The organism is Sphingobacterium sp. GVS05A (assembly GCF_019969845.1).
Lineage (GTDB): Bacteria > Bacteroidota > Bacteroidia > Sphingobacteriales > Sphingobacteriaceae > Sphingobacterium.
Map to the genome: position 1 here is coordinate 1 of NZ_JAHXYR010000004.1, position 230,686 is coordinate 230,686.

The 230,686-nt window shown below is 38.4% G+C and carries 195 protein-coding genes, 5 tRNA genes and 1 other RNA gene (1 of these 201 cut by a window edge); 108 read left to right on the forward strand and 93 right to left on the reverse strand.

What is annotated here, in order from left to right:
- The 9 genes from LC454_RS10575 to LC454_RS10615 all read left to right on the forward strand — a co-directional run.
- A partial coding sequence (locus LC454_RS10575) for a hypothetical protein (RefSeq protein WP_223582156.1) occupies positions 1-213 on the forward strand: 213 nt, incomplete at its 5' end.
- A 636-nt stretch (positions 214-849) separates the two neighbouring features.
- On the forward strand, positions 850-2,988 hold the full coding sequence (gene ccoN, locus LC454_RS10580; protein ID WP_223582158.1) for a cytochrome-c oxidase, cbb3-type subunit I: 2,139 nt from the start codon (positions 850-852) through the stop codon (positions 2,986-2,988).
- Positions 2,989-2,992: 4 nt separating this feature from the next.
- The gene (locus LC454_RS10585; protein ID WP_120260567.1) at positions 2,993-3,187 is read left to right on the forward strand and encodes a hypothetical protein; all 195 of its coding nucleotides are present in this window, start codon (positions 2,993-2,995) and stop codon (positions 3,185-3,187) included.
- A 3-nt stretch (positions 3,188-3,190) separates the two neighbouring features.
- Positions 3,191-4,084 (forward strand): cbb3-type cytochrome c oxidase N-terminal domain-containing protein, encoded by an 894-nt coding sequence (locus LC454_RS10590; RefSeq protein WP_223582160.1) that lies wholly within the window; start codon positions 3,191-3,193, stop codon positions 4,082-4,084.
- Positions 4,085-4,099: 15 nt separating this feature from the next.
- Positions 4,100-5,488 carry a cytochrome c oxidase accessory protein CcoG gene (gene ccoG / locus LC454_RS10595; RefSeq protein ID WP_223582163.1) on the forward strand — a complete coding sequence of 463 codons (1,389 nt, stop codon included), beginning with the start codon at positions 4,100-4,102 and terminating at the stop codon, positions 5,486-5,488.
- A gap of 12 nt (positions 5,489-5,500) precedes the next feature.
- Positions 5,501-5,923 (forward strand): FixH family protein, encoded by a 423-nt coding sequence (locus LC454_RS10600; protein WP_223582165.1) that lies wholly within the window; start codon positions 5,501-5,503, stop codon positions 5,921-5,923.
- 9 nt (positions 5,924-5,932) lie between these two features.
- The gene (locus LC454_RS10605; RefSeq protein ID WP_223582166.1) at positions 5,933-6,622 is read left to right on the forward strand and encodes a sulfite exporter TauE/SafE family protein; all 690 of its coding nucleotides are present in this window, start codon (positions 5,933-5,935) and stop codon (positions 6,620-6,622) included.
- A gap of 57 nt (positions 6,623-6,679) precedes the next feature.
- Entirely contained in the window at positions 6,680-8,143 is a 1,464-nt protein-coding gene (cls, locus tag LC454_RS10610; RefSeq protein WP_223582168.1) for a cardiolipin synthase, read from the forward strand.
- 110 nt (positions 8,144-8,253) lie between these two features.
- Positions 8,254-10,977, forward strand: coding sequence for a carboxypeptidase regulatory-like domain-containing protein (locus LC454_RS10615; protein ID WP_223582170.1), 2,724 nt, complete (start codon positions 8,254-8,256; stop codon positions 10,975-10,977).
- A gap of 357 nt (positions 10,978-11,334) precedes the next feature.
- Here the strand turns inward: LC454_RS10615 and LC454_RS10620 are convergent, their stop codons facing one another.
- Positions 11,335-11,925 carry a thymidine kinase gene (locus LC454_RS10620; RefSeq protein ID WP_223582172.1) on the reverse strand — a complete coding sequence of 197 codons (591 nt, stop codon included), beginning with the start codon at positions 11,923-11,925 and terminating at the stop codon, positions 11,335-11,337.
- A gap of 233 nt (positions 11,926-12,158) precedes the next feature.
- Here LC454_RS10620 and LC454_RS10625 point away from each other — a divergent pair, with 233 nt between their 5' ends.
- Positions 12,159-13,130: a hypothetical protein gene (locus LC454_RS10625; RefSeq protein WP_223582174.1), complete on the forward strand. Its 972-nt coding sequence runs from the start codon at positions 12,159-12,161 to the stop codon at positions 13,128-13,130.
- Positions 13,131-13,218: 88 nt separating this feature from the next.
- Here LC454_RS10625 and LC454_RS10630 read toward each other — a convergent pair whose 3' ends face one another.
- The gene (locus LC454_RS10630) at positions 13,219-13,926 is read right to left on the reverse strand and encodes a hypothetical protein (protein ID WP_223582176.1); all 708 of its coding nucleotides are present in this window, start codon (positions 13,924-13,926) and stop codon (positions 13,219-13,221) included.
- Between the two features lie 18 nt (positions 13,927-13,944).
- Between LC454_RS10630 and LC454_RS10635 the strand changes: the two genes are divergently transcribed.
- Complete coding sequence (locus LC454_RS10635; RefSeq protein ID WP_223582178.1) at positions 13,945-14,250, forward strand: YbaB/EbfC family nucleoid-associated protein; 306 nt, start codon at positions 13,945-13,947, stop codon at positions 14,248-14,250.
- A 10-nt stretch (positions 14,251-14,260) separates the two neighbouring features.
- The gene (locus tag LC454_RS10640; protein ID WP_223582180.1) at positions 14,261-14,944 is read left to right on the forward strand and encodes a metal-dependent hydrolase; all 684 of its coding nucleotides are present in this window, start codon (positions 14,261-14,263) and stop codon (positions 14,942-14,944) included.
- Between the two features lie 80 nt (positions 14,945-15,024).
- Here the strand turns inward: LC454_RS10640 and LC454_RS10645 are convergent, their stop codons facing one another.
- From LC454_RS10645 to LC454_RS10655, 3 genes are all read right to left on the reverse strand, one after another.
- Positions 15,025-15,846: a UDP-2,3-diacylglucosamine diphosphatase gene (locus LC454_RS10645; RefSeq protein ID WP_223582182.1), complete on the reverse strand. Its 822-nt coding sequence runs from the start codon at positions 15,844-15,846 to the stop codon at positions 15,025-15,027.
- Between the two features lie 336 nt (positions 15,847-16,182).
- The gene (locus LC454_RS10650) at positions 16,183-17,046 is read right to left on the reverse strand and encodes an N-acetylglucosamine kinase (RefSeq protein WP_077432461.1); all 864 of its coding nucleotides are present in this window, start codon (positions 17,044-17,046) and stop codon (positions 16,183-16,185) included.
- Between the two features lie 241 nt (positions 17,047-17,287).
- Positions 17,288-19,015 carry an MFS transporter gene (locus LC454_RS10655; RefSeq protein WP_223582184.1) on the reverse strand — a complete coding sequence of 576 codons (1,728 nt, stop codon included), beginning with the start codon at positions 19,013-19,015 and terminating at the stop codon, positions 17,288-17,290.
- A gap of 295 nt (positions 19,016-19,310) precedes the next feature.
- On the opposite strand from LC454_RS10655, the gene rho reads away from it, so the two are divergent.
- Entirely contained in the window at positions 19,311-20,810 is a 1,500-nt protein-coding gene (gene rho, locus LC454_RS10660; protein WP_223582186.1) for a transcription termination factor Rho, read from the forward strand.
- 166 nt (positions 20,811-20,976) lie between these two features.
- Positions 20,977-21,657 carry a CDP-diacylglycerol--serine O-phosphatidyltransferase gene (gene pssA / locus LC454_RS10665; RefSeq protein WP_223582188.1) on the forward strand — a complete coding sequence of 227 codons (681 nt, stop codon included), beginning with the start codon at positions 20,977-20,979 and terminating at the stop codon, positions 21,655-21,657.
- A 1-nt stretch (position 21,658) separates the two neighbouring features.
- Here pssA and LC454_RS10670 read toward each other — a convergent pair whose 3' ends face one another.
- Together LC454_RS10670 and folK (LC454_RS10675) are read right to left on the reverse strand one after the other, a co-directional pair.
- Complete coding sequence (locus LC454_RS10670; protein WP_223582190.1) at positions 21,659-22,003, reverse strand: Hpt domain-containing protein; 345 nt, start codon at positions 22,001-22,003, stop codon at positions 21,659-21,661.
- Positions 21,984-22,487 carry a 2-amino-4-hydroxy-6-hydroxymethyldihydropteridine diphosphokinase gene (gene folK, locus LC454_RS10675; RefSeq protein WP_223582192.1) on the reverse strand — a complete coding sequence of 168 codons (504 nt, stop codon included), beginning with the start codon at positions 22,485-22,487 and terminating at the stop codon, positions 21,984-21,986. Before folK (LC454_RS10675) ends, LC454_RS10670 begins: the two co-directional genes overlap by 20 nt.
- Positions 22,488-22,609: 122 nt before the next feature.
- Here folK (LC454_RS10675) and sppA point away from each other — a divergent pair, with 122 nt between their 5' ends.
- The 3 genes from sppA to LC454_RS10690 all read left to right on the forward strand — a co-directional run bounded on the left by sppA (position 22,610) and on the right by LC454_RS10690 (position 26,783).
- Positions 22,610-24,376, forward strand: coding sequence for a signal peptide peptidase SppA (gene sppA, locus LC454_RS10680; RefSeq protein ID WP_223582194.1), 1,767 nt, complete (start codon positions 22,610-22,612; stop codon positions 24,374-24,376).
- A gap of 111 nt (positions 24,377-24,487) precedes the next feature.
- A complete protein-coding gene (locus LC454_RS10685) occupies positions 24,488-25,678 on the forward strand; it encodes a phosphoglycerate kinase (protein ID WP_223582196.1) in 1,191 nt (396 codons plus the stop codon).
- A gap of 262 nt (positions 25,679-25,940) precedes the next feature.
- Positions 25,941-26,783, forward strand: a complete 843-nt coding sequence (locus LC454_RS10690; RefSeq protein WP_223582198.1) for an endonuclease/exonuclease/phosphatase family protein — start codon at positions 25,941-25,943, stop codon at positions 26,781-26,783.
- Here LC454_RS10690 and LC454_RS10695 read toward each other — a convergent pair.
- Positions 26,780-29,467 carry a hypothetical protein gene (locus LC454_RS10695; protein WP_223582206.1) on the reverse strand — a complete coding sequence of 896 codons (2,688 nt, stop codon included), beginning with the start codon at positions 29,465-29,467 and terminating at the stop codon, positions 26,780-26,782. The two genes, LC454_RS10690 and LC454_RS10695, sit on opposite strands and share 4 nt — an antisense overlap.
- 806 nt (positions 29,468-30,273) lie before the next feature.
- On the opposite strand from LC454_RS10695, the gene mgtE reads away from it, so the two are divergent.
- The 5 genes from mgtE (at position 30,274) to LC454_RS10720 (ending at position 33,249) form a co-directional block, all read left to right on the forward strand.
- A complete protein-coding gene (gene mgtE, locus LC454_RS10700; RefSeq protein ID WP_120260594.1) occupies positions 30,274-31,650 on the forward strand; it encodes a magnesium transporter in 1,377 nt (458 codons plus the stop codon).
- Positions 31,651-31,910: 260 nt separating this feature from the next.
- A tRNA-Asn gene (locus LC454_RS10705) sits at positions 31,911-31,984 on the forward strand.
- Positions 31,985-32,035: 51 nt separating this feature from the next.
- Positions 32,036-32,109 (forward strand) — tRNA-Asn (locus LC454_RS10710).
- Between the two features lie 94 nt (positions 32,110-32,203).
- A tRNA-Asn gene (locus LC454_RS10715) sits at positions 32,204-32,277 on the forward strand.
- 57 nt (positions 32,278-32,334) lie between these two features.
- Positions 32,335-33,249, forward strand: a complete 915-nt coding sequence (locus LC454_RS10720; protein ID WP_223582208.1) for a PfkB family carbohydrate kinase — start codon at positions 32,335-32,337, stop codon at positions 33,247-33,249.
- Positions 33,250-33,256: 7 nt separating this feature from the next.
- Here LC454_RS10720 and LC454_RS10725 read toward each other — a convergent pair whose 3' ends face one another.
- The 3 genes from LC454_RS10725 to murB form a co-directional block, all read right to left on the reverse strand.
- Positions 33,257-33,502 carry a cytochrome b5 domain-containing protein gene (locus LC454_RS10725; RefSeq protein ID WP_223582997.1) on the reverse strand — a complete coding sequence of 82 codons (246 nt, stop codon included), beginning with the start codon at positions 33,500-33,502 and terminating at the stop codon, positions 33,257-33,259.
- A gap of 32 nt (positions 33,503-33,534) precedes the next feature.
- Positions 33,535-34,044 (reverse strand): RNA polymerase sigma factor, encoded by a 510-nt coding sequence (locus LC454_RS10730; protein ID WP_120260597.1) that lies wholly within the window; start codon positions 34,042-34,044, stop codon positions 33,535-33,537.
- Positions 34,045-34,302: 258 nt separating this feature from the next.
- Complete coding sequence (murB, locus tag LC454_RS10735; protein WP_223582210.1) at positions 34,303-35,319, reverse strand: UDP-N-acetylmuramate dehydrogenase; 1,017 nt, start codon at positions 35,317-35,319, stop codon at positions 34,303-34,305.
- Between the two features lie 104 nt (positions 35,320-35,423).
- On the opposite strand from murB, the gene LC454_RS10740 reads away from it, so the two are divergent.
- On the forward strand, positions 35,424-36,038 hold the full coding sequence (locus LC454_RS10740; protein WP_223582212.1) for a TetR/AcrR family transcriptional regulator: 615 nt from the start codon (positions 35,424-35,426) through the stop codon (positions 36,036-36,038).
- Here LC454_RS10740 and LC454_RS10745 read toward each other — a convergent pair.
- Both LC454_RS10745 and LC454_RS10750 read right to left on the reverse strand, forming a co-directional pair.
- The gene (locus tag LC454_RS10745) at positions 36,035-37,021 is read right to left on the reverse strand and encodes a YpdA family putative bacillithiol disulfide reductase (RefSeq protein WP_223582214.1); all 987 of its coding nucleotides are present in this window, start codon (positions 37,019-37,021) and stop codon (positions 36,035-36,037) included. The genes LC454_RS10740 and LC454_RS10745 overlap by 4 nt on opposite strands.
- A gap of 31 nt (positions 37,022-37,052) precedes the next feature.
- Complete coding sequence (locus LC454_RS10750; protein WP_223582218.1) at positions 37,053-39,245, reverse strand: FUSC family protein; 2,193 nt, start codon at positions 39,243-39,245, stop codon at positions 37,053-37,055.
- A gap of 259 nt (positions 39,246-39,504) precedes the next feature.
- Between LC454_RS10750 and LC454_RS10755 the strand changes: the two genes are divergently transcribed.
- The 4 genes from LC454_RS10755 (at position 39,505) to LC454_RS10770 (ending at position 44,267) form a co-directional block, all read left to right on the forward strand.
- On the forward strand, positions 39,505-42,081 hold the full coding sequence (locus tag LC454_RS10755; RefSeq protein ID WP_223582219.1) for a phosphoenolpyruvate carboxylase: 2,577 nt from the start codon (positions 39,505-39,507) through the stop codon (positions 42,079-42,081).
- A gap of 75 nt (positions 42,082-42,156) precedes the next feature.
- Positions 42,157-42,702 (forward strand): hypothetical protein, encoded by a 546-nt coding sequence (locus LC454_RS10760; protein ID WP_223582221.1) that lies wholly within the window; start codon positions 42,157-42,159, stop codon positions 42,700-42,702.
- Positions 42,703-43,230: 528 nt separating this feature from the next.
- Positions 43,231-44,109 carry an exopolyphosphatase gene (locus LC454_RS10765; RefSeq protein WP_223582223.1) on the forward strand — a complete coding sequence of 293 codons (879 nt, stop codon included), beginning with the start codon at positions 43,231-43,233 and terminating at the stop codon, positions 44,107-44,109.
- Between the two features lie 74 nt (positions 44,110-44,183).
- Positions 44,184-44,267: transfer RNA gene (locus LC454_RS10770), tRNA-Leu, on the forward strand.
- Between the two features lie 85 nt (positions 44,268-44,352).
- Here LC454_RS10770 and LC454_RS10775 read toward each other — a convergent pair.
- Both LC454_RS10775 and LC454_RS10780 read right to left on the reverse strand, forming a co-directional pair.
- A complete protein-coding gene (locus LC454_RS10775) occupies positions 44,353-44,802 on the reverse strand; it encodes an SRPBCC family protein (protein WP_223582225.1) in 450 nt (149 codons plus the stop codon).
- A 4-nt stretch (positions 44,803-44,806) separates the two neighbouring features.
- Positions 44,807-45,478, reverse strand: a complete 672-nt coding sequence (locus LC454_RS10780) for a DinB family protein (protein ID WP_223582227.1) — start codon at positions 45,476-45,478, stop codon at positions 44,807-44,809.
- A 324-nt stretch (positions 45,479-45,802) separates the two neighbouring features.
- Here LC454_RS10780 and LC454_RS10785 point away from each other — a divergent pair, with 324 nt between their 5' ends.
- The 9 genes from LC454_RS10785 to LC454_RS10825 all read left to right on the forward strand — a co-directional run bounded on the left by LC454_RS10785 (position 45,803) and on the right by LC454_RS10825 (position 57,693).
- Positions 45,803-46,411, forward strand: coding sequence for a TetR/AcrR family transcriptional regulator (locus LC454_RS10785; protein WP_223582229.1), 609 nt, complete (start codon positions 45,803-45,805; stop codon positions 46,409-46,411).
- A 76-nt stretch (positions 46,412-46,487) separates the two neighbouring features.
- The gene (locus LC454_RS10790; protein WP_223582231.1) at positions 46,488-49,241 is read left to right on the forward strand and encodes a TonB-dependent receptor plug domain-containing protein; all 2,754 of its coding nucleotides are present in this window, start codon (positions 46,488-46,490) and stop codon (positions 49,239-49,241) included.
- A gap of 27 nt (positions 49,242-49,268) precedes the next feature.
- Positions 49,269-50,543: a parallel beta-helix domain-containing protein gene (locus LC454_RS10795; protein ID WP_223582233.1), complete on the forward strand. Its 1,275-nt coding sequence runs from the start codon at positions 49,269-49,271 to the stop codon at positions 50,541-50,543.
- Positions 50,544-50,545: 2 nt separating this feature from the next.
- Positions 50,546-51,622, forward strand: coding sequence for an SO2930 family diheme c-type cytochrome (locus LC454_RS10800; protein ID WP_223582235.1), 1,077 nt, complete (start codon positions 50,546-50,548; stop codon positions 51,620-51,622).
- A gap of 39 nt (positions 51,623-51,661) precedes the next feature.
- Positions 51,662-53,059 (forward strand): aldehyde dehydrogenase family protein, encoded by a 1,398-nt coding sequence (locus tag LC454_RS10805; RefSeq protein WP_223582237.1) that lies wholly within the window; start codon positions 51,662-51,664, stop codon positions 53,057-53,059.
- Positions 53,060-53,084: 25 nt separating this feature from the next.
- Complete coding sequence (locus tag LC454_RS10810; protein WP_223582238.1) at positions 53,085-53,675, forward strand: TIGR00730 family Rossman fold protein; 591 nt, start codon at positions 53,085-53,087, stop codon at positions 53,673-53,675.
- 134 nt (positions 53,676-53,809) lie between these two features.
- A complete protein-coding gene (locus LC454_RS10815) occupies positions 53,810-55,969 on the forward strand; it encodes a TonB-dependent siderophore receptor (RefSeq protein ID WP_223582240.1) in 2,160 nt (719 codons plus the stop codon).
- A gap of 6 nt (positions 55,970-55,975) precedes the next feature.
- Positions 55,976-56,995: an ABC transporter substrate-binding protein gene (locus LC454_RS10820; RefSeq protein WP_223582242.1), complete on the forward strand. Its 1,020-nt coding sequence runs from the start codon at positions 55,976-55,978 to the stop codon at positions 56,993-56,995.
- Positions 56,992-57,693 (forward strand): class I SAM-dependent methyltransferase, encoded by a 702-nt coding sequence (locus LC454_RS10825; protein WP_223582244.1) that lies wholly within the window; start codon positions 56,992-56,994, stop codon positions 57,691-57,693. Before LC454_RS10820 ends, LC454_RS10825 begins: the two co-directional genes overlap by 4 nt.
- 393 nt (positions 57,694-58,086) lie before the next feature.
- Here the strand turns inward: LC454_RS10825 and LC454_RS10830 are convergent, their stop codons facing one another.
- The 9 genes from LC454_RS10830 to LC454_RS10870 all read right to left on the reverse strand — a co-directional run bounded on the left by LC454_RS10830 (position 58,087) and on the right by LC454_RS10870 (position 68,348).
- Positions 58,087-58,881, reverse strand: a complete 795-nt coding sequence (locus LC454_RS10830; protein WP_223582246.1) for a (Fe-S)-binding protein — start codon at positions 58,879-58,881, stop codon at positions 58,087-58,089.
- A gap of 7 nt (positions 58,882-58,888) precedes the next feature.
- A complete protein-coding gene (locus LC454_RS10835; RefSeq protein ID WP_223582248.1) occupies positions 58,889-60,187 on the reverse strand; it encodes a (Fe-S)-binding protein in 1,299 nt (432 codons plus the stop codon).
- Between the two features lie 190 nt (positions 60,188-60,377).
- Positions 60,378-61,049 (reverse strand): TetR/AcrR family transcriptional regulator, encoded by a 672-nt coding sequence (locus tag LC454_RS10840; RefSeq protein WP_223582249.1) that lies wholly within the window; start codon positions 61,047-61,049, stop codon positions 60,378-60,380.
- 452 nt (positions 61,050-61,501) lie between these two features.
- Positions 61,502-62,068 (reverse strand): OmpH family outer membrane protein, encoded by a 567-nt coding sequence (locus LC454_RS10845; protein ID WP_223582251.1) that lies wholly within the window; start codon positions 62,066-62,068, stop codon positions 61,502-61,504.
- A gap of 104 nt (positions 62,069-62,172) precedes the next feature.
- Entirely contained in the window at positions 62,173-62,706 is a 534-nt protein-coding gene (locus tag LC454_RS10850; protein ID WP_223582253.1) for an OmpH family outer membrane protein, read from the reverse strand.
- Positions 62,707-63,097: 391 nt separating this feature from the next.
- Positions 63,098-65,662, reverse strand: coding sequence for an outer membrane protein assembly factor BamA (bamA, locus tag LC454_RS10855; protein WP_223582255.1), 2,565 nt, complete (start codon positions 65,660-65,662; stop codon positions 63,098-63,100).
- Positions 65,663-65,777: 115 nt separating this feature from the next.
- Complete coding sequence (locus LC454_RS10860) at positions 65,778-66,515, reverse strand: isoprenyl transferase (protein ID WP_223582256.1); 738 nt, start codon at positions 66,513-66,515, stop codon at positions 65,778-65,780.
- A 235-nt stretch (positions 66,516-66,750) separates the two neighbouring features.
- Positions 66,751-67,635 (reverse strand): NAD kinase, encoded by an 885-nt coding sequence (locus tag LC454_RS10865; RefSeq protein ID WP_223582258.1) that lies wholly within the window; start codon positions 67,633-67,635, stop codon positions 66,751-66,753.
- Between the two features lie 50 nt (positions 67,636-67,685).
- Entirely contained in the window at positions 67,686-68,348 is a 663-nt protein-coding gene (locus LC454_RS10870; protein WP_223582266.1) for a CBS domain-containing protein, read from the reverse strand.
- 198 nt (positions 68,349-68,546) lie between these two features.
- Between LC454_RS10870 and LC454_RS10875 the strand changes: the two genes are divergently transcribed.
- Both LC454_RS10875 and LC454_RS10880 read left to right on the forward strand, forming a co-directional pair.
- A complete protein-coding gene (locus LC454_RS10875) occupies positions 68,547-69,428 on the forward strand; it encodes a 1-acyl-sn-glycerol-3-phosphate acyltransferase (protein WP_223582268.1) in 882 nt (293 codons plus the stop codon).
- A gap of 5 nt (positions 69,429-69,433) precedes the next feature.
- Positions 69,434-70,393: a GNAT family N-acetyltransferase gene (locus LC454_RS10880; protein ID WP_223582271.1), complete on the forward strand. Its 960-nt coding sequence runs from the start codon at positions 69,434-69,436 to the stop codon at positions 70,391-70,393.
- Between the two features lie 33 nt (positions 70,394-70,426).
- On the opposite strand, the gene LC454_RS10885 is transcribed toward LC454_RS10880, so the two are convergent.
- From LC454_RS10885 to LC454_RS10895, 3 genes are read right to left on the reverse strand one after another with little or no spacing between them, the layout of a single operon-like run.
- The gene (locus LC454_RS10885; protein ID WP_223582273.1) at positions 70,427-71,161 is read right to left on the reverse strand and encodes an MIP/aquaporin family protein; all 735 of its coding nucleotides are present in this window, start codon (positions 71,159-71,161) and stop codon (positions 70,427-70,429) included.
- A 9-nt stretch (positions 71,162-71,170) separates the two neighbouring features.
- Positions 71,171-72,670, reverse strand: coding sequence for a glycerol kinase GlpK (glpK, locus tag LC454_RS10890; RefSeq protein WP_223582275.1), 1,500 nt, complete (start codon positions 72,668-72,670; stop codon positions 71,171-71,173).
- A gap of 27 nt (positions 72,671-72,697) precedes the next feature.
- Positions 72,698-74,275, reverse strand: a complete 1,578-nt coding sequence (locus LC454_RS10895) for a glycerol-3-phosphate dehydrogenase/oxidase (protein ID WP_223582277.1) — start codon at positions 74,273-74,275, stop codon at positions 72,698-72,700.
- A gap of 357 nt (positions 74,276-74,632) precedes the next feature.
- On the opposite strand from LC454_RS10895, the gene LC454_RS10900 reads away from it, so the two are divergent.
- On the forward strand, positions 74,633-75,139 hold the full coding sequence (locus LC454_RS10900; protein WP_223582279.1) for a thioredoxin family protein: 507 nt from the start codon (positions 74,633-74,635) through the stop codon (positions 75,137-75,139).
- 503 nt (positions 75,140-75,642) lie between these two features.
- Here LC454_RS10900 and LC454_RS10905 read toward each other — a convergent pair.
- A complete protein-coding gene (locus tag LC454_RS10905) occupies positions 75,643-77,034 on the reverse strand; it encodes an arginine decarboxylase (RefSeq protein ID WP_120260639.1) in 1,392 nt (463 codons plus the stop codon).
- 108 nt (positions 77,035-77,142) lie between these two features.
- On the opposite strand from LC454_RS10905, the gene argS reads away from it, so the two are divergent.
- From argS to LC454_RS10920, 3 genes are read left to right on the forward strand one after another with little or no spacing between them, the layout of a single operon-like run.
- Positions 77,143-78,927: an arginine--tRNA ligase gene (argS, locus tag LC454_RS10910; protein ID WP_223582281.1), complete on the forward strand. Its 1,785-nt coding sequence runs from the start codon at positions 77,143-77,145 to the stop codon at positions 78,925-78,927.
- A gap of 4 nt (positions 78,928-78,931) precedes the next feature.
- Entirely contained in the window at positions 78,932-80,008 is a 1,077-nt protein-coding gene (locus tag LC454_RS10915) for an oxidoreductase (RefSeq protein ID WP_223582283.1), read from the forward strand.
- 15 nt (positions 80,009-80,023) lie between these two features.
- Entirely contained in the window at positions 80,024-81,211 is a 1,188-nt protein-coding gene (locus LC454_RS10920; RefSeq protein ID WP_223582998.1) for an NAD(P)/FAD-dependent oxidoreductase, read from the forward strand.
- Positions 81,212-81,417: 206 nt separating this feature from the next.
- Here the strand turns inward: LC454_RS10920 and LC454_RS10925 are convergent, their stop codons facing one another.
- Entirely contained in the window at positions 81,418-82,461 is a 1,044-nt protein-coding gene (locus LC454_RS10925; RefSeq protein WP_223582285.1) for a helix-turn-helix transcriptional regulator, read from the reverse strand.
- Between the two features lie 159 nt (positions 82,462-82,620).
- Between LC454_RS10925 and rnpB the strand changes: the two genes are divergently transcribed.
- Positions 82,621-83,000: RNase P RNA component class A (gene rnpB / locus LC454_RS10930), an RNA gene on the forward strand.
- A 65-nt stretch (positions 83,001-83,065) separates the two neighbouring features.
- Positions 83,066-84,457 (forward strand): sigma-54-dependent transcriptional regulator, encoded by a 1,392-nt coding sequence (locus LC454_RS10935; RefSeq protein WP_120260643.1) that lies wholly within the window; start codon positions 83,066-83,068, stop codon positions 84,455-84,457.
- A 132-nt stretch (positions 84,458-84,589) separates the two neighbouring features.
- On the opposite strand, the gene LC454_RS10940 is transcribed toward LC454_RS10935, so the two are convergent.
- The 4 genes from LC454_RS10940 to LC454_RS10955 all read right to left on the reverse strand — a co-directional run bounded on the left by LC454_RS10940 (position 84,590) and on the right by LC454_RS10955 (position 89,641).
- A complete protein-coding gene (locus LC454_RS10940) occupies positions 84,590-85,249 on the reverse strand; it encodes an HAD family hydrolase (protein ID WP_223582287.1) in 660 nt (219 codons plus the stop codon).
- A gap of 75 nt (positions 85,250-85,324) precedes the next feature.
- Positions 85,325-87,226, reverse strand: a complete 1,902-nt coding sequence (locus LC454_RS10945; RefSeq protein ID WP_223582289.1) for a DUF3857 domain-containing transglutaminase family protein — start codon at positions 87,224-87,226, stop codon at positions 85,325-85,327.
- Positions 87,223-89,199 carry a DUF3857 domain-containing protein gene (locus LC454_RS10950; protein ID WP_223582291.1) on the reverse strand — a complete coding sequence of 659 codons (1,977 nt, stop codon included), beginning with the start codon at positions 89,197-89,199 and terminating at the stop codon, positions 87,223-87,225. The genes LC454_RS10945 and LC454_RS10950 overlap by 4 nt, the downstream gene beginning before the upstream one ends.
- 67 nt (positions 89,200-89,266) lie before the next feature.
- Complete coding sequence (locus LC454_RS10955) at positions 89,267-89,641, reverse strand: hypothetical protein (RefSeq protein ID WP_223582293.1); 375 nt, start codon at positions 89,639-89,641, stop codon at positions 89,267-89,269.
- Positions 89,642-90,079: 438 nt separating this feature from the next.
- Between LC454_RS10955 and LC454_RS10960 the strand changes: the two genes are divergently transcribed.
- Together LC454_RS10960 and LC454_RS10965 are read left to right on the forward strand one after the other, a co-directional pair.
- Complete coding sequence (locus LC454_RS10960) at positions 90,080-90,604, forward strand: hypothetical protein (RefSeq protein WP_223582295.1); 525 nt, start codon at positions 90,080-90,082, stop codon at positions 90,602-90,604.
- A gap of 102 nt (positions 90,605-90,706) precedes the next feature.
- A complete protein-coding gene (locus LC454_RS10965; protein WP_223582296.1) occupies positions 90,707-91,585 on the forward strand; it encodes a flagellar motor protein MotB in 879 nt (292 codons plus the stop codon).
- An 81-nt stretch (positions 91,586-91,666) separates the two neighbouring features.
- Here LC454_RS10965 and LC454_RS10970 read toward each other — a convergent pair whose 3' ends face one another.
- The 3 genes from LC454_RS10970 to LC454_RS10980 all read right to left on the reverse strand — a co-directional run bounded on the left by LC454_RS10970 (position 91,667) and on the right by LC454_RS10980 (position 95,936).
- Entirely contained in the window at positions 91,667-92,299 is a 633-nt protein-coding gene (locus LC454_RS10970) for a gluconate 2-dehydrogenase subunit 3 family protein (RefSeq protein ID WP_223582297.1), read from the reverse strand.
- 3 nt (positions 92,300-92,302) lie between these two features.
- Positions 92,303-94,039, reverse strand: coding sequence for a GMC family oxidoreductase (locus tag LC454_RS10975; protein WP_223582298.1), 1,737 nt, complete (start codon positions 94,037-94,039; stop codon positions 92,303-92,305).
- A 304-nt stretch (positions 94,040-94,343) separates the two neighbouring features.
- Positions 94,344-95,936 (reverse strand): ABC-F family ATP-binding cassette domain-containing protein, encoded by a 1,593-nt coding sequence (locus LC454_RS10980; RefSeq protein ID WP_223582299.1) that lies wholly within the window; start codon positions 95,934-95,936, stop codon positions 94,344-94,346.
- A 274-nt stretch (positions 95,937-96,210) separates the two neighbouring features.
- Between LC454_RS10980 and LC454_RS10985 the strand changes: the two genes are divergently transcribed.
- Entirely contained in the window at positions 96,211-97,551 is a 1,341-nt protein-coding gene (locus tag LC454_RS10985) for a sigma-54-dependent transcriptional regulator (protein WP_223582300.1), read from the forward strand.
- Positions 97,552-97,604: 53 nt separating this feature from the next.
- On the opposite strand, the gene yiaA is transcribed toward LC454_RS10985, so the two are convergent.
- Positions 97,605-98,072, reverse strand: a complete 468-nt coding sequence (gene yiaA / locus LC454_RS10990; protein ID WP_120260653.1) for an inner membrane protein YiaA — start codon at positions 98,070-98,072, stop codon at positions 97,605-97,607.
- A 141-nt stretch (positions 98,073-98,213) separates the two neighbouring features.
- Here yiaA and LC454_RS10995 point away from each other — a divergent pair, with 141 nt between their 5' ends.
- Positions 98,214-99,722: a hypothetical protein gene (locus LC454_RS10995; protein ID WP_223582301.1), complete on the forward strand. Its 1,509-nt coding sequence runs from the start codon at positions 98,214-98,216 to the stop codon at positions 99,720-99,722.
- Here the strand turns inward: LC454_RS10995 and LC454_RS11000 are convergent.
- Together LC454_RS11000 and LC454_RS11005 are read right to left on the reverse strand one after the other, a co-directional pair.
- Positions 99,716-100,336, reverse strand: coding sequence for a murein L,D-transpeptidase catalytic domain-containing protein (locus LC454_RS11000; RefSeq protein WP_223582302.1), 621 nt, complete (start codon positions 100,334-100,336; stop codon positions 99,716-99,718). The two genes, LC454_RS10995 and LC454_RS11000, sit on opposite strands and share 7 nt — an antisense overlap.
- Before the next feature lie 63 nt (positions 100,337-100,399).
- Positions 100,400-101,503, reverse strand: a complete 1,104-nt coding sequence (locus LC454_RS11005) for a DUF695 domain-containing protein (protein WP_223582303.1) — start codon at positions 101,501-101,503, stop codon at positions 100,400-100,402.
- A 363-nt stretch (positions 101,504-101,866) separates the two neighbouring features.
- On the opposite strand from LC454_RS11005, the gene LC454_RS11010 reads away from it, so the two are divergent.
- The 10 genes from LC454_RS11010 (at position 101,867) to LC454_RS11055 (ending at position 112,495) form a co-directional block, all read left to right on the forward strand.
- Positions 101,867-102,373: a BON domain-containing protein gene (locus LC454_RS11010; RefSeq protein ID WP_223582304.1), complete on the forward strand. Its 507-nt coding sequence runs from the start codon at positions 101,867-101,869 to the stop codon at positions 102,371-102,373.
- A gap of 13 nt (positions 102,374-102,386) precedes the next feature.
- The gene (locus LC454_RS11015) at positions 102,387-102,806 is read left to right on the forward strand and encodes an SH3 domain-containing protein (protein WP_223582306.1); all 420 of its coding nucleotides are present in this window, start codon (positions 102,387-102,389) and stop codon (positions 102,804-102,806) included.
- Positions 102,807-102,984: 178 nt separating this feature from the next.
- Positions 102,985-103,854: a hypothetical protein gene (locus tag LC454_RS11020; RefSeq protein WP_223582307.1), complete on the forward strand. Its 870-nt coding sequence runs from the start codon at positions 102,985-102,987 to the stop codon at positions 103,852-103,854.
- Between the two features lie 321 nt (positions 103,855-104,175).
- The gene (tyrS, locus tag LC454_RS11025; protein WP_223582309.1) at positions 104,176-105,378 is read left to right on the forward strand and encodes a tyrosine--tRNA ligase; all 1,203 of its coding nucleotides are present in this window, start codon (positions 104,176-104,178) and stop codon (positions 105,376-105,378) included.
- A gap of 132 nt (positions 105,379-105,510) precedes the next feature.
- Complete coding sequence (locus LC454_RS11030; RefSeq protein ID WP_223582311.1) at positions 105,511-107,268, forward strand: aromatic amino acid hydroxylase; 1,758 nt, start codon at positions 105,511-105,513, stop codon at positions 107,266-107,268.
- Between the two features lie 81 nt (positions 107,269-107,349).
- Positions 107,350-107,709 (forward strand): S-adenosylmethionine decarboxylase family protein, encoded by a 360-nt coding sequence (locus LC454_RS11035; protein WP_223582313.1) that lies wholly within the window; start codon positions 107,350-107,352, stop codon positions 107,707-107,709.
- Positions 107,710-107,712: 3 nt separating this feature from the next.
- Positions 107,713-109,149 (forward strand): hypothetical protein, encoded by a 1,437-nt coding sequence (locus LC454_RS11040; RefSeq protein ID WP_223582315.1) that lies wholly within the window; start codon positions 107,713-107,715, stop codon positions 109,147-109,149.
- A gap of 14 nt (positions 109,150-109,163) precedes the next feature.
- Positions 109,164-109,382, forward strand: coding sequence for a DUF350 domain-containing protein (locus LC454_RS11045; RefSeq protein WP_120260664.1), 219 nt, complete (start codon positions 109,164-109,166; stop codon positions 109,380-109,382).
- Positions 109,375-110,889 (forward strand): polyamine aminopropyltransferase, encoded by a 1,515-nt coding sequence (locus LC454_RS11050; protein WP_223582317.1) that lies wholly within the window; start codon positions 109,375-109,377, stop codon positions 110,887-110,889. The genes LC454_RS11045 and LC454_RS11050 overlap by 8 nt, the downstream gene beginning before the upstream one ends.
- A complete protein-coding gene (locus LC454_RS11055; protein ID WP_223582319.1) occupies positions 110,867-112,495 on the forward strand; it encodes an NAD(P)/FAD-dependent oxidoreductase in 1,629 nt (542 codons plus the stop codon). The genes LC454_RS11050 and LC454_RS11055 overlap by 23 nt, the downstream gene beginning before the upstream one ends.
- Before the next feature lie 100 nt (positions 112,496-112,595).
- On the opposite strand, the gene LC454_RS11060 is transcribed toward LC454_RS11055, so the two are convergent.
- Together LC454_RS11060 and LC454_RS11065 are read right to left on the reverse strand one after the other, a co-directional pair.
- Positions 112,596-113,498: a flavin reductase family protein gene (locus LC454_RS11060; protein ID WP_223582321.1), complete on the reverse strand. Its 903-nt coding sequence runs from the start codon at positions 113,496-113,498 to the stop codon at positions 112,596-112,598.
- 13 nt (positions 113,499-113,511) lie between these two features.
- Positions 113,512-114,486: a fumarylacetoacetate hydrolase family protein gene (locus LC454_RS11065; RefSeq protein ID WP_223582323.1), complete on the reverse strand. Its 975-nt coding sequence runs from the start codon at positions 114,484-114,486 to the stop codon at positions 113,512-113,514.
- 313 nt (positions 114,487-114,799) lie between these two features.
- On the opposite strand from LC454_RS11065, the gene LC454_RS11070 reads away from it, so the two are divergent.
- From LC454_RS11070 to LC454_RS11105, 8 genes are all read left to right on the forward strand, one after another.
- Entirely contained in the window at positions 114,800-115,957 is a 1,158-nt protein-coding gene (locus LC454_RS11070) for a homogentisate 1,2-dioxygenase (protein WP_223582328.1), read from the forward strand.
- 29 nt (positions 115,958-115,986) lie between these two features.
- Positions 115,987-117,114, forward strand: coding sequence for a 4-hydroxyphenylpyruvate dioxygenase (hppD, locus tag LC454_RS11075; protein WP_223582330.1), 1,128 nt, complete (start codon positions 115,987-115,989; stop codon positions 117,112-117,114).
- Entirely contained in the window at positions 117,086-118,354 is a 1,269-nt protein-coding gene (locus LC454_RS11080) for a Glu/Leu/Phe/Val dehydrogenase dimerization domain-containing protein (RefSeq protein ID WP_223582332.1), read from the forward strand. The genes hppD and LC454_RS11080 overlap by 29 nt, the downstream gene beginning before the upstream one ends.
- 789 nt (positions 118,355-119,143) lie before the next feature.
- Positions 119,144-119,923: an N-formylglutamate amidohydrolase gene (locus tag LC454_RS11085; RefSeq protein ID WP_223582334.1), complete on the forward strand. Its 780-nt coding sequence runs from the start codon at positions 119,144-119,146 to the stop codon at positions 119,921-119,923.
- A complete protein-coding gene (locus tag LC454_RS11090) occupies positions 119,913-121,745 on the forward strand; it encodes a flavohemoglobin expression-modulating QEGLA motif protein (protein WP_223582336.1) in 1,833 nt (610 codons plus the stop codon). The genes LC454_RS11085 and LC454_RS11090 overlap by 11 nt, the downstream gene beginning before the upstream one ends.
- A 13-nt stretch (positions 121,746-121,758) precedes the next feature.
- Positions 121,759-122,772, forward strand: a complete 1,014-nt coding sequence (locus tag LC454_RS11095) for a glutathione synthase (protein WP_223582338.1) — start codon at positions 121,759-121,761, stop codon at positions 122,770-122,772.
- A 244-nt stretch (positions 122,773-123,016) separates the two neighbouring features.
- Complete coding sequence (locus LC454_RS11100; protein ID WP_223582344.1) at positions 123,017-124,000, forward strand: lipoate--protein ligase; 984 nt, start codon at positions 123,017-123,019, stop codon at positions 123,998-124,000.
- Positions 124,001-124,042: 42 nt separating this feature from the next.
- Positions 124,043-124,810 (forward strand): methyltransferase domain-containing protein, encoded by a 768-nt coding sequence (locus LC454_RS11105; protein ID WP_223582345.1) that lies wholly within the window; start codon positions 124,043-124,045, stop codon positions 124,808-124,810.
- A gap of 21 nt (positions 124,811-124,831) precedes the next feature.
- Here the strand turns inward: LC454_RS11105 and ybaK are convergent, their stop codons facing one another.
- A complete protein-coding gene (gene ybaK / locus LC454_RS11110; protein WP_223582346.1) occupies positions 124,832-125,308 on the reverse strand; it encodes a Cys-tRNA(Pro) deacylase in 477 nt (158 codons plus the stop codon).
- Between the two features lie 11 nt (positions 125,309-125,319).
- A complete protein-coding gene (locus LC454_RS11115) occupies positions 125,320-126,978 on the reverse strand; it encodes a DNA polymerase/3'-5' exonuclease PolX (protein WP_223582347.1) in 1,659 nt (552 codons plus the stop codon).
- A gap of 259 nt (positions 126,979-127,237) precedes the next feature.
- Between LC454_RS11115 and LC454_RS11120 the strand changes: the two genes are divergently transcribed.
- Entirely contained in the window at positions 127,238-128,362 is a 1,125-nt protein-coding gene (locus tag LC454_RS11120; RefSeq protein WP_223582349.1) for a lipid II:glycine glycyltransferase FemX, read from the forward strand.
- A gap of 3 nt (positions 128,363-128,365) precedes the next feature.
- Here LC454_RS11120 and LC454_RS11125 read toward each other — a convergent pair whose 3' ends face one another.
- On the reverse strand, positions 128,366-129,559 hold the full coding sequence (locus tag LC454_RS11125; RefSeq protein ID WP_223582351.1) for a hypothetical protein: 1,194 nt from the start codon (positions 129,557-129,559) through the stop codon (positions 128,366-128,368).
- A gap of 352 nt (positions 129,560-129,911) precedes the next feature.
- Here LC454_RS11125 and LC454_RS11130 point away from each other — a divergent pair, with 352 nt between their 5' ends.
- A complete protein-coding gene (locus LC454_RS11130) occupies positions 129,912-130,340 on the forward strand; it encodes a nuclear transport factor 2 family protein (RefSeq protein ID WP_120260678.1) in 429 nt (142 codons plus the stop codon).
- Positions 130,341-130,437: 97 nt separating this feature from the next.
- Here LC454_RS11130 and LC454_RS11135 read toward each other — a convergent pair.
- The 3 genes from LC454_RS11135 to LC454_RS11145 all read right to left on the reverse strand — a co-directional run bounded on the left by LC454_RS11135 (position 130,438) and on the right by LC454_RS11145 (position 131,746).
- Positions 130,438-130,511: transfer RNA gene (locus LC454_RS11135), tRNA-Ala, on the reverse strand.
- A 78-nt stretch (positions 130,512-130,589) separates the two neighbouring features.
- Positions 130,590-131,339, reverse strand: a complete 750-nt coding sequence (gene bla / locus LC454_RS11140; protein ID WP_223582353.1) for a BlaB/IND/MUS family subclass B1 metallo-beta-lactamase — start codon at positions 131,337-131,339, stop codon at positions 130,590-130,592.
- 68 nt (positions 131,340-131,407) lie between these two features.
- The gene (locus tag LC454_RS11145; RefSeq protein ID WP_223582355.1) at positions 131,408-131,746 is read right to left on the reverse strand and encodes a cupin domain-containing protein; all 339 of its coding nucleotides are present in this window, start codon (positions 131,744-131,746) and stop codon (positions 131,408-131,410) included.
- A gap of 226 nt (positions 131,747-131,972) precedes the next feature.
- Here LC454_RS11145 and LC454_RS11150 point away from each other — a divergent pair, with 226 nt between their 5' ends.
- Complete coding sequence (locus LC454_RS11150; RefSeq protein ID WP_223582357.1) at positions 131,973-133,886, forward strand: AAA domain-containing protein; 1,914 nt, start codon at positions 131,973-131,975, stop codon at positions 133,884-133,886.
- A 48-nt stretch (positions 133,887-133,934) separates the two neighbouring features.
- Here the strand turns inward: LC454_RS11150 and LC454_RS11155 are convergent, their stop codons facing one another.
- Positions 133,935-135,458: an acyl-CoA dehydrogenase family protein gene (locus LC454_RS11155; RefSeq protein WP_223582359.1), complete on the reverse strand. Its 1,524-nt coding sequence runs from the start codon at positions 135,456-135,458 to the stop codon at positions 133,935-133,937.
- Positions 135,459-135,637: 179 nt separating this feature from the next.
- Positions 135,638-136,504, reverse strand: coding sequence for a helix-turn-helix domain-containing protein (locus LC454_RS11160; RefSeq protein ID WP_077432563.1), 867 nt, complete (start codon positions 136,502-136,504; stop codon positions 135,638-135,640).
- A gap of 379 nt (positions 136,505-136,883) precedes the next feature.
- Between LC454_RS11160 and LC454_RS11165 the strand changes: the two genes are divergently transcribed.
- Positions 136,884-138,092 carry an exo-beta-N-acetylmuramidase NamZ domain-containing protein gene (locus LC454_RS11165; protein ID WP_223582361.1) on the forward strand — a complete coding sequence of 403 codons (1,209 nt, stop codon included), beginning with the start codon at positions 136,884-136,886 and terminating at the stop codon, positions 138,090-138,092.
- A gap of 125 nt (positions 138,093-138,217) precedes the next feature.
- Positions 138,218-139,471, forward strand: coding sequence for a PQQ-binding-like beta-propeller repeat protein (locus LC454_RS11170; protein WP_223582362.1), 1,254 nt, complete (start codon positions 138,218-138,220; stop codon positions 139,469-139,471).
- A gap of 32 nt (positions 139,472-139,503) precedes the next feature.
- Here the strand turns inward: LC454_RS11170 and LC454_RS11175 are convergent, their stop codons facing one another.
- A complete protein-coding gene (locus LC454_RS11175) occupies positions 139,504-139,854 on the reverse strand; it encodes a DUF2200 domain-containing protein (protein WP_120260685.1) in 351 nt (116 codons plus the stop codon).
- Between the two features lie 62 nt (positions 139,855-139,916).
- Positions 139,917-140,486 carry a hypothetical protein gene (locus tag LC454_RS11180; protein WP_223582364.1) on the reverse strand — a complete coding sequence of 190 codons (570 nt, stop codon included), beginning with the start codon at positions 140,484-140,486 and terminating at the stop codon, positions 139,917-139,919.
- A gap of 226 nt (positions 140,487-140,712) precedes the next feature.
- Between LC454_RS11180 and LC454_RS11185 the strand changes: the two genes are divergently transcribed.
- Together LC454_RS11185 and LC454_RS11190 are read left to right on the forward strand one after the other, a co-directional pair.
- Positions 140,713-141,459 (forward strand): HesA/MoeB/ThiF family protein, encoded by a 747-nt coding sequence (locus LC454_RS11185; protein WP_223582366.1) that lies wholly within the window; start codon positions 140,713-140,715, stop codon positions 141,457-141,459.
- 105 nt (positions 141,460-141,564) lie between these two features.
- Positions 141,565-142,275, forward strand: coding sequence for a hypothetical protein (locus tag LC454_RS11190; RefSeq protein WP_223582368.1), 711 nt, complete (start codon positions 141,565-141,567; stop codon positions 142,273-142,275).
- Here LC454_RS11190 and LC454_RS11195 read toward each other — a convergent pair.
- A complete protein-coding gene (locus tag LC454_RS11195; protein ID WP_223582369.1) occupies positions 142,272-143,033 on the reverse strand; it encodes a response regulator transcription factor in 762 nt (253 codons plus the stop codon). The two genes, LC454_RS11190 and LC454_RS11195, sit on opposite strands and share 4 nt — an antisense overlap.
- An 803-nt stretch (positions 143,034-143,836) precedes the next feature.
- Between LC454_RS11195 and LC454_RS11200 the strand changes: the two genes are divergently transcribed.
- The 3 genes from LC454_RS11200 (at position 143,837) to LC454_RS11210 (ending at position 151,978) form a co-directional block, all read left to right on the forward strand.
- A complete protein-coding gene (locus tag LC454_RS11200; protein WP_223582371.1) occupies positions 143,837-146,974 on the forward strand; it encodes a GH92 family glycosyl hydrolase in 3,138 nt (1,045 codons plus the stop codon).
- Positions 146,975-147,452: 478 nt separating this feature from the next.
- Positions 147,453-149,702 carry a GH92 family glycosyl hydrolase gene (locus LC454_RS11205; protein ID WP_223582373.1) on the forward strand — a complete coding sequence of 750 codons (2,250 nt, stop codon included), beginning with the start codon at positions 147,453-147,455 and terminating at the stop codon, positions 149,700-149,702.
- 32 nt (positions 149,703-149,734) lie between these two features.
- Complete coding sequence (locus LC454_RS11210; protein ID WP_262903067.1) at positions 149,735-151,978, forward strand: GH92 family glycosyl hydrolase; 2,244 nt, start codon at positions 149,735-149,737, stop codon at positions 151,976-151,978.
- A gap of 81 nt (positions 151,979-152,059) precedes the next feature.
- Here the strand turns inward: LC454_RS11210 and LC454_RS11215 are convergent, their stop codons facing one another.
- The 3 genes from LC454_RS11215 to LC454_RS11225 all read right to left on the reverse strand — a co-directional run bounded on the left by LC454_RS11215 (position 152,060) and on the right by LC454_RS11225 (position 153,473).
- Positions 152,060-152,602 carry a GNAT family N-acetyltransferase gene (locus LC454_RS11215; protein WP_223582375.1) on the reverse strand — a complete coding sequence of 181 codons (543 nt, stop codon included), beginning with the start codon at positions 152,600-152,602 and terminating at the stop codon, positions 152,060-152,062.
- Positions 152,603-152,642: 40 nt separating this feature from the next.
- Positions 152,643-153,146: a YfbM family protein gene (locus LC454_RS11220; RefSeq protein ID WP_223582377.1), complete on the reverse strand. Its 504-nt coding sequence runs from the start codon at positions 153,144-153,146 to the stop codon at positions 152,643-152,645.
- Positions 153,147-153,239: 93 nt separating this feature from the next.
- Positions 153,240-153,473, reverse strand: a complete 234-nt coding sequence (locus LC454_RS11225; protein ID WP_223582379.1) for a hypothetical protein — start codon at positions 153,471-153,473, stop codon at positions 153,240-153,242.
- 377 nt (positions 153,474-153,850) lie between these two features.
- Between LC454_RS11225 and LC454_RS11230 the strand changes: the two genes are divergently transcribed.
- The 3 genes from LC454_RS11230 (at position 153,851) to LC454_RS11240 (ending at position 156,116) form a co-directional block, all read left to right on the forward strand.
- Positions 153,851-154,354, forward strand: coding sequence for a hypothetical protein (locus LC454_RS11230; protein ID WP_223582380.1), 504 nt, complete (start codon positions 153,851-153,853; stop codon positions 154,352-154,354).
- Between the two features lie 65 nt (positions 154,355-154,419).
- The gene (locus LC454_RS11235; protein ID WP_223582381.1) at positions 154,420-155,262 is read left to right on the forward strand and encodes a hypothetical protein; all 843 of its coding nucleotides are present in this window, start codon (positions 154,420-154,422) and stop codon (positions 155,260-155,262) included.
- A gap of 107 nt (positions 155,263-155,369) precedes the next feature.
- Positions 155,370-156,116, forward strand: a complete 747-nt coding sequence (locus tag LC454_RS11240) for a WG repeat-containing protein (protein WP_223582382.1) — start codon at positions 155,370-155,372, stop codon at positions 156,114-156,116.
- Between the two features lie 104 nt (positions 156,117-156,220).
- Here the strand turns inward: LC454_RS11240 and LC454_RS11245 are convergent, their stop codons facing one another.
- From LC454_RS11245 to LC454_RS11265, 5 genes are all read right to left on the reverse strand, one after another.
- Entirely contained in the window at positions 156,221-157,321 is a 1,101-nt protein-coding gene (locus tag LC454_RS11245) for a glutaminyl-peptide cyclotransferase (protein WP_223582383.1), read from the reverse strand.
- Positions 157,322-157,586: 265 nt separating this feature from the next.
- Positions 157,587-159,092, reverse strand: coding sequence for a SusD/RagB family nutrient-binding outer membrane lipoprotein (locus tag LC454_RS11250; protein ID WP_223582384.1), 1,506 nt, complete (start codon positions 159,090-159,092; stop codon positions 157,587-157,589).
- 11 nt (positions 159,093-159,103) lie between these two features.
- A complete protein-coding gene (locus LC454_RS11255) occupies positions 159,104-162,460 on the reverse strand; it encodes a SusC/RagA family TonB-linked outer membrane protein (RefSeq protein ID WP_223582385.1) in 3,357 nt (1,118 codons plus the stop codon).
- Positions 162,461-162,483: 23 nt separating this feature from the next.
- A complete protein-coding gene (locus LC454_RS11260; RefSeq protein WP_223582386.1) occupies positions 162,484-163,518 on the reverse strand; it encodes a FecR family protein in 1,035 nt (344 codons plus the stop codon).
- Positions 163,519-163,562: 44 nt separating this feature from the next.
- Positions 163,563-164,093, reverse strand: a complete 531-nt coding sequence (locus LC454_RS11265; protein ID WP_223582387.1) for a sigma-70 family RNA polymerase sigma factor — start codon at positions 164,091-164,093, stop codon at positions 163,563-163,565.
- A gap of 201 nt (positions 164,094-164,294) precedes the next feature.
- On the opposite strand from LC454_RS11265, the gene LC454_RS11270 reads away from it, so the two are divergent.
- Complete coding sequence (locus LC454_RS11270) at positions 164,295-165,044, forward strand: DUF72 domain-containing protein (RefSeq protein WP_223582389.1); 750 nt, start codon at positions 164,295-164,297, stop codon at positions 165,042-165,044.
- Positions 165,045-165,056: 12 nt separating this feature from the next.
- Here LC454_RS11270 and LC454_RS11275 read toward each other — a convergent pair whose 3' ends face one another.
- The 12 genes from LC454_RS11275 to LC454_RS11330 all read right to left on the reverse strand — a co-directional run bounded on the left by LC454_RS11275 (position 165,057) and on the right by LC454_RS11330 (position 179,515).
- Positions 165,057-165,389, reverse strand: a complete 333-nt coding sequence (locus LC454_RS11275) for a hypothetical protein (protein WP_121123864.1) — start codon at positions 165,387-165,389, stop codon at positions 165,057-165,059.
- An 11-nt stretch (positions 165,390-165,400) separates the two neighbouring features.
- Positions 165,401-165,721, reverse strand: coding sequence for a hypothetical protein (locus LC454_RS11280; RefSeq protein ID WP_223582391.1), 321 nt, complete (start codon positions 165,719-165,721; stop codon positions 165,401-165,403).
- Between the two features lie 49 nt (positions 165,722-165,770).
- A complete protein-coding gene (locus LC454_RS11285; RefSeq protein ID WP_223582393.1) occupies positions 165,771-166,085 on the reverse strand; it encodes a hypothetical protein in 315 nt (104 codons plus the stop codon).
- Positions 166,086-166,444: 359 nt separating this feature from the next.
- The gene (locus LC454_RS11290; RefSeq protein ID WP_223582394.1) at positions 166,445-167,452 is read right to left on the reverse strand and encodes an alpha/beta fold hydrolase; all 1,008 of its coding nucleotides are present in this window, start codon (positions 167,450-167,452) and stop codon (positions 166,445-166,447) included.
- A 26-nt stretch (positions 167,453-167,478) separates the two neighbouring features.
- Complete coding sequence (locus tag LC454_RS11295) at positions 167,479-168,534, reverse strand: major royal jelly family protein (RefSeq protein WP_223582396.1); 1,056 nt, start codon at positions 168,532-168,534, stop codon at positions 167,479-167,481.
- A 390-nt stretch (positions 168,535-168,924) separates the two neighbouring features.
- Positions 168,925-170,070 (reverse strand): TlpA family protein disulfide reductase, encoded by a 1,146-nt coding sequence (locus LC454_RS11300; protein ID WP_223582398.1) that lies wholly within the window; start codon positions 170,068-170,070, stop codon positions 168,925-168,927.
- A 48-nt stretch (positions 170,071-170,118) separates the two neighbouring features.
- On the reverse strand, positions 170,119-171,669 hold the full coding sequence (locus LC454_RS11305) for a RagB/SusD family nutrient uptake outer membrane protein (RefSeq protein WP_223582400.1): 1,551 nt from the start codon (positions 171,667-171,669) through the stop codon (positions 170,119-170,121).
- A gap of 17 nt (positions 171,670-171,686) precedes the next feature.
- Positions 171,687-175,316, reverse strand: a complete 3,630-nt coding sequence (locus LC454_RS11310; RefSeq protein WP_223582402.1) for a SusC/RagA family TonB-linked outer membrane protein — start codon at positions 175,314-175,316, stop codon at positions 171,687-171,689.
- Positions 175,317-175,458: 142 nt separating this feature from the next.
- Positions 175,459-176,601 carry a FecR family protein gene (locus LC454_RS11315; protein ID WP_223582404.1) on the reverse strand — a complete coding sequence of 381 codons (1,143 nt, stop codon included), beginning with the start codon at positions 176,599-176,601 and terminating at the stop codon, positions 175,459-175,461.
- 98 nt (positions 176,602-176,699) lie between these two features.
- The gene (locus LC454_RS11320) at positions 176,700-177,287 is read right to left on the reverse strand and encodes an RNA polymerase sigma factor (RefSeq protein WP_223582406.1); all 588 of its coding nucleotides are present in this window, start codon (positions 177,285-177,287) and stop codon (positions 176,700-176,702) included.
- 275 nt (positions 177,288-177,562) lie between these two features.
- Complete coding sequence (locus LC454_RS11325) at positions 177,563-178,225, reverse strand: alpha/beta hydrolase (protein ID WP_223582408.1); 663 nt, start codon at positions 178,223-178,225, stop codon at positions 177,563-177,565.
- Between the two features lie 225 nt (positions 178,226-178,450).
- Complete coding sequence (locus tag LC454_RS11330; RefSeq protein ID WP_223582410.1) at positions 178,451-179,515, reverse strand: NADH:flavin oxidoreductase; 1,065 nt, start codon at positions 179,513-179,515, stop codon at positions 178,451-178,453.
- 111 nt (positions 179,516-179,626) lie between these two features.
- Between LC454_RS11330 and LC454_RS11335 the strand changes: the two genes are divergently transcribed.
- From LC454_RS11335 to LC454_RS11365, 7 genes are all read left to right on the forward strand, one after another.
- Entirely contained in the window at positions 179,627-179,968 is a 342-nt protein-coding gene (locus LC454_RS11335) for a winged helix-turn-helix transcriptional regulator (RefSeq protein ID WP_223582412.1), read from the forward strand.
- Between the two features lie 146 nt (positions 179,969-180,114).
- On the forward strand, positions 180,115-180,708 hold the full coding sequence (locus tag LC454_RS11340) for an RNA polymerase sigma factor (RefSeq protein ID WP_223582414.1): 594 nt from the start codon (positions 180,115-180,117) through the stop codon (positions 180,706-180,708).
- A gap of 99 nt (positions 180,709-180,807) precedes the next feature.
- Complete coding sequence (locus LC454_RS11345; RefSeq protein ID WP_223582416.1) at positions 180,808-181,950, forward strand: FecR family protein; 1,143 nt, start codon at positions 180,808-180,810, stop codon at positions 181,948-181,950.
- Between the two features lie 90 nt (positions 181,951-182,040).
- Positions 182,041-185,664, forward strand: coding sequence for a SusC/RagA family TonB-linked outer membrane protein (locus tag LC454_RS11350; RefSeq protein WP_223582417.1), 3,624 nt, complete (start codon positions 182,041-182,043; stop codon positions 185,662-185,664).
- Between the two features lie 13 nt (positions 185,665-185,677).
- The gene (locus LC454_RS11355; protein ID WP_223582419.1) at positions 185,678-187,126 is read left to right on the forward strand and encodes a RagB/SusD family nutrient uptake outer membrane protein; all 1,449 of its coding nucleotides are present in this window, start codon (positions 185,678-185,680) and stop codon (positions 187,124-187,126) included.
- Between the two features lie 78 nt (positions 187,127-187,204).
- Positions 187,205-188,395: a thioredoxin family protein gene (locus LC454_RS11360; protein WP_223582421.1), complete on the forward strand. Its 1,191-nt coding sequence runs from the start codon at positions 187,205-187,207 to the stop codon at positions 188,393-188,395.
- An 8-nt stretch (positions 188,396-188,403) separates the two neighbouring features.
- Entirely contained in the window at positions 188,404-189,552 is a 1,149-nt protein-coding gene (locus tag LC454_RS11365; protein ID WP_223582423.1) for a TlpA disulfide reductase family protein, read from the forward strand.
- Between the two features lie 90 nt (positions 189,553-189,642).
- On the opposite strand, the gene LC454_RS11370 is transcribed toward LC454_RS11365, so the two are convergent.
- From LC454_RS11370 to LC454_RS11390, 5 genes are all read right to left on the reverse strand, one after another.
- Positions 189,643-190,173 carry an NADPH-dependent FMN reductase gene (locus tag LC454_RS11370; protein ID WP_120260739.1) on the reverse strand — a complete coding sequence of 177 codons (531 nt, stop codon included), beginning with the start codon at positions 190,171-190,173 and terminating at the stop codon, positions 189,643-189,645.
- A 263-nt stretch (positions 190,174-190,436) separates the two neighbouring features.
- A complete protein-coding gene (locus LC454_RS11375; RefSeq protein ID WP_223582425.1) occupies positions 190,437-190,973 on the reverse strand; it encodes a GNAT family N-acetyltransferase in 537 nt (178 codons plus the stop codon).
- A 289-nt stretch (positions 190,974-191,262) separates the two neighbouring features.
- Positions 191,263-191,661 carry a hypothetical protein gene (locus tag LC454_RS11380; protein ID WP_223582427.1) on the reverse strand — a complete coding sequence of 133 codons (399 nt, stop codon included), beginning with the start codon at positions 191,659-191,661 and terminating at the stop codon, positions 191,263-191,265.
- A gap of 157 nt (positions 191,662-191,818) precedes the next feature.
- Positions 191,819-192,757, reverse strand: a complete 939-nt coding sequence (locus tag LC454_RS11385; protein ID WP_223582429.1) for a hypothetical protein — start codon at positions 192,755-192,757, stop codon at positions 191,819-191,821.
- A 50-nt stretch (positions 192,758-192,807) separates the two neighbouring features.
- A complete protein-coding gene (locus LC454_RS11390; RefSeq protein WP_223582431.1) occupies positions 192,808-193,212 on the reverse strand; it encodes an NUDIX hydrolase in 405 nt (134 codons plus the stop codon).
- Between the two features lie 451 nt (positions 193,213-193,663).
- Here LC454_RS11390 and LC454_RS11395 point away from each other — a divergent pair, with 451 nt between their 5' ends.
- The 3 genes from LC454_RS11395 to LC454_RS11405 all read left to right on the forward strand — a co-directional run bounded on the left by LC454_RS11395 (position 193,664) and on the right by LC454_RS11405 (position 196,060).
- Entirely contained in the window at positions 193,664-193,963 is a 300-nt protein-coding gene (locus LC454_RS11395; protein ID WP_223582432.1) for a hypothetical protein, read from the forward strand.
- Between the two features lie 24 nt (positions 193,964-193,987).
- Positions 193,988-194,833, forward strand: a complete 846-nt coding sequence (locus tag LC454_RS11400) for a helix-turn-helix domain-containing protein (protein WP_223582434.1) — start codon at positions 193,988-193,990, stop codon at positions 194,831-194,833.
- 66 nt (positions 194,834-194,899) lie between these two features.
- Positions 194,900-196,060 carry an MFS transporter gene (locus LC454_RS11405; RefSeq protein WP_223582436.1) on the forward strand — a complete coding sequence of 387 codons (1,161 nt, stop codon included), beginning with the start codon at positions 194,900-194,902 and terminating at the stop codon, positions 196,058-196,060.
- A 43-nt stretch (positions 196,061-196,103) separates the two neighbouring features.
- Here the strand turns inward: LC454_RS11405 and LC454_RS11410 are convergent, their stop codons facing one another.
- Entirely contained in the window at positions 196,104-196,676 is a 573-nt protein-coding gene (locus LC454_RS11410; RefSeq protein WP_223582438.1) for a hypothetical protein, read from the reverse strand.
- Positions 196,677-196,858: 182 nt separating this feature from the next.
- A complete protein-coding gene (locus LC454_RS11415; RefSeq protein ID WP_223582440.1) occupies positions 196,859-197,257 on the reverse strand; it encodes a hypothetical protein in 399 nt (132 codons plus the stop codon).
- 335 nt (positions 197,258-197,592) lie between these two features.
- On the opposite strand from LC454_RS11415, the gene LC454_RS11420 reads away from it, so the two are divergent.
- From LC454_RS11420 to LC454_RS11440, 5 genes are all read left to right on the forward strand, one after another.
- On the forward strand, positions 197,593-198,768 hold the full coding sequence (locus LC454_RS11420) for a hypothetical protein (protein ID WP_223582442.1): 1,176 nt from the start codon (positions 197,593-197,595) through the stop codon (positions 198,766-198,768).
- Between the two features lie 266 nt (positions 198,769-199,034).
- Positions 199,035-199,733, forward strand: coding sequence for an RNA ligase family protein (locus LC454_RS11425; protein ID WP_223582443.1), 699 nt, complete (start codon positions 199,035-199,037; stop codon positions 199,731-199,733).
- Positions 199,733-200,842, forward strand: coding sequence for an AAA family ATPase (locus LC454_RS11430; protein ID WP_223582445.1), 1,110 nt, complete (start codon positions 199,733-199,735; stop codon positions 200,840-200,842). The genes LC454_RS11425 and LC454_RS11430 overlap by 1 nt, the downstream gene beginning before the upstream one ends.
- A gap of 335 nt (positions 200,843-201,177) precedes the next feature.
- Entirely contained in the window at positions 201,178-201,711 is a 534-nt protein-coding gene (gene folK, locus LC454_RS11435; RefSeq protein WP_223582447.1) for a 2-amino-4-hydroxy-6-hydroxymethyldihydropteridine diphosphokinase, read from the forward strand.
- A 130-nt stretch (positions 201,712-201,841) separates the two neighbouring features.
- Positions 201,842-202,525 (forward strand): CPBP family intramembrane glutamic endopeptidase, encoded by a 684-nt coding sequence (locus tag LC454_RS11440; protein ID WP_223582449.1) that lies wholly within the window; start codon positions 201,842-201,844, stop codon positions 202,523-202,525.
- Between the two features lie 2 nt (positions 202,526-202,527).
- Here LC454_RS11440 and LC454_RS11445 read toward each other — a convergent pair whose 3' ends face one another.
- Positions 202,528-202,938: a DUF2255 family protein gene (locus tag LC454_RS11445; RefSeq protein ID WP_223582451.1), complete on the reverse strand. Its 411-nt coding sequence runs from the start codon at positions 202,936-202,938 to the stop codon at positions 202,528-202,530.
- A gap of 106 nt (positions 202,939-203,044) precedes the next feature.
- Positions 203,045-203,329: a LytR/AlgR family response regulator transcription factor gene (locus LC454_RS11450; protein ID WP_223582453.1), complete on the reverse strand. Its 285-nt coding sequence runs from the start codon at positions 203,327-203,329 to the stop codon at positions 203,045-203,047.
- A 316-nt stretch (positions 203,330-203,645) separates the two neighbouring features.
- Between LC454_RS11450 and LC454_RS11455 the strand changes: the two genes are divergently transcribed.
- Positions 203,646-204,218 carry a Crp/Fnr family transcriptional regulator gene (locus LC454_RS11455; protein ID WP_223582455.1) on the forward strand — a complete coding sequence of 191 codons (573 nt, stop codon included), beginning with the start codon at positions 203,646-203,648 and terminating at the stop codon, positions 204,216-204,218.
- A gap of 35 nt (positions 204,219-204,253) precedes the next feature.
- Here the strand turns inward: LC454_RS11455 and LC454_RS11460 are convergent, their stop codons facing one another.
- Positions 204,254-204,739 carry a hypothetical protein gene (locus tag LC454_RS11460; RefSeq protein WP_223582457.1) on the reverse strand — a complete coding sequence of 162 codons (486 nt, stop codon included), beginning with the start codon at positions 204,737-204,739 and terminating at the stop codon, positions 204,254-204,256.
- 639 nt (positions 204,740-205,378) lie between these two features.
- Here LC454_RS11460 and LC454_RS11465 point away from each other — a divergent pair.
- The 3 genes from LC454_RS11465 (at position 205,379) to LC454_RS11475 (ending at position 209,132) form a co-directional block, all read left to right on the forward strand.
- Positions 205,379-205,879 carry a DUF2199 domain-containing protein gene (locus LC454_RS11465; protein ID WP_223582459.1) on the forward strand — a complete coding sequence of 167 codons (501 nt, stop codon included), beginning with the start codon at positions 205,379-205,381 and terminating at the stop codon, positions 205,877-205,879.
- A gap of 439 nt (positions 205,880-206,318) precedes the next feature.
- A complete protein-coding gene (locus tag LC454_RS11470; RefSeq protein WP_223582461.1) occupies positions 206,319-207,710 on the forward strand; it encodes a DUF1080 domain-containing protein in 1,392 nt (463 codons plus the stop codon).
- A 6-nt stretch (positions 207,711-207,716) separates the two neighbouring features.
- Positions 207,717-209,132: a Gfo/Idh/MocA family oxidoreductase gene (locus LC454_RS11475; protein WP_223582463.1), complete on the forward strand. Its 1,416-nt coding sequence runs from the start codon at positions 207,717-207,719 to the stop codon at positions 209,130-209,132.
- A gap of 503 nt (positions 209,133-209,635) precedes the next feature.
- On the opposite strand, the gene LC454_RS11480 is transcribed toward LC454_RS11475, so the two are convergent.
- Complete coding sequence (locus LC454_RS11480; RefSeq protein ID WP_223583000.1) at positions 209,636-209,995, reverse strand: winged helix-turn-helix transcriptional regulator; 360 nt, start codon at positions 209,993-209,995, stop codon at positions 209,636-209,638.
- A 157-nt stretch (positions 209,996-210,152) separates the two neighbouring features.
- Here LC454_RS11480 and LC454_RS11485 point away from each other — a divergent pair, with 157 nt between their 5' ends.
- Positions 210,153-210,683: an NAD(P)H-dependent oxidoreductase gene (locus LC454_RS11485; RefSeq protein WP_223582465.1), complete on the forward strand. Its 531-nt coding sequence runs from the start codon at positions 210,153-210,155 to the stop codon at positions 210,681-210,683.
- Positions 210,684-210,784: 101 nt separating this feature from the next.
- Here LC454_RS11485 and LC454_RS11490 read toward each other — a convergent pair whose 3' ends face one another.
- Both LC454_RS11490 and LC454_RS11495 read right to left on the reverse strand, forming a co-directional pair.
- Complete coding sequence (locus tag LC454_RS11490; protein ID WP_223582467.1) at positions 210,785-211,540, reverse strand: SDR family oxidoreductase; 756 nt, start codon at positions 211,538-211,540, stop codon at positions 210,785-210,787.
- A gap of 50 nt (positions 211,541-211,590) precedes the next feature.
- Positions 211,591-211,875, reverse strand: coding sequence for an AraC family transcriptional regulator (locus tag LC454_RS11495; protein ID WP_317196256.1), 285 nt, complete (start codon positions 211,873-211,875; stop codon positions 211,591-211,593).
- A gap of 912 nt (positions 211,876-212,787) precedes the next feature.
- Here LC454_RS11495 and LC454_RS11500 point away from each other — a divergent pair.
- The gene (locus LC454_RS11500; RefSeq protein ID WP_223582470.1) at positions 212,788-212,967 is read left to right on the forward strand and encodes a hypothetical protein; all 180 of its coding nucleotides are present in this window, start codon (positions 212,788-212,790) and stop codon (positions 212,965-212,967) included.
- Between the two features lie 141 nt (positions 212,968-213,108).
- Here the strand turns inward: LC454_RS11500 and LC454_RS11505 are convergent, their stop codons facing one another.
- The 3 genes from LC454_RS11505 to LC454_RS11515 all read right to left on the reverse strand — a co-directional run bounded on the left by LC454_RS11505 (position 213,109) and on the right by LC454_RS11515 (position 218,419).
- The gene (locus LC454_RS11505) at positions 213,109-214,782 is read right to left on the reverse strand and encodes a M1 family metallopeptidase (protein ID WP_223582472.1); all 1,674 of its coding nucleotides are present in this window, start codon (positions 214,780-214,782) and stop codon (positions 213,109-213,111) included.
- A 4-nt stretch (positions 214,783-214,786) separates the two neighbouring features.
- A complete protein-coding gene (locus tag LC454_RS11510; RefSeq protein WP_223582474.1) occupies positions 214,787-216,961 on the reverse strand; it encodes a S9 family peptidase in 2,175 nt (724 codons plus the stop codon).
- Positions 216,962-217,030: 69 nt separating this feature from the next.
- Positions 217,031-218,419 (reverse strand): aminopeptidase P family protein, encoded by a 1,389-nt coding sequence (locus LC454_RS11515; protein WP_223582475.1) that lies wholly within the window; start codon positions 218,417-218,419, stop codon positions 217,031-217,033.
- Positions 218,420-218,899: 480 nt separating this feature from the next.
- Between LC454_RS11515 and LC454_RS11520 the strand changes: the two genes are divergently transcribed.
- Entirely contained in the window at positions 218,900-219,784 is an 885-nt protein-coding gene (locus LC454_RS11520) for an AraC family transcriptional regulator (RefSeq protein ID WP_223582477.1), read from the forward strand.
- Between the two features lie 333 nt (positions 219,785-220,117).
- Here the strand turns inward: LC454_RS11520 and fabF are convergent, their stop codons facing one another.
- The 3 genes from fabF to LC454_RS11535 all read right to left on the reverse strand — a co-directional run bounded on the left by fabF (position 220,118) and on the right by LC454_RS11535 (position 222,723).
- A complete protein-coding gene (fabF, locus tag LC454_RS11525; RefSeq protein WP_223582478.1) occupies positions 220,118-221,356 on the reverse strand; it encodes a beta-ketoacyl-ACP synthase II in 1,239 nt (412 codons plus the stop codon).
- A 62-nt stretch (positions 221,357-221,418) separates the two neighbouring features.
- The gene (locus LC454_RS11530) at positions 221,419-222,012 is read right to left on the reverse strand and encodes a TetR/AcrR family transcriptional regulator (protein ID WP_223582480.1); all 594 of its coding nucleotides are present in this window, start codon (positions 222,010-222,012) and stop codon (positions 221,419-221,421) included.
- Between the two features lie 84 nt (positions 222,013-222,096).
- Positions 222,097-222,723, reverse strand: a complete 627-nt coding sequence (locus tag LC454_RS11535) for a helix-turn-helix transcriptional regulator (protein ID WP_223582482.1) — start codon at positions 222,721-222,723, stop codon at positions 222,097-222,099.
- 197 nt (positions 222,724-222,920) lie between these two features.
- Here LC454_RS11535 and LC454_RS11540 point away from each other — a divergent pair, with 197 nt between their 5' ends.
- The 5 genes from LC454_RS11540 (at position 222,921) to LC454_RS11560 (ending at position 227,505) form a co-directional block, all read left to right on the forward strand.
- Positions 222,921-223,547: a superoxide dismutase gene (locus LC454_RS11540; RefSeq protein WP_223582484.1), complete on the forward strand. Its 627-nt coding sequence runs from the start codon at positions 222,921-222,923 to the stop codon at positions 223,545-223,547.
- A 45-nt stretch (positions 223,548-223,592) separates the two neighbouring features.
- Positions 223,593-224,084 (forward strand): DUF2480 family protein, encoded by a 492-nt coding sequence (locus LC454_RS11545; RefSeq protein WP_223582485.1) that lies wholly within the window; start codon positions 223,593-223,595, stop codon positions 224,082-224,084.
- A gap of 6 nt (positions 224,085-224,090) precedes the next feature.
- Complete coding sequence (locus tag LC454_RS11550) at positions 224,091-224,663, forward strand: NADPH-dependent FMN reductase (RefSeq protein ID WP_223582487.1); 573 nt, start codon at positions 224,091-224,093, stop codon at positions 224,661-224,663.
- Positions 224,664-224,944: 281 nt separating this feature from the next.
- Entirely contained in the window at positions 224,945-226,867 is a 1,923-nt protein-coding gene (locus LC454_RS11555) for a sensor histidine kinase (protein ID WP_223582489.1), read from the forward strand.
- A 14-nt stretch (positions 226,868-226,881) separates the two neighbouring features.
- Positions 226,882-227,505, forward strand: coding sequence for a response regulator transcription factor (locus LC454_RS11560; protein WP_223582491.1), 624 nt, complete (start codon positions 226,882-226,884; stop codon positions 227,503-227,505).
- An 18-nt stretch (positions 227,506-227,523) separates the two neighbouring features.
- On the opposite strand, the gene cydB is transcribed toward LC454_RS11560, so the two are convergent.
- Entirely contained in the window at positions 227,524-228,600 is a 1,077-nt protein-coding gene (gene cydB, locus LC454_RS11565) for a cytochrome d ubiquinol oxidase subunit II (RefSeq protein WP_223582493.1), read from the reverse strand.
- A 6-nt stretch (positions 228,601-228,606) separates the two neighbouring features.
- Complete coding sequence (locus LC454_RS11570; protein ID WP_223582495.1) at positions 228,607-229,944, reverse strand: cytochrome ubiquinol oxidase subunit I; 1,338 nt, start codon at positions 229,942-229,944, stop codon at positions 228,607-228,609.
- Positions 229,945-230,080: 136 nt separating this feature from the next.
- On the opposite strand from LC454_RS11570, the gene LC454_RS11575 reads away from it, so the two are divergent.
- On the forward strand, positions 230,081-230,686 hold the 5' portion of the coding sequence (locus LC454_RS11575) for a hypothetical protein (protein WP_223582497.1). It continues 381 nt past the right edge of the window; the window shows 606 of its 987 coding nt (coding positions 1-606); the start codon lies at positions 230,081-230,083; its stop codon lies off the right edge, out of view.

Genomic DNA, 230,686 nt, shown 5'->3' on the forward strand with positions numbered 1-230,686 from the left:
TCTTCCCATTCCGAACAGAGCAGTCAAGCCCGCCAGAGCCGATGGTATTGCCGTAACAGGTGGGAGAGTAGGTCGGTGCCTTTTTTTACACAGAAGCCCTTGCTGGAAACAGTCAAGGGCTTCTTGCGTTTACATACTTCCCAAAAGATTCCAAAGAGCAATGGTGCCGCGACAAAAGGCACACAGGGATCCAGCTCCGAAATTGTACTATAAAATATGGTTCTGCCGGGTAATGATCTAAAATACTGAACTGTTATATTTTTTATATATTTCCCAGTGATTACTGGCTGCGCAACGGAAATTCGGTTCTGGGATCCTGCTCTATCATGCCGGTGTATACCTGCTTACCACCTAAGCCCCTATCTTACCGCATGTTATTGCCGCTCTTACATAGTGATCTTAAAATGAAAGGACCTCTATAATGTGAATCTTTCCTGAATAGAAGTAGAGCAGCAGATTTTATAGCAAATACCAGTGACCTCCTGCTGGCGATAGAGCTACTCAGAAATACAATGCATTTATATATTGGGTCAGCGTCGATAGCCTTTGGATGTTCCCATCCAGACGATGAAAATAACCTTATTGAATGCTGCCTTAATCAGAAGAAAATATACCTACCTCTTCTATGAATGTGATAACCGTCACTTTTGTTCTCAAAATGGATAGCGTGAACTACTGTGTTATTCGTTATTGTTGTTTAAATGGCTTAAAATCAATTATTACGTAACGGATATTCGATAATTTGACCCATTAAAATAAAGTGACGTACATCACTTTTGTACGCATTCTCTATCATTAGATTGTCATAAAATGCTGCTTACTTTTGATTCAGAATCAACAATTTAAGTAATGCAGTTAGAGCAATTTAATTACGACAATAGAATTGTCAGAAATTTCGGAATCGCTACCATTATTTGGGGGATAGTTGGTATGACTATAGGATTGCTTGTGGCAACGCAACTTGTCTGGCCCCAAATGAATTTCGGATTGCAATACACAACATTTGGCCGTGTACGTCCAGTACATACTAATGCTGTGATATTCGCTTTCGTGGGTAACGGTATTTTTATGGGAGTCTATTACTCCTTGCAACGGGTGCTTAAAGCAAGAATGTTTAGTGATGCCTTGAGTAAGCTTCATTTCTGGGGCTGGCAATTGATCATTGTTGCTTCGGCTATCACACTGCCGCTGGGGCTGACTTCAAGCCATGAGTATGCTGAAATGGAGTGGCCAATTGACATTGCAATTACCCTGATCTGGGTTGTATTTGGAATCAATATGTTTGGCACAATTATCAAACGACGCGAACGTCATATGTATGTCGCAGTTTGGTTCTATATCGCTACGTTTGTTACTGTAGCAGTCTTGCATATCGTTAACTCCATTCAATTGCCTGTAGCCGGCTGGAAAAGCTACTATGTATACAAAGGCGTTCAGGATGCATTGGTACAATGGTGGTATGGCCATAATGCAGTGGCCTTTTTTTTAACGACTCCTTACCTGGGGATGATGTACTACTTTTTGCCAAAAATGGCCAACCGTCCTGTTTATTCCTATAAATTGAGTATTCTGCACTTTTGGTCACTGATCTTTATCTATATCTGGGCCGGACCTCACCATTTGTTATATACAGCATTACCAAGCTGGGTACAATCCCTAGGAGTTGTATTCTCGATTATGTTGATTGCACCAAGCTGGGGTGGTATGATAAACGGCCTGTTGACGCTGCGTGGTGCCTGGGATAAGGTGCGGACAGAACCGATGCTGAAATTTATGGTTGTAGCACTAACCTGTTATGGTATGGCAACCTTTGAAGGACCAATGTTGTCTTTAAAGCAAGTCAATGCAATCGCACACTTTACTGATTGGATCGTTGCACACGTACACGTAGGAGCATTAGGGTGGAACGGATTTATGACCTTTGGTATCCTTTATTGGTTGATCCCACGTATTTATAAAACAGAATTATATTCTAAAAAGCTAGCATCGACACACTTTTGGATTGGTACATTGGGGATTTTATTTTATGCCATTCCAATGTATTGGGCAGCAGTTGTGCAGGGCTTGATGTGGAAAGAGTTTACACCGGAAGGCGTATTGAAGTATCCAAACTTCTTAGCGACAACATTGGAAATCTTACCAATGCATATGATGAGGGCAGTAGGTGGTGCGCTATACTTATCTGGGGTTTTCTTGATGACATTCAACTTGATTAAAACCATGAAGCAAGGAAAACTTTTGGCAAATGAACCTGCTGAAGCTCCTGCTTTATTACCGGTTCAGGTCAATGAGCAATCTCAACATCGCCGTCTTGAACGTAAACCCATTTTGTTTATGGTATTGGCACTTATTGCAATTCTAATCGGTGGTATGGTTGAAATGGTTCCAACATTCACCATTTCAAAAAACGTACCGACAATAGCAAGTGTACAGCCTTATACAGCGTTGGAACTGCAGGGTCGGGATCTCTATGTGAGGGAAGGTTGTGTGAATTGTCATACACAGACTATTCGGCCATTTAGATCGGAGACTGCCCGTTATGGCGAGTACAGCAAAGCTGGTGAATATGTTTACGATACACCATTCTTATGGGGATCGAAACGAACTGGACCTGATCTGCACCGTATTGGCTCTAAATATCCTAATAAGTGGCATTTTGATCATCTTTTAGATCCAACCATTACCTCCCCTGGAAGCATTATGCCCTCATATCCTTGGCTAATCGACCAAAAGCTGGATAATACGATTCTAAAAGATAAAATGAAAGCCCTTCGCAAATTGGGAATCCCTTATACGGATGCGGCAATAGCGAATGCAGAACAGGATCTGAACAAACAAGCACAGAAAATTGCGGATGATCTGAAACAAAATCAAGTCAATGTATTAGCCGATCGTGAAATTATAGCAGTAATAGCTTATCTACAGCGATTGGGAACAGATATAAAAGCAGCTCCGAAAGTGGCTGAGGATGTTAACGTAAATCAATAGCGCTATGTTTAAACAAATCACAAATTTGAACGGAAGTGAGCTTTACCTTATTGTGTCACTTTGGATATTCCTGATTTTCTTTATCTCAGTCGCAATTATGTTGTTTCGCATGAAAAAGGACTACGTGACTTACATGAAGGAATTGCCTTTGGAAGAGGAAACTGAAAAGGAAATGAATCATTCACCTGAAAGTATATAGTATATGAGTTTATTATTAGATACCGCACCTGCCACGGTAGAAGCTGTTCAGTCTACCTGGGGTTTTGGTACGGATAATTTATACACAGATATCTTAATTATCGTATTGATTGTCGTGATGTTGGCTCTTCTGGCCTCGGCACTGATGGTCAACCGCGCAATGAAATCCATCATTAAGATTACGATGCCTGAACTGGTCAAAGAAGAAGAACTCAAGAAATTAGCCAATAAAGGATGGTTGAAACGATCTTGGAATAAGATCATGGGGATTAGGCCTATTTCTGAGGAAAAGGACATTGTCATCGATCACGAATACGATGGTATCCGAGAACTGGATAATCCCATTCCAATCTGGTTTAATTTTTTGTTCTATGGAACAATCTTCTTTGGTGTGGTCTACCTATTCATCTATCAGGTCTCTGGGATCGGTATGAATCAAGATCAGGAGTACGCACATGAAATGGTTGTTGCAGAAAAAGAAAGACAGGCTTATTTAGCTGCTTCTGCTAGTAATGTTGATGAAAATACGGTTGAATTTGAACCAGAAATGGCTGTTGAGGGAAAAGCAATATTTGCTGCAAACTGTGTCGCCTGTCATGGAGGAAACGGGGAAGGTGGTATTGGGCCTAACTTAACGGATAAATTTTGGTTGCATGGCGGTGAGATTAAAGATCTTTTCAAAACAATTAAGTATGGTGTTCCGGATAAAGGAATGGTGCCTTGGGAACAGACTCTGAGTCCGGCGCAAATTGCACAGGTGGCAAGTTACATTGTCACGTTGAGAGATACACACCCTGCTAATCCAAAAGAAGCGCAAGGAGAAGAGATAACCTATGGGAATGCTGCGGATGCGGCACAACCAAACGATGGTACAGGGACAGAAAAAGAAGCTGAATAGTAAATAGAGACCGAGATGAGTACAGTAGTAGTTAATAATGCCAATAACGGTGGATCTAAGTCAAAAAAGAGACAGTGGATTTATGCCAAAAAACCACAGGGAACACTTTATAAAAAGAGACAATGGGTTGGTTATACACTGCTACTGTTCTTATTTGTAGCTCCTTTCATCAAGGTAAACGGCGAACCGTTCTTAATGTTCAATATCATTGAACGGAAATTTTCGATTTTTGGCAACCTTTTCTATCCTCAGGATCTATACATATTTGTGTTTGGGATGTTGATCGTAATGGTCTGTGTTGTGCTATTTACCGTTGTATTTGGTCGGGTCTGGTGTGGATGGACATGCCCACAAACGATTTTTCTCGAATTGATCTTTAGAAGGATAGAGTATTGGATTGAAGGCGATTGGCAGCAACAGAAGAAATTAAATGAAGGTCCCAACACGGATCAAAAGCAGTTAAAGAAAGTGTTGAAGCATGGCATCTTTTTGATCATTTCGTTTTTTATATCGAACATCTTTTTGGCTTATATTATAGGTTCGGATGCGTTGATCAAAATCATCAGCGATCCGCTGGATCAGCATATAGGTGGTTTGATCTCCATTATCTTATTCACACTGGTATTTTACGCGGTATTTGCGTATGTCAGGGAGATTGTGTGCATTGCAATTTGTCCCTATGGCAGATTACAGGGAGTTCTTTTGGATGATCAAAGTATCACTGTAGCCTATGATCACAGGCGTGGTGAACCAAGAGGAAAACAACAAAAAGATACTTCTAATACACGAGGTGACTGCATTGACTGCAAGCTCTGTGTTCACGTTTGTCCGACAGGAATAGATATCCGTAAGGGACTACAATTGGAATGTGTAAGTTGTACAGCTTGCATTGATGCTTGTGATGCTGTCATGGAAAAAATTGGAAAGCCAAAAAAACTGATCGGTTTTTATCCCATGGGGGAAATTGAAGGAACACTCAAGAAGAAAAGTAATATCCGTGCTGTTGCTTACTCTATTGTCTTGGTATTGTTGATGACTGTATTTGGTTTTCTGTTGTTCAATCGCTCTCAGGTTGACGGTCGTTTATTGCGGGCGAAAGGAAGTACGTACCAGCTTCGGGACGATAAGACAATAAGTAATCTTTATGCTTTAGAATTAATCAACAAATCTGGGAAGGAAATGCCTTTTAGGCTGATATGTGAAGATCCGAGGCTGAAGATTCAACTGGTCAATCCTATCCAAAAGCTCAGTAAAGATGGGCATGCCTCCCTAAGCTTTTTTCTAATTATCGCGAATAAGGACGTCGAAACATATAAAAGTAATATCAAATTATCTATCTATTCAGGGGACAAAAAGGTGGAAAGTCTAAAAACTACTTTCATTGCTCCTCCTGGCATGAATTAAAAAATAAAAAGAATGAATTGGGGTACAAAAATTTTTTTGAGCTTGGCGGTATTTATGTTGTGCATTGTCGGGGCTGGATTGTATATGGTCAGCCACAACTCGGACAGCTTGGAAGAAGATGATTACTATGAACAGGGTTTGAACTATGACCAGGCTTATGAGAAGAAACAAAATGTGCTGAATATGAAAGAATCGCCAACTGTTGAAATCAGAAAAGATACGCTTTATATACATTTTGCCTCCAAAATGAATAAGGGAAAGTTATTGTTCCGTAAACCCTCAGATAACAAGTTGGATAAGGAACTGCCATTTCAGACAACAAATAGCCTGTTTGTATTGCCTATTTCTGCATTCGATAAGGGGATGTGGAATTTGTATGTTGATTGGCAAAGCGCAGGTAAGGATTTTTTATTTGAAGAGCATATTTTATTTTAGACCAAGAAAATGAGTTACACCTACTTTGCATTTTTTATGGGATTGTTTGGAAGTATACATTGTGCAGTCATGTGTGGTCCCCTAATTTTTGCAATTGAGGGTAGGCAAGGCCTCAGTTGGCCTGTTTTTCTAAATAAAGTACTTTATCAATTAGGCAGGGTTCTGACTTACGGTAGTCTAGGTTTTCTTTTGGGAACCATAGGTACATTTGCTCAAGTCCAAGGCTGGCAACGTGCATTGAGCTGGATCACGGGAGTAATATTAGTGCTGATTGCAGTGGTTCAGCTTATAGGGAAAAACAATCGTACAATTGCCAGTTTGCAGACCCGTTCTGTGCAGCCCGTTGTCAGGCTTCTGTCGAAATGGTTATATAAACCTGGAGGGAGTTTTATCGCGGGGGTACTGAATGGATTATTACCCTGTGGTATGGTATATATGGCTTTGATGTCGGCAATGAATGCAGACAGTTCGCAGCAGAGTTTCCTATTTATGCTGTGCTTCGGATTGGGGACGATTCCGCTCTTATTTTTGTTTTCCTTTTTGGGAAACTTTTCCAGATCTTTCAAAATTGGCTTTTCTAAATGGGTTCCCTTGTTATATTTTTTGCTGGGAATCTGGTTTATACTCCGAGGCGCAAACTTAGATATCCCTTATTTAAGCCCTTTAATTCGTATTGACGGTGCGATAAACTGTGCTTAACAGCAAACAATTTGTCAGTGCTAAGTATTATATTTGATATTAAACTTAGCGCATTATATGGAGGTACTTCATTATATTTTACAAATTGCTTTACAATATTACTGGATTCCCTTACTCATTTTATATATTGGTGTCATCGGTACCATCTTGATTGAAAACCGTAACCCCGCCAAAACGATCGCTTGGATTATGGTAATTGTCTTTCTACCTGTAATCGGTTTGCTCATTTATTATTTCTTTGGGCAGAAATTCAAGAAGGTAAAAAGGATGAAACGGATGTATCGTGAGCAATCAAAGAAATTGCTTGACGCTTGGCGTAAGGAATCGGAAATTATGGAGGAACATATTGACACCCTAAACGAGCGCATCGGTAGTTTAGCCATGGTCTATCGGTACCTCAAAAATCAGAAAATATCCACATTCTCCCTGAATAACGATGTTACCTTATTTATTAATGGCGAAGAAAAGTTTCCGGTACTGATTCAGCAATTGAAAAATGCAAAACATTCCATCCATATGGAGTACTATATCTGGGAAATGGATGGAATTGGTCGTGAAATATTACAGATTTTGGAAGAAAAGGCAAAATCTGGGGTGATGGTACGTCTGATCCTGGACAGTTTCGGAGCACCTGATGTGATTAAATATTTGCGTAGACATAAACCTGATTTTCTTTTTGAAGCTTTTCTTCCGGTTACTTTTACTTCATTGGCAAATAGTAACTACCGAAATCACCGTAAGATTGCAGTTATCGATGGAAGAGTAGGTTTTGTTGGAGGAATCAATATTTCGGATCGTTATATCAACGATGGAAAAAATGATGTTTATTGGCGCGATACTGCGATGATGATCATTGGTGCTGCCGTAAATACCTTACAGATTCAGTTTTGGAATAGTTGGAACCAAACGGATGCAGATTCATTCGAATTAGGTAAAGGTTATTTAAATAGATTCCCAATCACAAATGAAGATGCAAGTGGTGTTGGTTTTACAGCTAGTGATCCCGGTTCTCCGGCTCCGTTCAATATGGAGGCAATTATAGCGGGGATCAATGAAGCAAAAGAATATGTACAATTGTGTACACCCTATTTTATTCCAAGTGATCAACTGACCACAGCGTTGATGTTGGCTGTTTCTTCGGGAGTTCGAGTTGATCTCATGTTACCTGCACAATCTGATTCCTTTTTTGTGCAGCATGCTTCCTTTTCCTTTATCAAGCCGCTACTCGAAAGAGGAGTAAATGTATATCTGTATACCAAAGGATTTCTCCATGCCAAAACAATCTGTATCGACGGTAAACTCGCCTATATCGGTACGACCAATCTGGATATCAGAAGCTTTTATATCAATTTTGAGATATCTGGGATTGTCTCTGACAAAGTGCTTTGTGAACGAATGAACAATCAATTTCTTGCTGATATTGAATCCTCGGATTTAATTACAATTCGTAGATGGATGCAGAGAAGCCGTTGGAAACGTGGGGTGGATTCCATCTGCCGTTTATTGGCACCTTTACTTTAGATGTTTACTGGAATGAAGGTATAATAAATGTTAAAAATACCATAATAGGATGGGCCTTTGGTTAAAATTGAATATATTTAGCTATTCTTTTTTTAATTCTAAGACTTTCAATGAAGCACATAAAACTATTGACTTTATCGATAGGGATTTTAGGAGTCGGGTCAACCTATGCACAGACTGCACCTACATTACCTATTAATACAATCGTAGAACGGGTTCAAAAATATTTTCAGGGCTACCCAACAGAAAAAGTACATCTGCATTTTGATAAACCTTATTATGCGGTAGGGGATACGTTATGGTTTTCTTCCTATTTATCACGTAATCTTCCAGAATATGAACCAAGCAAAATAGCCTATGTGGAAGTTTTGAATAGCCGAGACTCTTTGATCCAAACGTTTAGAATCCCACTGGATAAAGGTGTTGGAAATGGGCAGATGGTCCTCGATCCGCAGTTCATGACACAGGACAACTATCGTTTCAGGGCGTATACAAAATGGATGTCAAACTTTGACGCATCCTATTTTTTTAATAAAATAGTTCCGATAGGTGATGTGATCAATAAAAAATTGATCACCAATATTGAATTTCAGAATAATCTTAACGGAAATAAAAGTCAGGCCGTAATACAGTTCAGGGATCGTTCAGGTAAACCGATGATTAATTCTAAGATCAACTGGGAATTTGTTGCCGGATGGGAAACGGTAGATAAGGGGAAAGGCGAAACGGACGCTATGGGAAAGGTGACGATCAGTTTATCGGCAAAAGAGAAGGCTGATTTAGAGAAGGGACAATTAAAGGTTAGCATCCAGGAAAACAAGAATGAAAAACCTTTGTCGAGTTCTTTCCTGCTCAAAAATGCCTTGTGGGATGCTGATGTGCAGTTTTTTCCAGAAGGTGGTGACTTAATTGCTGGATTTGCCAAGAAAGTCGCTTTTAAAGCTGTCGGATCTGACGGTAAGAGTTTGAAAGTGAAAGGTACAATCCTTGATTCTAAAGGAAAGTCGGTCGCAGAATTTGAAGATTTTGGATCGGGTATGGGCTATTTCTCTTTATTGCCCTTAGTGGGAGAAAACTATCAAGCAGTCATAAAATTTGACAATGGACAGGAACGTAAATATAAGCTTCCGGCTGTTGTTAATGATAAAGCAAATGTTGTGTTTGTTAAGCAGGATGAAAAGAATGCTGAATTCGCTGTAGTGACCAGTGAAGAGAATTTTTCTAAAAATCAGGGACAATCCTATTATGTGTTGGTTCAGTCCAATGGGCATCTTTGTTTTGGAGCTCAGGTGAATTTAAAATCTTCATCTGCCCTGGTTAATATTCCAAAGGAACGTCTGCCAAATGGAATTGCCCAGGTTACTTTATTGACCCCGGATGGCAAACCTGTAAGTGAACGTTTGGCATTTGTTCAGAGTGAGAAACTGCTTAATATTCAAGTGGCAAGTGATAAACAAAGTTATAAAGCGAAGGATCTGGTCAACCTGAAGCTTTCAGTTGATAATAATGGACAGAAATATCCGGGTAGTTATTCTGTTTCTGTTATTGATGAGTCTAAAGTCCCCTATAATGATCAGGCTGATCTCTCTATTGTAAGCAACTTTCTGTTGACTTCAGAGTTGAAAGGCAATGTCGAAAATCCAAATGCATATTTTGATGAAAAAAATCAGAATAGAGAAAAGGCGTTGGATGCATTATTAATGACCCAGGGATATCGTCGTTTTGATTACCCTGCTTTAATCTCCGAAAAGTTACCGCAGATCAGTTTTCTCCCAGAGCAAGGGATAGAATTGTCGGGTATTTTACGGATGAACACAGGCCGCCCGTATCCTAATGGTGGCTTGTTGTTGTCTGTGCCTTCACGGAATATTAAAAAAGATGTATATACCGATCAAAACGGTCGTTTTACATTCAAAGATCTCGTTTTTCCGGATTCATCGAAAGTGACGGTAAATGCAAGGTCAAATGATAATTATCGTAGTTTGGTGATCAATATGGATCAGACTTATTATCCTGAAATCGACAAAAATAATGGCTATAAAAGTTATTTCGTTCCCAATATAGATCAAGCATTCGCTCCTTATTTGGATAACAGTCGTAAAGAATACAGAAAATCTATCTTACTGGATGAAGTAGAAGTGACAGCTGTACAGAAAAAGGTAATTACAAATAAGGATTTTCCTGCAATTTCTGGTTTATCGATGCCTGAACATCGTATCGAAGCCGAGCGTTTGACTGGGTGTAACGTATTGACCATGTGTCTGCAAACCGTTTTGACGGGCATTACCTATGATCCACAAACATTGAAATATTATGTTTCGCGTGATTACAATGCCGGTGGGCGTACCCCAGTTCAGTTTTTTCTAAATGGTATGGCTATTGACGAACCTGGATTAAATAGTATCAACGTTGCAGATATAGAGGGAATAGAAATCTTTTTGCGTGACGAGCTGGGTACAGTGTCAAGAATGTATCAAAACAATGGTGTTGTGTCTATTTATACCAAGAAAGTTGAAGCCAAGAAACCTCGGATGGCGCTAAGTGAAATTGAGAAATTGTTGCCAAAATCGAATGTTATCGATATGTTCCCGCTAGGTTATGTTAAGGAACGTAAGTTCTACACGCCAAAGTACGATACACCTGAACAAAAATCAGCCAACGATCTGCGGACTACAATTTATTGGAACCCGAAAGTACAGGTAACGGAGACAGGGGAGACAGCAATACAATTCTACAATGCTGATGGAAATGGTAATTATAAAGTAATTGTAGAGGGAATGGACCAAACAGGAAATATAGGTCGAAAGGTGATTAATTACCGTGTACAACCTTAATGGAATAAAGGAAAATGTCTAATAGGAACGCTGCTCTTTTGTGAAAGGGGCAGCGTTTTTTATGAAATAAAAAACACCTCCTTGATGGGCAAGGAGGTGCAAACTAACCAATTATAAACCTAAATTATGAAAAGTATTTTGTCGCTTTAAAAGCGTTTATCTTCTTATTTGTAAAGTATATTTCAAATCCTATGCCAAATAGATTCCTAGTCTATTTGGCAGTTATTTTTAACAGAAAAATTATAAATGTAGCTATGTTAACCAGATGGCTATCGGTTATCAATTGTGTTGGATAATACGAATCCGCTGAACAGCTCACACAATGTAGGACTGAAATTGTAATTTTCTGAGCTGGATTTAGACAACTTGTTGATCTAAATGATAATAACATTGTCTACAGCGTGGCTCATAGGCATCTTTTTCACCAAGAAGTACGGTCTGGGTATCTTTTGTCAAGCGATATGAATAATTCGCTGGGGCCCCACATTGCATGCAAACCGCATGGACTTTGGTGACATGTTCAGCTACAGCCATCAAACTAGGGATAGGACCGAAAGGCTGTCCCTTATAATCCATATCCAATCCTGCAATAATAACACGAACCCCACTGTTTGCCAATTTGACACATACTTCTGTCAATCCGTCATCGAAAAATTGCGCTTCATCTATTCCAACAACTTGGGTGGCCGAACTCAATAATAATATCGCTGATGAATTTTCGACAGGGGTGGAGGGGATACTATTGCTATCATGGGAAACGACTAATTTTTCATCATATCGTTTATCCACGGAAGGTTTGAAAATTTCAACATTTAGTCTTGCGTATTGTGCCCGTTTTAGCCTACGTATTAACTCTTCGGTCTTGCCAGAGAACATTGACCCACAGATAACTTCAATACTTCCATATCGAGCTGGTCGCAATGTCAGATTATGTTCGGAAAAAAGCATTTGATTAAATTATTTTTTTGGATAGCCGGCAAATAAGGTATTATTTGTCAATAGACCTCCTATTATATTCTGTTTTTGACAACGCTAATATCGAAATTAAATATTAAATTTGAGTAGCAAAAAAGTGAATACAGATTCAAATATTTATAAATCAAAGGATTGAGTTTTCCACTTTTTAGGTTATAGAATTTATAGGTATTATAAACGATTAATAGGCGATTTCAAATAAAATTATGAGTACTAAAGAGGAAATTTTTAATAAGATAGGAGATTTATTACAGGATTTGAATGCACAATATTTGGCTTTGTCAGAAAGGAACACTGGTACTGAAATAGGTGAGCTAGTGAACTTGGAAGCTAAAGCACAATCTGTTGCGGCTTATATCACTTTACTCAAAACAGATGCCGTGCTACAGGGCGGACAAGTTCAAAATACCTTGATAGAGTCGGTGATGGAGAGTAGAAAAATAGCATTTAATGACTATTTTACTCCACCTTCTTCGATACGAGCATCCAGCCAAACTATTGCGGAACCAGAGCGTGGTGAGAAAGCTATTGTTCGCACTGATGAGACTACAAAATTAAATGGAGATACTGTTGAAGCGGGTGAGGAAATGCAGGAAACCAATGATTTATCGACGGCTCCTTATTCACCCGCAATAACTGATGAAACTGATCATATAACAAATGAAGCTGTTGGCGAGCATATTGAGGAAAAACAGTATAAAGTAGATGAGCCCACGATAGATCTTTTAGAGGAAGAACCTGTTGTCGTTACTGAAGTCGTAGAAGAACCAAAAGAGGTCATCATTGAGGAAGTTCCGGAGAGCATTATCCAAGAAGAAGTCAATACAGTCGTGGAGGAGGTTCCTTCGAGACCGCTTACATTAAATGAGATTATTTCACAGCAAAAACAAGCAGGGGTACAGAACCGGGTATATCAAGTGAATCAATCAGGAAGTTCTGATAAACTGACGGATATCAAAACCGGGATAAGTTTGAATGATAAACTTTTATTTATTAAAGACTTGTTTAATGGTTATAGCTTGGCTTATAGTGAAGCTGTGGAACTACTGAATAGATTCAGTAGTTATGCAGAAGCTGACGCATTTTTGCAAACGAATTATGCGGTTAAGAACAGGTGGGCAGATAAACCCCATACCGTTGAAAAATTGTATGAGGTATTACGCAGAAGATATAGTTAATCTACTATTTTAAATAAGAAAAAAGCATCTTTAATCAATTTAAAGATACTTTTTTATGCGATAGCCTGACTATTGTTATTTTATAATTCTATTTCAATTGAAATTGCAACCATTCTTTGCCTTCATGACCATAAACAAAATATTTTGGTTGAAAGATCTCCGCTAATGATTCTAATTCTGTTAGGTATTCGTACCCTGGAATGCTAGCGAAATTAGGCTTTGTCATAATAAACAGCTGATCAAGTTCGATCGCTTTTGATTGCGCAATTGCTGGATCATTTAATAAAAGAGGAATACGAGTAAATACACTTTCATCACTGTTGATTATAATTATCTTATCAGCTTCATGAGGAACTGTGGTAGGGATCCCACCCGCGATTTTTATGGATTCTTGTAGATAGGCAGACTGATTGATCTCCTGTGGATCAATTCGATCTAAAACCAATACTTTGGGTCTGTCGCTAGCAGTTATAAATTTGAGCTTGTGAATTAGTATACTGGTCTCATCTTCTACTTTTTCAATAAGCTCGGTTACATTTTCCTTGATATTTAATTCTTCCCCAAGCGTGTTGATATAGGCAATCACATCATCAATGCTAATGATTTCTGATTGCTTTGCTATTAATCTAGCAGATATTTCCTGTGGAACGGAGGTGTTATTTAGATTTAGCTGTTCCAAAAAATGGGCAACTAATTTTTCTTGATTGCTTTGCATGCTGCAAAAATACAAAAAGGGTAGCATTAGCGAAAGTAAATTAGCAATAGTAGGTATTGGAGGATTTTTGTAAATTGGCATCAAATAAATGTTATAGATATGTTTGACAAATTATTTCAGGCACAGCAAAAGGCAGAAGAAATCAAGAAAAGACTAGATACTATTTCGGTATCTGGTGAGGCTGAAGGTGGTTTGATACGTGTGGTAGCAACAGCCAACAAGGAAATTAAAGAGATTACGATCGATCCTGTCTTTCTGTCCAATGCTGATAAAGAGGAATTAGAGGAATTGCTAGTGGTTGCTTTGAATAAAGCAATAACCCAAGCGGAGAATATCAGTCAAGCTGAAATGCAAGCTGCGAGTAAAGATATGTTAGGCGGATTAGGCGGATTATTTAATCAATAAATACATGATTATGAAAGCAACTTACTACGGTCAATCTTGTGTTGAGTTTGATTTTAATGGAACGAAGGTTTTATTGGACCCGTTCATAACGTATAACCCATTAGCGAAAGCAATTGATGTAAATACAATTAAACCAGATTACATCTTTTTGAGCCACGGACATCAAGATCATGTCGCAGATATGGCTACCATCCAAAAGAATAGTAATGCGACAGTATTGGCCATTGTTGAGACAGCTGCTTGGGTAAGAAGACAAGGGGTACCCGAAGATAAAGTTGTTGAATTCAATCTTGGCGGTACAATACAGTTACCTTTTGGCTCTGTTAAGATGGTTTATGCTGCTCATACGAATAGTACACCTGATGGCCAATATGGTGGGTTCCCAGTTGGATTTGTCTTTAATGTACACGGCAAAAAGATCTATTTTGCTGGTGATACTGCGTTGACAATGGAGATGAAGCTGCTGGCTGATCTGAAGCTGGATTGGGCTTTTCTCCCGATTGGTGGGTATTATACAATGGATGTGGATGATGCAATCAGAGCGGCAGAATTTATCAATTGCTCCCGTGTGGTAGGGATCCACTACGATTCATTTCCACCAATTGAGATCGACAAACAAAAGGCCTTTGACAAATTCCAGAATGAGGACATTTCATTGTCTCTTCCAAAAATCGGAGAGACAATAGAATTATAAAAAACAAAAAGGCCGAGCTAGCTCGGCCTTTTTGTTTTTGTAGTTTCTGTCAAGAGTATATTGTTACTTTGTTTTTTCGGCTATGATGATATGACAATTTTCTTTAAATCTTCTAGACTGAAAAGCGGGGTGTCGATGATTTTGTTTTTAAGGATTTGCTCCTTGTTTTCCTCGAAATAGAAGAGCTTCCACTCTCCATTTTTGTATTCTAAGCTGCTTAGATTTTCAATCCAATCGCCCGAATTCATGTAGGTGCATGTGCCTTTTCTGGTAATGACTTCCTTTATTTGAGGTTGATGAATGTGACCGCAGATTACGAAATCATAGTTTTTCTCAATAGCCAAATCCGTGGCAGTATGTTCGAAGTCTGAGATATATTTAACGGCCTTTTTAACAGAATTTTTTATTTTTTTTGAGAGCGAGTATTTCTCCTTTCCCATTTTATCCAGGCAATAATTTATAACATTATTAAGCTGGATCAATTTATCATAGCCCCAGCCTCCAAGTTTTGCTAACCATTTTGAGTGATGAATAGATGCGTCGAAAACATCGCCATGAAAGATCCATACCTTTTGATTATTGAGTGAAAGAAGTAGCTTGTTGCTTAGTTTGATGTTTCCTAATTTGAGATCAGTAAACTTGCGTAACATTTCGTCGTGATTACCAGTAATGTAATGGACTTCAGTGCCAGTTGAGCTCATATCGATAATCTTCTTGATGACCTTTAAATGATCTTGTGGAAAGTAGCTTTTTTTAAATTGCCAAATATCTACAATATCGCCGTTGAGGATCAATATCTTGGGTGCGACGGATTCCAGGTAAAGTAAAAGTTCTTTGGCTCTACTTCCGTATGTACCTAAGTGTATGTCTGAGAGTACAAGTATATCAAGGCTTCTTTTCATCGGAATAAACTATAAATATTCTTTTTACAAAAAAAAGGTAATTTTATTTTGTACTGATGAAATTCCTGTTATTAAATTATTAAAATTTCCCATAAAACGGTATGAATAAGTTTATTAGAATTTAATATTGTAGCTTAATTGTTGTAGGTTAGTTTTTAAAATGAGGAAATTTTTGGAAAAGAAGGAATTCAAAAGTTGTTTGTCAAGATCTCAGTCTAATGAGCCTAATTTTGAAGCTAGCATAGGTTTGATTTGTTGAAAGGGGAAGAGGGGATAAAAAAAGGCGCATCATATAATGCACCTTTTTTTTAATATGTTAAAGATTATTTTACTTATCTATTTAGCAGTTGCCGCCGCTCTATCGATGTGGAACTGTACCAGGTCATCGATAGGAGAACGCAAAATCTTACCTACTTTCATTCCATATTGTTCAGCCTTTTCAGCCAATACATTTCTGAAATTGTAACCTACGGAACCAATGCAATTGAAAGTATAACTTTGATAATTAGGATATTTACTTACTAAATTTCTGAAGAAAGCTTCAAATGCTTCATCGACAATATTACGTGTATATTCGATATTTACATTATTGTCATATACGAATTTACTGAAACTTGCACAGAAACGATTAGGCATAGGTTTGGTATAAACCGCATCCATGATTTCATCTTTCGTCATTTTATACGTGTTCCAAAACACTTCCTTTACATCTTTAGGCATTAAATTACGAACATAGTCAGCAAGTAATTTTTTACCAATGTAACTACCCGATCCTTCATCGCCTAGAATGTAAGCTCCGGAATCAATATTTAATGTAATTTCTTTACCGTCATAGAGACAAGAATTTGTTCCAGTACCCAAGATCGCAGCAAACCCAGCTTCGGATCCTAGTAATGCTCTTGCTGCAGCAAGTAGATCATGTCCCACTTCCACTTTCGCTGTAGTAAATACGTGTTTTAGTGCGTCAACCACGATCTGAGCTTTTTCTTTATTATGGACCCCTGCACCATAATAATTTACTTCCGCGATTTTTTCAAAAGGTAAATCCTGCGGTAATCCTTTTTTTAGGGAGTTTACAATGTATTCACTGTCAACAAAATACGGGTTGTACCCTTCTGTGTTGAAGTAGATTTTTTTATTTGAATCGTCTAACAAACACCAGTTTGTTTTTGTTGATCCCCCGTCAGCAATGATTATCATTATTGAGTAGTTTTAATTGTGTTTATCGTTATAAAATGAGTAATCAATTCATTAATCAATTCCCCGAAAATACATTTTTTAATTTTAAATATCATAATTTATCCGAGTATTTTTGAAAAAATAAATTTTATGAATTTGCTCATAATATAAAAAAACTGGCTTAACAGTGTCGTTAAGCCAGTTTTTGGGTCGTTTAATAAAATTGATTAAATAGTGTACTATTTACAATTAGTTGATGCTTTTAATGTGCTCCTTCAGCCTCGATTTCATCAATATTGATTCCTTGTTTAGTTAAAATTCCCTTGACAAATACAGCAAAGAAAACGATATAACAGAATCCGATTAATGGTAGGATATAGGAGTTGTGTATTCCAATAAGATCGGCCAATTTTCCTTGGATAGGAGGAAGGACACCACCACCAAGGATCATCATGACTAAGAATGCTGAACCCTGAGCAGTATATTTTCCAAGACCAACGATTGATAAACTGAAAATAGATGACCACATAATTGAACAGGCAAGTCCTCCTGATAAAAATGCATAAATCGCGATTGTACCTGAAGAGAAAAGGCCGATTAACATAGCGATGATTCCAAATAAACCGAAAATGATTAATGTTCGTGCAGGTTTTTCTTTACTTAGATAGAAAGCCATGATTTGCAGAATAATACAGATCACATAGTAATAAAGGTGTGACATTTCGAAACCTGCAAGTGTATTGACACCAATTATAATCGAGAAAGCGATTAAAGGAACAATAATCAGTAATCCATTTTTAGCCGATTTACTGAGGTTGAATGCTGTAATGGCACCGGCCCATCGACCGATCATCATACTTCCCCAATACATGGATACATATGGTGTGATTTGTGAAGACTGTAGGTGGCCAAATTCTTTTAAAGTAAGCAACTCACCTAAGTTACTTCCAATAGCAACTTCGATACCTACATAGATAAATAATGCAAGCATTCCCAAAGCCAGTTGCGGATATTTCATTGCTCCCCAGCCTTCAGGATTCTTTTTAGCGCTTCTGTTGGAGAAAAGTAAACCCCCGATAACAACAATTAATGCGCCTGCTAACCATAGCATACGTTGTGTTTCAAGTGGTTTGGCAACTTCTTTAATATGTGCTTTTAATTGATCGATTTGTAGCTGGTCAGTGAGGCTTGATGCTTGTTGATGTAGCTGTTCGATATGCAATGCAAGGTCACTTTTGTAACTTAGGAATACTGGAGTGAACATACCGAATAGTAGAACTGTCATGATGATCAAGGTACGTAAAGCCTTATTGGCCTTTTCCATGGGTTCATTGCTAATTCCAGCTGGAACTTTTTTACTGAAATTGAACAATGCTGCAGCCAAAAGAAACAACAAACCAACACCAACATATAGATATACAACTTTATTTAAAGGAAGATTAGCAATTTCTGAATCTGAGATCGGCTCAAATGTTCCAAATAGCGAGAAACCAATCACCAATGGTCCTATTGTCGTTCCGAATGAGTTGATACCACCGCCAAGGTTAACACGTGATGCTCCCGTCTTTGGGTCACCTAATAAAACAGCGAAGGGATTAGCAGCTGTTTGCTGCAACGAGAATCCAAGTGCAACCACAAATAGACCCAACAACATTCCAATATATAAATTTACCTCGACCGCCACAATCATTGCAGCTGCTCCCAACGCAGAAAATAGTAGACCATAGACGATACTTTTTTTGTAACCCCATTTTCCAACAAGGTCTTTACCGCCAATTGAACTGAAGATAAAGAGGAGTAATGCACCAATGTAGTAGGCCGTGTAAAAAGCAAAGTCAATGAGCTGCGATTGAAATTGATCTAGGTGAAAATAATTCTTGCAGAATGGGATAAATACGCTATTTCCCGCTGCAATGAACCCCCAAAAGAAAAACACAATAATCAATGTGTAGAGTGCGGGGTAATTGGTTTTAGTTTGTTGCTGTTCCATATAAGGGATCTAAAAACTTAAATTTTGAAAGGTACGAACTTATGAAAAAAAATATAAAATTCAATCTAAAAATGTCGTTAAATCGTTTTACTAGCTACAATAGTAAATATTTTTTTTGAAATATTTTGAAATAACAAAATTTGTTTTTTTCTTTGTCTAGGTTCTCAAGATTTAATCCACTTCGGGTTTAAAAGAAATCATTAAGTTCTTCATTCACTTAAACAAGGAAACAAGCTTAGGTGTGTAATCAGAATAAAGCTCAAAAGAAAATCCAAAAATCATACACAACACATTAATGGATATTAACGAATTAAACGCTAAACTCGTATCGGAATTGCGCGAGATTGCTAAGTTGATCGGTATCGCGGATGCTGATAAATTGCGTAAGCAAGAATTAATAGAAAGAATTAGCAATACCGGTGGGGAAGAAGAAGCAGCTCCGGCTTCTGTAGAAAAAGTTGCTAAAGTTGAGGAGGATAATCAGGAACAGGGTGAACGCACTCGTAAGCGCGTAAGAACGGTGAAGACCGTTGAGCCTGTGACTGTCAGAAAACGTGAGACTGTTGAAAGTGAGGAAAGCAGTCCCGCAGTAGAAACTACTCCTACAACAGATAAAGGTTCCCAACCTGAAAAAACACCTCAAACTCCTAAAGCTGAAAATACTTCTTCTGGTACAGATTTCGACAATGTTATCGTTAATGAAGGTGTGTTAGAAATTATGCCAGATGGCTATGGTTTCTTGCGTTCATCAGACTATAACTATCTGACATCTCCAGATGATATTTATGTATCACAGTCTCAGATCAAATTATTTGGTTTGAAAACAGGAGATACCGTTCGTGGTTGTATTCGCCCTCCAAAAGAAGGTGAGAAATATTTTCCATTGGTTAGAGTAGAGGCCATCAACGGACAGAATCCTGCAGAGGTACGTGACCGTGTGCCTTTTGACTACTTGACACCTTTATTCCCTGATGAGCGCTTAAATCTAGATATGGGTATGGGTAACTACTCAACTCGTATTATGGATTTGTTTACGCCAATTGGTAAAGGTCAACGTGGATTGATCGTTGCTCAACCAAAAACGGGTAAAACAAATTTATTGAAGGAAGTTGCTAACGCAATTGCGAAGAATCATCCTGAGGTATACCTTATTATCTTGTTGATTGATGAGCGCCCTGAGGAGGTTACAGATATGGCAAGAAGTGTGCGTGCTGAGGTTGTATCATCTACTTTTGATGAACCTGCTGATCGCCATGTAAAAATTGCTAATATTGTATTGGAGAAAGCGAAACGTATGGTAGAGTGTGGTCATGACGTGGTAATCCTATTGGATTCAATCACTCGTCTGGCACGTGCTTACAATACTGTTGCTCCTGCTTCAGGTAAAATCTTGTCGGGTGGTGTGGATGCAAATGCACTACATAAACCAAAACGTTTCTTTGGTGCGGCTCGAAATATCGAAAACGGTGGTTCATTAACAATCCTTGCAACAGCTTTAACAGATACTGGTTCAAAAATGGATGAGGTGATCTTTGAAGAATTTAAAGGAACGGGTAATATGGAGTTACAATTGGATCGTAAATTGGCGAACAAGCGTATCTTCCCTGCAATTGACATTACTGCGTCAAGTACACGTCGTGATGATCTATTGACAGATAAAGAATCATTGCAACGTATTTGGGTACTTCGCAATCACTTGTCGGATATGAATTCTACAGAAGCAATGGAATTCTTGCAAGGACAAATGCGTGGTACTAAATCAAATGAAGAATTTTTGATCAGTATGAATGGGTAATCCCATCAAATTTTAATATTTTAGCCATCATTTTACTAAAATGATGGCTTTTTTGTGTCCGATCGTATGATGTGGTAGAGAATTCAATTTTGAAATATTATTGAGCTGCTAATACATACAATGTGGCTACGTTGAAAATTGTAATAAGTACATAAATATAATATTGATGAAAAAACATATTCCAAATCTGCTGACCTGCCTCAATCTTTTTAGTGGTTGTATCGCTGTACTGATGGCGTTGGATGGCAACATAAAAGCGGTAACTATATGTGTGCTTGTTTCTGGAATATTTGATTTTTTTGATGGTATGGTCGCAAGGCTTCTTCATGTAAAGTCGCCTATTGGAAAAGAGCTGGATTCGCTTGCCGATATGGTCAGCTTTGGATTTCTACCAGGGGTAATTATGTTTACACTATTGCAAAAAGTGTTTCCCGGTGGATCTTTATTTCCTTATCTAGGTTTTATTGTTACGGTATTTTCAGCATTACGTTTGGCTAAGTTTAATTTGGATGAGCGACAAACGGCTGATTTTATTGGACTTAATACTCCAATGAATACTTTTTATGTTCTCTCATTGCCTTATATAGCTGATAAGTATCCTGGACTCGTTATAAATCCAATATTTTTAATTTGTAGTGCGCTGCTGACTAGCTACTTGTTGATTAGCGAGATTCGACTGTTTTCGATGAAATTTAGTTCAATGGACTGGACGACGAATAAATATCGTTTTATTTTTCTATTCTTAACTTTGGTTTTATTTGCAATTGGACAGTTTATGGCTTTGCCAGTTATTCTACTTTTGTATTTTATACTTTCAGCATTGCATTTTAATAAAAAAACGATCTAACTTAGATCGTTTTTTCATATTGTTCGAGTTCAAATAACAGTTCTTTCATTTCGATGTCCAACACCTCAAAAGTTGCCCTAAGTCCTTCTAAGGATTCCTGATTTTTGGCACTTAATTCCAAATTCTCAAATTTGGCTTTTAAGTGGAAAGCTCCGATATAATCCATCGTCGGCTTAATATGATGAGCTGCATCTGCAATTTTTTGATGATTATCTGTATTTAAGGCATTTCGCAAGTTGTCTAAGTCAACTGGGGTCTGGATAAGATACATTGATACAAATTGTTTGATCAAATCTGTATTGTCAAACATATTCTGGTTGATCAGGTCAATGTCGATATGATTCATCGTTGCTAATTTTCTTTACGTGTAATTCGTCCTTGCAATTATGCAATAAAGATACATTATTTATTTTGTAAACAGGGTGTATGTATGTTGGGGCTATTTCTGCTAAGGGCTCCAGTGTAAAGCGTCGTTCTGCAATAAAAGGATGTGGTATAATCAGATTTGGGTAATTGATAACTTCGTCGTTGAAATAAAGTAAATCAATGTCTATCGCCCGCTCTCCCCATTTCTTCAGTCGTACTCTTCCTAGATCTAATTCAATCTTTTGGGTAAGATTTAAACATTCAAGTGCGGATAGCGGTGAACTTATTAGAATGACCTGATTAAGGAATGAAGGTTGATCTTCAACTCCCCAAGCTGCAGTTTCATAAATTGAGGATTCTTGCAAGATCATTCCAATCTGTTGTTCGAGGGATTGTTTTGCTAAAGAGAGTTGTTGCAAGCGGTCTCCTAAGTTCGTTCCCAATAATATAAAAATCTTGTTCATGTCGCTAAATTAAGTCTTTATGAAATAAAATACTGGGGGAATAAAAAATATTGCATTACCTTTAGCGTAAAATAAATCATTCCCTTTGCAAGAACTGCATAAACTGGAATTAATTATAAAATATGAAATCATTTTTTAAGTATGTATTGGCAACGATTACAGGGATTGTTATATCTTTTGTGATTTTGTTTATTGTTTTTATGGGTATTATCGGTGCGATTATTAGCTCTGCTTCCTCTGATCAGGAAGTTGCTGTCAAAACCAATTCGGTGCTGTTTCTATCCTTTGACTATGATATTAATGAACGGAATGACAATAATCCCTTTGGAAGCTTAAATTTTCCGGGTTATTCTACCAAGAGTATCGGGTTGGATGATATTCTAGCAAGAATAAGGTATGCGGCAACAGATGCGAATATTAAGGGGATTTATATGGATGCGGGTAGTATCGGTACTGGTTTTGCAAGTTTAAAGGCTGTACGCGATGAACTGTTAGCGTTTAAAAAAACAGGGAAATTTGTTGTTGCCTACAATGCGGGGTATAATCAAAAAGCATATTATGTAGCCAGTATTGCAGATAAGGTATATGTCAATCCCCAAGGCACCATAGATTTTAGGGGTCTTTCTAGTTCGACAATGTTTTACAAAGACCTATTGGACAAAGTTGGGGTTGAGATGCAGATTGTGAAAGTTGGGACGTTTAAGAGCGCAGTGGAGCCTTACTTCCTAAATAAGATGAGTGATCCAAACCGTTTGCAGGTAACATCGTACCTGGGAAGTATATATGATACTTTTATCAATGAAATCGCGACAAGTAGGAATATTCCGGCAGATTCATTGCGTGGTATAGCCAATGATTATCTGGTTAGGAATGCTGATGATGCGGTACGTTATAAGCTTGCTGATGCTAAGATCTATAAGGACGAACTGCTCTCTGATTTAAGAAAGCGATTGAAGATAGGCGAGAAGGATGAGATATCTTTTGTTTCATTGTTAGATTACAATAAAAAGGTGAAGGATGATGCCAGCGGATCTGAAATAGCTCTACTTTATGCTGTTGGTGAGATTGTGGATGGTGAAGGTACCCGTCCGGGTGAGATCGGAGGGGATAAATTTTCAAGAGAATTACGGAAGCTGCGAGAGGATGATGCTGTAAAGGCTGTTGTGCTGCGTGTGAATTCACCTGGGGGTTCGGCACTTGCTTCAGATATTATCTGGAGGGAGGTGATTTTGACTAAAAAAGTTAAACCAGTGATTGTTTCTATGGGAGATGTGGCGGCTTCAGGGGGCTATTATATTGCTGCTGCCGCTGACTCCATATTTGCTGAGCCAACGACCATCACCGGATCAATTGGTGTATTTGGTGTAATACCTAATTTCCAAAATCTGATGAACAATAAAATTGGCGTTCACTACGATGGTGTAAAGACAGGGAAGTTTGCGGATTTGATGACTACTTTTGATCGCCCATTGACCGCTGAAGAAAGGGATATTATCCAACGTGAGGTTGACAAAGTGTATACTACTTTTACAAAAGTTGTGTCCGAAGGTAGAAAGATGCCATTGGCGAATGTTGATAGTATTGGTCAGGGGCGCGTTTGGACGGGTGTACAGGGGCTGAGTAACAAATTGGTGGATCGTCTGGGTAATCTTGATGTTGCCATTCAGGCGGCGGCTAAAAAGGCAAATCTAAGCAAGTATAAAGTTTCACAATATCCTGCGAAGGAAGATCCGTTTACCTCAATATTGAACAATTCAAAGGAAAAAGTTCAGGCTTGGGTTGCTAAAGAACAAATGGGCGAATACTATCGTTATTTTGATGTGATGCGGAAGGCGACAGCGCAGAGTGGGGTTCAGGCAAGGTTGCCTTATACTGTTGAAATCCATTAATGATAATTTAATCCGATAAAAAGGCATTTATTTGATGAAAATAAATGCCTTTTTTCTATATTTAGCTGTTCGTTTGGCAAACGACAGATCCTAAAACATTAAAGTTACATAATGAAAACAGTAGACGATTTAAATTTTGCAGGTAAAAAAGCCTTGGTTCGCGTAGATTTCAACGTTCCTTTGGATGAAAATTTCAATATTACGGATGATAATCGTATTCAGGGAGCTGCTCCAACAATAAAGAAAATTTTGAACGACGGCGGAAGCGTGATATTGATGTCCCATTTAGGAAGACCAAAAGATGGTCCTACTGATAAGTATTCATTAAAACATATTGTGGCTCATCTATCTAAGGTATTAGGTACAGAAGTTCAATTTGCCGATGATTGTATTGGAAATGAAGCTGTAGAAAAAGCTGCTGCATTGCAGGCTGGCCAAGTTTTATTACTTGAGAATCTACGTTTTTATAAAGAAGAGGAAAAAGGTGATGTAGGATTTGCTGAAAAGCTTTCAAAATTGGGTGATGTTTATGTGAATGATGCCTTCGGTACCGCGCATAGAGCACATGCTTCAACTGCGATTGTCGCACAGTTTTTTCCATCAGCTAAATATAGCGGTTATTTGATGGCTGCCGAGGTAGGGAATGCAGAGAAAGTTTTGAATAATCCGGTTAGACCTTTTACAGCGATTATGGGGGGAGCGAAAGTTTCTGATAAGATCCAATTGATCGAAGCTTTATTGGATAAAGTGGATAACCTACTGATCGGTGGAGGTATGGCTTATACTTTTATCAAAGCAAGAGGTGGTGAAATTGGTAAGTCATTGGTTGAGATGGATAAACTTGACCTCGCAAATGAATTGGTAAAGAAAGCAAAAGAAAAAGGCGTGAATCTTGTTATTCCTACAGATGCTCAAATTGCTGATGCGTTTTCTAATGATGCAAATGTATATGACGGGCCAAATGATCAAATTCCTGCGGATCTTCAGGGCTTGGATATCGGACAGGAGTCTGCTAAGAATTTTGCGGCTATTATCAAAGATTCAAAAACAGTTCTTTGGAATGGACCTATGGGGGTTTTTGAATTTGATACTTTTGCAAAGGGTACCAAAGCTGTGGCTGATGCTGTTGTAGAAGCAACCAAAAATGGCGCATTTTCTTTAATCGGTGGGGGAGATTCAGCTGCTGCAGTAAGTAAATTTGGTATGACTGAAGATGTTAGCTATGTCAGTACAGGTGGAGGAGCACTATTAGAATATATGGAAGGTAAAGTTCTTCCTGGTGTAAAAGCACTCGAAGACTAATAAATCAAACAGAATATTGAAAAGGGATAACGTTGAGTTATCCCTTTTTTTATGAGGAAAGACTGCCCTAAATCTATTGCGTTTTTTTATTGATGGTGGTAGGAACTAATGACTTGTGAAAAAAGCTTTCTATTTATTATGGTTGAGATCCGTTCGTTAATGTCAGATTTAAATCAATTATCTGTTAAATATCTGTATAGTGTTGGTGAGTGTTTACCGTATTTGCTAAATTTAACAAAACATGATTATATAGGTTTTATTGATGGATGCTAATCACAAAAAAGAAAAAGATAGTTCGGGTTTTTTTTCGGTGTTGACATACAATGTAGCGGGATTGCCAGGGTTTATTTCTTCTGCAATTACAGGCAGGAGTACGAGTATTGCTGAAATAGGCAAAAAGATTAATCCTTTTGATATCGTAAATGTGCAGGAGGATTTCAATTATAACAATAGTCTTTATTCGGGGGGGAACCAACACCCTTATCGGACTAAACCCAAGGGGCGTGTGCCTTTTGGTGATGGTTTGAATACCCTGTCTCGTTTTCCGATGTCAGATGTAGTCCGGGTTCCCTGGAAAAAACGCACAGGAGCTGATTCTCTGACACCCAAAGGCTTTACCTTGGTCAAGGTGGAAATAGTTGCGGGGATATGGCTAGATGTCTATAATGTACATGCAAACGCTCAGAACAATAGGCGAGCCTCTAATGCTAGAAGGGACAATCTCAATCAGCTGCGCGATTATATAGGTGAGAACTCTGGCGAGAATGCACTGATTGTTATGGGGGACTTTAATGCACATTATAGTTTCGGTGATGATAATCTACATGATTTTATGGAGTCAACCACATTGGTGGACAGTTGGGTTGAACTCCAAAACGGTGGACTGGTGCCAGAAGCGAAGCATGCATTCAAACCTCCTCATATGTTATCAATTGGCAACCAGAGCGAGTCAATAGACAAGATTCTTTACCGTAGCAACGGTCATCTAAAGTTGGCTGCACGTGACTATAATATAGAAAATAATCTGTTTACGAATCTAAGGGGCTTACCTTTGTCAGATCATTATGCTCTAGCTGCTAATTTTAATTGGGCTATTCATCCTTAGTAGGTGTAATTTAAACTTACTGTTGGAACGACGCGCTGCGTAGCTGTATTATCATTGATGTAGGTTCCTTTTACGACAAACTCAAAGTCGGGCAATGGATATCTAAAGGCATTGAAATCAAAGGAAAGGTATCCTCCAAAACTCTTCGGTGCCGCTTCTTTATGTTTGTGGATATTTTGATAGTCTGCAAATACACCACCTTTTATACGTTTTATATAGGTTAGTGATCCTATACTAAAATCAGGATAGGCGATTGGAAAACGATAATTGACCAATAATGTATTTTTTATCTTTTCATATTTGTAATAACTAAACCCGCTGACGAGTGGGATATCGTTAATGTATTCATAAATTCCCGTTCCCGCCTGTGCACTCAAGCGAATTTGAAATCCATGATTGTTTACAAAGCCAGGTAGGTAAAATACTGTTCTCGCAGATAGAATTTCACCTTTGGCCTTGTTTTCAAAAGGTGTGTGCCTATAAGTTATACTGAAATTTTGTCCCCATCGCGGGTATTGATCCATATTTGCCATTCGGGCATTTCTGTTGAAATAAAGTTGGTACGTTAACGGAAATGCAGTTTCGTAATTAAAGTTTTTGAGGTCATTCCGACTTAGGCTGTAACGTTTCAAATAGGCTGTTGCAAAATTGAATCCTGTGGAATAATTGTAATCAAGCCTATAAAAAGATAGGGGGATAGAAATTTGAGAGGAAACGTAATGTTCTCTCCAATCGAACCTTATACTGCTGTCTGGTTTATTGGGTACGCTTGCTGCTGCAATTTGCCCTCTATTTTCGTAGCGAAGTGAGAATTTCGGAAAATATTTGTTGTAAGTAAGTTCGGCCGAATAAATACTTTTTCTGATGTCTGTATCGTATTCATAGCCAAGCGCAATTTGAGTCGTGTTTAAAATGTTATTTGAAAGCCAAAAAATGCCAGGTTTGAAATTATCAAAACTCTCAAAGTTGCTACTACTTAAAGAAAGACTATGGAAGTTAAACGTTCGTCCAAGTCCCTTGTATGGCTCAATGGTGTAATGCTGGTTGGAATCTGGTGCTGTGGCAGCAATATTGAATATGCTGTCTTTCTTTACAGCATCAGCATAGTAGTGGGAAAAATAATCGGTTTCTGGTTTTATATCGAAGGTCGTATCTATACTTGTTTGGCTGATTTTATAGCCATTGTATTGATAGTTGTTAAAAAGCAATTGCTTTGTTTCTTTATCATAAAAAGGATTAAAAGCGCCGAATGGGGCTTTGGTCAGGAGATGTTTCGCTTCCGATTGACGATTTATTTTGTAAATGTTATCAATACCATTAAAGTTAGCTTTGACAAGTATATCCATACCTGTAAGGTATTGTGGTCTTTCGTATTGTTGATCGCCCCATGAGGTGATGTTTGTGATTTTATCATTTTTGAGATCTATTTCGCAGAGCGCAGTTCCAATTTCTGATAAGCGGATAGCAATTACTTTGTCTCCTGTTGGGTTAAAAGCGGGATGTTGAAGCTGTTCTGAATCCGCTGTTTTTATCCGCTTGAGTACAGAGCCGTTTTTAAGGCTTATAAGTGTAAGATAGCTTGTGTTGGATAGATCTACTTCAATACAAGCAATGGATTCGTCTACGGGGCTAAATACAGGGGAGTAATATCTAGACTGCTTGGTCAGGGTTTTTATTTTCCCTGTTTTCCGGTTCATTAAGTTGATGACACTATATGTTCTCTTGTTATAACGTGGATCTTTTCGGAGTTCATCCCATACAATATATTCCTTGTTGATGTCGAAATGTGGGGTCAACTGGATACCCGTTTTTACAAGTTGTGATTCCGATTTCTTATCGTTGTCGTACGTATATATAGCGTTTGTTTTTTCGGGATTTTGCTTGATGAAATAAGTCAAATTTCCATTTGATTTTGGTAATAGATTGCTATTATAATAGCGATAATTTTGACCGGAAATTTCAGTGTAATTTTGGGCTAAATAATTTGCTGTTTTCTGCTCCCATATTGAGTCTAATTTTGTGATCGTTTTGTTGAATAAATTGCGGCTATTTCCACCTATTTTTTTCTTCAATACACGGTTGATATTATAAGGATAGAGTGGACGTTTGTTGAGCTCTGAAAATAAATCTGCTTCGTAATTTGGTGGCAGTTCCGATTTCAGTGTTGATGTCATCAAGTAGCCAATTGTGTAGTAACTGGGTACAATATCCTTAAAGGATCCGAGCAAGTACTTGTCGAAACTATAGTTCTGTTTAGATTGGAAGTTGGCTTTGATCGGCATTTCAAAAGAGGGCAATCGACCTCTTCCTCCACGAGAATAAATGGTTTCAGTCAGCGTAGCATCGCCTTCAAAAAACCAGGAAGGAACTGTAAGTCCATAATAAGCCAAGGCCAATTGTTCGAAAAAGGGAGCTCTTAATTTACCTGTCAATTTGTCAAACTGGTTAACATGTCTAGACTCATGGAGGATCAGATTGGGTAACCAAGTTTGATTATCGGGTTCGGCTCCAGCAGTGCTATATAGCTCGGATTTTCGAGGAGATAACTGTACAAAACCGTTTGTCTGTAGGTTCGTATTGTGTATAATGAAGGGGATCTGTCGCGGCGTTATTCTGTAATTTCTACTTGTTGTGCGCAAAGAGTTTTGGACCTGATTTGCTAGGGTAGGGGCTTTACCTTTCATCTCTTCAGGGAAAATGAGTTTAAAATTTGGTGTCTCGATTTTAAACCATTTCTGACTTAAGGGGGCTTGACTATCTTCAAAAAATTGTGCAAATGTTTTTTTTGAAGATATAGTTGATATTAATACTATTAATGTATTGAAAATTATATTTTTATATTTCATATATATGGCTAATTTATGAATTGCTATTTTTTTTAGCTAGATATTTTGATTTTATATAAATCTTATGTTTTTAATAAGTTATTAAATATGTTGATTTATATATAGTTATGATTTTATTATGTTTGTGTTTTTTGTTGTTTATTTATTGCTTTTAGTTTGTTTTAAATGCTTGCTTTGGCTGTAGAAATTCGTTATTCAACTGGAAACAAGCACGTGACGAATATACTCAAATATTCAGCTATAAGTTAGCCGCTGCTGAAAAATATTTGGACATTTTTTATGCGTACGAATTTTATGCTTACGAAAGGGAGAAGGTTTTTTATGGGAAAAGCGAGGTGTGCAGATAATTTCTTTTTTACTTTTTTTTAGTAAAGATGATGGTCGAGCTATGGTGTTCTTATGATGGGTCGTTTTATCTGTTTTTTTTATCGGATCGTGGTGCACAGGATGGAATATGTAGTAGTGACAAAATGTCTTATTTTGGAAAACGGATAATCGGCTGTTCGTTCATTGAAGATAAAATATGAATGAAGTTTTATGGTCTTTTTATTATTTATTTTTTTATTCAGAATTTACTTTAAAAAAGCGATTTTTGTAACATATAATTTTGTACCGATGTAGGATTTTAAAATCGAAAGGAAGATATGGAAGAACTGGAAATGCAGGTAAGTCAAATAGAACAATTGATAGCGAATGGTGATTTTGTTGGGCTGGAAGAATTTCTAAATGAATTGAATATTTCTGAGGTAGAGGAGTTGATTGATGAGTTACCCGAACATGGTTCACTCTTTATAGAATCCTTAAATTTGAACCGTGCTGTAAACGTTTTTCGGATCCTTGATTTTCCCACTCAAAATCGGATTTTTAAAAAGCTTTCTAAGGCTAAAATAAGTGCTTTAATTAACGAATTGCCGCCTGATGATCGGACCTCTTTTTTCTCCGAAATGAAGGATGATATAAAGCATTTAATATTGCTCCTGCCGCCAAAGGATAGGGTGGAAGCTTTGGCTTTATTGGGCTATCCCGAAGATAGTGTCGGGCGCTTGATGACTCCAGATTATATTACTGTAAAAGCACATTGGAGTATCGAAAGAATACTAGGGCATATTCGTCGATATGGAAAGGATTCTGAGACTATTGATGTGCTTTATGTCATAGATTCAAATGGTAAATTGATTGACGATATTCGTATCAAAGATGTGCTGATGGCAGAGCCCGAAACAATTGTGGGTGATCTCATCGATTATCGATTAATTTCTTTGAATGCCTATGACCCACAGGAGGAAGCAATTAATATTTTCCGTATGAATAATAGGGTTGCGCTTCCGGTTGTCGATGGACAGGGGGTGATGCTTGGGATCATTACAGTAGATGATATCTTGTGGGTGGCCAATGAAGAGTATACCGAGGATATGCAACGTATTGGTGGTACAGAGGCTTTGGATGAACCTTATTTGGATGTTTCCATCAAAAATCTTGTTAAGAAACGCGCGGGCTGGTTGATTGTTTTATTTCTAGGGCAATTATTGACAGCAACGGTCATCGAACATTTTGAGGAGCAAATGGCGAGTGCAATCATGCTATTTGCGTTAATGCCGGTGATTATTTCCAGTGGTGGTAATAGCGGTTCGCAGGCTTCTACATTAATTATACAAGCGATGGCATTAGGGGAGGTAACTCTTTCGGATTGGTGGCGGGTAATGCGAAGGGAGATATTGTCTGGTCTATTGCTTGGGCTTATCTTGGGCGCCCTTGGTTTTTTGAGGATCATGGCTTGGCAGTCCTTTGCACATAGTTATGGTGAATACTGGGTATTGGTTGCTTTGGTGATTTCCTTGTCCTTGATAGGTGTTGTCCTTTGGGGCTCGCTTATGGGATCTATGCTTCCTTTTGTGATGAAGAGGTTAGGTGCCGACCCTGCGAGTTCATCAGCACCATTTGTATCAACTCTTGTGGATGTTACAGGCCTTTTAATATATTTTACTGTAGCCACACTAATTCTCAAAGGAGTATTGCTTTAATATACGTTCAAGGTTTATTTATATTGAGGGAATCGGGCAAATAACGCTTGCCAGTACTTAAGTAAAAGAAGAATTATGCTGTTAGCGTTGCTTAAAGAAGGTTTTTAGCGAGGATAGGATAAAAGAAAAAATAAATTATTCTAGTTGGATTTTAGGAAGTTGTAAAAAATGTGTTCAAAAAATTTGTAGTATTCTAATAATCTTCCGATACTTGCATCACGGAAACGCGATAGGGTCTCCGGAAAAATTGAAGAAAACATTCCTGAATAGCTCAGCAGGTTAGAGCATCTGACTGTTAATCAGAGGGTCGCTGGTTCGAGCCCAGCTTCAGGAGCAATTTAATAACTTACATAACCGGAGTTTTTAAAAGTATTCAATTTTTCATTCCTGAATAGCTCAGCCGGTTAGAGCATCTGACTGTTAATCAGAGGGTCGCTGGTTCGAGCCCAGCTTCAGGAGCAACAAGCAAATGACAAAATTATTTGCGAATAATATAAAAATGTACTATTTTTGTGCATTCAATGAGAAAGGAGTTTCTCGGAAGGTTAAAAATTCCTGAATAGCTCAGCAGGTTAGAGCATCTGACTGTTAATCAGAGGGTCGCTGGTTCGAGCCCAGCTTCAGGAGCAATATTGAAACCGGCTTTATGCCGGTTTTTTTGTTTACCATGCTTATTAAAAAACTATGAGTTTAGTAATTATTGGTACGGTGGCTTTTGATACAATTGAAACACCGTTCGGTAAAACTGACAAAATTCTAGGTGGTGCCGGTACTTTTGCGAGTTTAGCGGCGTCCTATTTATGTGATCAAATCAAATTGGTCAGTGTTATTGGAGAAGATTTTGGAAGCAGTAATCTTGCTGTTATAAAGGATCGTGGCATCGATGTGTCGGGTGTTCAGATTGTTCCGGGGGGGCAAACGTTTTCGTGGTCTGGAAGATATCACAATGATATGAATAGTCGGGATACGCTAGCAACGGACTTAAATGTATTGGCGGATTTTGACCCAATTATTCCTGATAGCTATCAAGATTGTGAATATCTTTTGTTAGGCAATCTAACTCCACAAGTACAGTTAACAACCTTGGCCCGCCTGAAAAGGAAACCAAAACTCGTTGTGCTGGACACGATGAATTATTGGATGAATGTTGCTCTGGATGATTTAAAGAAAGTTCTCCAAAAGGTGGATGTCTTGACGATCAATGATGCCGAGGCTAGACAACTATCCGGTGAATATTCATTGGTTAAAGCTGCAAAAGTTATTTTGGCTATGGGACCAAAATATTTGATTATAAAAAAAGGTGAGCATGGCGCATTGCTTTTTGGCGAGAATCAGATTTTTTCTGCTCCAGCTTTGCCTTTAGCGGATGTATTTGATCCGACAGGTGCAGGAGACTCATTTGCCGGTGGATTTATTGGTTATTTAGCCAAAGTAAAGAGCATAAATTTTACCAATATGAAGAATGCACTGATCTTTGGATCCGCACTGGCTTCTTTTTGCGTAGAAAAGTTTGGTACAGATCGTCTCGTGGGGCTTACCGAGGAAGATATACAGAAGCGTCTCAATGCTTTTGTAGCACTGTCTCAATTTAATCTATAGATTTTTATTAACTCTTCAGGATTCCGACAACCTGAAATTTTGAAAATACACTGTCTGAATGAGGAGCGTCTTTAAGCTCCTCAGTTAGATCTTGGCCCGCCCAATGCTCATAGTGCATGCCATTTTTCCAAAGTCTACTGTCACTCACATTATAAATATAGCCGTTGTAAGCAACCCAGATCTGGGGCTTATCCTGACCATTTCGCAATGCGAGCTGACTCTTGCTATATTCGGGTAATCCTTCTTTTGTCATCACGATCTATCAGAAGGCGAATATAGAAAAAACTAAGCTACTTTATAAGCTGATAGTGATCGTTTCATTAATTTCCGGGCAACATGTATCCTCGTCTTTACAGTTCCAATAGGGATGTTTAAATGCTCCGATATCTCATGGTATTTAAATCCTTCAAAATAGAGTGAAAAGGGGATGTAGTATTCTTCTGAAAGATTGGATAGTGCTTCGTGAATATCTTCCATCACGAACTTACTTTCTCCCTGGTTGCTTGAAGCGGATATCAATAGGTTGGAATTGGAGATGTCTTCATCTTTTGTTATAAAGGAATTGGTTTTTACGATCCGCCTATAGTTGTTTATAAACGTATTTTTCATGATGGTATAAAGCCATCCTTTTAGGTTAGTCCCTTCTTTGAAATTTTTGAAATAGGTTACAGCTTTAAGGATAGTATCCTGCACGAGGTCGTTAGCATCCTCATAGTCGCTGGTAAAGTTTCTGGCGTAGAGTTTTAATGAGTCCGATTGCTCAATAACCATGGTGTCAAATTCATTCTTTGTCATAGCTTAATGAATTATAACTGTTCTTTTTAAGAAACAGTAAGTTTATAAAATGCGGTTCATTAAGTATGAGGCAAATAATGCGCCAAAATCGAAAGGAATGGATTTCTTAATGTAATTTTAAGATTATTTTAAGAAGTGCAATCGTGTGCGTGTTTTAACCCTGAGTAAATAGGGTTAGTTTTAAATGATGTTAAGGCGAAGTGGGGCTATATTATTTTGTTTTGAGTTTCAAATATGTGCAGATTTTTTTTTGAATCTTTACAATAAATTAACTTCGCGTTCGAGTATAATTCCAAATTTGTCCTGTACATCTTTAATAATCTGGACAGAAAGGTCATATATTTCCTGACCACTAGCGTTTTGTCTATTTATTAGTACAAGCGCTTGATTTTTCCAGACACCAGCTTGACCATATTCTTTTCCTTTCCAACCACACTGTTCTATTAACCAACCAGCTGCTAGTTTTGTTTGCTGATCGGGCATTGCATAATGTGGGATTGTTGGGTACAAAGCAGTTAATCGTTCAAAGGTGTCTGCGGAGATCACCGGGTTTTTAAAAAAGCTTCCTGCGTTGCCAACGGTACTTGGATCCGGTAATTTTTCTACTCTAATTTTTGATACAACAGTAGCAATATCGGCAATAGTGGGCTGGGCTATATTTTCTTTAATTAGCTCTGTTTCGATAGCACCATAGCTTGTATTAATTTTAGGGGTAAGACTAAGTTTGTAGGTTACTTCTGTAATAATAAAACGTCCTTTGTGTTCAGTCTTAAAAATACTGTCTCGATAGGAGAAATTGCAGTCTTCTTTTTTGAATGTTTTAAATGTACCCAGTGTGGTGTCAAAGGCTTCACACTCGTGAAAAACATACATTAATTCAGTGCCATAGGCACCAATATTCTGTACCGGGGATGCGCCGACGGTACCCGGAATAAGGGCCATATTCTCTATTCCAGCGTAATTATGCTCGATACAATACCAAACAAAGTCATTCCAAATCTCTCCAGCTTTTGCTGTAACATAGACGTGATCCGATTCGATTTTTGACTGTATACCCTTGCTAGCCATTCGGATAATGTATCCTTCAAAGGGTTTAGTGAACAAGACATTGCTACCAGCACCAAGAACAAAAAAGTTTTCTTTGAAAATTCCTTTTTTAAAAATTTCGGTCAGTGTTTCATTATCATTCACTTCGATTAAGAAATTTGTCTTTTCCTCTATTCCAAATGTATTGAAAGGTTTCAAAGATATATTCGATTGAATGTTTAATTCCATATTGACTTTAATTTTCAGAAATTCAAAAAAATCAGCTATCTTTAGCATGATAATCGGTAAAGATAGTATAAACCGTTTATTTAACGATAAAAAATATAAGTTTAATGGGTAATGCAGATGTAAAAAGGATCAAAATTCTAGAAGCTGCAACAAGGCGCTTTGCACACTTCGGAATGGCTAAAACCACGATGTCGGAGATAGCTAAAGATCTTAATTTTTCAAAAGCGCTGCTTTATTATTATTTCCCTGATAAAAACAGTTTGTATTCTGCTGTTTTTGAGTATGTTATTGATAAAATGATTGAAGAGATCGAGGAGGTCATCGATAAAGGTGGCAACTTTGAGGAAATCATGATGTACTCTATTGATATGCGCGTTAAAGCGATCAATCAATATTACAATTTATTCGAATATACCATGAAAATGGTCAAGGAGCTTCCGGATGAATTGGAGCAGGTATTCAAAGAATCTTATCTACGTGAGGTTGAAATCATTGAAAAAATTCTTAAGATTGGTATAGATGCGGGGGAGATCAGCGTAGATGATCTGAATGAGACTGCCCGTATCTTATTATATTCGTTATTTGGTATGCGTATGGGGATATTGAAAGATATGAAAAATATGCTGTTTCCAACCAAAGAAGAATTTGATCATATTCTCAGTTTACAAAAGAAAATGATGAAAATCTTCTTGAATGGATTGCGCTATCAACGTAGTTAAATCGATATTGACTTTATATGTTCGATAATCTGCTTAGCGTGGATACGTGAATTTTCAATGAACCAAAGATGGGTATTTAATCCTCCACAGACGACTCCTGCTAAATACATTCCTTTAATATTGGTTTCCATCGTCTGTTCGTTGTGATGAGGGATACAAGGGGTATGGTTTGGGATATCAATTCCTACCTTCCTTAAGAAATCAAAATTCGGGCGATATCCTGTCAGGGCGAGTACAAAATCATTTTCGATCTCAATGATGCCTGTCGATGTTTGAATGGTGGCGCTCGTTTCGGTAATTGCTGTTAATTCACTGTTGTAAAGGACATCGATTTCCCCAGCGGCAATTCTATTCTCAATGTCCGGTTTGACCCAATACTTGACCCTTGGGCTGATTTCATTACTGCGGATGACTAAGGTTACCTTTGCTCCTTTACGAAATGTTTCCAAGGCAGCATCTATCGATGAATTGCTCGCTCCTACGACAATCACCTTTTGACCACTATAATAATGGGGATCATCGTAGTAGTGTCTCACCTTGTTAAGTTCTTCCCCAGGAATATTGAGTAGCATGGGGATGTCATAAAAGCCAGTGGCAATGATAACTTTTCTTGTTGTGTAACTACGTTTGCTTGTTGTGACATAAAAGTTTTCGGACTCATTTTTCTTGATATCCAGCACTTCTTCAAACAGGTGGGTATCCAATTCAAATTTCTGTTGAATACGTCTGTAATATTCTAAGGCTTCCGTTCTTCGGGGCTTTGGATTGGTTGTCACAAAAGGGATATCCCCAATCTCCAGTCGTTCCGAGGAAGAAAAAAAGGTCATATTTTGAGGATAGTTATAGAGCGAATTGACTAAACATCCTTTTTCCAAAATGAGATAGTTGAGATTAGCCTGTTTTGCTTCCAAGGCACAGGCGAGGCCGATAGGTCCTCCTCCAACGATAATGACGTCATAGGGGGCTGTTGTGTTTTCGCTCATAAATGTAAATTTCGCTAATTTTTAGAATAAACTAGCTTGCTAACTTAGATAATTCTGCTGCTTGTTCGGCAGCGCTTTTGTCATGGAGATCCTGAACAATCTTATTTAAGTCCTGTGCAATTTTATACAAGAACTCTAATTGCTCTTCCAGGAGCTTCCCATCTGCAGAATTGACGTCGCTGTTGTCAAAACGATGATTGGATATCTCTATTTCCATAGGTGAAAATACTGTAGTGGAATCTTGTGAATACAGTAATTGAATAGATTGATCCAAGCTGTTTAATATTTTTCTTATAGTCCTGACATGGTCTTTGTTAAGGTAATTGTTATCCATTTCATCTAGGTGATTCATCAGCGTAACAGAAAACGATGCTAGAATATGATTGAATATGACAAATTTATTGACCTCCTTGCTGTATTTCTGTCTTTTTTTAGGTTCAGTCAGCATACGTTGAAAGGTAGATCCCATATTCGCGGTTTCGACATAAACGGCTTTTCTTGCTAATTTATAGTCAGTAATCGATGGGGCCTGGCCTGCAATTTCTTTTAATGCCTGAAAGATATAATTGTAATTGGCGATCAAAAGCTTCCGCATAGATTCCTTTACCTGCATACTCTCCCAATTCGGAAAAATAATATAGCTGGAGAGGAAAGCAATCATACCTCCGATGAAGGTGTCCAAAATGCGTTCTTTGGTTACTTCCAAGGTGTTGGAACTTACAAAGCTGAGCATGATTAATACATAAGGTGTCATAAATAGGACAGCGACCACATAATTGACTCTAAATAAGCTATAGGCTGTCAGGAAGAAAAAGACCAGCAGCACGAATAGTATCGTTGGATCATGTATCGTCAATAGGATGACGGCGCCTATTAGCCCACCGATGGTGGTTCCGATAAGACGTTGTATATTTCGTTCTTTTGTAAGACCAAAGCCAGGTTTCAGGATAACCATGATTGTCAGTAATATCCAATAGACATTATTGGTGATATTGGTTGTCTCAAAAACGTAGTAAGTGACTGACATAACGATTGCCATACGACAAGCATGTCTAAAGATTGTCGATTTTAAGGTAAGGTTTTCACGAAATTTCTTTAGGTCAATGGCTGAGCTTTGGACGAAACGTTTGGCGTCATCAATTTCTTTCCTTTTGATGTCGTCGGGTTGCAGGTGTGAATAGCCATAGATGTTTTTTATACGACGGACCAGGTCACGTAAATTGATCAGAACTTTACGGAGGGCAAAGGTACTGTATTGATTTTCTTTGTCGAGCTGATCAATCTTAGCATGAAGACGTGTGAGGTCGCCATCGAAATCATACAGTGGTTTGGGTTGGATATTCGTGTTGAGCTGGTAGGCTAAATTATCGAGCTCGTTTGTATATTTTAAAATAACATTCTTGAAATCATCTAGAATGCCCGTCGGGCCAAAGCGCTCGCTAATCGTGTTGTAGTCATAGTGCGCAGCCATACTTTGTTCAAACAGATCAACAATATCATTAAAGATCAGTGTAAGGTAGCGGCCTACTTTTGTTGTATCCTTAATGGATCTTTTACTTTGAAACAGCAGATCTCTGACGTTTTCCTGATGCTGATTTACTTCAACTTGTTTGTCAATCAGTTTCAGGTAATTTTTATCGTTGTCGATTTTGGCATCGTAAAAATTGGCTTTTAGCCGAATGTAGTCTGCCACATAACGAATGGTTTCTGCGAGTTCCTGTTCGGCTAATCGATAGGGACGTACTTGTGTGATGGAGAGACTGATTGCAATATACCAAAGCCCGCCAAGTGTGTAGAACCCGAGGTAGTTAATGGCTTGGTCAAGTGGGTAGTGTATTTGTACGTGAATCAGCATCATCAGTATACACATCAAGCCTACATTGGCTGCCCGACCATTGAATACCGCAAACATTGCAAATATAAAACAGGCTATTCCGATAAAAATAGCGAGGAGATATACATTTTGATTGACAAGATTGGTGAGAATAAATGTCAATGTGGTCAGTATTGCTCCTGCAATCATACCTTTGCGTCTATGACTCGGAGCCCCTGGCGTGTCGGAAAGTCCAACTAAAAGAGCACCTAAAGATACGATGGTTCCATTGGTAAACTGTCCGATGGTAGCAAAGATGAGGACAGGCACAATGCACCCGATGGTGATCCGGAGTCCATCCGCAAAATATTGACTGTAGAAAAAACTTTTTATTTCTTGTGTCTGTTTCATAATGTATAGCACAAATATACGAGATAAGGCTATATTAGCCTGTGGTTTCTCTGTTTGCTGTAATAATATACTAAAAACGAAAAATTACTAAATTTCATTAATATCTTTATAATATTTTGATGTTTTTTTTGATTAATTTATATTTTTTTATTTGTTTAAATATAATATTGCTATATTTGGCACATAGGGTAATTTCAGATATATTACAAAAACTCAAGAGTCACCTAAACTCTCTTGACCATTTTTCAAAGATTTAAATATGAAGCAAAGTAAAAATGAGGCCGTCTTTCAGGACGAGGTATTGACACGCTTTGAACTTTTCAAAAGTTTGTTTTTAACATTACCATTTCAACGTGTTAAAGATACAGGTACTTTATTGCCATTTTTTGCAAAGCAGTGCGAGAAGGGTGTTGACCAACATTTGACTCCAGATGAGATTATAAAGAGTTTTTTTGATCAGCATGAAGAATTTTCTTCGGAAGAACAACGTATTGACTTACTTTTTCGTTTTGTCCAATATATAGAACGTCAGGTCGTATTATTTGATGCGATAGAGGATTCGTCATTTCAAATGGTCGGCCGTGGTGATGATGAAAATGTCTTGGGAGCGTTGATCAAGAATGCTGAGGGGAATGGTGACATGCGACGAAAAATCGTTTCCAAATTAAAAGATTTCTCCGTTCGTCTAGTACTTACTGCTCACCCCACTCAATTTTATCCAGGACCGGTATTGGGGATAATCAATGATCTGATCGATGCGATAAAGACCAATGATATCCATAGTATACATTTATTGTTACAGCAATTGGGTAAAACACCATTCATCAATAAAAATAAGCCTACACCCGTAGATGAGGCTGCGAGTTTAGCTTGGTTTTTGGAGAATGTATTTTATAAGGTAGCTTCGGAGATCCAGTCTTTTATTGATGATGAATTGGATGTTGATACTGAAGAGGTAAAACAGCTTATCGAATTGGGGTTTTGGCCAGGAGGAGATCGTGATGGAAATCCGAATGTAAGCGTTGAAAGTACCAAAAAAGTAGCCGCTTTATTGCGTACGATTTTGTTTAGATGTTATTACCGCGATTTCCGTATTGTAAGACGTCGTATCACATTCAGGGGAGTCGAGGAATATATGGAGAACTTGCAGACCCTGTTTTACGAAAATAGCTTTAACCCTGTCGAACATCCGGAAGATGAAACGGACAATATCATTACGAATTTAAAAGCGATCAAAAACGTACTGGAAGAATATCACAATGGTCTCTTTGTTGAGATTGTCGATGATTTGCTTCGTAAGGTAATGACATTCGGTTGTTTTTTCACGACTTTAGATATTAGACAGGATAGCCGTATTCTACGTGAAGCAACAAATTATTTGATTCAACAAAATCAGGAGGCCACTGGCGTTCCATTAAATTATTTGGAACTGAATGAAGCGGATAAACAAAAAGCGTTGAAGTTTAAGGAACTGGATTTAAGTGTCGGTGATGATGCGGATCCATTGACAAAAGATACTTCAGGTGTGATTAAATTGCTCAAGGAAATCCAACGGTCGGGTTCTGAGCGTGCTGCACAGCGTTTTATCATTAGTAATTGTCAGCAAGCAAGTGATATCCTTGGATTGCGTCAGTTGTTTTTGTGGTCTGGCTGGAAGAAAGATGCATTAACAATAGATTTCGTACCTCTATTTGAAACAGTGGATGATCTGACCAGAGCTGCTGATGTCATGAAAACGCTATATAGCAATAAAGAATATAAGGCGCATCTGAAACGTAGAGGAAACAAGCAGACCATTATGCTGGGCTATTCGGATAGTACAAAAGATGGAGGTTATCTGATGGCAAACTGGTCAATCTACAGAGCTAAAATAGAGTTGACGGCCATCTCGCGCGAATACGATGTTGATCTTGTCTTTTTTGACGGCCGTGGTGGTCCCCCAGCGCGTGGAGGAGGTAAAACACAACGTTTTTATGCTTCCATGGGTAAAGAGATTGCCAATGATCATATTCAATTAACGATACAGGGACAGACTATCAGTAGCCAATACGGCTCGTTGGATACGGCTCGATTTAATATAGAGCAGCTCCTACATGCGGGTATTATCTCTGATTTAAAACAACGGGTAGGGGACACGCTGACCAAACATCAGCAGGAAATTATTGATAAATTGGCTGAACTGAGCCATCATAAATTTATGGATCTTCGTACCAATAAGTTATTCCTGCCTTATCTGGAAACGATGTCTCCGTTGAAAGCACTTTCATCCATCAATATATCAAGCCGACCTGTAAAAAGGAATTCAGGACGGGAATTACGCCTCGAAGATCTACGTGCGATCAGTTTCGTTACTTCCTGGAGTCAATTAAAGCAAAATATCCCTGGGTTTTACGGGGTTGGGACAGCATTACAGTGGGCCGAGAAGAATAATCTATGGAAAGATGTACAACAATTGTATGTTTCTTCGGGATTCTTCCAGACCTTGATCGACAATTGTATGATGTCCATGACCAAATCTAATTTTGATATCACAGCTTACATGAAGGACGATAAGGTGTATGGTGAATTCTGGAAAAATCTTCATGCGGAATACCAGATTACCAAAGAGTATTTGTTAAAACTCAGTGGGACATCTAAATTGATGGAGAACTACCCGGTAGACCGTGAGTCAATTTTGGCGCGAGAAGGCATCGTATTGCCTTTGTTGGTGATCCAACATTATGCAATTCGTGCCCTCAATTCCGATAAACTGGATGAGGCACAACGGGAGGATTATTCAAAGTTGATCGCACGGACAATATTCGGTGTCATCAATGCAGGAAGGAATGTTGCTTAATTTTTGTTTCTTTTCGCGGATTAGGTTTCGCAGAAAGTATATTTTATCTACTTTTGTATAGTTAACAAAATTGATATGAAGATTAATAAGTTATTTATTGTAGCTGCTTGTGCGAGTACTGTATTTGCGTCTTGTGGTGAAACAGCTGCAAATAGACAGCGTCAATATGCCAATGCATCTTTAGCAGATGGTGATGCTTTTACAATGATTAAATTCGTTGGTGAGGAAGGTAACTATTTAGTAAACCTTGCTGATGTAGCGGCAAAACAATCAACTTCAACAGAAGTTAAGAATGTGGCGGCTAAAATTAAAGAAGCTTATGCGACTGTATTGCCTGAGTTGGATGGTTTGGCAAAAGAGTTACATGTCGGCGATGCACAACGCGGTGTACCTGCGTTTCAAACTCCAGCTTCAGTTGGATCGGATAGCACTGCTGCTTTCAATGATAAAGCGTTTTTAGCATTGGTTCTTGAAAAACAAGGTGAGATCAATAGCAGGTTGACTCGTGAAGAATTGAATACCAATCATAGTGTTATTCATGTTTCTGAGGAATCTTTGAAAAAAGTTGAAGAAATCTATAAATTGGCTGGTGGAAAAGTGGAAGGCCACGCTCATCACTAAAAAACAACTTATATAGGAAGAAAGGGAATATTCGGTTAGCTGAATATTCCTTTTTTTTTCTGAAAATGGCTGTTTTTATTGATTCGTATTCTTTTCTTTGAGCTATCAAGGCGCTTGCCACACTCCGTTTATAGACCAGAAAGCACCTTCAGTCTATTTTCATAGCTGTCGGAGCCTGTGAAAGCATGAATGATTTATACTGTTGTTTCCTTGTCATTCTTTATAGGTAATTGAATGGTCTGTAACAGTAGTAAATAAGACAGATGAGGAGAGGATAATATCATACAGCTAGGTTTTTAGCATTTTAAAAGTATTTCTGAATGTCATTTTAAACGCTGTAATTCGAAATAGGTTTTATTTTTGGGATGAAATAGATGCGGTTTTTCATAAAAATAGGGGAGTCAAAAAGAGAAATAATTTGTTGAGTTGTTAAATTAATAATAACTTAACATTACTATAATACAGTTATTAATAACTGTGGTTATTTTAGCATGATTTAATCAAATAATAGATAAGAAACAATATAACGTGAGATACGCTGCTATAGACATAGGCTCCAATGCGGTCCGTCTTTTGATCGCTGATATCATTGGCCAAAAGGATCAATACAATTTTAAAAAAAATACGCTTTTACGGGTTCCTTTGCGCCTGGGCGATGATGCATTTATTCAACAGGAAATTTCTCCCAGAAAGGCGGAGAGCTTGATAAAAACGATGAAGGCATTTCGCGAATTGATGGATGTTTATCATGTGGAAGACTATATGGCTTGTGCGACGTCTGCGATGCGTGATGCAAAAAATGGTGCTGATATTGTTGCGGAAGTTAAGAAAAACGGGATCAATATAGATATTATAGAAGGGGCGAAGGAAGCTGAAATTATCTACAACAGCCATTGGGATAATAAGATGGAAAAAGACAAGGTCTATCTTTATATCGATGTAGGTGGCGGTAGTACCGAATTGTCTTTATTTGCGAATGGTATTCTGGTGAATTCGAGATCCTTTAACTTGGGCACGATACGTATTTTGGATAATCAGGACAAAGCAGAGACCTGGGATGAGCTCAAAGAATGGGTCCGAAGCAACACACATATGTATAAACAGGTCATTGGGATAGGAACTGGTGGTAACATCAATAAATTGGCCCGGTTGTCCAATGAGAAATTAGATAAGCCTCTGTCTTACGCAAAATTGAAAGCGGTGTATGAACATTTATCGTCTTTTTCTCTAAAGGAACGTATTATTTTACTGGGTCTCAATGAAGATAGAGCAGATGTAATTATCCCTGCAAGTGAGATTTTTCTGACGATTATGAAGTACGGTCGTCTAAAACAAATCATCGTTCCCCGTGTAGGATTGGTCGATGGTGTAATTAGAACCTTGATCAATAGGAATTTAGTGAAATAAAGCATTAAAAAGCATTTTTCGACTTGCAAAAGAAGGAAAAATCTTTATTTTTGTGATACCAAAGGCGAATATGAGCCCAGGTGGCGAAATTGGTAGACGCACCATCTTGAGGGGGTGGCGCTTGTATGGGCGTGGCAGTTCGAATCTGCTCCTGGGCACTTTAAAAAAGCCAAATCTTAATTTTAAGATTTGGCTTTTTTGGCTATATGCTCTTTGTGTATGAATAAATAAACTCTTAAAATCTTATTCTTCACTGATTTCTTTGAGAATCTGTAAAGCTTTTGGCCACGATTCATCAAAATATTCAATATATTCTTCATTGGTGTCCACGTCGACCTTCAATAATGTTTTGCCATCAAGATCCGTAAAAGTATAATTCTCCAATGAGCCGGCCCAGCCTTCGACAGCTGGTCCTTCGGTAATCTCTTTGCCTTTGTCCAATATACCGTAATGACGAATGGATATGTATTTATTTGGAATATTTTCGGCTATCTCTGCAACCATACCTTCTTTTTCACCATCTTTATTAATGCCTGTAAAATAAATCTTGGCACCCTTTTCCCAGCTACCTTCAAAGTCAGAAGTTGGGTTAAAGGCAGCTGTCCACTTTTTATACGTTTCCTTATCAAGCATTGTCTTAAACACATGATCGACAGGGGAGTCGATCGTGATCTGATAATTCATTTTTTTCATGTTCTTATTGTTTTGGAAAGTTAGGGTCTGCTTTTACTTCTTCAATCTGTTTGGTATGTCGTGCACAATGTGCCGCAATAAACATCAGGCCTTGGTAGCCATCAACGACGCCTGTCGGATAATCGTTGATATGGTTGCGGAGATCTTTTGCATCTGCCTTTTTTATGTAATCAATGACAGGTTGTCTTGCGGCCCGAAAATCAGCTAAAGCTGTTTTTGAGTCTTTGTATATACCGGTCGGTTGAAGTTCTTTGGGGGCCTGAAACTTATGACTTCGATCAGTAATCGTCGTTTTTAGATTGTCGTCAGTCATTTGAACCTCACTTTTTCTTTCTGGCTGGGGAGCTTTTGTCAAAGATGCTTTTGCCATGTCAAATATCATGCGTTCAGAGAGTATAATATGTTCCAGGCATTGGCTGATTGACCATTTGTCTGGAGCTGCCTTAAATTGCAGCTGAGCTTCACTAAGACCTGAGACTTGTTTTTCGAGTTCTTTGGTTGTCTGATCGAAGTATTGCAATAGGGAATCTGTACCTTCTACTCCTTTTGTAAGTGAGGCTTGCTCGATTACTTCGGTGAAGTTGTTATGACCTACACTTTGCTGAGGTACTGGGGTTGACGAAAGGAGTACTGCGCTGAGGCCCGCAATCGCTATCATGTTCATAATCTGGTTCATATTTATTTTTTTAAATCGTTAAATGTCACTTTCTCATTACAATTATAATGCATTTTTGTTTTTTTATTCTTTTCATAAGGCAAGAAAATAACATCTTGAGCAGCGTGTAATTAAAAATTACGTTTTTTGAAATAGCGAAGCTAAAACTACCTGCGAAATGTTAAATTTAACCTGTAGCAGGAATATGCTGGTTGGTATATGCATTGAATATCAACTTGCTTGCTGAGATTGCTAAATAACAGTATTCATTTTATATATTTTCAATTTTCAAACATTTTATTAAAATGTTTGAAAATTGAAAATATATAACTAACTTTAATTCAGATGAACAAAAAGGAACAGGTAAAGGAGCGGATTGGTCAGGCCGCAATGGAGTGTTTTGAGCGATATGGTTTAGAGAAGACGACATTGGACGATATTGCGAAAGCCGTAGGATTGAACAAAACTTCGCTTTACTATTATTATAAGAACAAGGAAGATATTTTTATAGAAGTTGCGATCCGCGAGGGTGAGTCTTTTATAAATACATTGCAACAGAGTACCTTAAAGAAAAAAGGCGTGGAGAATCAGATCGGGTTCTATTTAGAATCGCGATTGAACTATTATACGAATGTGCTCAATATGAATAGGGTGTCGGTAGAATCGCTTGACAAGATTTTACCTCGTTTTTTTGAACTATATGATGCGATGATGGTGCAGGAAAAGGATTTTCTGACAAAGCTTTTGGTGCAGGCCATCGCTCAGGAGCATCTGGATATGGAAGATCCAGAAAATACTGCTTCTGTACTAATCAATTTTGCGAATGCATTAAAACATAGTACAGAGCAACAAGCGATCCTAAAGAAGCAAGTCGAGATCGACTATGCGCAAAGTCTTCGGGATACTAAATTTTTGGTTTCCTTGATTTTCAAGGGGATCAGAAAGCAAGGATGATAACCTGTCTCAGGGAATCATGGATGGGGTAAAGTGAGGCATTGAAGCGAATATTATACGCTAACCAATATAAACTATGAAAAAAATTACCTTATTAATCCAGATTCTCTGTATCTGCGCTCCATTTTCTTTGTTTGCGCAACAGACGATAAACGGGCGCGTTAGTAATAGCCTGACCGGGGAGGCCGCCTATGCAATCTCCATACGTATAAAAGACAGTAAAGAAGGTACCTTTTCGGATGATCGAGGTCGTTTTCAATTGAAAACGAATCGGCCTTTGCCCCTAATCCTTTCTATTTCAGCGATCGGATTTGAACCCCGCGAGGTTCTTGTCGAGAGCACAGCCTCTCCGTTAGAAATTCCGCTTAATGTTACGCCGATACTGGGGCAGGAGGTGGTTGTGTCCGCTAGTCGAACAGTTCAGACCAAATTGTCTTCCCCTGTGACCATCGAGCAGATCAGTAACAAAGATATCCGTAATTCTGCTCAAATAAGTTATATGGACATGCTTCAGGGCCTGCGAGGAGTCGATGTTACTGTGTCCAGTATCGGTTTCACCAGTGTAACGACACGTGGATTCAATACAAGCGGGAATACAAATTTTACACAGATTGTTGATGGTATGGACAATCAGGCCCCTGGATTGAATTTTCCGCTGGGCTCAGTTATTGGTTTGACCCAACTTGATGTCGATAATATTGAGCTTCTATCAGGCGCTTCTTCTGCCTTATATGGCTCACGAGGACTCAATGGAACCATGATCGCGACAGGTAAAAATCCGTTCAAATATCAGGGATTAAGTGTATTGGTGACTCAGGGTGTCAATCATATAAACGCTAAAAAGAATAATGATCCTGTTCCCGCATCGCCCTATTATGATTGGACAATTCGCTATGCTAAACAACTGAGCAATAAGATTGCTTTTAAGGTCAATGGTCAATATACCCAGGCAAAAGATTGGGTGGCCAATGATGAGACGAATAAAAATGGTTTGGGTACAGCGCTAACGGATCCCAATTATAATGGTGTCAATATGTACGGCGGGGCAACTTCGGTCGATATCAACCCTTTCCTGGAAGCTGCACTTGCTGGAAATCCAGATTTGGCGCCAATTGTTGAACCCCTGCTTGCTCATTCAAACTATGTTTCCCGGACAGGCTATGCTGAGTATGGATATCTCGATAATAGAGCCAAGCTTTTTAAAGTAAATGGTGAATTTCGTTATAAGATTTCACCGGATATCGAAGCCATTGCTTCGGCAACTTTTGGCACTGGAAACATCGTGTACACGAATGATACCCGTTATCAGTTAAAAGGATTTAAAGTGGGCCAATATCGTTTGGAGGTACGAAGTGATAAATGGTTTGTCCGGGCTTATACGACTCAGGAAAATTCAGGTAAAACACTCGTAGCGGGACCGACGTCCCAATACATCAATGAGTCCTGGAAAACAAGTTACGATGGTAATGTAGGGGGCTGGTATCCGGAGTATACGGCTGGTTTTCTTAATGCACTTGCTACTGGAACATCGCTTACAGATGCTCATCTCCAAGGACGTACTTTAGCCGATCAGGGCCGAGCGGAACTTGGTAGCGCATTATTCAATAGACTTAAAGATAGCATTAGCAATACACCAATTTCAGAGGGCGGGACATTATTTCTTGACCGCAGTAAGTTATATAATGCTGAAGCGCAATATAATTTCTCAGATCATATCAAATTTATGCAGGTCATCGCCGGTGTCAATTGGCGCCTGTATAGTCTCAATTCTAAAAACACACTTTTCCCAGATAAGGATAAACCGATTCATGTCAATGAATACAGTGCTTATCTTCAAATGGCAAAGAGAGTCATGGACGAACGGTTGAATATCGCGACTTCTTTTCGATATGATAAAAATACATTATTTGCTCAACCACGTCTTACGTCACGTGCATCATTGGTCTATGATATGCAAAGACAGAATTATTTACGTTTCTCTTATCAGAATGCATATAGTTTTCCTTCTAATATTCAGGCGCTTCAAAATACATTGAATGGTTATAATAGTTTTTCATCCGGAGGATCTTCGCTATTATTGATTGATAACTATCAATTTGACCGCTACCCACCCTATACATTAGAAAGTGTACAAAAATTTCAGTCGACAAATGATCCGAAAGTACTTCAGCAATTTAAGTTTGATGATATCAAACCGCAGTCAGTCAATGCTTTTGAATTAGGATACGCAGCGATGTTTGGTAAGCGTGTCATGGTTGATGTCCTTGGCTATTTTTCAACATGGAAGAATTTTATCGGTTATGCCAATGTAGCCAATACACCGGGTACTGACGATGTCAACGCTTTTAAGGATCATGCTACTTATGTTCAATATAATGTCGCTTTTAATGGTGGAGAAACAGTAAATACATACGGCTATGCTGCAAGTGTAAGCGTAGATCTGGGCAAGAATTTTATGACCAAGGCAAACTATTACTCGGACTATCTTAAAAATAAAAACAATAGCCAGATCAATAACTTTAATACACCTAATTATCACTTTAACTTTGAATTTGGAAATAGTGGTTTTGGTAAAAAACAAGTCTGGTCTTTTAGTACATCACTTCGTTATAAACCCGGTTATTATTATGTTGTGTCTGGGGGGCTTGCGGCGGGGCAGGTGCCTAGCTCAACTGTAATTGATGCACAGGTGAGCTATAAGCTTATTAAAGCGCGTTCTGGAATTCGTATCGGTGGTACGAATATTACGAACAAATATTATTCTACTGGTATAGCCAACCCTCGTATTGGTGCGGTGTACTATGTCACCTATGCCTATAATATTTTTTAACCAAAATAAATCATAAAAAGATAAATCATGAAAAGACATGTAAAAAACAGGCTCATAATGGTGTTCATCGGACTCGTCTTTTGGAGCTGTAAGAATCAACAAGGCACAGATTATAATGTGTTGACTTTTGGTCCGGGGCAGGAGGAAGCGATTGAAGAGGCTTTTCTGTCGATTAAAGATAGTACCAATATACACTTGAAAGCAGGAAAATATCGTTTTGAAAACCTGAGTATCGCCCAGGTAAATCATATTAAAATCGACGGCGATGGGCATGATAAAACAATTGTGGATTTTTCGGGGCAGACACAGGGAGGCGAGGGGATTCGTATCACTGATGTCAAAGGACTAACCATCGGAAATATGACGATCCGGGATTCAAAAGGTGATTTATTGAAGATAAACAACAGTCAGGACATTATTATTGCAGATCTACATAGTATATGGAGTTCGGCTGATTCCACCAGCGGTGGATATGGAATTTATCCTGTACTCTGTAAGAATGTTTTGATTGAGAATTGCTATGCTGAGGGCGCTTCTGATGCCGGTATCTATGTAGGGCAGACCAAGGGCGTAGTGGTGAAAAATTGTAAGGCATCCAAAAATGTAGCTGGCTGTGAAATTGAAAATACAACAGATGCAGAGGTATATGACAATGAGTTTTATGGCAATACAGCAGGTTTTTTGATTTTCGATCTACCTGATCTATCGCAGCGAGGTGGTCATGTGAAAGCCTATCGTAACAAGATCTATGATAACAATTTCAAGAATTTTGCGAAAGGAGGAAGTTTTGGAACTTTTTGGGGGGTAGGAAACGCCTCTCCCGGAAGTGGAATTATTATCCTTTCCACCTCAAATATCGAAATATATGATAATACGATTGAAAAAAATAATACTTCGGCGATTACTATAGCTTCTGGTTTTGCTGTAGATGAAAAAGCTGCTGAACGTATCAATGCCAATTACTCGCCAATACCGACTCGCATTAAGATCCATGGCAATACCATAAAGATGGAAGACAAGTTCCCACAACCGGCTTATGAACATCGTATTGGCCAGTTAATTATTGCTACTGAAGCACAGCTGAATGCCGTTGAACCCAATCGTTCGGTGAAAAGAATTCCTGCGATCCTGTACGATGGAATCACCAGCAACATTATGACCAATGGTACTTCCTTAAATCCAGATTCTATTTGTATTGACCAGCCCGGTGAAAATATGTTTGTTTCGGCAGATTTTAAACATGCGGGGCAAGCAGATAAATGGAAACCATCAAGTAATGTGAAACCATTTCAATGTAAATAACTGTGAGAAATATAAAATTGACCATTGGTGTTATCATCGTTTTGACTGTATTCTCTTTGACTTTGCAACAAAGCTGCCGACAGGGAAAAAATAAATCAGAACAAACCAATACATCTTTCGTATTTAAAGAAAAACTATCTGATTATGGGTTTTTCAAGGGAAAGCTAAGTAGTCTAATGCCGCAAGAGGGGGTGCTTCCGTACGAGCTAAGTACGCCTCTGTTTTCTGACTATACGGTTAAAGATCGTTTTATTGTTCTTCCACAGGGAAAATCAATTGAATATACTGCACAGGGACCTTTGGATTTTCCTGATTCAACCATAATTGTTAAAAATTTCTCCTATATCAATGTTCAGGGCCAAAAGGTCGTCATTGAAACCCGCTTGTTGGTTAAAGATCCAATAGATCATAACTGGAAAGTCATGAATTACCTTTGGAATACGGAGCAAACAGATGCGGTTAAACATATTAGAGGATCGAAACTAGCGATTACTTTGGTCGATAACTCCGGCAATAAACATACAACAAATTATATGGTGCCGAATACCAATGATTGTAAACGTTGTCATAATAATGCATCGAAACTAATGCCAATAGGTCCTAAAGCGCGCAATCTGAATTTTGTGCGTGCGGGCGATTCTGTCAACCAATTGACCCGTTGGAGTTCGCTGGGATTGTTGAAAAATATGCCCGACTTAAAGAATATTTCACAACTGCCCGTATGGACTGATACAGAAAAATACAGTATTGAAGAACGTGCCAGAGCTTATTTGGACGTCAATTGCGCACATTGTCATACGAAAGGTGGTGACGCATTTAATACAGGGTTATTTCTCAATTATGAGGAGAACACATCTGCGCATCTCGGTGTGGATAAAGCACCTGTATCTGCCGGAGGTGGGGCTGGTGGTTTAAACTTTGATATAATACCCGGAGATTCAAAGCATTCGATCTTGCTTTATCGGATGAATAGTACCGAACCGGGGACGGCAATGCCCGAATTGGCCCGAAGTATTATCCATAAGGAAGGTGTGGATTTGATCCGCCAATGGATAGATAATATGCCCAAGAAAAAATAAAAATATCATCACCTTTCAATTTATATTAATTAGAACAGCATGATTGAGCAAATAGATTCAATATTTCAGCAACAGCAACTCTTTCAAATCGAACTACGACAGAGTGATGCCCGGCAACGGATAAAAAAGCTGCGTAAATTGCGTTGTGCGATTGAAAGTAACGAAGATTTAATTTATGATGCATTAGCGAAAGATTTGCGTAAATCAAGACATGAGGCCGCAATAAGTGAGGTACTATTTATCTATGGTGAAATCGATTTTGCTATTCGCCATTTGCAAAAATGGATGCGACCCAAACGCGTAGGGAGATCGGTGACAAACCTGCTGGCAAAAAGCTCGATCGTCTATCAACCCAAAGGAGTGGTTCTGATTATATCGCCCTGGAATTACCCCTTTCAGCTTACGATGAGCCCCTTGGTGTCTGCGATTGCTGCTGGCAATTGCATCGTACTGAAACCCTCTGAACATAGTTCATACACAGCAGCAGTGATTCAGAAGATGATATCCGAATCATTTGATGTGAAAGAAGTTGTTTGCATAACGGGTGAAAAATCTACAGCGGAAACTCTTTTGAAACTTCCTTTTGATCATATTTTCTTTACTGGAAGTTCTATCGTGGGTAAACAGATTATGAAATCAGCCTCCGATCATTTGAGTTCAGTTACCTTGGAGCTCGGAGGGAAATCACCGGTCATATTGGATGAAACAGCTCATCTCGAAAAGGCTGCAAATAAAGTGGCCTGGGGAAAATTGATCAATGCTGGTCAGACTTGTATTGCGCCAGATTATGTTCTTATTCCGGAGAAGCGACGTGACGAATTTGTAAGACATTATTTAAATGCTGTAAAAAAGATGTTTTTTACAATAGACGGTAAAATAAATCCTACTGTCTACGCGAAAATTATCAACCAGAGGCATGCTGATCGTCTCGTTGCTTTGATCAGGAACTCGGTCCAAGGAGGAGCCCGATTAGTTGAAGGAGGTGTACTGTCTGAGGACTTAACCTTGAGTCCGACATTGTTATTAGATGTTTCATTGGATAATGCGATCATGGGAGAGGAAATCTTTGGACCTATCCTTCCAGTAATAACCTATGGGAAATTGGAGGAAGCGATTGTTATTGTAAATCGAGGTGAAAAGCCACTTGCATTGTATGTATTTAGCGAAAACAAGCATAGTATCCAACAGGTCGTACAGCAAGTAGTATCAGGTGGTGTTTGTATCAATGATGTACTTATCCATGTTTCCAATCCTTACTTGCCATTTGGTGGCGTTAACGGTAGTGGTCAGGGAAGTTGCCACGGCTTTTTTGGCTTCAAGGCATTTTCACATGAACGCGCTGTGATGCGTCAATCCAGATACGCACTTTCTACATTGATTTATCCACCATATACAGAAAAAAAAATAATATTTAAATTGCTGAAAAAATGGATTTAGGCAGCTTAATTTTTTATACTTGTATATGAATAAAATCAAAAGTATTGTTGTGTTTTGTGCTTCCAGTTTAGGCAACTCCAGCATATATGAAGATCAGGCAAAATATGTAGGTTATACGTTTGCACAACGAAACGTTCAGCTGGTGTACGGAGGTGGCCGCGCAGGATTAATGGGCGTGGTTGCAAATGCCGTTTTAGAAAAAGGCGGTGAGGTCGTTGGCGTAATTCCCCACTTCCTAAATTCAAAAGAAAGAGAACATCGTGGAGTAACAAAATTAATTACAGTGGATAGTATGCATGATCGTAAACGAATCATGAATGATCATGCTGAAGGAATAATAGCTTTGCCTGGAGGATTCGGAACCCTTGAGGAACTTTTTGAAATGACTACCTGGGGACAACTCGGTCTACATCGTAAACCGGTGGGAATATTAAATATTAATGGCTTTTATGATCATTTGATCAAATTTATGGATCATATGGTTGTTGAGGGACTTTTAAAACAGGAGAATAGAGAAATGCTGTTGATAAGCGATTCAATTGAAGAGCTATTAGATAAGATGGACAACCATGTGGCACCAGAAGTAACAAAATGGATTAACAAAAATGAGATCTGAGAAGACCTTATTAATTTAGTGGCTATTTAATTTCTAAGACAATCTTAATATTGCTCTTATGGTTTATTAAGATTGTTCTTATTGAGTTTTAATGTTGTTTTTGGATTTTTGTAACAAAAATTCTTTATCTAATTATGTTACAATTCAAAGGCCTTGTTACACCTTTATTAATTGCTGCTCCTTTTTGTCTTAATGCACAGACAGTTTCATCTGACACCTTAAAGTTGTTGAAAATTGATGAAATAGAAATCACCTCTAAGTATTACAAGCGGTATAATCCCAAGCAATTGTCTGAAGCATTGCGCTTAGAAACATCTTTATTGAAAGCACCACAGCATATTCAGGTCATTAATAGCGAGATTTTTCAGGATCAGGCAGTATTGAACATAAATGAGAGTGCTACCCGCAATGTAAGTGGCACTTTTAGAGAGGAATTACACAATGGTATATCCCCCGATATATATTCGCGTGGCGGCTATATCAGTGCACAACGCAATGGCGTGGATATGCGTCCATTAGGTAAGGGGCCGATAGCAGATGATTTGGCGATTATTGAGCGTGTGGAATTTGTAAAGGGGCCCAGTGGTTTTATGAATGCCATTAGTGACCCATCCGGTTCCTATAATATCATTACAAAAAAGCCAACTGGAGAAACCAAAAGGAGTTTCGATTTGTTAACAGGAAGTTTTGGTTTGTTGCGTGCCGCTGTAGATTTGGATGGGCAACTGGATAAGAGCAATAAAGTCCAATACCGTTTAAATGTCATGGGCATGCGTGGTAATGGATTTCTTAAACATGATCGAAATAATAGACTGCTGTTTGCGCCCTCATTAAAATATCAATTTAGTGAGCGCACTTCGATAACGGCCGAATACATCTATCAACAATTGAACTATCTTCTCCTCAGTGAAGCACAGATGTCCCCTTACGGTTATGGTACACTCCCGAAAGATTTTACCATTACTGACCCTAGTATACGACCTTTTGTCGGTAATGATCATAATGCATTTCTGACATTTCAACATAGATTTAAGAGTGATTGGCAATTGACAACAAAATTGGCGTATATCCGTAGTGGCTATAATGGTACATTGTTTTGGGTGAATGGTGCGAATGCCGAGAATAAGGATATTTTGGATAGAAATCTAGTTTACGATTCGAATAAGTACGGTATCTTTTCTACGCAGGCTTACCTGAATGGATATTTTAAAACTGGAAATGTCGGCCACCGTATCATCATTGGAATTGATATCAATAATAAATCATCCCGAAGTTGGGATACATGGGGCACCGCGACAACCGTCTATCCGCTGTCCATTACGAATCCACAGTACTCGGAAACAATACTTAATACAGGTATAGGCGGCGATTTTGCTTCTGAGAATGATTTTACTTCCGAGGGAAATAAAATTCACCGACGACTTTCCTATGTTTCGGCTTATGCGATGGATGAATTACTTTTTCTAGATGAAAAACTGCGGATTTCCCTTGGTTTACGTGTCACTGCATCAAATGGCAAAACAAATGATTATGGAGCAAAGAGTAATTCCGAAGATGTTGTTTTAACTCCACGGTTGGGAATCAATTATGCATTGGATCAAAATACTTCGCTCTATTTCTTACATGATCAGAGTTATTTGCCACAAGCAGGGATTTCCGTGGATGGTACAGCGTTAAAACCTTTAGAAGGAGTAAACTATGAATTAGGGATTAAACGTGACTGGATGGAAGGAAAATGGAATACAAGCGTTTCAGTCTATCATATTGAAAGAAATCGTCTGATCACACCTGACCCAGTATCCAATCTGATCTATCAGACCGGAGAAAGTAAATCCAGGGGAGTTGAGTTTGACCTTAAGGGAAGACTGGCAAAAGGCCTGAATGCGGTGATCAACTATGCTTACACGGATTCTAAAATCTCTGCCGACGAAATGAAACCCGAAAATATTGGGATGGCCACACCCAATCGGATAAAACATATTCACAATACCTGGTTGAATTATCTATTGCCTATCGAACGTATAAAAGGTTTGACAGTATCCTTGGGATACCAGTTGCTCGTTGGTCGAGCTGAGCGTTTTACATCAACAAATCCTGTCGCTCTCAAAGATATCTTTCGATTGGATGCCGGAGCAGGATGGAGCAACGATAAGTACCGTATTAATCTAATCGTCAATAATCTCTTGAACGAAAAAATGTATTCTACAGCTTGGCGTAATGGTAGCGGAAATATGTACTATTGGATACAAATGGTACCTATACATGCAAGGCTCTCATTGGGAATAAATCTGTAAAAAACGATGAAAATAAATTTTATAAAAAAGCTTATAGTGATCCTATTTCCTATTTGGATAGGCTGTAGTGGCGAAAATCAAAAAGAAAAAGCGAATGGAGCGGCTGTAGAGGTCACCGATGCGCAAGGGCATCTTATTGCGCTAGAGAAACCAGCGGAACGTATCGTATGCTTATATGAGCCTGGATTGGACGCACTATATATGTTGCAGGCTGAGCATAGAATTGTTGGGCTATTTAATGATGTTTATTCCAGTAATGAACTATTTCCCTTCTTTTCGAAAATGGACGCACGAATCATGGAACGGAAATTACCTGTATTAGGGACAAATAATCAGGGAAGTGTTGAACAGATTGTTGGACTCAGTCCAGATTTGGTAATTGTACATGCTGGTCAGGCGGATTTAATAGAGGGCTTAAGAAATGCTGGAATGAAGGTGTACGCAACGAAAGCCGAATTGAAAGCTGAGGTGTTTAAAACAGTGGAGGATATTGCGACACTTACTGCTAGTACTGAAAGAGGTATGGAATTGATTTCCTATGTAAAGCAGAAAGAGGAGCTGATCAAAAAACGTTCTGATACCATTTCAAAGAAACGGCGGGTATATTTTACCTGGGCTTATGGACGTGTTTTTTCGACAACCGGTACGAATAGTATGATGCACGCTTGTCTAGAAATGGCTGGTGTTGAAAATGTGTGCCCTTTTGAGTTGGATCAACCGAATATTAACGCGGAAACATTGATCAGTTGGAACCCAGATATGATTGTCATGTGGAACGATAGTCCACAATTATTTTATAAACGAAAAGAGTTTGCGGATATTCCTGCGATAAAGGAGAAGCAGATCTTTAATCTGTTGCCAATGTTTGCCTACAACCCACATACGTTGAAAGCGCTTTGTACAGCAACGGCAATACATCATTGGGCGTTTGATGATAAGCAATTAGATCAGAAGGGGCAGGTTGAAGAAATTATTACCCATCTTTATGGAAAGCAAAAAGCTGATAAAATTATAGATTTATTATGATAATTAACAGGATTACATCGTATTGGGACAAACAGAGTAAGATTTGGCGTGAAGAGAAAGAGGAGGCCTGGTCCCAACCAGAAACAGCAAATTGGTTGCATTTCTTCGAAGAAATATTGCTTGACCCAAAGTTGGGAGGAAAGAATATTTTGGAGATAGGGACTGCTTCAGGATACTTTGGTAATATTATGACCAAGGCAGGCTTTGCGGTGACCGCTATTGATCTCTCACCAAACATGATAAATGAAGCAAAACAGATTTCTGATGCATTAAATCTAACAGTGGATTATCATGTAATGGATGCTCAAAATTTGGCATTTGATAATAATAAATTTGATCTTGTTTTTACACGTCTTATGACCTGGACGATTCCAGATTTATTTAAATGTTATGGTGAAATATTTCGAGTGCTGAAGCCCGGAGGAATATTTATAAATTTTGATGGCGATTTCGGAGCGACAGTTTTCAGCCAAGAGGGACATGAAAGATATCCTAAAGAAATTATGGAGGAGGCAAATGCCATCAAATCTAATTTGGATATAAGTAAACATAGCCGACCTGAAAGAGATTTATATCTATTGGATAAGGTCGGCTTCATTGATTTAAAAACCGATAATGAAGTTCACAATAAAATCTATTTGAAACCAAAGGCAGAAGATGGATTATTTATGCTGAGTGGCGTTAAACCAATATGCTAGCCTTCCATTCTATCCTGTTTATCTTATTTTTTGAAACTGTCTATGAGGCTGCAAAATTTTAGAATTACAGCCTCATTATGCTTAAAGTCCTTGTTTTTTTTCAATAGTTTGGGTTTGATCAATACTTTCTAGGAAATTATCAATAAGTACTTGAAAGAAGAGCTTTATTTTTGAAATGGTTAATTCGTTGGTTTGACTTGACCGCGGGGGATAACATATATTCCCCATTGCTAACCGTATCATAGGTATCCTTATTTTAACCGGTAGGGTACCTATTGCGGTTAGTTTTCCCCGGCGTTGAAAGGGTACTTGTTATCCCTTTTAGCAAAAAAGAGGCTCGATCCGAAGATCGAGCCTTTCTTATTTTATTTCGTAATTTCTGAGCCGAAACTTTTAAAGTTTATTTGCGCGGGCTGTTATTTCAGCAATGTCGAGCACTTCGATTTCGGACTCTTTCTCCTTTATTTTGACACCATCCTTTAACATCGTCATACAGAAAGGACATGCAGCTGCAACAACATTAGGCTGTACCGCAATGACCTCTTCAATACGTTCAATATTAATATCTTTTTTGCCTTGTTCGGGTTCCTTAAACATTTGGCCACCACCAGCACCACAGCATAGTCCATTGCTTTTGCAACGTTTCAATTCAACAAGTTGCGCATCTAGACTTTCAAGCACTTTTCGAGGTGCTTCATATACTTCATTTGCCCGCCCCAGATAGCAAGGGTCATGATAGGTTATTTTTTTACCTTTAAATATGTTATTGTCAGCTGGTTTTAATTTACCATTGTCGATGAGATCCTGGATCAATTGGGTATGATGGATGACTTCGTAGTTACCTCCCAGAGCTGGGTATTCATTTTTAAGCGTATTAAAACAGTGCGGACAGGCGGTTACAATTTTTTTAATTTCATAGCCATTCAATACTTCGATATTCATCATGGCCTGCATCTGAAATAAAAATTCATTTCCACTTCTTTTTGCGGGATCACCAGTGCAGCTTTCTTCAGTTCCAAGAATCGCATAGTTAAGCCCAACATGCTGGAGAATCCGACAAATATCACGTGTTATCTTCTGAGCGCGCTCATCAAAACTACCAGCACAACCCACCCAAAATAATATATCGGGAGTTTCTCCCTTAGCTAACAGTTCTGCGACTGTTGGAACTTTTAATTCATTTTCCATCCTTAAACTATTGTTGTTGAGTCCAATTTGCACGGTCCATTTGCGTATATTTCCATGGAGCGCCATTATTCTCAATGTTTCCAAACATATTATTGATACTTGTAGGGGCCTGAGATTCTTCCATAACTGCAAAGCGGCGAAGCTCTATGATAATATCCAATGGATTAATATTGACAGGACATTGCTCGACACAGGCATTACAGCTCGTACATGCCCACAATTCTTCCCGGCTGATATAAGTATCTATAAGAGATTTTCCGTCCTCAACAAAGCTACCATTTGCCTTAATATTATTGCCCACTTCAGCTAATCTATCCCTTGTATCCATCATTATTTTTCGTGGGGATAGAAGTTTTCCCGTGATATTAGCAGGACAAGAAGAGGTGCAGCGACCACATTCGGTACAAGTATAGGCATCCAGTAGGCTTTTCCATGTTAGATCCTGAACATCTTTGGCTCCAAAGCGGGCTGTGGCATCTGAAGAAGGCGGAGTGAAGCTCGGATCAAGCATCGCTTTTACTTCATTGGTTACAGCTGTCATATTGGATAATTTCCCCTTGGCATCCAAGTTTGAAAAATATGTATTGGGAAAAGCGAGAACGATATGCAGGTGTTTTGAATAGGGCAGATAGTTTAAAAAAGCTAATACGCCTAATATATGGAACCACCAACAAAATCTTTCGATCATATACAGCGTAGTAGTGGAAGTCGGAAGATAAGGTAATAAATAATGACTTATAGGAAAGGAGCCAACAGCATTAAAATGTTCAAATCCATAAAGCTGTAATTTGAGATCTGTGGCATTCATTAGAAGGAAAGCCGACATAAGCAGAATCTCTGTAATCAAAATAATATTAGCGTCCGTTTTAGGCCAGTTGTTAAGTTCTTTACTATTCAGACGATTTACTTTGACGACATTTCTTCGAATAAGGAAGATCACACAGGCCAGTAGTACACCAAGTGCTAGCCATTCAAATGAACCAATCAAAAAGTTATAGAAGCCCCCTAAAAAAGAAAATACCCGATGAGTTCCGAATAAACCGTCGATAATGATTTCCAACATTTCGATATTGATAATAACGAAACCCAAATAGACAAATAAGTGCAGGATAGCAGGAATAATCCGCTTAAACATCTTTTTTTGGCCTAAGGCAACCAAAAACATTGTTTTCCAACGTTCTGAAGCCCTGTCGGAACGATCCAAATCTCTGCCTAACTTGATATTACTATAGATTTGGCGTGCATTTTTACCAAAGAAAAATAATGCGCCTAACAAACAAACTGCAAATATTAGTTGACCTATCATATGCTCGAATAATGGTTACATAACAAATATACTATAATATTTTTGTTATGCTAACATAATAAAAATAAATCAAAGAATAGGATTGATCAGCTAATTTTCTAAAAAATAATGAATAGGAAAGTGGAGGGATTAAGAAAGAAGCCTCCAAGAAATCAAAGTAATTTCTTGGAGGCAAATATTATTTGGATAATTAATCTATATCAGCAAATGCTTGCTTAAGAATTTTTTCAACAGTTTTTTCAATACGGGTTTTTCCTTCTTCTGTATTGATATCGATACCACAGAAAGTACTACCTGTTGATTTAGCCTGTAGTGTTAAGTAGTAAATTCCACTGACCAGTAAAGCAAGTGTCGCTCTTATGTCAGTTTCGGAATTCTCAAATTTTGGATCAAAGTGTTTAAACAGTTCTTCACCAAGAACTTCGCGTCTATCCGCTATATTTTTTAATGCTTTTGTTTTCTCACCCAGTCCCCAATGGATGATTTTCTGTTTAGTTTTATCTTTTAAGAATGTATTCAACTGGGATTTAAGTAATTCGTTTACCAAAGCTACATCAATATCATTTGGATTTGATATCATTTGCTCTAAAACTCCTTTATCACCGATTTGCCAAAAATCCTTTTGTGTTAAGTAAGCTTCTACTAGTTGATCAAGACCTCCAAAATAATTCCAGATGAGTGCTTTATTTAAGCCGCACTCCAGTGCAATATTCGGGCCGTTCAACGCATAGTAGCCTTTCTTTTGGATGACTTTTCCCACCGCTGCGATCATCCGCGCCTTGGTACGTTCTTTGTCTCGGATGGGACCGGATGTTACTTTTCTTTCTTTCTTTGGATGATCCTCAGTTACTTTCTTTTTCATTAGAATAATTTGTTTATTCATTACCAGTTTGTTTTCAAAAGCATTTATAGTGCCTTTGGCGGTGTTACTAGAATGAAACTATCATAGACTCAATCGTGTAAGTCTTTGAGCTAAGTTTAAGCTCATGATGATTTCATACGAATAAAACCATTTTAGCAACGAAGCTTTCATGAGTTATCCTATTCGTTCCTTAATAAACAAATTTGAGCTCATGATGTTTTCATTAGGGTAGATGTATATTTTTTTTACAATATCTAAATTTTAGCTGGTAAAAGCAAGAAATCGTATTATAGATTTTTATTCCTACTGATAAATCCATTTTATTCGATCCTCAAATAATCATTTTGAGAGTTTTCTAGCGGATTATCTTAATGCATGAATAGTGCGAGGGGCAATAAAAAAAGGGATTATTCATGTGAATAATCCCTTTTTTTATTGTGTATAATATGTTGTTATTTTTTCGCTGGTACAGCAGGAGCTGCTGTTGCTGAGATACCTAGTTTTGATTTAACAGCTGCAGTCAAATCTTCGCCACCTTGGAAATAAGGAATATTTGTGCTTGAAATATCAAATACATAAGCCATACCTTTTTCTTTAGATACTGCGCTTACAGCATCAGCTACTTTTCTTTGAATAGGAGTGATCAACTCATCTTCTTTTTTTTGCAATTCTTCTTGAGCAGTTTGTTGCGATGTTTGAATACGCGTTTGCATATCTTGGATTTCTTGACCCAACTTGTTAAGTTCAGGATCTAGCGTTTCTTTGTTTGCTTCACTTCTAGTACGTAATTTATCAGTTCCTTCTTTCTGTTTGGCCTGTAACATCGTCACCATCCCTTGAATTTCCTTTGTTTTAGTCTCACTCAATGTTTTCAATTGACCTTCAGCTGTTTTATAATCTGAAGTGGCTGAAATGATTTCAGCAAAATTGATGTGACCAATTTTTTGCTGCGCATTCGCAAATTGAGTTGAGAAAAATACTGCCACTATAGCAACCGCACCTTTTAATAAGTTTTTCATGCTTTTCATTTTAATCTAATACGCCATCTCTATGGCAATCTTTTTAGTTTTCTAATTAATTACTACTTTTATTACTTGTGTCCACAATGATAATAAACTCCTGCTTAGTTTGCAAGACTAGGATTAGGTTTATAACCTAATTTTGTAATGACATCATTACTTTTGTTCAATTTTGAATTCGCATAAAGGAAAGCAGATTCTTTGCCTTTGTCCATGATGAAGTCAAAATTCTGTGCTGAGGCAACATCCTGTATTGCTTTTGCAACGCGGTCTTGAATAGGTTTAACCAATTGAACCCGTCTTTTGAAAAGCTCACCTTCAAATCCGAATTTTTGTTTTTGATAATCTTTTACCTCTTTTTCTCTGGTAACGATCTCATCCTCGCGACGACGACGCATATCCTCGTTTAATAAAACTTGATCTTTTTGATAAGCCTGATATAACTTTTCTATTTCAGCATATTTTTGATCTACTTCCTCCTGCCATTGTTTAGAAAGATCATCTAATTGTTTTTGGGCAGTGGTATATTCGGGAATGTGTTTTAGGATATATTCTGAATCTACATATGCAAGCTGTTGAGCAAATGTCGCTGTAGCACTCACGACTACAAAAGCTATAACTAACAATATTTTTTTCATATTTCCTGTAAGTTTTATAGACTATAATTTATTATTTAACATTAATTTACTTTATGACAATGGACAAGCCCAAAAGTTTAATCTGAGAAGCCGCCTTAAATAAATTTACCGCTCAAAAATAACAAAAAAGATGCAATCTAACAGATATTTCTCGGGTTTAACACTATTTAACTTGTTGGCCGATTCTCTCTATACTTTTCCAAAGGGGGCTTTATGGCTAACCTTTGTTGCTAAAAACAAGCTTGCTTCAATATAGGAAGATTTATGATATATTCTGCGTTAAATCAAATAAATAATTTTGTGGGCCGTATATAAAAAAAGCTATCGCAGAAACTGCAGATAGCTTTTTCATCCCAATAAGGATATATCTTAGTGATTGGATCAACCTGGGTTAAAATCCGCCCATATTTTGCATAATACTGAATGTGAAGTTTTGTTTCCACGTACTGCTTGGTAAACCTGGAATAGGATCAAATGCGTGACCATAGTCAATCCCCAACATACCGAAGATAGGTAAGAAGATACGTGCACCTACACCTGCCGAACGACGAACCTTAAATGGGTTGTATTCTGTGAATTTGTTCCAGGTATTACCTGCTTCTGCAAAGGCCAGTACATATACTGTTGCTTGGTCATTTAACATAACAGGGTGACGCAACTCCATTTGATACTTGGTGTAGATCGGGCTACCTGAGTTTCGTGCTACGTTTACATTTTGAGTACCCTCTGGGATAATTACACCATTTGCATAACCACGCATCGCGATGATTTCAGAACCTTGAAGGTAATCGAATCCTTGCATACCGTCACCACCAACCTTGAATCGTTCGAAAGTAGAAATTTCTGTTTTGCTAGAATATTTTCCTAAGAAACCAAACTGTGCCTGAGCTTTGAAAACTAATTTACCTACAATTTTTGCATACCATTGTGAATCGAATTTCCATTTGTGGTATTCAGTCCAGCGATAACGATCTTGAGGTGTACCATTCTTATAATCAATGTTATTGAATAGTGAATAAGGTGGCGTTAATTGCACAGAGAATTTGATATTCGAACCCGAAGTAGGGTAAATTGGTGCATCAATCGAGTTACGGCTAAACTCTTGTGTTAAGTTGATATTGTATGCTGTACCATTATCAAATAAGAAATAGTTACCGTAATTCTGAAGTTTATACCGTTGGAAAGATAATGAGGTATTTGCTTGGAACCAGTTGTCTGGCCATTGTAAGCGTTTACCTAAAGTTGCGGTAATACCCGTCATCCAAATACGGTTTAATTCCGAATCTTTTACGATTTGCTCACCTGTATAGTAGTTGAATCCGCCATACGATGAACTAGAGGTATAAGCACTCAGACCAAAGTATATTGGTTTTTTTCCGCCCAACCAAGGTTCCGAAAAGGAGAAGCTATAGGATTGATAACGTTTACCTGATGTTTGACCACGTACACTTAATTTTTGGCCATCACCACGCGGTAGCGGTTTCCATGAGCTTTTATCAAAAAAGTTACTTGTAGAGAAGTTATTGAAAGTCAAACCTAGTGTACCTATGATCTGTCCGGCTCCATAACCTCCTGAAAGTTCTACCTGATCGGATGGTTTCTCCGTTACATTATAAACGATATCTACTGTTCCTTCCGCATAATTTAAATTGCTCGGAACTGGATTTGTTTTTTGTTCATCAAAATTTCCCAACTGTGCAATTTCACGAACACTACGCATAATTTGCTCTTTTGAGAATTTTTGTCCTGGTTTTGTATAAATGGAACGTAATACAACCCGGTCATTTGTGACATCATTACCTTTTACGATAACGTTGTTGATTGTATACTGTGCTCCTTCATAAACACGTAAATTTAGATCGATGGTATCGTTATATACGCGTGTTTGCTCAGGGTCCACTGAGAATGTCAAATAACCATCATTCATATAGATGGATGATATGTCATCCGAATTTTTGCCTCCGCCTAACAATTTAGTGCTCAGCTTTTCTTCCGAGAAGACATCACCACGTTTGATTCCTAAAATTTTATTTAATAGCGTGTCCGAATATTTGGCATTTCCTGTCCATACAATATTACCCACATAATATTTAGGACCCTCATAAATATCAAATTTTACCAATACATTTTTTTCACCATCGCGGATGATCGTATCTTTTAAGATCTCAGCATCGCGATAACCCTTGGCAGCCATTTTTTTGATCAGGTTTTCTTTACCTTCTTTGTATTTCTCTTCTTTGAATTTACCTGGACCAAATATGCGGTACCACATTTTTTGCTTAATTGGCTTTGCCATTTTCCGCAGCTCTTTTTGAGAAAAATGTTCATTGCCTGTAAAGGTCATTTCTTTGACTCTTACCTTATGTTTTTTATCCACATCAGCAATTAAGATCTCATTGTTAGCTTGCGCCGAATCTTTAACTGTTTTTAGTGTAATTTCTGGATATAAAAAGGCTTTTTCTTTTAGAAAACGTTGAATTGTTGCACGAGTGGTATTCATCAAATTTTCATTGACAATTTTACCTGTATTACTATTTAAACGTTTACGGACTTCTTCTGTTTGGCTTTTACTTAGTCCATTAATATCAATACGTGTCAAACGAGGACGCTCTACTACACGGATGGTCAAAAAGATGTTTTCGCCTTCAATTTTTTCTGCCCATAATTCGACATCATCGAAGAGGCCTTGAGCCATCATGTCTTTTACTACTTTCGCAGTCGCTTCACTTGGGACTTCCAAATATTGACCTACAGACAATTTAGATATGGTAATTAATACATTCTTATCCAAAAATTGTGTTCCAGTTACATCAACAGCACTAATTACATAGTTTTTAGGGTTGAGATAACTGATTTTTTCGGGGTCATTTAAGTTGAACGCACCATTTTGCTGTCCATAGACAAGTTGCATTGATGAGAGACCAAAAAATAGTATTACGGGTAGTATACGCTTCATTTATCTTTAATTATTGGCGCTAAAGTACACCAATCAGTTGTTAATTTTTGTTAATTAAGAAAATTTAACCAGCTTGTTTTTTATTCAAATCAGTTGACAAATTTAATAAAATCATTTATAACTGTTCACTTGTTTTTCCAAACCTTCTTTCTCTTTGCTGATATTCTACAATTGATTTATATAAATCTTCTTTTGTAAACTCCGGCCACATCTTGTCTAGGAAGCATAGTTCAGAATAAGCAATTTGCCACAGAAGGAAATTACTAATCCGAAGTTCTCCACTAGTTCTGATCAATAAATCTGGATCTGGCAGGTCTCGGGTATAGAGATTGGCCGAGAAAATATCATCGTTAATCTCTTCTATGTTCAATTCTCCTGCTTTAACTTTTCTAGCCAGATTTCGGGTGGCTTCCACAATTTCTTGACGAGAACTATAGCTTAGGGCTAAGGTTAGGGTACAATGTGTATTGTCTTTGGTAGCGTCAATTGTTTCCTGAAGCTTTTTTTGTGCATTCGATGGAAGCTTGCTGATATCTCCGATCGCGTTCAATCTGACACCATTTTCTTGAAATGTTTTGATTTCCTTTTTTAAAGAGGAGACCAAAAGCTCCATCAGCGCGATTACTTCTAATTTTGGTCGATTCCAATTTTCAGCTGAAAATGCATAGAGGGTAAGAAATTTAATGTTGGCCTGTACACATCCTTCTAGAGCCTCTCTTACCGCTTTCACGCCATTTTGGTGTCCAAATACACGAAGTTTGCCTTTTTGCTTTGCCCAGCGACCATTACCGTCCATGATAATGGCAATATGTTGGGGTAATTTAATGTTATCAATTTGATCTAAAAAGCTCATTGTTGCTATTTTCAATAAAATTAACACCTTTAGCCTTTTACAGCTTATTTGTGTGTTAAAACCAGATACTGGCTTTCTGTATGTTACCTTCAAACGAATTTTTACCTCCCAAGGTTAATCTGTTTGATCATTATTTTTGAAACCTTAATATAGATACCATATGTATCTTATCTGTATTTAGTTCTTCCAAATATCGATTTTTAATTGGTAATTCAGAAGCACAATATAATAAAGATTAGTAGTTTCTGACATCGATGCCCCAAAGCAGTTTTTCTCTTAATGTGCTGAAAAAGCTTTCGTGTGGAAGACGAATTAGATTGATCGTAAATGGAGCTTGTTTGATTGTCAGTTTAACTGAGGTATCGATAGACTCATTTTTGGAGTCACAACTGAGTATGTATTGATTGCTTCGGCTCTCAATTTCAAGTTCAAGCGTGAATTGATTTGAAATAACGATCGGTCTGACGTTAAGGTTATGGGGTGAAATCGGTGTAATGACAAAATTCCCGCTTTCAGGCATAATGATCGGTCCTCCACAACTCAATGAGTAGGCTGTGGAACCAGTAGGGGTAGCGATAATCAGTCCATCTGCCCAGTAAGAATTGAGTAGTTCACCATTAATCCGCGCATTGACTGTGATCATTGCAGAGCTGTCATAACGAAATACTGTAATATCGTTAAGGGCATAATGATTACCCTGGAACAAATCGATCTGTTCAGACTCCACGGAAAGAAGAACACGCTTTTGGATATCATAACGATTGTCTAATATATCCTCTATAGCATGTTCGAAGTCATTTTTATTAATAGAGGCCAAAAAGCCTAAACGGCCAAAATTAATTCCTGCAATGGGAATACCAGAGTCTCTAATGAGCGATACTGCTGACAACATTGTTCCATCGCCGCCTAAACTTAGCATGACATCAACATTGTTTTTAATTTCCTCATACTTATGATAAGTAGGGAAACTAAAACCACATTCAAACTGCGTTGTTAAGAACTTATAAAAAGGATCATAAACCCAAATATCGACGTTTTTACCAACGAGATATTTAAATAAGTGCTTCACATGTGCTATAACGGAGGGTTGAAACTGTCGTCCATATATCGCAATTCTCATATTTTTTGAATTTATGGGGCAAAGATGAGAAAAAAACTAATCTTAATTAATTAAATATTGAGGTAATTCATAAGCTGTTGATAACGTTCGGCTGTATCATCAAATGCGGCAACAGTATTGTGTGTCTCCATAATTATATAATTATGCCTTAAGAATGAATTAAGTAGCGCGTTGATATTGGATTTGTCTACCTTCAAAGTGACTTCAATCGACTCACTTTCGAGATTTATTTTTGTCGCACAATTAAGGATTCTACAGTTGTCACTCTCTACCAGGTGTGCAATCTGAGATAATGAAAAGTCATGTAGTCCAATTGACAATACAATAATAGCCCCAGATTCATTTTGAGATTGGATTAACGAAATTGCCTTTAAAATATCCAATTGTGTAGAAACACCAATATATTTGTTATCTTGATCCAAAATAGGGACTAAGGAACTATTATATACGGTTGTCATTACCAATGCATCGTAGGGATGCTGATTAAATCTGAGCTGTATCGGTGCTGTGTTAATTTTAATGGAGGAGATCGGAGCTTCGTCATTGTCGGCATCCAATAAAATAGACTCGTTAACGAATCCGATATATTCATCCCCATTTAAAACAACCAATTCTTTACAAAGCATGTCTTGTAGTTTTTCTAATGCCTGCTGTATTGAATCAGCTTTTTGAATGCTGAAATCTGCGTTTGAAAGAAATTGTCCTATTAACATACCCAAACTTAATAAAAAAAATGATGTGAAAGGGAAATTTTTGTAGATCAGAATCTTTAAGAGGGTGGGGACTTTTTTGTGTTTGGTGGATAAATTAAAAGTAAGTAATCACATTATTGCTAATAAAAGTACAATTTTAATGTTTAAAATTGTACTTTTATTAGCATTCTGTTAGTATTTTTGTCCGCTATTTGAGATATGCTTAGATGGGAGGCAACTAGTTTTTTAGTCAGAAAAATAAGATTGATGGTTACGAGTGAGAATAAAAAATTTATTGATATACGCGAGGTTATTCACAAAAAAAATGCGGGATTAGCAAAGTGGATTCCGTCCTTCCTGTTAAACTATCTTAAAAGAACCATTCATGAGGATGAGATCAATGATATTATGACACGTTTTGCTGATTTGCAGGGCCTGGATTTTGTTGATGCGTTAATCAATGATTTGGGTGTGACTGTGAATTTATATGGTGCAGAAAATATTCCTGAGTCTGATCCTGTAATTTTTGCATCCAATCATCCTTTGGGAGGTTTAGATGGTATTGCGTTTATGCATGCGATAGGAAAGCATCGTCGGGATGTGAAATTTTTGGTTAATGATATCTTATTAAATATAGGTAATTTGAGACCTTTATTTGTAGGTGTAAATAAACTAGGTGGTCAGGGGAAACAGGCAATATCGGCAATTGAGGAAGCGTACGGGGCGGATGACGCCTTGCTTGTATTTCCGGCGGGTTTGGTCTCCAGAAAGCAAAAAGATGGGCGTATTGAAGACCTGGAATGGAAAAAAAGTTTTATTAGCAAAGCGAAAAAATATAAAAAAGATATCATTCCGGTACTTATTGACGGCAAAAACTCTAAGTTTTTTTATAATTTTGCAAGGCTTAGACAAAAAATAGGTCTTAAGGTAAACATTGAAATGTTATATTTACCCGATGAAATGTTTGCCCAGCGCGGGCACACCGTTAACATTATAGTAGGAAAGAGAATCCCTTATACAGCGTTTGATCAATCAAAAAACGAAAAGACTTGGGCTGAAGAAGTGAAAAGAAGGGTTTATGGATTAGCTCAAGAAAAATAGAATTTATGCAAGAAATTATACCTCCAGTTGATAGAGAACTATTGAAAGCCGAATTGAACAAGGACGTTTTCTTACGCTATACCAACAATGGAAATAACGAGATATACTTAATCAACTATCATAACTCGCCCAATGCTATGCGCGAAATTGGCCGGTTACGAGAGTTGACATTCCGTGGCGCAGGAGGAGGTACAGGGCTTTCAATTGATATTGATGAAAATGATACATGTGATGATTGTTATGATCAATTGATTGCATGGAATCCTGAAGATGAGGAAGTCGTTGCAGGTTATCGTGTGATTAAATGTACAGAAGCCGGAGAAACAAATGGTATTCCTAATTTATCTACAGCCCATTATTTTCAGTTCTCGGATCAGTTTACAAAAGATTATTTACCGTATACCATTGAGCTCGGGCGGTCTTTTGTTCAACCTAGATACCAACCTGCAATTGACAATAGAAAGGGTATCTTTTCCTTAGACAACTTATGGGATGGTTTGGGCGCTTTGGTGATGCTTAATCCTGAAATTAAGTACCTTTTTGGGAAAGTGACGATGTATCCACATTATAATAAGGATGCACGAGATATGTTGCTTTACTTCATGGATTATTATTTTCCTGATCAGGATAAATTGGTTACTCCATTACCTGATTTGGAAATCAAAAATGACTACGATCGGTTTATTGGTGTTTTTGATGGATTAGATTATAAAGAGGGGTACAAAATATTAAATAGTCATGTAAGAGCATTGGGGGAAAATATTCCTCCATTAATAAATACATACATGAACCTGTCCCCAACGATGAAGTCTTTTGGTACAGCTCGAAATGATGAGTTCGGCACTGTTGAGGAAAAAGGTATTCTGATCGTTATTGAAGATGTTTATCCCGTGAAAAAAGAAAGGCATATGAATACTTTTGAGCGAGATCGTGAATATGGTCATCGAAAACCAAAACGAGTATAAAATAATAAAGGGATTCAATATTGAATCCCTTTATTATTTTATTAAAGTATAGACTGCAAATGCTAAGATCGCGCCAATGACCGGTCCAATAATAGGGATCCAGGCGTATGACCAGTCAGAACTTCCCTTTCCTTTAATTGGCCAGAGTGCATGAAATAATCGTGGCCCAAGATCCCTAGCGGGATTAATCGCATAGCCCGTTGTGCCACCCAGTGACAAGCCAATAGCCCAAACTAAAAAAGCAACCGGTATAGCGCCTAGAGATCCCATCCCGATAGGTTCAGTCTTTCCATTGATCGTAACATCTTGACCTGTTATAAAGAAGATAACAAAAATTAAGACGAAAGTTCCAATGATTTCACTGGCTAGATTTGTTGACGTGTTTCGAATATTTGGGATGGTAGCGAAAACACCTAATTTTGTGGTAGGATCGGCTGTAGCATCAAAATGATCTTTGTGTATAACATACGTTAATAATGCCCCGCAAAATCCACCAGCAATTTGGGCGAGAATATAACCGGGGACCTCTGTCCAGGGCAGCGCGTTGTTAAGTGCCATCGCGATTGTTACCGCTGGATTAAGGTGAGCGCCCGTGTAAGGTCCTGCAAAGACTACGCCGACATATACGGCCAGGGCCCATGCGGTTGTAATGACAATCCAACCGCTATTTTCCCCTTTTGTTCCTTTTAATATAACATTTGCAACAACACCATTCCCAAGGAGTAGAAGGAGAGAGGTTCCAATAAATTCAGCTAAATAATGGTTCATAAGTATTGGTTAGTTTTCTGTCCAGAATTGTAGTGCTTTAACACCTTTGGTCCATTGTTTAATAATTTTCTGGGTTTGTTCTTCTTGTTCTTTTTCGGGTTCAAAGAGACGGTCTTGTGCCCAAAATTTTGAAAGTTCTTCTTCATTTTTCCAGAAGCCAACAGCCAGTCCTGCTAGATAGGCTGCCCCCAATGCTGTTGTTTCAGTAATTTTGGGCCTGATGACATTGCTGTCCAGTACATTTGCTTGAATCTGCATTAAAAGGTTGTTTGCCGTTGCTCCACCGTCCACACGCAGTTCCTTGATAGGTATTCCGCTGTCAGCTTCCATTGCTTGTAAAACATCTCTTGTTTGGAGCGAAATAGCCTCTAGCGAAGCTCTCGCAATATGTCCATTTGTTGTAGCCCGCGTTAATCCAAATATAGTACCTTGAGCTCTGGCGTTCCAGTAAGGAGCCCCCAGTCCAGCGAAAGTTGGGATAAATGTCACTCCGCCATTGTCTTTTTCGGAAAGTGCCAATTGCTCAATATCTGCAGATTTATAGATAATATTAAGGTTGTCCCGTAACCATTGGACCAATGCACCACCAATAAATATACTTCCCTCTAATGCGTACTCAGTTTTTCCGTTGATCTTCCAGGCTACGGTTGTCAATAAGTTGTTGTTAGACATGATTGGTTTATCACCAATATTCATCAGCATAAAACATCCAGTACCGTAGGTGTTTTTTACCATTCCTTTCTCTACACATTGCTGACCAAAAAGAGCTGCTTGCTGATCTCCTGCAATCCCAGCTATTCTGACTTTATGAGCGAAAATCGTTGTTCTAGACTCACCATATATTTCGCTGCTTTCCTTAACTTCGGGTAACATGGAAGCCGGAATGTCAAATAATTCAAGAAGCTCCGTATCCCAATCCATCGTGTGTATATTGAATAAAAGTGTACGGGAGGCATTGGTAACATCGGTAATATGGGCGTCACCGCGCGTCAGATTCCATACCAGCCAAGTATCGATGGTGCCACAGATCAGCTCTCCGTTTTTTGCTTTTTCTCTCGCTCCGTCCACATGATCAAGAATCCACTTTATTTTTGTTGCTGAAAAATAAGGGTCAAGGATGAGCCCTGTTTTTTTCTGTATCATTTCATGTTTACCAGATTTACGGAGCTCATCACAGTAATCTGCTGTGCGCTTATCTTGCCATACAATAGCATTATAGATTGGTCTACCGCTTTCTTTTTCCCAGACAACAATCGTTTCCCGTTGATTGGTTATCCCGATGGCAGCGATATTTTTGCCATTCAGTCCGGCTTTCGTTGTGGCTTCGGCAGTGACACCTGCTTGCGTGGACCAGATTTCATGCGGGTCGTGTTCCACCCATCCTGGTTGTGGAAAGATTTGTGTAAATTCTTTTTGCGCAATTGAAACGATATTTCTGTCCTTATCAAAAATAATGGCTCTGGAGCTTGTTGTGCCCTGATCCATTGCCAAGATGTATTGTTGTTCCATAATCTGATTACTGCTGGTTATTTTCTATTAGTTTAAGATATAATTTTTTGCAACTTTCTCGAAATTTTCTACCTGATTTTTTTGCCAGTTTTCGTCTTTACCTAATTCTTGAGCGAGTATTCTGGCGACTTCGGGTGCGGCGGTAATGGCTGCTTTTGCATCAAGAAATAGGATGCGTACACGACGTGAAAGTACATCTTCCACAGTCTGTGCGAGTTCGTTGCGCACGGCCCATAGTACCTCTGCTTTTTTAAATTCCAGGTGTTCGACTAATTTTTCACCCCATACCGGATTTTCTTGTTCAAGCGCATGGATTGCCTCCTGGTCGGAGCCATAAATATACATGTGGTTACTTCTATCAGTGGTAGGAATAGCGCTATAGATTTTTTGTGTTGCCGAGGTACTTTCTTTTTTGGGTAAACAGCCAATTTTAATTGCTTTATCAACGGTGTCTTGTCCCATTCGGCGAAAGGTAGTCCATTTTCCTCCAGTCAAAGTTAGTAAATTTGAGTCGCTGACGATTACTTTATGACTTCGGGAGATTTCTTTGGTTTTGTTGGAATTTCCTGTTGGTGCTGCCAACGGTCGAAGACCAGCAAACACAGCTAATGCATCCTGACGGGTTGGTTGTTTAGTGAGGTAACGGCCAGCAGTTTTTAAGATAAATTCGATCTCTTTCTCTAGTGCTATCGGTTCCAGACTGTGTTCATCGATTGGCGTATCTGTAGTTCCTGCGATAACGCGATTGTGCCAAGGGACAAGAAAAAGAACGCGACCATCATCTGTTTTTGGGATCATGATTGCGTCATCCCCCGGAAGAAAAGACTTATCAAAAACAAGGTGTACACCCTGACTTGGTCTAACCATTTGTTTTGCTTCGGGCTTATCCATTTTGAGGATATCATCAACAAAGATCCCTGTTGCATTGATAATGGCTTTACCCTGAATCGTGAAAACTTCTCCGGTGTCAGTATCTTGCGCGATAATACCGTTAACTTTACCGGCGCCGTTTTTGGTTAGATTAGTTACCCGCATATAATTAAGTGCTACGCCGCCCATTTGAATACAGGTCTGCGCTACATTGACAGCGAGTCTTGAGTCGTCAAATTGACCATCCTGATAAACAACACCGCCATAGAGTCCCTTTGTTCTGACTGTACTGATTCGGCGTTGTGTTTCCTCCTTATTAATATGTATAGATTTTCCTAAGCTCAATTTGCCGGCTAAGAAATCATATATTTTCATGCCGATGGTATAGAAGGGACCGTCAAACCAGCTGTAATTAGGGATTACGAAAGATTGATTTTTAACTAAATGTGGAGCGTTTTGCTGTAGGAGCCCTCTCTCATGAAGTGCTTCTCTTACAAGAGATATATCACCTTGAGCGAGATAGCGGACACCACCATGAACGAGTTTTGTGGCCTTGCTCGAGGTACCTTTCGCAAAATCAACCTGTTCCAATAATATCGTTTTGAATCCTCTGCTCAATGCATCCAATGCAACACCCAAGCCACTTGCTCCGCCTCCTATGACAATAACATCCCACTCGCTTGTGTCTTTTACTCTTTCTATTAATTTTGACCTTTTGAATTCTTCTTGTTTCATTTTGTTTCGTTTTTGGTCTTAAGTTACTGTCTCTTTTATTTGTCGATGTAACCCATTTATACTAAGTTATAGTATATTTATGGATTTTTAAAGGAATTTTATAAAAAAATACAAAAATAACATATGTTTGTTTTTGTTTTGTTTTGTTTTGTTATTTATGTTTTTTTAATAATTCGTCATCACTTTTTTGATGTTTTTAAAATAATTTGAGATAACATCATTTCTATGGCCTTGTTGTATATTCTTTGTTGTTTTGTAGCAAAGAACTATATAACGTTTAACCATTATAATAGGCTTATGTTTTGGTTTGGGGAAATGATTTTGTATTTTTAAATCATATAAATAATTTGTTGGATAATGAGAAGGATTAAATTATTGTTTCTTGGAATTGGCGTATTCTTGGGAAGCCAATTCGTACATTCAAGTGTAGTCGCTCAGGAAGTTTCAAAAACTCAGGATGAGCTTTCAAAGCCTTATAACCCAGAAGCGGATGCGCAAAAAGATATCGATGGTCTGCTGCAATTGGCTAAGAAGGAAAAAAAGAATATCGTTATTCAAGCGGGGGGAAATTGGTGTGTATGGTGTCTGCGGTTTAATGATTATATCCATAAAACGGCAAGCGTAGACAAATTGTTAAAAAGTCGTTTTCTTTATTATCATTTGAATTATTCGAAGGAAAATAAGAATGAGACAGTTTTTCAAAAGTATGCACCTGAAGGTAGTAAATTAGGTTATCCATTTTTTATTATATTGGATAAGAATGGAAAGACGCTTCATGTGCAGGAAAGCGGTAGCCTGGAGAAAGGAAAAAGCTACGATGAGGAAAAGGTTCTGAAATTCTTTAATACTTGGGTGGCGAAATAAAAAAACACAGCTGAATTTCTTTGGGAAAATCATCATAAAATAACGGAAAATACACCATGAGCAGGCCCCTATTTAGGGGCCTGCTTTATTTTGTGGCAAACTGACATAAAAGATATATTACTGTACTTATCCGGTGTTTAGCGTGGTCTCTGGGCGGAGACAGCAGGAGAAAAGCTTCATGATTGATATGCGTTTGATCATAATATTATGCGGAGCTAAAACGAACTTTACACGGTTTTATCCGAATGAGGTCCGAATGAGGTCCCTATTAAGTCCGAATAAAGTCCCTATTAAATAATAACTTGTTAGGAGGTTACGTGCTGTCAGTTTCGTTGATTGACAAGGGGTGTTTAGATTGCAAATGATTGGAAAAGCGAGGAGCTACTTAAAAGAAAAGGTCTCGATCCTAAGATCGAGACCTTTCTCTCTATGATTGATTAGTATATCTTCTTTCTAAAAAGATACGTTAAAATTTATAGCATCATTTTTTTAGGAGGAATATCTTATTGATAACCCAATAGCTTCATGACTTGTTTGGAATTTTGTTCCTCTCCAAATACTTCGTAGTTGAAAGTCTCATCTCTATTTCTACGCACCAGTACATGTTTAGGTGAAGGAAGTAGGCAATGATGAATTCCGCCGTATCCACTCAATACATCTTGGTAAGCTCCAGTATGAAAGAATCCTAAATATTGTACTTTACGTGTTTTAGGCATAAAAACAGAGTTCATATGTGCTTCCTGATTGTAGTAATCCTGGCCATCACAAGTAATTCCGCCCAAATTGACACGTTCGTATTCCGAATCCCAGTTGTTGATTGGTAATAGAATATATTTTTGGTTCAATGCCCAAACGTCTGGTAGGTTTGTAATGAAAGATCCATCAATCATAAACCAGCGCTCGCGGTCATTTTGTTGCTTACGTCCAAGTACTTTGTATAGGATACCCGATGCTTCAGCAACGGTGTATTTGCCAAATTCTGTAATGATATCTGGTTCCATTACTTCGTGGTGTGCACAGATCTGTTTGATCCGGTTGACGATTTCGTTGACCATGTATTCATAATCAAAATCGTGTACCAATGAATCTTTAAAAGGCATTCCACCACCGATATCCAACGTATCTAAATCAGGATTTATCTTTTTGAATTTACAATAGAGGGTAACATATTTTTCCAGCTCATTCCAGTAATATGGCGTGTCTGATATACCCGAATTGATAAAGAAGTGAAGTAGTTTTACTTTGAAGTTGGGATTGTCCGCTATTTTGTTGTTATAGAATTCTACAACATCTTCTTGACGAATACCCAGTCGTGATGTATAAAATTGGGAATCTGGTTGTTCCTCTGAAGCTATGCGAATACCCAGAGCACATGGTTCATCCAATTCAATCTCATCATCATAGAGGTTGAATTCTTCTTTGTTGTCCAGTACCGGTATAATATTTTTATATCCATCATGGATCATATCAACGATATACTGTTTGTACTGGTAGGTTTTAAATCCATTACAGATGACTGTGATGTCTTTTGTCACGGTACCTTGTCTCTCCAGTGAATCAATCATCGGCATGTCAAATGCAGACGAAGTTTCAAGGTGGATGTCATTTTTCAAGGCTTCTTCTACGATGTGCTTGAAATGGGAAGATTTGGTGCAATAACAGTATTTGTAAGATCCACGATAGTTATGCTTCAGAATAGCGGTCTGAAACAAGATTTTCGCTTGTTGAATTTTTTTGCTGACGATAGGCAAATAAGTAAAACGTAACGGCGTACCGTACGTTTCTATCATTTCCATTAAATTCAAATCGTGGAAATACAATTCGTCGTCGATGATTTCGAATCCGTCTTGCGGAAAACCAACACTTAAGTCAAGAAATTCCTGATAGCTCTGCATTTTTTATTATTTTTGCAAAGATATACTTTAATGGTGAATACCTAAATAAGGAATGTTATTTATTTCCAGTTCACTATCAGGAAGTTGTAAAATTTACAAAATCATTAAATGGCAAATTCTATTCAAAGGCGACTTGTTGAAGTCACTGTACAGGCTGTTAAAGCGCTTTACAATGCAGATATTTTAGAACATCAAATTGCTTTACAAGCGACTCGAAAGGAGTTTGAAGGGCAGATTACAATCGTAACTTTTCCCGTAACTCGCTTTTCGAAATCGTCTCCGGAGCAAACAGGTAAAGAAATCGGTACCTATTTGCAACAGCATATAACTGAAATATCGGACTTCAATGTGATAAAAGGCTTTTTGAATATTGTGCTTTCCGATGACTATTGGGTTTCCTTGTTGAATGAAACGATTGTTGCCAAAGATTTTGGTGTTTTCCCAGCGAATGGAAAGAAATTGATGGTTGAATATTCTTCGCCAAATACCAATAAACCATTGCATTTGGGGCATATCCGAAATAATCTGTTAGGTTATTCCGTTGCTGAAATCTTGAAAGCTTATGGTTACGAAGTCATCAAGGCAAATTTGGTGAACGATCGTGGTATACATATTTGTAAATCCATGCTGGCTTGGCAGAAATTCGGTGCGGGAGAAACGCCTGAATCTACCGGAATGAAAGGCGATCACCTTGTGGGGAAATACTATGTAGTCTTCGATAAGGAGTATAAGAAAGAAATTGAAGCATTGAAAGCTGAAGGGCAGTCAGAAGATGAAGCAAAAAAGAATGCTCCATTGATGAAAGAGGCTCAGTCTATGCTTCAAAAATGGGAGGCAGGAGACGAAGAGGTTATTACGCTTTGGAAAACGATGAACAGCTGGGTCTACGCTGGTTTTGAAAAAACCTATAAGCAATTGGGCGTAGACTTTGATAAATATTATTACGAATCTGATACCTATCTTTTAGGGAAAGATATTATTCAGGAAGGACTGGACAAAGGTGTTTTCTTTAAGAAAGAGGACAACTCCGTTTGGATAGATCTGACAGATGAAGGATTGGACCAAAAATTGGTGCTCCGTGGCGATGGTACTTCAGTTTATATTACACAAGATTTAGGTACTGCACAACTTAAATATGATGAGTTCAAAATGAGTGAATCTATTTACGTTGTCGGTAATGAGCAAGATTACCATTTCAAGGTTTTGTTTTTGATCCTCAAAAAACTAGGTAAATCATGGGCTGATGGTTTGTTCCACTTATCTTATGGCATGGTTGACTTACCTTCGGGTAAAATGAAATCACGTGAAGGAACAGTTGTGGATGCTGATGATTTAATGGACGAAATGCTTAAAACAGCACAGGAGCGTACAGAAGAACTGGGGAAAACCGAAGGTCTGGCCGAAGATGCCAAGGCTGCACTTTATAATACCATAGGAATGGGGGCATTGAAGTACTTTTTATTGAAAGTAGATCCCAAGAAACGTCTATTGTTTGATCCAAACGAATCTGTAGATTTTCAGGGCCATACTGGACCTTTTATCCAATACACGCATGCACGTATTAAATCTGTATTGAGTAAGGCTGAATTTGATGCCAATAGCCCTGTTTCCGTACTGACATCCATTTCGCCTTATGAACGTGATCTGATTCAGCAGTTGGGAGCATTTCCTGAAACTATTGAGGCATCTGCACAGGAATTTAGTCCGGCGCAATTGGCAAATTACATTTACGAGGTTGCCAAGTTATATAATAAATTTTATCACGAAGAGAGCATATTGAAAGCCGAAGCCAATGATGTAAAGAATTTTAGATTACATCTGTCCGCTGCTGCAGCGAAAGTTATCGCCAAAGGAATGGGCTTGTTGGGTATCTGTGTACCAGAAAGAATGTAATGATATGAGGAAGATTCGTGTTGGCCTTATAGGCTTTGGTATTTCGGGACAGGTTTTTCATGCTCCTGTCATGCGTTCGATTGCGGCATTGGACCTTGTAAAGGTTACTGCGCGTAAGGCTGAGCAACAGGTGTTATTGAAAGAGCGTTTTCCGCAAGCTGAAATCGCTTTGTCTGCTGATGAAATTTTTGCTGATGATACGATCGAGTTGGTTGTGGTTGCTACTTCTAACGATATGCATTATCCAATGGCAAAACGTGCATTGGAGGCAGGAAAACATGTCGTTGTTGAAAAACCGTTTACAAATACGGTAGAACAAGCAGATGAGTTGATCGCCTTAGCGAAAGAAAAGAATTTGGTGCTTGCTCCTTATCATAATTTGAGATTTACTTCGGATTTCCGTACACTCGTGAAAATCATAGCAGGTGGACGATTGGGAAGGATTGTAAATCTGGAATCGAGATTTGACCGTTTCCGGAATTATTTGCGACCAAATGCCTGGCGTGAGGAAAATCTGCCTGGATCGGGTATATTTTACGATTTAGGCCCACATCTGATCGATCAGGCTTTGCAGTTATTTGGAAAGCCAAATGCTGTATTTGCGGATCTTGCCGTACAACGTGATCATGCAAAGACCATTGACAATTTTGACTGTATCTTGTACTACGATAACCTGAGAGTTTCGCTAAAAGGATCAATGCTTGCGAAAGAACCAACCCCAAGATATCGCCTTTTTGGTATGAATGGCAATTTTGTGAAAAATGGCGTTGACCCCCAAGAAGCATTATTGCGTGACGGTAAGTTCCCCGATGAAGATCCAAATTGGGGCGAAGAGGATCCAAGTATTTATGGAAAACTCAATATTGTTGAAGATGGAAAAGATGTAGAGGAAATCATTGCATCGGAACGAGGGTCATATCCTGATTTTTATCAAAATGTTGCGGATACTATTTTAGGTCAAGCTACCTTAATCGCTTCACCGGATCAGGCTCGAGATGTGATTCGTATCATCGAGCTTGGCTATCAGAGCCAATCGGAGCGAAGGGTCATTTCAACTGAAGATCAATTGATTGCTTATTAATATAAGACTGTGGATATATACGATGCTATTATCATTGGTGGTGGTGCCTGTGGTTTAATGTGCGCAGCACAAGCAGGATTGCTGGGAAAGAAAACGTTGCTATTGGAGCGTAATGATAAGGTAGGGGCAAAGATCTTGATTTCAGGTGGTGGAAGATGCAATTACACAAATACTGGAACTACAATTGCTAATTTTATCTCTGAAAATCCAGATTTTTTGCACGGGATATTTAAGCAATGGACCGTCGAGGATACCATTGATTTTTTCGAAGCATACGGTATTAAAGGACAGGAAAAGACCTTAGGACAGCTGTTTCCCGAAACCAATAAAGCCAAAGATATCGTTGCGATATTTTCGAAAATTCTTTATGAAACTGAACAGGATATAGCGCTCAATACGCTTGTGAAATCTGTGGAAAAGAGCGCCAATGGATTTGTCGTTCAGGTAGAGACTTCAAAAGGAGAACATCAGTATGAAACTAAAAAGCTGGTGATTGCCTCGGGAGGACTGCCGGTTCAAAAACTAGGCGCTTCTGATTTTGGATTGCGTGTTGCAAAGCAGTTTGAACTAGAAATTGTGAAAACCGCTCCAGCACTGGTACCATTGACAATTACCGGTAAAGATGCGGATTGGTATACTTCTCTAGCCGGCAATTCGGTATTTTCGAAAGTCTCCACAGCCAATATGTCTTTCGAAGAGAATATATTGTTTACCCACTGGGGGTTGAGCGGTCCAGCAATTCTTCAGATATCAAGCTATTGGAAACCGGGACAGGAGATTACGATAGACTTGCTCCCAAATTTTAATCTGGAACAGTTGATCAAGGAAGAGCGGCAGCAGGGCGGGAAGCGATTGGTCTCACAATTGCTGAATGACTATTTTAGTCGAAAACTGGTGGATGCGCTTGGCAAATTCCTCACCTTGGATATCAAAATAGCATCTTTGAGCAAAGCTGACGCTAAGTCGATTGTAGATACGGTTCACCGTTTTAAGGTCAAACCTGCAGGTGATAAAGGCTATGATAAAGCCGAGGTGATGCGCGGCGGTGTTGCTACGACGGAACTGCAGGGCAAAACATTAGAATCCAAGAAAATACCCGGTCTTTATTTTGGAGGTGAGACTGTCGATGTTACGGGCTGGCTTGGCGGATATAATTTCCAATGGGCCTGGGCAAGTGGTTATGCGATAGCGCAAGCTATTTAGAGTCCATCAACCCGATATCAGTTGGTTGCAGTACAGCGGTGTTTTACAAATACAGTGGCTACCTGTTTATTAACAATACAGCCTATAGGTTTCAGATCAATCTCTGGTTTACTGAAAAATGTTTTGAAGCTGAGCGGATGATCGATCAGAAGCTCGATATGATTAAATCCAGATTTTTACGAAAGATGATTAGAAGCTTGGTGATTCTATGCAATATCAGTTGACTTTTCCGACCGATCAGGATATAATTGAGCTGCTGCAATCAAACGTTGCCTTATCCGACTTTGTAAATTGCGTGGAGCAATCACCTTGATCGCTTCACCAAATCCTAAAATTTCCCGCTCCAGTTCAAAGTTCAGGACAACATCAAGACGAATTAATAGGGAGCCGTCGTCTTTTCTATCTAGGATCTGTTGAGAGGGATGGATAGGCTTGGTTTCTACATAAGGAGCATTTCTTGCGTTTATTTCCAGAATAACACGATGGCCGCGATCTTTATGCGTTTTTGTAACTCCAATCGTATCGGAATAGTAACGTTCAAAATCTACCCCTGTATATTCTTTATACGAATTTTTCCCCATTTCCTCTATTGTTTCGATCCGATCTAAAGCAAGTGTCATTAATCCCTCGCTTTTTCTGTGGTGCCCAATGAGAAACCAACGATTACGGTATTCTTTTAATAGGTAGGGGGAGAATACCAGATCTTGTTTTTGTAGTGCTTTAAAAGATTGATAGCCTATTAGAAGTGGTGTTTTTTCACGAATGGCCTGATGGAGTTGGCTAATAAATGATAAGCCTTTCAAAAGATTATTGCTCTCCATTTGGATAATGGAAGGTTGATTATCTTTTTTAGTATGAATACTATTCTCAAGGCGTGCGACAATATCGCTCATTTCATCAAAACTCGAAAAGCCGCTGACATGTTTTAAGACCTCTACAGCTTCCTTCATTTTTTGCATATCGCCTACCGAAATAGGCGAGTTGCTTATACTATAATTTGGGTCTTCGTAAGTATAAAACTTACGATGTGTGACAACAATCGGCGCATTATAACCTAATTTATTACTTCGCATCAACTGTATATCGCCCTGAACAGTGCGTTTACTTATGCCATTCTTGATGCCTTCAAACTCATAGAGAGCATCAGAAACCTTTTCCATTAAGTCTTCTAAAGTCCACTTACGATGTCTTAACCGAAGACAGTTATCTATTGTTTTGTAACGGATCAGTGCGAGTTTGTTTAATGCCATGTTTTGTTGAAGCAAGTTTAGATGAAAATACAAAAATTTTATGTTATCTACGCAAGAGTATTGCGTAATATTTATAATGCTTAAAGCCTTATACCCAGCTTTGTTGAAATTGTAAAGAAATTGGCTGTTTATCCAAGTAAAATCGCTACTTTTGCGCAGAAGCAAACTGGTTCTATCGCTGCTCTTTTTGTGAGGAGAGGAAAGTCCGGGCAACATAGAGCGACACGCTTCCTAACGGGAAGGATGTTATTTTAAATAGCAGACAGAAAGTGCCACAGAAAATATACCGCTTTTCGGAGTAAGGGTGAAAACGTAAGGTAAGAGCTTACGGTCTTGTATGGTAACATATATTACGGTAAACCTCGTGTGTTGAAAGACCAAATAGGTTGCGAAATTCGAAGGCTGCTCGTCTTCTTTCAATTTATTGGAATTCGTAATGGGTAGGTTGATTGAGTTTGTCAGCGATGGCAAATCTAGATAAATGATAGAAATTCCACTTCGGTGGTCTACAGAACCCGGCTTACAAGGTTTGCTTCTTTTTCGCTAATTGCTAAAAAAACCTTATATTGATTTCCGTAATTGAAAATAGCATAACGCTGAATTTATGAGTACAATTTTAATCATTGACGATGAACGCGCCATCAGAAGCTCTTTGCGTGATATCTTAGAATACGAAGATTATACGATTTTAGATGTTGACAATGGTCGTGATGGATTGGAGATCTTAAAAAAAGAAAAGGTCAACTTGGTTCTGTGTGATATCAAGATGAATAATATGGACGGGATGGAAGTGTTATCTGAGGCACATCAGAGTAGTCCAGATATTCCTTTTATAATGATCTCTGGCCATGGAACGATTGAAACCGCGGTTGAGGCAGCAAAAAAGGGAGCTTTTGACTTTTTGGAAAAACCACTGGATCTAAACCGATTGCTCATTACGGTTCGGAATGCATTGGATAAAAGTTCTCTTGTCACTGAAACCAAAGTATTAAAACGAAAAGTAAGCAGTTCAAAGACCAAAGATATATTAGGGGAGTCCGGTGCAATTAAACGTATCAAAGAGACGATAGATCGTGTGGCTCCAACAGAAGCTAGGGTACTGATTACCGGTGCAAATGGTTCAGGTAAAGAGCTTGTTGCCCGTTGGTTGCATGAGAAGTCAAATCGTTCACAGGCGCCATTGATTGAAGTAAACTGTGCTGCCATTCCTTCGGAATTGATCGAATCAGAATTGTTTGGACATGAAAAAGGATCCTTTACTTCGGCAATTAAACAACGTATCGGTAAATTTGAACAGGCGAGTGGCGGGACATTGTTTTTGGACGAGATAGGGGATATGAGCCTTTCCGCTCAGGCTAAAGTGTTGCGTGCTTTACAGGAACATAAAATAACCAGAGTTGGTGGTGACAAAGAAATTGATGTCAATGTACGTGTTGTAGCTGCGACCAATAAAGATTTGTTAAAGGAAATTGAAGACGGCAATTTTAGAATGGACTTATACCATCGCCTCTCGGTGATTTTAATCCATGTGCCAGCGCTGATAGATCGTGTTGATGATATTCCATTGCTTTCAACAAACTTTTGTGAAGAAATATGTATGGAATATGGTATTCCTGTAAAGGAAATCACAAATGCAGCGATGCGGGAATTAAGCCATCTTCCATGGACAGGAAATATTCGTGAATTGCGTAATATGATTGAACGACTTATTATTTTGAGTGATAAATCTATTACCGATAAGGATGTTGTCGCATTTGCTAATCCTTCACGTGAACCGGTCAATGGAATTGCCCACGAAAAGGGAACGGTGAATTACGGACTAGATATGGATTCCTTTGACTCATTCCAAGATTATAAGGATCATGCGGAAAAAGAATTTATAAAATATAAATTGGAGAAAAATAACTGGAATGTTTCCAAGACTGCAGATGATCTGGATATACAACGGAGTCATCTCTATAGTAAGATTGAAAAGTTTGGTCTCAAAAGAGACTAGCAAAAAACACGGGCTTCCAAAAGAAGCCCGTGTTTTTTATAACCTTTGTAATAGTTCCTTGTATTCAATTGAAGAAACACAGTTGAAATGATCCTCGTATGAATTAAGCGATTTATACCTCATGAGAATCTACTATTGCAATATTGCTTTCACATTAGCTACTGAAATTTCCGTATAATTTCTGATATAGGTATCGCTAACAGGAAGTTCCTCTTTTTTGTGGGTTGATAATACCGCAACGACTTTCATTCCCGCATTTTTGGCCGCTGTAATGCCCGAAAAAGAATCTTCAAACACAATGCATTTTTCAATTGGCATACCCAGGTTTTCCGCTGATTTCAAATAAACTTCGGGATGAGGTTTGTGAAGTTTTACATCTTCACTGCTCAAAGTTGATGAGAAAAGATCTCGGATCTTTAGTTCATCCAAAATCAGATCCATATTTTCTTTTGGAGCCGATGTTGCCACTGCAAGTTTGAAGCCCTTGTCTTTTAAATCTTTCAGAAATTCGATCAAGCCTTTAATAGGGGCAACATGTTCTTTATAGATTACCCTAAAAAGCTGCTCTTTTTCAAACTCAAGCGTACGCAATTCTTCAGGAGAGATCGGACGTTGAAAAAAATGTTGCATGATATAGCTGTTGTGTTTGCCATACATATGCTGTTCGAATTCTTCTTCAGTAGCCTGCTGTACGTTATGGTTTTTAAAAAAAGCTCTGAAAGCTTCTGCATGAAAGGGATTGGTGTGGCTTATAACCCCGTCCATATCAAAAATTGCCGCGTATTCTGTCATTTGGCTAATATACAATAATTGCTTTATTTGATTGTTTGGCAACTTTCATATTCTGGTAAATATTTTAAGATGATATTACAATATGCTCAGATTATAACGTCCTTTATCGGAACCACTTACTTCTTTGTGAAACTGAAAGAAATCCTCATAGTTGCTTGCTGGATAATTTCCTTCGAAGAGTTCCAGTTTTCGATACGTGAAAAGTTTATTACCTTTTATCTCCGATTTAAATTCATATTTACCAAATGGTTTTTCGATAACCTTTTGTTCGGGGGTTATTGTTTTTAAAATATTATTTGGTAGTGCAATGCTAATACTGTCAACGTCAACAAATCCACGTTCTATAAAAATATCTTCTGTACGGTTTTTATTCTCAGATATGCTGGATTGTGTATTGAAAATATTGGGCTGAATCAGCATCTTATTGCCGTTTTTTACCGCATAGTTTTTAATGGAAATTGACAAATTCTCTTCAATAAATGGTTTATCTTGTTTGTGCTCAGTGTATTTTACCTGTTCAAAATTAATGTTGTCGATATTATAATATTCTGCCAGCAGTTTAGTTTTTTCATTACTGCTTGCCAAAAGAATTTCCATATGATTTTCATACTGCGTACCATAAAATTTGGTGTTTAAGGAGCCTTTTATGCTTCCATCATCGGATAGGCTAAGCTCGGCGTTACGAAGCTGAAGATTGATGGCATTGCTATATTTTGGCGTATGCATAATCACACCGCCATTTTCGGTACAGGCAATGACATCTCTGTCATCTGTAAAATTGCTTAGGAATCCAAAAGGGAGGTTCTGGCTGGTACATTCCAGCCAGGTCGTGTCATTTTTGAATGGCAGGCATAGGATTGCATGGTTGCCATCCTGTACATTTGCAAATGTTTTATGAAAATTCTCCTTGCGTTTACCCGCCTCAACCATACAGTAGTAAGATGGTATACCTACAGCAGATAACATGCTTCCCATATAATTGACCAAGGCTTTACAGTCACCATAGCCTAAACGGTCAACCTCGGATGCCGGGAAAGGCTCAAGTCCACCAATTCCAATCTGAATACTGATGTATCTCGTGTTTTTCTGCAAATAGTCATAGAGGATCTTCGCTTTTTCTTGATCCGATGAGGCGTTCTTTGTAAGTGATATGAACTTCTGTTTTGAGGCTTCAGTAAGATCCTGCTTTTTGTTTAATAATTTAGTTGAAAACCAGTCGCCATACTCTTTCCAGTCGCTAAAATTGCCTTCTTTTCCATAATAGACAAAGTTTTTGGGAACGATCAATACGCTTGTTCTTTTCAGATTGGGATTGGGGCTATAAGATTCCTCTTTTTTAGCTGGAATTTGTTCCGCATTCCAGGTTTTACTGACTGTTTTATCGGTTTTCTCCTCTTTGATATTACCTTTATAGTTTTTTGACTCGATACGGAATTCACTACCGATCGGAGTGATAAATTGGTAACTACTTTTTTCAACGGATACATTGTTTGAAACTTCCGGAGTCCATGAAGGAATGATTAAGTTTTGTTTATGCCTTACTTCGTATTGATATTCGATGGTATAGGGGTAGCTATGATAATCCGGGATATAGACTTTCATTCTCGAGTCAGCAAACATTGTACTATTGTCGACTGCACTTACATCTTTAAAATCCTTAGTTGCAATTTTTTTCTGCAATATCCCCATTTCGTTATAGATCGCACCCTTTATGCTTTTGATCTCATTTGATTTGTTATAATGTATCGGAAGGGCGGCATAGTAATCCCCATTTTTATTATAAACGGTAATGACGCGTGTGACCGTTTCAGTGACCTGCTCAGGGGATTTTACTTCCACCACAGTTTTATCATTTCGGACTGTTGCTACCGCCCGACTTTTTAGCGCACCCGGAATCTGGGCAATATCGTAGTTTTCCTGAGCAATTGAAGCAATTGGAATCAGGAAATAGGCTAAATTGGCAAATAACGTTTTCATTTTTTTGTGGTTAATCTAATGTCTAATTTCTGCTGTTGTATAATACGTGAATAGAGTTCTTTTAAAGAGAAATATTCGTCTACTGTAAATATTGGTTTATTAAAACTAAGGCTCCCCATAACCTCTAGTTTGGTGCCCGTTAGCTGTGTGATGTATTTATATCTTGCAGCGGACTCAGGAAGAGCCAAAGATACATTTTGTGGTTTATCGGTTACTTCGTATTGTTCCGGGATTTCCAATTGGATATTGTATTGGAGCTTAGACTTAAATCCCATATCTACCGGATAAGTGCGGTCTTGAATTTTGAACGGATTATAGGAAATGCGATCGATGACGTTTGGAGCAAGCGATAATATATTATTTTCTTGCTGTTTATTAACATCTAACGTAATATCATACGTCTCGTTTAGTACCTGATCGAGTTCGTTAAGATGTTCAATTTTGGCATTGGTAAAACTGATGTTGGGCATCTCTTCATCCAGTTTTTCCCAATATTCTTCAAGCGAGTTGAATTTGGCTATATGTTGCCTTTTTAAGAGCGCTTTATTACCTTGACTGCTGATGATCAGTGTGCCTTTAATTTGACCTTGGTTATTCAGTACGCCCGTCAGCGTATAGTATTGTTCGGATATCTCCTCGGAGGCTAGGGGGAACCAATCTGAACTCTTTTTGGAGTATATGATTCTGCCGCGTTCATTGAGACATTGCAATGGCAATGAGCCAAAGGGAAGATAGTTATTCGATGCGTCCAATTTGTATTTTATTCCATCGATGTCCACACAGGCGATTACATAGTCAAAATCAGATAATACAGGAAATAGTGAATTTGGGTTACCATTTCGTCTTGTCGATAAAATAATTGGATAAGCATCTAAATCCGCAGCCTGTAAAGCTGTAATCAGCGATAAATTGATGTCACCAATATTACCAGTTCTCTTTTCTAAGGCTTTTTCGATTCCATTTTCGGAATATTTTCCAACATAATTATTCCATTTTATCTGTTTTTTGATGTAGTCGTAGATTTTGTTGGCCTTTACCAATTTTGAATCATTTGGAGATAAAAGCGTTGACAGCGTAGTTTTGAATAGATCTGTTTTTTTTAATTGGCCACCAAAGGTCTTCTCATTCATTAATTCTGTGTCAACATCTTTCCATGTCTTGCTAAATGTTTTTTTGACACCAGTGCTTGGATAGAATATGGATTCGAGCTCGTAATATATTGCGGATTTAAAATTTTTGGGAGAAGTCATAAAGTCTTCTTCAACAAAAGCCGGAATATTGGACATCGTATAGGTGAGCTTTGAACAATCCATTCTTACTCCATCTAAAAAAAGATATTCCTTCAAAACTTCTCCCTTTTTTTGGTCATCAAGTTGATAGGGACCGCGTAATACCACATTATAATTAAAAGATGCCGGTATAATCGCAATGTATTGGCTTTGTAATTTAGGAATATCATCCTGAAATTCCCATGTCTTAAAATTAAATAGATCCTGTTCGAGCGTTCGATAAGAAACCTCTATGATGGATCCTTCTTTAATATTTGGAAGTGTGAATTTATTCAGATCGAGGTAAGTAGAATAATTTTCTTTAAAAACCTTTTTACTTTCAAGTTCTGTTCTATTAATCTGTCCGTTTTTCAGGTTGTAGGTAACGGCCTTCAATTCGTCCAGGTGGTCACGGATATAACTTCCTCTTTTATAAGAGGGGATCTCGAAATTAGCCTTTTTAAAACCCTCTTTATTGTTTATGCGGATGAGGACATGGTATTCGTGCATTAATTTTATCCGATGATCATAGTCATCAACGAAAACTGAGCTTTGCCCAAATTCTTTTAGCACAATAGCATTCGCATTGCTATCGAGTGCTGTAGTCGAGAAATCTGAAACGTTTACTCTACCAAAATCGAAATTTTGCCCAAAGATGTTCAGACAAAAATAAAATATTAAAAATAGCGTTAAAAAATGGCGCATAACTTAGGCGTAATTTGTATACGAATATAAGTTTTTAGCCAAAATAAACGATACCTCTAAAAAAAAATTATTTGTCTATTTGTAGTAGATTGTCAATGACTTCGGTAATATTATCAATATCTTCACCATCTTCTAACATTGAAAATGCGAGGTAAGTTGCGTAGATCTCAGGACTAAACTTAACATGTTTGTCTGAAATGAACTTATCAATCTGTTGTTCATTGCATTCAAAATTGATGCTTTGCAATTCATTAAACAGGTTTGTTGAGATCGTCTGGTGATTTTCACCACAGGCAAATCCTGCGATAATATGGAATAGAAATTTATCGGTTATTTCATCATCTTCCTTTTTGAACATAGCACGAATATGCTTATAATCGAATTTAGTTTTTGCACTATTGACGATAGTGTCCCAAATCTGATACTCCGCTTTTGTCTCCATAGCTCACTTTAAATTTATATTGGTATAAGCAATATACTAAAAATAATTCTATTCTAAGCAAGGATGACGACAAGATTTCTCTGAAAAAGACATACAGGTTGTAGATCTTTTCTTTTGTTCCAGCTGAGCGTAGGTTAAGACTGTAGCAGTTTGAAAACCATTTCACCCAACAGGCAACCCAATAGAATTCCAAAAAGAATGGATAGACTTACCTTGAACCATACAGGGCTTGTTTTTAATGCTAATTTCATGGCGCAAAAATGGGTTAAAAATATCCTTTTGTAAAGAAATTTAGCGAGGAAAAAGCCTCCTGTAGTGATATGATGACAAGAAACTTTAGGCTTTGTGGTATGATAATTGAAAATTAATATTTGAATTCGATTTTTTTAGTAATTTAAGTCGGAAAATGAATTTTTTGAAAAAGCCTGATTTATAATTATGATGACACGAATAGTATTGACAGTATTTCTATTTTCAATAGCAAAGATGGGACTGGGACAGCAGCTGAATATTGATAAGATCCGGAAAGATTATGCGGAGGCAGTAAAGGATGAGGATCTTTGTGAACGTAATTTTGATCTACTCGATGACGGGGCTAAATCCACTACAGAGAAGGTCTATCGTGCCGCCTATGAGATATTAATAGCAAAACACATGGGCAATCCATTTAAGAAAGTAGGTCAATTTAAAGAAGGTAAGAAGCATCTGGAGGAGTTGATCAAAGATAACCCCAATCATATTGAAGCAAGGTTTATTCGATGGAGTGTACAGGTTCATGCACCGTCTTTTTTGGGTTATAAAGATAATATCATCGAAGACAAAAACTTCTTGGTCAAAAATCTCCATAAGTTGCCCAATGAAGAGGCAAAATCAATTATTTACAATTATCTGAAAGGGGCTAACCCTTATTTGAAAGGTGAGCAGATATTCACTAATGTGGAGTTAAAGGAGTTAGGACAATAGACGTTAAAGGATGTTAATTTGATAGGATACTATTTTTTTGGCTGAAATATTGCTTTATCTTGGTTCAACGAATTAATTCAACATCTACAAAATTAGAATGCTATGAAAAATATAGTTTTTCCGATGTCCATACTGACCGCAAGTTTATTTTTTACGGGATGTGGCGTCAGTAAAAAAACATATGTAGGTTTGCAGACAGAGTATAAAAATCTGCAGACACAGTATCAGGATAGTCAGCTTCAATTGACTGAAAGTCGGTCACGGATTAAGAGTTTGGAAGATCAATTAGCTTCAGAAAGACAAAATAATGCTGATCTTAAAGCTGCTTATGCTGCGTTGCAAGGTTCTTTGGATAAGAGTATCAATCAAAACTCACAGGGAAATGTCAATATTTCCAAGCTTGTTGATGAAATCAATGCTTCAAATAAATACATTAAACACCTTGTTGAGACCAAGAACAAGTCTGACTCGTTGAATTTGGTATTGACAAATAATCTGACCCGCTCACTGAGTCGTGAGGAATTACAGGAGGTTGATGTGCAGGTGTTAAAAGGTGTCGTTTATATTTCACTGGCAGATAATATGCTATACAAGTCTGGAAGTTATGAAATCAGTGATCGAGCTGATATGACTTTAAGCAAAATAGCCAAGATTATTCAAGATTATAGAGATTATGAAGTGCTGATAGAAGGTAATACGGATACAGACCCGATTTCGAAACCAAATATTCGAAACAATTGGGATTTAAGTACACTGCGGGCGTCTTCTGTCGTTCAGGCATTACAGACCAAGTATGGTGTTGATCCGAAGCGACTGACAGCTGGTGGTAGGGGAGAGTATAATCCTGTAGCTGACAATTCAACGGCTCTTGGAAAACAACGTAACCGGAGAACACAGATTATTATTACACCTAAGTTGGATCAATTTATGGAATTGATTGACAAGGCTCCAGAGCCGACTGAGGTTACACCGGTACAATAATGAAAATTAGATAAATAGCTGTCACCTTGCTATTGTGTACAGTATAAAAAAATCCTTTCCAGCTTTTGGAAAGGATTTTTTTTATCCAAAGAATTTAGTTGGATCGAAACCGTGTTCTTTCAGTACATCGTCCGGAACACCATTCCATACGCCTGGTTTGTTCCCAGCATATCCGATATCTTTGATGCCAATTTCGCTGGTATAGAATCCAGAAGACGTCAGGTTGCGCATCAATGAGAAAAATGCTGCTCCTTGCTGCATTTCAGGTTTTGCCAATTCAGGATAGGCAATTTCATCAATGAGTGCGAGCTGATCCTTTGTGTCGCATTTTATAAATACATTACCGTGCCGTCTTTTAGTTTGAAGGTCAAGCCAGCGTAGTCCACCGCGCATAGGGATTTTATTGTCGGGTAAATCCTTTACTATAAACTCGATAAAATCCGGAACTCCCGCCTCGGAGGCGCTACCTGATTTGCTGTCCTTTGGAATAATGATGTCGGCTAAAACGGTAATTGTTGCCATCTCATGTTCATCAAAAAACTTTTCTTCTTTTAGCCGAGCTGTCCGTTCATATTCAAAATCTTGGACACCGGGTAGTTTATCAGCATTTGCGGCTGTTGTATTTTTTGCGTCTTTTGTGTTACAAGCTGCGGTTAAAAGACCTGATCCAGCAGCAATAAAGCCTAATGCTTTTAGCGATTCTCTTCTATTCATGCTTTAACCATTTAATTTTTTCTTTTCCTGCAATATATATTCTGCGGTGCGCATCGATAGCGCTAAAATTGTCCATGTAAGGTTTTTATCTCCTTGTTGTACAAATGGGCCCGCATCGACCACATAGAGGTTTTTACAGTCATGTGCCTGCCCCCATTTGTTTAATACCGAGGTTTTCGGATCGTTACCCATCCTGGTGGTGCCACCTTCATGAATAATTTTTCCGGGAGCCTCCAAACCATATAAGGTGTCGGCACCTGGAATTTTCGACGTGATGACAGCACCCATTTCATGCATAATAGATTGGAATGTCTCTTGCATATGCTTTGCTTGGGCGATTTCTTCATTTGCCCATTTGTAATTGAAACGGAGTACAGGGATACCAAATTTATCAACTTGGCTCGGGTCGATTTCACAGTAGTTATCTTTTCTTGCCAATGCAGTACCACGTCCAGCCATACCAACATTTGCGCCATAGTAACTACGGTAATCTTCTTTAAGCGCTGAGCCATATCCACCCTTTGCTTTTGTTTTTCCGTCGCCACCTTTTCCGGCGTCATTTACCTTTGGTACCCAATTTAGGAATCCATAAGAAGGCATATGCAGACCGCCACCATATTCAATATGGTATCCTCTCGGGAAATTCAGCTTCGCGTTGTCTTCCCACCAAGGTGAATAGATATGGACACTTCCAACACCGTCTTCGTTATATCTTTTGCGGTCGAGTAATTGTGGCAAATAACCAGAGAGACTGGCTCCAGTGGAGTCATGGAGGTATCTGCCGACCAAGCCGCTGCTGTTACCAACACCACCCGGATGCGCTTTAGATTTTGAATTTAACATAATCCGGGCGCTTTCACAGGCACTGGCTCCAAGAATTACAGTTTTTCCTTTTACCGTATATTCCTGTAAATCTTTTGTGTCAACATAGGATACACCGATAGCCAATCCTTCGTCGTTGGTCAATACTTCTCGTACCATTGCATTGTCGATTACCTTTAAATTCCCTGTTTTCATTGCGGGAATGACCAAGCAAGATGAGGATGAGAAATCGCCATATACTTTACATGCACGACCACATTGGCCACAGTAGAAACAAGTGCCTCGGTCTTTAATATCTTTGGATACTTCGGTCAACACGGCACCCCGTCCCGGAATGACAGGTACCCCCGCTTTCTTAGCCCCTTTTGCAATATATAGTTCATTAAGACGAGGCTTAGGAGGTTTCATAAAAATACCATCAGGTTCATTATGTATACCCTCGGCTGTACCATAAATACCGATCATACGGTCTACGCGATCATAAAATGGTTTGACTTCATCATAAGTGATAGGCCATTCATCGGTGATACCATCTTTAGGTTTGAAATCATCGGGACCCATACGCAATGAAATACGGCCCCAGTGATTGGTTCTACCACCAAGCATCCTTGCTCTGAACCATTCAAATTCGGTTCCACTAACTTTACTGTAAGGTTCTCCTTCTATTTGCCAGCCACCAAAGGCCGCATCGAAATCGCCAAAAGGTCTTGTTGTACCAGCTCCTCTCCGAGGTGATTCCCAGGGCCAACGTAACTGCAACGAATCTTTTGCGGGATCGTAAAATGGGCCAGCCTCCAGCATCAATACTTTGAGACCCGCATGTGCCAGGATATATCCGGCCATACCTCCACCTGCACCTGAGCCTACGACAATAGCGTCAAACAATTCGGGATTCTCTTTAATTTGATAATTTGACATAATTAAATTGAGTAATTAATTGAAAAGTCTGCGAGATACATTTTTTTTGAGAAATTTTATATCTGCAGGAAGGTTCAACTAATTGATGGTTATTGTTTCATGTTTAAAATCATCGTGAATATATTGATAAAATTTTATTTTTTTTCAATTTAATTTATCGTTTTAGCATTATTTTAAATAAAGAATAGGAGATTGTTACAAAACAATGTGTAGTTTGCTGGAATGAAACTCGATTGGTCGGGTATGCTGAGATAAAAATTGAGCCGATATCAAGGCATCAGAAATATCGGCTGTTTTGTTTTACCTAATTTTTTAAGCTGATCGTTCTGTCTATGCCGATATCATCTTGAAACATTTCATCATGTGAGATGACAAGGAGTGTGCCTTTATAATGTTGAATCGCTCGGGTAAGGATACGAATGTTTTGAATATCCAGATTATTGGTAGGTTCATCTAACACAATGAGATCCGGAGCCTGTTGTTTAATTGTCAAGCAGCATAGGATCAGGCGCATTTTTTCGCCGCCACTTAAAAGTCGACAAGGTTTGTCCCAGTCATCCTTCCCAAATAAAAAGCGGTTGAGTCTGATTTTGATCTCATGTTCTGGTAGCGATGCACTATTATAGTATTGAGCCTGCTCATAAACACTCAACTGGAGGTCAATAAGTGAGTACTCCTGGTCGAGATAGATAGCGCTAAAGTGCTGTCGCTCAACCTGACCTTGAGAGGGGCTGAGCTGACCTAACAGGATTTTGATCAATGTGGTTTTACCGGAACCATTTTTTCCCTGCAAGATAATACGCTCCCCGCTGAATATTTGCAGATTCATATTCTCCGGCCAAAGTTCGGCTGTATTGTGTTTGAAGTTGATTTTGGTCGCTTTTATCATACTTTTTCCGCGTGGGAAGTCGCTGTTTCCTAAGTCAATTTTCATTTCATCTAAGGCAGCTTTCGTACCTCTAAGTTCTTGCAGATTGGATTTCATGTCTCCAATTTTGTCCTGATGGATACTTTTGATTTTGGCCGTACTTTTTTCGGCATTATTCCGTAGTGTATTCATCATGATGCGGGCAACACCTGCTTTTTCCTGTTTTTTTTGACCACGATTGTTTAATCTGTTTTGCCGTTCAATCGTTTCTCTTTCTTTCTCTTTGGCTGTTCTGATCGCTTTTTCCTGATGATGGATATCCTGCTCTAGCGCATTGCGTTCTATTTCTTTTTGAGATTCGTAAAATACATAGTTTCCACCGTATCGTTTTATACCCCTCGGTGTCATTTCTAGTGTGTCCTCCAATAGATTGAGCAGTGTTCGGTCATGGCTGACAACAACAATGGTTTGTTTTGAAGACTGTATCCATTGATAGAGCAGCTTTTTACTGTCAATATCCAGGTGATTGCTGGGTTCATCCAACAGAATAAGCTCACATTCGTGAATTTGAATCCCTGCCAACAAAACTTTTGCCTTTTGGCCACCACTGAGATCCGACATTTTCTGCGTCAAATGAATTTCGGGTAAATTCCAATACCCAAAAGCCTCTTGGCAGCGTTCTTCCAGCGTCCAGTCATCTTGAAGGATATTAAAATTTTCTTCTGAGGCATTGCCAGCTAAGATGGCATAAAAAGCATTTAGTTTTTTGTCAATGCCAAGAGTCTGTGCGACCGTTAAATCATCGTATTGTCCGGTAATTTGTGGCACATAAAAAGGGCGGGTATCACTATGCATACCGCCTGTTGTGGGCAATAGCTCTCCGGCGATAAGGCGCAATAATGTTGATTTACCAACACCGTTGTTACCAATTAATGCTATTTTCTCGTGTGAGTTGATTGTTAGACTTATGTTTTCAAACAATAAATCTTTATTCGGATGTATATAGGATATCTGTTGTAATGAAATCATACTAAAATTCTTTATAATGTTAAAAACAGGCCATTTCGGTAAGTTATTTACCGTTGGTATTTATTACGCTCTAAAGAATCTTAATCTTACATACAGTTTTTATTTGAATTTAAGAGCTACAAATATACCAGTTTATTTCTAATCTCAAAACAGCTGTTTTTATCTATAGTCAAATTCCTTAATGATTAAACATAAATTTGTATAATAGTGTCCCAAATTTTGAATGTAAATTATTGCTATTTGCGTTGAACAAATCGTATTTTTGAAAAAAAACATGGTGAATAAAATACTTATTATCGATGACGAAGAGAAGCTTCGTAAACTGCTTGCTAAGATCATAAGCTTGGAGGGTTTTGAAGTAATCGAAGCTGCTGATATCAAATCTGGTTTGAAAAAGCTTGATATTTTCGACATCGATGTAGTATTATGCGATGTTAAGTTGCCTGATGGTAACGGGGTGGAGACTGCAAAATTGATTAAGGAACGCTATCCAATTGTTGAAATCATATTATTGACTGCCTATGGTAATATTCCTGATGGGGTTCAGGCGATTAAAAATGGTGCTTTTGAGTACATTACCAAAGGTGATGACAACAACCGGATTATTCCTTTACTCTATAAAGCCTGTGAGAAAGTAGCATTAGCGCGCAGGGTAAGACAGTTGGAGAAACAATTAGGTAATAGGCTTTCCTTTGACAAAATTATAGGGAGTTCTGTTGCGATTAAATCGGCTATTGCGCTTGCACAAAAGGTATCCGTAACTGGTACGACTGTTCTGCTAACCGGAGAAACAGGAACCGGTAAAGAGGTATTTGCACAAGCGATTCATCAGGCCAGCCCACGCAAGGAGCGTAGTTTTGTCGCCATTAATTGTGCGGCTTTCACAAAAGATTTATTGGAAAATGAACTGTTTGGACATAAAGCAGGGGCTTTTACAGGAGCGACAAAGGATCAGCGCGGTCTATTCGAAGAGGCTCATTTGGGGACTATTTTTTTGGATGAGATCGGTGAGATGGCGATTGAACTTCAAGCCAAAATTCTACGCGTACTGGAGACTGGCGAATTTTTAAAGGTAGGTGATTCCAAGCCAACAAAAGTGGATGTCCGCATTATTGCTGCAACAAATCGGGATCTTGAAGCCCAAATCGATTCAGAACATTTTAGAAGTGATTTATTTTATAGATTGTCAGTCTTTACGATTCAGCTGCCACCCTTACGTGAACGTGTTGAGGATATTCGATTGCTGGCTCAGTATTACGCAGATATTTTTGTGGCAAAATCGAATCTCAAACCGCTAAAAATGACTGCTGAATTTGTTGCGGCTCTCGAACGAAATCCTTGGCGGGGAAATATCCGTGAATTGAAAAATGTGATTGAACGTAGTGTCATACTGAGTGAAGATGGACTGCTTGATCTGAGCAGTCTTCCTTTTGGAATGAATAATTTGAAATCGGAACAAGCGCTGTCTTCCGGTTTTTCCATGGCAAATATAGAACGTCAACACATTCAGCGTGTATTGCAATATACAAATGGGAATAAAGCTGAAGCCGCACGATTGCTGGAGATCGGTGTAGCGACACTATACCGGAAAATTGAGGAGTATAAAATGCAATGACCTACAATAGATCCTGCGGCATGTCAGCCAGCGGCCACAGGATCGGCAAACCGCTAAAGTTTTATCTCGTTATCATCAATAAGTTTAGCATCCCGTGTATTTTTCTGAACTGCGATCGCAGAGAATATACTTAAAGAAAAAGACATGGCATAGAATCCTTTTTCGCTCAGTAGCAGATCAGCATTCCATAATCCGATAATCAATAAGACTACCGCAGCAATTGTTGCAAACCAACTTAGACCATAATAAAGTTCGGTTACAGCAAGTCCTTCAGCTTTATCTCTAACACTTTTTTGAACAGAAATAACAGCAAATAGGGCAAACAGTAGAATGGTAAAATAATATCCCTTTTCATTGAGAGCCATAGTAGCATTCCATAATCCGACACAGTAACCAATAGTTCCTACCAATAGAGCTGTCCACGATGCGCCAATGAAGGCTCCTGTGGGTTTGAAAGGATTTCTTGTGTTCGAATCCTTTTTTGAAATTTTTTCTTCAATCATGTTTTTTAGCGGTTCCATAATTTTAATTTTTTATTGTTGTTTTTGTTATTTGTTAATTCAAATATCAGGAGTATCCACTATGATATAAAATCAATTTGTTTAAAATACTGATGATATATTTTTATTTGTTAAATTTGATTTTCCGCTAAATTTGACGATATGGATTCAATTGTAGAGCTTATTAGTGTATTAGATATCGATGATATTAAAGACTTTAAAGGGTTTTTGAAAAAGAAAAATAAGCGTAATGATGTCAAGAATATCCGGTTGTTCGAAATTTTAGAAACTGATGATATAAATAGATTAAAAAAACTATATGGATCTTCGAAAAATAAAGATGCTTATCATGCATTAAGGAAAAGATTACATGATAGTCTACTATTGTTTATTTCAAATAAAACATTTGAACGGGATAACAGTGAGGCTCATGAAGCCTTGAGATTGCTTATTGTTGGACGTTTTTTGTTGGAGAATGATCTGATAAAACCTGGATTTAAATGTCTTCAACGGGCCGAACAAAAAGCTTTACTGCTGGAGCAGTTTAGCTTGCTCAATGAAATCCTGCAACTGAGGTTACAATATGCATATTTGGAATCCAAACCTAATTTAGAACTGCTGATCGATCGTCTGATGACAAACCAACATAAAATGCAGCAAGAGGTGAAATTCCAAATTGCCTATGCATTTCTAAGGGTTGAATTGCAAGATATCCATTTGAAGGGGAAGATCGTTGATCTAAATCGGTTGGTGATCGATACAATTGGCAAGTATGATATTTCATTGCGGCAACTGTTGTCTTTTAAGTCGCTATATCAGCTATTGTTTATCGCTAATGAATATGCTACGATACATCAGAATTATGCCTTAGTTCGGTCGTTTTTGAAAACAAGCGATGAATTTATAACAAAGCAAAAGGTGAGTTCGGCGCATCACTTGTTTTACTACCTACATATTCTCTATTACCTTGCTAATTTCAATTTGCGGAATGGATTATTTCGCGAGAGTTTAGCGTATTTGGAGCAGCTGATTGAAGGCTGTTCTCCGGGGAGCGTTCTGCGGGTTCAGTTTCAACTACGTTATTATTTGCTCAAGGCGCTAAATTACCATTACATGGGAGAAGGGGCAAAGACGCTTGCTATTTTACGTTTAGGGATCCAACAATCGACATTAAAGTCCAACGAGACTGATATTGCGGATCTGCAATTATGCCTGGTTATGTTTCTGACACAATTTCAAGATAAACATGCGTTAACAGAATTAAGAAAGTTGATTCGAACGGATGCTTGGTATGAGAAGAAAATGGGCATGTTATGGACGATTCGTAAGAGCTTGTTGGAGATATTGATCCATATTCAGTTTGAGGATATTGATCTGGCAATTTCGCGCGTGAAAAGCTTTAGGCGTCGGTACAAAAAATACCTGGAAACCGTTCAGGAAGGTCGGGTTGTTAATTTTTTAAGACTGGTTGAAAAATACCTACAAAATCCAGAGATCGTAAAGAATACTATTTTTATAGCCGATATAGAGGCCATGGCTGGTCGTGCAGAAAATCAGGATTTGTTTGTGCTGGGGTTCATTGCTTGGTTGAATTCCTTAGTCACATCGGAAAGCCCTTATCAGGCTTTATTGAGTTTGGTTAAGAAATTGGAGCTGAAAAAGGATCAATAATAGATGTTTAAGACAATTTGTTTTTGTGAGGAGTCAATAATAGGCTGAAGTCTTTCGTAGAATTTTACGCTTACCATTGGGCAGCCCTGGCTTAAACATATTGGAGCAATCTGTTCATCATAGGGCATGCTATCGTATTTATGTAAAACAATGTTTCTGCCGTAGGCGTTGCTATTGGAGGCTTCAAGCCCATATAACTTATAAGCTTTTCCGAAACGGCCATTATAAGATGTGCCGATCGAATATATACCCAAAGAGGTCGCATACGAGTTGTCCTGATTGCTGAATTTTAATCTGCCGGCTTTTCCGGTTTCCGAACCTGAACCATGGGCTACTAAACCTTGATCCAGGATCCGGTTGTTTTGGAGATCAACAACAAAAAAGCGATTCCTTCCCGAAAGTTTCTTCATGTCGAGAAGAAAAGCGATGTTCTTATTGTATTTTTTATCCTTTTTAACGAGATCTTTGACCCGATTGAATGCGTCAATATACCGTGCTGAGTCTGATGCCGCAATGTTGTTGGTATTGTCTGCAGCAAATGTGTGCTTTCGGGAAACTTTGAAAGCGATCACACCTATCCCGATCACGATAATGAGTAGAATGAACTTATTCATTTATTAGGTTGACTTTTTTGTTCAACAAAGTGTGCACATTTGTTTTTCAATCGCCTATTGTTGTTATTCTATTGTTTTATTAAATCGCGCAAAGGATTTCCAATATTTATCTTTATAGATAGCATAGTCGATTTCAAGCCTATTTTGATATTGCGTAATTAACTGATCTATTATTTGGGATGATTTCCTGAATTCTGTACAGGCCAGGTAAACTTCCCGTATGTTGTCCGCAGTTTCTCGTCCAATATTGAGATAACCGATATCATGAGGGAGGCCAGCCATTAAGTCGTCTTCGAATTTATCCATTAAATCGTATGTCGTCTGGTCAGGCATACCATTGGTTGAAGTTCCATCGTAATTGATCCGCAATGTTATGATCCAGGGGTGTGATACCTTCCCGTCCCAGTCTAAAAGTGTTGTATTTATTATGGCCAAAATAGGCAAATCGTTTTGCATCATGCCCTCAAAAGCGGTGTATGAATCATTTTCGGTTTCATGCCTGACATCCGTATATTTTTCGACAAATTCTTTTTCTCGCCATATCAAATAGTCTTTTAGTTTGATCAATGGAATGAGTTCTCCTGCTGCCTGGTCGCTAGATGTGACGTTTAAATTGTCAATGGTGATGATTGAGTTTAGTTCGCCAATATAATTATCTAAGAATATTTCAACCCCATGAGCGATGTTGGCTTTGTCTTCTTCCGTGTAATTGGGGTGAACAATTACAATATCGACATCATCTGGACGGTATTTGTGTTCAATGGGGTAAAAATACATGTCATTAATGTCAAAGGAAAAACCGTATATCGTTATTTTGAATTTTTCCATGTCTTCTATAGCCGGTTTTAAGGCGGTAAATTTCCAATTTGGGAGCGTAGGAGCTGAGCTGATCAAGGCCTCGACGAACGCGATATTTTTTACAACCCCATCGGGAGTAATAACAAGCTCAGCAATATTATCGCTGTACATTCCAGTTAGAAAATAGAGTTCTTTTCGAAGCGCGTCAATTTTTGGGGAGAGCTTGCTAAAAAAATTCTGATCAATGTGATCCCCATTTTTTACAATTTGAAAAAAAGTTTGTTCGTTTTTTGCAAACCAATTCCAAAAATCCTGTATACTATCTTTTTTATTTTCTTTCTTTCCAAAAATTTTGTTAAAAAAACCCATAGTTACTATTTATTCGATTCGAACCCTATATCGTATGTAAGACCTGTTACACCTTTGTTTTTAAAATTAATGATATAATTATGATCCAACAAGTGATTTGCTGTTTAAAAATTATGTGACAAACAATTGGTCTAGCAGTTTGTTAAGGATAGTATTGGAAAATATAAATTAGGATGGAGCAGCTGAAATACCCATGACTGATAACAAACAGATTTGCGCGAATAATCAGGATAATCCATTTGATAAAAAAACAAACCGAGTGTATCGCGTTCGGATATTGCAGTGAGAATAGATGCTTATACGGCCGAGAGCTTGTGAATACTTTAATCAGAAAATAATTGATGAACAAATAATTATTTAAATATGAAATTTAACAAATTAACATTTTGCCTATTGGCAACATCTGCAGTACTTTCTTTTTCTGCATGTAAATCGGGGTTATCGGATGATAAACTAGAGGAAAAGATAGAAAATGCACTTACGGGACGTAAAACTGTTGATGTTGAGGTCGAAAAAGGAAAAGTAATCCTTAGCGGCACTGTAGCGTCAGAGGAAGAAAAACAACAAATTGAATCGATCGCAAAAACAGCAGGGGATAAGGATATTAAATCTATTCAAAATGATATCGTTGTGAGTGCACCTGTTGCAACAACACCGGCACCTATTACAGTATCAAATAATGATGCTACACTTGGTGCAGCTGTAAATACGTTCATGAAAGATTTTCCATCCGTTCAGGCGAGTGTTAAAGATGGGATTATTTCGGTAACAGGAACGTTGGAACAGGCAAAGATTGTTACATTGAAACAAGGTTTGGATAATCTAAATCCAAAAAAAGTGGATTTGAGTGGTATTGTTGTAAAAAAATAAAATAGCAAAAATTATGTCATTACAAGAAAAATATAAAGTTCTTTTGGATACTGCGCAATCTTCAGGAGTTAACGATCTGAATTACGCTGAAATGGATGGTGTGCTTCAGATTAGGGGTACTGCACCTACCGCAGATGTGAAAAATAAACTGTGGGAAATTTATGGAAATATAGATCCAAACTTCCAGACTGGTGATGTCGTCTTAAATGTTGATGTGGCTACGGAGGTGCCCGGAAGCCAGGTGAAGGTAATCACAGAGAATAGCAACTTGAATATTAGAAAAGGCCCCGGAACTGACCAGCCTATTGTAGGAAAAGCAGCGAAGGGTGAAATTATCACATTGATCAGCAAAGCTAATGACCAATGGTGGTTAGTGCGGACCAACGATAATGAAGAAGGGTATTGCTATGCGCAATACCTTGAGTCTATCTAATACGCTCAGTCCCTGAATAAAATACAAGGAGATCTATCTTAATGATATTTCTCCTTTTTTTGTCTCTATGCGATTGTTTTAAGGTTTTAATATTTCCTGTTTGAATTTAGTTTTATCTGGACTTGCGGTTTTTGGTGTAATAATTGTAACATATATTTTGCAACAAACTTATTACAATATGTCGAAATTGAAATTTTTCTTGTTCCCATGTATCGCTTTGTTGGGACAAATAGCCGTAGCCCAGGAGTATGTCCGATTGGATAAAGACAGGTATCAGTTACATTTATCAGAATCTCCAAAAGACACTATTAACATCGTTGAACAAGGACAAGTCACTAAATTGAAGCAAGGAAAATATATTGTGCAGCAAAATCAATTTATGGGCCCCTCTAATGCCTTTATTGCCGTCAACAAAGATGGTTTAGTGGATGGAAATTTTAAGATTGAAAAGGAAGGAAAGCGTGCTGTAGTTCAAGTCAGGCATGGTGTGATGCAGCAAATGGACGTGCAGACTGATGCGACATTGGATTTTCAGTATACAATTACGGATACTTCAAGTGTACAGCGTGATTTTCGAAACGGTAAAATCAGTCAGGAAAAGATAGTGATTTATCAGCCTAATATAGGGAAGAAGAAAGTATTAAAGACTTTTTTTGACAGCTACTATATCGTTGAAAATGAGTTTGACCACAGTAAATCGGAGTATGGCCTGGATAACAAGTTACTTTATAAAGCGAAGTTGGATTGTGTCGGTCAGGTCGTCGAATCGAAGTCTTTCAATAGGGACGGCCAACTACTTAAACATACCTATAAAAAAGATAAAGTCAATTATACCGACTTATATCAGCATAATAATCTTGTCGAGCGTCTGTACAAATCCAATGGTTCGAGCTATAGAGAATATTTTAAGAACCAATTATTATTGAAGAAAATTGTTGAGAAAAAACGAAATGGCCGAGTTGAGAGATATGTATATAATGCCGAGGGTAAATTACTGGAGAAAAGCAATGGCAGTGGATCGAAAAAAGGAGATGAGAATAACGTGTAGTTGAGTTTTTGATAATTAAGGAGGAATAAGGTGTAATTGGGCGCCTGATAAGAGCTGATTGGAGTCAGATGTCATGTGGTATTGAATAGGAGGGGATGGTATTACTATATTATCGTGGCTTTTTTGATTTTTGGAAATATAGCGTTAACTTTGTTGAGGCAATGAAGAAAATGAACAACATATTACGTCTTCCATTTTTCTTTAATTATTATCTCCCGATAGTAGTTCGGGAACCTTATGCCTATTAAAATTTAGAAAATTTAATTATTTATATAGCTAAGCCCGAACATAACGTTCGGGCTTTTTTGTTTTTATAGCATTATGTTAACAGATTTAGAAGAAAACATTGAAATTATGTTGCCAAAGGATGGGCTGAGGTCCAAATTGCAACAATCCAAAGAAACTCGGCGTCCGCTGATTATTAAACTCGGGTTTGATCCTACGGCTCCAGATCTTCATTTGGGGCATGCTGTGGTGTTGAAAAAGCTTAAGCAATTTCAGGAATTGGGCCATCAAATCGTCGTTTTGGTTGGGAGTTTTACCGCACGGATAGGGGATCCAACAGGCAAAAATAAAGCGCGCAAACCTTTGAATCAGGAAAAAATAGCTGAGAATGCTGCAACCTATATTGCGCAATTAGCTAAAATCATTGATATGTCAAAAACAAAAGTTGTCTTTAATGGTGATTGGTTGGATCAATTGGATTTTGCGGAGGTTATTCAGCTTGTTTCAAAAGTGACGGTCGCACAGCTTATGCAACGGCATGATTTTCATAAGCGCTTTACAGACAATCAGCCGATCGCCATGCATGAACTTATCTATCCAATATTGCAGGGGTTTGATTCCGTACATATCAAAAGCGATATTGAAATGGGTGGGACAGACCAATTGTTTAATTGTACAATGGGACGCCAGCTTCAGGAATCTTTTAATCTTGATCCTCAGCTTGTCTTATGTATGCCGCTGCTCAGAGGATTGGACGGTAAGGAGAAAATGAGCAAATCGCTGCACAATACCATTGGACTGTTGGATGAACCGAATGAAATGTTTGGCAAAGCGATGTCTATTCCCGATAGCTTAATCCCAGATTATATTGACCTAACGACAGACTTTACCCCGACGGAAAAGAAGATGCTAAAATCACGGCTAGAAATAGGCGAAAACCCGATGGAAGTCAAAAAGCTTATTGCGCATAATCTCGTAGCTCAATACCACGACCCGCAGGCAGCTGCAGATGCATTGGATTTTTTTGCTAAACAGTTCCAGCAAAAAACATTTGAAGATAAAAGTTTTGAAGAGGTATCGTTGCAACATGTTCATGCGCAATTGGGTTCTGTTGCAAAGCTCGTCGACCTTTGTCACTTTTTAAAGAAAGATCTGAGCAAGTCCGCTATTCGCAGACTCATTGCTGAGGGGGCAGTACAGATTGATTCGAACAAATGGCTGGATGCTGATCTGCCCGTTGATCTGGAAACTGGTTTTAGAATTAAATTAGGAAAAAGAAGTTTTTTTAGATTTGTTTAGGAAGGTTTTGTGAGTCATACCTTTGATATATTTTGTAAAAAAGTGGGAGAATGTAAGGTTGGCCTTTTGGAAACCATAAATATTTTCTACCTTCATACAAAGTCTCACACTTTATTTTGATACCGATTATAAATGGAAACATATAATAATGTTGTTTTGGAGCAGTTGCCCAAACATTTAAAGCGCTATGTAGTCGCCCAGCAATACGAACGTTATACGGCTTTGGATCAAGCCTTGTGGCGGTATGTCATGCGTCAGAATTATTCCTTTTTAAAAGATGTGGCTTATTACCCATACATACCGGGATTGAAGAAAGCGGGGCTTTCCATTGCGCATATACCGGATCTGCAGCAGATGAACGATAGTTTGAAATTAATTGGTTGGGGAGCTGTAACGGTTGATGGATTTATACCACCTGCAGCTTTTATGGAATTTCAGGCACATCGGGTATTGGTTATAGCTGCAGATATTCGACAATTAGAACATATTGAATATACCCCCGCACCAGATATCATTCATGAATCTTCTGGTCATGCACCGATCATCGGTGAGCCCGATTATGCTGTTTATTTGCAGTACTTTGGTGAAATTGGCACAAAAGCATTGTCGTCCCGGAAGGATTTTGAATTGTATGAGGCTATTCGCCATTTATCAATTTTAAAAGAGCACGCGGGTACAACCGAAGCCGAATTGGCGGAAGCTGAAAACAAGTTGAAGACCGTTCAGGACAATATGGGCGAACCTTCGGAAATGGCTTTGCTGAGTAGGTTGCATTGGTGGACTGTGGAGTATGGTCTGATCGGTAGCCTTGATGATCCTAAGATTTATGGCGCAGGTTTGCTGTCTTCCATCGGCGAAAGCGCCAGTTGTATGCAAAAATCGGTGCCGAAGCTACCTTATGATTTAAATACTGTCGCATATACCTATGATATTACTAAGCCACAGCCGCAATTGTTTGTCACACCCAATTTTGAACATTTAATGGATGTCCTGAATCAGTTTGCAGATACCATGGCTTTCCGGCTCGGAGGTAAGCAGAGTTTGGAAAAAGCGATTGAATGTCAGGCTGTATGTACTGCAGTTTATAGTTCTGGATTGCAGGTGTCAGGTCTTTTTAAGGCTGCGAATGCAGATCAATCTATTTCCTACATACAGACAACAGGCCCCACGGCACTGGCGTTTTCTGGGGAGCAATTAGAAGGGCACGGTATCAGTTATCATCGGGAGGGATTTGGTTCTCCGGTTGGTTGTCTGGTAGACAGCAACAAAGACCTGGCCGACTTCTCAGACGAAGAATTGAGCGCTTATGGCATTAGTCAAGGAAAACGATGTTCTTTGCGTTATTCTTCAGGGATCGTGGTTGAGGGTATTGTTTTGAAGGTTGTGCGTCAAGGGGGCAAAGCTGTGTTGATTTCGTTTGACGATTGCGAAGTCTACCGAAATGACCGAAAAGAAATTTATTTTAAACCGGAATGGGGAACTTATGACATGGCTGTTGGTACGGAGATTATTTCAGTCTTTGCAGGTGCAGCTGATAAAGATGCTTATGAGTCCGTTGGCGAAGAGATCGCAGAGCCATCGGCGGTATTGTATACACAAAATGAAGATTCCAAATTACTGTCCTTGCATGCGCTGATCGGAACACTGCGGTCGGGATCATTTGATACGGAGCGTTGGACGGATATCTTTGATCAGTTGTCTGCTGAAATAACAGATAACTGGCTCGCGCTGGTAGAACTTTATGAGATCGCCTGGGCGAATTATGCCTACGACTTAGCTGAAGGTGCACAAGGTAAGCTTAAAGCTATTATTACAATTCGGCCTAGCCTGAAAAAATTGATAGATGATGGTCTACGGGTGGCAAAAGAAGAGTCGTTAAATAATCACTGAGTGAAATGATTGATTCCCATAGTATAATAATCTGGTAAAACTTTTTATATTTGGAACGTTTAATTTATCCAGTTATTTCTGATGAACGAAAAGTATACTCCCGGAAAACATCTGCTGATGACATTGCAGGTCGAGGAGGCATCATTATTGACTACTATAGATCCTTTTTTGGAGTTTACAAAAAAGCAGATCAGTATCCATAATTTACAAATTGTAGGTATTTCCACCCATTCTTTTGAGGGCGGTGGATTTACCGCAGCAATTTGTTTAATGGAATCCCATATCTGTATCCATACCTGGCCGGAATTTGGACAATTGACATTAGATGTTTATCTCTGTAATTATCTAAAAGATAACAGTGAAAAAGTTTTGCATTTGGGTAAGCTCTTTAAAACTTATTTTAACGCAATAGTTATTAACGAAACTGTGGTTAATCGGTAGTTTATGGATGTAATTTGCAAAAAATGTGGCCATGCACACCGGTTTAAGATCGGGGTAACCGATTTTTCCGGTTTCGTTTGTGCAAAATGTCATAGTTATTTTAAAGGTAAGACGGTCGAAACCTTAACTTATGTGAAGGAATTTTCGGCTCCCTTAGTCATGCAGTGGGCTACTTTAGGTGAATCCGTTAAATTCAAGAGAAATAGCTATTATATTATTTCCAAGATACAGCGCTTTACAAAAAGTGGCGAATATGGAAATGAGTTTGTCGGGTTAAACGCGAATCAAGACGATATTTATTTCAGCGATGGCGTAGACTATGCTTGTGCCTTACATACCATCGATCGAGAGCAGGTGACGCTTTTACCGAAAAGCAACTCATGTAAGTTTGGTAATAGACACTATGACCTGGAGTATACGGAAGAGCAAACCGTTGTCTATGCAGAGGGCTTTGTATTTGAAAATCTGGAATCGACGTCAACGACCCTGACCTACATTCAAACAGTTAATGAGGATCGTTTTATTTCTCAGGAATTCATTGACAATGACGTACAGTACTATCAGGGGATTTACCTGGGGGATGAAGGCTATTATAAAATTTTTGACACTTATAACGACTACATTGCCCGAAAGGAGGGGGTAGGGACGAAGCTGAGAAATATTGGTGTCTTTGCTGTTTTGCTGCTTGCAGTTCTATTCTGGGTTTTAAATTGGGGACAGATCGGTAAGGATACGTATAAGTTTGATGAAAAATTTCCTGCAAAAAAAGCAAACTCGGAATTTGTCGGCGCCTCTTTTGAATTAAAAGGCGATAAACCCAAGAAGCTGGTCCTGGAGGGAATATCGGAATCTAAAAGCCATCCCATCCAGCTGATGATCAAATTGGTGAATGAAAAGACAAATGAGATTATTGAGTCTGGTACAGCTGTCCACGAGAACAATGACGTTAATTACGCAAGTGGATTGACCGTCGATTTTTGCCGTATCCAACCGGGGATCTATCACCTCGTTTTTGTAACCTCTTCAACCAATGGTGCCGCCGATATGGATGTTAATTTTGAACTCACAGAGGACTATAAATTAACATACGGAGGTACCAGTTATACCTTTTTGATTCTTTGTTTAGTGGGTATTGTTGTCCTTGTGGGGATTTTTAGAAGCAAGATTCTCGCGATTAAAAATAAAGATTTTGTTGCTCGGGCTGAAGGTTTAGGTTATTTCGATATCTTAAAATTTGATCGGTTGGGTGTAGCTTTAGTTGCATTTTTTGCCTTTTTTGTTGCAGTTAACCTATTTGTAAATTCCTCCACAGATTGCAGGACTACAATGCGGACAAGCAACTTGGAAGATCATACTTATACAGGGTCAAGATCGCATTATCGTCGATCCTTTTATGGTAGCGGTGGTAGTTATAGTGGATATGGTTCAGGTCATAAATAAAAATTAATATAAAAATGAATTACGAATTGTTTTATAAAGGAATTGCAGCATCATTGATTTATTCGCTTATTGGAATTGCTGTATTGTTATTGGCCTATTGGCTTATCGAGCGATTGACACCGGAACAATCTTGGCAGGAGATCGTAAAGAACAAGAATATGGCTTTGGCGATTGTTTTTGCGGCTTTTATATTAGGCATATCGATTATAATAGCTGCGGCAATACATGGGTAAAAAGAGCAATCTGCCCATTTTTCTCTTATTTGCGGTATTTGTCATTGCTACCTGCGGGCTTATCTACGAGCTGGTTGCGGGTGCATTGGCGAGCTATTTATTGGGAGATTCAGTCAAGCAGTTTTCATTTATTATTGGTACCTACCTATTCTCGATGGGAGTGGGATCTTTTTTAGCGAAGTACATCACCAAAAACCTTTTTGACCGGTTTATTGATATTGAACTGTTGATCGGCGTCATTGGCGGTTGCAGTTCTGTCGTTTTATTTTTACTGTTTCAGCAGGTCGAACACTTTCAATTTGTACTCTATTTCTTTGTTTTTCTGACAGGCTGTCTCTGCGGTATGGAGATACCCTTATTGATGAATATTCTAAAAGATAGGCTTCAGTTTAGGGACTTGGTTTCCAATGTATTTGCTTTTGATTATATCGGCGCATTGATCGCCTCGGTGCTGTTTCCTATCCTGCTGATTCCGAGGTTGGGCGTGATGGGAACATCACTATTTTTTGGGATCATCAATATTTTGGTAGGCGTCTTTCTATCATTCTATCTCGCTAAAAGACTTAAAAATCCCAATTGGATTAAAGCCAAGTCAATAGTTTGTCTGGTATTGCTTTCGGTTGTGTTTTTTTATTCCGATGATTTGCTTAAATATTCCGAAAGTCAATTATATGGGAATAATATTATCTATAAACATTCTACACCCTATCAACGTATTGTTCTGACAGAGAGCAAGGGTGAATATCAATTGTTTCTGAACAATAATTTACAGTTCAACACCAAAGATGAATATCGGTATCATGAGGTTTTGGTGCATCCGGCGATGTCTATGGCTAAAGATGTATCGAATGTATTGGTCTTTGGTGGTGGAGACGGGCTCGCTGTCCGGGAGGTTCTGAAATATCCAGGTGTAAAAAAGGTTACATTGGTGGATCTGGACGAGGGTATGACCAAATTGTTCCAAACAAATGAACTACTGGTCAGTCACAACAAGGGCTCGCTGAACGACGCAAGGGTAAAAGTGATCAATCAGGACGCATTTATCTGGGCAAAATCTGCAAAGGAAAAATACGATGTCATGATTATCGATTTTCCGGATCCATCAAACTATAGTCTTGGAAAATTATATACGACAAGTTTTTATCAAAGTCTATTGCCGCTGATGACACCCTATACTATGGTGTCCGTACAGACAACTTCGCCTTATTTTGCACCCAAATCTTACTGGTGTATCCATGAGACAATCAGCACGGTTTTTCCAAATACCGTCGCCTATCATACCTATGTGCCGTCCTTCGGCGAATGGGGGTTTTGTCTATTTTCAGCGAATATGACACAACAATTTAAGCATATCGTCCGACGGGTGGATAAGCTGCGGTATTACAATTATCATTTTGGAGAACTGACTGAGTTTCCGGCCGACATGCGTGCGGATCATGTAGAAATAAACCGTTTGGACAATCAGATTTTAGTGCGGTATTTTGATGAAGAATGGAGTAAGATTTAATCCCTCGCGGCGTGGTTTTCTCAAGCTTGCATTCTTGGGGGCAATCGGCCTGCAGTTTGCTCAGGCCTGTAAAAAAAAGGTGAACCGTATTTTTTTGCGCCTAACGGGGACAGATCATATTTTGGGGCATCGTCTGCGATTCCAAGATTTCCCCAAATCTACAGCGGTGGTTGAAATACCTATTCTGATTCTCGGTGCTGGCGTAACCGGACTATCGGCTGCCTATCGTTTGCAACAAAAGGGAATGAACGATTTTCTGCTTTTGGACATGGAGTCTGAAGTAGGAGGCAATGCGCGTCATGGCGAGAATGCTTATAGTCGTTATCCACTGGGAGCACATTATCTTCCTATTCCGAATGCTTCCAATAGGGAACTGCTTCGGTTTTTGGAGGAATCGAAAATTATCGTCGGCTGGACGAATGAGGGTGTTCCATTATTTGATGAGGAACAATTGTCCTTTGCCCCGCAGGAACGACTTTTTATCCATAATATCTGGCAGGAAGGCATTGTCCCCAGCTACGGGTTATCCCGGCAGGAGGCGGCTGAAATAGATCGTTTTATGGCACAGATGAGTCAGTTTAAGCAATTGAAAGGTAGCGATGGAAAGTACGTTTTTGATATCCCGATGCGCAATGCTTCGCAGTCGACTGATCTCAAAATATTGGATGTCCTGACGATGCGTTCATGGATGGAATCAGAGGGGTATAAGACGGAACCTGTTTTTAGTTATGTGAACTACTGTTGTCGTGACGATTATGGTACCGGTATTGCAGCCACTTCTGCTTTTGCTGCTATACATTACTTTGCGAGCCGAAAGCACGATTGGTCTGCCTATCAGGATCTGGTGCTCACCTGGCAGGAAGGGAATGGGCGATTGGTTAGCCATTTAAAAAAATATGCGGATGGTAGGGTATTGAATAAACATCTGGCTTATCAGATACATATTGGGCAAGATGCTGTGGAAGTGTCAGTCTTCGACGATAAAGCGAAATTGTCAAAGACCATCAGAGCCCAGAAGGTGATCAATTGCTGCCCACAGTTTGTCAATCAGTATCTATTGCCAAACCGTACGGCATTGACGAAAAAATTTCATTATGCACCTTGGATCGTAGCGACTATTGTATTGCATCGTTTCCCTTTTACGGATGGTGCGACACTTTCCTGGGAAAATATTATTTATAACGGAAAAGGATTGGGCTATGTCTATGATCAGCACCAAAGCCTAAATCAGCTGCAAAGCCCTTTTGTGATTACCTACTATCATAGCCTGGGAGATGGGGACCTTAATGGAAACCGGAAGCAGCTATATCAGTGGACAGACCAGCAATGGAAAGAGTTTATTATGGAAGATCTGGAGAAGGCACATTATGGAATAGAAAATGAAGTCATCAGTATTGAAATTTTTCGACACGGACATGGCATGATCAGCCCTGTCAGTGGTTTTCTATCAGACGAAGCGCGTACCGAACTGACAAAACCTATTGCTGATAAAGTCTATTTTGCACATTCTGATTTAAGTGGTATATCTATCTTTGAGGAAGCCTTTTATCAGGGAATCACCATAACCGATCAGGTTTTAGCTGACCTTGGTCAAAAGCAAGCATAGCTGTCGGTCTATGCTTCCGGATTTCTGTTTGTGTGCAATAAATATTACGTCCCCGATATTTTATAGGTTTGCTTATCTGTAGTATTGTGCACCGAAGCTTTTATAGGCTTAATAGTACCTGCCATGCTTTGTCTAATTGCTCTGTATCCAACAATTGCGCCGCGTATTCATGTACTTTTTTTGTCATTTGTGCTGAATCCTGCTGAAAGTTCAGTCGGAGGTAGTTTAAATATTTATCCTCTTGGGAGGCCTGCTCTAAAACTGGCAAGGATTCTACATTGGCCAGTAACCCGAGATGGTTTCCGGTAAGTACTTTGGAAAGGCGAATACTTTCGGGCAGCTGATCTACGCCAATACCCAGACTGCGGAGTGGTTTAGGAACAATAAAGAGGTTTTCATTGGTCACACGGCAGTACCAATCGCCGCCGAGACGGGCGACCAGATCTAGTTCCTCTTGTTTTATCGTATTGTTTTTGTGCAAGAGTTCTTTGTGCACATGCATATAGAGTACTTCTGCAATAACGAGATTTCCTGCGCCGGGTTCGTCGCTCAGGGCGATCACTTCTCTCACGCGACATTCCAGTTGAACCGGAGATTCCGCTACCCGCGGCGGACGAACGTGTAATGATGGGATCGGGGTAAATCCAGATTTGTCAAATTCATTAACCTCCTTGCCGTACTCAGTACTGGCCAGTGACTGTTGCTGTACCATCGCATAGTTTACGATATTGATGACGACCTCGTTGACTTCCTGAATATTGTCCAGTGTATGCTTGGTACTGCCATCACGCATGCGACGCAAGGGTGAGAACACGCATATTGGTGGTTGATGTGACATCAGATTGAAGTAGCTGAAAGGACTCAGGTTGACATTGCCGGCTGCATCGATGGTACTTGCAAAACAGATGGGACGAGGCGCAATAGCATATTTGATTAAATTATCAATGATGGCTTTATCAGCCGAGGACTCAAAAGTGACTGTATCGAAAGAAGAAGAATTCATTTTTTGAATAGATTTATTGGTGGTATAATACAACGGAATTGGAAAGCTTGCCCAAACCTGTTACTTCCAGCTCGATCTGGTCGCCTACCTGCAACCATTGATCCTGATGAGCAGGATTCTCCATGCGTCCAGTGCCGTTGAGTTCTAAAAAACATCCTGTTCCAACTGTTCCGGAGCCGATCACATCTCCCGGAAAGAGACCTACACCATAGGAGACGCGTTCGATAATTTCGGCAAATGTCCAGTGCATCGTAGCAAAATTACCGGAAGAAACCTGTTGACCATTCACGCGACATGACATGTCGAGATTGTATCTGTCACCAATATGATCTCCTGAAGAATTAATTTTATAAGGTTCCAATTCGTCTTTGGTGACTAGCCAGGGACCAATTGCTGTAGCAAAATCCTTTCCTTTGGCTGGACCCAAGCTTAATTTCATCTCGTCCATCTGGAGTTTTCGAGCGCTAAAATCATTCATGATCATGTATCCGGCAATATATTTATCAGCCTCTGAGGCAGGGATATTTATACCTGTTTTATTGATTACGATGGCCACTTCAAGTTCAAAATCCAGTTGCTCAAGATGCAGTGGCATACATTGTATCGGGCCTGGGCCTTGTATGGCCTGATGATTGGAGAAGTAAAAAACAGGAAATTCATCGAATTCCTGAATCATATCCAGTCCGCGGTTTCTTCTTGACGTCGCTACGTGCTGCCGAAAAGCATAGGCATCACGCACTGATGTCGGATGCGGTATCGGTGCAACAAGCTGACTATCTTGTAATAACTGGTAAGGTCTGGACATCCGTCCCTCCAGCAATGCACTGTGATAATACTTTAAATCATTTATGGCTTCATCTCCACGGATCAAAAAATCAGCCATATCGGTCGGAAGGGAAGGGGCTATCTCCGAGCAGGTGTATACCCGGTCATTGATTATAATACCTAATTCATGTTGGCCATTTTTCGTGCACGTAACAATTCTCATATCGGAATATTCTATTGGTTATTCAATCTTTGAATGCGACACAAATATATCGTATAAGTTTTGAAAAAAATATTTCTTACCTTGAAAACAGAAAAATATTCTTACCTTTATTATAACATTATAAACTTGTAAAAATGATCAATCGTGGAATACATCGCTTTGCGTCATCCATGCCCTATATTGCTTTTAATAGAGCAATTATAGCTGATATCGTTTTTGCCCAATACTAATCCCCTCGAATTTTTTGCCAATCGATGCTATTGGCAACGTTGATATTCATTTATTTTTTATAACCGTTTTAAATCGTAGAATTATGCCATTTTATGTTAAACAAGGGCAAATTCCAGCACAGCGACATACTGTTTTTAGAAAGCCCGATCATACGCTCTATGCTGAAGAATTGGTTTCTACCCATGGCTTTTCCAGTCTTTATTCGCTCGTGTATCATTGCCACCCGCCTACGTTGGTCAAACAGATCCGTGAACCTTATGATGTTACTCCAAAGATTGCCCGTGAAAAACATCTTAAACATACCAGCTTAAAAGGATTTCAGGTTCAGGCCAAAGATGATTATCTGGAAAGTCGTACACCTGTTCTGGTCAACCAGGACCTACACATTTCACTGGCCGCACCCCGTCAGTCCATGACGGATTATTTTTATAAAAATAGCCAGGCCGATGAGATTATTTTCGTGCACCAGGGAACAGGGAAACTCAAGACGGGCTACGGAAGTATTCCTTTTCAGTATGGTGATTATCTGGTCGTCCCTAGGGGTACAATTTACCAGATGGAATTTGATCAGACAGGCAACCGATTATTTATTGTTGAATCGTTTTCGCCAGTACGTACGCCAAAGCGGTATCGCAATGAATTTGGCCAGCTGATGGAGCATGCTCCTTTTTTTGAGCGGGATATCCGTGTACCACAGGATCTGGAAACTTTTGACCAGCTTGGTGATTTTGAGGTGAAAATCAAGAAACAGGGATTGATTTATCCTTACATCTATGGAAGCCACCCTTTTGATTTTATTGGTTGGGATGGCTATCATTTCCCTTGGGCATTTTCCATTCATGACTTTATGCCAATTACCGGGAAATTGCATCAGCCACCACCTGTTCATCAGACTTTTGAGACTGATACCTTTGTGTTGTGCAGTTTTTGTCCACGTCTGTATGACTATCATCCGCAATCCGTACCCGCACCTTATAACCACAGCAATGTAGACTCGGATGAAGTGCTATATTATGTGGATGGTGATTTTATGAGCCGGAAATCGGTTGAAAAAGGACAGATTACATTACACCCGGGCGGTATTCCGCATGGACCACACCCCGGTACGGTCGAAAAAAGTATTGGACAAGTTAAAACCGAGGAACTTGCGGTCATGATCGATCCTTTCCGTCCCCTGATGCTGACCGAAGAGGCGTTAAAAATTGAAGATCCCGATTACTTTAAATCCTGGATGAGTTAAGTTAAATACGAATAACCTTTATATAAATTATGGCAAATACATTTGCAGAGAAGATTGCCCAAGCGCAAGATTTTCTACCTATTAATGGAACCGATTACATTGAATTTTATGTGGGGAATGCGAAGCAGGCCGCACATTATTACAAAACTGCCTTTGGTTTTCAGTCGGAGGCTTATGCAGGGCCAGAGACCGGTATTAGAGACCGCGCATCTTATGTCTTAAAGCAAGATAAAATACGGCTGGTGCTGACCACAGCCCTTAAATCAGACCATCCTATTGCTGAGCATGTCAAAAAGCATGGCGATGGCGTCAAAATATTGGCTTTATGGGTTGATGATGCCCGCAAGTCATTTGAGGAAACGACCAAAAGGGGAGCAAGAGTCTATCAGGAGCCGCAACTTCTCAAAGATGAACAAGGGGAGGTTTGGACTGCAGGGATATACACTTATGGAGAAACGGTGCACCTTTTTGTGGAGCGAAAGAACTACAATGGTTTATTTATGCCCGGATATGAAAAATGGGAAAGCGACTATAACCCAGCAGAGACCGGTTTGCTCTATGTCGATCATTGCGTAGGAAATGTAGGCTGGAATAAAATGAATGAAACAGTTCAATGGTATCAGGATGTGATGGGCTTTGTCAACATCCTGTCCTTTGATGATAAGCAGATCAATACCGAATATTCGGCATTGATGAGTAAGGTGATGAGTAATGGCAATGGCTATGTGAAATTTCCGATCAACGAACCTGCTGAGGGAAAAAAGAAATCTCAAATCGAGGAATATCTTGAATTTTATGAGGGTGAAGGTGTGCAGCATGCGGCATTGGCAACGAAGGATATTGTACGTACGGTGCGGGAACTTAAATCCAGAGGGGTTGAATTTCTAGGAGCTCCTCCAGAAGCATATTATGACATGCTACCAGAAAGGGTTGGAGCAATAGATGAGGAAATCCGGATTATCCAAGAACTTGGTATTTTGGTGGATCGTGACGAAGAAGGGTATCTCCTTCAGATTTTTACCAAACCTGTAGAAGATAGACCAACTTTATTCTATGAGATTATTCAGCGAAAAGGTGCACAGAGTTTTGGCGCCGGTAATTTCAAGGCACTTTTTGAAGCAATCGAACGTGAACAGGAACGCAGGGGTAATCTATAAGGATATGTTGGGTATGAAAGAATTATTGCGGGCATTTGAGCATCGGAGTCCAGAAATCGTATTCGAGTGGAAAGATAGTGAAACTGATGCCAAAGGATGGATTGTTATCAATTCGTTGCGAGGCGGTGCAGCGGGGGGAGGCACACGCATGCGTGCAGGCCTGGATCGGCATGAAGTAGAGTCCCTTGCCAAAACAATGGAAGTAAAGTTCACGGTTTCAGGCCCCGCTATTGGTGGTGCGAAATCCGGTATTGACTTTGATCCACATGACCCACGCAAAAATGAGGTTTTAGACCGTTGGTTTAAAGTGGTAACGCCGCTATTAAAAAATTACTATGGGACAGGAGGGGATCTTAATATCGATGAGATCCATGATGTCATTCCATTGACCGAAGAATATGGTCTATGGCATCCGCAGGAAGGCATCCTGAATGGACATTTTAAGGTAAATGAGAGCAACCGTATCCATCAAATAGGACAGTTGCGCTATGGAGTGTCCAAAGTGTTGGAAGATAATACCTACAGTCCGGATTTAAAGCGTAAATATAAGGTTGCAGACATGATAACAGGCTATGGAGTTTCTGAATCCATCCGCCATTATTATCAACTTTTTGGAAGTGACTGTATAGGAAAACGTGCAGTGATCCAAGGCTGGGGAAATGTTGCTGCCGCCGCAGCTTTCTACCTCTCTAAGCTGGGCGTGAAAATTGTCGGAATTATAGATCGGGCTGGTGGTTTAATCAATCGGGAAGGTTTCGACGAAGCGGAGATTACGCAATTATTCCTGGATCGTAAGGGAAACGAGCTTAATTCACCGGATTTGATGTCATTTGAGCAGGTTCAGAAAGAAATATGGGTATTGAAGACCGATATCTTTGTTCCAGCGGCAGCATCACGTTTGGTTTCAAAAGATCAGATCCAGCAGCTCCTTGAAAATGGGCTTGAAGTCATTGCTTCTGGTGCAAATGTCCCTTTTGCTGATCAGGAAATATTCTATGGTCCAGTGATGGAGTTTGCTGATCAGCATGTTGCGGTGATCCCTGATTTTATCGCTAATTGTGGTATGGCAAGGGTATTTGCTTATTTAATGCAACGAAATATAGAAATGAGTGATGATGCGATCTTCTCTGACGTTTCAAAGGTGATTTTTGAGGCTTTGAAAAAAATAAGGGATTCTTCCGCAGATCGTACACAGATCTCTTCGAGAGCGTATGAAATCGCATTGAAACAATTGGTCTGATTCTTTTACGGGAGTCGTTAAACGAAAAACACTTGAAGCGGGGAACTTCAAGTGTTTTAACTAACCAATTATTAACCTAAATTTATGAATGCTTAAAACAGTGCAATACCTGTGCCAAAACTTATTTACCTAAGATGAATAAATTGTCATTTTTTTGTTAACTTATAATTTCGTTCCAATTTTGGTTAAATCGCTAAAGTCGTTGACTCTAAAAAGCTAATTCTCTATTGAATCCATCGTGGGCGGTGGATGTGTTAAAGGATGCAGATATATTTAGGGTTATTACTGTTTTATTTTTATAAACTGTTGATAAACAGAAACTCCTGAAGCGGGGAGCAACAGGAGTTTTCCTAACCAATTATTAACCTAAATTTATGAAAAGTACAAGTATAACGTGATGAGAATATAAAATGTTTCAACTATTTTCACTTTTTTAGATTTTTTAACATTTTTTAGTATTTCTATATTGATTTTCAGTAAAATATTCTAATATTTATATTCTTTTCGTATTAGAAAATAAAAAACCTGTTAGCGGGGACTAACAGGTTTTTTATAAACTAACTAATTATTAACCTAAATTTATGAAACTAGTCAACAACTTTCAATAAGAATGCCAGGGCATAAATCAATCAGTCGGTTTAACGATTTTTAACGCTTTCTATGGCTAACACGCCGGTACTTCCTTGTAACAAGGCTTTAGTATTTTATTTTTCAAACCTTTTATCGCTTGTAAGCGTTTACTTAATCAGAGTGAGCAAATAATCATTAAAACTGTTTAATATAAAGTACATGTCCTTATCCTATCTTTATCAATTCGAAAATTATAGAAGCCCTTTTTGGGCTTTTGCTATCCACGATGGTCATCATATCGATGCGGATTTAGAAACGTATTTACATATAGCTCCCGAAGATCGTTTACGTGAGGAGGATCCATATACGGCAATTTTGGCAGAATTGCCCTTTAACCGCTTTGTTAGTGGGACATCGAGGTTTCAATTGGATTTAAATAGGAATAAGGAGGGAGCTATTTATCTGACACCCGACCAATCCTGGGGAATTCAGGTCTGGAGGTCAGCGTTGCCGCAACAAATAAAAGATCAACTATACGAATCTTATGACATGTTGTACCGGAAGATAACGCAGCAGATTCAAAACACCATTGACCGCTATGGCTATTTTGTTGTTTATGATATTCATAGCTATAATGCGCTCCGAGATGGGCCGACGGCTATGATCGACAAAGTAAACAATCCACAGATTAATATTGGAACAGCAAACAATCACAGCAAATGGCAGGAATTGACCAGCTCATTGATGGATGTGCTTCGTACGGGTAAAGATGGGCAGGTCTATGACGTGCGTGAGAATGTTAAATTTAAGGGTGGCTTTTTGTCATCTTATTTAAATGAGCAATTTGGCGATAAGGGTTGTGTGTTTTCTATTGAGTTTCGCAAGGACTTTATGAATGAATGGACCGGAGAGGTCTACCCTCAAAAGTTACAGGAATATAAGCAACTTTTAATGCAAACCACTGACACCCTCGAATCCTATTTTGCCTATGAAAGATAATGCGAAGCAGTTAGCGGCTATCCTAAAAAAAATCAAAAATAAGGAGGTTTTTCATACGCAGATACCACCAAAAAATAAAATGGTATTCAATCAGGTTGTGCCTTATTTATTTTTGTATCGACAGTTTTTTAGTCCGGATCCGATGCTGGCGGAACTGGTAAAATCCGAACCTGCGTATTTTAGAGTTAAGGACCCAGAAATGAATGTATCGGACTGGATCGCACCGATACTTAACCAGTTCGTCGAAGAATTTGGTGCATGTCTAATTATAGAAGCTTGGACGGCAAGCCCGGGGCAGGAAGAAGATATTCAGATCCATATTGCCCGGAAAAATGTACAATCCATTGCACAATATCTTGGAAAGCAATTGGAAACGGAGGAATCTATTGCAAAAGTCGAAATTGTGACCGACACGAAAACCAATGCGACACAGAGTCTCTCTCCAGCGAGTATACAATTGGATAAACTAAATAGTAATATCTTGTATATGGGATTAGAAATCAAACCGAAGTATCTGCTGGGGGGCAACCAACAAATACTTCCCATTGATCTTCGTCATTTTCGTGAGGCTATATCCCGAAGTTTATCCAAAACATTTTTTGAATTTATTCGCATACATACCCTGTCAAAACCAACATCATTTAAAATTAGTCATCCCAAAAAGATGCTTCCTTTGGCTTGGGAAATCGATCAAAAACTGGCCCGTGAAAGCCAGCGGTTTGATTTTCTATTGTTGGTAACACCGACAAATTCCTATGACGCCTGGCTGCAGTTCAAAAAGGGAAACTATCGCAGGGTTCCTGTTTTTCATTATAGACCCATGCCGATTGATCCCGATATTATTAAACGTAACCTCTATAATCTACATATTGAAGACCTTTATGACCCTTCCATAGCTTATTTGTTTCGGGATAAACGCAAAGAGCTCGATCAGATGATGAGCATGCTGAGCGAAAGGGGGAAAGAGGGATTTTTACTGGGCAGCATGCAAGTGTTTGGTACCGTCAACGAAAAGCTGTTGGAAAAAGCGCAGGCCATATTAACAATTACAGCGACTGACAGGGAGCATCAAACAAAGGAAGAGGATGTCGTCTATGCAGAAGAGTTTGCGAAACTAGCACAGGAAGAACTGGATTATTTAAAGAGCCAAGATCCTAATTTTGGTACGACTGTACGGCTTCGGGATGATATCTATGGAGTGATGGTGAATCAAGGGGTGCTAAATATCAGTAAACAATATAGTCTGCCCCGACATCGGGTACAGGCATTGATCCAACACGAAGTTGGGACTCATATTGTCACCTACTATAATGGCAAGCAACAGCCCTTCAGCCTTTTTAGATTGGGAGTTCCAGGATATGAGAAGCTTCAGGAGGGATTGGCCGTACTCGCCGAATACTTGGTTGGTGGCTTGACAAATAATCGATTACGCATATTAGCCGGTAGGGTGGTGGCGGTATATCACATGCAACAGGGAAATACTTTTTTAGATACATTCGCGCTGTTGGTAGATAAATATCAGTTTCTGCCAGAGACGGCTTTTCAGATGACCATGCGTGTTTTTAGAAGCGGAGGGCTCACAAAAGATGCGTTGTATCTCAGTGGTTTGATCGAATTGATAAATTATATAAAAAGTGGTCGGGATCTCACCTTGCTGACTATGGGCAAGATCAGGGAAGATTATATCCCGATAGTCGAAGAATTAATGCTTAAGGGGATTCTGAATGCCCCTGTTTTGACACCCAAATACTTGACCTCACCCTATAAAGATGCATTAACCAATCTCAAGAAAAGTAAAGGAATATTTCAGATGATACAATAATCAGCGACACTATATGAAGATAGCATTTGTTATTAATCAGACCCATAAAGAAACTGAACGTTTCACAACAACCCTGCTCGCATTGAAAGCACATCAGCTAGGGCATGCAATTTATTACATCGGACTGGCCGATTTTTATTATGAATCTGCCCATATTGCCGCTCATGTTCGTGAGGTGCTTCCTACACAACAGATTACCTCTGCAAAGCAGTTGATGGAGGTATTGAGAGCTACAGCAAAGACAAAAATGGAATTGGAGAAGATGGATGTGATCTGGCTTAGATTCGATCCTGTTTTGGATATGGTGAATCGGCCCTGGGCAGCTTCATCTGCGCTGCAGTTCGCCTCTTTATTAAAAGAAAAAGGTGTACAGGTCATTAACGATCCCGATAGTTTGGGCCGGGCAAGTAACAAATTGTATCTCGAGGGTTTTGACGAGTCTATCCGACCCAAAACAATTGTAACCAGAAATTATGCTGATGTTGTTGAGTTTTTTGAGCAACAAAATAAATTGATTATTTTAAAACCTTTAAAGGGGTCTGGTGGGAAAAATGTGTTTTTGATCAATAAAGATAATCAACAGAATTTAAAGCAAACGGTCGAGGCGATTGCCAGGGATGGCTATGTGATTGGACAGGAGTATCTGCCCGAAGCAGCTGCTGGTGATATCCGTTTTTTTCTGTTGAATGGTGAACCCGTTTCCATCAATGGAAAATATGCTGCTGTTCATCGTGTGCAACAGGGGAATGAGATCCGGAGCAATGTGCACCAAGGGGCAAAAACCCAAGTCGCGATAATCTCGCCGGAGCTGCTACTTATGGTTGATAAAATCAAAGACAAATTGATACAGGATGGAATGTATTTTGTTGGTTTGGATATCGTGGGCGATCGTATTATGGAAATAAATGTTTTTAGTCCGGGAGCTTTATGCCAAACAGAAGAGATTGTAAAAGAAGATTTTTCCGCATTGATTATCAAAAATCTTGAAGAAAAAATAGGATCTGCTAGAAATTCATCGGGTGTATAGTAAGGCGGTTATATGTAATTGGTTTTATAATAAGGGGGGCAAAGATCAATAATTGACTGGGCTGTTTAAAAGCATACCTGATTCTGAGAACTAAGTTGTTTTTGGTGTCATTTGAAATCTTTTAATGGTAATTAGGATTGTTGTGATAGGAAGCTGACCAAACGTGGGATTGATGGAAATTATGAGTTTGAGATGAATCAAGGCATTTAAATTCTTGTTAATTTTAAGAAAATATAAAAATACGATGTTTATTATTGATTCGCCTTCCCATGATGCTTATTTCAATATTGCTTCTGAGGAATACCTGCTCACGAAATATCCGAAAGAACCCATTTTCTTATTGTACATAAATGATCCGTCAATTATTATCGGCAAATTTCAGAATACTTTGGCCGAAATTAACCTTGATTATGTGAACGATAATAAGATTAAGATCGTTAGGAGAATGTCTGGTGGTGGTGCCGTATATCATGACTTAGGAAATCTCAATTTCTCCTTTCACACCTTATTGGGAAATCTTGATTTTATGGATTTTTCAACTTTCACACAACCCATTGTTTCTGTTTTGAACAAATTGAATATTCCGGCCAAACTGGAGGGAAGGAACGACCTGTTGGTGGATGGAAAAAAGTTTAGTGGAAATGCTAAGCTTGCAAAAAATGGTAAAATGGTTCAACATGGTACTATTTTAATTGATTCGCAGATGCAGATATTGAGTGATGCATTGAAGGTAAACCCGCTTAAATTTGTCGATAAAGCTGTCAAGTCCAACCGAGCAAGGGTGACCAACCTGATCGGTTATCTACCTCAGGGTTTTACAACGGTAAAATTTAAGGAACTATTGATCGCAGAAATGCAGCGTGAAAACCCTGATGCGGAGATCATTCATTTCTCTGCAACTGATATCCAGAACATCGAGAATCTGGTGAAGGAAAAATATGAAACCTGGGACTGGAATTTCGGTTTCTCTCCGAATTATAATTTTAAAAAGGCAATCAAGATCCCCGCCGGTTTTATAGAATTACATTTAGATGTACATAAAGGTTCTATTGAGCATGCTAAGATTTTCGGGGATTTTTTTGCTGCTGAATCTATTCATGAACTGGAGCAACTATTGATTGGAAAAAAACATCAGTTGGAAGAAATCAGAGCGCTGTTGGAAGCCATAGATCTAACTTCGTATTTTGGAAAAGTTGATGTAGCTGAAATTTTGGAGCTATTTAAATAACAGCTATTGTATTATCCCATTGGGACTTAAATGAAAAATATTATGCCTTGGAATCCAGATATCTATAATAAGTTTAAAGACATCCGTTTCAAACCTTTTTTTGATCTATCCGAACTAATAGCTTCGGAAACAACGATGAAAGCGGTAGATCTCGGATGTGGAACCGGAGAGCAAACCGCTATTTTAAGCGATAAATTTCCACAGGCTACATTCCTTGGAATAGATGCATCTCCAGAAATGTTATCGATGAGCCGTAAGCTTGAACATGAACACCTAAAATTTGAAAATAGTAGTGTTGAAAAATTTCTGGAGACAGCGGGTTCCTGGGATTTGATATTCAGTAATGCGGCATTGCAATGGCTGGATGGTCACCAAACACTTTTTCCGCATCTCATTTCCAAATTGAGTAGCGGTGGGCAATTGGCCGTTCAGATGCCTTACCAACCGGAAAATGTCTTAAATAAACTGCTATCTGAGCTGGCTGATGAAGAACCTTACCGAAGCTATTTGGATGGTTGGAATAGGGCTTCATCGGTGCTAAGTATAGATGACTATGCACAGATTTTGTTTCATTCGGGCTTGGAGGAATTGGATCTCTCGCTTCGTATATACCCAATTATAGCTGCCGAAGCGGAAGTACTTTATGACTTTATTTCCGGATCGGCATTGATCCCTTATATTGAGCGACTGGACGAAGATAAACGACCTGTTTTTATTGAGGCTTTTAAGACACGTATTAAACAGCATTTTTCCAGATTCCCCGCGATATATCCGTTTAAACGTATTTTGTTGTATGGACGAAAGAGCTGAAATCGGGCGAGGATGTTCGCGTTAAATACTGATCAAATCGGACCAGACCGCCTTGGTCATCGTTGCTAAATCATTGGGATTTAATATTATTTGAAGGCCTCGTTTTCCTGCGCTCACAGAAATTTCTGTTTCCAATTGAGCTGCTTCCTCGATAAATGTTGGAAATAGTTTTTTCATGCCAATAGGTGAGCAGCCCCCACGGATATAGCCTGTTACAGCTAGGAGATCCTTCATAGGGAGCATTTCACAATTTTTATTGCCTGATGCTTTAGCGATCTTTTTTAAGTCAAGTTGGGCATTTCCGGGAATTACAGCAACAATGTAAGGGTCTATATTTCCTTTCAATACTAAAGTCTTATAAAGTGTTTCAGGTAATAGACCTAAGGACAAGGCAACATGCTCCGCGCTGACATCATGATCATCCACCTCGTATTCTCTTAATTCATAGTTTACTTTTGCCGTATCCAACAAGCGGACTGCATTGGTTTTATGCGACATAATAAGCTTTTTTAAGATCTACGATTTGAAAAATAGTTTGTAATCTCTGTCAAGGAGTATGTATTCAGACAATTTTTTGCTTCCAGACCACCTTTCTGTGCAACAAAAATACCATATTGCATGTCCAACAGCCCTTCAGTACGATGCGCATCAGGGTTAATGGACAACAATACGCCCTTTTCTACAGCGTAGCGATGCCATCTCCAATCTAAATCTAACCTTAAAGGATTTGCATTAATTTCGATGACGACTTTATTCGCGGCGCAGGCATCAATTATTTTTTTAAAGTCAAGTGGATAGCCCGATCTACTTAATAAAAGGCGGCCTGTTGGATGTCCCAAAATTGTTGTATATGGGTTTTCAATTGCTTTAATCAATCTAGCAGTTGCTTTTTCCGCATCCATTTTTAAATTGGAGTGGACAGAGGCGACAACAAAGTCAAATTGTGCTAATATTTCATCGGGGTAGTCCAGTGATCCGTCGCTTAGGATATCGGATTCTATTCCTTTAAAGATTTTAAAAGGGGCTAGTTTTTCATTTAAGCTGGCAATTTCCTTCCATTGCTCTTCCAATCTTTCGATGGAAAGACCATTTGCATAAACTGCCGTTCTGGAGTGATCACATATTCCGAGATATTCGAGACCTAATGCATCTTTACAATGAAGAGCCATTTGCTCCAAGGTATGAACGCCATCACTATAAGTTGAGTGGTTGTGCAGTGTCCCTTTGAGATCCTTAAATTGGATTAATTGAGGTAAAGTATGGTTCTGTGCGCGTTCAATTTCGTCAAGACCCTCGCGCAATTCAGGTTCAATATAATCAAGCCTTAAGTTACGATAGATAGCCTCTTCACTGGAAAGTGAAGGTAAGTCAGGAAGAATATTGAATAAAAGATCCAAGTGTGCGGTCGATCCTGTACTGAGAATAAGGTCCCGATAAAAATCGTTGATATTCGTACTGAAAACCTTGAATGTAAAACCTAATTCATCGGTAATTTCCAGTGAATTCTCTGTTTTCTCCACCAATGTATAATCACCTAGGAATTTCTCCACTGCTTCTATACTTTCGGAAATGAGTAGATCCACTGTGCTTAACACCTCGCATTTTCTTCTAAAATCTCCGGTAAAGGATAGAAGAGACGAGGGGAAATGTGTTTTTAAAATAGCGTAAAATGTATCAGCTTGGGACAATACTTTGGCGTATAGGAACCATCCCTGATTGGATATTGAGAATTCGATGGATTTCTTTATTTCTTCCTGCGTTTTTAAGCCAAATCCTTTGGCTTCAACTAGACGGTTTTCATTGCAGGCATACAGTAGTTCGCCTACACTTTCAATACCAAGGTCTTGCCAGATAATCTGAACTTTTTTTGGGCCCAGGCCCTTTATGTTTAACATTTCAACAACTCCTGATGGCGTATTCGCCAATAGGTCCTGGAGTTCCTTAAACGTTCCGGTTTGTGCGACCTCTTTCGCTTTTTCGGCGGTACTTTTTCCTATGCCCGGCTGTGCGCTCAATTCTTCAAGCGAGGCGTCGTCAATGCGAAAGGGCAATTTGTCCAATTTAAAAGATGCACTAGCCATAGCCTTTGTTCGGAATGGATTTTCGTTGTGAAGTTCCATTAATTGGCTACACAATTTAAAAATTTTAGAGATCGCTTTATTGTCCATCGTTGTCGGTGAGTTGTTAGGCTACAAATATCCTAAATTTTGAACCAAAATACCAACCAAGTCGATAATATAATGCCGTTAAATAATGTGAAAAAGCTGATTTTGGCCAAAATCATGTACTGTTTTTTAAAATTAACAACAAAGTGACAAATGACGACTCTCTTAACCGGTCATTTTGGCTAAGTTTGCCGTTTTTGGATGTTGAAATCGACAAGGTTTGTCGTGTTTTTTGAAAATATTCGACAACAATAGGAATGTTATGATAGCAGATATAAATGACAAAGAAGTAAGTGGTCTCTACAAGACAGGTATTATTCAACAGACAGCCTATTGGTCTGCTGTGAAAAAGATGCAGGGGATAGAATCGAAGGCTTTTAATTTCAAATCGAAGCACTCCGATCTTTATACCGGAGTGGAAGACGACACCTATTTTGTAGGGGATCTATTGATTATTATTCAGGCGGTGGATCATGAGCATAGCATCGCGTATGTACCATATGGTCCCGAAATAGAGCCATCAGAAGAAAATCAAGGGGCGTTTTTAGAGCAGCTTTCGGAGAGTTTACGTTCTTACTTGCCGCCCAATTGTATTATGATACGCTATGATCTCTCCTGGGAATCCCATTGGGCAAAAGATGATGACTGTTATGACCTCTATGGCAATTGGTTAGGTGTCCCTGAAAAACGTATTCAGGAAATGCGCTTTAATTTTAATACGGAAAACTGGAATTTTCATAAAGCGAATACAGATATTCTTCCTTCTAATACCATTTTTATGAACCTTAGAAAAGATGAGGATCTCTTGTTGGCCAATATGAAATCAAAGACGCGTTACAATATTCATTTGGCTGAAAGGAAAGGCGTAAAGGTTCGTTCTCTTGGTTTAGAGAGTCTGGAGATCTGGTATGAGTTATATCGGCAGACTGCGTTTCGAAATAATTTTTTCTTGCACGATATCAACTATTTCAAGATTGTACTATCTGCCAAGGCAAATGATACGTTGTCTCCGGCAGATGTTTATTTATTGGTTGCAGCGGTAGACAATCAACCTCTAGCTGCAATGTTTCTGGTGATTGCTGCAAATCGGGGAACCTATCTTTATGGTGCCTCCGCTTCCGAAAATCGCAATTATATGGCGACTTATGCCTTGCAATGGCGTGCCATGCAGGTAGCAAAAGAAAAAGGTTGTACGGAATATGATTTCTTTGGTGTATCACCTCAGGCTGATCCATCACATCCATTATACGGACTTTATAGATTTAAAACTGGTTTTGGTGGTGAGATCTATCACCGAATGGGCTGTTGGGATTATCCGTTGGATAACGAGAAGTATCGATATTATGCCTCGATGGAGTTTAAAAATCAAAGTTATCATTTGAGTTAAGTATTAAAATACTTCACCCAGGGTCAATCTTACTCCACGGTGATTGGTGCTAACACCATAATCTATGCCGATGTTGGTGCCCGAGTTTTTGTTAAATTTAATTCTGGCGCCGGCACCGGTACCGATGTTCCAATCTGCAAACATGCTATTTTTGGGTCCGTTCACCGTGGTGAAATTTATAAAAGCCACAAAGCCGAATAAACCATCGCTGCTGATGTCTCGGCGGTATTCTGTTTCCAGATAATATAACGATTTGCCACGGAACCGACTTACTGGGAACCCTCTTCCGGAACTGTTGTAAGGGTCCCAACCCAAATTAGGTAAATCAAGGTACGGTGCTTTGCTATTGAAAACAGTCCAGAAAAAGCTACGCACAGCAATCATATTCTGCTTATTTGGATCCTGGGTCAAGCGATGGTATCTCCTGATTTCGAGGAATAAGGACTTCCAATTCTGATCACTTCCCATGAAAACCGGGTTAAGGCGGAATTGTAGATTGGCATAATTGCCGGACCAGGTATTGATAGAGTTGGCGCGCGTGTCATAGATTAGGTTGAGACTGAGTCCTGAGGAAATAGTATGGTCTTTCAACGCTGTACCATAGGGGTAGGAGGTGTACTCGTCAAGTGGGATAGCACTCGTAGATTTGATATTCATGCGGTAATCCAGGTCATAGCCAATACCCATAAACAGTCCGCCGTGGATTCTTTTCAACGCATGTTGATATAGTCTAAAATAAGTATAATCCAAATTGATCTGTTGGTCTCCGTGATGCTCTTTGCCTATTCCCCAAGTCTCATGTGGGTATTTTAATAGCCTGATATCACCATCGATAACCCAAGTATTATCTTTTAACCAGACATAGGAGCGGATGGGGAGGCCGAATCGCTTTCCAAAATTGGTGTATGGCGTGAAAGTAACTTTAGACATATAGGTGCTTTTACGCTCACCAAGATAAAACCCTGCTGTAGTACTCGTAATTAAAGCGTGCCCTCCTCCTGGTACATTTGTCGAAAATGGCAGAAATGAAAAGTAAAACTTTTTTCCTGTACTATCGACAGATTGCGGTGGCTTAATCTTGAGAATCTCTTTTCCGATATCGATCAGATCCCTTTGTTTACTCGTATCTGCAATATGCTCAGTGATTTCTATTTCATTGACAGGGCGCTGTGCATAGAGCTCAGATTGAAATATCACCAATAAAAATGTTAAAGTAGCAAGCTGATACAAAAAAAGATGCTGTCTGTCGTAGTGTGTCATGAACGCCTGCAATCTAAGAGGAATTGTACAGAATTACAATATTGTAAAGAAGATTTTATCTGTTCTGTCGCGTTTTGTCTATAGATAGAATAAATCAAAATTTCATTCACCTAGAAAAAAATAGCGTTTACCGATTTTAATGTAATGTTAATCTAAATGTAATAGAATCAACACATCAGTTGTCTTAAATTTGAATCAGAAAATAAATAAGAAAAAAGTGCAACAAATTTAGATTGTCTCCGACAATAGGATAAGAAAATATACTAATACATTATAAAATAGAAAAGATATGAAAACTTTAGTAAAAACATTTGTAGCGGCAGCAATGATAGCGATCTCTACTTGCTCAATGGCTTCGGTTAAACCAGAAGAACGTAATTTAATTACAGCTGATTTGGCGATTGATGAATATGTAGGCGCGATGACCGAAGGTCAGGTAGCGAATTTAGATAAGCTATTCACTTCTGATTTTAACCAGAAAATATGTGGTAAACAGGATTTAAATCACAGTCGTTCGGAGATGATCGAGTTCTTGAAAAAACAAAAAGGAATAAAAATGAACTGCAAAACAACAACGCAGATCGTTGAAGAATTACCAGATTATGCTATTGCGAAAGTAACCATGCAATTTGATGGTTTCTCTAAGACCGATTTGATCACACTTGTGAAGGAAAATGGTGCATGGAAAGTTTCTAAATCAGTTAATTCTTACAAATAGGAATTACTGCCACAAATTGAAATGATGTTTCGGGAAAACTGATCAATGTATAAAAACAACAAAGAGGCTACTTGTGAAAAGTAGCCTCTTTTGTTTGTGGAGCATATCAGGATCGAACTGATCACCTCTTCACTGCCAGCGAAGCGCTCTAGCCAGATGAGCTAATGCCCCCTTTGTTTTTTCTGTCGCTAAGATAATACCTTTTTTGTAAAAACAAAATTGCTTTTTTATTTTTTTAAATATTATTATTTATTGCTTCTCAGTAAGTAGTTCCTCAGTACGTTTTATCTGTTGATTGTCCTTCCATGCGTCATGTCCAGGAATAACCATTTTTATCTGCGGATACTTCGCTAACAATCTTGCCAATGCAGGCTTCCAGGCTTTGACATCACCATCACCGACAAATCCCAAGTTTTTGGCCTCCGAACTTTTGATGAAGCAACCCCCATCCAGAATTTGATAGTCCGGAAACCAGACAACGACATTATCCAAAGAATGTCCTGCACCAAAAAAGTTCAAAACGAAGGACTGACCACCCACATTATAGGTCTTGTTGATTTTAACGAGATGCGTAGCTTGGGCTTTATGATTTGCCTTAAGCAGATCGTTGGTCATTTTTGTCGCATAAGTTGGAATTCCCATACGATTATAATATGCAAAGCCTCCCGCGCGATCTTCGTGCCAATGTGTGGCATATACTGCAATGACAGGTAGCCGATGCTTTTGTTTAATACTGTCCAAAAGCGGTTGATATTGTGTCGAGTCCCAAGGCGTATCAAATAGAATAACACCTTTCTTGGTGATTAGATAGACCGCATTAGCGGCATATTTGGTGCCCTCAAAGGTATTGTAAGTCGTATAAAGATAAAGCTGAGAATTGATCTTTTCAATGGATAATGGTTTTTCCTGTGCGCGCAAAGATGGCAATACACAGCAAGAAAGACCGAGAAGTAACGTAGCTACTTTTGCGGAGAAGAGCGAAATAGTATTTTTGAACATAAGTAAATAAACGATTGTTCGGAATGAATATTGTTGTGTTGGACCTGTAAAATTCTCTTTTTTTCTGGCTACAACGATGTAATGAAATCTTCTCGATGCGGTGTGAAAGAATCTATCAACTCGCCTTCTTCAAGACATTCACAGCCGTGGATTAAATTTGGGTTAATGATACAGGAATCACCTACAGTTAAGATTTCATCTATGCCATCGATGTGGTACCTGAACTTTCCGGCGTTGACATAAGATATTTGTGTGTGTGGGTGTTGATGTAGGGCACCGATTGCACCTTTTTGAAAACGTACTTTCATTAACATCAATTCATCGTTATAAACTAATATTTTACGTTTCACACCATCGCCTAGATCCGTCCAGCCCTGGGCTTTATCGTGTAGGAATATCTCACTCATTTTAATCGCTTTTATTTTAAAAAATTAATCAACAAATCTTTATCGCCAATGATAGGAAATAAATATGACTTTTGTAGCTCAGCTTGAGAAGTTCTTGATAAACGTACAGCGTCGATGAGAGAATCCCCCGATTTTCTTAGGAAAAATAGGAGAACATGCATGAACTGATCGGTAAAGTATTTGAAAAAACTGTTACTTTGTGTCTGATCAAAGCGAGTGTACTGATATGAATTATTTCGACGAACTTATTACATTATTACATGAAGAACAGCAATACGATAAGATGCAGCATGAAGCATTATTATTGAAAAGCAGTTTAAATGAAAGAAGAATGCAGGGGGTGACCTGGTTTCCTATTCAGATCACGGATAGCGAACTGGGGCGGGGAGATTATCTGTCAGTTAGTTTAAAAAAAACAAATCACCTCGATGTAGATCATCGGTTTCGTTTTGGGATGCCTGTTTCTCTATTTTCAAACCATGACCCAAATGCGGACAGAATAGACGGCATTATATCTTCGGTTAATAAGGAAAGTATGCGGATTTCATTTCGTGTAGATGAGCTGCCCGATTGGAGCAGAAGGGGGAAACTTGGTGTGGATTTATTATTTGACGAATACTCATACCGTGAAATGGCGAATGCATTGCGAGAGGCAAAGGAGCTTGCGACTGATCCAAGACAAGGCAAATTGATCAGAAAGCTTATTGGTGGAGAACAATTATATACTGGAGAAAGAGATACATTTTTTGATCATTCAGATCTCAATTTCAGCCAAAATAGTGCTGTTCAACAGGTCTTAACTACAACAGATATCGCACTTTTACATGGCCCTCCAGGGACTGGGAAAACGACAACATTAATCAGGGCAATAGCTGCTTTGTCAAAGAGCAATAACAAGCAGATATTGGTCGTGGCTCCTAGTAATACTGCGGTTGACTTATTGACTGAGCGTTTAGATGCTGCAGGAATAGCTGTCACTCGGATAGGTAATCCGGTTAAAGTATCTGAACATCTACAGGAGTTAACCCTTCATAGCAGAATAGATCGTCATAGCGCGAATAAGGATATAAAGTCCTTGCAAAAGCAAGTTCGGACCTATACGGATATGGCCCAAAAATATAAACGCAATTTTGGCAAGGCCGAGCGCGAACAAAGGAAAGCATTGTTCGACGAAGCTTACAGAATTCGAAAAGATGTTGATAAAATTCAGGATTTTATTGTAATGGATATTCTCGATCGCTCTCAGGTAATAACCGCGACGCTAGTAGGGGCAAATCAAGATGTTATACGAAACCGAAGATATGAGACGGTTGTTATTGACGAGGCTGCTCAGGCACTGGAGCCTGCCTGCTGGATTCCGATATTAAAGGCTGACAAATTGGTGTTGGCTGGGGATCATTGTCAACTCTCGCCAGCAGTGAAATCAAATAAAGGTATGGACAATAAGCTTAGCAATACGCTGTTTGAAAAACTCATCAATCTTTATCCCCAAGCGGTTTCGCTGCTCGATATCCAATATCGAATGAACGAGCAGATCATGAATTATCCCTCCTCAGCTTTGTATGGAGGTCTCTTGAAAGCTGATTGTTCAGTTGCGCATTGGACAATAGCGAACGATTCGGAACCGATTGTATATATCGATACGGCTGGGGCAGGTTTTGAGGAAACCGAAAGTGATGGTGCAATCTATAATCTCGGGGAGGCCAGTTTTCTGAAATCTCATTTAAAGACAGCCATCGCAACTTGGTTAGAGACTTCTCCAATCGAACAATGGCCAAGTATTGGGATAATAGCACCTTACCGGAAACAAGTGTCTGTATTAAAGGAAATGTTGGAGCAGGACGAAGAATTACGGCCGTATGCTGCTATTATTAAAGTACAGACCATTGATAGTTTTCAGGGGCAAGAGAAAGATATTATTTATATCAGTTTGACACGAAGTAATAACGAGCAACAGATTGGGTTTTTATCCGATGTGCGACGGATGAATGTCGCCATGACAAGGGCCAAAAAGAAGTTAGTCGTCATTGGCGATAGTGCGACGATAGGGACTCATTCGTTCTACCAGAAATTTATTGATTACGCAGAAAATCTTGGCCACTACCATAGTGTTTGGGAATGGGATATTGCGGAGATGTAATAGAAAAAGGGACTGCGATGAAATTCTTTTCGCAGTCCCTCTCAATTTTTATAAAGAGGTGAAATTCATCCAATCAGCCTTTTCGTCATAGTGCATAAGCGGTTCGGCATTATTGCTATTGGAGAGTTGACCGACCAACATGTACAGATCCATACTAACATGCTGACGGGCAATTTCTGTCATTTTATCATTAAAACCAGCGTTATTGATTTGCAGAACATATTGGAAGCAAACAACACGTGCAATTATTTTTCCTAAAGTGACCATCTCGCGCTGTTTAGGTTGAAGCGGGAAGTCGAAATTCAAAATAGGAGAGAAAAATGGAGCCGCAAGTTCGGTTGCCGGATTTATTTTCAGGAATGAAAGCAGATTGCTTTCTTTGCTTTTGCGCATCAGTTTAGCAATTGCCTCTGCTACTTGCGAATAGAGCATCTCGTTTGACCCTTCAAAAATTTGGAAAGGTCTACTATCTACTAAACCACGACCAGCAACATGATCCAATCTATAACCGTTTGCTCCAGATAATTGTACACAGATCTGTGCAGATTCGTGCATCAGGTCAGTCACGAGTGCCTTGACACTATTGGCATCCACACTGTGGCCAGAAAGATCATTTTGAATTGAACTGATCGAGCTACTGTATGCACACATCGCTGAACATATCGTAAAAGCAGCCTGCAAGCGAGATAATTGAAACTTAACCGAATCCAGTTCGTTCAATGGAATTCCACTAACACGTCTTTCCGTGCAATGCTTCATGGCTTCATCCAGCATACGTTTTATGAATCCCATTCCCATGCCAGGAAACTGAAGTCTGCTCCGGTGTAAAGTATCCAACATCAGTTTTATACCAGTACTCTCTGGTGTTAATCTATTGTCGACGGGTACTTCGATGTCTATTTTATTGATACCATAAGGAATAGCATATAATCCTAAGCTATTGTATTTTTTTGTTACTTCAATCTTTTGTTCTTCGATGGAATTGTCGGTAACAAAGAAATCTATATCACGTACAAGTTCACCATTCTCATTTTTCTTTCGGGCAGTAACGAGCCAAAAGTCAGCAGCACCTGTTAAACCTTGCCAATGTTTTTCTCCGTTAATACGGTATTTATCTCCATCTTGTTGGTAGGAGGTACGCATATTGAGGGCATCACTACCATAGGCTTGCTCGGTAATCATCAGTCCACCCATGGCTTTATTTTCAAGAAATTGATGGAAAACTTTTTCCTGAAGTAAGGTATTGCCGTATTTAGCAAAAGGCTCCAAGAATAAAGCGATATTGATCCCGAAGATCAAAGACAGTGAAAGTGATTCATAGGACGCCGCCGCAAGCACTCCTAAACATTCTTTTACATGTAGGCCACGGCCTCCGTGATGCTCGGGAATAGCAACAGACAATGGTCTCATTGCCATGATTTCGCTTAAAAACTGAGGGGGCAAACCACGTGTTAAACTCAGGTTATTATAGTCGTATTCGGTATGGAATAAGCTTGATAATCTTTCTTTAAAGTTTCCGATAAATAAATCGAAATTTTGGGCTTTGTTCGTGTGATCTAAAACGTTAGACATCGCTATATTAATTAAATGATGAAACATTTGCAATAGTAGATGTATACGATAAAGCCTCAAAAGATAGCTGTGAATTTTGCTTACATCCTAATCGCTATACAAAAATAATCCATATCGTTGTGATTGGTCTGTCCACTTCAGTATAAAAGATAGGACAAATCGTGCATATCTAAAAAATATTAAGTTGCCTTGTTACGATAAGAAGTAGGAGAAATTCCTACGATTTTTTTGAATAAACGGGAGAAATAGGAGGGATCAGAAAAATCCAGCTCATAACAGATATCGGCAATACTTTTATTTGATTCAAAAAGAAGAAATTGACTATGCATGATAAGTACTTCTAAGATCAGTTCTTTGGAAGACTTTTTGAACACCGAAAATACGCAGCGGTTTAGGTAATTGGTTGACACCGCAAGTCGGTCAGCATAAAAGCCGATATGTTTTTGTTTTTTGAAGTTTTTGTGCACAAGCTGTTTGAACATCATTGCAATTTCCTGCCTTCGGTTGAGTGCTTGGTTGGAAGATGATAACTTGATAATCTTTAGTAAGAGGGATTTTAGTAAACTTTCGAAAAGTTCTTTATAAGGTGACTCAGAAAGTAATTCATTGTAGAGCAATTTGAATAGCTCGTTAAGGTCGGTGCTATCCTGTGAAGCTAAGTTGAGTAGCGGTGAAATATTAAAGATATTCAGGATCTCCTGTTCCCGAAATATCGAAGTCATCGCATTATCGTTGATCAGTACACAATGTCCTTTTGCCGATTTGTCAACAGATTTGATCGTCGAAATATTACCGTAGTTGCTAATCAGAATCGCTGGTGCTTTTACTACATATTCTTTTGCACCGATCTTGTGTTTAAAATGGCCCTCCGTTATATGTACAAGGAGATTGTATCCCAAGAAAATGGGGGGTGTAGGAAATTTAATATATGGGGCGATTTCACTGAGCTGGAAGATCTTGACGGGAGATTGCTGGTACCTCAGGTGTTCCAGACTACCAGTCATAAATCTATCTACAAATTCACCTGCATTTACCTGCTTTTCCATTTTTGTCCATTATGTTTTTGCAAAAACACCAAATTCTCCTGTTTTCCGATTATTACTACTCGTTGCAAACGGATTTAACGTAATATCAGGATAATATTTCAAAGGTAATCGGATAAAATAGGTTTGTCAATATAAAATGTATGATGGTTTTCAAAAATAGGTGCAATATGCTACCATTGTTGCCAATAACTAAACTCCATGATCACTTCTATGTAAGGCTGGAAAAGTAATCGGGCTTTCTAAGCATTTAAAGCCTGGGCGATAGTTATGATCAATAAAAAATGATTTTGGAAAACGAAGGTTTATCATTAGCTTTAATCTTTAGCAAAATCTGAATCGTTTATTTCTCAACGACTTCTTTATTATAAACCGAGCGAGTATGAAAATTGTATTTGTTTTTTTATCATTATTTTTTTCTGTTGTTGCTGTTCGGGCGCAGGACCGGATGAATTACTGCAATGATTACATCCAAACGGGTGCAGAACGAACTGAGCAATATATACCTTACCTCAATGGAAAGCGTGTAGCTATTCTGGGTAATCCATCTACCGTGATCAAGAAAAAACATCTTGTGGATAGCCTACTCGCCAGGGGAATTAAAATCGTAAAAATATTTGGACCTGAACATGGATTTCGCGGAAATGCCAGCAACGGAACGAAAGTGCGGGATGAAGTCGATCCAACAACTAAAATTCCTGTGATTTCGCTCTACGGAAGTAAAAAAAAGCCTTCGGCGAAAGATCTAAAAGATATTGATGTGTTCATCTTTGATGTACAAGATATGGGGGTAAGATTTTACACGAATATTAACACACTTCGGGACATCATGGAGGCCTGTGCCGAAAATGGGAAGGAACTTTTGATTTTAGATCGCCCGAATCCAAATGCGTATTTGGTCGATGGCCCTATCTTGGATACAAAATATAAATCGGGTATTGGTCAGTTTCCAGTTCCGATTGCTCATGGGATGACAATTGCTGAGTTTGCCCAGATGATTAACGGGGAGGGCTGGATGGCAACGACAAAAAAATGTAAGCTAAAGATCATACCCGTAGCAGCATATAATCATCAAATGTTATACAAACTTCCGGTTAATCCTTCTCCAAATTTAAATACCGAACAGAGTATTCTCCTCTATCCAAGTACTTGCCTTTTTGAAGGTGTAAAGATCAATCATGGAAGGGGGACGGATTATCCCTTTACAGTTTTTGGAAGTCCAGCCTATAAAGACGTATATCGTTTTTCGTTTACACCTGTGAGTAAAAAAGGAATGAGTGAGACACCACTCTTTATGAATGAAGTATGTAATGGTTTAGATCTACGAGAATATGATTTGCAGAAGCTGGTGGACAGTAAGAAAATAAATCTTTCCTGGATGCAGGAACTCTATCGGAATTCTCCAGAAAAAGATAAATTCTTTGATCAGTCATTTTCCAAGCAGATTGGCAGTATTGAAAAATTGGTTGGTGTTGATTCCTTTCGACGACAGATAACTGAAGGTATTTCAGAAGAAGAAATTCGAAAAAGCTGGGAGCCTGGATTAACGCGTTATAAGGAAATGAGAAAGAAGTACCTTATTTATCCGTAATCAATTTATTCGTAATCCATTTATTCGTGCCGGAAGCTGTTGCGCGGAATTGCGATTATTTTTACAAACCTGATAGGTGCCAATAACTAGTTTATCGGAACCTTACTCTTTAACCTGAAAAGTAAATGATGTCTGATCGAAAATATTATTGTTATTTAGCTTTTTTATGGGGGCTCATCGCAAATCTAAACCAACTCTATGGGCAACAGTTAGCGCGGAGACCAGATCGACAGAATTATATCAGCGCTGCTGAAATTCGTTTAGAGCCAACGGTAAAATGGAAGTTTCAGACTAAGGGACAAATATTTGCTTCTCCTATTGTTTTTAAGGGTAAAGTGATCGTTGGTTCCTGTGATAGTAACCTTTATGCGCTGGATAAAACGAGCGGTAAAATAATATGGAAATATAAAACTGGAGGAGAAATCCGCTCCACAGCAGCCATCGATTCAGACCTTTTGTATTTTGTATGTTCAGATGGTCTGTTATATGCTTTAAGTATAGAAACTGGAGAAAGACGCTGGACCTTTGCCACTCAAGGTGAAAAAAAACAGGATACTTGGGATTACTTTCATTCCTCACCAACAATCAGCGATGGAATCGTATATTTTGGATGCGGAGATAAGTATATTTATGCGGTTAATGGCAAGAGTGGAGAACTTCACTGGAAATTTCCTACTGGAGGGATTGTCCATGCTTCGCCAACATTGGCAAAGGAGGGGGTAATGATCGGGAGTTTTGATGGTTACTTTTATTGTCTGGAGAAAAATGGGAAGTTACGTTGGAAGTTCAAAACAATTGGTGAACGCTATTTTCCAAAAGGTGAAATTCAATTTCATGCCGTTGCTGCCGATAGTACGGTCTATTTTGGAGCAAGGGATTTCAACATGTACGCATTGAATATTAAAGATGGGACAGGATATTGGGTATATCATCAACCGGGGAGCTGGACAAGTGTACCTAGCTTGTCAGAAGATAAGTTGGTCGTAACGATGTCCGACTCTTATAGTGTATTGGCCTTGGATAAAATAAATGGTACAAAACTGGTTGAACCAGCGGTTCCCCTAAATACTTTTAGTAGTGCTGCCATTGCTGGTTCGAACGCATTTTTTGGTGCACTGGATGGGATCATTTATCGGTTTGATGTCGCGAAAGGAATTACTATACCTATTTTTCAGACAGAATCCAGTAAAAGAAATCGCCATTTATTTGTGGATGAGAAAGGGAAATTAAGAGCCGATTTGCAGGAAAAATACGCGCATGATATCAATAAGTTATTTGCCGACTATTTGCAGATGGGCAGTATCTTTTCTACGATCTGGATAGCGGATAGTACACTTTATTTTGGAGCTGCAGATGGTGCTGTTTATGCCATTGAATAGCAGTTGTGGGCTGTATTCGAACGTTGATTGATTTATTTTCTTAAAATTTTTTCCATTGATTTGCCTTTCGCCAGTTCATCAATCAATTTATCTAAGTAACGGACTTTTTGAACGAGTGGATCTTCAATATCTTCTATACGATAGCCGCAAATGACACCTGTAATCTTTGTTGCATTGGTGTTGAAATGCGGCGCCTGGCTGAAAAAATGTTCAAAATCGGTTTTGTCGGCTATGATCTGTTGCAGGTCTTGGGTATTATAACCTGTTAACCAAAATATGATTTCATTGACTTCTTCTTTTGTGCGACCTTTTTTTTCTGCTTTTTGTATATAATGTGGATATACTCCAGCAAATGACATGCGGTAAATTCTAGTATTGTCCATTTTTCTACTGATAATCTTTTGTGGTTTTTGCTAATTTACCATTTTTTTGATGTGAAATTTCTTTACAATATCATTTTTCCTGTTGTTTTATCAAAAGTAATGGTTTTGTTGGTGCCCCCATAAAAGAGTGTAATGCGAAGCATTTTATCCGTTTCCGAATTGAAAATGATCTCTTTTGCACTACCTATTCTTATGGTAGTCCCGTCATTATTTAATGCATTGTCGGTACAGCTAAACACCCGCTTTTCAATTATTCCTTTTTTCTCAATTATTTCTAACCAAGGTGGGGATAAAACACTATATCCAACGATTTGTGCACGATAATTTTCGTTTAAATCTTTCGTCATCCGTAGACCGAAAGAAGACATGGACAATACCAATGTATAAAAGGGTAGCATCATTGGCAAGATGCTACAAATTAACCCCAATATTAATCCAGACAACATAATCTTTGCCAGGATATTTTTCCAGAAGATGACGATGACAGTTATAGTCAGTCCCAGCCATATCCAGAAAAGTAAGAGGTCACTATAATAGCCGGTTAAACTTATTTTTTCCAGGTAGTAAGCGAGCATATCCATACCCAGTAATAGCGTAATGACAATATATAGTATTTGTATTTTACTTTTCATTGTAGTGATTTGTCGTTTAAAATAGGATTTTTTTTGCATAGATTTTAATGGGCTTGCCAAATGATACCATCCGATTACGATACTAAATATCACAATCGGAGGGCTTATGGTCGCGCCTAGTTCTTGAACTGTTTTCGGGCATAGTCTTTAAGATTAATCGGTAAAGACAACATAATAATTTTAAAATTATAGCCTTACCTTTATAAGATACAAAATTATCATAAAAATGAGTTTGAGATACAAACGTAACATCATTCATGTAAAGGAAGAAGAGCAACAAGTTATAAAGGATTTTCCGATACTGATTGGGGGCTGCGGTATTGGTAGCTATATTGCTGAGTGTCTGTTGCGGATGGGATTTGAAAATTTGATCATTATCGATGGTGATCTTGTGGAACTGACCAATCTTAATCGCCAGAATTATGTAGCGGGAGATATCGGCGTAAATAAAGCTATCGCTTTAAAAGAACGATTGATGGCCATTAATCCCGATGCAAAGATTATAGCTTATCCTGAATTTCTAAGTAAGGGTAATTTGTACAGTCTTGATTTAAATTGTAAAGTGGCTATTAACGCCATGGATTTTTCCTCCGATATCCCTTTTTTATTTGATGAATACATGGCGCAGAAAAATATCCCTGTTATTCATCCTTACAATTTGGGTTGGGCAGGGTTTTTAACTGTCATTACACCCGATAGTCGTAATTTACGATCTTTAAATGCTGAACATCAAGCGTTTGAGATGAACGTTGGGAAATATATTGTTGATAGACTACAAGAAAAAAGTATTGATACAGAATGGCTTGAGGATTTTCTTTTAGAATATGGTAAAATAGCAATGGATTCGCCACCTCCACAGTTGTCATTGGGGTTATATCTATTATCTGGAATGGTCTGCCATATTGTGTTTAACATCGCTACAGATAAAGTAATAAAAGTATTTCCTGAATCCTACTATTTGTCTCTAAAGTAATAAACAGCAGACACATATAAATTCTTCTTATTTCACATTACATGTTGTTGATTTAAAAATTTAAAATAAAAGTCCTTATTTTTATAATTCTTGATTTATATCTACATGAATTGGACGTCTGAAAATTATTACTTTACTAAACTTGAGAAAAAAGGGCTTTCAGAGTTTATTCATTTTTATCTAAGTACGACAAGAGAATACTTTAATTTGGATAGTTCTCCTGATGAAGAATACTTTCGCCAATATGAGAATCTGATTCGAGAAGACTTGCTCTTTTTTGATAAATCAATTTATTACGTTTTACGCGATAAAGAAAAACATGCTATCCAAGCCTCAATTCGTATTACTTATTGGGATAGGGAAACTCCATTGCCAATTCAACAGTTGTTTTCAATAAAAAAAGAAGATCTATTGATTCCAGATATTGATCATTTTTGGCATATAGGTCGTTTCATTATTTCACAAAAAATTACAGGGCAGCGCATCAGTGTGCTTAAAAAGATGCTTTTTGATGCATTTTTCCCTCCATTTTACTTTGAAAATGGATTAATTATTGCAGAATGTGATAAGAAATTGGTTCGTACATTATTTAATTTAGGTATACCTTCTTACCAACTAGGCATACCAATTATTTATTTATATTCGGAAACACTACCTATTTATATAAAAACAACATGGCTGGAGTCTTTTATAGAAAAGAACAAATTAGCACAGTATTGTTTTAGTAATACGATAGACGCTCATAACATCCTTGACATAGGGAAAAAAATACCTATACATAAGAGTACCAAAGATGAGGATATAGAGTCTTATTAAAATAAAGACTGCTCTATTGCTAAAGCTGTGGCCTCAGTGATACTTTTTACTTTTAGTTTGGAAAATATTTGTTTTTTGTGAAATTTTATCGTGTCAATAGAAACGTAAAGCTTATCTGCTATCTGATCCATAGTTAACCCTTGCGCAGAAAATAGAAGAATATCTTTTTCTCGGGGCTTAAGTTTAACATGCGGTGCTTCGACCCAACGATCTTTTTCCAAATTGTACTCAAACTGTTTTCCGTTCTCATCGGATTTAAATTTAATATTTCCTGCATTAGCGTGTGAAGAAATAGAAACAACACAAAGCGCTATCCAGGGATTTGAAGATTTATCTAAAAGTATTGGCTTAAGTTTGTGATTTATCAATAAGGGCTTTCCATTCGATTGTTTCAAATGGAAATCGTAGGATATGGAATGTTTTAATTTCTCTTCTTTCGAAAGATTTTCAAAAAAATCGAATCCGACATCGTTTATTTTTTTTAATAGATGTATGTCCTGCTCTGGTACATTATCAAAATAATGTTGATAACCTTTCTTTAAAACTTCGGCAGGGGAGTTTCCACATAGGAAGATGGGGTTGTCAGACACAAACAAAAAACTCTTTTTAGAGTAGTCGATTAAATATATACTTTGATAGGTTAATCTGCTTAAAGATTTCGCGAAATTAATAAAGGCATCTATAATCTCATAATCATCTTTGCTAAAGGTATCTTTAACGTGTACAGGCTTAAAAAAATCTTCAATCTCAATCTTCATAGTATTAATGGCAAAAATGATCTATTGTCGCTTCGAAATTTCCAATTAAACTAATATTATTTCTGCTCACAAATTACAAAAATAACAGTTCAGTCTAAAGTAATTAACGAAAAATAGGCTTTTCTGACCTTTCTATGTCTATTTAGGACTTTGGTTAAAAGAGCATCTAATTTTTCATTAAACCCTTATGACATAATGGGATAATATCCTACACAAATGGGTAGAATATCATTCCCCTTGATACAATGTAGTATTTTAGTTTCTATCTTTAATATTGTCAAAGCAATTTAAAATTATATAAATATAGTCTATTGGATTCAAAATACCCAATGGTATGTCTTGCTTTATGTATGATTTTAGTAAAGATTTTAATGCAATGACAGCTTCCAAGAAAACATATTCCTAATATTTCTCTAATTATTTCAATTTTTGATTCAACCTGACTGCGCTAAGTGACCCTTAATTCGATTGTGTTATGAAGTATTACAAATACTTTAAATAGAATTCTTGTGTATAATAATATGTATGTACATTTATATTCTATTGCTTGGTATTTATTATTTTTTATAGTAATATTGCATGCTGAATCTAATTTTTCGTGCTTTTAAATCTGTTTTTAAGCTGCTTTATTGTTTTTGTAATGTATATACAATATTGTAATTATTGTTAGTTTGAATAATTTTGATATGGTTTTTCTTTATGCATTTTAATTTGGAGGTGGGATGATAAATTTAAACATGCAAAAGAACTGAATACTTGGATAGGCATTTATAGCATACTTTTTATTATAAAATCCATCAATTATGAAAATGCATTTCCCCATTTCCGTTTTCACCAGCTTACTGTTAATGACAGGACAGCTTGCTTCGGGGCAAGAAAATACCATTTGGCAACTGGGCAGTTCCGATGGCTCCAGTAGAGAATTCGCCCTGGCTCCACATGATTACAAGAAATTTCTGGAACATGATTTTGGCTACGAAGACAATTACTTTGTAGTCGGGCAATCTTCGTTGTCAAGAGATCTGCCTTATGTGTTACCCGGACCTGCCAATGGATGGGGCGGGACAGGCGGAACCTCTGGCCTAAGAACCCATTTTTTGAATTTATACAGTGTATTAGGTGGTCAAGTTGAAAATGGGATATGGGCTCTGGAAGTAAAATTAGCAAATAGTGATCCACAAAATAAACCGACCTTACAAATCGCAATCAATGGTAAATCTTATAATTACGAACTGAAGAATGGGGACGGACCCGTTGAACCTGTAGGTACAGGTTCAAAGTCTGGGGCTTCTACGATACGTATAGCATTACCCGAACATCTTATTGCTGAAGGATTTAACCAGATTACGCTTACTGTAATAAAGGGAGGGTGGGTTGAGTTTGACTCCTTTAAACTATTGGGTCCCCAACAGGTGAAATTGTTGAAAGATTACACTTCAATAATTAAAGGGGTACGGCAGTCGGATTTTGAACTGAAAAATGGAAACGAGCGCATACAATATATGCTCGTTGATCTATTGAAATTGAAAGATGATGAGCGTATAAAAGTATTGCTGGATGGAAGAAAAATCTATGATAAAACTCATGAGAAGGGCTTATCTCGACTTGAGATTCCAATGCCTTATGCATCGAGAGAGGTACGAAGTAAATATGAAATATATATCAACGATAAATTAATTCGAACATCTTCTATAAAACGATCTCCCAAAAGATTGGGTGGGGTCTCGGATTATGTCAACACCATGATAGGAGCTGCACATTCCAGATGGATGCTGGCACCGGGACCGTGGATGCCATTTGGAATGGTAAAGATTAGTCCCGATAATCAGAATATTGGCTGGCAGGCTGGTTATGAACCTTCAATAGAATCTATTGGTACATTTAGCCATATACACGAATGGACAATGGCTGGACTGGGCACATTTCCAACAGCAGGCCCATTGAAGACCAGTGTCGGAGACCAATATAGTACGCATTCAGGTTACCGTTCGGCAATAGATAAAGCAAGTGAACAGGCTCCATTGGGGTGCTATTCCGTTCATCTTCTTGACCAGGATATTGATGCAAAGCTAACCGCAGGAACACGGTCCAGTTTCCAGAAATATACCTATCATAAATCAGATACTGGACGTATTATGATTGATCTTAAAGTGAACGGAGAATATGATTATAAGATCAAAGATCTCTCCCTTAAAAAGGTCTCTGATTATAAGGTTATTGGCTACAGTAACCAATTGTCCGAAAATGTCTGGTCTACCGATGCAAAACAAGATTATGTTGTATATTTTGTCATGGAGTTTGACAAACCGATTGTCAATTTCGGAACTTGGCATAATGGTCGGATAACAGATCAGTCTGATCTGGTTGCCGATAGCGCTCAATCCGCTGGTATGTATGTAGAATTTGATGTCCGTAAAAACAAGGAGGTGCAGCTGCGGACTGGGATTTCCTATGTCAGTATAGCCAATGCTGCAGAAAATTTGAAAACAGAACTTTCAGATCCATTTGGATGGTCTTTTGAACGTGTGGTCGCCAACCAACATCGGGTGTGGAATGAATTATTGGGGCGTCTGGAGATAAAGAGTAATGACTATTTGGAAAAAGAGAAGTTTTATACAAATATGTATCGTACCCTGGCCAGCCGTAATACTTTTAGCGACGTCAATGGGCAATGGCGGTCTTCTGATGAGACGATCAGAACGATGAAACATCCGGGGGACCTTGCCCTGGGCTGTGACGCATTTTGGAATACGTTCTGGAATTTAAATCAATTCTGGAATCTGGTTACACCGGAATGGTCGAATAAATGGGTGCGGTCGCAATTGGCTATGTATGATGCCGACGGTTGGTTGGCAAAAGGGCCTGCTGGGATGGAATATATTCCAGTGATGGTTGCTGAACACGAGATTCCTTTGATTGTAGGGGCCTATCAGATGGGAATACGTGATTACGATGTGACAAAGGCATTTCAAGCGATCAAGAAAATGCAGACAACAAGTCCGCTGAAATTTGAAGGTGGCTTTGCCGGTAACCGGGATCTGGATGTTTATCTGAAGTATAAGTATGTGCCTTATGACCTTGGTCGTTTCTCAAATTCCCTGGAGTATAGTTTTGACGATTGGACTGTAGGACAATTTGCAAAATCTTTGGGAAAGGAAAAGGAATACAATTATTTTAATGATAGAGGTAGTTGGTGGAAGAATGCGATAGATGTTAAAAGTGGTTATGCACGGATGAAAGATGCCAAGGGGGAATGGTACCGGGACTTTGATCCATTTAAATCTGGAGCCAATCATCATTATGTTGAAGGAAATGCATGGCAGTTGACATTCTTTGTACCTCAGGATATCCCAGCATTAGCTAAAATGATTGGTGAGGATGTGTTTCTAAAGCGTTTGGAATGGGGGTTCGGAGAAAGTGAAAAATGGCGGTATAATGGACCAAATGATCAATACTGGGATTATCCAGTTGTTCAGGGAAATCAACAGTCGATGCATTTCGCTTATATTTTTAACTGGTTGAACAAACCATGGCTTACTCAAAAATGGAGCCGGTCTATCAGTGAACGCTATTACGGACAGGGTATTTCTAACGCATACCTGGGAGATGAGGATCAGGGACAGATGAGCGCTTGGTATATCATGAATGCAATAGGATTATTTCAGCTAGACGGAGGGACGCGAACAAAGCCAATTTATGAAATTGGTAGTCCATTTTTTGAAGAAATTAAAATTAAGTTGGGACGGCAATATGGGCGAGGAGATCAATTCACTATTAAAGCTAAAAATGCGAGCAAAAAGAATATGTATGTGCAGCGCGCAACTTTAAACGGTAAACCGCTACAGACATTCTATTTTGACGCTGCGGAATTGCTAAAAGGAGGTGAATTAGTTTTGGAAATGGGGGATAAGCCGAATATGCAATGGGGATTGTCGCATTAATCATCTATCACTGAGATGGACTTTAATGGGAGATTATATCTTCAGATTGTAGCTTTCCGCAACGAAGAGTGCTAATTGTTAAAGTTTGGTTAAACATAGAAGAACAGGATAACAAAGCTCGGGGAATGGCGTTATCAATGTAGTTTTCATAATTTAGGTTAATAATTGGTTAGTTAGTAAAAATCCTGAAGTTCCCCGCTTCAGGATTTTTTGTTGAATGATCTTTCTCCTTGGATCTAACAAGTATTAGCGGCTGTATTTTGATATTATTACCATACCTTGAGATATCTGGGGCTTGATGAATTCGCGTCTGTTTTTAGTCTTGCTAAATCCTATTAACATTGTAAAATGATAGATATAACTGCTATCGATATTTGTAAATCTTTGGTATTATCTGTAGTATTGTGACTACACTTAAAAATGTGCAATCTACTGTTCATTGTATCAGAAAAAAGTAGATTGTCTTTATCAAGATGATATGATCAAGTTTATCCGTTATTTTCTTTTGGGATTATTTGTTTGGGAGCAAGCGTCTGCGCAAAAACTACCGACCGACTATGTCAATCCCTTTATTGGTACCAGTAACTATGGTACAACCAATCCAGGTGCTCAAGTACCCCATGGTTTAATGAATGTGTCTCCCTTTAATGTGATGGGATCATCACTTAATGCCTTCGATAAGGATGCACGTTGGTGGTCTACACCTTACGAACATAGCAATAGCTATTTTACCGGTTTTTCACATGTCAATCTGAGTGGTGTAGGTTGTCCTGATATGGGAAGTTTGTTACTGATGCCAACTGCTGGAAAACTAGAAGTTGACTACCATCAATATGGAAGTACTTATACACAGGAAGAGGCTCATCCGGGTTATTATAGTAATGTGTTAAAAAAATACGGCATCAAAACCGAGACATCCGCAACTGCTCGTGTGGGTGTATCTAAATTTACTTTCCCTAAAGGGCAGGCTAATATTTTGCTCAATTTAGGCGAGGGACTGACGAATGAAACGGGTGCAACAGTTCGCTATGTCAGTGATACGGAACTTGAAGGTTCGAAATTATTGGGTTCGTTCTGTTATACCAACAATCAGGCCGTATATCCGATTTTCTTCGTGATGCGAGTGAATAAAAAGCCCGCAAAGAAAGGTTACTGGAAATTTCAGCGTGCCGGTGAAAAATGGGAAAATGATTGGAATAAAGATGCTGGCAAATACAAGATTTTTACCGATTATTCGAGCCAATTGTCTGGAGACGATCTTGGGGCATTCTTGAGTTTTGATGTTCAGGAAAATGAGAGCTTAGAAGTCCAGTTGGCGGTATCTTTCGTAAGCGTTGAAAATGCACGAAAAAATCTGGAAGCCGAGCAACCTAGTTTTGGATTTGGGCGGATCAGGACACAAGCTTCATCTTTGTGGAATAAGGAATTATCAAGAATTCAGGTTGAAGGAGGTACCGAAGATCAAAAAACGGTATTTTATACGGCTATGTATCATGCCATGATTCATCCAAATATTTTACAGGATGTTAACGGCGAATATCCGGCTATGGAAAATAGAAAGACCCTTGTTGCGGATCATAATCGTTATACCGTATTCTCTTTATGGGATACGTACAGAAATGTACAGCCGCTCATGTCGTTGGTCTATCCAGATAAACAGGTTGGAATGATTCGATCAATGATTGATATTTATAAAGAAAATGGATGGATGCCTAAGTGGGAACTTTATAGCCGTGAAAGCTATACCATGGACGGTGATCCAGCAGTACCTGTGATCGTTGATGCCTGGATGAAAGGCATTCGGGACTATGATATCAATACAGCTTATGAGGCTTTTTTGAAGTCGGCGACGACAACGGATTCGACGAATCGAATCCGTCCGGACAATGCCGATTATGTCAAGTATGGTTATGTTCCTCTTCGCGATTCTTTTGATAATTCAGTTTCCCATGCGATTGAATACTATGTTGCTGATTGGAATTTAGCACAGTTGGCCAACTCATTGGGGAAAACTAAAGATGCACAGACTTTTGGTAAGAGAGCACAGGGGTACAAACATTACTATTCTCCAGAGTATGGAACCTTTCGACCTATTCTTCCCAATGGCTCGTTTTTGACACCTTTCAATCCATTGATGGGGGCTAATTTTGAGCCTAACCATGGATTCCATGAAGGGAATGCTTGGAATTATAGTTTTGCGATACCATTTGATATCCCTGGTTTAGTTCAACTGATGGGCGGTAAAAGGAAATTTGTGGACAGATTACAGGCTACCTTTGATAAAGGGTATTTTGATGTTACCAACGAACCTGACATGCTTTATCCACATGTTTTTTCGGAAATAAAAGGTGAGGAATGGCGTACACAAAAGTTGGTTAAGCAAATTCTGGATAAACATTTTACGAATAGTCCCGGTGGGATCCCAGGAAATGATGATACAGGAACAATGTCGACCTGGGCATTAATGAATATGATAGGGATTTACCCTTTTTGTCCCGGCAGACCAGATTATACGATCGTTACGCCGGTATTTGATAAAGTAACTATTCAACTTGATAAAAAGTATTATCCTAAGTCTGATCGTGTGACCATTAGACGCCAAAAAGAGGGCAATGGAGAATTCATCAAAAAAATTATCGTCGATGGAAAGCCATTAGGAGGTTTTAAGATAAGTCATCAAGTTTTGGTCAATAGCAAAGATATCCTGATTGTTACGGGAGACAGATAAATGACACGCAGATTAAAGAAGCTATCTACACTATGAAATATATGAAATACCTGGCTTGCACAGGTTTATTGGGGATACTGAGCTGTGCCTCACAGCAGGATTCGGCTGAAGGTTCTTATGCAAAATCAGTCAATCCTTTTATAGGGACGGATTTTACGGGTAACACCTATCCTGGAGCACAATCGCCCTTTGGTATGGTACAATTGAGCCCAGATAATGGATTGCCCGGTTGGGATCGTATTTCGGGTTATTTTTATCCCGATAGCACGATTTCGGGCTTTAGTCATACCCATTTAAGTGGGACGGGAGCTGGGGATCTATATGATATATCGTATATGCCAGTTACATTGCCTTATCATGAGGCCGTGGCGCCTTTGGGTATTCATTCCAAGTTTTCGCATCAAAACGAACAGGCACATGCGGGGTACTATAAAGTAAAGTTGACAGACTATAATATCGATGTAGAGCTAACGGCAACCCCACGTTGCGGTATCCAACGTTATACATTCCCTGAGGCTCAATCGGCTATTTTTTTGGATCTAAAGAAAGCAATGAACTGGGATGCCACAATAGATTCATACATTGAGGTGGTTGATTCGGTCACTGTGCGTGGCTACCGATTTTCAGAAGGTTGGGCAAGAGGCCAACGTGTCTATTTTGAAACCCGATTTTCAAAGCCGTTTACTGCAGTTCACATCGATAGCTCGGCGATACAGTCAAGTGTTGACAGCATAACAAAAACGACCAAACGTATTGGTACTGCTTTCAAGGCACGTTTTGATTTTAAAACATCTACTGGTGAACAAGTAACGCTTAGCACAGCTCTTTCGGGGGTAAGTATGGATGGTGCTTCCAAAAACCTGAAAGCTGAGGTGCCAACAGATGATTTTGATCACTATTTAAAACAAGCTGAGAATAACTGGAACAAAGAGCTTGGTAAGATCGCTATTCAGACTACAGACAAAGAAGCTAAAGTAAAGTTCTATACAGCATTGTACCATTCGATGTTGGCCCCTACCATATTTGGAGACGTAGATGGGGCTTATTTTGGTGCGGATAGAAAAATACATCAGGCCGAAGGTTGGACCAATTACAGTACTTTTTCGCTTTGGGATACCTATCGTGCTTCACATCCCCTATTTACTTATCTTGATCCAAATCGTGTAAATGATATGGTGAAATCGTTTATTGCATTTTACGAACAGCATGGTCGCTTGCCCGTATGGAATATCTATGGCAGTGAAACTGATATGATGATTGGCAATCATGCAATCCCAGTTATTGTGGACGCTTATTTGAAAGGAATAGGTGATTTTGATGTCAATAAAGCACTGGAAGCTTGTGTGGCAACAGCAAACATAGACAACTATAGAGGTATTGGGTTGTATAAAAAGCTGGGTTATGTACCTTATGATGTTGTGGATAAACACAATGCGGAGAACTGGTCTTTGTCACGCACACTCGAATATGCATTTGATGATCATTGTATTGCGGTTATGGCGGATAAGATGAGGAACAAGGCGGTGGCAACTACGTTTTTTGCAAGAGCAAAAAATTATAAAAATGTCTATAATCCCGCTACATCATTTATGCAGCCGCGTGACAGTCATGGTGCTTTTGTAACGCCATTTGATCCAGAGGAATATAGTGCACATATCTGTGAAAGCAATGCTTGGCAATACTTCTGGTCTGTTCAACATGATATTCCGGGATTGATCAATCTCGTCGGCGGAAATGAACGCTTTGGGCAGAAATTGGATAGCATGTTTACCTTCCACCCATCGGACACCAGTAAACTGCCTATTTTCAGTACGGGCATGATTGGACAATATGCACATGGAAATGAACCAAGTCATCACGCTATATATTTGTTTAACGCGATTGGGCAACCATGGAAAACACAGCAATATGCCGCTGAAGTGATGGAAAAACTTTATCTAAATAATCCGTCAGGGTTAAGCGGGAATGATGATTGCGGACAGATGTCTGCTTGGTATGTACTCAGTGCGCTGGGTTTTTATCCAGTAGATCCAGTGAGTGGAAGGTATGAAATCGGTACGCCATTGTTTGAACATAGCGAATTTAAACTTGCGAATGGGAAAAAGTTTACTGTCAAAGCGGATCATGTAAATAAAACCAATATTTACATCCAGTCGGTTACTTTGGATGGAAAGCCTCTTGAAACAAGTTATATCACACATGAGCAGATCATGTCTGGAGCTACCCTTGTTTTCCATATGGGAAGCAAACCTGGTCCGGTGTGGTACAAAAAATAGTCAGAAGCAATATCATTGTTTTTGTCAACAGAACCTCCAATAAGTTAACAGTTATTGGAGGTTTTTTTGCGAATAGCAATACTATTCAAGGTTTTTATAAAAGTAGGTTGTACTACAGGGGCTACCATTAGGAAAAAGTGCATAATTTGGAATGTTTCCCACGACCTTCCAGCCACGTTTTAAGTACAAAGCATGAGCCGGGCTATCTGTTACAGTATCTAATACCAGTAGTGATTTTCTCATTTTTTTCGCAATTAATTCCAGATGTTGCAATAAATTTTCCGCTATACCAAGACGTCGAAAAGCGGAATGCACCAACATTTTTGCTACGTCCGCCCGATGAGGCTGATTTTGGGGAAGGTCTATTTGTAATTGCACGGTCCCAACGATCTGGTCCGATGAGCTGTCTTTTGCAACAAGTAGCACTGTTTTTTCTTGCTGGACCTTTGCCAGGACACTGTTCCAGAATTCACTCGCTTTTTCTTCGCTTAAGTCCTGCATAAATCCCACTGAGGCCCCTCCTTGGACAATATCCAATGTTAATGCGACCAGGTCGGAAACGGCTATGTTATTTGCTTCCTTTAATTCTTCAATGTGGATACTTCTCTTATCAGAAATAAGCATAGTTATTTTATGGTTTTTATTAGCGTGAAATAGTCGCTCTTTAATTGAGAAATAGGATTACTGCTTCATGATGTAAGGCGGCCATCTGATAAAATGCTTTTAGGTCTTCGAAGTATTGAAGCAGATAATCTAATGCATTTTCCTCCTCCCAGATATCTGGGTATATATCTTTTTCAAGCATAGTGGCCGGATCGAAACGTTGCGTTAATTCATCTATAGAAATTTCCTTTAACGCTAAAGCAATCTGTCTGGTTTGTTCTATATCTGTATAGGTTGCTGGGCCATAGCCCATGTCCTGATTGCGATCAATGTCATTAGGACCAACTAATAGCCAGGATAAGGGTGGAGAGGCCTGATCGTATGTGCCGATTGATTCTCCTGTCAATAAAAAGAAAATACCTTCCCAAGCTTTGTCAATATCTATCAAATTGTCCAAATGTATAGCTTCTTTGCTATATACCATTTTGCTTAATGAATGACTATCAGTGAGAAAACTATTCAATGTTTCCAAATTGACACGAAGGAAATTTTGTACCATGCTCATGATCTTTCGATTTTGGTTGACTGCTTTTTGTTTTCTGGTTTACAGAAGGATGTAACACTGTTGGTTGTATTGAAAATATGATCTGCAGAAATATTAATTATTGCTCCGTGTAAATGCAAAATAAATAACATAAAACCACCCCAAGATACCATGGATCAGTGCCCAGAGAATAGATTTGTTGCGGTCCCACGAAGTGACGACGGCAATGACAGAACCAAGTCCAATTCCAGATTGCGTAATTGTTTGGGTAGTTGAACGGCTAATTTCTTGTCCGAAAACCATGCTCGACATTCCGATGAACATGATCAATAAAGCTAATTGTTTCATCTGTATAAATTATTTATAAGTGTTGGTCTCATCAGTATAAATGAGCTCGTTTCACTCGGTTTGAATAAATCATGATGGTTTCATCGTGTTTTATTCAGTTCTTTTTTTGATTCGTCATCGATTTTCTTGACTCGTCTAAAATTATCGGTCTTCTGATTTGGTCTATATTCTTTTTCTAAGTTCCGTAATTCTTCCTTAAGAAACAAGCTGTTGCGCTTGACTTGTTTTACAGTATTTGCTAATCGGGTAATTATCGACCCTATTGTTTGGGGTAAAATTGTACCCAAATGATAGCGAATCTTAAAAAACATGCAACGAATATTAACTGCCTTAAAGAGCTTGTTTTGAAAATACGTTATTTGTTAAAAAATCGAGATATGAGAATTATTATTTTGACATTAATCATCAGTACATTCGCATTGACATCCTGTGGTAGTAATTTGGACTTCGGATATAATGAGAAGATTGCCGGCCTTTTCTATAGTTGTAAAGAAAAGTTGGATGAAAGCTACAATAAATTGTTGGAAGGAGAATATGATGCGGATAAAACGGATGAATTATCCTACGAAATGAAGCTAAAAGAGGTGCAGGCGCTGAGCAGCTATGTCAAAGGAATAAAGAGTGAAGTCAATGCATTAAAGCCTAGTGAAGCGGCGACAAGCTTCCATTTGACTACAATAGCTTACATGACGAGAATTGTGGATGGTTATGGTACGTTGTTGGTCAAATATGTGGATGAGCAGAAAAAAGGTGCTAGACAGGCCTTATTACGAGATATTACAGATGAAAAAGCTAAAATAGCAGTCTTGGCAGATACTTGTTTGGAGAAACAGGTTGAGTTTTTAAATAAGGTGGGGATAAAGGTTGCTGCTGCGCAATAAGATAATTAATGAAACATAATTTTTAGCCAATGAGAACGTGCTTAACAATTGATAAGTTTTATTTAATGCTGGTTTTACTTCTACTTGTTGTATCCTGTAAAAGTAAAGCCATAAAACAAGCTATCAGGCCTCTCAATCAACAGGAAACTGTACGACCGGATTGGCTGGCTCATAAGTATGATCGAGTAATGAAGATTGAGGATCGTCAGGTGGCACGATTAGAGGGCAATTATCTATTGGATCTGCCATTGCAGTTTAACGAAGATTCAATAGATGTATTTTATTTGAGCGCAGAGATCCCAATAGAACTTTTCAAGAAGTCTTCGGCGTTTTATCCCGAATTGCAAAAATTTATTCTTATTGTTCCTGATTGGAAGTTTTACAGCGAAGTCAGTAAAATGGCTTCAAAAAGTGGAATGTGCGTGGAACCAGAAACGACAAATTTTTATTACTATATCAGACGGGAAGAGGATAATGTTAAAGTTGATAGCATCCGGCTTGGGGGACTAGAAAATCCAACGATTGATTTTGCTAAACCTATATTGCCGGAAAACCTATTAACAGTATATTGGAAGGAAAGCTATGGTTCCGTCTGCTGCCCTCGTGATCCGATGTGGGATATCGCCGATCAGGATAGCTCTTTTATCCGAGGTTTTGAGGAAAGAAATAAATTCAAGGTAACTACAGGGCGATATATTCAAATGCAAGGAAAAGAAGGTGAAAATAGTATATATTATACATTGCCAGGATTGACAACAGCACAGCGATTACAATTTTTGCTTGAGAAGCGTGCACAATGGAGATTAATTAGCGAAGCCAAGAAAATGCCGCTTTCAACGAAATTGTTTACACCTCAATTGCAGCAGATGATAACAACAGGTTTTAACAAGCTTGAAGAAATGCCGTAGCAGGTAAGAAAATAATGTTGAGTCGAAGATTTCCGTTTTTAAAATGTATCTGTTTAAAGTATATGGGGTATATAACATTTGATAAATAAGCATAATTTTGAAATAGTATGAGAATAAACAATCCATATAAAATTGTAGGTATAGTGGCAACAATTGTACTTATGGGCGGCTCTTGTCGGGGACAGGATGCAACCAAAGCTGTTAAAGAAGGTGTTGAAGAGGCTGTTTTACTTATCGGTCAATTACCGGGAAAGTATAATATGGCAGAAGACATTTGGGAAAATCCAGATACTGCTTACGAACAATTTATACGATTTGATGGCGAAAGTCTTGCGACTTTCCATCGAACGGATGCTAATGGCGATTTAGGAACTGTTGGCATTGTTGATAAAACAGGAAAGGTTATTGTACAGCCCAACTATTTCAGTACTACGACAAAACCACATTTTGGCTTTTTTGAAGTACAAGATAGTAAACAACGTGTAGGGTTGATCAATGAGAAAGGAGTGGAGGTTGTTCCGCCTCAGTATGAGTCTATCTTTTTGGATGCCAGTCTTATGGCGATTGATAGTGCGATTATCAAAGTTTCGAAAGATGGCAAACAAGGATTTATTGATCATAACGGCGCTATTGCGGTTCCTTTTAAATATCAGGTTTTGGATGTTGTGGGTAAAAATAGAATCATGTATATGGAATCACCACAGCATTGGGGATTGATGGACTACAACAGTAAAATATTAACCGATCCTGTTTTTACATTTAGCAATATTTTTGTCGACGGAAAAACGGTATTGCAACAGGCCGATGGCGAAGAGTATACACTCTATGAAGATGGGAAAATCGTTAAGAAATAATTGTTGTCCTGAAGTAAGAAAGTGCTATTTCCAGAGTGGGAATAGCACTTTAATGAATAAACTGTCTTTATGATTGTGTACATCTTAAGCTAACAAGTGATTAGTTAATCCAGTAGCTGTATTTCAAATATTTTGTCCCAATTTTTTCCTGTGAGAAAAAAGGTATTTGATTTTTTATTGTACGCAATTCCGTTTAATACATCCAGATCAACATGTTGTGTCACGTTTTCCCGTAATTTGGAAAGATCGACTAAACCTTCGATAGCCCCTGTTTTTGGGTCGATGATACCCATGACATCTTCCATAAAGAAATTAGCATAAATCTTTCCTTTTACCCATTCCATTTCGTTTATCTGGTTAACGATTTTCTCATTTGTGGCAACACGGATATAATCAATTTTGGAAAAATCATTAGGATTGAGTAAATAGATATTTTCTGAACCGTCAGACATATACAAATTTTTGCCATCGGAGGTCAACCCCCATCCTTCCATGTTTTTGAAATATGGCAGTGTTTTTATTGTCTTTAATGTTGTCACATCATAGACATAGGCAAGATTGCTTTTGTAGGTCAATTGATATAATTTCCCATTTAATATGGTGGCACCTTCACCAAATATTGAATCGGCTAATTCGATCTTTTTGATTGGTTGTCCTGTGGTGGGGTTTACAATGCGGATACTTGACTTACCTTTATTTCCACTTAACCCAACGCCATTGCCCGTACTTTCCATCAAGTTTTCTCCAAAGAACTCTAGCCCTTGTGTGAAAGCTTTAATATCATGTGGGTAGGTATTAACAATTCGGTACTTTAAAATTCGAGGTGGGTTTGATGGTAAATAGTCTATGTTTACTGTGTTTTCTTCGCATTTTCCAGCATTAAATACAACCGCCTTAATGATTTGCTTGCCAAATTTCTCTCCTGATAATCTATATGTTACTTTATTGTTTTCTGTGACTTTAGCAATCGGGTAATCATTGATATAATAAAGGATGGAATCAATTTTTACATGAGGTGTATTTGTAATCTGAAACGATAATTCTTCATTTGTTGTATAATCTTGTTTAATCCCCTCGAAGCTAAAGCTTGGATTATTTTTTGGTAAGTTATCTGGAGACGGTGATGTTGTTTTTTTACCGTTTTCTCCGCATCCTATAAAAAGAGATGCTACTGTTAGCAAAAATAGTGAAGAAGTTGTTTTCATTTTTGTAAAGCTTGAAGATAGGGGGATTTATTTTATACTTAAAGAAAGATAAATATAATTTCAAAAGAAACCTAAATCATTGCTGAAAAAGATTCAGTACGAAAAACAATTAAGTTGTTTTGCTCTAAAATAGTATTGAAGATCTTGTTGCGGGAATTAGCTATACCGAATATGTGGGGGAATAGAATCTGGAGCAGCAGCATTTTGGTAATTAGGTTTGAGCGACACGAAATAATTTCGTGGGCTCAAACCTTTATTGTTGTTTTTATTGTTTTTTATCCCACCATACTTTGGACAAAAAGGAATCCCCGTTCTGCATTCTGGAAACAGCGTCTTTGAGATTTGTTTGATTTAATTCAGCCTCCTCACTGGAGTAAATAGCTCGACGTGGTATCTGTCTATTGGTGGATCCCGGATTTGGACCAGGTGTCAATTTTGGATAACCTGTACGACGCCATTCGGCAAATGCTTCCATATCTCTGCCAAATAAACTTATCCATTTTTGAGTAGCGATTTTCTCCATCTTTTGCTCGTCTGTCAATCCATTTAGGGTGATGACATTTTGCTCATACGATGAGGGTATTGAAGTTAAATTGTATGGTGGAAGGGCAAAGGCAGCTTTGACGCCATCTGTAAAGAATGATTGCGCATTTGTACTTGTCGCGCCCCAACCTAACAATGCAGCCTCGGCTTTGTAAAAACAAATGTCTGAGTAGGTCATTGCATAACTTGGTATTGGCGCAAAATTCAAGCTAAACCATGTTGACTTGTTGGCCGTAGAGTAATTTGCTCTGATCAGTTGAGAAAGCTCATTATCGGTTAATGCTACTCCAATTCCTTGATAGGTGGTAACACCGCCTATAGTGACTGGTTCTGCAAGTAGACCCAAGCGTGGATCATTATACTCCTTCAATTTGTTTACCAATGTGTTGGCTAAGTACCGTAAGTCTGCGCTCCCAGTAGTCATCTGCCGTAATATAGGGTTTTGGTTTTCGGCTTGGGCATTATTAAATGTAGGAACTGCAGCATTATCACTATTACTTGAGATTAACCCAAGTGGAGAAGTCATTGCTTCTGTAACGGTCTTTTGCGCTAATGAGAGGTTGGCATAACGCATTCTCATGCCCAATTTCAGTTTTAAGGAGTTTCCAAATTTTTTCCATTTATCAATATTACCGCCATAGAAAAAATCGGAAGAGCCATAAGATTGATCGCCAACGGTGAGACGTGCCAAAGCGGCATCAACCTTTATAACTAGCGCGGGATAGATATCCTCTTGTTTGTCAAACTTAGGGGTTCGATTAATCTCTTTGCTATCTTTTGTAATTTCCGAATAGGGGATGTCTCCAAATAGATCAGTCAATCGTTGGTATAGATAAACTTCATAAAGTTCGGTTATTGCCAGTTTACTTCTACCTTCGGGACTTTCTTCTTTGCCACTGAGCTCCTTTTTTATCTGAATGATGTTTCTGAGTAAGGTAAAATGCTGCGACCATATCAGGTTTTCTGGTCCTTCAAAATAACGCGATACGGGGACAACCGGGCCACCTGCCCAATGCTGGATCCAAGAACCAAACTTATTGTTTGGAAGTTCTCCTGACTCCTGAAAGGTACCATCGCGGAGGATTCTAGCCATAAGCAATGCGGGATCTATTGTTGTCACTGATGTTGGCGGCGTATTTATTTTTTCAAAGTCTTTCGTGCAGGCGCTAAATGTTGCTACGGAGACAAGAGCGATAACAAATCTGTTTTTTATCATTTTCGTTTTCATAATTCAGTGTTTTAAAGACCAACGGTAAGGTTAATGCCAAATGTTCTCATCATAGGTAAGGAAGTAGATTCAATCCCTATGGAGCTGTTATTCACATTGAAAGCAGAAGCTTCTGGAGAAAAACCATCTGTTTTTCGTTGGAAATAGAATAAGTTTCTACCATATAGACCCAGTTTCAATGAATTGATCACGCGATGTGGTATCAGATTTTTCGGGAATGAATAGGAGAGACTAATTTCGCGCATTGCAATATAACTCATATCATTAATCATTTCCTCAGATACCATGACTTCTTTGTCACTAGCTACCATATTCCAATAATCCTGAGCATTCACCTGTTTGCTGTTTTTTGTTCCGGTGCTTGTCCAATTGCCTGCGCCATCTTGTTGTGCAACTATTCCATCAGCGACATAGGTGCCCTCACGTCCCTGTAACGTTTTTTTGCTCGTACCATAAATTATTTGTTCTCGATTGGACTGTGAGAAGATCACTCCCCCTTGACGAATATCAACAAGTGCGTATAAGTTGAAGCCTTTGTATTTTAATGTGTTGCCGAAACCGCCTATCCAATTTGGCTGCGCATTTCCAAGATCAGTTTCTACTCGCCCCGCGGTACGTAAAGGGAGTCCTGTCGTTGGATCAATTAATCGGTTTCCATTTTCATCCTTAATCCATGCAAATTGAGTTCCAATAAGCTGACCGAATGGCTTTCCTACCTCGGCGACGACGTTGATTCCCCTATCGGTTGCCAAAAGGAAACTTTCTACACCAGGGTAAAGCGATTCAACCTTGTTGCGGTTTCTATTAAAGTTAAACGTTGTATTCCATTCAAATCCTGATTCGGTTTTAAGGGGAGTGGCCCCTAGTACAAATTCGATCCCCCTGTTACTGATTTCTCCGGCATTGATGCGATTTTTTACGTAAAGACTTGATGGCGCAATCGGTACATCTAGAATCTGATTTTTTGTTTTCGCCTGATAGTAAGTAAAGGATAGTGAGAGTCTATTTTTTAGAAATCTGAGATCTGCACCAGCCTCGATAGACGTGGTCAATTCATTCTTTAAGTTGGGATCAGGGATAATTTCGGTATATGAAGCCATCGGTACACCACCGTGTGTATATTGATTAAGACTATACGCACCCGTTAATTGGTAGGGATTTCCGGAGCTACCGGCCTGTGCCCAGGAAGCTCGGATTTTGGCGAAAGACAGCGCATCTGACTGCCATTTGAATGCATCAGATAGCACAAAACTGGAACTTATCGAAGGGTAGAAAAATGAATTGTTATTTTTGGATAATGTAGAAGACCAGTCGTTGCGCGCCGAAAAATCGACAAACCAATAATCTTTATAGCTAAATTGGCCTGAGAGGTATACCGAATTGATTTTTGACTCGATAAGATCGAATATATAGGTATTCGTAGTGGTATTATTGATGACAAAAAGATTAGGTACGATAAACTGATTGCCGGTGTTTCCGGTCATTCGCAGATATCGACTTTGATGACTTGCGCCCATATTAGCGCTGAGCTTAATGTTATCCGATAAAGTGAAATTAGAGCTGGCAAGGATATCAAAATTATCTTCACGGGATCGGATAACTTCTTCTCTGATATCGCCTTTTCTGTTTAAGCTCTGATAGGTATTGATCGGTCTATATCGGAATCGCTGATCGGTATAGAAATCGGTTCCTCCTGTTGCTGCTACTTTGAGCCAGGGAGCGAAGTCATAGCTTAGGCGGAGTAATCCAATGATGCGATCGCGGCGATCTTCGTTGTGATTTTCATGGATTGTCCAGAAAGGATTGGCAGTGGAACTGTTCGTAGCGTAAGTTTTTTCCAGACCTTCCGTTAGTCCCGAAAAACCGAGCTGCCTGCTTATTTCCTGTGCCGTCCATTTATATTGGGACATGATATCATTCCCTAGGCTTCGTGGTTGACTGATAAATAAATAGGCTGGATTATCGGCTGCATCAGCCAATGTTGGTCTATTGTTTCCTTTTTGAGCGATGTAATTTGCTTTTACATCAATATGAAGTTTATCCGTAATTTTTGCCTGTGTGCGTAAACCAAAATTATTCCTTTTCAAAGTATTGGTGGGGATATATCCGTCCACATCTGTATTGGCAAAAGAAAAACGATAGTTTATTTTTTCATTTCCGCCGTCTATGCTTAAGTTATTGACAAATTGTTTTTCGGTTTGGAAAAAAGATGCATAGGTATCAGGTTTAGGTGTTAGCTGCAGTACATTTCCATAGGCATCTTCATAAGTTTGCCCCTCCATTTTGGCTCCCCAGCTGGCACGTGTTGTACGGTCCCGGCCTGCACTCATTTTTGGGATACCACTGTAACCGTTTTTTATGGCATCACTCATGGAGACGATGGTTCCGTCGTCTTTTCGGAAGTGCGTAAATGTGCCGTTAAGTCCTTGACCATATTCATTTTGAAAATCGGGGAGTACTAAACCATTTCCAAAGGAATAATCTGTGCCATAGCTGAAGCGTGTTTTACCGGCTTTTCCTGATTTTGTTGTAATTAGGATGACACCGTTGCTTCCTCTTTGACCATATAGTGCTGCGGCATTGGGCCCTTTTAGGACGGACATGGTCTCAATATCTTCGGGGTTAATATTACCAATACCGTCACCATAATCTGTACCACCGGATTGGTTTGGTGCTGAAATGTTTTGATTGTCAATCGGCACACCATCGACTACATAAAGCGGCTGGCTATTACCAACAAGGGAGTTGTTACCACGAATAACGACTTTTGAAGAGCCTCCAGCACCAGAAGCGGCACGGCTTACTTGCACACCAGCGACCTTTCCTGAAAGTGCATTGGCAAGATTTGTTTCTTTACCCTGTGTCAATTCATCTCCTTTTAGCTCCGCAACAGTATAGCCAAGGGCTTTTTTCTCCTTTTTAATACCTAGTGCAGTGACAACTACTTCTTGTAGGTTTTCCGATACCGATTCCAGACTGACATTGATGGCAAGCTTATCTCTTTCAGAGATGTTGTAGTCTGTCAGTCCCTTGGTTTTAAATCCGATAGAGGAAATGGTGATTTGATATCCTTGACCAGCTGGGATCTGATCAAAAGAAAAGGTACCATCTGCTGCGCTAGTCGTTGCCCTTTTGAATTTGTTAGCCGCATTCTGGATAGTGACTGTTGCAGAGTATATGGGCTTACCTGCTTCGTCGCGAATGACGCCGTTGATCGCTGCCTGCTGTTGTGCATTAACAATCTGATAACTAGTTGCCAAAAGGCCCATTAGTCCAAGACGTAAACCCCAGTTTACATCAGCACGGATATTGGTTCTTAGCATAAACATGGTTAGTAGGCCATGTTTGGAAGGTAAATAATTGTGCATAATTTATGGATTAAATAAGTGAATTATATTTTATTCTGTACAGTTATGGTAATGTGGTGAAGTTCTTGTATATCTGATAGTATTTTTCGGAAGACGGATGGATCATTTTCATAGGTGCCACTGTAATATTTGTCTTCGATAGCTTCGGAATTAAATTCAAGTTTGATATTATAGTTTTGACTTATAATATGTAGTAGATCTTTAAGGGCTAGATTTTTGAATATTAGTGTATTTTGTTTTTCGGAATAAAAACCTCTTCTGTTGAATTTGGAAAAATTCATCCGTTCTTCGGCAATAATTTGAAGTTGTCTATGATCGATGGTTATTTCTTCATTTGGTATAAATTCAAGGAGCAGAGGGGGGGATCCTGTTTTATTTTTTAGACTCTTTAATTGGATACGCCCTTCAAATAATCTGACTTTTGTTTGTGAAGATTTTAGCTCATCTACGCTGAATATTGTACCTAATGCGGTTGTTGTTAACCCAGTGGTATGTACATTAAACGGCCTTGACTTGTCTTTGGAAACAACAAACTTTGCCTTTCCTTTTAAATGAATATCACGGGTAGACAGCGAAGAAAAGTTATCTGCAAATTTAACTTCCGAATTAGGATAAAGTTCAATTTTTGATCCATCAGGAACATCTATCTGCATCGGCAAATTGCCAGAATTAATATAATAGAAGTTGCTTGGGGACTCCAATTTCGGAGTTTGTTCTTTTGGGACAGAAGTAATCGTAGGCGTATTTGTTGTTGTCTTCCAATATTGAAAAGATTCCCAGCCTAGTGTTCCGACAAGTAAAAGTATCGCAGCATACTTCAGTAGGGTATAGATCCGTTGTTTTGTATCCCTGATCGTAATTTTTTTGATCAGGGATTGTTTGATTGAGTCATGCTGTTCAAAAGCTATATGTTCTTCTATATTATGCCATTCGCTTGCTGGAAGCCAATCATCCAAATTTAGTTGGTTATTATCCAGTGCATTTTGAACCGCTTTAACTTCTTCGGTATTTGCTTCTCCGCGGAGATATTTTTCGACGAGTTCTTTCGTAATCTTCATACATATTGATTACGATTGAAAATAGGGTATCCCCCAAAAGAAAATTAAAAAAGATTAAGCATCAGTATGGAGAGCAATAATGCTTTTCTTATTGCTTTTAACGCAAGAGTAATTTGATTTTCTACTGTCTTGGATGATATAGAGAGTTTATCCGCGATTTGTTTATGGGATAGATTGGAATATCGGCTCAACATAAAGATCTGTTTTCGCTTTTCGGGCAATTGATTAATTATATGTTGTAATGTCGCTTCAAGCTGTTTGGCATAGTAATCATCTTGCGGGGAATGGTGCTGAATGAGCTCATTTTCTGCTTGAAGAAGTTTCTTCCGATTATATTCTTCTTTGATTAGATCCAAAATTGTTGTCCTTGCAATACAAAAAATCTGAGATTCTACAGTAGCGTCAATATTCTTTTCATTTAAGTTTTTCCAAAGCTTAATAAAAACACGCTGTACAGTTTCTTCGGCTAAATAAGATGACCTGGTTTTATTGAACGCATATTGGTATACTTTGGGACTCCATTGATCATAGTATTCCTCAAATGTTTGGATATTTAGCGAATAATTGATTCCCATAGTGTAGACTTGGAATCTCTAATATAGCTAAACTAAATCATTTAATATAAATTTGGACAGCGTTTTTCTAATAGCCAAAACGTTAGTGTGATGAGACTTGTTTCTAAAGAAATCTGCAGTGTAAAGTTTTTACATTTCTCATCATGTTGAAATATTATTTGAAGGCTGAACTATTGCCCTAGTTTCAATTGCTATAGCGTTATGAAGGTTCTATATTTTTCAGGTACAAGCGGAATTCTGTTGCCCTACAGGAACAAAAGCTATTATCCCAAAGATTTAAAGGATAGGAGCAGGCTTGCGGTATATAGTCTGTTGTTCAATTCTCTGGAGGTAAACAGCACGTTTTACAAGATACCCCGCAAGGAGACTGTCGAACGATGGTCTCAGGAAACAAGCGATAGCTTTCGTTTTACTTTTAAGCTTTGGAAGGGAATTACGCATCAAAAGGATTTAATTTTTGAACCAAGTGATGTTATCAAATTTTTGGATATTATTGATAGTGTTGATAAGAAGAAGGGGTGTTTGTTGATACAATTGCCTCCATCAACCAAATTTTACTCACTGAACAATTTAGATAAGCTTTTAAGATGTATGGCAACTGATAAACGAAGTTTGGATTGGCAAGTATGCATTGAGTTTCGTCATCAGTCCTGGTATCGCATGGAAACAATGGCACTGTTAAATTCTTATGGTATGAATTTGGTATTACACGATAAAGATGGCACTGGAATAAACAGACAGTACACCGGTAATGATATGATTTATATACGTTTTCATGGACCAAAAGGTGATTATAAGGGAAGCTATGAAGATGCCGTATTATATGAATATAGTGGTTATATCAAAGAATGGCTAGCTGAAGGAAAAGAAGTTTATGTTTATTTTAACAATACCATCGGCGCTGCTATTGCCAATCTCAGAACATTAGAAGAATATATTAAAAGATTATAATATATGGATTGTTCAAAAGATACTCCCACGAATATATTCTTTCCCCATATAACCATCCCAATTTTCATGGTCACGCATAATATGGTGATAGACTGTGGCTAGAGCCTGCATCTTAGTGAATAAAGGAATGCCTTTTCGGATACAGTCATAGTCTGTATAAATCCCATTGCAATCATTCCATTGAAGCCATTGGAGCAACTCTTGTCGTTTCATAAGTGAGAGCCGATCAAAAAGTGTTTTATCTTTTAAATCAAGCAGTTGATAGCGCCAATCCTTTCGTTGCGACTCCATTGCGATGATTTTTGGTAATTGATAACCGATAATCTGTTTGATGAAAGATTCCATAGTTTGAGCAATTAATTGTTAAACATAAGTTGTATTGGACCATTCGAAATGCTATTAAACTGCTTTTTTGTATGATTGCGCAAGATCTCTCTATAGGTATATTCTACAGCCTTTGATTTGCAAAGAGGTTTTACACCGTTATCCATACATTTACGGTCAGTGTAGTTGCCTTTTGGGTTATACCATTGTAACCAATCAACGAGTACCTCCCGATCCATCACTTCAAGTCGTTGAAGTAAACCATTTATTTCACTTTCTTTAAGTTGTTCACGCCAATCGGACCATATCGATCGTGATGTGAATTCTCTGTTTGCTTTGAATTTATTTTCCATCGTGTTTTTATACCTTTTTGCCGGACTTTATTTAGAATATCAACTTTATTTAAACTACTAGCTTGCTTATAATCGCATTCCCAAGCTTACTTTTCATAAATAACGCTATCTGTTGGAGTAGTTCAGGGCTAACTTCGGGGACTCTTTCCAAGTCTCGAATAAACCATTTTTGAATCACAGGATAATGCTTAAGAACTGGATCAAATTTTACGACTTCAGCCCTAGATGATTTACCTTCAGGATCGTAATATGACCAAAGTACAATAAAGATTGTATGGGGATCCTCATCCGGATAGGGGGTGTGGAAGCGAACAATATCGCCAACATGTAATTCCTTATTGTCAAATCCTTTTGCCTGTTCCATAAAGATCTTGTCTAAAATTGATATTCAAATATACTAAAAATATTAGTTTTATAAAATTTTATTGATTTTTTTTGCTAAATATATTGTTGGTTAGGGTTAGAGCGATCTAGCTTTATTTCTATCGGCGGGAAACTGAATGATAAAAAAAGGATTTTCTTATCTATTTGATCGGTAGTTGTTTGTGTTTCTAAATGAGCAATAAGCAGTTCATGCAACTGTTTGTCTTTCGTAGAACGTATGACATCTTGTAGCAAAAGTGTTTGAAAAGATAATGTTTGGCGGGAATACTTCTCATTATTCAACAATAATATACAGAAGACTTTTTTAGCGAGTCCCCTTAGGCGGAGGAAATGATGCTATCAGTCTTTCAGAAATGAAACAAGGGGTTTGATAAATCGGTCGAAAGCTTCAATATGGGGCAGATGTCCAACGTTGTCGAGCTCGACGAGTTTTGATCCTTTGATTTTTTGTCGTGCTTCCTTTCCTAAATATTGATACAGTCCCATTTTTGCGGCTACTTTAGGATCTTTTACGTTGGCTTTACCGATCGCAGTTCTATCTCGCGTACCGATGATGAGCAGGGTGGGTGTTTTTATATGCTGAAATTCATAAACAACAGGTTGGGTAAAGATCATGTCTGATGTTTTGGCATTTACCATGGCAACGATGGAATAATCCTTAGCTTTTGTCCAGCCTGTAAGTAGGTACACCCATTCATCATATTCAGGCTTCCATTTGTTGTCGTAATAGAATCCGCTTTGGTACTTTTTTGCAGATTCATATCCCGTTTTTAATTCCGTTTGAAAATTTTGGTCGATGGAAGTATAAGGTGCGACAAGTTTCCAGTCTTCCAGCCCAATGGGATTTTCTAAAACAAGTTTTTCCACAGTTTCGGGATACATTAATGTAAACCTTGTTGCAAGCATCCCGCCCATAGAGTGACCAAGTAAGGCGACCTTATCAAGTCCCAACTTGTCTAATAGCAATTTTGTATTTTGCGCTAGCTGCTGAAAAGTAAACTGATAAGCTGTGGGTTTCGAAGATTTACCAAATCCAATCTGATCAGGTATTATAACGCGATACCCAGCCGAATTTAGTGCCTGAATGGTTGTTTTCCAGTATGCTCCGTTGAAATTTTTGCCGTGGAGTAGTAACACGGTATGACCATTAGGTTGTTGCGAGCTGACATCCATATAGGCCATTTTTATTTCTTCACCCTGACTCTTTAAATTTAAGTAATGTACTTCATAAGGGTATTGATAATTATTAAGCATAATATCCAGTACAGGGCGATCTGTCTGCGCATTTGATAACGAATAGACGAGACTGAGCAGTACAAGAGCAAGCTGGTTTATCAACGATTTCATTTATGTGTTTTTTTAAGTATACATCATCACTTTGGCAACTTTATTTTATAAACCTGATAGGGCAATTCAACTCGGTCTATGCCATTGTTCCATTGCGGATCTCTGGATAGTTGTGCGCATGAAAAGTAAAGATAACCATTACCATCTATACCCAAAGAATCCGGCCATAACAATCTGAGGTCCCGTGTCAATAAATGAATTTGCCCATCTGGACTCAGGTATTTGATACTGTAATCCATTGAGGTCGTCAGATAAATATTACCGTTCCGATCGGCAAGTAAGCCATGTGTGACGCCTACATTTCCCATGTCTTCTACTTTGCCTTGCAGGGCTGATTGGGATAGTTTATCATTCGCAAGGTACTTTGTAGCGATGCGGTATAAGTGCTTTTTATTAATTGGTTTAAAATAGAAATAATTAAAGTCATGAGTTAGCGCTATCCCGTTAACGTGAGAGAGAAAGGGTTTACCGTCCTTATAGCGCATGTCTATGCCGGAATAGGAAATGACAACTTCCGGATCAGCTAATGTGAAGGAGCTTTTTTCCAGTACTTTTCTACTATTTCCTGATTGAAGATCAAGAACAATTATTGCGGCCTGACCAGGATCGGAAAGATAAGCTAGATTTTTTTCGAGGTCAATGCGTACATCATTCAAACCTGATTTCGCTTTGTCGAGGTCATCAAATGTATAGATACGTGCTATTTGATTATTTTTTGTGTCGATTTTAAGGAGTTTGAATTGTCCGGTAGGAGCTGCACCATCTGGGCCGAAAATAGACCCAGAGGTTGATGGTTTAGAGTCTAATACCCATAAGTTGTCCTGTGCATCCACAAAGATGTCCTGAACGTTTACAAAATGTGAGCTTTCGTCCCCTTGACTATTCCATGCTTCATTAGGATAGGGGGTACTTTTACCATCAATGATTTCAGTAAGGGCGTACCGGTAATCTTTGTTTTGTTTAGGAAATGATACGAATAATCTATTTGTCGACGTTGCGCTGACGCCTATGGGCCGGTAGGGTCCAAAAGATGCTGCGACTTCTAATTTCGGATCTAGAGCGAGTTTTTCTTGTGCTTGCATTGTAGAGCATAATAGATGAGCGAATAGGAAATAAAATAAAAGGTTTTTGAACATATTTGGTATTTATTTGAGATCTGATGAAAGTGCTGAATGAATTGTGAAAACCAGTATTCTATTTTATAACTTCTTTTTTACTGTTATTGTTTTATAAGATTATTATATAAGGGGAGGATAGTCCCGTTAGTTCAGATAGAATGGATTCGTGGTGCAAGAACTGTGAGAAAGTGATTCGGATTTTTCATCCTGATCAGGCGTTAGCCGTTAGGTTTCGAAAGACGAGCTTATCGGTTTGGTGCGAGTGATAAGGAAAAGCGCAAATTCTATTGCGGGGACAGCTTTTTGTGAAAATGGCATGCCCCGCTATTTTTAACAGCGGGGCATGCTTTTTTGTTACTTGGTCAATTTGATACCAAATATGGATTCAAGTTTTTCCTCCATTGGTCCGCCGCCATTTTCGTCGGATCCTACACTACTAAACACAATTTTTCCGTCTGGATCAATTAGATATGCAGTAGGAATTCCGCTGACAAAAAAAGCAGATTTCGATAAATTCGTTTTGTCGTGTAGTTGTGGCCAGGGATTATTTTCTTCTTTGACCGCTTTCTTCCAGTCGTCAAGCTTTGCGTCAATCGAGATATTGATAATTTCGAAGTTCTGACCCTTTAGCTGTTGGTAAACCGATCTAAGCCTAGGAAATGAGATTCGACATGGACCGCACCAAGAAGCCCAAAAATCAATCAATACATATTTTCCTTTGAGCTTATTGAACGAAAAATCATTTCCGGTGGTATCGGGAAGGACGAAGTTAGCTACCGTAGATCCTATACTGGATCTTTTTTTGCTAGCTATTTTTTCATATAACTGCTTCGCTGCTTTGGTTTCTTTGAGTGGGGCGGATAATTTCGAATAATTATGCTCTAATTGAGCGAGAGATAGACTGCTGACCCTTCCTAATAACATAAACGGTGCATCTGCTCCATTGGGATTAAAATATTTTGCAAATAGTGAGTCATTTAATTGTGTCTCACGTTTCTCGAAATAATCCATTGCCTTATCAAAATTAGTTGTCCCTTCTTTCAGTGCTTCTTCACCGAATTTACTTGTGATTTCCTTGTTGATCCTTTCATGAATAGACTTTTTGGCTCTAGAATAATCGAAATATGCAACTGAACGGGTAGGTCCATTTATTTGGCCTGAGGAGATGCCTTTCTCAATATCAAAATCAAGTTGTAACTTGCCTGATTTTTCAATAAATAACGAAAATGGAGAGACATAACCTTTGACCTTACTTTCATATTGAAGATAGAAATACATTACATCCGGAGCTTCAGATGTAATGGTTATCTGATATTCACCATTTGGACTGATTGCTGTCGAATCTTGAAACTGACCTTTAAAAATGTATATCTTATCAAATCCTTTTGTGTCGCCAGTTACTTTACCTTTTATTTTCAGATTGATCTGGGAAAAGAGGGGATTAAATGAGAAGAAAAATAATGCCACAAGCACTGTTACTATAATATTTTTAGATTTCATGATAAATTTCAATAAAGTTTAAATTTTAATGTACGATTGATAGATCTATTAATTTAATCCAGCAGGTAGATATGGATCGCTATTGGGCTGTAAATTCCAGCTTGGATTAGCAAGTATGGTCGGATTATTGATCTGTAATGTGAAAAATTTACTGATGACATCAGCTTTGTAGGATTTGTTACCTATGGTATGGATGACCTGCGTTTTCGACCAAGGTTTTCCTTTATCTAGTGCCAATCTCTTGATGTCGAATGTCCGTTGATAAGTACCAAGCTGCATTTCCCGTCTACGTTCTTTCAGAATTTCTTCGAGTAATTGATCTTGACTAAAAGCCCCGCCATTTTGAAGATCTGTATTTGCACCTGAATAGCGGTATTTGCGCAGCATATTGAGATCGCTTAACGCTTGTCCCAATTGGTTTAACCTTGCATTTGCTTCCGCTTTTATCAATAGCAGCTCGGGATAAGTCATTCCCTGTGAAGCAATCATTTTGTTGTCCCTATAATACTTAAGGCGTACACCATCATCATGTTTTACACCACCTTCAACCACCGAATAGCCCAGCGTTTTGAGCATAAATAGCTTGTATCTCCGATCTGCGTTTTTATCAAATAGCTTGATAAATTCTTCCGAAGGATAGGGAGAATAGCTGTAGGGGGTAGGGCGATAAAATAGTTGTTCCCTATTGTAAGTCTGTTTCAACAAATTATCTTCGCCTAGTAACTCAAGACCAACTTCGGCATCGGTACCTGCTGGTGGAGATGCATTTGGATCTTGTCTATAACTGAATTTATTTAGGTTATAGATAAGATTATCAGTATTACCTTTGGCTGCAATGGCTTGCGCCCATGCATCATTTGCATATTTGGACATTTTGGTCCAATCTCTTTTGAACATGTATAGCTGTGCTAACAAGGCATTAACTGCTGGCTTGCTTGCACGGGTTGGGTTTCCAACGGTATTTGGAGCGCCGGTCAATGCATCAAGCAAATCTTTTTCTGCCAGATTCATAATTTCATTTGTGCTGGCGAGATCGGGATTGGAAGTGTTCGGTGAACCTGTTGTCCGGTAAGGAAGTACTTTTTGATCATTTTTACTTTCAGGATCGTACATTGGACCATAACCCAGTCCTCCGACCAGATAGGACCAAGCTCTTCCTGCTTTTGCTTGTGCAACAATTATTTTGCCCAGATCTGAAGTTTCCCCCTTAAGATTTGAAACTTCATCAATGGCAATATTGAATATGCCCGCAGCACGATAGATGGCCCAATCCCAGGTGTATTGGGGATCTATCGGATTCGTATAGGGGTAATAAAATTTAAATGCAGCCCAACGATCTACATTCGGGTGCGTACTTTTGTACAGATATATAGCCTGATTTTCACTGATCGTTAAGTTGTCACCCATAAAAGCATAGAAGCAGCCTCGGTTGTTGTCCGCATAAAATGAACTAATGGTATTTGTATTATTCAATAAATTCTCTAGATCTTCCACTTTTGAAGGAATCAATTGTCCAATAGGTTTAACATCCAGGTATTTGTTGCAGGAGAAGGTCGATATGGAGATCAGGCCCAATGCAAGGTATATTATTTTTTTCATTTCAATTAATTTTTAGGTTAGAGTCCGAATCGTAAACCAATAAATATCTCGCGTGGTAAAGGCAGAGAGGTAAATCCTTGATCTGTTCCTGCCCCAGTACCACCACTTACATTGAATTCTGTAGTTTCGGGATCTATGTCTACACCTTTGGCCGTAATACGAAATAGGTTTCTGCCCTGTACAAATATTCTTGCGTTGGTAAGACCAATGCTTTTGCTTAGTTTCTCGAGATTATAGGAAAGTGTGATGTCCCTTAATTTGGCATAACTGGCATTACCTACATTCACATCCGCAAAAGGGAAGGAGAACATATCCATATTCCATTCTTCCAGAACGGGATATATTGTATTCTTTTCGTCTCCAGGTTTTCGCCATCTTTCGGCTACATGTCGGTTTTGGTAATTGGATCCACTAAACGTATCCTTCCTATATTTATGGCCTAGTTTTGCTATAAACATAAAAGATAGGTCCCAATTTTGATAGCTGAAGCGATTTGTTAAAGCAAGATCCCATTTTGGTCTAAAGGTCCCCTGATAGACCAAGTCAGTAACTTCAGCATTGCTTGCCAATACAACCTGATTGTCTCTGGTATAAACTTGTGTTTGACCGAGTTCATTAAGACCTGCAAAACGATAACCCCACAATCCGTCTGAAGGATATCCCGCAACCATGATTCCTCCTGGAGCAGTATAACTGCCTGTATATGGTCGGTTTACATTGTAGTGTTTTACTTTGTTTGCGTTAAAGGAGATATTGGGCAAAATATCCCAGCTAAATCTGCTATTTTTGATAGCGTGGACATTGAGCCCAATTTCAAATCCATGATTGGTCATTTTCCCTACATTTTTTGTTAGAGAGCTAAAACCTAGTGTTGGATCCGCGGCGTCTGCAGCCAAGAGATCAGAACTGTTCTTGTTGTAATAATCAAAGCTACCTTCTATCGCATTGTTTAATAAACCGAAGTCTATTCCCACATTGGCAATCTTGGTTTTTTCCCAACGCAATTGCTTATTGGGAGGCGAGGAGATTCCATAGGAAACTCCACCCGTTGTAGGACTGTAGCTGCCTACGCTCAAAATCAAAAACGGACCATTTCTCAGGGAAATATTTCCATTGATACCATAGGAACCTCTGATATTGAGTTTACTGAAAACAGCTTTATCCCACCATTTCTCGTTACTTAATTTATAAGTTCCTCCAAGCGACCACATCGGTTTGTAGCGGTACTTTTTATCTGTACCAAAGAAATTGGTAAGATCTAGTCGGATACTTCCGCTTAGGATAAATCTATTGTCATATTCGTATGATCCATTGGCATACCAGGATACAAAGCGATTATCGCCATAAGTTAGTGAACCATCGGTCAGCGATACGCTACCATTAGGAAATAGCATATCTGCGTTGTAAATCCCAGCAGTAAAATCCTTGATGTTGACAGGGATAAATGAGCCTGCATTTTCATTATAGCCAGCTCGGGTAGCCAATCTATTGTTGTCAGAGGTAATTTTTCTGATTTCGTTTCCGACTAAGGCGTGCAACAGATGTTTGTTATCGGAGAAGTTTTTGCTATAATTTAGCTGTGTTCGAAGCGTCCAAGTTTCATTGATATTTTTGAATTCGTCCAATATGCTTCCGTCGGGAATATAGTGATTAGCGGGATTTGATTTGGAGGTGGCATCGTTATAGGCAATACGTGCATTATAGGAGTCTGCCCGTTGGATATTTTTAACATTAGCCGTTCCTTTGACCCAGTTACCTCCGACTTCTGCTGTAAGTCCTTCTACGATATTGGCTCTTAGAAATCCGCTCATCCTAAAACTATAGCTATTGCTGTAACTGGGCATTTTCCCCATGTCTTCTAAAGGGACATAATCCCAGGGCTTCATGCCGGGGGTGTTTTTGTAGGTATTTACCTTATATTGACTGATACCCCATATTGCTGCCGGATTGCCATTGTCGTCCAATAGGTTGGTGTACGGCATAATCATTGATCCTCCTGAAAAACCAGCTAAAGACTGATAATTGTCACCTACCAGTTCTGGACCGTAAATGGTAGAATATGTAAATGAAGTACTATTACCTTTATTATACGTGAAATTGGCGGCTGCTCCAGCAGTTAAGAATGGAAAAAGCTGCCATTCGTTTTTAAAATCGGTGATTAATCGTTTTGAATCATTGTTAATGAGATTATCCTTGGTCTGTTGATAGTTGACGGAAAAATTATAACTGCTTTTAGGCGATCCGCCGGCGATATTGATGTTATGCTGATGGGTTACTTTATTTCTGAAAAACAGATCCTGGATTTGATTTAAAGCATTGATACCGCGAAGTCCATCGATCTCGGCCATTGCATCTTGGTGGCTAATCTTCCCTTCACGCTCTTGCATCAATAGATAGGTCACCCGACTCATATTATATGGATCCATCGTTGAGGGACCATTTGGATTCAGGTTGAAAAGATCTATCTCTGCGTCAATATAGTCTGATGTTGTCGCTTTATTCAGATACTTTAAATGTGGTTTCTGAATAATATTTACAAAACCTGAATAGCTTATTTTAGGTTCACTATTTTGTCCAGACTTTGTACTAACAACAATGACACCATTGGCTGCTCTGGAGCCATAGATAGATGCGGCCACACCATCTTTTAACACCGTTATGCTCGCTATATTCATTGGATTGATATCATCTATTGTTGTTTCGACGGGATAGCCGTCAATGACAATCAAAGGTGTTTTTTGTGCATTAAAGGTCGAGACACCTCTAATTTCTATTTTGCCGGCCTTATCAATAGTTAATCCTGTTGTTTGCCCTTCAAGAGCATTTTTGAGATCTGTAGCTAGTTTTCTTTCCAGTTTTTCACCGCTAACATAACTGAAAGATCCAGTGACGCGATCTTTGGGGAGTTTTTGATATCCAGTATTGACTTCTACTGTCGCCTCATTTAATGTTCCCGTTTTTAATGCCAGTGTGATGACGCCGAGATTGTTTGTGACTGGGATTGTAATGCTTTCATACCCCATATAGGATATGATGATATTTGTTCCTACGGAAGAATTATCTAAAGTGAATTCTCCATTACCATTGGTGATGGTGCCTTTTTTTCTTCCTTGTACCATTACGTTGGCGCCAACAAGTACATTGCCATTTTCGTCAACAACTTTTCCTCTTATTTTGGACTGGTTTTTAAGATTAAGTAGTAGTATTGTTTCTTTCAATTGAATACCACCAATTTCAGACTGACGCGGTTTAACCATGATCATATCTTTCTCCAGTTCGAAAAAGATGGGCGTATTCTTTTCAAGGGTTTTTAATGCCTCTTGTAAAGGGAGATTGTTAAATGAGACAGAGGTACAGGTCAATGGATCAATATTTGGTGCTGCCCATAAATAATGGTAACCCGTCTGAATGTTAATTTCTTGCAGTATCTTTCGCAGACTAACATTTTTTTTATTGATATTGACTCTTTGTGCCATAGTGTTGGCCTGGACCCCCATCATCCCTAAAAGTAGTAGTGATGATAAAGAGATTTTCATAAGCGCATTGGTAAATATACGCGATACAGATTTTTCACCTGTACTTTGTTCATCTGTCGGGACTGCACAAAAGAAGTCTCCAACATCTTTTTTGGTAAAAAAATGATACATTTGTTACGGTTAATTGATTTTAAATAATGGTAGTTTACGATCCTTTAACTTTATTAAGGGGACGTTGGCGCGTCTCCTTAATCGATCTGACATAAATTTGCGGGTGTGTTCTCCTTTCTTTTAGTGAATTAGATTAATAACGTTAGTTTATTTTAACTTTTGATTTTTCTACAATAAAATTGGCGTTACTGGCTTTCGATAATAACCTAAACAAATCTTCAGCACTGGCATAACGCGGAATAATTCCTTCAATTTTTACTTTCCTTAGTTTTTGATCTATAAATTCAAAATCGAAATCATACCAACGTGCAAGTTTAACCATAACGCTTTCCAAGGGCTCAGCGACAAACTCGAATTGATCTTTGGTCCAGGCAATATCGGATTGATTATCTACTTCGCGTTTATAAGTGTTTTGACCAGGGGTCGATATGGCCTGTTCGTTCGGTTTTAAAATGATAGCTTCTTGTGTGGCCGTACTATTATAGTTGATTTTTACAGATCCCTCCATTAGTGTTGTGATTGTGGATTTGTCTTCACTATAGCTGCTTACATTAAATTTCGTGCCCAGTACCTGAATTTCCTGTTCATTACATTGGACGAAAAATGGAACAGTGGTGCCATCTCCATTTTTAATTTTGCTGATTTCAAAAAAAGCCTCCCCGATAAGCTTTACCGTCCTTTGTTTACCATCAAATTCCTCCGGAAATATCAACTTGGAAGCCGCGTTTAACCTAACTGAACTGCCATCGGGAAGCAATATATGATATTGACCTCCTTTTGGAGTGCTTATAATCAATGTTTTTCCCTGTTTTAAAGGATTATTTGACGTGATTTTTTTTAACTCTTCAGAAATATCGAAATATTTTTTTTCGACTGGTAGTTGTAGTGATTTACCATCTTCAAGTTGAATGGATGCGCGAAAACTGCCTGGAACAATATTCAGTGAGGTATGATCGAGTTTAAGATTCCAAAGGAGGATAAATAGCGCGGCAATTGTACAGGCAGCAATAGCAATCCCATATTTTTTAATAAAAAGATGAAAGGGATTAGGTCGTTCAAATGTAATCTTACTTTTTGCTTTTTCAATTACCTCATGAACGGGTAAAGAAAAAGCCCAATCAACATCCTGTTCGTAGATATTATTTGAAATCAGGGTTTGAAATAACTCTTCATGCTGTGCTGAGGAGGAGCGCCAATGGTCTAGTTTTGTCTCACCCTCATCGGATAAGATCCCAAGCTTTTTTGCAGATATTAATTCACTTACTTCGAAAGGGCTCAGCTCCATAAATTCTTTGGTTAGTATTTATGATTATAACAGAATTCGAAGCTAGAATTGCTATCCCTTTTTTTTATTTATTTGTAATTCACTGATTAGTAGTGTTTTTAATTTTTTAACGTATCGATTAATAATAATAATAGAAGATAATCGCCTTTGTCCAATAACTGTTTTAGCAAAGCTAACCCCTTTGTTTTCTGTGTGTAAACAGTGCTGCTAGTTATATTTAATTTTTGCGCAATTTCTTTTGTATCTAGCCCCTCTATGATATTTAATTTCATAATGGCAGCACATTGAGCAGGTAGTTTTTCTAAAGCATTTTTGATCAGTTGTAATGTTTCTGCATAAATAATCCACCTGCTATCATCTTCAACAATGCTGTTTATTTGATTGGCATAATTGTCATAATTAGTCAAGCGTCTTTTTCGCTTGTCCAGGTAATTGATGGACGCATTTTTTGTGCTCAGGTAAAGAAATGACTTTAGCCTGTCGTAAGAATCAAAATGAAAGTCGGTTGACCAAATTTTTAAAAGAACATCTTGGACAAGCTCCTCCGCACTTTCTTTTTCTATATCGAACTTAATCGCAAATAGGCATAAGGGCGAATAAAACCTATGAAATAGGAATTCAAAAGCTTTTTCATCTTTTCTTAGAAAAGCTAGGAATAATTTGGATTCGTTTAATGCGTCTTCCATGTACTGGTAGAACAAATTAATGAATTTTTAGACATAAATGAAAGGATAGGAAAAGATTTTGGACGATAGAAGGGGATATATAATTTTTTTCCTGACATTAAAATAATTGGTGCTGACAATTTTCAATCGTTGAAAGATAACGTGAAAAAATAAGCTACCATCAAATGGAAGAAAAATTAACCTGTTTTTGTTTCTAATATTTATCCAAAGTTAGTCATTAAACTTCTTTATCGCAGTTGCTCAGCTGATAGATCGTCACTGATTAGATAGAGCTATTAGTGCTTTAGATCTTTTAGTAATATCTTCTGTATGAGCGTTTCAATTTCTTTTGCATGAGTGACTGTCATAAAATGACCAGCTCTTTGAATGATAAAAGTGGGGATTACATTTCTAATTGGAATAATACGGTCTTTGCTGCCATGGATATGGACCAAGTTGTTGGGAATAGTCTTGTTTTTCCAATTTACGATTTGGCTGATCGCCCAAGACAGAAATTTAGCATCGGTCTCTTGTAGTATTTGTTTAAGCATCATTTTATCTTCTTTTAAGCTTATACCAAAGAAATAATTTGATAAAATATGATGTGATTTTAGAACTGAAGTAGGAATAAATCTGTAGATTCTAAGTGTTCCGATAAGTTTATAAAGTTTAGGTAGTTCGCTATCTTCTTTTGCAGATGCGAGTAAAATAACTTGTTTTATATCAATAATTTTAGCGATTTCCATGGCAACCATTCCTCCGAAAGATAATCCAATAAGAACGGGGTATTTAGTCTTAATTTTAGTGGATAATCGTTGTGCATAGCATGAAATTGATTCTGTTGAAAATGGAGGGATCCATTCCAAGTGTATGACTTTTAAGCCCCCAAAATTTATTTTGTCAAATACCCTTCGGTCAACACCTAATCCACTAAGTATATAAATATGGGTATCGGACATGATGATGGGTTAAATGTATTTTGACTACAATTTATTAATAATGTGTCGATATCCAAAATCAGAAAAAATTAGGCTGAGGAAGTTCATATGCTTTTTTAAAAAACAAGATACCCAAACACAAATGGATATCTTGTTTTATCCATAAAAGCGAGTGCTCGTCTTTTACGGATTTTTATCATATAACTGTTAATATGAATTATTAACGTACTTAGATCGTTGATCTAGCTAAGACAACGTTGCTAAGCTTTTGGCCTCAAAGATAGATAAGTCTTCGAATTGTTCTGCTTGAACTTTTTTTACCCAATTTGGATCTTGCAAGATCGCGCGACCTACTGCGACCAAATCGAAGTCCCCTCTTTCATATCGACGTACCAATTCATCTAGTGAAGCTGGAGACGACTTAAATTCTGAATTTGTAAATACTTCACCAAAATCTTTGTCAAGTCCTACCGACCCTACCGTTATTGTCGGTTGGCCAGAAACCTTTTTCAGCCATCCGGCGAAATTTAAATCGCTGCCTTCAAATTCTGGCTCCCAATAGCGTCGTTGACTTCCATGGAAAATATCTATGCCCGCGTCAACTAATGGTAAGATCCAGTCTTCCATCAGCTTTGGGGTAGGGGCTAATTTCGCAGCGTAATCTTGTTGTTTCCATTGTGATAGTCTGATAATAATTACAAAATCCGGTCCAACGGCTTTTCGCATTGCTCTCACTACTTCGACAGCAAATCTGGAACGCTCCTTTATCGTTTTACCACCGAATTCATCTGATCTGTGGTTCATTCCCTCCCAAAAGAATTGATCAATCAAATAACCATGTGCGGCGTGTATTTCAAAGGCATCGAAACCTAGCTCTTTTGCAGATTTTGCAGCATCAGCGTACGCTTGGATAGTATTTTCTATATCGGCCAAAGTCATAGTGTCGGGACTTTCAAAAGCTGCTGGTGGAGTCCACTGCATTGGGGTATACCCTACATGCCATATTTGAGGTGCTATTTTACCTCCTTTTGCGTGTACAGCATCTAGAATGTTCTTCCAACCGTTTAAAGCTTGGTCTCCATAAAAATTTGGAATGTCCTTTAAGTTTTTTGAGGCTGGCCTTTCGATTACAGTTCCTTCGGTTAGAATCAAACCAACGTCTCCGGCTGCCCGCCGTTCATAATAACCTGTAACGACATCTCCAGGGATCCCGTCAGTAGAAAATGCTCGTGTCATGGGGGCCATGACAAAACGGTTTTTTAATACAAGATTTTTGTATTGGAATGGACTGAAAAGTGTTTGTATGCTCATTTTTTTATATCATTTGCGAATTTCTTTACAAAGATATTTTAAATAGTGTATTTTTGTAACTATTGATAGTATAAAGTAGTTACCTTTGCGTAACTATCAAATGTTTTGTTAATGAAAAGAACTGATTTTAAGAATTGTTCATGCGCGATGCAACGCTCTATGGGGATTTTGGGAACAAGATGGAAGCCCATTATTATATACACACTAAGAGATCGAAAAGCCCGATTTGGACAACTCGATGCATTGATCGAAAATATTTCAAGAAAAGTACTGACATCCTCTTTAAAAGAATTGGAAGAAGATGGTATTATTTTGAGAGAGGAATTTAAAGAGTTACCTCCTCGGGTGGAATACGCTCTGACTGAAAAAGGAAAGGCTCTTATTCCGATTATGTGTCAGTTAGCAAAATGGAATGAGGAATATTATGAGGAGTCTGAACCGTTGATATTATAAGAAATAACAAGTAATTTACTTTTTTTGGATTATATATACCGTTTTTTTTACTGAAATGTAATAACAAGAATATGTATAACTAACAGAATATGAAATTTTAAACCCAGACGGTTCATATTTATTTAAAATTTAGGTAATATTGAATTGTGAAAAACAAGGTAAATCAAGAGTTCAATAAACAAGATTTCATCGAATCTTTTCGTGAAGGTGAAAGAGAAGGGTTGAGGTTCTTGTACAAAACCTTTTATAGTCCAATGTGTTATTTTCTTGAAAAAATGAACTTGGATAAAGTTATTATTGAGGAAATTGTCCAGGATGTATTTTTAAAGCTATGGGAAAGACGGAGCGATTTTAATCATTTTGAGTCGATCCGGAGTTTTCTATATACAAGTTGCAGAAACGCGGCACTTAATCGGATTCAACAACAAAAGAGATCACAACAGCTTGCTAATAACTATATCACACAGCTTGATCTGATAGATTTGCCTATCAGCCATCAAATGATCTATCTGGAAACGCTACGTGAGGTTCACGACGCTATAGAGACCTTGCCAGAACAGTGTCGACATGTAATATACAAGCTGGTCGTAGAAGATTTAAGCCCACAAGAAGTTGCGATTTCCTTAGGTATTACCACAAGTACCGTATACAATCAAAAGAAAAGAGGAATTGAACTTCTCAGAGAAAGGCTTAGGCCTGATCAGTTTTTTTGTCTACTGTTACTCCTTCTGTATTATTAGGTTGTAAAATATAGATTTGATTTTCAGTTGATTATAAAAATATTCCCCATCTCTTTAGAGAAACGAAATCAAAATATTGTTTTAAGTATATAAAGCAATATGGAGCATACAACCGAACATATCATCTATTTATTGAGTAAGTCAAAACTTGAAGGATTAAGTTATGAGGAGCAATTGAAACTAGATTCTTGGCGACTCAATGCGGCTGCAAACCGAGAAGTATGTGCTATGTTGGATAATAAGGAGATGTTGGACAGAGATTTGAAGGGCTTTTCTGCTTATGATTGGGAAGCATCCTTTGAAACTTTTGAACAGGAGCATCTGAGCGCTCCAAAAACTATTTTCCCTATTAGAAGGATTTGGTCGTATGGAATCGCTGCAGTACTAATTGGTATGTTAACATTATTTTTTGTTCGTTACCTGACGGATGCTGGATATCAGGCAAATCCAGACGTAAAAATCCTCCCCGCTCAAACCACAGGTACAATCTATCTGAAAAATGGCGATTCGATCGCTATTTCACCCAAAGATACTGTATTGTCTTTCGCTACTCTACCCAATAACCTGACTAAGGGGAATGATAGCTTACTTATTTCTACCCCAAAAGGTGGTAAAATGGCCGTTCTCTTACCAGATGGTACTAAGGTTTGGATGAACGCTGAGACCCAATTGGATTATTATGAAACAGATAGTCTCAGACAGGTTCGATTGATCGGCGAAGCTTATTTTGAAGTAGCAAAGAAATACTTCTCCTCAGGAGATTTATCAAATGTGAAACCATTTAATGTTCAAACCGGAAATATTCACGTGACGGTATTAGGTACGCATTTTAATGTTAAGGCAAATAAAAGTCTAAGTGATTTTAGGGCAACATTATACGAGGGAAAGGTAAGAGTTCAGCAGGGAGAAAGACAAATTATCTTAACTCCTGGAGAGGAGGCATATATTAATACGGGGCGCATTGAACGCAGAGTTATAGATACTGAAATAGGTACTGCACTAAAAGATGGTTATTTTATATTCAACTCTGAACCGCTCTCTGTTATTATGGAGGATATTTCTGCTTGGTATAACGTTAATGTGGTTTACCTTGATAACGAGATAAAGTCAGAAAAATTTGAAGGGATGTTGTCCCGTAATAGCCGCTTAAAAGATATTATCAATGTACTAGAGAGTACAGGGAAAGTCAATTTCAAATTTAAAGAAAACACGATTTATGTAGATAAAAAGCAATCTAAATGAAAAGACGAAGCCCTAAACGCTTGCAACAAATAGGGCTTCTGGTCAAGCAATTCTAACTGTAACTGAATTTTAATTCTTAACCTAAAACAAATGTATAAAAATTATGCAGAAGTTTGTCGTGCCCTACACGGACAAGCGGAAATTATGAAAAACAGCGATCGGACAGACTTTTGGGGAAGGTCGCACTGGAGGGGAAACATTATGCGTATATCGCTTACTACCATTATGATGTCCTGTTGTTTGCTTCATGTAGGAGCTAAAACTTACGGACAAAGTGTATCTATTCATGAAAAATCTGTTTCGTTGAGAAAAGTCTTTTCGACAATCAATAAACAGACAGGCTACTCCTATGTATGGGCAGCAAAGACTATTGATCCAGATACGAAGGTCCAGCTCAATGTTGAAAAAGGAACATTGAATGGAACACTTGAGAAATTATTGAATGATCTGAATCTTAGTTTTGAAATTAAGGGAAAGATAATCGTTGTACGTGAAAAAGCCGAACAAGGGGGAATTGTTTCGAACTACAATAGTTTATCAGATCAAAAGATGCTGATCAAGGGCTTTGTTGTTGATGATAACGATCGTCCTTTACAAGGTGCGACCATTCGTGTCAAAGGTGTACCTCAAGGTACGACGACAGATCAAAATGGGTATTTTGAAATCAGTAGCGTCAGTACAAACAGTTTGTTGGAGATTACGATGGTCGGATTTTCGCCACTTTCACTACCTGTAAAATCTGATCTTGGAACAATTAGGCTGCATGCAATAGATGCACAATTGCAAGAGGTTAATGTAACCGTAAATACAGGGTATCAAAAGATCAGTAAAGAGCGCGCTGCTGGTTCCATCGCGCAAGTCACTGCGAAAGATATGGAGGGACGATTGCAACCAAACCTATTAGATCGAATTGATGGAATGCTTCCTGGCCTGAATTTGGTTCGTAACACCTCTAGTCCGCAAAATAACAAAAATAATTTAGGTATTGAGATACGTGGTCGTTCAACAATTAACGCGCAGGCCGCACCTTTAATTGTCGTTGACGGTATGCCTTATGAAGGCGATCTCACTGCTATTAATCCCAATGAAATCGCTTCGGTTACTGTTCTAAAAGATGCATCTGCGGCCTCAATCTATGGTGTACGATCATCCAATGGAGTTATCGTCATTACAACAAAGATTGGTACAGCAGGCAAAACCAAGGTCGATTATAGCAATACCTTGTCTTTTCGCGGGCTGCCGAGTCGCAATTATCTAAATAAGATGAGTAGTGCTGAATTGGTGAAATTTCAAAAAGAAATGTTTGATTATCGTTCTGGCGATTACGCTGCGATAGATCCTAGAAAGGCCATGAATGACGTTTACCGAATTCTCTATAACAAGAAAGGAGGTGTAATCTCCGGGGAGGAAATGGAGAAGCAGTTGGATGTTTATCGAAATAGGGATCGTTTTAGTCAGATGGATGAATTCTTAAATACAACTCGATTTGACCAGCAGCATAATTTAGCGGTTTCTGGAGGATCAGACCGATATACTTATCATTATTCGTTAAATTATAACCAGCCTGGAGATTATAACAAAGGAAAGCCTACCAATAAAGAACTGGGATTTAGCTTGAAAAATAACTTTAAGTTTACGGATTGGTTTAACTTAAGAGCGAATATTCTAGGGAAAAATCAAAATAGAGAGGGAGACATTGGTTTCAATTTTTACGACAATTATATTGGCGGAAAAGCTTCATATTATCTTCTCCGTAATGAGGATGGTTCCGCTTCCCAGTGGTTTAATTCGAAATCTCAATATGAGATAGATCGCTTAAATGGATTAGGCCTGGAGGATGAGACTTATATCCCTGTAAATCATATTTCTGCTGTACATGAAAAGTTTTATAATAAATATCTCAATTTAAATTTTGCAGCAAACTTTAAGATTACTAGAGGGTTGGATTTCGATTTATCCTATCAGAGTGAAAGAACCGAAGGTTATAATGGAACATTAAATAGAAAGACCTCACAGTTGGTCAGCGCTATGGTTAATGATGCTACACAGATCGGAAAAGATGGGTTAATAAAACGTAATATTCCTCAGGGAGGGCAATTTGCAGAACAACGTAATGATGTCAATAGTTATACCTTACGTGGTCAATTCAACTATCAGAACATCATCCAGGATAAACATGAAATCGTTGCCATAGCAGGCGCTGAACGTAGGCAAATTAATAATCGATATACCAACATCTATAAATATGGCTATGATGAAAGCAGTTTAGTTTATAAAGGAATTAACGAAGAGTTGTTCGGAATTCAAATTCAAAATACACAGGCACTGTTTAATAGTTATTCTATCTCAAAAAGAGAAGCCGGTTTTCAGGATTTAGTTGATAGATTTGTCTCTTTTTATGCGAACGGATCTTATACATACAACAAAAAGCTGACATTAAGTGGAAGTATACGGATAGATCAATCTAACCTATTCGGTACGGATATCAAAAATCAATATAAACCCTTATGGTCAATAGGAACGTTGTATCATTTGCCAAAAATAGATTGGTGGCCATTAGATCGTTGGTCTCTAAGAATGACCTATGGCGTGAATGGTAATGTACCGAAGGACAATGGGCCTTATTTGATTTCGCGGGTCAGTAATAGTTTAAACTATTTTAATGGTGAAATGCAGGCTTACATTGATTCGCCTCCTAACCCCCTGCTAAGGTGGGAGCGCACAAGTGTATTCAACTTTGGACTTGATCTTTCCCTATTCAATAATAGACTTTCCTCTTCTATAGATATTTATAACAAAAACACCACAGATCTTTTGGGAAATACGCCATTAGATCCAACATTGGGTTGGGATATGGTGTTGCTTAATTATGGTGATATGTGCAATAAGGGGATCGAATTGGGGCTTAATGGCAAAATTATCCAACACGAAAAGTTCAGCTGGAACAGTACCTTGAATTTTAGTTACAATAAAAATGAGATTACGAATCTGTTTGTACAGCAAAATACGCCATACTATTATTATTATGCTCCTCAAAACCGAGTCGGCATCCCAATGGGAAGTTTATATAGCATCGATTACGCAGGATTGAACGATAAAGGAAGGCCTTTGGCAAGAAAGGCGGACGGCAGCCTGGTCGAAAGTACACAGCAATTGACAGTCGACGATCTCATTTATGAAGGAACGACAATTCCACCGTATAATGTTTCTTTCAGAAATGGGTTTAGATATAAAGACTTTACCCTTTCCTTCATGTTTATTTTCAATGGTGGCCATGTAATGCGAGGTGTTCATCCCGAGTTTTTAAGTAAATATGCCGAATTGAACTATAACAGTAACTTCGATAAGCTTTGGTTGAATTATTGGAAAAAACCGGGGGATGAAAATAATCCCGATATTGCCCCAGCGTTCATTTCAGCAGCCTCCGGTAATATATCGGACATCTATAATGCTGCACATAAATTTGTACAAAAGGCAGATTACATTAAATTGAGAGATATTTCCCTGTCTTATAATTTTCCAAGCAAATGGATTGCACCGACCAAACTAAGTTATATCCGATTGACTGGGCAGATATTGAATGCGTGGCGTTGGGCTGCAAATAGGGAAAATCTTGATCCTGAAGTATGGACCGGTTATAGCTCAGTTACCAGCCCTGGTAGGGGAGTGTTAGCACCAGTGGTATATAATTTAGGCATGTCTGTCGGATTTTAAAAAAAGAGAAATAATGAGAAATATATATATAGGATTGCTATTTAGCTTAGCTATTTTGAGCAGCTGTAATAAATACTTAGATATAAAACCAAAGGGATTTACGATTCCGGAAGCGCTGAACGATTACAAATTATTATTAAACGATCAGTCGTTGGTACGTGCCTCACCCGTTTATCCAAATTATTTGGCCGATAATATACAATCGGGCGATCCACAGGACGTACAATCTGCAGCGAGCTTTGACTATTATGATTATGTGAAAAAACAGCTATATAGCTTTGCTCGGGGGGCAATATTCGAAAATGGTCAGTATGATCCGTATTGGGAAACAGCATATAGCCGCATCTTTACTTACAACGTAATTATAAATAATGTATTGACTTCATCCGATGGCTCGGAGGCTGAGAAAAAAAAGGTATGGGCCGAAGCAAAAATCGGTCGGGCATTTGAGTACCTGAGTCTGGTCAATATCTATGCTGCCCATTACAACCCAGCTAGTGCGGGCAAGGACTTAGGCGTACCTTTGGTGTTACAAGAAGATATAAATCAAAAATATGAGCGTGTGTCAGTACAGGCTATCTATGACCAAGTATTAAAAGATCTTAATGATGCACTTCCTAATCTAAGCACAACACAATCAAATAAATTTCAGGCGGTACGCTCTGTGGGACATTCTTTTTTGAGTCGGGTATACCTGTATCAAGGAAAATTCAAAGAGGCTTTAGATAATGCTAAGCAGGCACTAGCCTCCAATAGCAATCTGATCGACTATAGCTTATATACAAATAAGGACAAAACAACATGGGGAAGGGTCTGCTTAAAGACTGACAATTCGATACAATTTCCGGATTCAAGAACCAATATTGAAGCAGTATGGTCGAGATTAGGTACAAGTTCATTGGGAACACAAAATGCTGAATTTTATGCGTCCAAGGAATTAATTGATACTTACGCCAAAGATCTTCCTGCTGAAGCAAAAGACAAGCGTTATGAATTATTTTTCTGCCGTGATCAAGCTTCCTTTGGTCCTAATTTAATTAAATTTCCCGGACGTGTACTTTATGCGCCTTATGTTGAATTCAGTACAGGATTTAATACCCCAGAATTATTTCTGATCGCTGCGGAAGCAGCCGCGCGCGGTGGAAACATTGTAGAGGCTTTGGGTTTCTTGAATACACTAAGAAATAGCCGTATTGAAAATAATAAAGCATTGATAGCTAATGATCCGAAGGTAGTGCTACAGCTGGTTCTTGAAGAGAGACGACGTGAGATGCCTTTTACGGCTTCTGATAGATTGATCGACCTGAAGCGTTTGGTTATTGCGGATAATTATAAGAAATCAATTAAGCATCCGTTGGCCAGTAAAGTATTTGAGATGGAGTCAACAGACCCTAGAATGATACTTCCTGTCCCGCCCAAAGTACTTTCCCTAAATCCGGGAATTCCACAGTATGAACGATAAAAAATATAAATGCTTTTACCCAACCAATCTTTGCCCATTATAAGCAAAGATTGGTTCCAAGTTTTAAAAAATACTTTCATGAAGAAACTACTATTGACATCGCTGGCCTTCATACAGTCTGTAATATTGCTGGCGCAAGAACATATACAATTCCAAAAGCTAACTTTTAGCGAAGCTAAGGAATTGGCAAAAAAAGAAAATAAACTGATCTTTTTAGATGGTTTTACCTCCTGGTGTGCCCCTTGTAAATGGATGGAAGGCAATGTGTTTTCACAGCCTGAAGTTGCCGATTACTTTAATTCGAAATTTATTAATACCAAGTTTGATTGTGAGGTAGGTGAGGGAGTGGACATTGCAAAAAAATATCAGATAAAAAGTTTTCCTACCTATTTGTTTCTGGATGGGCAGGGGACATTGATCTATAGAACGCAGTCCCGTATGGAGGCCGATCTTTTCCTGAAGCAGGCACAACAGGCAAATGATTCCGACTACCAAATTCCCAATCTGCGCAAGCAGTATGAGCGGGGAGTTCGTGAATCTAACTTTCTGTTGCGCTACATAAAAGTAATGGAACAAACGGACAATAAGGCTACAAATAATGCTAAAAAAGCTTTGGACAGTGTTGCCACTGATGAATTTTTAAGAAGTCCAAATGGTTGGGAAACGATAAAAATGATGGCACAGAGTAGGGAGGATCGCTACGGTAAATTTTTCGAATCAAATAAGGCGTATTTTAAAAAAATAGCCTTGGCAACTGAATTTGAAAATAAGGAAATACAACTCTTGCGATATGCGATGTATAGTTACATCCGTGATAACAAAGCTGACGAATTTAGAAAGGGACTGGTCTATTTTGAGCAGTCAAATAAACCGGAACACAAGACTGATGCTGCAATGTATCAGGTTGAATGGATCGCAGCTCATGGTACAGAAAAAGAGTTTGTTTCGTTGACTGACAAATTGCGGAAGGGACTTCTAAAAGACGATGATGAGAAGCTTAGTTTTATTGCTCGACGTAATGCCAATGCAAAAGGAGATGTCGCTGGACCTGTTATCCTTAAACAATGTTACTTCCTGGCAAAACAGGCGGCAGAGATGAATCCATCGAGCTATTCCAATCAGGGGACCCTGGCAGATATCTGCATTGCATTGAAGAAAAAGAAGGAAGCGATCAAAGCAGCAGAAGCTGCGAGAGGCTTGGCAGAACTGGAAACTTCAAAAATCATTAAACTGGCAGATGCGCTATTGGAGCGTGCCAAAGCACTTTAACAATCAACATGAAAAAAATATTTACATCAGCTCTTTTGAGCTTATCTATGATTGGAATTGTCATGGGACAAAAACAAGATTTTCAGCTGACTCTCAACGGACAGCCTCCTTCTTCAGAGGCCAAGGTATTTGTCCGCTATTTTGTTGGTCAAAAACTGAAAATAGATTCTGTAAGTTTAAATTCTTCAAATGTAGCTTATAAAGGACAAATTGATGAACCTACACAGGTCATATTGTTTTATTCTAAAGATGGTACTTCATTTTTCCATAGAAAGGGGGGACCCACGCAGCGCCTTACATTTTATGTAGACCCTCTTGAGGCTAATACAGAAATTGTTATTAAAGATCCTTTTGAGTCATCTATTGTAAAAGGAGGACAATTGCAGGCTGCTTATCAGAAATATCAAGATTATTTACATTCCTATGAGCAGCAGCTGATCGCTCAGCAATCCAAACGTGCTGACTTATATCAGGATAAAAATAGAAACGAAGAAGCACTGAAGCAGGTCTCGACAGAGATCGAGAAAATCGAAGAGCTTCGTGTACACGCACAGCGTAAATTTATTGTCGAAAATCCGGATAATTATTTTAGCTTATTGGCACTTCAGGAAGTAGCACGGTATGGAAGTGATGTCAGCCAGATTGAACCTCTGTTTCTCAAATTATCTGTTAACTTACGAAAAACAACAACAGGAGAGAAGCTTGAGGGAGAAATACTACTTGCCAAGAAATTGGGAATTGGACAACCAGCGCCGGATTTCGGACAATTGACACCAGATGGTCGGCTGCTGAAATTATCGGATTTCAAGGGTAAATATGTATTGTTGGATTTTTGGGCTTCTTGGTGCGGTCCTTGTCGTGCTGAAAACCCACATTTAGTTGAAATCTATAAGCAATTTAAAGGACCCGATTTTGAGATCTTGGGGATCTCACTTGATAAACCAGGAAAGAAAGATAATTGGACAAAAGCCATCGAACAAGATGGTTTGAAATGGCCACAGGTATCCGATCTAAATGGTTGGCAAAATAACGCTGCCCAGTTATATGGTATTCAGGCTATTCCGCAAAATTATCTAATATCGCCTGGAGGTAAGATTGTCGGCATTAATTTAAAAGGTGAGCAACTAGCTGATAAACTTAGAGAATTAACTAGGTAACGTTAAAAAGGGGGATTGCAATTTGCAGTGCCCCTTTTTAACTCAAAAAAGTGGATTCTCTGTGTCGACATCCTCGAAATCGAAAAATGATTAGAATAGTTGTTTCTTAAAGTTGTCTATTCTTTCGTTGAGTGTGCTGAGATGCTCGGGGTTAATGACGCCATTGTTCAGGTCAAAATTTTCATAGAATTTTGGCAGTGAAAAGCTTTCTTTGATGATAGCGCCAAATTGCGGGAAGAATTTTTGAGCCTCGGCCATTACATTCCCACCACCATAGCCACCAGGAGAGGTAGTCATTAATAACATTGGTTTGTCTTGAAATACCTTTACGTTTATACGGGAAGCCCAATCGAAAACGTTTTTAAAGGCAACACTATACGAACGATTATTCTCCGCTAATGAACAGATAATAATATCGCTTTCGGTAATATTATCCAGAAAACGATGAGCTTCCTCTGGAAAACCATTTTTTTCCAGATCGACAGAAAAAACAGGCATATTATAATCGTTGAGATCAATCAAGTTTATTTCATGGTCACTAAAACTTTTCAGAACAAACTTGACTAATTGTTTATTGATTGATGTGGAAGAATTGCTTCCAGCAAATGCAAATACTTTCATGTTGTGCTTTGTGTGTTTGTCTATACTGTGAATTTACCGAATTTTTCGATAAAAATGGTCCCTCCATTTCATTATTGGATTATAGTAGGGTCGTATTATTTTATATGGTGAAAGGTAGATATCTGCTTGAAAAGATGGGTCTAGTATCATTACCAATATTTTGTCCGCTAGAATAGGCTTTTATCTGATGAAAGTAAAAACAAAACTAATTCTACTGAGATCGAACAAAAACTGGACTGTTGTTTTCTTGAGCGCGTAAAATACTACCTCCAATTTTCTTTAAAAATAGAATACATTGGGATATCATAATATTTCCCATTTTTCTTCAGATGTTGTTTCAGTAGGGCCTCTTTTTTCATACCTATTTTATCCATGACTTTTCCTGAAGCTGGATTGTGAGGAAAATAAGTGGCATAGATCTTATTGAAATTCAATTCTCTGAACCCATAATCGATAATAGCTTTTGCCGCTTCAGTGACATAGCCATTATTCCAGTTTGGAATGCCTATCCAATAGCCTAACTCCGCTTTATCCGAACCTTCATCGTGAAGACCTATGGCCCCAAGGAATTTCCCTGTTTTATCCCGAATTGCAAATGTAAAACCCTTTCGATTTTTAAAGGCCTCGGCCGATAGTTTAAGCCAAAACTCAGCATCTTCCTTCCGATAGGGGTATGGGATATTTGACGTATAATCAGAAAAGATCTTCTCCTGAAGATATATTACTATCTGCGGAATATCTTCCACAGTTATTTTGTCGAGAATAAGTCTATCTGTTTCTAATCTAGGAAAGTCATTCATCTAATCGGTGTTATAAAATGGTTGTAAACAATTGAATTAATGTTACCGTGTATTTAAGACAAATTTACATATCATTTTTAAAATGATATCCGCTTTTACAATTATCTTTATTCTTACACTTTTTTGAATAAGTTCGAATTTCATAAATATCAGTTTTATTCATTTGTATACTGATACTTCGGGATAATCACTACAATTAAATATGTATACCACTACAACATAGGGCTGAGCATTAATTGCGTAGGTTAGCTAAAAACTGACAGTCTAAAATAATAATGGCTAACAATAATTAAGATAGAGATTCACTTTTCCCATGCTGATTGTTCTCTATTAATTCAATATGTCCTTCAATAATCAATAAATAGAAGTTCTCGAAACAATCCTGATATATTTTGTGCTCAAGAAGTTTTATCTCTTCGGTAATTCGTTCTTTGGGTATGCCGGTATAACATAATTCCGGATTAGCTTCTGTGATTTCCTCCCGGCAGGAAAAATTGTGAAGTTGTTTATACAACTCGTTCAGATCGGCAATATCTTCACTGCGATGGTACGAGGGATGAAACCATACCCAAAACTCTGACTGATTTTTATAGGGGTGTGGTAGTAATTGAACAGAAGTGTCCCTAAATAAATCTCCAGGATGCTTTTTATAGCGAAAATGGGTTGCAGTGGCCTTAATACTATTCATACGGTTAATTTGAGTAAAGATCTACAAAATATATTCGAGAATAAAGCGTATCAAATTAAATATCGTTAAATTTATTTAATAATAAAAGTTTATAATTATTTGTGTGCGTTCTGTTCTATTTTCTAGATTCTTACATTATTTTACTTTATTATAGATGTTATTGATTTTTTGCTAGCTGCTCATCAATCCATTGCCCGAGAGCAACTCGTTTACTATATTGCGTATAAAAGTATTGTCCATTTGTTGTAGCTTCTATTATCCAATTGTCGTCTGCATGCTGCTCTTTATAGCCCTGTACGGTGTAGTAAGGAGTGAATTTTGAAGGCCTTCCAACGATTTCAAATTGAATAGTATCTGATTTGGCCTGACCGTTCGAAAATAACAGTTTATCAACTTTCTGAATCGCTGTAAATTGATTTAAACCGTTCAGGATAAGCTGTTCGGCAGCAGTGTAGCGAAAAGGATATGGATAGTACAGCCCGCCATAGTAATAGTCTTTAGTCGAAGCTGGGCTTTTACTTCCAAGCACTTTTTGCCCTTCTCGGTTGACCAGATATTTTTCGCCCTTGTCATCGGTGGGAGATACTGTCCAGTGTTCACCTCCAGGTTCATAGACTTTTGATACAGCCCCTTCATAGAATGAGGCATAACCATAGTTAAACATGTCTGCAAAGCCAGTTTTAGCTGGGGTCAAGATTATATTGTTTATATCAACATAGCCCACCTTACCATTAGAGACATAACGACGGATGCCTTCTTGCCAATAATCGGGACCATTATCATAAAGGAATGGGGTATATACGAAATGACCCTCTCTATCATATACGCAGCCTACTGATTGATTGGGGTTCATCCGGTTGGTCGTTGTATCAGGTAGTGTATAGGAAAATTCAATAAAAGCTGTAGTTATGGGTTCTTCAAAATCATAGTATCCGATCATTGGAAATTGCAATGGGATAATTGTCTTGCCAGATAGTGCGCGCACTCCGACTAGATTGCTATCTGCATTGGTAAAGTAATAGAGTTGTTCCTGTGAAAATGACTTGAGGGACAATACTAAAGCTATAAATATCAATAAAGGTTTGATTCTATCCATTATAAACGCGAACTAAAATTAACTCTCCTAAATCATACTTCTATTCTCTGTTAATCAATAAGCTTTAGATCATATAGCTTTTGTAGTATTAAATGGTCTACGGCTGAAGTTCTGTCTTTATCAGCAAAACTTATCCATTCAAAGCGCTCTATTTCGTTACAAGCTGTTAATGTGCCAGTAAATTCAGCAAAATAACAGGACATTTGTACTACAATATCCTTTTCATGTCCATCAGCCACTGCTTCAAAAATACCAAAAAACCTGACGGAGTTTTCGACAATATTGACATTTAACTCCTCATGTATTTCTCGCGTTAAACATGCTAAATCAGTTTCACCATGTTCTCTTTTTCCACCGGGAAAGTACAGTTTGTCTTTAGATTTGGAGCGAGTACTTAAAATTTTTTTATTGGAAATATGAATTAATGCGACCTTATCAATGATGTTATTGTCCATGTGTACTATTTAGTTATCGAATATAACAAAAATGTAGCTAACAAATTTTCTCATATTTGCCCACTCCAAGATTTTCGAGAGCAAATTTTCATATGATCATCGTCCTCGTTAACCAAGTAAATAACGAGGATATCCCCAATAAATTCGATTGGAAAATAAACTAGATACAAATTTTATGCGTTATAATGGGCTGGATTTATTAAACCGGAACTCTAAATAAAAGCTCATAGGTAATAGTGTGATTTAAATTAACTAACTTAGCTATTATCCTTGGTTGCAAGGTTCGGAACATTCCCTAGTGAACTAGAAAAATGAACCGGCTTTGGGCCACTTGCCCCCGAATTTTCGGGGGCTTGTTTTTTATCTTTTAAAGTGTTGAAATCCGTAGTTTTGAACAATTCTAACAGCAGCAAATCAACATTACTTCAAGTAGAATTGGAATAGAAAACTAATGATGATAAAATTCCTAAAAGCAAAAGGTACACTCTTTTTTATCCTTGGGATATTAGGGTTTGTTGGTGTCGCAGCAACCGTTACGATATTGGGTACGGGGCATTCTGCTCCAGATAAATTGATGGCTATATACATCGGAATATTTGGTCTGATTCCAATGCTGCTGTTACTCATTGTTGATCGGATCTGTGTATGGAAATTTGGAGCAACCAAAGTCAATAAAGTAGAAATGTATATCCTCGGTATCTTTATTTTACTTTTCGTCTTGAATTGGATCCGTCTACAATCGCAGCTTTAACAGGAATAGAGTATACTAAAAACTATGATACCTATTCATAACAAAGAATTGTCCACACAAGGAATAGAGATGCTTCCTTTTAAGGATCTATCTCAAGGACCCACCGTACCCCATCGGGATGACCATTATATGTTTATCCTACAGCAAAAAGGGCGGTCATGCTGGACCATCGATTTTAAACAATGGACACTCGAAGAGGTGTCAGTTTGTTTCGTAGCACCAGGTCAAGTTCACCAATGTGTATTGAATGAGGGTGCCAAATGCTGGATGCTTTTTGTAGAACCTAAACTGATTCCTACGGAATATAGAACTATGATCGATTCTTTTATGTATAATCGACAGGTTATCAGCTTGAAACCAGATCATCCTGTATTTACACTGGCTGCGATCTTATACGATTTTATCGAACAAGGAGAGAAAATCTTCTATCAATCTATTCTCCAAGCACATGTCAATGCCTTGATAGGATATTTAACAGCAGCTTTTGTACCCCAAAGTCAAATACATAAGAAAACAGGTAGCCACAAGTACCAGCTTGTGACGATATTTAAAAACTTGATAAGCCAGCAGTTTAAGGAAGTTAAACAGGTAAAAGACTACGCTGAGCAACTCCATATAACACCGTTGTATCTCAACGAAGTAAGTAAGGAAATAACAGGGTTTATTGCGAGCTATTGGATACAGAACGAAGTATTATTGGAAGCACAACGACTACTATTTTATACAAATATGGATGTCAAAGAAATCGCTTTTAGTCTCGGCTACGAAGACCATACCTACTTTTCGAGGTTTTTCAAGAAAAACTTGGGATGCACTGCAGGACAGTTTCGGCAAAATAACCATTATTTGTCCAATCATATGCATGAATAAGGACCTATAATATACTAAACGGCTATCTAATTTTGCATCTGTAAAATTTAAATAATATATACAGATATGAAAGAAGAAAACCAATCGATGTGGACAATCAGTCCGATTATGATTTCGGTATTTGCGATATACCTCTGCATCGGTATCACCTTGGGAACAGTTCCTGCGTTGATAAAAAATGAACTTCATTTTAGCCCTTTAATTGTGGGAGCGGTAGTGGGAATTCAATTTATTGCCACCTTGTTAACCAGAGCTTTTGCTGGAAAAATAGCCGATACCAAAGGCGCTAAGACTGCTAAGCAGTATGGTGTCATTATGACAATGCTAACAAGCCTGATCTATATGACAGCGTATCATCTTCGGGATTTTCACTTATTGGCTTTATTGATGCTTTTTGTTGCAAGAATAGTACATGGTATAGCTGAAAGTTTGGCTATTACTGGCGCATTAACTTGGGGTATTGGACTAGTGGGGCATCAAAAATCGGGGAAAGTTATGACCTGGAATGGTATTGCCATGTATGCTGGTATTGCCTTGGGAGCACCCTTAGCTATTTATCTATCTGCATCTTGGGGTACGAGCTATGTTTTTGGGTTAATGATTATGTTGTCTGCCATAAGTTGGATCTGCACGATCAAGCTACCCAATCTACCAGTGGATCCCTCGCATCAACGGACGCCTTTCTATAAGGTGATCGGGATGATTTCTGAACAGGGGCTTGCGTTAGCATTTTCTTCAATAGGATTTGCCTGTATCTCATCTTTTATCACGCTGCTGTTTACGGAAAAAAGCTGGATAAATCCGTCTTTAGCATTTTTAACTTTCGGTGGTTTCTATGTTTTGACAAGAGTATTTTGTGCTTCTTTTCCGGATAGATTTGGTGGCTATAAGGTGGCTATGGTCTCCTTAGCGATAGAAATGATGGGGCAGATGCTGATCGGTTTCGCGAGTTCGGAAGCCATGGCGATTATAGGTTGTAGTCTCACTGGAATTGGATTCTCACTGATCTTTCCAGCACTTGGTGTGCTCGCTATACAAAAGGTAAGTCCACAGATGCGTGGAACGGCATTGGGCGCCTATGCTGCATTTTTTGATATTTCGCTAGGAATAGCCGGACCAGTTGCGGGTATTATCGCAGGATGGCATGGGTATCAATCCATCTATTTCTTCGGTGGAGTGGCAGCAGCAGTATCCATGTGGATTTTGATCGTTCAGAAAAATAAATAATTAAACTTTAACGATGTCTAGGACTACAAGCTTTAGCTTGCTGTTAATCCTGTTGGGTAGCCTTAGCTAGAATATTGGCAATGAACTGGTCAAACTCAGCTTGTGAATCGACGAGGTATGCATTTTGATAATGGTCGATGCGGTGCTTGATATTTGTACGTATTTCTTGTTCACTGTAGGTGGAGATAATAATAACGTATTTATCACTGAGGTCGATTTGCTCTAAAATGTCATTGACCGAAAAGTTACCACCACTACTAAAGAAAAGTATGTCGGCTTGAGCTGCAGCTGTATAGAGGTTGGCGCCATTGAGTAGACTGAGCTGATCATTGCCTTGGATCAAGGCCGAATAAGTGTCAGTTAACCAAAAATAAGGCTGCCAAAGGCAAACAGTGTAGCATGTTTTGAAGGGAAGCGGAATCCGTTCATTTGAATAGTCACATTGTTTGCTGTGAGCCGCGGGTGAAAGGAATTTATCTACTGTAATTGGTCTGCTCGATAGTCGCGTAAGGCTTCTGGCTATATTAGCTCGATGTATGTTGTATTGCGTAGCCGTATCAAAACCTTGGTCAATGATACTGTAGGTATATAATTTCTGTGGCCAGATAAATAGCATATTAAATCGTGATCTGATTTTGTTATACAATATCTTCATTTCATTACAAATAGCGTCAAGAAAATCCTTGGTATTAATATCCGATTTCTTTTCAATCCTCGGGATAGATAAGAAACCGGATATTAGTGTTAAAGGTGCTTATTGGGTTAGTCCAGTTTTGGACTAGATAATCGTTCCATAAATTACATACTCACTTTATAGCGAATATTGATTGCCAGCTGTCCTACGAAATCGGCTTTTCTGAGACCTTGGCTGTTTAACTCAGCCATTGTTTCGGCACCGTTGATCACGATATCCTTCAAATCAGGTTGATCATCCTTAGAAGCGGTTTCTTTGAAAAACTGAACGGCCTGCCCAAGTTCGTAGCTATTAGCGATAGCTTGGCTCAAAGTTTCCTGTAAATCATCAGGCATAGTCATCAATTGAAATTTTTGACTAGTGGTCAATGCGAAGTTTGCGGCCATCCAGGATAGAAAGTTTTGACGAATAGCATTTACCTCGACTTCGAGTAAACTTTCTGGCAAAGCCAAGATTCTAAATTGTACCTTGGCTACACCATGGTTGTTGAATTGCTGTTTCATTATTTAAATTTATTATATTACAATATCTCAATCTTTGATCATAAATTGTGTGGTTTTTGCTTAAAAATATAATAACACGACAGTGAAATGTAGGTTATTGGTCGGTTATACCTTTCTAATACATCAATAGGCTTTCTAAAATAGTAATTATCGTTCATTTATCATCGTATTTGAGCTTTTAATAGTGTTATTCTTTTGTTATTTTTTTATAAATATTATCGTTTGCATGATGTTTTGTTTTGTGAATTCGATATTATTTATTATATTAGTATACTTTTGTGAGTAGATATTATTAATTTAGTTATCCTAACCAGATATTAATTCGGAGAAACGTCATGAAATCTATCATTTATTTTTTGAGTTCGCTGATGCTGTCTATTGTTTTTAATCTAAAAACAATATCGTTTCAAGGTTTTTTTGACCGGTCAGATCAGTTGAAATATTGGATTTTGGTTGTTATTATGCTCTGTGTTTTTTGGATTGGAGCAACAATAGTATCATTAGTACTTAATTTGCCTACGTACTGGAGTGTACCTTACATGCGTGAGCGACTGGGGGAACAGGCCAAAAACATACCCGGACTAGATATTATTCTGCATTTTATCGCTTTCTTTTCACTTTTATTGGTTTCCGTTTTTCCATTTATACTTTTGTATGTAGCTGTTATCTTTGTTTACAGCCAGTCGTCAGTAGAACGATCGATACTTTTTGAACTACATATGCAGATCTATGGAATACGTTATGCCACTATTTTTGTTTCATATAGTCTAATGGTCTATATGCGAGAAAACTGGTCATTACTCTACCACTCTGTTGGCCAACGGCAGAATCTTGCTGTTATCTATAATCGTCCGCTCATGCATATAGTGCACAATGTGAGTTTAGAAAAAGAATTACCAGCTCCACAGCCAATGGTGACAAAAAGGAGGCCTTTTATGAAAAAAAGACCCGCATTTGAACAGTTCGAACAGACCCCTGCGATAATTTCCCTAAATGAAAAACGAACCATAAAAGAAAGTGGGATGAAGAGGAAAGAACAACCCTATGGAGTGGACATTGATAACATCGATGTATATCTATTGGGGGACCTGTTAGATAAGCGGGGAGAATTTGTACAACAGATCAATCTGCAGCAGCTCCGATTTGTTGATATTGTCGCCGTATATACAACAGCAGAAACTAAATGTGTTATCTTACGTAACGGTACAACATTGGATTGCCCAACAATCTTTGATCAATTAAAGAAGATCGGGATGGAAGACTGGATTGTCAAAATATCAAAAAATTATGCGATCAATATGTTCTTTGTGCAATACCCAATCAAACGTGTGGCGGATGACCTGAAATTACAGCCCTTTATTGAAAAAATGCTGTTGCAAAATATTCAGCGGGAACAGCTTAGTGAAATATTGAGAAGTGGGAAAGGCCTTAGAGGACATAATGTTAAGCTTTTCTTAAACAATCAGCAGGATTACACGCGTGCCGGATGGGACGCTTATATTAGAATATAACAGCCATATGGCCCCTGCATAAAGAGATTTTTATTTATAGGTTCTAGTTTTCCGTTATGTCTGATGGTATAGCGGTTTTTTATTTTTAGAGAAATTTATCTATTTTTGCAGCAATAGATCATAATTGTTATACATTTTTAGAACGTAAGGTCATGTAATACTTCTGCCAATATACAGGAAGGTTTTAATCAGATGGGATAGATGCTCAACTCTATTACTGCTATACCTGTGTTTTTAATCAGTATTATTCACTTTAATTTAAAAAAATGGAATCAACAAAATATGGTCGTACCTACCATTTTCCTTTTTCACCGGGAACCAGCAGTGACGATCGTTTTAATCATGAGTACTGGACGGATATACAATCCTTTTCACAGCTACTTTACACTGAAAAATTGGATGGCGAAAACAATTGTCTATCCAAACGAGGTGTATTTGCCCGGTCACATGCTGCTCCCACGACATCCCCATGGACAGCACAATTACGGGAACATTGGGGACGATTGAAAAATGATTTGGGCGACCTAGAGTTTTTCGGTGAAAACCTTTATGCGGTTCATTCTATAGCGTATACAAAGTTGGAACATTATTACTTTGTATTTGCAGCCCGAATCAACGAGGTCTGGCTTTCATGGGAGGAAGTTACCTTTTATGCTAACTTGTTTGACTTGCCGATGGTACCAGTATTGCGATCGGACAGTGTGCAAGATATGACGGAAACACAGTTGCAAGAAACTGTACAACATCTGGCATCTCAACCTTCGATCTTTGGGTCTGTGGATCCGAGAACAGGAATTAGCTGTACCTCAGAAGGTCTGGTCTGCCGAAATGCCGAGACTTATCCCGTATCCAAATTTCAGCATAATATCTTTAAGTATGTGCGAAAGGGACATGTACAGACGGATGAACATTGGACTAAATCCTGGAAAAGAACAAAACTTGTTTGGGAAAGGGGGGAAAACTAATGGAATGGAAATTAACAACAGATACAGATTGGCTAAAACTGGAAAAGCAATTTTCCTGGGTAGAAGTTATGCGGAATGTTCCGCAGGATCCCATTCATCACGCAGAAGGTAATGTTGCCATTCATACCCAGCTGGTGCTTGAACAGTTGCAACGATCCAATACCTATAGGGGATTGAGTAGACAACGACAGGAACTGCTTTGGGCTGCCGCATTACTGCACGACGTCGAAAAAAGGTCTACGACCGTGGTCGATGGACAGGGACGGATCAGTTCGCCAAGTCATGCGCGAAAAGGTGCGCAGACAGCACGTGAAATATTGTTTCGTGATGTGGAAACTCCCTTTTCCCTACGGGAGGAAATTGTAGGTTTGGTTCGTTTTCATGGTCTGCCACTCTGGCTGATGGAAAAAATTGATCCAATGCGTAGTGCGCTAGAGGCATCATTAAGGGTAAATATGATTGAATTGAAACTTCTAGCCGAGGCTGATGCCAAAGGACGAATATGTCAGGATCAAGGAGCATTGCTTGATGCGCTAGAGCTATTTGAGCTGTATGTAAAAGAGATTGATTGCTGGGAGTCACCTCGATCTTTTTCGACTCCAAATGCTCAATTTACCTACTTCAACAGCGCGGATGGTTATGTGGATTATATTCCTTTTGATAATTTTAGATCAACGGTCATCATGCTGTCTGGGTTGCCTGGTATGGGAAAGGACCATTATATCGCTAACCATAATAAGGATATACCAGTTATTAGTCTTGACGATATTCGTCGTAAATATCGTATCGAACCGACTGATAGAAAGCGGAATGGTTGGGTAGTGCAACAAGCGAAAGAACAGGCTAAGATTTATCTACGCCAGGGCCAAGACTTTATATGGAATGCAACTAATATCACTTCCCTAATGCGAAAGCAGTTGATAGACCTCTTTGTCAGTTATCAGGCCTATGTTGAGTTGGTCTATATCGAAAAACCGTACCGTCAATGGCGCGTACAAAATCGAGATAGGGCCCATCCGTTGCCAGAAGCTGTATTGGATAAAATGCTCCATAACTTGGAAGTACCACAACCAACAGAAGCACATGAGCTCCGTTATATAGTTGAATAACTCATAACCTCAAGTTGTTTTTGACGAACGCAATAAAAAATCTTTTTAAAAAATCAATATTTTTGATAAACCTCATCGCCAAGTGAACGCTTATTTAGAGCATGAAATGTTCAGTAGCGGGATCTTTGGTGTTGATAGGCTAGTCTATATCTTGTATACTGAGCGAGAGAATGATGCTTAATTCATTTGGATGATTTATTGGCAAAAAAATTGCTTACAGAAGTTATCCGATTATGATAAGTAGCGTTTACTTAAACCATACGGGCAGATGGGACCTCATAATGAAAGTTTGGCTCTGAAATAGCTTTGCATTTTAGAGGGATAGCCCCTTTGTTATGGGACGAATCCTGTATATTGATGGCGTTGAACGTTTAGCTCGCCGACTGGTTCAAAAGGGACATAAGAAAAAAATGAAGGGAATGAAAGCATACGCACTGAGCGCTATGGATAAAGTAAAGATATCTAAAGACAACCAAATCAATACGGCTTTGATCTTGTTAGGCTCTAATATCAATCCTGAAGAAAATATCACCATAGCCTTGAATTATATTCAGAAATTGGGAACGATGGGCAACCAGACAGACTTTATCTATACTAAACCTCTTCAATTTGAAGCCCAACCTAATTTTTTGAATGGCGCATTATTATTGCATACGGGTTTAGCTTTGGATGGATTACACAGTGAATTAAAACAGATCGAATTGGATATGGGACGCCACAGAAGCGAAAGCAAGAATGCTCCACGAATCATCGATCTCGATGTGATTACTTTCAATGGAAGCATTGCCGATGAAAAAGATATTGTACAGCTTCCTTTCTTATATGACTTTGTAAAACAACTGCAACCCGAAATATTCAAATGGCAATAAAGAATTCATGATCTTTTGTACATTTGATAAACCGATTACCTTATTTGAGTGAATAGCCAAAAATAATTTATAGCCGAAACTTAGTTCTTTTAATCAATAAGAGTATGTTAATTCGATAATAGTTATTGGTATGGTAGGTATAATAATCATATTGATTATGTCTTGGCTTTTGTTGTGGATTGTCGAACAGAAGAATCTTAGTGTTCTCGGATTTACACCGACGAAAAATAGACTTGGAACCTTTTGTGTAGGATTCTTTATGGCTGGTCTGTTATGTACTATCTATCATTCTATAAAAGTCGTGGCAGTACACAATTTATGGATGCTTAATCCGAAACTATCTGGTGCTAATTTGATCAATAGTACATGGTGGATCATAAAATCTGTCCTTTTCGAAGAACTGTTGTTTAGAGGTGTTCTACTTTATATCGTGGTGGAAAAGCTGGGATCTAGATGGGGGTGCCTGCTCTCCGCTGGAGCTTTCGGTGTTTACCATTGGTTTTCCTATGGTGCTTTTGGAAATCCAATACAGATGCTGATGATATTGTGGATGACCGGACTTTTTGGATGGGTATTGGCCAAAGCTTATGTTGTTACAAAATCTCTTTATTTGCCGATAGCTTTTCACCTAGGCTGGAACGTCGTTAATATTTTGGTGTTTTCTAATGGACCGTTGGACGCACAACTATTGGTTAGAGCTAATGATAACCAAGCTCAAGGCCTTGTCTCACTATTGATCTTTCTTTTCCAAATGCTTGCGCTCCCATTATTTGGATATCTATATATTCGAAAATATGGACACAAATCGCCATGACTTCAAATGATGCTTGAATTCGGTTGTATAACGGTAGACTTGAATTCATCGATCATAAATTCCATAGTTTTAGCAACATGTTTTTCAGCGGTAATAGATTGCGCATAGACACTATTGTAGCCTTGGTTATATTTTGCTAGATAGGCCTGATTAATTGCAGCAGTCAACTCAGGGTTATCGTCTACAACTGTTGCACATATTTGGCAAAGAATTGGACCGCATTTAATCTGGCTCATTGGATTTTTTAGAAAGCTATTGTACCAGCTCCGCTCTGCCAATCCCCAAGATCTTGCAAATATTCTACCTTGAACAACCACCATCCAGATGTCTGAAAAATCAGGTCTTTCAATCCCCGCTTTTATACCAATGAGGTTATTGTTTTGGATATAATCTAATACTTTTTGTTTACACATTCTACTTGTTTTCTCTCAAAATTAGAATGAAAGAGCATATATAGAAACTTTTTTATATAGCTTGCTAAAAATAATATGTGAATGGCTCTTTTGGATATGTAGGTTGTCAGAGCATCATCTTATTGAGTGTGTTGGTAAGACAATCTCGATAGCTCTTTGCGACCGTTACTTTTAGATCACCGGATATAAGCTGATTGTCTTCAAAAGATTCAATATTGTTGAGATTAACAATGTACGAATTGTGAACGCGCATAAATTCTTGCGGTAAGCTTTCGATTAGATCTTTGAGGCTCTTATAGGAGATGTGTTTTTTGTGTGCTGTCGTATGAATTTCGACATAGTTTCCCAGTCCTTTGATCACGTTGATTTCATTAAAAAAAAGCTTTAGCAATTTTTTATCTGTTTTAATAAAGGCAAAAGCCCGATGTTCCGTGATAGTCTCCGTTAGGCGATATGGGTATTAATAAGCCAAATATATAAATTATCAGAATAAATGTTGGTGATGTTAATACCTTCTATCGAAAGATCTTTGTCAATAAAGCGAAGGTATGTTCTTTGAGCAATTAGCGATCAGAAACCTCCGTGTTGATTTTTACAATGTTGTTGATTGTGCGTGGAAGTGTTACTTATGCTTTGTCCGAATTAACTTTTTATAGTACCTTGCATTAGATGGTGAAATATGAGCTGTCAAAATAAAATGAAAGCTATTGGAAATATTTAGAGCACATTTGGAGAAATTTATCCAGATCGACGATGTAACATTTGAGCGGGTATCAAAATACTTTAATATAAATTCAGTTGCAAAAAAGGAAAATATGCTGGAAGAAGGCCAAATCTGCAGATACCACTATTTTGTGTTGAAAGGAATATTGCGTAAGTTTTTTGTAAATGAAAAAGGTGTGGAACAAACCACTGAATTTGCTATTGAAAACTGGTGGTTGACGGACAATATGGCTTATGAAAATAAGCTTGTAAGTTCATTCTATATACAAGCTGTTGAAAAATCGGAAGTTTTATATATTAGTCAGGAAAATCAGGAAAAATTGATGACGGAATTTCCATTGATGGAACGCTATTTTCGTTTTGTATATCAGAGAGCTTATGCAGCGGCACAAATGCGTGTTAAATATCTTTTTTCATTACCTAAAGAGGAGTTTTATCGCGATATGTTACGTAAATACCCAGAGTTTGTGCAACGTGTACCACAATATCTTATTGCATCTTTTTTAGGCTTTACTCCCGAATATCTGAGTGAAATTCGAAAAAAAATAAATACCTAAAAATACGATAGAGACCTCAAACATTGCTGAGAAAACTAATAATACTGGTCCGAATCTGTTATCCGGTAAGGGTTAATTAGAAAATGTCGATTATGTTCTTTTGCATAATCGCTAATCAAATTATTGAATTTTTCAATAGCTTTTTCTTCAGATCGAGCGAAACAATGTAAGTTGATCTCCATTGGTTTTTCTGAAGTAGCTTCATCTATACGGAGTTGCCCGACTTCGGAAAGAACCACGGCAAATGAAGTTTTGCAGATTTCAATTTCTAATTTATTGTCAATCAACTGTGAGGAAATACTATAATAGGAATCATTATTCTGGATTTCATCTTGAAAGGGATCTAAAAAAGTAGGTATAATAGAACGATAGCCATATTTCGCGTTGCCAAAAAAATGATCAATATATTCCTGTGCTTTTTCATAAGTAGAAAAAACCCCTTCTAGGTTAGTGAATACATCTGGATCTTCTTTAATCTCTTTTGAAACTACTGTATATACCTTAATGGAGTTGGTTGTCATATTTTAAAATGCTACTGTCTATTAAGTTAAGTGAAGTTTTTCTGCAAAAAAACCAATTTAAAATTTCATCAATGAGATGTTCAAAGATAAAATCGTCTTTTTAAAATAAAAAAATTTCCTTTGTCTACTTTGTAGTCTAGTTGGAATATATGTTTGTTCTTTAAAGTTGTGTATAATTTTCGTGTTCTCCAAATTTTTTACTGATTGTTTTTATTTTATTTTTTAAATAGAAGGGTTGATCTTGTTTCAGAGTAAAAGAGAAAACCTTATTAAGTACCATGGAAATTTCCAAAATGATTGGAAGATCCTGTTTTATAGTTTATCTTGAATAGGTTAGGAGTATGAGCATCAATAAATGTAAATAAAAAAAGGTTTCCAAACGGGGAGAATGAAAACCTTAAATAACCAATTATAAACCTAAATTATGATACTACAAAAATAGTGTACTTTGTACACTTTAGCAAATTTTTTTAAAAATATTATTATAATAATTTAAAACACTGCGACTATAAATAAAAGAATTGAGATTATGAATTTTACCTGATTATCTCATAGATATTTATTATTATGAATTTAAAAGTTTGATTAAGTTTGCAATTAAGAAATACCTTGGAATATTTTTTTTGAGATACAATATATATGGATACTTTTATTTGCCAAAATTGCGGTGTAGAACATACTGAATTACCATCCTTAGCTTTTGATGCCCCTTTTCATTATGATATATTAAGTCTAGTCGATAAAGAGAAACTCGCAGAAAAAGAGGATGATTTTTGTGTCATCAATCATAAAGATCAGATTGACTATTTTATCCGTGTTGTTTTGCAGATTCCTATTTTGGATCACGACGAAACCTTAGATTATGGTGTTTGGGTTTCGGTGAGCAAAGAAACGATAGAGGATTATCGCCTTATGTTTGCGGCTAAGGAGGCCGAAGAAAAAAGCTATTTTGGTATGCTCTGTAATGAAATAGCAGATTATGAAACTTCTACAATTGGACTTTATATGCAGGTTTTAACTCAATTGAATGGTTATCGTCCATTATTAATACCTTATGAGTCTGAACATTCATTGGTACAGGATTGGTCGAATGGTATTAGTAGAGATGAGGCTGTCCGACGAGTTAATTCTGTGACTTAGATTTCTCTCGTCGCTAGTGCTTCATTTTTACCTAGAACCCATTCTTTCGATGCAGATTCGCTTTAGAATTATGCTATTTTACCACGGTGTATCTATTTATTTCCTTGGTTTTAGTTTTCTTATGGTGTATTAACACCCAATTTTTTTGTGCTATTTATGCAAAGACTATAGTTTTTTTTCGTCGTATTTTCATTGTTATTGTTTTACACGTTGCCTTTTCTATTGTTTCAAACGTTTTCGTAAATAAATCATGCAATTTGATTCGTTTCACCTATATTAATTGATATCTTGTTTTAGAAAGCCAATTGAAAAAATAACCAATGGCTGAGGAAGGTGTACCAATCTCCTAAATCGAAAGGGATTAAACTGCATAATAACTTTAATATCCCAATATTCAATAAATAAACCGGGCGTACGAGCTCAAGATGTAATTATCACAATGAAAAGAAACACATTATTTAAGTTTGTCTTAGTGGCAGCGATGGCTGGAAATACTATTTTATCGCATGCGCAGATGAATAAGACCACAGAAAAAGGCTGGACAAATCTTTTTGACGGAAAAACGCTGAATGGCTGGAAAACCGTTGGCGGGAAAGCTCCTTATTCTATTGAGGGGGACGCGATCGTGGGAAGAATGACTAAAGGAACGCCCAATTCATTTTTGGTCACAGAAAAAGAATATGGTGATTTCATATTGGAACTAGATGTTAAGCTCGAAGGCAGTCAAACGAATTCAGGAATCCAGACCCGGAGTCATCTTGACCCAAAAGCAAATGATGGCCGTGGCAAGGTCTATGGAAGGCAAGTGGAGATTGACCCGTCATCCAGGGCGTGGACAGGTGGTATCTATGATGAAGCTCGCCGCGGCTGGCTTTATCCGTTGGATCTCAATGAAAATGCAAAGAAGGCGTATAAAGCCGAAGAGTATAATCACATTAGAATAGAGGCAATCGGTGATGAATTGCGTACCTGGATCAATGATATTCCTGTTTCTTATGTCGTAGATACAATTGATCGAACTGGATTCATCGGATTACAAGTACACAGTATTCCTTCAGAATTAGATGGTAAGAAAGTCTATTTCAAAAATGTTAAAATAAAGACCACTGATCTGAAGACAAAAGGTTTTCCGAAGGATATTTATATCGTCAATCTAAAGCCAAATGAAATAGTGGCTGCCGAAAAGAAAAAAGGAGTAAAGCTGCTATTTGATGGTAAAACTAATAATGGATGGCGAAGCATCCATGGAGATAAATTTCCTGATCGTGGTTGGGAAATTAAGGATGGTCAATTAACTGTTTTGAAATCTGATGGTGGAGAATCTACCAATGGCGGTGATATCATAACGAAGGATAAATATACCGTATTTGACCTCTCTTTTGAATTTAAACTTAGTCCTGGAGCGAATAGCGGAGTAAAATATTTTGTCACATTGAAGGAAAAGTCCAAAGGATCGGCCATCGGTCTAGAATTTCAGGTACTTGATGATGCCTTACATCCTGATGCAAAGTTAGGTCGTGACGGTAACCGGACCCTGGCATCACTATATGATCTTATCACATCGAATAGAGATGCGCGTGCCCGGAGACCGATAGGCGAATGGAACAGAGGTCGGGTAGTGGTTACCGCGGATAACAAGGTTGAGCATTATCTGAATGGAATAAAGATGTTGAGTTACGAAAGAGGATCGAAGGAGTTTAAGGACCTTGTCGCGATTAGCAAGTATAAGGACTGGGACAACTTTGGTGAAGCAAAAGAAGGCTCCATTCTATTACAGGATCATGGTGATCGAGTTTCATTTCGCAGTATAAAGATTAATACACAAAACTAAGCTCATATGAATCATTATCTATCACGTCGAAGCTTTGTAAAACAATCTGTTATTGCAGCGGGTGCAGTCATGCTATCGAATAGCGTCCTTGGCAAGGTCACTTTAGCATCACCGAATGAACGGGTTAATTTGGCATGTGTAGGTCTCGGCAATAGAGCTGCGGATATTATAAAAGAACTCTATAAAACCGGCCTTTGTAATATTGTCGCACTCTGTGATGTAGACTTGGGAGCTAAGCACACACAGGAAATTTTGAGTATGTTTCCGGATGCACCAAAATTTAAAGACTTTAGAGTTATGTTTGACAAGATGGGGAGCCAAATCGATGCGGTTAGCATCGGTATACCGGATTTCTCCCATTTTGCCATAACGATGTTGGCCTTGGATCTTGGAAAGCATGTTTACGTTGAAAAACCAATGGCAAGAACATTTCTTGAAGTTGAATTAATGACAAATAAGGCCAAGAAGAATCCAAAACTTGTAACGCAGATGGGGAATCAGGGGCATTCCGAAGCGAACTACTTTCAATTCAAGGCATGGAAGGATGCGGGGATAATTAAAGATATCACGCGTATCGATGCTCATATGAATATGCCCCGCAGATGGCATGGATGGGATGTAAATATGAAAGGATTTCCAGCTGCTGAAATAACACCAGACACGTTGGACTGGGAACTGTGGCAAATGCAGACCCTAGGACATAATTATAATAAAGACTTTGTGAATGGGCAATGGCGCTGTTGGTATGATTTTGGCATGGGAGCTCTTGGTGATTGGGGGGCGCATATCTTAGATACTGCACATGAGTTTTTGGATCTTGGGTTGCCTACAGAAGTAAGTGCTGTAAAGCTTGATGGACATAATTCGTATTTTTTTCCCATGTCTTCGACACTGAAATTTCATTTTCCGAAGCGAAAAAAGATGCCTGCAGTTGATATTAATTGGTATGATGGCTTAAATAATTTGCCACCAATCCCAGACGGCTACGGGGTTTCGGGATTGGATCCGAATATTCCAGCCCCCAGTACAGGTAAGTTAGAGCCGGCGAAATTAAATCCTGGAAAAATTATCTATGGAAAGGATCTGACTTTCAAAGGAGGTTCTCACGCAAGTATTTTGCAGATTATACCTGAAACAAAGGCAAAGGAATTAGAATCCCGTCTTCCAGAGGTTCCGAAATCACCATCTAATCATTATGCCAACTTCCTTAAAGCATGTAAAGGAGAAGAGAAAACAAGGTCAGCTTTTGAAATTGCAGGACCTTTAAGTCAAGTGTTCTGTTTGGGAGTAATTGCACAGCGTCTAAATGCGAAGCTGATTTTTGATCCCCAGAAAAAAGAAATCAGTAATGATAGATTTGCGAATGCACTTTTGGCAGGACCTCCACCTACAAGAGGCTGGGAACAGTATTATAAAATGTAATCCGATAGAAACACTTAATCCATATAAAAAAGGCGAGGGATATTAATATTTATCCCTCACTTTTTTTTTGCTTTAACCAAGGTGCCGACCGATTTTTTTCGCTGAGGCTGGCCGGCAATCAATATGATCCTGATCACTAGGCTAAACAAACTTGTGGTAAATGGGGCTCAGGAATCTAGTCGATCTTAAACTTTCATCCAAAACGGAGAGATCTAGGTGCCAATAAATTATAACTCTAAGCACAATAACTTACGAAATGGGATTCAAGTCTCCAATGGTTAAACGATTTTAGAGCAGGCTGGTATATACAAAGAAGTTGGCTTTGATTAATAGGAGAGTGAAGAGTGAAAAATAAGTGTTTAGATAAAATGAAAAAAGGTTTTCAAACGGGGAGAATGAAAACCTTCAATAACCAATTATAAACCTAAATTATGATACTACAAATGTAAGTGTATTTTTTACACTATGCAAATTTTTTTATATTTTTTTAATACGATGAAGTCTTACATCGAAAGACCTTTTAATTTTTCTCCCCATTTTCCAAGTTCACGAATGATAGGAGATAGCTCATAACCAATAGTTGTTAATTCATACGTTACTCGTAGAGGAACCTCAGCATATATCGTGCGTTTGACGACTCTATTTTCCTCTAATTTTCGTAATTGCAAAGTCAACATGCGTTCGGTGATATTAGGAAGGCATTTTCTGATTTCACTGTATCGGAGGCTTCCGTTGATTAGATAGCAACAAATAGCCAAAGACCACTGGCCACCAATAATATTAGCCGCAAATACCTCAGGGCAATCATTCGCTAAAATTTGTTTATTGGCAAAATTGGTTGAACTCTCTTTGATTTTTGTCATCACGCACATTTTTTATAGTACCGAACATTGGGCTACCAGTGCGCCAAAATAAGGAATATCTCGCTATTTTTGAGTCAAAATAATCGAGTGAATAAAACAATTACGACTATCGAACGCCGTGATAATGAGTATCCAAACTATTGAATAATTAGCTATAATGAAAACATTGGTCATTGTAATACATCCAAATATTAAAGAATCACTCCTTAATAAGAGGTGGATCGAGGAATTGGAAAAACATCCGGAGGACTATGAAATCCATCAATTGCATGAAAGATATCCAGATGAAAAAATTGACGTTACCCTGGAACAGCAATTGATTGAAAAACATGATAAAATCATATTTCAATTCCCATTTTATTGGTTTAACTGCCCTCCTTTTTTTAAAAAGTGGTTGGATGAGGTATTGACCTATGGCTGGGCATATGGAAAGTCGAGTGGTTACAAGTTAGCAGGAAAGAAGATCGCTTTGGCCGTTTCTGTTGGGATTGACGAAGCAGAATATAGTGCAAATGGAAAGTATAAATATAGCCTAGATCAATTGACAAGTCCTTTTGAGATTACATTCAATTATGTTCACGCCAATTATCAACCACTTTTTGCATACTATGGTATCGAAAAACATGCTTCCGAAGAATGGGTTGAACAGAGTGTACCCTATTATCTCAATTTTTTAAAACAGTTGTAGACGATCAATATGAATTGAAATTTTTGCAGGATCTGGTAAGTTAGACTTACCAAATATCAAAGGCATCTTTTTATATAAAAGATGCCTTTGATAATGTTACACTATCGTGTTGTATACCCTCCATTGGCAAAAATGGTTTGCCCGGTAATCCACCAACCATCTGTTACCAGGAATTCGACTAGAGGAGCAATATCTTTAATGTCAGTCAACCCCCCAAGTGCAGAGGCGGATTTATGATAAGCTACTGCTTCTTCGCTCTCTTGTCCATAGAAAAATGATGTATCCATTGGACCGGGAGCAACCGCTGTCACCGAAATACCTCGATCGCCAAATTCTTTGGACGCAGCACGCGTAAAATGTTCAACGGGTGCTTTCAGTCCTTCATATGTAGAATAAAACCCTGTGTATGCCGCAAGTAACGATGTGACAATCGTGCAAACTTTACCGTTGTTGTTCAATTTTTTGCCTGCTTCTTGGATAAAAAAGTAGGCAACTTTGGAATTAATATCACTCATGCTGTCATATTCATCCACTGTTGTATCTACGATCGGTTTTTTTAATACTTTACCGACGGTATTAATTGCAATATCGATTCCTCCATATTGCAACACCGCCGTATCAAAGAGCTTGCTAATATTTTCGATATTAGTAAGATCCGCTTGAAAGAGGATCGCTTCCGCTCCAGCAGCCTTTACCACTGCCAGTGTTCCTTCTGCATCTGCCTTGCTGTGCTCACTGTTATAGTGGATCACCAATTTGGCGCCTTTAGCAGCAAAATTTCGACTCAACAAACCACCAAGGTTTTTCGCGCCGCCAGCGATCAATACAACTTTTCCTTTTACATCATTCCTTGCCATAATAATTTATATTTTGATTATAACAAATTTCATGAAAGTAAATGATGATATTATGGTGAACTTTTCGCTTTTTTCAATTGACGAAATTCAGATGGGGTTATACCTTCATATTTCTTAAAAAATTTGGTGAAATTAGATGGATCGTAAGTAAGTGTTTGAGCGATGGTCGAGATGGTCAATGTGCTGTTGATTAGGAGATCCTTTGTGCATGTTAATATTTTATTTACATAAAAATGGCAAGGGTGATTTCCACTGGTTTCCTGTATTATTTTAATAAGATGTTTTTGAGAGATACAAAGTAAACTGGCTATATCCTTTAATTCTAACATTTCCATAGCTTTGCCATTAACTAAATCAGATAAATGGCGGTCCAACAATTCAAAGTATTGGATTGTAATTTCTGTGCTTCTTCTCTTAATGTGAGGTGAAAATACTTCCGTTATGCTAATTATCCTGAATAATATTCTAAATATAAGTAAATTATGTGTGCAGGGGTACTGTTGCTTCCTCTTATAAGCAGGCTATTAGAGCAGGATTTACTTAAAGAATACAACAGCGCAATATATTTTACAAATTTTAGTGTAATGTAAAAACAAAAAAAGGTTTTCAAACGGGGAGAATGAAAACCTTCAATAACCAATTATAAACCTAAATTATGATATGACAAAGGTAGTGTATTTTGTACACACTTGCAAGGGTTTTCGAATAAAATACTCATTTTGTTATACCATCGTGATATTACCTCTTGTTGTTTAGTTATATTGATTCTAATTTCCAGTTATAAGTCTTTGACAAGTGTTGCCCATAAAAGGTCAATATTAGGTCAGAATGGATTAATTCATAAGAAGACTGAGCAACTTATTGGATATAGTATAGATGATTGAAAACAATGGGATCAATATATTGCCAGTAGGCACGGATAATGTGCAAGAGGGTTTTGCTCAAGCTATGTTGGTGGAAATAGATACAGTGCGGGTATTGTGCAATCCTGAACTGCTGGAAAGAGGACATTTATTTCTTGTGTCAATTGTCATGCAAAGAAGATTTTAATGGAACATTTGGTTGGTCAGATAATCTTGACCTTCGCGGCATCTGACAATGATATGTAGAAATATCAGGAGCTGTTCACTATTGCACAGAACAAGTGCGGAAGACTGTTGTTCCAAGGTATGCCAACTAGTGTTGAGTAAAACACGCTATGCAACAACTGGGGGCATTTCCAGCGACCATAGATTGAGTCACATACAGTGTACAGGAGAGACTATGGAAGATTAAAAAATTACGGCAATGCTATTGTAGCTGGAGGAGGAGGAATGATGGGGCTGAGTTTGGGTCCCGCCTATGGCGAGATTGTTTGTGACCTATTGGCTGCTAGAGAAATTGAACCCAGTATTGTCGGATTTAAGCCAGATCGTTTCGACCGTTAAGAATCCATTTTATAAACAGTTGCCCCAAAAATAGGATTACCTGCTTTTGGGGCAACTGTTAAATTTTTGTCTCCAAAGTCTTCAAAATTATGCTATTTTCTTGTGTCGTGTTGAAGCTTCCAACATGCTTTTGAATAGATGTTATTCTGACAAAAGGCCTATATAATAATTGAATGTATCGACATCGATATTTTCCTTATTTAATCCCGCAATTTTTATCGTTCTGAACTGTTGATCTAGTTGAATAAGCTGTCTCTTTTCGCCTTTTATTCCGATATGGATTGGCATCTGAAACCCTTTGACCGCGCTAATCCACCTGCCCATTATTCTACCAGAAGCATCTTGTTGGATTTCTAGTGTTGGAATAGAGGTATGCTGAACATACTGTTCAAATACTTTTGACAGGTCCAGACCCGACTGCTGGCTTACATAATTCACAATATCACTGTAATTTACCTGTTGATGATAGAATTTACTATTCAAACCTCGTAATATAGCGCGCCATTTATCGTCATCATCTATCATTGTACGGATCATATTGAGCATGACACCTCCTTTAGGATACATATCGCCCGATCCCTCCTTGTTGACGTGATATGGTCCCTGCATGGGGCTGTCATTGTGAATGCCACTTCGGATACCATGCGCATATGCCTGACTGGCTTCTTTGCCGTAGAAATAGTCTATAAATAAACCCTCAGAATAATTTGTGAAACTCTCATGAATCCACATGTCCGCGAGATCGGCAGAAGTGATATTATTACCAAACCATTCATGGCCCGATTCGTGGACTACAATGAAATCCCATTTTTGCCCCCAACCTGTTCCCGAAGCATCGTTTCCACGATATCCATTCTGATAATGATTGCCATAGGCAATAGCACTTTGATGTTCCATACCCGTATGATACGTTTCGACCAGTTTGTAACCATCCGCATAAAAAGGATATGGACCAAACCAATACTCAAATGCTTCTAACGTCTGTCTGGCATTTTTTTGAAGATGAGCCTTTTTTTCTGTTTTATCATTCTCCCGCAAGATATAGTAGTCGACATCCAAAGGACCTTTTTCACCTTTGTATTTTTCTTGAAAATGAATATAGTCTCCAATATTGATGGCTACATTGTAGTTGTTGATCGGATTGGCAACTTTCCAATGGTATTTGTTGTATCCGTCTTTCATTTTTTCCACTTTTACCAATCGCCCATTAGATACGTTCATTACTTCTTTTGGGACAGCGATCGAAATCATCATACTGTCGACTTCATCGTACTGATGGTCTTTATTAGGCCACCAGACGCTAGCGCCCATACCTTGGCAGGCTGTAGCCACCCAAGGTTTACCATTGCTGTCTTTTTTCCAGTCAAAGCCACCGTCCCAGGGAGCGCGTGCTGCCTCTGTGGGATGACCTTCATAATACACTGTGAATTCACTTTGCGTACCTTTGGTGATTTTAGTAGGAAAGTTCAAAAAAACAGCATTATATTCTCTTGTAAATGAGAGCTCTTTCCCTTGATAGATAACCTTATTAATTTTAAGATTGGCAAACAGATCGAATTGTAGACGTTCAAAATCTTCCGTGGCCTTAAAGCGGAATAAGTTTGAACCTGAAATGAATTTATTGTCTACATCTACTTTCACGTCCAAATGATAATATTGGATATCGTAGCAAGTGCGCAATGGTGTGAGAAATCCCCGCAATGAATCCGCTCGCGTGAATTCATTTTTTTCTTTCATCAGTTGCGCGTTGGATTGCTGGGAGCCTGCGACTAAAATGCCACAGGTACCTAGTGCATATAATAGTATTCTTTTCATTCGCTTATCTTCCGCCTGGAGGGCAATGTAGTTTTAAATAATTCGTAAATAACGTTCTTAGGTGTTCGTGAGTCCCTTCTCCTTCACTAATGGAATGACTACGGTTAGGATAGGACATTAACTGAAATTGTACATTATTTTTTATGAATTCGTCTATAAGAACTTCCGCATTCTGATAATGAACATTATCGTCTCCAGTGCCGTGTATATACAGTAGATTTCCTTTAATATTTTTTGCATATTTCAATGGCGAACCATTCTCAAAGTCGGCTAAATTTTCTTGTGGAAGTCCCATATAACGTTCTTGATAGACATTATCATAAAGGAGTTGATTAGCAACAGCTGCTATTGCAATACCTGTTTTATAGATTTGTGGGTATTGTCCCAGTAAATTGAGGGTACTTGAACCACCTCCGCTCCATCCCCAGACTGCGATGCGCGAATTATCTACAAAAGACCATTTTAATATTTCCTGTGTGGCTAATGCTTGATCACGAATATTGAGCTGACCGATATTGCGGTAGATACTTTTGCGCCATAGGCTACCTTTAGGAGCAGGTGTGCCCCGGTTATCCAAAGAAATATAAATGTATCCGTCCTGGGCCATATTTCCTTTATACAAGCTGTTATAACCTGCGCTAAAGTTGTCGATTACAGTTTGTGAAGCAGGCTCACCATATACCATAAAGACTACTGGATACTTTTTATTCGGATCGAAATCCAGTGGTTTGACCATCCAGCCATCTAGTTCAACACCTTCAGTAGTCTTAACTTTGAAAAATTCGGCTATGCCATCACTGACTTTCTTTTCACGTTTAACCTCAAAATCCACTACTGTCCGGTGTGTAGGGAGCTCGATAATAGCATCTTGCTTGAGCTCGGAACGGTTGCTAAAGCTGAAGATAGCAATCTTGCCATCTTTCGAAATATCATAATCGCAAGTTCCCTCGAAAGATGCTGGTGTGAGCCTTTTTGGGGAGCCACCTCTAGTAGAGACACTATACAGATATTTTTGAGTCGCATTGCTGGGAGAAGCAGTGAAATAGATTGTTTCTCCTTTTGGATCTAGAAAATCAAGATTAATAATGTCATAATCCGCTTTCGTAATGAGCTTTTCATTACCTTTAAAGTCAATTTGATAGATTTTTCGCCAGCCGTCTTTTTCCGATACCCATATAAATGCTTTTCCATCCTGTATCCAGTCCCAGCCCGAAGGATCATTATTATTCCATCTTGCCTTGATGTCAATCCAGGAATCGCTCGTTTCGCGATGTATTGCTTGAGCTTCATGAGTAGCAATGGAAGCTGTGTAGATCTTACTTTCGTTTTGTTTCCTATTGAGTTGCTGAAAAATAAGCTGTTTGCTGTCCATACACCATTCCATACGTGGAATATAATGCTGTTCAGGATCTCCCGGAATGTTTATGCGGCTATTCTTTCCGCTAGCAAGTTCATAAGTCCATATGGAACAAGCGCTTGGAGACTGTCCCACTTTCGGATATTCTACAGGAATGGTAAAAGAGTAGAGACTATCCGTATTATTAATCATTAGAAAATTACGGATACTGTTTGCGTCAAGTTTCCAGTAGGCGATAGAGAGACCATCAGGCGACCATCTAAAACCATCTTTGCAACCAAACTCTTCCTCATAAACCCAATCGAAAGTTCCATTGATCATACGGTCTGTCCCATCCTTCGTTACGGCGTTTATATTTCCATTCGTTAGATCCTCCACATAAATATTATGGTCTGCTTTGTTAACATAAGCCACTTTATTGGCTTGAGGATTAAATTTGGCAAACATCAATTGGGATGATGGAAATTGACGGCCTAATTGCGTCAATTGATTGGATTTCTTGTTGTACACCCAATAATCACCCCTTGTATTTTCTCGCCAAACCTTTTTGCTATTGGTATAGATTAAAATTAGTTCCCTATTCTTGGATATCGAAAAATTCTCAACTTTTATTGCCGTATTGCTGCCTTTTGGAATAAGAGATTGCTGGGATAAAAAGGTTCCCCGGTTTCCATTTTTTGGATCGACGATCTCAATCCCTTTATCCGAAAACTCATAATATTGGTCACCAATATCCGTCCAGAGTCTTTGCGCAAAAAGAGGATTGGATAGATAAAGAACCAATAACAGTTTTGCGAGGATAAAATGTCTAATTCTATTCATTTGTATATGATTATTATTGATCAATTATTTAATTCAGATGAGGTATGTTACTAGGATCCTCCAGCGTATTTAATCTATTGCATTGTCTTTTAGGCGATAGATTTCTTGCACTTCACGTTCGAGGTATTTTCCGAGACGTCGATAACCATTTTCCTCAATAAGATAATTGTCCTCAATACGAATTCCCCCAAAATCGAGATGTTTTTTCAGAAAGTCATAATTGACAAAATCCCTGTGCAGATTTTGCTGCTCCCAAAGCTGTGTCAGTTCAGGGATGAGATAGATACCTGGTTCCACAGTAAGTACATTGCCAGCTTCCAATTCCTTACCTAATCGCAGAGATTTAAGACCGAAGGTCTTGGTATCTTTAGGTTCGGACGTACTGTAGCCCACATATTGTTCGCCCAGATCTTCCATATCATGTACATCCAGCCCGAGAAGGTGACCTAGTCCACATTGAAAGAATAGTGTGTGTGCATGGTTAGCAACTGCATCTTGTGAGTTGCCTTTCATAAACCCGACCTGGATCAGTCCGTCTACGAGTGCTTCACAGGCTTTTAAATGGATATCTTTAAAACGGATTCCGGCAGTTAACAACTGCTCAGCAGATTTAAATGCGTGTAAAACGATCTGGTAGATTTCCTCCTGTAAAGAGGTAAAACGTTTACCAACAGGAAAGGTCCGTGTTAGGTCGGAAGCATATCCCAATGATGTTTCAACTCCAGAGTCATTCAGAAGAAGATCGCCTTCATGAACTTGATGGAACTGCATATGGTTGTGCAAGATTTCACCTCTTTTGGTCACGATTGGCGGATAAGAAAAAGGCATGCCCTGGTCCTGTGCAAAATGCTGCATGGCATTGCTAATCTGATATTCATAACAACCGGGTTTGGTCATCTGGATAGCGAGACGGTGCATGTCTACAGCTACATCTACAGCTTTTTCTAGTTCGACAACTTCCTCCACTGATTTAATACTGCGTTGTGCGGCTACAGCTTGAATTAAAGCTACAGATGGTTGAAGCTGATTAACAGGACAATTAAACAATTTTCCAAGCAATATTTTATTGTGCGATTGATAGGGGGGAAGGTAATAGAGTGTATTTTGATCGCTTTTTTTTAGATAGTCGAAGAGTTGATCAAAAGGAAGTAATTTACGGATCCCCGAAAGGGCCGCTTTTTCTGCCAACGTCTGTTGTTGTCCCATCCAGACGATATCGTCGATGGTCATTTCATCACCAAATAGTAATGTCTCTCCCAGATCAATATCGAGGAGAGCAGCTAATCGAGGAGCTTTTATACCAATATAATATAAAAAACTACTGTCCTGACGAAATGGGTAGGTATTGTGTTCAAAATTGATCGGGTTCTCAATATTCCCTAAAAAAAGGATTTTTCCAACGGAAAATTTTGAAATGAGCTCGTTCCTTCGGGTAGTATAGATTTCTTTCTTAAACATATTTGTGAAAATTAAGAGAGGCAACGTATAATTAAGATTTACAACGATATTATTTACATAAATAATACATATGCTAATATCGCAAAATTTAATCTTTTAATCTTGAGGACTCCTATTCAAAAACGGTATTGTGGTTGATATTTTAACGTTGTTACAATTGCTTATTTTTAATAATTGATACATGAAAAAAAAATAACATCGACATTTAATAAAGTTCTATGTTTATATTGAATATTAATTATCGCAATTTATCAAAGTCTAATTGTATTTTAACCTAGTTTTTGTAAGATATTGAGTTTTAATGCCTGATTTTATCAAATGCTGAATGGAAAATTTGCGGATTGCTAAATATTATCACATTATATACATATTTTGTTTTTGTTTTTTCATGGATTATGATTGATGTGTTTACTTGTTTCGTAGTTATTATATTTATATTAACTAAACAGTAGTAAATACGAATATAAACTATGAAATCCTATGAAAACGCTCCAATTTAATGTGCCAACAATGCAAGGCCAAAGTTTAACAGTACAAGAGGATATTTTAGAAACTTTTTATCCGCATCTTCACAGACATCAAGAAGCTCAACTTATGTGGATAGTAAAGGGGAGAGGAATATTGATTGTTGAAGATACTTTACATCCTTTTAAAGAAAACGATATTTTCTTTTTGGGTGCCAATCAGCCACACGTATTTAAGTCGTCCTCGCAGGACGGTTTTTCAAATGAGTCTCGTTCTATCTCGATTTTTTTTGACCCGAATGGCAAACTCAAGTTCTTGTTCTCATTAGAGGAATTTGAATCGTTAAATCAGTTTATCTATAATAATTCCTGTGGTTTTAAAATTCCGGAGGAATACTTTGAGCAAATTTCGGAAAGAGTATTACAATTGAAATCTTCAGATCAAATGGATAAGTTGATGCATTTTTTCTATCTACTGAGATCTTTGGCGAATATATCAAGGGAGACGGATCCGCTTTGTGCAGAAAGAGCGGAAGTGATCTTAGACACGATTCATAGTTCAAATCGAATTAATCTAATCTGTAATTATATCAAAGAAAATCATAAACATGATCTTAGTCTAGAAGATGTCGCCGATTATGCCAACCTTACACCACAGGCATTTTGCAGGTATTTTAAAAAACATTGTGGCGTTACTTTTGTCGCATATTTAAATCGAATACGGGTTAAAGAGGTGTGTAATCAATTGAATGAAGATCATTTAGATAGCGTTTCGTTTATTGCATACAGTTGCGGATTCAATAGTATTACCAATTTTAATAGAGTGTTTAAGCAGATCATTGGCTGCAATCCAAAAGAATATGTGCAGCAATATAAGCAAACACTATATTCTGTCATCTAGGGAAGTTATGGTGAAGATCCAAAAATAACGAGCTTGTTGATTTTAGGCAGTATTCGAAACTAATTTTCGTCGTGTAGGAACTGTATATTTCGATGGTTTTCGTATCAGCGGAGACGATCAAAATATGCAGTTATAAACACTTTTTCATCAGGTCTATTGTGTAGGAAAAATAAAGAAGGTTAGATTTATTTATCTTTAAGGAAGTTTATTAGACAAAAAAAAGGTTTTCAAACGGGGAGAATGAAAACCTTAAATAACCAATTATAAACCTAAATTATGATACTACAAAAATAGTGTGTTTATTACACTTTGTCAAGATATTTCTAAAAAATATTAAATCTTTTGAAAGAGAATACTTGAATTATGTCCACCAAAACCGAAAGCATTGCTCATTGCTGTTTGAACAGTCTTTTCCATGGGTTGATTGACAACAATATTGATACCTTCAGGAATTGCAGGATCAATATTTTCGATGTTTATCGTTGCTGGAATTACATTATTGTTTATTGACTTTATGGCGATAATTGCTTCAATTGCTCCTGCTGCACCGAGTAGATGCCCAGTCATTGACTTGGTTGAGCTAACCCAGAGGTTACTGGATTTGCCAAATGCAAGTTGCATAGCTTTCAGTTCAGCGATATCACCAACAGGGGTAGATGTGGCATGAAGATTCAGATAATCCAGTTGGTCACTGTTAATTTGAGCTTCTTCCATTGCCAGTGACATTGCTTTGGCTGCGCCTATGCCTTCAGGATGAGGGGAAGTCATATGGTAGGCATCGGCAGTCATCGAAGCTCCAACAAGCTCGGCGTATATCTTTGCTCCTCTTTTCTTAGCATGCTCATATTCTTCCAGTATCAAAGCCCCAGCCCCTTCGCCCATGACAAATCCATCACGATCTCGATCAAATGGTCTACTTGCCGTTTTAGGATCATCGTGTCTGCTTGACATTGCTTTCATCGCGGAAAAGCCGCCAACGGAAGCCGGAGTAATAGGAGCTTCTGAACCGCCGCTAATAAAAACTTTAGCCTTTCCTAATCGAATATAATTGAAAGCATCCATGAATGCTGTATTGGACGTCGCACAGGCGGATACCGTTGTATAATTGATTCCCTTCAGACCAAATTTCATCGATATCATTCCTGAGGCCATATTGACAATCAGTCTGGGGACGAAAAACGGACTAAACCGTGGAATATAATTGCCTTTTACATAACTTTCAACTTCATTTTCAAATGTTTCCATTCCGCCCTGACCAACACCCCAAATGACTCCGATATCAAATGGATCCATGCTGTTGGGATCTAGACCAGAATCTTCTAAGGCCTGAGATGCGCTATACAAAGCATATTGCGTAAATAGGTCACTTCTCTTGATCTCATTTCTATCCAAGTATTTCTCCGGTTGAAAGTTCCTGACTTCACTTGCGATTTGCGTTCGAAACAGAGACGCATCAAAACGGCTGATGATAGCTGTATGATTTTCGCCACGTAAGATATTATCCCAGAATGTATCAACGTTCTCGCCCAGTGGGTTAATTGTTCCCATGCCGGTAATTACAACTCTTTTCATTTTTTTATTTTTTTAGAATTAATGTGTCAATATACCGATTGGTATGTGTTTTGTTGAAAAAATTAGATTTTTATCTCCCGATCCACCATGTCTTTCATATTGTCTAATACGATGGTAAGATCTTTACCACGTCCGGAGATTTTTGCAAGTAAAATTCCACCTTCAATCATCGCCATGAAGGTAATCGCAAAGTGCTCAGCAGAAATATGCTGTTTAAACTCTCCACTCGTAATTCCTTCTTCTAATATTGAAATCAATCGTTGCCGCCAAAGCATAAATGATCGTTTGACCTTTGGCGTTAAAAAAGGGAGCGAGTCATCAGCCTCAATAGCAGCATTCATCAACGGGCATCCTCCTGATGCAGCGATGTTTTTGAAATTTTCTTTGTAAAAATCAAAAAATGCATAAAGCTTCTTTAAAGCAGTTCTTTGTTGGCTAATCTGCTGATCTACACCATCAGCTATTTTTTTACTTTGATAGGTATAAACATGAAGCGCCAAGTCATCTTTGTCTTTAAAATTACCATAGATACTGCCTTTAGTTAAACCTGTAGCTGTAGTGATGTCTGAAAGTGAAGTAGCATAGTATCCTTTTTTATTAAAAATAGGAGCTGTCTTCTCAATGATAAATTGTCGGGTCTGTTCTGCTTTTGACATGATAACGCTGTTCTTTGGTTTCAAAGATAAAAAATACTTTTTGGTATATTATTGATTTGTGTAGGATGCGACTGAAAATTTACATTATTTTCTTTCCGTTATACGGTAAGTGCAACGGGAACCATTTTCGATAATGTATTCTATTCTGCTGATCGAATATGATGGGCCGATAAGTTGTTGAAAATTGCGAAGTTCTGAACGACAAAAACCTTGACATTCAGTTGCTGCGGCACAGATGGGACAGTGATTTTCAATGAGGAGATAAGATTCGGCTTCTTTCTTCCATTCGGCCATATATCCCTCTTCCGTTCTCTTGGCTACGATAATGTCCAGTTTTTTTTCGATTGATCTGGTATCAGACAAAGCATTCATATATTTCTGATATACTTTAGATTCTCGATCTGTAATCAATAGATCCAAGGCATTCTCTCCAAGCACCTGTTTAATGGATTGCAGGAGTTGTACAGTAATGTCAGCATGACTATCTGGAAATTTTGCGAGCCCTAATGTTGAAAGACAATAGTAGGTAGATGGTCGGCCGATGCCTTCACTTCTCGCATAAGATTCTATAAGGCCCTGATTGGCAAGATTGAGCAGGTGTTTGCGGGCGCCCTCTTTTGTAATACCCAGCTCTGCAGCAATAAGTGCAGCTGTAACCTCGCCTCGCATTTTTAATAACATTAATATTCTATCTGCTGGAGTCTTCTGCATTTGACAATCAAAAAGTTGTTTTAATGTTTTCTAAACAAAGATACTATTTTTTTAATTGTTGCTATAATGAATAGCATTGAAGTTTTTGCCTAGTAAAGGCATAATTTTATGACATTAATAAAACAACTATTTAGTTGTTTTATTAATGTCTATTATTTAGTTTTGATTCATTATTAAAACATTAAAACTAAAATAACATGAGCAAATTTCAATTACCAGATTTATCATATGCCTATGGGGCACTTGAACCTTATTTTGATCAGGAGACAATGACGATCCATCACCAGAAACATCATCTGGCCTATGTTGATAATTTAAATAAAGCCGTAGTCGGTACAAGTGCTGAAGGTGTTGAATTGCTGGATATCCTAGCGCAGGTGAGTCAATATAGTCCTGCGATTCGCAACAATGCAGGCGGGCACTATAATCATTCCTTATTTTGGGAAACTTTATCTGCAACGCCGAAAACAGTGCCTACCGGAAAGTTGGCAAAGGAAATAGATGCAACTTTTGGTTCTTTAGACGAGTTGAAAACGAGGATAAAAAACGCAGGACTTGGACAATTTGGTTCTGGATGGTCTTGGCTTTATATCAAGTACAATGGTACTTTGGACGTCGTCGCGACTCCCAATCAGGATAATCCATTGATGGATATCCAATTGACGAGTAGAGGTGTGCCAATCTTGGGTGTTGATGTATGGGAGCATGCCTACTATTTGAAATATCAGAATAAAAGAGCAGACTATTTGGATGCGTTTTGGTCTGTCTTAGATTGGTCTGCCGTCGAAAAGCAGTACGATGAAGCGATAGATAAATTGATTTAAAACCTTGAACATGCGATCAAGCGGAGATAATAATTATATAATAACATGTTTGTAAATAAGGTTGAAAATTCGGGTATATTGGCGCTCGATCTCATTGATTTCAAAACCACTCTTGAAATTATAGAATTTGACATCAAGACACTGTTTTACCAAGAAATGATTGTCAAAGAAAAGGAGTTTAAAGCGGCTCTTGCTGCATTGGAATTGACACCCTTTATAGGCAAAGCCGTTGCTTTTACTTGTTCTGTTGAAGCCATCATTCCCCCCTGGATCTATATGGCTTTAGCCGATAAATTCCATGCTGATGTGGCTTATTACGATTTTAAAAGTGTGGAAACATTGGGATTGGAATTATGGACCCAGAATTTGAAGCTGGCAGATTTGTCTCAGTATCAGAATCAAAAAGTGGTTGTGAGGGCAAGGCCAAATATGCCAGAATCACTTTATATGCTAGCTGCTGCACGCTTAATTCCGATCGTTACAACATTGATGTACGGAGAGGTAGGAATGCCAAAAGTTATTTTTAAAAGAGCATAAGAAACAATGAAAGCATTAATATTTAATGGCGCCTTGGAGCGTAGGCAAGAATCTACTTCCGGAGTATTGTCTAATTATTTCGCTGAACAATTGAATCAGCTTGGTGTTGAGAATAGTGTTTTTAACCTTGCGGATAGTGGGATACCACTATTTGATACAAGCCTCAGCAGGATACCCAATAGTGTAAAGATCATGAACAATCTCTTTCTGGAGGCAGACGTGCATTTTTGGCTATCTCCTTTATACCACGGAAGTGTACCGGGGGTAATGAAAAACTGTTTGGATTGGCTGGAGATAAGCGCAAAGAACAGTCCAGCATATCTCACCGATAAAAATATAGGACTGGTTTGTTGGGCGGATGGAGTACAAGCTCTACAAGGGATCAACGCTATGGATGCAATAGCAAAATCATTACGGGCATGGACTTTACCTTTTAGTGTACCTATTGTTAAAAGGGAACTATTTGAAAACACAGGCTCAAAGGAGATATCGTCGGATTATAAACGTAAATTGGATCTGTTGATCAATATCGCAACCACACGAGCAGCAGTATTTGAAACACTGTTGGGACGTTCCTGAAAATAGTATTTTCCTAAAAGCAGTTTAAAAATAGTTGCTGCACTCGGTAATAAAGCACTTCGATATCCATTGAGGTGCTTTATATGTTTTCAAAATTGCTTAGTTTTGAGAAACTGTGTGTTGAAGTGTTCGTAGTATCCACTCAATTTCCCAGAATAGCGCATCTATAGCGTTGCATCTCAAAAAAATGCAATAAACTGTTATTATTGTTTCATATTATATAAGGTATCTGATTAATGAGGTTACATTGTAGAGTTTTGTTAAAGTTATTTGCGTATTGTATGCTGTGTTTCACTATACAGCATACAAATGCCCAAAGTTTTCTGCCATTGGATGAGGATAAATATCGGGCGGATGCCGAAATGCTATTGAAGTCGACTTCAAGTGACAGTATACAGGCAATACAATACTTTTATCTGGCAGATTACTATCGCTTTCGGGATACCGTGAAATTTTGGGAAAATATGCGACAAGGGGAGCGATTCGCTAAGCCTTTTCGAAGCCTTCACGCAATGGGAGCGCTTTACAAAAGCTTCTACTATGGACAATTTTTAGACAGTAAACGTGCTGGGATTGAAGCCCAAAAGTGCGTAGATATTCTTGGAGATGCCAAACAGCCTTTTCAACAGGGACTTTTGGCTAAAGCTTGGTATAATCTGGGGCTAATTCGATTTCCGAAAAAAGGTTTTGCTGATTTACTGGATATACTCAATGGTAAATGTATGCCCTATGCCAAGGCACACGATCCTCTCATGGAAGGTGCAATAAATACCATGATCGGTTTGGCCTTTATGTCATCCAATCAATTGGCAAAAGCAGACGAGTATCATCAGATGGCGATCAAACAGCTGGAACAACAACCAGAGAGTACAGCACTACTAGTAGCCTATTTAAATGCCGTTAGCACCTATTGCTACCAGGTTAAATCAAAAGAGGCCCGGCAATTGTTAGATAAGGCCAAGGTCATGTTAGGAGACAGACCCAACTCCTCCCAACTCCCCAATTACTATTACAATGAAGCGCTCTATTTTACGACAAAGCAACAAACAGATGAAGCGTTACATATGTTGGATATCGGTTTGGAATGGTCGAAGAAAATGAACAATTGGAAGTCCTACCAGATGATGCTTTTCAGAAAGTTTAATGTCTATTTGATGCAGAAAAAATATGCTGAAGCGAAATTGCCATTGGAGGAGATCATAAAAAATGGATTGTTAACACGCGATCTTTACAACAGTAAAATTGTTTATAGCCAATTGGCTGCTGTGAATGAATTGATGGGGGATTACAAAGAAGCACTTAAGATGTCCAATGTGGCGGGTAAGCTGTCTGATAGTATTCAGAAAGTCCAGCTTTTGGAGAAGATGAACGAAATGGAGGCTAAATACAAAACCGTAGAAAAAGAAAAATTGATTTTAAATCTACGTGCAGAGAAAGATCGCAATCAATTTAAGATCTTTCTTGTTTTAGGCATTGCTATTTTACTTTCCATCGTTGTTTTATTTGTCACCTTTTCTTATCGAAAACAACGGAAGCTGAATGGACAGATCCAGATCAATCATGAGATTGCTTTGGAGAAATTGGCAAAGGAAAAACAGTTGCAAATCTCCGAGTCCATGCTCAAAGCAGAAGAGCAGGAACGGCAGCGTATTGCGCAAGATTTGCACGATAGTATTGGTGGCATGCTGACAGGACTGAAATTTAGGATCGCTGGGGAGCAGAAGGGCGAATTCGATTTGACGAATGAATTACCGCATAAACTGAATGATATTTTGGGGGAAGTTCGACGGATATCCCATAATCTAATGCCCGATTCATTACGGCAATTTGGTCTAATAGCAGCATTGGAACAATTGTGTCTTTCGATGAGAAATAATAAGGTGCAGATCCAATTTGAAAATTATGAGGATGACGTACGTCTGGACTTCCAAAAAGGGTTGGCAATATATCGGATCGTCCAGGAAGCGATCTCAAACGCATTGAAATATGCAGATGCAGACCTTATTATTGTTCAGGTAAGTAAATCACAGGGAATATTGCAGGTTTTGATAGAAGACAATGGAAAAGGGTTTGATTCTTCTGCGGCAAATTATGGAATGGGATTAAATAATATGGTCAACAGAATCAAATGGATCAATGGATCTATTGATATGCAGAGCAAACTTGGATCGGGTACGCAGATTGAAATAGGAGTAAGTGTTTAGTTAAAAACTAATGTATGAAAATTATTGCCGTGTTAGACGATCATCCCTTATTATTGGAGGGGGTGACTTCTTTTCTCAATAACCAAGTCGGGTATAAGGTATATTCATTTCTGGAGGAAGTATCATTGATCGAATTTTTGGATAAGACGAAAGTAGACTTGGTACTCATGGACATGCAGCTTTTGAACACCAGCGGATTGGACGTCTGTCTACAGGTGAAGAAGCTGTTTCCCGTAATTCCAGTTGTTGCATTGAGCAATTTAGCGGATCGTAATCTTATTTTTCAGTTTATGCGAAATGGCGGGAATGGTTATATACTAAAGGATGTTTCTAATGACGAATTCCTTCGTTGTGTACAGCTTGGACTTGATGGAAAGAAAGCGCTTTGCGATAGAGCTAAGGATCTTTATGCCGGGGCTGTCACTTCCATGGAAGATCTTCCACGTTTAACACGAAGGGAAAAGGAGATTTTGACGATGGTTGCCGATGGTTATACCAGTAATCAGATTGCGGAGAAACTATTTTTAAGTCCCGTTACAATTGAAACACACCGACGCAATCTTCTGACCAAATTTAAAGTAAAAAATATGATCGAATTGGTACAATTTGCATTAACACATAAATTGTTGGGGCTCTAGTTTGTCCGCGCGACTATGCTAATGCTCACCATAACCGACATCATCCAGTTTTCCTTTAAAGACCCTAAATTGAATAATAAAATAAGCCACGACCAAAATTGCTGCAAAAATAAACCATCCCAAACCTACAGAGAGACCATATTCATGTGCTGCGGCATTCTGGATGGTAAGCGAGGGGTTTACCTCATTGGTTGATGGTAATAAGGTTGGAAACATAGAGGCCACTGTGGATGCAAAGCTTCCCAGTATAAATAGGGAAGAGAACATAAAACCCGTACCATCTTTTTTGAACGTCCTGATCCAAAATTGTCCCAGCAGGCCAATCGCTGCAATCAACGGGAATATCCAGAGCCAATAATGATTTTGCAGATTATTTAAGGAGATTGGTTTGACATAATGCCAGACATAAGCAGATAGAACGACCAATACAATTAATACGAAATTCAATTTAAATATGATGTCTTTAAGTCGCTGATTTAGGGTACTGGATGTTTTTAATATGACCCATCCCGCACCATGGATAGTCAGTGTGACGACCGCTACTAAGCCTAGTATCACTGTGAACCAGTCAATGATACCTTGATGTTCAGCCAAAGGATCGAAAGTAGGGTTCCAGAGTGCGAGGAAGAAATAATGTGGTTCTTGTGTGGATATCCCGTTTTCAACCATCCCCAGATTGACTCCGCGAACGACGTTGCCTAAGGCAGCGCCAAAAAATAGTGCTAGAAGTAAGCTAGCTAAACCAAAAGCTTTATCCCATAACGCTTCCCAAAGTCGGTGATGTATTTGTCCTCTTAGCTCAAGACTTATCGCCCTAAAGATCAGTAACCATAATACGAGCATCAGCGGGAGGTAGAATCCACTAAAAGATGAAGCATAAAGTGTTGGGAAAGCAAAAAATAAAACACCACCAGATGCGATCAGCCAAACTTCATTAGCGTCCCAAAAAGGGCCGATTGCATTTGTTACGGCCTTTTTCTCCTCTTCGGTCTTTGCGAAGAATAAATGTACAATTCCCGCTCCAAAATCATAACCATCAAGGACAACATAAATGCCCAACATAAAAGTCAATACTATAAACCAGAATATTTCCATAACAAATTAGTTTAAAGCAATATGAGGCTCGGGGCCTTTGCGAATAATTTTCAATACCAACATAAGGAACAACAATCCCAAAAGAATATAGAGTCCGACAAATCCCAGTAAAGTAAATAACGTATTACCAGAAGATACCGTGGGCGAAACCCCATCAACCATACGCATCAGGTTGTAGACCAACCAAGGTTGTCGTCCCAGTTCGGATGTATACCAACCTGCCGTATTGGCGATATAAGGAAAAGGGATCATAAACATAATGATCCACAGTAACCATTTGGTCTGATATAACTTATTTCGCCAAAGTAAGAAACTGCCCAATACCATGATTCCAATGAATATTGTACCTAAACCAACCATGATGTGATAGCTATAATAGAGGCCGGGGACATTCGTTGGATGCAATGAGTCGTCAAACTCATTCAGGCCTTTTATTTCTGCATCCCAACGTTGATAGGTAAGGAAGCTTAAAACATTAGGCACTGCAATTTTATTGTCCAGTTTTTTGTTTTCCATATCAGGTTGGCCGATCAGGATAATTTCGGATCCTCCTTTTTCTGTTTTGAAGATACCCTCCATCGCTGCGAATGATGCCGGTTGATATTTTACCACATTTTTGGCAGCTAGATCTCCTGTAGGAAATGCGAGCATGACAGATGAAATGGCACCAAATATTACACCGCTTTTAACGAATATCTTTCCAAATTTACTATGTCTATCGCTGAGGAGGTAGAAAGCACCTATGGAGGCAACAAAAAAAGAACTTGTAACCAGAGATCCAGCTTGATTGTGGAGATAAGAAGGCCATAACCATGGATTGCTAAATAAAGAACTGAAATTGTTCAGTACAAACTTGCCATTTTCGAGAATTTCATAACCGACAGGGTGCTGCATCCAGGAATGGGTGGCAATAATTAAAAATCCACTGGCCCAAGATCCAATGAATACCATCAAACCGGAGAGAAAGTGTAGTTTGTGACCAAGTAATTTTTCTCCGAAGAGAAACATGCCCAAAAAAGAAGACTCTAGGAAAAATGAAAACATTCCCTCCATGGCCAAGGTCTGCCCAATGATTCCCCCTGTAAGCTCAGAGAATTTTGCCCAATTTGTGCCAAATTGAAATTCCATAGGTATCCCTGTCACAACACCCATGGTGAAATTCAGTGCAAAGATTTTCATCCAGAATTTTGATGCATTGTTGTAATCTTCATTGTGCGTTTGTAAAAATTTCCATTTGAAATAGACAATCATCAATGATAATCCCATAGTCAATTGGGGAAATAAATAGTGGAATGTGATTGTAAAGGCAAATTGAAGCCGATTGTAAAGAATCATGTCTTCCATGGATCCGATTTTTGGTTAATGACATTTAAATATAACTATTTTTTTGTCGTACCTACCCTTCAAAGTGTTTTATTTTTTTGTCTTATCTTCGCCCCAACAACAGAAAATAGCGAAAGGGAAGGGGAGCACAAGAGGTATGAAAAAAACGATAATTTTAATGGGTGTTTTGCTGATACCCATACTTTTTATTCTACTCAACAACAAGGACAGAGGTAAATTAGCGGCGGACAATGTCGTATTTAGGGATAAATTATCCGATTACGGATTGTTCAAAGGGAAAATAGCTGATCTTGTACCCAATGATCAAGGGGTTTCTTATGAGCTGGCTTCCACACTGTTTACAGATTATGCCGACAAAAAACGGGTTATTTTCCTGCCAAAAGGAAAGAAAATAGTGGCTTCTGATGATGGATTGCCAGATTTTCCGAATGGAACCATTATCGTCAAATCTTTTTTTTACCCAAAGAAAGACACTATACAAGCGTCTAAATTCGTACTGCTTGAAACACGTCTACTGATCAATAAAGAGGGGCAGTGGGATGCAGCAACCTATCAATGGAATTCGACCCAAGATGAGGCCTTCTTATTAGCTGAGAATGCAGTTGTACCGGTTTCATTTTTAGATAATAAAGGCGTGAAACGACAGACAAATTATATCATTCCTTCACGAACAGACTGTATTGCATGTCATCGTCAGGGAGATCGTATACTCCCGATAGGTCCCAAAGTCAAAAATTTAAAT

What these genes read in the sequence shown, in the direction of transcription:
- LC454_RS11545 (WP_223582485.1), top strand. Translation starts at nt 223,593, where the DNA reads ATGTTTGTAAATAAGGTTGAAAATTCGGGTATATTGGCGCTCGATCTC.
- mgtE (WP_120260594.1), top strand. Translation starts at nt 30,274, where the DNA reads ATGGAAGAACTGGAAATGCAGGTAAGTCAAATAGAACAATTGATAGCG.
- LC454_RS10760 (WP_223582221.1), top strand. Translation starts at nt 42,157, where the DNA reads ATGAAGATTAATAAGTTATTTATTGTAGCTGCTTGTGCGAGTACTGTA.
- LC454_RS10900 (WP_223582279.1), top strand. Translation starts at nt 74,633, where the DNA reads ATGAGAAGGATTAAATTATTGTTTCTTGGAATTGGCGTATTCTTGGGA.
- LC454_RS11035 (WP_223582313.1), top strand. Translation starts at nt 107,350, where the DNA reads ATGAACGAAAAGTATACTCCCGGAAAACATCTGCTGATGACATTGCAG.
- LC454_RS11100 (WP_223582344.1), top strand. Translation starts at nt 123,017, where the DNA reads ATGTTTATTATTGATTCGCCTTCCCATGATGCTTATTTCAATATTGCT.
- LC454_RS11215 (WP_223582375.1), bottom strand. Translation starts at nt 152,602, where the DNA reads ATGCTTATTTCTGATAAGAGAAGTATCCACATTGAAGAATTAAAGGAA.
- LC454_RS11445 (WP_223582451.1), bottom strand. Translation starts at nt 202,938, where the DNA reads ATGTGTAAACAAAAAGTATTAGATTATATCCAAAACAATAACCTCATT.
- LC454_RS11485 (WP_223582465.1), top strand. Translation starts at nt 210,153, where the DNA reads ATGAAAACATTGGTCATTGTAATACATCCAAATATTAAAGAATCACTC.
- LC454_RS10985 (WP_223582300.1), top strand. Translation starts at nt 96,211, where the DNA reads ATGGTGAATAAAATACTTATTATCGATGACGAAGAGAAGCTTCGTAAA.
- LC454_RS10585 (WP_120260567.1), top strand. Translation starts at nt 2,993, where the DNA reads ATGTTTAAACAAATCACAAATTTGAACGGAAGTGAGCTTTACCTTATT.
- yiaA (WP_120260653.1), bottom strand. Translation starts at nt 98,072, where the DNA reads ATGGAACCGCTAAAAAACATGATTGAAGAAAAAATTTCAAAAAAGGAT.
- LC454_RS10695 (WP_223582206.1), bottom strand. Translation starts at nt 29,467, where the DNA reads ATGAAAGGTAAAGCCCCTACCCTAGCAAATCAGGTCCAAAACTCTTTG.
- LC454_RS11420 (WP_223582442.1), top strand. Translation starts at nt 197,593, where the DNA reads ATGAAATCTATCATTTATTTTTTGAGTTCGCTGATGCTGTCTATTGTT.
- LC454_RS11020 (WP_223582307.1), top strand. Translation starts at nt 102,985, where the DNA reads ATGTCGAAATTGAAATTTTTCTTGTTCCCATGTATCGCTTTGTTGGGA.
- LC454_RS11065 (WP_223582323.1), bottom strand. Translation starts at nt 114,486, where the DNA reads ATGAGAATTGTTACGTGCACGAAAAATGGCCAACATGAATTAGGTATT.
- pssA (WP_223582188.1), top strand. Translation starts at nt 20,977, where the DNA reads ATGAAAAAACATATTCCAAATCTGCTGACCTGCCTCAATCTTTTTAGT.
- LC454_RS11550 (WP_223582487.1), top strand. Translation starts at nt 224,091, where the DNA reads ATGAAAGCATTAATATTTAATGGCGCCTTGGAGCGTAGGCAAGAATCT.
- LC454_RS10835 (WP_223582248.1), bottom strand. Translation starts at nt 60,187, where the DNA reads ATGATAGGTCAACTAATATTTGCAGTTTGTTTGTTAGGCGCATTATTT.
- LC454_RS10865 (WP_223582258.1), bottom strand. Translation starts at nt 67,635, where the DNA reads ATGAGAATTGCGATATATGGACGACAGTTTCAACCCTCCGTTATAGCA.
- LC454_RS11345 (WP_223582416.1), top strand. Translation starts at nt 180,808, where the DNA reads ATGGAGCATACAACCGAACATATCATCTATTTATTGAGTAAGTCAAAA.
- LC454_RS11245 (WP_223582383.1), bottom strand. Translation starts at nt 157,321, where the DNA reads ATGAAAACAACTTCTTCACTATTTTTGCTAACAGTAGCATCTCTTTTT.
- LC454_RS10750 (WP_223582218.1), bottom strand. Translation starts at nt 39,245, where the DNA reads ATGAAACAGACACAAGAAATAAAAAGTTTTTTCTACAGTCAATATTTT.
- LC454_RS10775 (WP_223582225.1), bottom strand. Translation starts at nt 44,802, where the DNA reads ATGAAAAAAATGAATTATCAGATCACGATCGACTCCCCTGTCGATCAT.
- folK (WP_223582447.1), top strand. Translation starts at nt 201,178, where the DNA reads ATGGGACGAATCCTGTATATTGATGGCGTTGAACGTTTAGCTCGCCGA.
- LC454_RS11425 (WP_223582443.1), top strand. Translation starts at nt 199,035, where the DNA reads ATGGAATCAACAAAATATGGTCGTACCTACCATTTTCCTTTTTCACCG.
- LC454_RS11070 (WP_223582328.1), top strand. Translation starts at nt 114,800, where the DNA reads ATGCCATTTTATGTTAAACAAGGGCAAATTCCAGCACAGCGACATACT.
- LC454_RS11430 (WP_223582445.1), top strand. Translation starts at nt 199,733, where the DNA reads ATGGAATGGAAATTAACAACAGATACAGATTGGCTAAAACTGGAAAAG.
- LC454_RS11170 (WP_223582362.1), top strand. Translation starts at nt 138,218, where the DNA reads ATGATGTCTGATCGAAAATATTATTGTTATTTAGCTTTTTTATGGGGG.
- LC454_RS11295 (WP_223582396.1), bottom strand. Translation starts at nt 168,534, where the DNA reads ATGCAAGCACAAGAAAAACTCGCTCTAGATCCGAAATTAGAAGTCGCA.
- LC454_RS11010 (WP_223582304.1), top strand. Translation starts at nt 101,867, where the DNA reads ATGAAATTTAACAAATTAACATTTTGCCTATTGGCAACATCTGCAGTA.
- LC454_RS11490 (WP_223582467.1), bottom strand. Translation starts at nt 211,540, where the DNA reads ATGGCAAGGAATGATGTAAAAGGAAAAGTTGTATTGATCGCTGGCGGC.
- LC454_RS10995 (WP_223582301.1), top strand. Translation starts at nt 98,214, where the DNA reads ATGGATTCAATTGTAGAGCTTATTAGTGTATTAGATATCGATGATATT.
- cydB (WP_223582493.1), bottom strand. Translation starts at nt 228,600, where the DNA reads ATGGAAATATTCTGGTTTATAGTATTGACTTTTATGTTGGGCATTTAT.
- cls (WP_223582168.1), top strand. Translation starts at nt 6,680, where the DNA reads ATGGAGGTACTTCATTATATTTTACAAATTGCTTTACAATATTACTGG.
- LC454_RS11235 (WP_223582381.1), top strand. Translation starts at nt 154,420, where the DNA reads ATGCTGGTTTTACTTCTACTTGTTGTATCCTGTAAAAGTAAAGCCATA.
- LC454_RS10880 (WP_223582271.1), top strand. Translation starts at nt 69,434, where the DNA reads ATGCAAGAAATTATACCTCCAGTTGATAGAGAACTATTGAAAGCCGAA.
- LC454_RS11115 (WP_223582347.1), bottom strand. Translation starts at nt 126,978, where the DNA reads ATGGACAATAAAGCGATCTCTAAAATTTTTAAATTGTGTAGCCAATTA.
- LC454_RS11090 (WP_223582336.1), top strand. Translation starts at nt 119,913, where the DNA reads ATGAAAGATAATGCGAAGCAGTTAGCGGCTATCCTAAAAAAAATCAAA.
- LC454_RS10640 (WP_223582180.1), top strand. Translation starts at nt 14,261, where the DNA reads ATGAAAGCAACTTACTACGGTCAATCTTGTGTTGAGTTTGATTTTAAT.
- LC454_RS11470 (WP_223582461.1), top strand. Translation starts at nt 206,319, where the DNA reads ATGAAAAGAAACACATTATTTAAGTTTGTCTTAGTGGCAGCGATGGCT.
- LC454_RS11130 (WP_120260678.1), top strand. Translation starts at nt 129,912, where the DNA reads ATGAAAACTTTAGTAAAAACATTTGTAGCGGCAGCAATGATAGCGATC.
- LC454_RS11180 (WP_223582364.1), bottom strand. Translation starts at nt 140,486, where the DNA reads ATGAAAAGTAAAATACAAATACTATATATTGTCATTACGCTATTACTG.
- LC454_RS11095 (WP_223582338.1), top strand. Translation starts at nt 121,759, where the DNA reads ATGAAGATAGCATTTGTTATTAATCAGACCCATAAAGAAACTGAACGT.
- LC454_RS10905 (WP_120260639.1), bottom strand. Translation starts at nt 77,034, where the DNA reads ATGCAGAGCTATCAGGAATTTCTTGACTTAAGTGTTGGTTTTCCGCAA.
- LC454_RS11250 (WP_223582384.1), bottom strand. Translation starts at nt 159,092, where the DNA reads ATGAAAACGAAAATGATAAAAAACAGATTTGTTATCGCTCTTGTCTCC.
- LC454_RS10980 (WP_223582299.1), bottom strand. Translation starts at nt 95,936, where the DNA reads ATGATTTCATTACAACAGATATCCTATATACATCCGAATAAAGATTTA.
- LC454_RS11255 (WP_223582385.1), bottom strand. Translation starts at nt 162,460, where the DNA reads ATGCACAATTATTTACCTTCCAAACATGGCCTACTAACCATGTTTATG.
- LC454_RS10925 (WP_223582285.1), bottom strand. Translation starts at nt 82,461, where the DNA reads ATGGCATTAAACAAACTCGCACTGATCCGTTACAAAACAATAGATAAC.
- LC454_RS11155 (WP_223582359.1), bottom strand. Translation starts at nt 135,458, where the DNA reads ATGTCTAACGTTTTAGATCACACGAACAAAGCCCAAAATTTCGATTTA.
- LC454_RS11000 (WP_223582302.1), bottom strand. Translation starts at nt 100,336, where the DNA reads ATGAATAAGTTCATTCTACTCATTATCGTGATCGGGATAGGTGTGATC.
- LC454_RS11120 (WP_223582349.1), top strand. Translation starts at nt 127,238, where the DNA reads ATGATAGCAGATATAAATGACAAAGAAGTAAGTGGTCTCTACAAGACA.
- LC454_RS10945 (WP_223582289.1), bottom strand. Translation starts at nt 87,226, where the DNA reads ATGAAAACGTTATTTGCCAATTTAGCCTATTTCCTGATTCCAATTGCT.
- LC454_RS11005 (WP_223582303.1), bottom strand. Translation starts at nt 101,503, where the DNA reads ATGGGTTTTTTTAACAAAATTTTTGGAAAGAAAGAAAATAAAAAAGAT.
- LC454_RS11240 (WP_223582382.1), top strand. Translation starts at nt 155,370, where the DNA reads ATGAGAATAAACAATCCATATAAAATTGTAGGTATAGTGGCAACAATT.
- LC454_RS11385 (WP_223582429.1), bottom strand. Translation starts at nt 192,757, where the DNA reads ATGGATAGAATCAAACCTTTATTGATATTTATAGCTTTAGTATTGTCC.
- LC454_RS11375 (WP_223582425.1), bottom strand. Translation starts at nt 190,973, where the DNA reads ATGAATGACTTTCCTAGATTAGAAACAGATAGACTTATTCTCGACAAA.
- LC454_RS10915 (WP_223582283.1), top strand. Translation starts at nt 78,932, where the DNA reads ATGAGGAAGATTCGTGTTGGCCTTATAGGCTTTGGTATTTCGGGACAG.
- LC454_RS11410 (WP_223582438.1), bottom strand. Translation starts at nt 196,676, where the DNA reads ATGCTATTTATCTGGCCACAGAAATTATATACCTACAGTATCATTGAC.
- LC454_RS10785 (WP_223582229.1), top strand. Translation starts at nt 45,803, where the DNA reads ATGAACAAAAAGGAACAGGTAAAGGAGCGGATTGGTCAGGCCGCAATG.
- LC454_RS11400 (WP_223582434.1), top strand. Translation starts at nt 193,988, where the DNA reads ATGATACCTATTCATAACAAAGAATTGTCCACACAAGGAATAGAGATG.
- LC454_RS10950 (WP_223582291.1), bottom strand. Translation starts at nt 89,199, where the DNA reads ATGCGCCATTTTTTAACGCTATTTTTAATATTTTATTTTTGTCTGAAC.
- LC454_RS10790 (WP_223582231.1), top strand. Translation starts at nt 46,488, where the DNA reads ATGAAAAAAATTACCTTATTAATCCAGATTCTCTGTATCTGCGCTCCA.
- LC454_RS11535 (WP_223582482.1), bottom strand. Translation starts at nt 222,723, where the DNA reads ATGCAGAAGACTCCAGCAGATAGAATATTAATGTTATTAAAAATGCGA.
- LC454_RS11360 (WP_223582421.1), top strand. Translation starts at nt 187,205, where the DNA reads ATGAAGAAACTACTATTGACATCGCTGGCCTTCATACAGTCTGTAATA.
- LC454_RS11145 (WP_223582355.1), bottom strand. Translation starts at nt 131,746, where the DNA reads ATGAGTGAGATATTCCTACACGATAAAGCCCAGGGCTGGACGGATCTA.
- LC454_RS11365 (WP_223582423.1), top strand. Translation starts at nt 188,404, where the DNA reads ATGAAAAAAATATTTACATCAGCTCTTTTGAGCTTATCTATGATTGGA.
- LC454_RS11285 (WP_223582393.1), bottom strand. Translation starts at nt 166,085, where the DNA reads ATGGAACAGGCAAAAGGATTTGACAATAAGGAATTACATGTTGGCGAT.
- LC454_RS10740 (WP_223582212.1), top strand. Translation starts at nt 35,424, where the DNA reads ATGGGTAATGCAGATGTAAAAAGGATCAAAATTCTAGAAGCTGCAACA.
- LC454_RS11370 (WP_120260739.1), bottom strand. Translation starts at nt 190,173, where the DNA reads ATGAAAGTATTTGCATTTGCTGGAAGCAATTCTTCCACATCAATCAAT.
- rho (WP_223582186.1), top strand. Translation starts at nt 19,311, where the DNA reads ATGGATATTAACGAATTAAACGCTAAACTCGTATCGGAATTGCGCGAG.
- LC454_RS11530 (WP_223582480.1), bottom strand. Translation starts at nt 222,012, where the DNA reads ATGTCAAAAGCAGAACAGACCCGACAATTTATCATTGAGAAGACAGCT.
- LC454_RS11230 (WP_223582380.1), top strand. Translation starts at nt 153,851, where the DNA reads ATGAGAATTATTATTTTGACATTAATCATCAGTACATTCGCATTGACA.
- LC454_RS10645 (WP_223582182.1), bottom strand. Translation starts at nt 15,846, where the DNA reads ATGAAAAGAAGCCTTGATATACTTGTACTCTCAGACATACACTTAGGT.
- LC454_RS11270 (WP_223582389.1), top strand. Translation starts at nt 164,295, where the DNA reads ATGAAGGTTCTATATTTTTCAGGTACAAGCGGAATTCTGTTGCCCTAC.
- LC454_RS11440 (WP_223582449.1), top strand. Translation starts at nt 201,842, where the DNA reads ATGGTAGGTATAATAATCATATTGATTATGTCTTGGCTTTTGTTGTGG.
- LC454_RS10795 (WP_223582233.1), top strand. Translation starts at nt 49,269, where the DNA reads ATGAAAAGACATGTAAAAAACAGGCTCATAATGGTGTTCATCGGACTC.
- ccoN (WP_223582158.1), top strand. Translation starts at nt 850, where the DNA reads ATGCAGTTAGAGCAATTTAATTACGACAATAGAATTGTCAGAAATTTC.
- glpK (WP_223582275.1), bottom strand. Translation starts at nt 72,670, where the DNA reads ATGGAACAACAATACATCTTGGCAATGGATCAGGGCACAACAAGCTCC.
- LC454_RS11050 (WP_223582317.1), top strand. Translation starts at nt 109,375, where the DNA reads ATGGGTAAAAAGAGCAATCTGCCCATTTTTCTCTTATTTGCGGTATTT.
- LC454_RS11275 (WP_121123864.1), bottom strand. Translation starts at nt 165,389, where the DNA reads ATGGAATCTTTCATCAAACAGATTATCGGTTATCAATTACCAAAAATC.
- LC454_RS11220 (WP_223582377.1), bottom strand. Translation starts at nt 153,146, where the DNA reads ATGAGCATGGTACAAAATTTCCTTCGTGTCAATTTGGAAACATTGAAT.
- LC454_RS10885 (WP_223582273.1), bottom strand. Translation starts at nt 71,161, where the DNA reads ATGAACCATTATTTAGCTGAATTTATTGGAACCTCTCTCCTTCTACTC.
- LC454_RS10820 (WP_223582242.1), top strand. Translation starts at nt 55,976, where the DNA reads ATGAAAATAAATTTTATAAAAAAGCTTATAGTGATCCTATTTCCTATT.
- LC454_RS11085 (WP_223582334.1), top strand. Translation starts at nt 119,144, where the DNA reads ATGTCCTTATCCTATCTTTATCAATTCGAAAATTATAGAAGCCCTTTT.
- LC454_RS10630 (WP_223582176.1), bottom strand. Translation starts at nt 13,926, where the DNA reads ATGCCAATTTACAAAAATCCTCCAATACCTACTATTGCTAATTTACTT.
- hppD (WP_223582330.1), top strand. Translation starts at nt 115,987, where the DNA reads ATGGCAAATACATTTGCAGAGAAGATTGCCCAAGCGCAAGATTTTCTA.
- LC454_RS11320 (WP_223582406.1), bottom strand. Translation starts at nt 177,287, where the DNA reads ATGGAAGACGCATTAAACGAATCCAAATTATTCCTAGCTTTTCTAAGA.
- LC454_RS11195 (WP_223582369.1), bottom strand. Translation starts at nt 143,033, where the DNA reads ATGAAGATTGAGATTGAAGATTTTTTTAAGCCTGTACACGTTAAAGAT.
- LC454_RS11200 (WP_223582371.1), top strand. Translation starts at nt 143,837, where the DNA reads ATGAAAATGCATTTCCCCATTTCCGTTTTCACCAGCTTACTGTTAATG.
- LC454_RS11330 (WP_223582410.1), bottom strand. Translation starts at nt 179,515, where the DNA reads ATGAGCATACAAACACTTTTCAGTCCATTCCAATACAAAAATCTTGTA.
- LC454_RS10725 (WP_223582997.1), bottom strand. Translation starts at nt 33,502, where the DNA reads ATGACAAAAGAAGGATTACCCGAATATAGCAAGAGTCAGCTCGCATTG.
- LC454_RS10745 (WP_223582214.1), bottom strand. Translation starts at nt 37,021, where the DNA reads ATGAGCGAAAACACAACAGCCCCCTATGACGTCATTATCGTTGGAGGA.
- murB (WP_223582210.1), bottom strand. Translation starts at nt 35,319, where the DNA reads ATGGAATTAAACATTCAATCGAATATATCTTTGAAACCTTTCAATACA.
- LC454_RS11030 (WP_223582311.1), top strand. Translation starts at nt 105,511, where the DNA reads ATGGAAACATATAATAATGTTGTTTTGGAGCAGTTGCCCAAACATTTA.
- LC454_RS11205 (WP_223582373.1), top strand. Translation starts at nt 147,453, where the DNA reads ATGATCAAGTTTATCCGTTATTTTCTTTTGGGATTATTTGTTTGGGAG.
- LC454_RS10690 (WP_223582198.1), top strand. Translation starts at nt 25,941, where the DNA reads ATGGATGCTAATCACAAAAAAGAAAAAGATAGTTCGGGTTTTTTTTCG.
- LC454_RS11040 (WP_223582315.1), top strand. Translation starts at nt 107,713, where the DNA reads ATGGATGTAATTTGCAAAAAATGTGGCCATGCACACCGGTTTAAGATC.
- LC454_RS11395 (WP_223582432.1), top strand. Translation starts at nt 193,664, where the DNA reads ATGATGATAAAATTCCTAAAAGCAAAAGGTACACTCTTTTTTATCCTT.
- LC454_RS10625 (WP_223582174.1), top strand. Translation starts at nt 12,159, where the DNA reads ATGAGTACTAAAGAGGAAATTTTTAATAAGATAGGAGATTTATTACAG.
- LC454_RS10635 (WP_223582178.1), top strand. Translation starts at nt 13,945, where the DNA reads ATGTTTGACAAATTATTTCAGGCACAGCAAAAGGCAGAAGAAATCAAG.
- LC454_RS11300 (WP_223582398.1), bottom strand. Translation starts at nt 170,070, where the DNA reads ATGAAATCTAAAAATATTATAGTAACAGTGCTTGTGGCATTATTTTTC.
- LC454_RS10825 (WP_223582244.1), top strand. Translation starts at nt 56,992, where the DNA reads ATGATAATTAACAGGATTACATCGTATTGGGACAAACAGAGTAAGATT.
- LC454_RS11280 (WP_223582391.1), bottom strand. Translation starts at nt 165,721, where the DNA reads ATGGAAAATAAATTCAAAGCAAACAGAGAATTCACATCACGATCGATA.
- LC454_RS11265 (WP_223582387.1), bottom strand. Translation starts at nt 164,093, where the DNA reads ATGGGAATCAATTATTCGCTAAATATCCAAACATTTGAGGAATACTAT.
- LC454_RS10780 (WP_223582227.1), bottom strand. Translation starts at nt 45,478, where the DNA reads ATGAACCAGATTATGAACATGATAGCGATTGCGGGCCTCAGCGCAGTA.
- LC454_RS11465 (WP_223582459.1), top strand. Translation starts at nt 205,379, where the DNA reads ATGGATACTTTTATTTGCCAAAATTGCGGTGTAGAACATACTGAATTA.
- folK (WP_223582192.1), bottom strand. Translation starts at nt 22,487, where the DNA reads ATGAACAAGATTTTTATATTATTGGGAACGAACTTAGGAGACCGCTTG.
- bamA (WP_223582255.1), bottom strand. Translation starts at nt 65,662, where the DNA reads ATGAAGCGTATACTACCCGTAATACTATTTTTTGGTCTCTCATCAATG.
- LC454_RS11225 (WP_223582379.1), bottom strand. Translation starts at nt 153,473, where the DNA reads ATGAAACAATTAGCTTTATTGATCATGTTCATCGGAATGTCGAGCATG.
- LC454_RS11315 (WP_223582404.1), bottom strand. Translation starts at nt 176,601, where the DNA reads ATGGAGCTGAGCCCTTTCGAAGTAAGTGAATTAATATCTGCAAAAAAG.
- LC454_RS11355 (WP_223582419.1), top strand. Translation starts at nt 185,678, where the DNA reads ATGAGAAATATATATATAGGATTGCTATTTAGCTTAGCTATTTTGAGC.
- LC454_RS10875 (WP_223582268.1), top strand. Translation starts at nt 68,547, where the DNA reads ATGCTTAGATGGGAGGCAACTAGTTTTTTAGTCAGAAAAATAAGATTG.
- LC454_RS11475 (WP_223582463.1), top strand. Translation starts at nt 207,717, where the DNA reads ATGAATCATTATCTATCACGTCGAAGCTTTGTAAAACAATCTGTTATT.
- LC454_RS11055 (WP_223582319.1), top strand. Translation starts at nt 110,867, where the DNA reads ATGAAGAATGGAGTAAGATTTAATCCCTCGCGGCGTGGTTTTCTCAAG.
- LC454_RS10655 (WP_223582184.1), bottom strand. Translation starts at nt 19,015, where the DNA reads ATGGAACAGCAACAAACTAAAACCAATTACCCCGCACTCTACACATTG.
- LC454_RS10685 (WP_223582196.1), top strand. Translation starts at nt 24,488, where the DNA reads ATGAAAACAGTAGACGATTTAAATTTTGCAGGTAAAAAAGCCTTGGTT.
- LC454_RS10965 (WP_223582296.1), top strand. Translation starts at nt 90,707, where the DNA reads ATGAAAAATATAGTTTTTCCGATGTCCATACTGACCGCAAGTTTATTT.
- LC454_RS11325 (WP_223582408.1), bottom strand. Translation starts at nt 178,225, where the DNA reads ATGTCCGATACCCATATTTATATACTTAGTGGATTAGGTGTTGACCGA.
- LC454_RS10955 (WP_223582293.1), bottom strand. Translation starts at nt 89,641, where the DNA reads ATGGAGACAAAAGCGGAGTATCAGATTTGGGACACTATCGTCAATAGT.
- bla (WP_223582353.1), bottom strand. Translation starts at nt 131,339, where the DNA reads ATGTTCAAAAATACTATTTCGCTCTTCTCCGCAAAAGTAGCTACGTTA.
- LC454_RS11015 (WP_223582306.1), top strand. Translation starts at nt 102,387, where the DNA reads ATGTCATTACAAGAAAAATATAAAGTTCTTTTGGATACTGCGCAATCT.
- LC454_RS11350 (WP_223582417.1), top strand. Translation starts at nt 182,041, where the DNA reads ATGTATAAAAATTATGCAGAAGTTTGTCGTGCCCTACACGGACAAGCG.
- LC454_RS11165 (WP_223582361.1), top strand. Translation starts at nt 136,884, where the DNA reads ATGAAAATTGTATTTGTTTTTTTATCATTATTTTTTTCTGTTGTTGCT.
- LC454_RS11190 (WP_223582368.1), top strand. Translation starts at nt 141,565, where the DNA reads ATGAATTGGACGTCTGAAAATTATTACTTTACTAAACTTGAGAAAAAA.
- ybaK (WP_223582346.1), bottom strand. Translation starts at nt 125,308, where the DNA reads ATGTCGCATAAAACCAATGCAGTCCGCTTGTTGGATACGGCAAAAGTA.
- LC454_RS11405 (WP_223582436.1), top strand. Translation starts at nt 194,900, where the DNA reads ATGAAAGAAGAAAACCAATCGATGTGGACAATCAGTCCGATTATGATT.
- LC454_RS10845 (WP_223582251.1), bottom strand. Translation starts at nt 62,068, where the DNA reads ATGAAAAACTTATTAAAAGGTGCGGTTGCTATAGTGGCAGTATTTTTC.
- LC454_RS11305 (WP_223582400.1), bottom strand. Translation starts at nt 171,669, where the DNA reads ATGAAAAAAATAATATACCTTGCATTGGGCCTGATCTCCATATCGACC.
- LC454_RS10650 (WP_077432461.1), bottom strand. Translation starts at nt 17,046, where the DNA reads ATGATAATCATTGCTGACGGGGGATCAACAAAAACAAACTGGTGTTTG.
- LC454_RS11390 (WP_223582431.1), bottom strand. Translation starts at nt 193,212, where the DNA reads ATGGACAATAACATCATTGATAAGGTCGCATTAATTCATATTTCCAAT.
- LC454_RS10620 (WP_223582172.1), bottom strand. Translation starts at nt 11,925, where the DNA reads ATGCTTTTTTCCGAACATAATCTGACATTGCGACCAGCTCGATATGGA.
- sppA (WP_223582194.1), top strand. Translation starts at nt 22,610, where the DNA reads ATGAAATCATTTTTTAAGTATGTATTGGCAACGATTACAGGGATTGTT.
- LC454_RS11460 (WP_223582457.1), bottom strand. Translation starts at nt 204,739, where the DNA reads ATGACAACCAACTCCATTAAGGTATATACAGTAGTTTCAAAAGAGATT.
- LC454_RS11335 (WP_223582412.1), top strand. Translation starts at nt 179,627, where the DNA reads ATGAAAAGAACTGATTTTAAGAATTGTTCATGCGCGATGCAACGCTCT.
- LC454_RS11185 (WP_223582366.1), top strand. Translation starts at nt 140,713, where the DNA reads ATGAGTTTGAGATACAAACGTAACATCATTCATGTAAAGGAAGAAGAG.
- fabF (WP_223582478.1), bottom strand. Translation starts at nt 221,356, where the DNA reads ATGAAAAGAGTTGTAATTACCGGCATGGGAACAATTAACCCACTGGGC.
- LC454_RS11045 (WP_120260664.1), top strand. Translation starts at nt 109,164, where the DNA reads ATGAATTACGAATTGTTTTATAAAGGAATTGCAGCATCATTGATTTAT.
- LC454_RS10615 (WP_223582170.1), top strand. Translation starts at nt 8,254, where the DNA reads ATGAAGCACATAAAACTATTGACTTTATCGATAGGGATTTTAGGAGTC.
- LC454_RS11160 (WP_077432563.1), bottom strand. Translation starts at nt 136,504, where the DNA reads ATGGAAAAGCAGGTAAATGCAGGTGAATTTGTAGATAGATTTATGACT.
- LC454_RS11105 (WP_223582345.1), top strand. Translation starts at nt 124,043, where the DNA reads ATGCCTTGGAATCCAGATATCTATAATAAGTTTAAAGACATCCGTTTC.
- LC454_RS10810 (WP_223582238.1), top strand. Translation starts at nt 53,085, where the DNA reads ATGAATAAAATCAAAAGTATTGTTGTGTTTTGTGCTTCCAGTTTAGGC.
- LC454_RS10805 (WP_223582237.1), top strand. Translation starts at nt 51,662, where the DNA reads ATGATTGAGCAAATAGATTCAATATTTCAGCAACAGCAACTCTTTCAA.
- LC454_RS10970 (WP_223582297.1), bottom strand. Translation starts at nt 92,299, where the DNA reads ATGAATAGAAGAGAATCGCTAAAAGCATTAGGCTTTATTGCTGCTGGA.
- LC454_RS11290 (WP_223582394.1), bottom strand. Translation starts at nt 167,452, where the DNA reads ATGAAATCGTTGATAAACCAGCTTGCTCTTGTACTGCTCAGTCTCGTC.
- LC454_RS10935 (WP_120260643.1), top strand. Translation starts at nt 83,066, where the DNA reads ATGAGTACAATTTTAATCATTGACGATGAACGCGCCATCAGAAGCTCT.
- LC454_RS10870 (WP_223582266.1), bottom strand. Translation starts at nt 68,348, where the DNA reads ATGTTAATAGGACAATTTCTTTCAAACGCAGATTTCAGCATTCAAAAA.
- LC454_RS11480 (WP_223583000.1), bottom strand. Translation starts at nt 209,995, where the DNA reads ATGACAAAAATCAAAGAGAGTTCAACCAATTTTGCCAATAAACAAATT.
- LC454_RS10975 (WP_223582298.1), bottom strand. Translation starts at nt 94,039, where the DNA reads ATGTCAAATTATCAAATTAAAGAGAATCCCGAATTGTTTGACGCTATT.
- LC454_RS11510 (WP_223582474.1), bottom strand. Translation starts at nt 216,961, where the DNA reads ATGAATAGAATTAGACATTTTATCCTCGCAAAACTGTTATTGGTTCTT.
- LC454_RS11560 (WP_223582491.1), top strand. Translation starts at nt 226,882, where the DNA reads ATGAAAATTATTGCCGTGTTAGACGATCATCCCTTATTATTGGAGGGG.
- LC454_RS10730 (WP_120260597.1), bottom strand. Translation starts at nt 34,044, where the DNA reads ATGACAAAGAATGAATTTGACACCATGGTTATTGAGCAATCGGACTCA.
- LC454_RS10830 (WP_223582246.1), bottom strand. Translation starts at nt 58,881, where the DNA reads ATGGAAAATGAATTAAAAGTTCCAACAGTCGCAGAACTGTTAGCTAAG.
- LC454_RS10850 (WP_223582253.1), bottom strand. Translation starts at nt 62,706, where the DNA reads ATGAAAAAAATATTGTTAGTTATAGCTTTTGTAGTCGTGAGTGCTACA.
- LC454_RS11505 (WP_223582472.1), bottom strand. Translation starts at nt 214,782, where the DNA reads ATGAAAAGAATACTATTATATGCACTAGGTACCTGTGGCATTTTAGTC.
- LC454_RS11380 (WP_223582427.1), bottom strand. Translation starts at nt 191,661, where the DNA reads ATGAATAGTATTAAGGCCACTGCAACCCATTTTCGCTATAAAAAGCAT.
- LC454_RS11310 (WP_223582402.1), bottom strand. Translation starts at nt 175,316, where the DNA reads ATGTATCATTTTTTTACCAAAAAAGATGTTGGAGACTTCTTTTGTGCA.
- LC454_RS10815 (WP_223582240.1), top strand. Translation starts at nt 53,810, where the DNA reads ATGTTACAATTCAAAGGCCTTGTTACACCTTTATTAATTGCTGCTCCT.
- LC454_RS11555 (WP_223582489.1), top strand. Translation starts at nt 224,945, where the DNA reads ATGCTGTGTTTCACTATACAGCATACAAATGCCCAAAGTTTTCTGCCA.
- LC454_RS11570 (WP_223582495.1), bottom strand. Translation starts at nt 229,944, where the DNA reads ATGGAAGACATGATTCTTTACAATCGGCTTCAATTTGCCTTTACAATC.
- LC454_RS10670 (WP_223582190.1), bottom strand. Translation starts at nt 22,003, where the DNA reads ATGAATCATATCGACATTGACCTGATCAACCAGAATATGTTTGACAAT.
- LC454_RS11210 (WP_262903067.1), top strand. Translation starts at nt 149,735, where the DNA reads ATGAAATATATGAAATACCTGGCTTGCACAGGTTTATTGGGGATACTG.
- LC454_RS10590 (WP_223582160.1), top strand. Translation starts at nt 3,191, where the DNA reads ATGAGTTTATTATTAGATACCGCACCTGCCACGGTAGAAGCTGTTCAG.
- LC454_RS10720 (WP_223582208.1), top strand. Translation starts at nt 32,335, where the DNA reads ATGAGTTTAGTAATTATTGGTACGGTGGCTTTTGATACAATTGAAACA.
- argS (WP_223582281.1), top strand. Translation starts at nt 77,143, where the DNA reads ATGGCAAATTCTATTCAAAGGCGACTTGTTGAAGTCACTGTACAGGCT.
- LC454_RS11175 (WP_120260685.1), bottom strand. Translation starts at nt 139,854, where the DNA reads ATGGACAATACTAGAATTTACCGCATGTCATTTGCTGGAGTATATCCA.
- LC454_RS11060 (WP_223582321.1), bottom strand. Translation starts at nt 113,498, where the DNA reads ATGAATTCTTCTTCTTTCGATACAGTCACTTTTGAGTCCTCGGCTGAT.
- LC454_RS10860 (WP_223582256.1), bottom strand. Translation starts at nt 66,515, where the DNA reads ATGAGCTTTTTAGATCAAATTGATAACATTAAATTACCCCAACATATT.
- LC454_RS11150 (WP_223582357.1), top strand. Translation starts at nt 131,973, where the DNA reads ATGAATTATTTCGACGAACTTATTACATTATTACATGAAGAACAGCAA.
- LC454_RS10605 (WP_223582166.1), top strand. Translation starts at nt 5,933, where the DNA reads ATGAGTTACACCTACTTTGCATTTTTTATGGGATTGTTTGGAAGTATA.
- LC454_RS10755 (WP_223582219.1), top strand. Translation starts at nt 39,505, where the DNA reads ATGAAGCAAAGTAAAAATGAGGCCGTCTTTCAGGACGAGGTATTGACA.
- LC454_RS10840 (WP_223582249.1), bottom strand. Translation starts at nt 61,049, where the DNA reads ATGAAAAAGAAAGTAACTGAGGATCATCCAAAGAAAGAAAGAAAAGTA.
- tyrS (WP_223582309.1), top strand. Translation starts at nt 104,176, where the DNA reads ATGTTAACAGATTTAGAAGAAAACATTGAAATTATGTTGCCAAAGGAT.
- LC454_RS10940 (WP_223582287.1), bottom strand. Translation starts at nt 85,249, where the DNA reads ATGACAGAATACGCGGCAATTTTTGATATGGACGGGGTTATAAGCCAC.
- LC454_RS11515 (WP_223582475.1), bottom strand. Translation starts at nt 218,419, where the DNA reads ATGTTTAAGAAAGAAATCTATACTACCCGAAGGAACGAGCTCATTTCA.
- LC454_RS11520 (WP_223582477.1), top strand. Translation starts at nt 218,900, where the DNA reads ATGAAAACGCTCCAATTTAATGTGCCAACAATGCAAGGCCAAAGTTTA.
- LC454_RS10960 (WP_223582295.1), top strand. Translation starts at nt 90,080, where the DNA reads ATGATGACACGAATAGTATTGACAGTATTTCTATTTTCAATAGCAAAG.
- LC454_RS11540 (WP_223582484.1), top strand. Translation starts at nt 222,921, where the DNA reads ATGAGCAAATTTCAATTACCAGATTTATCATATGCCTATGGGGCACTT.
- LC454_RS10895 (WP_223582277.1), bottom strand. Translation starts at nt 74,275, where the DNA reads ATGAAACAAGAAGAATTCAAAAGGTCAAAATTAATAGAAAGAGTAAAA.
- LC454_RS10600 (WP_223582165.1), top strand. Translation starts at nt 5,501, where the DNA reads ATGAATTGGGGTACAAAAATTTTTTTGAGCTTGGCGGTATTTATGTTG.
- LC454_RS11415 (WP_223582440.1), bottom strand. Translation starts at nt 197,257, where the DNA reads ATGAAACAGCAATTCAACAACCATGGTGTAGCCAAGGTACAATTTAGA.
- LC454_RS11260 (WP_223582386.1), bottom strand. Translation starts at nt 163,518, where the DNA reads ATGAAGATTACGAAAGAACTCGTCGAAAAATATCTCCGCGGAGAAGCA.
- LC454_RS11495 (WP_317196256.1), bottom strand. Translation starts at nt 211,875, where the DNA reads ATGGAAATGTTAGAATTAAAGGATATAGCCAGTTTACTTTGTATCTCT.
- ccoG (WP_223582163.1), top strand. Translation starts at nt 4,100, where the DNA reads ATGAGTACAGTAGTAGTTAATAATGCCAATAACGGTGGATCTAAGTCA.